The sequence below is a fragment of the Pseudomonas sp. FeN3W genome, assembly GCA_030263805.2.
GTDB lineage: Bacteria > Pseudomonadota > Gammaproteobacteria > Pseudomonadales > Pseudomonadaceae > Stutzerimonas > Stutzerimonas stutzeri_G.
Genome location: CP136010.1, coordinates 573,641 through 804,326, shown reverse-complemented (window position 1 = coordinate 804,326; position 230,686 = coordinate 573,641). Strand labels below are relative to the sequence as shown.

Here is a 230,686-nt window from a genome sequence, read left to right as displayed (position 1 = left end):
ACCATGCGTAGTGCTTTGGGCGACTGGAACAGCGGGGTGATGTCGCGGAATACCACGCCTGGGCGTGGGAAATCCTGCACCGGGCGGATCAAGGTCTTGATGCTGAATTCGTCGAAGATCATCGGACTGCTACTCCAAACGCGGCTCAGACGTCCATGGCGCCGCCAGCGAGGGCGCACAGTCCGATGGAATCCAGAATGCGTACTTCCTTACCTTCGGCCTCGAGCAAGCCATTCTGCTGAAAACGGGTGAATACGCGGGAAACGGTCTCGACTGCCAAGCCCAGGTAGTTGCCGATCTCGTTGCGCGACATGGGCAGACGGAACTGGTTGGCGGAGAAGCCGCGTGCGCTGAAGCGCGCGGAAAGGTTGATGAGGAAGGTCGCGATGCGCTCGTCGGCGGTCTTTTTCGACAGCAGCAACATCATCTGCTGATCGTCGCGAATTTCGCGACTCATGATGCGCATGAGCTGACGACGCAGCTGCGGCAGCAGGACGCTCAGCTCGTCGAGCCGTTCGAAGGGGATTTCGCAAACCGAGGTGGTTTCCAATGCCTGCGCGGTGACCGGGTAGCTTTCGGTATCCATACCGGAAAGACCGACCAGCTCGCTGGGCAGGTGGAAGCCGGTGATCTGCTCCTCGCCGCCATCGGTGACGCTGAATGTGCGCAATGCGCCGGAGCGTACGGCGAATACGGAACTGAATACGTCGCCCTGGCGGAACAGGGTTTCGCCTTTCTTCAGGGGACGGCCGCGTTTGACGATGTCGTCCAAAGCGTCCATGTCCTGCATGTTCAGCGACAGGGGCAGGCATAGCCCGGACAGGCTGCAATCCTTGCAATGAGCTTGCCGCTGCGCACGGACCTTGATCGATTCGGACATAGAGGGCTTCCTGGAAACCTGGTTATAGCGCGCAAGGTTAACTCAGGACGTCGGCGATGGCCAATCGGCTCAAGGGTCGCAGGGCAATCATTTGGACGATAGTCTGAGGCGCTCTAGGTCAGGCGCGACTGGCTTGGCTAGCCTGCTCGGGAAGATAGTGGTCGAAGAGCATGCATATCGAGCGAACCAGCAGCCGGCCAGCAGGCTGGATCAGCAGATGGCTGTCGCTAATCTCGATCATTCCATCAGCGGCCATCTGCTCGAGCATCGGCCAGGCTTCGGCGAAGTACTGCCTGAACTCGATATCGTGGTCACTCTCGATCTGCGCGAAGCTCAGCTCGAAATCGCAGATCAGCGACTGGATGACGGCGCGGCGGATATGGTCGTCCTGATTGCAGCGCAAGCCTCTGGCGGTGGCAAGCTGATGCTGATCCAGCTGATATTGATATTGCGTGATATCGCTGGTGTTCTGGCAGTAGAGATCACCGATCTGACTGATGGCCGAAACACCGAGACCGACCAGATCGCAATGTCCATGGGTGGTGTAGCCCTGGAAGTTGCGTTGCAGGCTGCCGTCCTCTTGCGCCATCGCCAGCTCATCGTCGGGTAGGGCGAAGTGGTCCACGCCGATATAGCGATAGCCCGCGTCGGTGAGCAGATGGATGCTTTGCTCCAGCATGGCCAGTTTTTCGGCGGGCGCCGGCAGGTCGTTGCTGCTGATACGCCGTTGCGGCGCGTATTGCTCGGGTAGATGGGCATAGTTGAACAGCGAGAGCCGGTCCGGCTGCAGGTCGATGATCGCCTCCACAGTCCTGCCGAAGCCTGCCGGCGTCTGCAGTGGCAGGCCGTAAATCAGGTCGATGCTCAGCGAATGGTATTGCAGCGTGCGGGCCGCCTCGATGATGGTGCGGGTTTGCTCCAGGGTCTGCATGCGATTTATGGCGCGCTGGACATCCGGGTCCAGATCCTGCACGCCGATGCTGATGCGGTTGAAGCCCAGTTCGCGGAGCAGTCCGATGGTTGGCCAATCCGCTTCCCGGGGGTCGATTTCGATGCTGAAGTCGCCGTGATCATCGTCCTGCAGGTTGAAGTGCTGGCGCAGATGACCCATCAGCCGCCGCAGTTGATCATGGCTGAGAAACGTAGGTGTGCCGCCGCCAAAGTGCAGCTGCTCGACGACTTGGTCCTTGCCCAGGTGGCAGGCGATCAGCTCGATTTCCTTCTCGAGACGTTCCAGATAGGGCTGTGCACGTGTCCGGTCGTTGGTCACCACCTTGTTGCGGCCGCAGTAGTAACAGGCGTTGGCACAGAATGGCAGGTGAACGTACAGCGACAACGGACGTGACGCCTGGCGGCTGCCGCGCAATGCGTGCAGCAGGTCGAATGAGCCGATCTTTTCATTGAACTGGGCCGCGGTCGGGTATGACGTATAGCGCGGGCCGGCCTGATCGGAACGACGGATCAGGTCGGAATCCCAGCGAATGGAATCGAGCATGTGGCGTTCCCGGTCATGACGGCGGTCGCTGGATTCTAGGGTCAGGGCATTGCGGCGGACTTGACCTGTATCAAACTTGATCCGACCCTAGCGCGTTGGGCCAGATCGGCGCCGACATCCGAAAGGATCGGGCTGATTGGCGGTCAGATGATCACGTCAGCGTCTTATGCTTCAGCAGCGCCTTCATATCGCCAGAGGAGAGATTCATGCACAGCCGCCAGCAGGAAATCGCAACCGCGCTCAACGTCTGCGCACCATTTACCGGGCCGGATTCGGTACAGGCCGAGATCGATCGTCGGGTGAGCTTCATCCAGTCCTGCTTGCGCGAGTCGGGTCTGAAGACATTGGTGCTCGGGATCAGTGGTGGCGTCGATTCGACCACGGCGGGCCTGCTGGCCCAGCGAGCGGTCACCCGCATGCGCGAGGCGGGCGAAGGCGACGACTATCGCTTCATCGCCGTGCGCCTGCCTTATCAGGTGCAGCATGACGAGCATGAAGCGCAGCTGGCGGTGGATTCGATCAAGCCCGACGAGTGCCACACCGTGAACATCGGCACCGCGGTGCTGGGCCTGGCTGCCGCCACGCAGGCGCTCGATCCTTTGAGCCCTGCGCAGCGTGATTTCGTGCTGGGCAATACCAAGGCGCGGATGCGCATGGTCGCTCAGTACACCATCGCCAATGCGCGCCAGGGCCTGGTCATCGGTACCGATCATGCGGCGGAGGCGGTGATGGGTTTCTTCACCAAGTTCGGTGATGGTGCCTGCGACCTGACGCCGCTGGCGGGTTTGGTGAAAGATCAGGTTCGGCAGATAGCTGCGGCATTGGGCGCTCCCGATCAGCTGGTGCACAAGGTTCCAACAGCGGATCTCGAAGAGCTGTCACCCGGCAAGCCTGATGAGGCCGCTCATGGTGTCAGCTACCGCAACATCGATGATTTTCTGCAGGGTAAGCCGGTGCCGGACGAGGCCGCCCGAATCATCATCGACACCTACGACAAGACGGCGCACAAGCGCCAGCTGCCCAAGGAGCCCTGAGTGCTCGCAAGCCTTCCGCTAGTGCGTGTGTGTCTCGTGGGACGGCGCTGAGCCATGCCCCATCAGCCACTGCTGATGAGGGCCTGGCAGCGTCCAGATACCGAACAGAATCACCATTATCCCGCCGGCGACACGCACGCCACGCTTGCGTAGCAACGCTGTCAATCGCTCGGCAGCAAGGCCGGTGGCAAGCAACACCGGCCAGGTGCCGATGCCGAACGCCAGCATCAGCAAGGCGCTATCCACCGCGTCGCCCTGGCTGGCCGACCACAGCAAGGTACTGTAGACCAGGCCGCACGGCAGCCAGCCCCATAGGGCACCCAGTATCAGGGCGCGTGGAAAGCTGGTGACGGGCATGAGTCTGCTGGCGATCGGCTGGATATGACGCCAGATTCCGCGCCCCAGCGCTTCGATGCGCGTCAGGCCGCTCCACCAGCCGGCGAGGTACAGGCCCATGGTGATCAGTAGAAGTGCGGCGACCACCCGTAACGCCATGGCCGCCGGGCTGTTGGCAATGGCCCAGCCCGCCAGGCCGATAAGGAATCCGGCAACGGCATAGCTCGATACGCGTCCGAGGTTGTAGGCGACCAGGAGGCGCAGGCGCCTGCCGCGCTGGTCCGGGGGGATGGCCATGGTCAGCGCACCCATCAGGCCGCCGCACATGCCCAGGCAATGGCCACCACCCAGTAGTCCCAGGACCAGTGCAGACAGCAGCAGGGGCAGCAGTTCAGTCACCTTTGCGTTGCTCCGGCTGATCTTCCGAGGACTCCGCTGCATCGGTTGCGGAAGGCTTCTGCGGCTCGTCATCGTCGAACAGGATGCTGTGGGCCGGACCGTCGAGGTCGTCGAACTGCCCGCTGTCCACTGCCCAGAAGAATACATAGATCGCAACGGCCACCAGGACCACGGCAACGGGGATGAGGATGTACAGAGCGGCCATCAGGACCTCCAGGATCCGAAGCGAAGTCTATAGCTGCGTAAAGTGCGCCGCTGCGCCAATGACGGGCGACCGTACCGCGTTGCAGCAGATTCAGCCTTGACTTGCCGGCTGACGTGTCAGTCGCAAGGCGTTCAACACCACCAGGAGCGAGCTGAGCGACATTCCCAGTGCGGCCCATAGTGGGGTGACCCAGCCAAAGGCGGCGAAGGGTAGGATCAGGCCATTGTACAGGCTGGCCCAGGCCAGGTTCTCGATGATGATGCGGCGGCTGCGGCGCGCAACGTCGAACGCCTGCGCCAAGCTGCCGAGACGGTTGGATAGCAGCACCGCATCGGCACTGGTCTTGGCCAGGTCGGTCGCCGAGCCCATGGCAACACTGATATCCGCCGCGGCCAGCACCGGGACGTCGTTGACGCCATCGCCGAGCATCAGAACCCGATGCCCAGTGGCCTGCAATTCCTGCAGCCGGGAGAGCTTGGCAGCCGGCGTCATGCCCCCTTCCGCCTGGTCGATGCCGAGTTCGCGAGCAATCTGGCCGACCATCGGTGAGCTGTCACCGGACAGCAGTAGCGTCTGCCAGCCACGGGCGCGGCAGGCCTCGAGCAATGCCGGCGCATCGTCGCGAAGCCGGTCGTCCAATACCAGCCAGGCCAGCGGACCATGCTCGTCGCCCAGCAACAGCCATTGCCCCTGATCACCGGGAATGGCGGGTGCCGGTTGGGCAAAACCTTCGGCGACGAAGCTGGGCTGGCCGATCCGCAGACTGCGGCCTTCGACGCTGCCTTGCAGGCCAAGGCCAGGTACTGTTTCGACCGATTCAGCCGCCAGCGGCGCACGACCGAAGGCGCGGGCGATCGGGTGTTCGGAACGGTTCTCGAGGGCTGCGGCCAGCGCCAGGCAGGCATCGGCATCCAATGCTCCGAGCGGGTGTACGGCGCTGAGGGTCAGGCGGCCCTCGGTCAGGGTGCCGGTCTTGTCGAACACCACGGTATCGATATGATTCAAGCCTTCGAGCACATGCCCACGGGTCAGCAGCAGGCCGAGTTTGTGCAGTGTGCCGGTGGCCGTGGTGAGCGCTGTGGGCGTTGCCAGCGACAGCGCGCAGGGGCAGGTCGCGACGAGCAATGCCAGAACGATCCAGAACGCGCGTTGCGGATCGATCTGCCACCAGGCCAGTCCGACGATGGTTGCGACCAGCAGCACCACCAGCAAAAACCACTGCGCGACGCGATCGGCCAGTTCGGCAAGCTTCGGTTTGTCCGCCTGAGCGCGCTCCAGCAGGCGGACGATGGCAGACAGGCGGGTGTCGTCACCCAGAGCCTGGACTTCCACGGTCAGCGGGCCTTCGACGTTCAGCGTACCGGCGGTCACCGCGTCGTCCACGCCGCGGGGCAGGGGCAGATACTCACCGGTCAGTACCGATTCATCGACGCTGGACTGGCCGCTGATGATGAGGCCATCTGCCGGAATCAACGCACCGGGTTGCACCAGTACGCGGTCGCCGAGCTGCAGCTCGCTGAGCAGGATGCGATTGCTGTGGCCGTCCGCGTCGAGTTTCAGGCAGGACGCAGGCAGCAGATTGACCAGTTGCGCGGTGGCGGCCGCGGTGCGCTCGCGCGCGCGCCGCTCCAGGTAGCGCCCGGCCAGCAGGAACAGGGCGAACATGCCCACCGCGTCGAAGTAGAGCTCCCCCTGGCCGGTGATCGTGGACCAGATACCGGCGACATACGCACCGCCGATCGCCAGCGACACTGACACGTCCATGGTCAGGTGGCGGGTGCGCAGATCGCGCAATGCCCCTTTGAAGAAGTCGGTGCAGCAGTAGAAGACGATCGGCGTGGTGAGCAGCAGGGCAGTCCAGCGCAGAGTGACGAAGAAGCTCTCCGACAGATCCAGATTGAATTCGGGCCAGGTGGCCATGGTGGCCATCATCACCTGCATCCACAGCAGCCCGGCAACGCCCAGCTGGCGCAGTGAGCGGCGGTTCTCACTGGCCAGGCGTTCGGCAGCCTGGTCGGCCTGGTACGGGTGTGCTGCGTAGCCGATCCGGCGCAGCTCGCCGAGTAGTTCGCTGAGCGGCAGCTGGGCATCGCTCCAGCGTACGTTCAGGCGATGATTGGACAGGTTGAGGCTGGCTTCGGCGACGCCATCCAGGTTGCGCAAGTGGCGCTCGATCAGCCAGCCGCAGGCGGCGCAGCTGATCCCTTCGATCATCAGCGAAGTGCTTGCCAGATCGCCCTGGTGTTGTACGAACGGCTGTTGGACGTCCTCGCGGTCGTACAGCGCCATCTCTTCGCTCAGTTCCTGAGGCAGGGTCTGTGGGTTGATGGCGGTGTCGCTGCGGTGCTGGTAGTAGCTCTCCAGCCCGCCTTTGACGATGGCTTCGGCAACGGCCTGGCAGCCTGGGCAGCACAAGGCCCGCGTCTCACCCAGCACGCGGGCCTGGAACGGGCTGCCGGCCGGCACCGGCAGGCCGCAGTGGTAGCAGGGGAGAGGCTTTGCCATCAGTGGCTCAAGGCTTCAGTTCGAGGGCGCGGCCGGTTTCGATGGTTTTTTCTCCGTACAGGCGCCAGTCCTGATCACCTTCGCGACCGAGCAGCTCGATGAAGCGGCGGCCACTGATCGATTCCTGCATCTGGCCCTGATAGATGCCGTCGCCCTGCGGCTGCAGGATGATGCGGCGGTCACGCTCGGGCTGGGTCGGAGAGATCAGGTTGAGCACCAGTTGCTGCGGGCGGCTCGCACCGCTCAGTTGCACTTCGGCCAGGCCGCGCTCGTCATTCAGGGCGATGCGTGCCTGCATCTCCAGGCGCTCTGCCAGTTTCTCGCGCTCCAGCGACTGGTTGATGCCCTTGCCGGCGTCGTAATAGTTGTCCGCGACCAAGGTGTCGGCATTCTTGATCGCCAACGTCAGCAGAGACACGCCCAGTATCACGGAGCTGAGCAGGATGGCGATGACAAACCAGGCCCAGAACTGGGTGTACCAACGCGTTTGTTCGTTATCAGAGCGCATGCATTACCTTACTTAGCGGATGCTCGGGCCGATGAAACGGCTGTCTGCATCGTCGGTTATCGAGTCGTCGTCTGCCGAGCGAATGTGGAAGACGATTTCATTGGTACTCGAGGGCAGTTTCTCGGCGGCGATGGACAGCTCGACCGGGATCGTCACAAGTTCGCCGCCTTCGGCGCGAATCTCGCTGCGACCTTCGTAGACGAGGCCGTCGAGGCCGGTCGCTTCGATGACGAAGGTCTGTTCGCGCTGGGCCTTGTTCATCACCTTGAGGGTGTAGACGTTTTCGATGTTGCCCTGCTCGTTCTCGCGGTAGAGCACGCGATCCTTGAGCACGTCGAGTTTTACCAGCGGGCGATCATACACGGCATAGGCGAACAGCCCCATCATGGCCACCAGCGCGATGGCATAGCCGATCAGGCGCGGGCGCAGCAGATGAGTCTTCTGCCCGGACAGGTTGTGTTCGGTGGTGTAGCTGATCAGCCCGCGCGGGTAGTTCATCTTGTCCATGATGGCGTCGCAGGCGTCGATACAGGCCGCGCAGCCGATGCATTCGATCTGCAGGCCGTCGCGGATGTCGATCCCGGTCGGGCAGACCTGTACGCACATGGTGCAGTCGATGCAGTCGCCAAGGCCCATGGCCTTGTAGTCGGCGTCTTTCTTGCGCGGTCCACGCTTCTCGCCGCGCCGCGGGTCGTAGGAAACGATAAGGGTGTCCTTGTCGAACATCACGCTCTGGAAGCGCGCGTAGGGACACATGTAGATGCACACCTGCTCACGCAGATAGCCGGCATTGCCGTAGGTGGCGAGCGTGAAGAAGGCCACCCAGAACAGGGCCCAGCCGCCAACCTGCAGGGTGAGCAGGTCAGGTACCAGTTCGCGGATGGGGGTGAAGTACCCGACGAAGGTGACTCCCGTCGCGAACGACACGGCGAGCCAGATGCCGTGCTTGCCCAGCTTGCGGATGAACTTGTTGCCGCTCATGGGCGCCTTGTCCAGCTTCATGCGCTGGTTGCGGTCACCCTCGGTGACCTTCTCGGCCCACATGAAAACCCAGGTGAACACGCTCTGCGGGCAGGTATAGCCACACCAGACGCGTCCGGCGAACACGGTGATGAAGAACAGGCCGAAGGCACAGATGATCAGCAGCCATGACAACAGCATGAAGTCCTGAGGCCAGAAGGTTGCCCCGAAGACGTGGAATTTGCGCTCCGGAAGATCCCACCAGACAGCCTGTCGGCCGTTCCAGTTGATCCACGCGGTGCCGAAATAAAGGATGAAGAGAACCGCTCCGCCGACGCGGCGGACATTGCGAAACAGGCCGGAGAAGGCTCGGGTGTAGATTTTTTCACGCGCGGCGTAGAGGTCTGCCGACGCTCCTGCCTTGGACGGGGGGGTTACATCACGAACGGGGATCTGCTCAGTCATCGAGTGCGTACCACGGCGGAAGGTGGGTGTCCTGGCCGATGCGTGCCGACCAGGATCATTTTTCTGTCCAGCTGCGAATGGTACGCCCGGAGCGTTGAGGCCAAGTGCGACAGGTCGTCGCTATTGGCCTCGAAAAATCACTGCTCCGGCTGCTGCGACAGGCTGTAAACGTAAGCCGCCAGCAAGTGCACCTTGTCGTTGCCAAGGATTGCTTCCTGGGCCGGCATGCGGCCATTGCGACCGTAGCGAAGGGTCTGCTGGATCTGAGCGAAGCTCGAACCATACAGCCAGACATTGTCGGTCAGGTTCGGCGCGCCCATGGCAGCAACGCCCTTGGCTTCCGGTCCATGGCAGACTACACAGTTGGTCGCGAAGATTTTTTGACCCTGCTCAATGTCGACGCTGATACCCTCTGGGGTATCGCGGCCGGACAGGCTGCGCACATAACCGGCCACGTTGCGGATGCCTTCTTCGCCGATCACGTCCCGCCAGGCCGGCATCGCCGCCTGACGGCCGTGCAGGATGGTGGTCTTGATGGTTTCCGGCTCACCGCCCCATAGCCAGTCGTTGTCGGTCAGGTTGGGGAAGCCGTAGGCGCCCTTGGCATCGGAGCCGTGGCAAACCGAGCAGTTGGAGGCGAACAGGCGGCCGCCCATCTTCAACGCCTGAGCGTCCTTGGCGACTTCCTCTACCGGCATGGCAGCGTATTTGGCGAACAGCGGGCCGTACTGCTCGTCCGCCTTGTCCATCTCGCGTTGCCATTCCTTGACCTGAGTCCAGCCACCTTCATAGCCCGGCAGGATGCCTTTCCAGTTACCCAGGCCGGGGTACAGCGCCAGGTAGCCGAGGGCGAAGATGACGGTGCCGACGAACAGCATGAACCACCAGCGTGGCAGCGGGTTGTCGTATTCCTCGATGCCGTCATAGGAATGGCCGACGGTTTCTTCAGTGCTGTCAGGGCGTTGGCCCTTGCGAGTTGCCAGTAGCAGCCAGACCAGCGCGGCAATGGTGCCGAGGCTCAGCAGGGTGACGTACCAACTCCAAAACGAGGTCATTTATTTCTTACTCCTGGAAGCTTCTTCATCACGCTTCTTGGCGTCGGTCTCGTCGTCCGCGAAGGGCAGGTTGGCGGCTTCGTCGAAGCTATTCTTGCGTTTGCTGCTGTAAGCCCAGAGCACCACGCCGATAAAGGCGACGAATACCAGAATTGTGCCCAGGCCGCGAAGAGTCCCGATTTCCATCATGCGTTACCGTTTGTTGGTGAGTGCAGTGCCGAGTACTTGCAGGTAGGCCACCATGGCGTCCATTTCGGTCTTGCCACGGACGGCATCCCGGGCGCCGGCGATGTCTTCTTCGCTGTACGGCACGCCGAGGGTGCGCAGTGCCGACATCTTCTTGGCGGTGTCCTTGCCGTCGAGGGTGTTCTCCACCAGCCACGGGTAGGACGGCATCTTCGATTCCGGCACTACGTTGCGCGGGTTGTACAGGTGCGCGCGGTGCCAGTCATCGGAGTAGCGGCCGCCGACACGGGCCAGGTCCGGGCCGGTACGCTTGGAGCCCCAGAGGAACGGATGGTCGTAGACGCTTTCGCCGGCGACCGAGTAGTGGCCGTAACGCTCGGTTTCGGCACGGAACGGACGCACCATCTGCGAGTGGCAGCCTACGCAGCCTTCGCGGATGTACAGGTCGCGGCCTTCCAGTTGCAGCGCGGTGTAAGGCTTCATGCCTTCGACCGGCTCGTTGACGGCGTCCTGGAAGAACAGCGGGACGATCTGGGTCAGACCGCCGATGCTCACCGCCAGGATCATGAACAGGGTCAGCAGACCAATGTTCTTTTCGAGTACTTCGTGATTCTTCATCTATCCGTTCCTCAAGCGATCTGCGCAGCAGCGTCGTACTGAGCTGCTTTGGCGGCACGCACAGTGCGCCAGGTGTTGTAGGCCATCAGCAGCATGCCGGCGAGGAAGAAGGCGCCGCCCAGTGCGCGGACGATGAAGCCGGGATGGCTGGCTTCCAGTGCCTCGACGAAGGAGTAGGTCAGCGTGCCGTCTTCGTTGATCGCGCGCCACATCAGGCCCTGGGTGATGCCGTTGACCCACATCGAGGCGATGTAGAGCACGGTGCCGATGGTGGCCAGCCAGAAGTGCGCATTGATCAGGCCGATGCTGTGCATCTGCTCGCGACCGAACACTTTCGGGATCAGGTGATACATGGAGCCGATGGTGATCATCGCCACCCAGCCGAGGGCGCCGGCGTGTACGTGGCCGATGGTCCAGTCGGTGTAGTGCGACAGCGCGTTGACTGTCTTGATCGCCATCATCGGACCTTCGAAGGTCGACATGCCGTAGAACGCCAGCGAAACCACCAGGAAACGCAGGATCGGGTCGGTGCGCAGCTTATGCCAGGCGCCCGAAAGGGTCATCATGCCGTTGATCATGCCACCCCAGCTCGGAGCCAGCAGGATGATCGACATCACCATGCCCAGGCTTTGTGCCCAGTCCGGCAGAGCGGTGTAGTGCAGGTGGTGCGGACCGGCCCAGATATAAAGGGTGATCAGCGCCCAGAAGTGGACGATCGACAGGCGATAGGAATACACCGGGCGCTCAGCCTGCTTGGGCACGAAGTAATACATCATGCCCAGGAAGCCGGTGGTCAGGAAGAAGCCCACGGCGTTGTGGCCGTACCACCATTGCACCATGGCGTCGGTCGCACCCGAGTAGATCGAGTAGGACTTGAACCAGGACACCGGGATTTCCAGGTTGTTGACGATGTGCAGCATCGCCGTAACCAGGATGAAGGCGCCGAAGAACCAGTTGCCCACATAGATGTGCTTGGCCTTGCGCTTCATGATGGTGCCGAAGAACACGCCGATGTAGGACACCCACACCAGAGTGATCAGGATATCGATCGGCCACTCCAGTTCCGCGTACTCCTTGGAGCTGGTGAAGCCCTGCGGAAGCGTGATGACCGCAAGCACGATCACAGCCTGCCAACCCCAGAAGGTGAAGGCCGCGAGGCCGTCGGAGAACAGGCGCGCCTGACAGGTGCGCTGAACCACGTAATAGGACGTGGCGAACAGTGCGCAACCACCGAAGGCGAAGATCACCGCGTTGGTGTGCAATGGTCGCAGACGGCCGAAGCTCGTCCACGGCAGGTCGAAGTTGAGCGAGGGCCACACCAACTGCGCGGCGATCAAAACACCCAGGCCCATCCCGATGATTCCCCATACCACCGTCATGATGGCGAATTGGCGAACCACCTTATAGTTATAAGCAGTCTCACTTATTGCTGTGCTCATGCAAGGCTTCCACGCTAATGGCATTTTCGAAGGCAAAAACGGCGGCAAGTATGGAGAAAGCAGGGGGGCAATGCAAACGACGCCCGGGCTCTCTTGGCTGGCCAAAACCCTGATTTAAAGCGTTTTCCATGCGCTGCGCAGGGATTTTTCGCACCAGGCCGGTGCGCGAGAAATACCGAGTTTCGCCTTATGGTTCTAGGTGGTGCGGCGAGTCGGAAGCAAAGCTTAGAAGTGCGTAAGCGGGCGGGGAAGGTCTTCGGTCGGCTGATGATGCGACAGATGGTCGCAGCGCGACAGGAGTTGCCTGAGGACAAGGCGGGAAGGGCGGTACGAGTGTACCGCCCTTTTACGACTTACTGCTTGGCGAGTTGTTCAGGTTTCTGCGACAAGCTGTAAACGTAGGCGGCGAGCAGGTGAACCTTGTCGTCGCCCAGGTACTGCTGCTGGGCAGGCATCTGGCCGTTGCGGCCGTGGCGGATGGTCTGCTGCAGCTGGCCGAGGCTCGAGCCGTAGATCCAGCCGGAAGCATGCTGAAGATTCGGCGCACCCAGTGCCGCCATACCTTCGCCGCCCTGGCCGTGGCAAACGGCGCAGGTCTGTGCGTAGACCTCCTTGCCTTTGCCCAGATCAGCATCGGTGCCTTCCGGTAGCGGCAGGCCAGCGAGTTCCTTGCGGACGAAGGCTGCAACGTTCTTCACGCCTTCTTCGCCGATGGCCTGACCCCAGGCCGGCATCGCCGCGATACGGCCGTTCAGAATGGTGGTCTTGATCGAGGCTGCATCACCACCCCAGCGCCATTCGCTGTCGGCCAGATTCGGGAAGCCCAGGGAGCCCTTGGCATCGGAACCATGGCAGATGGCGCAATAGTTGGCGAACAGGCGAGCACCCATCTTCACGGCTTGCTCATCCTGGGCGACTTCTTCCACCGACATGGCCGCATACTTGGCGAAGATCGGACCGTATTTCTCGTCAGCTTGAGCGACCTCGCGCTCCCATTGCTTCTCCTGGGTCCAGCCACCCTCGTAGCCTGGCAGAACGCCTTTCCAGTTACCCAGGCCCGGGTAGAGCACCAGGTAAAGGATGCCGAACACCAGCGTGCCGATGAACAGCAGGAACCACCAGCGCGGCAGCGGGTTGTCGTATTCCTCGATGCCGTCGAAGGCATGACCCATCGTTTGATCCGTGGTGCCGGCCGACTCGCCCTTGCGGGTGGCGAAGATCAGCCAGAACAGAGCGACGATGGTGCCCAGCGTCAGCAGGGCGATGTATCCACTCCAGAAAGTGCTCATGTGCTACTCCTGGACAGCCCGAGCAACTCTGGCTGTCCGCGATTGAAGTCCCTGACGGCTGGCGTGGCAGCCGTCATTTTTCTTGGCTGTGCGATTAGCGCTTGTTGGTCAGGGCCGTGCCGAGCACCTGCAGATAGGCCACCATTGCGTCCATCTCGGTCTTGCCCTTGACGGAGTCGCGAGCGCCAGCGATGTCTTCTTCGGTGTACGGCACACCGAGGGTGCGCAGTGCCGACATCTTCTTGGCGGTGTCCTTGCCGTCGAGGGTGTTCTCCACCAGCCACGGGTAGGACGGCATCTTCGACTCGGGCACTACGTTGCGCGGGTTGTACAGGTGCGCGCGGTGCCAGTCATCGGAGTAGCGGCCGCCGACACGGGCCAGGTCCGGACCGGTACGCTTGGAGCCCCAGAGGAACGGATGGTCGTAGACGCTTTCGCCGGCGACCGAGTAGTGGCCGTAACGCTCGGTTTCAGCGCGGAACGGACGGATCATCTGCGAATGGCAGCCGACGCAGCCTTCGCGGATGTACAGATCGCGGCCTTCCAGTTGCAGCGCGGTGTACGGCTTCATGCCTTCGACCGGCTCGTTGACGGCGTCCTGGAAGAACAGCGGGACGATCTGGGTCAGGCCGCCGATGCTCACCGCCAGGATCATGAACAGGGTCAACAGACCGACGTTCTTTTCTAGTTTCTCGTGCGATTTCATTTACCTAGGCTCCTCAGGCGATCTGCGCGGCAGCGTCGTACTCGGCGGGCTTGGCAGCCTGCACGGTGCGCCAGGTGTTGTAGGCCATCACCAGCATGCCGGCGAAGAAGATCGCACCACCGATCATCCGCACCACGAAACCGGGGTGGCTGGCTTCTAGTGCTTCGACGAAGGAGTAGGTCAGCGTGCCGTCGTCGTTGATCGCGCGCCACATCAGACCTTGGGCGATACCGTTGACCCACATCGAGGCGATGTAGAGCACGGTGCCGATGGTGGCCAGCCAGAAGTGGGTATTGATCAGCCCGATGCTGTGCATCTGAGCGCGGCCGAACACTTTCGGGATCAGGTGATACAGTGCGCCGATGGACACCATGGCAACCCAGCCGAGGGCGCCGGCGTGTACGTGGCCGATAGTCCAGTCGGTGTAGTGGGAGAGGGCGTTGACGGTCTTGATCGCCATCATCGGGCCTTCGAAGGTCGACATGCCGTAGAACGCCAGCGAAACCACCAGGAAACGCAGGATGGGGTCGCTACGCAGTTTGTGCCAGGCCCCCGAGAGAGTCATCATGCCGTTGATCATGCCGCCCCAGCTCGGAGCCAGCAGAATCAGCGACATCACCATGCCCAGGCTCTGTGCCCAATCCGGCAGGGCGGTGTAGTGCAGGTGGTGCGGGCCGGCCCAGATGTAGACGGTGATCAGCGCCCAGAAGTGGACGATCGACAGGCGATAGGAATACACCGGACGCTCGGCCTGCTTCGGCACGAAGTAGTACATGATCCCGAGGAAGCCGGCGGTCAGGAAGAAGCCCACGGCGTTGTGGCCGTACCACCACTGCACCATCGCATCGGTCGCACCGGCATACAGCGAGTAGGATTTCATCGCGCTGACCGGGATTTCCAGGTTGTTGACGATGTGCAGGATTGCCACGGTCAGGATGAAGGCGCCGAAGAACCAGTTACCGACATAGATATGCTTGACCTTGCGCGTCGCCAGCGTACCGAAGAAGACGATCGCATAGGCCACCCAGACGATGGTGATCAGGATGTCGATCGGCCACTCCAGTTCCGCGTATTCCTTGGAGCTGGTGAAGCCCAGCGGCAGGGAGATCGCGGCGAGCAGGATGACCAGCTGCCAGCCCCAGAAGGTGAACGCGGCCAGTTTCGGCGCGAACAGCGTGGTCTGACAGGTGCGCTGCACCGAGTAGTAGGATGTCGCGAACAGAGCACAGCCACCGAAGGCGAAGATCACCGCGTTGGTGTGCAATGGACGTAGACGCCCGAAACTGGTCCAGGGGAGGTCAAGGTTCAGAAATGGCCAGGCCAATTGTGCTGCGATGAAAACGCCGAGCCCCATCCCGACGATTCCCCACACCACCGTCATGATGGCGAATTGGCGGACCACCTTGTAACTGTAGGCGGTACTGGTTGCTGTGTTCATGTATGGGCTTCCATCCACGGGTAATGAGCAGTTTTTTTCTTTCTAATAGAAAGCGGGGCAAGGATGGGGAAAGGGCAATCTGCCGGTATTGACACGGATCAATACACACAATGTGACAAAGGGCATCTCGTCAGGTGGAACCCGCCGTCCGCCGGCGCCTGGGCAAGCCTGATCCTGGCGCATGGTGCAGGCGCGCCGATGGACAGCCCGTTCATGGAGCAAATGGCTGCGCGCCTTGCTGCGCGCGGGATAGCGGTTTGCCGATTCGAGTTCGCCTACATGGCGGCACGACGTGCCGGAGCGGGCAGGCGGCCGCCCAGCCCACAGGCCCAGTTACTGGCCCAATGGCGGGATATGCATGCCCTGGTGCGACAGCAGGCCACAGGACCACTGGCCATTGGCGGCAAGTCGATGGGCGGACGAATGGCAAGCCTGCTGGCCGATGAGTTGGGTGCGGAGGCGTTGGTCTGCCTGGGCTATCCGTTCCACCCCGCCGGCAAGCCGGATAAGCCGCGGGTGGCGCATCTGGCCGAGCTGTGCACGCCGACCCTGATCGTCCAAGGCGAGCGTGACGCGCTGGGTGATCGCCAGACGGTGGCCGGCTATTCGCTGTCCGCGGCGATCAGGTTGCACTGGCTCGCCGCCGCGGATCACGACCTCAAGCCGCTGAAGCGTTCCGGCCTGACCCACGAGCAGCACCTGGACCGCGCGGCCGATGCGGTCGCGGCATTTCTGCGGGACGTGGCGCAGGCCTGAGGGCGAAGTGCGAAGACGTCGTAGGTTGGCGCTGAGCGCAGCGAAGCCCAACAGGGATTGGGTTCGACGTGTTGGGCTTCGTCGCTGCGTTCCTCAACCCAACCTACACATCCCGAGCCCACCTACGCGCGAGGTCACAGGCGGCATATTCGTGAGAGACGGCTTTCGCCACGCGCAAGAGCCGCACGTTCCGTGGGGTGTTGGGCTTCGTCGCTTCGCTTCTCAGGCTGCGCGCCCCGACCCAACCTACATGGCGCCTTGGCGCGGTCAGCGGTTGAAGCGCTCGACCAGGGCGTACTGCCCTTGTGCAGTGGCGGCCAGGTCCTCGCTGAGCAAGGCGGAGCTGCGTGCATCACCGGTGGTCTGCTCGGCCAGCCGGGCGATGGTGCTGACGTTGTTGCTGATCTCGTCGGCCACCGCGCTCTGCTGCTCCGTCGCGGACGCGATCTGTGCGGTCATGTCGATGATATTGCCCATCGCCTCGTTGATGCCGCTGAGGGCCTGATCAGCCTGAACCACCTGACCGACGCCGCGCGTCGCATGCACGCGGCCAGCCTCGGTGGTCTGCACGGCGTGACGCGCCTGCGACTGAAGTTTCTCGATCAGTTGATGGATCTCACCCGTGGCACTGGCCGTACGTTGGGCAAGCTGGCGGACTTCGTCGGCGACCACCGCGAAGCCGCGGCCACTTTCACCGGCACGCGCAGCTTCGATCGCGGCGTTGAGTGCCAGCAGGTTGGTCTGGTCGGCGATGCTCTTGATCACATCGACCACTCTGCCGATTGACTCGCTGTCGTTCGCCAGTTGGTTGACCGCCTCGCCCGTCTTCGCGACGGATTCGGATAGCTGTTGAATGGCCTCGCGTGTCTCGGCTGTGACCGTACGGCCCTGATCGGTGAGACGGCTGGCCTCGCGGGTCGCGTCGGCGGCCAGCGCGACGTTGCCGGCGACTTCCTGCGTCGTCGCGGCCATTTCGCTGATCGCCGTTGCGACTTGCTCGGTTTCCTGATGTTGCTGCACGAGGCCGTTGGCGCAGTTCTGTGCCAGCGAGTCGGCCTGCTTGGCTTGGCCCTGCAACTGCACGGCCATGTCCTGCAAGCGCGTGAGGCAGGTCTTCAGATGCGCGTGCTGGCTGAGCATCGCCATTTCCAGTTGGGCTTCGACGCCGCTGCTGTCGGTATACATGCGCGCGATGAGTGGATCGCTGGTGCTCTGGCTCGCCAGCTGCAACAGGCGTTTTATGCCGCGTTGCTGCCAGTGCAGCGCGACGAGGCCGAACGGTACGACCAACAGCGCGGCGGCGATGAATCCCAGCGCATGATCGAAGTTGGCGCCGACTAGAAACCCGATCTGGCTGATGACCAGAAACGGCAGCCATTTGCTCAATACGGGCAGCCAGGTGTCGCGCCGGGGCACGCCGGCCTTGCCGGAATTGATGCGCGCATACAGCGCTTCCGCCCGCTGGACCTGCTCGCGAGTCGGTTTGGTCCGTACCGACTCATAGCCCGTCACCTGGTGCTGCTGGTCGAAAATGGGCGTGACGTAGGCGTTGACCCAGTAATGGTCGCCGGTCTTGCGCCGGTTCTTGACGATGCCCATCCACGGTTTGCCTTGCTTGAGGGTCGTCCACATGTGATCGAACACTGCCGGCGGTACGTCCGGATGGCGCACCAGGTTATGAGGCGCACGAATCAGTTCGTCACGCGCGAAGCCGCTGACCTCGGCAAAGATATCGTTGCAGTAGGTGATCTGGCCTTTGAGGTCGGTGGTGGAGATGAGGCGTTGCTGATCAGGAAACGCGTATTCACGCTTTGTCACGGGTTGGTTGTTACGCATCGACTATCACGCCTGGCAGAGGAATCGTAGGGTGGAGCACCCGACCTGTATGTTTTTTCTAATGGGGCGGGCCGGCCAGTTGGTCGGCCGGAGAGTGGTGTTCTTGAGCGAAAGCTGATTCGCGGATCAGTTTTTACTGCCCACAGGCGACCAGCGGCAGCCGAAGCTTAATGGTTCTGTAACGGGTTTTGGGCACTGTCGGTGCGTGTCCGGGTGCTTCGCGATGCGATGCGACTTGAGGGAGCCGGGCAGCGGGCAGGGACGTCAGGGCAGCTGGAAACCAATCGCCGAAGGACCGGCGGACGCCGATGCGAAAGGAATCGCATCGGCGTTTTCCGGTTTCGATCAGCTCCCGATCAGCTGGCGCAGCACGTAGTGCAGGATTCCGCCGGCCTTGAAGTACTGCACCTCGTTGAGCGTATCGATGCGGCTCAGCACCTGGAACGAGTCACGCGAGCCATCGGCGCGCTCCACGTCCACGGTCAACATCTGGCGTGGCGCGATATCCGCGCCGAGCCCGCGGATCGACAACTTCTCCGTACCGTTCAGGCCCAGCGACTGGCGCGTCTGATCATCGACGAACTGCAATGCCAGCACGCCCATGCCGATCAGGTTGGAGCGGTGGATACGCTCGAAGCTCTCGGCGATTACCGCCTTGACACCCAGCAGGTTGGTCCCCTTGGCTGCCCAGTCGCGGCTGGAGCCGGTGCCGTACTCCTTGCCGGCGATCACCACCAGCGGTACGCCTTCGGCTTGGTAACGCATGGCGGCGTCGTAGATCGAGAGCTTCTCGCCACTCGGCTGATAGAGCGTATTGCCGCCTTCTTCGCCGCCAAGCATCTCGTTCTTGATGCGGATATTGGCGAAGGTGCCGCGCATCATCACTTCATGGTTGCCGCGGCGGGAGCCATAGGAGTTGAAGTCCTCCGGCGCCACGCCCAGCGACTGCAGGTAGGTGCCGGCCGGCGAGCTGGCCTTGATATTGCCGGCCGGTGAGATGTGGTCGGTGGTGATCGAGTCGCCGAACAAGGCCAGCACGCGAGCGTTCTCGACATCTGCCGGCGGGGTCGGAGGCTGGCCGATATCCTGGAAGTAGGGCGGGTTCTGCACGTAGCTGGAATTGGCGTTCCACGCGTAGGTATCCCCGGCGCTGACCGGAATTTTCTGCCAGTGCTCGTCGCCGCTGAAGACGTCGGCGTAACGGCTGCGGAACATCTCGCCATCGATGCGCGCCACCGCTTCGGTGATTTCAGCGCTGCTCGGCCAGATGTCCTTCAGGTACACCGGTTGGTTCTGCGCGTCATAGCCCAGCGGTTCGCGGTCCATGTCGATGCGTGTGGTGCCGGCCAGTGCAAAGGCGACCACCAGCGGCGGCGAGGCCAGCCAGTTGGCCTTGACCAGCGGATGCACGCGCCCTTCGAAATTACGGTTGCCGGACAGGACCGAAGAAACGATCAGATCGTTATCGGTGATCGCCTGGCCGATGGCATCCGGCAGTGGCCCGGAGTTGCCGATGCAGGTGGTGCAGCCGTAGCCCACCAGGTTGAAGCCGAGTTCGTCGAGATAGCGGGTCAGGCCGGCGCGCTTGAGGTAGTCGGTCACCACCTTCGAGCCCGGCGCCAGAGAAGTCTTGACCCAGGGTTTACGTTGCAGGCCGCGCTCGATGGCCTTCTTCGCAACCAGGCCGGCGGCCATCAGCACGTTCGGATTCGAGGTATTGGTGCAGGAGGTGATGGCAGCGATCACCACCGCGCCGTGCTTGAGCTGGAACTGTTCATCGGTGACCGCGAATTCAGCATCGGCCTGCTGTTTGCGCCCGCTGGTCTCCAGTAGCAGGTCGAAGTTCGCGCCGATGTCGCCGAGGGTCACGCGATCCTGCGGACGTTTCGGTCCGGCCACGGAGGGGCGTACCTGGCTGAGATCGAGCTCCAGCGTGGCGGTGAACTCCGGGTCGGGCGAGTTGGCGTCGCGCCACATGCCCTGTGCCTTGCTGTAGGCCTCGACCAGCGCGATGCGTTCTTCGTTGCGGCCGGTTAGGCGCAGGTAATCGATGGTCACCTGATCGACCGGGAAGAAGCCGCACGTGGCGCCGTATTCGGGGGCCATGTTGCCGATGGTGGCGCGGTCGGCCAGCGGCAGGTGATCCAGGCCGGGGCCGAAGAACTCGACGAACTTGCCGACCACGCCGTGCTTGCGCAGCATCTGCGTCACGGTCAGCACCAGGTCGGTGGCGGTGACACCTTCATTGAGCTTGCCGGTGAGGCGGAAGCCGATCACTTCCGGGATCAGCATCGACACCGGCTGGCCGAGCATTGCCGCCTCGGCCTCGATGCCGCCGACACCCCAGCCGAGAACGCCGAGGCCGTTGATCATGGTGGTGTGCGAGTCGGTGCCGACCAGGGTATCCGGATAAGCATAGGTTTCGCCGTTCTCTTCACGGGTCCAGACCACCTGTCCGAGGTATTCCAGATTCACCTGGTGACAGATACCGGTGCCCGGCGGTACTACGGCGAAGTTGTCGAAGGCCTGCTGGCCCCAGCGCAGGAACTCGTAGCGTTCACCGTTGCGCTGCATTTCGATGGCAACGTTCTGCTCGAATGCCTGATCGTTGCCGAAACGGTCGACCATCACCGAGTGGTCGATGACCAAGTCCACCGGCGACAGCGGGTTGATCTTCTGCGGATCACCGCCGGCCTTGGCGACGGCGTCGCGCATGGCCGCCAGGTCGACGACTGCCGGTACGCCGGTGAAGTCCTGCATCAGTACGCGGGCAGGGCGGTACTGGATCTCCATCTTGGAGCTGCGCGTGTCCAGCCAGCTCACCAGGGATTTCAGGTCGTCGGCGCGGACTGTCTGGTTGTCTTCCCAGCGCAGCAGATTCTCCAGCAGTACCTTCAGTGACGTGGGTAGGCGGCTGATATCGCCCAGTTGGGCGGCTGCGTCGGGCAGGCTGTAGTAGTGGTAGGTCTTGCCGGCGACTTCGAGGCTGCGGCGGCAATTCAGGCTATCCAGGGAAGGCATTCCTCATCTCCTTGTGCCCACACGGTAAGGGCTGGCTGATGAATGAGCGGTGAAGCCCATGGGGCTTCGCTACTGCACTGGACCGGGTCATGCGGGCGAGGGTTCCCATGGTCAGCTATGATGCGCGGCTTTGGCGCTGGCCCGATCGCTGACAGGATTCGAACATGAACACATTGCTGCTGCATTGCCGCCCCGGTTTCGAGGGCGAGGTCTGCGCGGAAATCAGCGAACACGCTGCCACCCTGGAAGTGGCCGGCTACGCCAAGGCGCGACCTGAGAGCGCCTGTGCGCAATTCATTTGCAGCGAAAGCGGTGGCGCCGAGCGCCTGATGCGCAAGCTGCGTTTCGCCGAACTGATCTTTCCCCGGCAATGGGCGCGCGGTGAGTACCTGCAACTTCCTGAAACGGATCGCATCAGCGTGCTGCTGGAGTACCTGGCGGGCTACCCGGTCTGCAGTGGCCTATGGCTGGAAGTGCTGGACACCAACGACGGCAAGGAGCTTTCCGGCTTCTGCCGCAAGTTCGAGGCGCCATTGCGCAAGGCACTGATCAAGGCCGGTCGCCTCGATGAGCAGGGCAACGGGCCGCGGCTGCTGCTGACCTTCAAGAGCGGCCGTGAGGTGTTCGTCGGTATCGCCGAGGCGAACAACAGCGCCTTGTGGCCGATGGGCATCCCGCGATTGAAGTTTCCGCGCCAGGCGCCAAGCCGTTCCACGCTGAAGCTGGAGGAGGCCTGGCATCATTTCATCCCGCGTGACCAATGGGATACGCGACTGGCTGCGGGCATGACCGGCGTCGACCTCGGTGCCGCGCCGGGCGGCTGGACCTGGCAGCTGGTCAACCGGCACATCAAGGTCAGCGCCGTGGACAACGGCCCGATGAACGCCGAGCTGATGGATTCCGGGCTGGTCGAGCATTTTCGCGCCGACGGCTTCACCTTCCGCCCGCGCAAGCCGGTGAACTGGATGGTCTGCGACATCGTCGAAAAGCCGGCGCGCAATGCCGCTCTGCTGGAAACCTGGATCGGCGAAGGCCTGTGTCGCGAAGCGGTGGTCAACCTCAAACTGCCGATGAAGCAGCGCTATGCCGAGGTCAAGCGGCTGCTGGAGCGTATCGCCGATGGCCTGGCCGCGCGCGGCGTCAAGGCGAGTATCGGTTGCAAGCAGCTGTATCACGACCGCGAAGAGGTGACCTGCCACCTGCGGCGTCTCTGATCAGCCAGCGGATGACCCGCCTGCGCGCATGCGTAACAATGAACGCCAGTTTTCCGGAGCCCAAGATGACCCAATCAGCTGAAATGTCCGTCGATGCCGTGCTCGATGCCAGTGGCCTGAACTGCCCCGAGCCGGTGATGATGCTGCACAACAAGGTGCGCGATCTGGCCGGTGGTGCCCTGCTCAAGGTGATCGCTACGGACCCCTCTACCCAGCGCGATATTCCCAAGTTCTGCATCTTTCTCGGCCATGATCTGGTCGAGCAGCAGGAAGCGGCTGGCACCTACCTCTACTGGATTCGCAAGAAGAGCGAGCAGGGCTGACGCTGTCCCGCAATCGCGGGTAGGTTGGTGTTGAGCGCAGCGAAGCCCAACAGTTATGGGGCAGGCATGTTGGGCTTCGTCGCTACGCTCCTCAGCCCAACCTACGCTCTGACGTCACGCACGGACTTTTCGTAGGAGGTTTCTTCGCGCGCCGAGCGCGCCTGCTGCCGGCGCCACAGGCGGGTCAGCCAGCGCCAGGCGATCCAGCCGCCGCCGATCAGATAGATAAGCCCGCCGGGTACCCACATGATCAGGCCGGCGAGTTGCTGGTCGTCCACCGAGCGACCCTCGCCATAGAACGAGACGGTGCCGAAGGTGAGCAGGGCGCCCAGCAGGCCGGTGTGCATCAGCGTCAGCAATACAGCCATCAAAGCCTGGGGCACCTGCTTCGGATTGGCGTGCAGCACCGACCACCAGAACAGCCAGCCGGTGAACAGAAAGCAGGCATGCTCGAAGGCGTGCCACCAGAGGTTGTCCAGCGCCAGCACATAGAGCTTCGGCGTGTGCCAGATCCATATGATCGCGCCATGCAGCAGCGCGAGCAGTGTCGGGTAGCGGCCGGCGCGCAGAATGCCGGTCCATAGCGGTTGGGCAAAGCGGCCGGTGACGCCGCGCCATTGCGGCAGCGGCCGGGCCAGCGCCCACAGCGGCGCGATCACGATGATGAACAGCATGTGCTGGGTCATGTGCCAGCTGGTGCTGCTTTCCGCCCAGTCGTCGATGGGGCCGAAAACCGAGAACACCACCAGCAGCATGGCGCTGTGAAAGCAGAGAGCTTCGCTGCGCCGCGGCGGTACCTTGCGGGCGCCCAGCGCATAGAGCAGCCAGGCGGCCGCGACCAGCACCGCGGTGAGCAGCAAGGGCGCGCGGTCCAGCAGGTGGGCATCGAACAGGCCATGGGCCTGCGCCGATACCGGCAGGAAGATGGCGGTCAAGGCTACAGCGGCTGCCCAGCGCATCGGCGGTCGGATTACAGGCATGGCGGAATCTGCAGCAGCGGAATGCCGACGAACAGGGTGGCCAGTGCCGCAATGAAGTGAATTCCTGCAGCAACCTTGGTGACGAACTGCTGGCGCTCGTTCAGTTCCCGCGGCGGACGCGACAGTCGCCAGAAGTAGCGTGCCAGCCACAGCAACAGCGCCAGGGTAAGCAGGGTCAGCACACCCAGGCTGCCATTCAGCCAGTTCCACACGCCATCGGCGGGGTCCGGTGGGCTCACTTTGCAGATCACCGCCTGGCCAGCGTACATCGCGACGAACCAGAGACTCCAGATGATCAGGCCGATCGGGATCTGCACCGGATGGAAGGGGGACGTGCGTGCATAGGCCATCAGACACCTCCCCAGGTCGCCGGGAACAGCACGATCGCCGCATAGCTGACCCACAGCACACCCAGGTTGTAGTACCAGAGCTGCTCGACCACGATGGGCTCGTATGGCGCCTTGTCGCCCACATAACCAAGGGCCACCCGCCACGCCTGCAGTCCGGTCAGCACGGCTGCCAGCGTGCAGTGAATCAGGTTGTACGCCAGCATCACGAAGATCACCGCATCGTGGGCGGTTTCGGTCGGCGCCAGGCCGGCCGACAGCATCAGCCAGAGCAGCATCGCCGATTGAACGAAGGCCACGATCGCCAACCCGGCAAGTTGCCCCATCAGTCCGCGATGCGTACCGGCGCGCAGGCGCTTGATCAGCCGATGCAGCCAGAGCGTGCCGGCACTCAGCAACGCTGTGCTGGCCAGCATCAGCCAACCGTTCAGGTCGCTGTCCGGCACCTGCCATTGCGGCGACACGGTCCACAGGTAGAACCAGCCGAACAGCAGCGACAGGTACAGCGCGCCATTGGCCAGCAGCGTCACGCCCATGCCCCACAGGCCCGGGCCGTCAAACGTGCGTGAATGCAGCGGTGGTTCGCCGGGTTGGGTATGGGCGTCCGGCGCGGCAGCAGGATGGGCGCCGTTTTCCCAGGACCAGCGCAGCAGCACGATCAGCGTTGCCACAGTGGCGATGATGGCGAGGATGTAGGCCTTGTTCAGCAGGCTCAGGCAGAGCACGGCGAGGAACACCGAGGCAATGAACGGCAGCCAGCTGTTGCCGGGCAGGTGGATGATCTCGCGGACCTTTCCCGTCAGCGGGTCGCTGCCCCAGGTCTCCCGCCGACCATGATCGATCACCGTCAACGCATGCTCACCGCGGGCGATACTGTCGGGCAGGTCCGGGTCTTTCCACAACGGATGGCGCTCCGTCACGTCGGGCAGGCTGACGAAGTTGTAGGCGCTGGGTGGCAGACTGGTGGCCCACTCCAGGGTATCGGCTTTCCAGGGGTTCTTTGGCGCCGGGATGCCGAAGCGGAAGTGCAGGATGATGTCCAGCAGGATGGTGGCGACGCCTGCGGCCATGATGAAGCTGCCGATCGACGACACTAGGTTGGGCATGTCCCAGCCGAGGCCTGTGTCGTAGGTGTAGATACGCCGTGGCATGCCGATCAGGCCGGTCCAGTGCATGATCATGAAGGTCACGTTGAAGCCGATGAAGAACAGCCAGAAACCCCAGCGGCCGAGCTTTTCCGACGGCATGCGTCCGGAGAAGTGTGGCAGCCAGTAGTACAGGCCGGCCATCAGCGGGAAGAGCATGCCGCCCACCAGCACGTAGTGCATGTGCGCGACGACGAAATGGGTGTCGTGCACCTGCCAGTCGAACGGCACCAGCGCCAGCATCACCCCGGTCAGGCCGCCCGCGACGAAGACGATCAGAAAGCCCACCAGCCAGAGCATCGGCACCCTGTACACCGGCTTGCCGAGCCAGAGGGTCGCCAGCCAGGCGAAGATCTGCACCCCGGTGGGGATCGCCACCAGCATGCTCGCCGCCGAGAAAAAGGCCGTGGCCAGCTGCGGAATGCCGACCGTGAACATGTGGTGCACCCAAAGCCCGAAGCTGATGAAACCGGTGGTCAGCACGCCCAGCACGACCCAGCGATAGCCCACCAGCGGACGCTGGCAGAACACCGGAATCAGTGTCGAGACGATGCCGGCGCCAGGCAGGAAGATGATGTACACCTCCGGATGGCCGAACAGCCAGAACAGATGCTGCCAGAGCACCGGGTCGCCACCGCGGGCCACATCGAAGAACGGCATGCCTGCCGCGCGCTCCAGTTCCAGCAGGATCGAGCCGAGGATCAGCGGCGGGAAGCCGACCACGATCATCATCGCCATCACCAGGATGTACCAGGCGTACAGCGGCATCTTGTGCAGCGCCATGCCGTTGGTGCGGGTGCGCAGGATCGACACCACCAGCTCGACGCCGGCGGATACCGCGGAGATCTCGACGAAGGTGATGCCCAGCAGCCAGAAATCCGAGTTCACCCCCGGCGTGTGCGCTGAACTGGACAGCGGCGTGTACATGAACCAGCCGGCCTTGGGTGCGACGTCGAGGAAGATGCTCGACAGCAGGATCAGCCCGCCGAACAGGTAGCAGTAGTAGCCCAGGGCGGAAAGACGCGGGAAGACCAGGTCGCGGGCGCCGATCATCTTCGGGATCAGGTAGACCGCCAGGCCCTCCATCATCGGCACCGCGAAGAGGAACATCATCACCGTGCCGTGCATGGTGAAGACCTGGTTGTAGACGTCCGGCTCCATCAGCTCGTAGCCGGGCAGGGCGAGCTGGGTGCGGATCAGCATCGCCAGCAGGCCGCCGACGAGAAAGAAGAAGGCACCGGTGACCAGAAAGCGCAGGCCAATGCTGGTGTGGTTGACGATGGTCAGCGCACGCCAACCGCGGGGGTTGCCCCAGACCTCGTTGAACTGGTCCTGCAACTGGTCGAGATCGGTAGCGGGCGCGCCACTCTTCGGGGTCGGTGTCATGGAGCGAGTGTCTCCAGCCAGTCGGCAAGCTGGCCGAGGGTTTCTTCGGGAATGTCGTCGTGCCGCGGCATGGCGTTGCCGTGCTTGAGGCTCTGGTGATCGCTCAGCCAGCGGCGCAGGCCGTCCGTATCGTTGGCGATCACGCCGGCGCCGAGGGTCGGACGGGTGGCGAGATCGCTCAGGTCCGGTGCGCGATTGCCCTCGCTGACGCCCGTGACGCGGTGGCATTGCCCGCAGCGCTCAGCGAAGACGCGACCGGCATCGCCGCTGGGTGGCTGGTGCTGCAGCTCACGGCGGGCCTCGATCCAGCTGGCAAAAGCGTCAGCTTCCAGCGCCTCCACGTGCAGAATCATGTGCGCATGCTGACTGCCGCAGAACTCCGAGCATTGCCCGCGGAAAATTCCGCTCTGCGAGGCCTGCACGCGCAGGGTGTTGGTCCGGCCGGGAACCATGTCCAGCTTGCCACCCAGGCGTGGCACCCAGAACGAGTGGATCACGTCCGCGCTGGTGACCTCGACGTCCACCGGGCGATCGACCGGCAGGATGAATTGGTTGGCCGTCACCACCCCGCTTTCCGGGTAGCGCACCTCCCACCACCATTGGTGGCCGATAACCTGGATGCGCAGCGGTTGCTCGCCTTCGACCGGCAACGGCAGCATGCCGCGCCCGGTGGGAATGCCGAACGCCAGCAGGGCGATGATGGTGACGGTGGGCAGGATCAGGCCGCCGCCGATGATCCAGCGACGATTGATCCGTTTGGCTTCTTCGGCGGTGTGCGTTCGTGGGCGGCGCAGCATCGCGTAGATCCACAGCGCGCTCACTACCAGCAGCACCACCACGGAAAAGCCGAACATCGCCCACCAGACGTTCGCCACGTCGCGGGCCATCGGGCCGGCAGGTGAAAGCGCCGATTGCGGACCGTCGCAGGCCGCGAGTAAAGGAACTGCCAGCGCCAGCGTGGTCCATTTGAAAGGGTTGCCGCCTCGTCTCGACCACCGGGCGGCCCGTTTCACTTCAGTGCCTGGGAGGGCCGGATGGCCACAGAACGCGAGTCGATCAACAGCAACGCCGCCATTGCCGGCCATCCGCTGCACCCGATGATGATTCACTTCCCCGTCGCGGCGTTGATCGGCCTGGTGCCGGCGGATCTCGCCTACCTGTGGACGCTTGACGAATTCTGGTGGCGCGCTGGCCTCTGGCTTTCCGGTGTGGGTGCCATCGGCGGCTGGATCGCCAGCGTTGCCGGCGTGATTGATCTGGTCACCGTGCAGCAGATTCGCCGCAAGGTGACCGCGTGGTGCCATGCGATCCTGGCGGTGATGATGCTTTCCCTGGCCTCGCTGAACTGGCTGTTGCGCTACCAGGGCATGGATCGCGGTGACGGCGACGCCATGTGGGGTCTCTACCTGTCGCTGCTGACCGCCGTGCTGATCTCGCTGGCGGCCTTTCTCGGCGGGCGCCTGGTCTACGAGCACGCGGTTGGTGTGGACGTTGAAGGCGATGGGCCGTAAGCGCGAGTCGCAACGGATCGAGTCGTCTCCTGGCGACATGCCGGGCTGCGTCGCGCAATGGCGCTGAGGGTATACGAATCGGGCCGGAGAGTCGGTCATGCGAGGCGGTCGTTCCTTGAGGTCAGAAGGGCTTGGCCAGCACCAGCCACAGAGTCAGGGCGATCAGCACGGGCACCATCACGCCCAAGGTGATGCACTGGTATGTGACGCCACGCTCCGGCTCGCGTTCGATGCGCAGGACGAGAACGCCGCACAGCGCATGACAGAGCGCCATCGCCGTCACCACCGTGAGCTTCATGATCAGCCAGCCTGCCAGCGTGCCGTCGCGCAGGAACAGCGCCGTGCCGGAGCCGATCGCCAGCAGCGCAGCCGGGGTGCTGATGAGGGTGAAGACCATGCGGGTGAGGTGTGCATGGTCACGGTAGAAGAGCTGATCGCTACGCTTGGTGCCCGCCGCGATCAGCGCCGGGAGATAAAGCAGCGAGCCGCACCAGCAGAGCAGGGCAGCGAAGTGCAGCAGTTTGAGCAAGGGCATGCCGGTCTCCATCCTGCCTGACGCGAGTCAGAGGATGTGACAGCCCTGCTTCAGGGCAGTTCGCCATGCCGTTGGCGATGCAGCGGGTCGGCAACCCAGCCCGCGCGACGGTTGGCTCGTGTCAGTCGCGCGCCTCGCCTTCGCGTCGCTCGAACAGCTGGCTGCCGCAGCGACTGCAGAAGGCCGCATTGGGCTCATGGGTGAGCTTGTCGCAGGTTGGGCAGCTGTGGCGCAGGCTGTCCTGGCGCATGGCATTTGCCAGCTCGGCGGTGAAGATGCCGGTCGGCACGGCGATGATCGAATAACCAGTGATCATCACCATGGTCGCCAGCGCCTTGCCCAACGGCGTATGCGGAACGATATCGCCGAAGCCGACCGTGGTCAGTGTGACCACCGCCCAGTAGATGCTTATCGGAATGCTGGTGAAGCCATTGCTTGGCCCTTCGATCACATACATCAGCGTGCCGTAAACGATGATCAGGGTGGTTACGCTGACGAGGAAGACGATGATCTTTTGCCGGCTGCCCTGCAGCGCCACCAGCAGGAAATTCGCCTGGCTCAGGTAGGGCGTGAGCTTGAGTACACGGAAAATTCGCAGCATGCGGACGATGCGTACCACCAGCAGGTACTGCGCATCGGGTAGCAGCAGGGCGATGAAGGCTGGCAGCACCGAGAGCAGGTCCACCGCGCCGTAGAAGCTGAAGATGTATTTGCGTGGCTCGGGGTGGGTGTAGATGCGCACCAGGTATTCCAGGGCGAATATCGTGGTGAATCCCCATTCCAGAGTGGTCAGCAGCTCGCCGTGGCGCTCATTGAAGGAGGCGATGCTGTCGAACATCACCACGACCAGACTGGCGAGGATAATCACCAGCAGCCAGGTATCGAAGCGTTTTCCCGCTGGGGTATTGGTGAAAAAGATGATGACGTATAGCCGTTCGCGCCAGCTCATCGCTTTCAAGGAGTCGTTATCCATTCGCTGTGGTCTCTCGCATGGGTTGCAGGTCGAGCGGGTCGCCTGCCAAAGCGGCTCATTAAAGCATTGCGACTGTGATGCTGCATGCCCGGCGGTGGCGCGGACCGCTCGCCGTTGGTAACGTCACTTTGCCTGATTCGCGCTTAGCGCATAGTCTGAATACAGGCGCAGCCAGCAGTTGGAGAGTTCCATGCCCGATTCCCAGTTGGTCGACCCGTTCGGCCGGCGCATCACCTACCTGAGGTTATCGGTAACCGATCGCTGCGATTTTCGCTGCACCTACTGCATGAGCGAAGACATGGTCTTCGCTCCCCGCGCACAGATACTTACCCTCGAAGAGCTCTATGCCGTGGCCGATGCCTTCATCAGTCTCGGTGTCAAACGCATTCGCGTGACCGGCGGTGAGCCGTTGGTGCGCAAGGGTCTGACCGGCCTGCTGGCGCAACTGGGCGCGCGCAGCGAGCTCGAAGACCTGGCCATCACCACCAACGGTTCACAGCTGCCAAGTCTGGCGCCGGCGCTGCGCGATGCCGGTGTGAAGCGCCTGAACATCAGCCTCGATTCGCTCAAACGCGACCGCTTCGCCGAACTGACCCGCCGTGATCGGCTCGATCAGGTGCTCGAAGGCATCGAGGCTGCGCGTAGCGCCGGCTTCAAACGCATCAAGCTCAACAGCGTGGTGCAGAAGGGCCGCAACGACGACGAGATTCTCGACCTGGTGGAGTTCGCCATCGAGCGTGGGCTGGATATCAGTTTCATCGAAGAGATGCCGCTGGGCAGCGTGTCCAGCCATCAGCGCCAGATAACCTTCTGCTCCAGCGACGAGGTACGTGAGCGCATCGAGGCACGCCATACGCTGGTGCGCAGCAGCCATGCCACAGGTGGTCCTTCGCGCTACTGGCAGGTGGCCGGCAGCGAGACGCAGGTCGGCTTCATCTCGCCGCACAGCAACAACTTCTGCGGCAGTTGCAACCGCGTGCGCGTGACAGCCGAGGGCAAGCTCGTGCTGTGCCTTGGCCACGAGGGCGCGCTGGATCTGAAAAGCCTGATGCGGCGCTATCCGGGCGACAGCGAGCGCCTGCGCAACGCCCTGGTGGATGCGTTGCAGCTCAAGCCGGAAAAGCATCACTTCCGCACCGACGAGCAGGTTCAGGTGGTGCGTTTCATGAGCATGACCGGCGGCTGAGACCGTTTCGTCTTCCATTCACTGAATAGCGCTTCATTTTCGTGATCATCCTGTCGCCATAGAGCATGGCGTGGCCCGCGGCTGCGTTTCTGTGCACCGACGCGCTGCGAGTCAACCGGAGTGCCGTGATAAACTTCGCGGCTTCTTGCCAGCAGCCCAATCGATGCCAGGAATCCCGATGCTCATGGCGACTCCGCTTGTTCGTTCCCCCGTCGACCGCCACGGATAGGCCGCATGCGACTGAAAAGCATCAAACTCGCCGGTTTCAAATCCTTCGTCGATCCCACTACGGTCAGCTTCCCGAGCAACATGGCGGCGGTGGTCGGCCCGAACGGCTGCGGAAAATCCAACATCATCGACGCCGTGCGCTGGGTAATGGGCGAAAGCTCGGCTAAGAATCTGCGTGGCGAGTCGATGACGGACGTCATCTTCAATGGCTCGAACACGCGCAAGCCGGTAACCCAGGCGAGCATCGAGCTGATCTTCGATAACTCCGACGGCACGCTGACCGGTGAGTATGCAGCCTTCGCCGAAATTTCCATCCGCCGCCGCGTTACCCGCGACTCGCAGAACACCTACTTTCTCAACGGCGTGAAGTGCCGGCGCCGCGATATCACCGATATCTTCCTCGGCACCGGGCTCGGGCCGCGCAGTTACTCGATCATCGAGCAGGGCATGATCTCCAAACTGATCGAGGCCAAGCCCGAGGACCTGCGCAACTTCATCGAGGAAGCGGCCGGCATCTCCAAGTACAAGGAGCGCCGGCGCGAAACCGAGAACCGTATTCGTCGGACGCACGAGAACCTGGCTCGCCTGACCGACCTGCGCGAAGAGCTGGAACGCCAGCTCGAACGTCTGCACCGTCAGGCGCAGTCGGCGGAGAAGTATCAGGAGTACAAGGCCGAAGAGCGTCAGCTCAAAGCGCAGCTGTCGGCACTGCGCTGGCAGGCCTTGAACGAGCAGGTCGGCCAGCGCGAGCAGGTCATCGGCGATCAGGAAGTCGCCTTCGAAGCGCTGGTCGCCGAGCAGCGCAACGCCGATGCGAGCATCGAACGCCTGCGTGACGGCCACCACGAGCTGTCCGAGCGTTTCAACCAGGTGCAGGGCCGCTTCTATTCGGTCGGCGGCGACATCGCGCGCGTCGAGCAGAGCATCCAGCATGGCCAGCAGCGCCTGCGTCAGTTGCAGGACGATCTGCGCGAGGCGGAACAGGCGCGTCTGGAAACCGAGTCGCACCTTGGCCACGACCGCACGCTGCTGGCCACGCTCGGCGAGGAACTGGCGATGCTCGAGCCCGAGCAGGAGCTCTCCGACGCCGCTGCCGAAGAGTCCGCGGCCCAGCTGGAAGAGGCCGAAGTGGCCATGCAGGCCTGGCAGGAACAGTGGGAGCGCTTCAATCAGCACAGCGCCGAGCCGCGCCGCGCCGCGGAAGTGCAGCAATCACGCATCCAGCAGCTGGAGCAGAGCCTTGAGCGCCTGGCCGAGCGGCAGCGCCGTCTGGATGACGAGCGAGCGTTGCTGGCGGCCGACCCGGAAGATGTCGCGATCCTTGAGTTGGACGAGCAGCTTGCCGCTAGTGAGCTCGAGCTCGAAGCATTCGCCGCGGCGGGCGAAGCGCTCAATGAACGTCTTGAGCAGTTGCGTGAAGAGTTGCAGCTGGCGACCCGAACCCAGCAGCAGGCGCAAGGTGAACTGCAGCGCCTGAATGGGCGAATCGCGTCGCTGGAGGCGTTGCAGCAGGCGGCGATGGAGCCGGGCAAGGGCGTCGCCGAGTGGTTGCGCGAACAGGGGCTGGAGCAGCGCCCGCGGCTGGCCGATGGGCTGCGCGTCGAGCCAGGCTGGGAACTGGCCGTGGAAACCGTGCTGGGCGCGGATCTGCAGGCGGTGCTGCTTGATGATTTCGCCGAGGTCGAGCTTGCGGGCTTCCAGCAGGGCGAGCTAAATCTGGCCAAGGCGTCGCGTGGCGGCGTCCGCTGCCCTGGCAGTCTGCTGGAACGGGTCGAGTCGGCGCAGGATCTTTCGCCATGGTTGGGCCGCGTGCGGCCGGTCGAATCGCTGGAGCAGGCATTGGCCGCGCGCGCGTCGCTGGCCGAGGGCGAGAGTGTGGTCAGCCGCGATGGGTATTGGGTCGGCCGGCATTTTCTGCGTATGCGTCGCGCGAGCGAGGCGGAGTCCGGCGTACTGGCGCGCGGTCAGGAGCTGCAGCGCTTGTTGGCCGAGCGTGACGAGCGCGAAGCGAGCCTGGCGACGATGGAGGACCGCATCGCCGAGCTGGGCGGCGAGCAGTCCCGTCTGGAAGGCGAGCGCGAACAGCAGCGTCGTCAGCAACAGGAAGAAGCACGCAAGCATGGCGACCTCAAGGCCAAGCTGTCGGCCGGCCAGGCACGCCTGGAACAGCTGGCGCTGCGCCGTCGTCGGCTGGACGAGGAGCTGGCCGAGCAGCAGGAGCAGCGCGAGATCGAGACCGAACAGCTGGGCGAAGCGCGCCTGCAGCTGCAGGAAGCGCTGGAAGCGATGGCGCAGGATACCGAGCAGCGCGAGACGCTGCTGGCCAGCCGCGACGGCATCCGTGAGCGGCTCGATCGTATTCGCCAGGAGGCGCGGCAGCATAAGGATCATGCCCATCAGCTGGCGTTGCGGGTCGGTTCGCTCAGGGCGCAGCACGAGTCGACTCGCCAGGCTCTGGAGCGGTTGGAACAGCAGTTCGAGCGCGCCATCGAGCGCCGCGAGCAGCTGACGCTGAACCTGGAGGAGGGTGAGGCACCGCTGGAAGAGCTGCGCATGAAGCTCGAAGAGCTGCTGGAGCGGCGCATGGGCGTCGAGGACGAGCTCAAGCATGCGCGTCTGGCGCTGGAAGACGCCGATCGCGAACTGCGCGATGCGGAGAAACGCCGTACCCAGGCCGAACAACAGGCGCAGCTGCTTCGGGGGCAACTGGAGCAACAGCGCCTGGGCTGGCAAGAACTGAGCGTCCGGCGCAAGGCGCTGCAGGATCAGCTGCACGAGGACGGCTACGACCTGCATGGCGTGCTCGCCACGCTTCCCGGCGAAGCCAGCGAGCAGGCCTGGGAAGCGGAGTTGGAGCGATTGGCTCAGCGAATCCAGCGTCTGGGGCCGATCAACCTGGCGGCGATCGACGAATACCAGCAGCAGTCCGAACGCAAGCGCTATCTCGATGCGCAGAACGACGACCTCGTCGAAGCGCTGGACACGCTGGAAAACGTCATCCGCAAGATCGACCGTGAAACCCGCAACCGCTTCAAGGAAACCTTCGACCAGATCAACAGTGGCCTGCAGGCGCTCTTTCCGAAAGTGTTCGGCGGCGGCAATGCTTATCTGGAACTTACCGGAGAAGATTTACTCGATACCGGGGTGGCGATCATGGCGCGTCCGCCCGGAAAGAAGAACAGCACCATTCACCTGCTTTCCGGTGGCGAAAAGGCATTGACTGCGCTGGCGCTGGTGTTTGCGATCTTCCAGCTAAACCCGGCGCCGTTCTGCATGCTGGATGAAGTCGATGCGCCACTGGACGACGCCAACGTCGGCCGTTATGCACGACTGGTCAAGGAAATGTCTGAGAAGGTGCAGTTCATCTACATCACCCATAACAAGATCGCCATGGAAATGGCCGATCAGCTGATGGGTGTGACCATGCATGAGCCGGGTTGTTCACGGTTGGTAGCGGTCGATGTCGAACAGGCCGTTGCCCTTGCCGAAGCTTAGAATTAAGCCGCGTGTTTGAGCATTTTTGATACAAGGAACGCTATAAAAAGAGAACTACCGCACGGTGCAAAGTTACCGTTCGTCGTGCTAGCTTAGAGCACAATTTTTGCGATGCGCTTGAAGCGGTCCCACGTGACTGTTCGTTGCGTCTTTATCATCGAATTCAGAGGTTAAAGCATTAATGGATATCGGTCTGCGCGAGTGGCTGATCGTCATCGGCATCATTGTCATTGCCGGCATTCTGTTCGACGGCTGGCGTCGCATGCGCGGTGGCAAGGGCAAGCTGAAATTCAAGCTGGACCGCAGTCTCTCCAATCTTCCTGATGCCGACGATTCTGCCGAACTGCTCGGGCCGGCCCGTGTGGTGAATCGCGATCACGAGCCCTCGCTGGACGAAGCCGATATGCCGCCGATGAGTGCGCGCGAGTCGAGCAAAAAGCGCCGGCAGGACGAACCTTTTCAAGGCGATCTTGAACTCAACACTGACGAGCCCGTACCGACGCTGCTCGATCCAGTGGTCGGTGATGACGAGGACGAGAAGGATCAGCCGCAGAAGGAGCTGCCGCCGGTTGAGGAAGTGCTGGTGATCAACGTCATCTGCCGTGATCCGCACGGCTTCCGCGGTCCGGCACTGCTGCAGAATATTCTCGAAAGCGGTTTGCGTTTCGGTGAAATGGACATTTTCCATCGTCATGAAAGCATGGCTGGCAATGGTGAGGTGCTGTTCTCCATGGCCAATGCGGTCAAGCCCGGTACCTTCGACCTGGACGATATCGATCACTTCACCACACCGGCCGTGAGCTTCTTCCTAGGTCTGCCGGGGCCGCGTCATCCCAAGCAGGCCTTCGATGTCATGGTCGCCGCGGCCCGCAAGCTGTCCCAGGAGCTCAACGGTGAGCTGAAGGACGACCAGCGCAGTGTGCTGACCGCCCAGACCATCGAACACTACCGCCAGCGCATCGTCGAGTTCGAACGCCGGCAGATGACCATCAAGCAACGCTGATAACTCACCGCACCGGGCCTCGCGCCCGGTGTTGCGTTTGAAGGGGCAGACTCGCTTTCACTGGCCTGTCGCCTCGCTCTGCAGAGCATCGTAGGGTGGGCTTCAGCCCACCGGCACTTCGCTTCAGCGCATCGTCACGCAACGCTGCCTGCCCAGTTCGACCCCAGCCAACAGAACCCGCAGACCTGCCTTCGGACTCGCATTCGGCTAGAATCCGACGCCTTCCATATCAACCAAGGCGCGCTGATGCGGTCTGAATCAGCACAGCCCCAGTCACGGCTCCGTCCCTATGCCTTCCGCCCAAACCGCCGCTGAGCGCATCGCCGAACTGCGCAGCGAAATCGACGCCCACAACTACCGCTACTACGTGCTCGACGAACCCAGCGTTCCCGACGCCGAGTACGACCGTCTGTTCAATGAGCTCAAGGCGCTCGAGGCGGAGCACCCGGAGCTGGTGACACCCGAGTCGCCAACCCAGCGGGTCGGTGGCGCGGCACTGGCGGCGTTCGGTCAGGTGCGCCATGAAGTGCCGATGCTGAGCCTGGGCAACGCCTTCGAGGAGCAGGATCTGCTCGATTTCGACCGCCGCGTGCGCGAAGGGCTGGATCTGCCGGCGGGCGACCTGTTCGGCGATGGCACGGTGGTCGAGTACAGCTGCGAACCTAAACTGGATGGTCTGGCGGTCAGCCTGCTCTATGAGAACGGCCATCTGGTGCGCGGCGCCACCCGCGGTGACGGCAGCACGGGTGAGGACATCAGCGCTAACGTGCGCACCGTGCGCAACATTCCATTGAAGCTGCATGGCAGTGGCTGGCCTGCGGTGCTCGAGGTGCGCGGCGAGATCTACATGCCCAAGGCCGGCTTCGAAGCGCTGAATGCGCGGCAGCTGGAAAGCGGCGGCAAACCCTTCGCCAATCCCCGCAACGCCGCTGCTGGAAGCCTGCGTCAGCTGGATTCGAAGATCACTGCCAGCCGGCCGCTCGAACTTTGTGCCTACGGCGTCGGCCGCAGCGACGGCGAACTGCCTGACACGCACATCGGCGTTCTCCAGGCCTTGAAAGGCTGGGGTCTGCCCATCAGCCGTGAGCTGAAACTGGCCAAGGGCGTTGCCGAGTGCCGCGCCTATTACGACGCCATCGGTGAAAAGCGCGACGCGCTGCCGTATGAGATTGACGGTGTGGTGTTCAAGGTCAACGCGGTCGCGCAGCAGCGTGAGCTGGGCTTCCGGGCGCGCGAGCCGCGCTGGGCCATCGCCCACAAGTTTCCCGCGCGGGAGGAAATCACCGAACTGCTCGATGTGGAATTCCAGGTCGGCCGCACCGGTGCGATCACCCCGGTCGCACGGCTAAAGCCCGTGCAGGTGGCGGGCGTTACGGTGTCCAACGCGACGCTGCACAACATGGACGAAGTGGCGCGCCTTGGCGTGATGATCGGTGATACGGTGATCGTGCGACGTGCAGGCGACGTGATTCCCCAGATTCTCGGCGTAATCGCCGAACGCCGCCCGGCCGACGCGCGCGCCGTGCACGTGCCGGAGCAGTGCCCGGTGTGCGGTTCTGCCGTGGAGCGTACCCAGCTGATCAAGCGCAGCAAGGGCCGTGAGTCGGTCAGCGAAGGCTCGATCTACCGTTGCGTTGGCCGTCTGGCCTGCCAGGCGCAGCTGAAGCAGGCGATCATCCATTTCGTATCGCGCCGTGCGATGGATATCGACGGCCTGGGTGACAAGATCGTCGAGCAGCTGGTCGACAGGGGGTTGGTCAAATCGCCGGCGGATCTCTACTGCCTGACCCATGAGCAGGTCATCGATCTGGAAGGTTTCGCCGAAATATCCACGCGTAACCTGCTCAACGCCATCGATGCTAGTCGCAAACCGAATCTCGCAAGGTTCGTCTACGCCCTCGGCATACCCGATGTCGGTGAAGAAACCGCCAAGTTGCTTGCGCGGGCGCTAGGTTCGTTGGAGCGAATCAGCCGTGCATTGCCCGACGTGCTTGTTTACCTGCCCGATGTCGGTCTGGAAGTCGCTCATGAAATCCATAGCTTCTTCGAGGACGAACACAACCGCACGGTCATCGCGCTGCTGCGTGAGCGTGGCGTCGAGCCGCAGGAGGAGGGCGACGTGCATCCGGAGTTCGCAGCCTGCGCGACACTGCCCGATCTGCTCGACCGGCTCAACATTCCTCATATCGCCCGCACCGGTGCCCAGCGACTGGCAGAGCGTTTCGGCTCGCTCGAGGCAATCATCGCCGCCGACTGGCTCGACCTGCGTCAGGTAGAGCGCCTCACCGAAAAGGCCGCACGTTCCCTGCGCAACTACTTCGACAAACCCGAGAACGCCGAGCGCGCCCGTTTGATCGAAGCCCAGCTGCGGGAGTTCGGCATGCATTGGGAAAGCGAGCGGAAAGCCGCCGAAGGCCTGCCGCTGGCCGGCCAGACCTGGGTGCTGACCGGCACGCTGGAAACCATGAGCCGTGATGAGGGCAAGGCGCGGCTGGAGGCGTTGGGGGCAAAGGTCGCCGGCTCCGTATCTGCTAAGACCACCTGCGTGGTGGCGGGCCCCGGCGCCGGCTCGAAGCTCGCCAAAGCCAATGAACTCGGTGTGACGGTGCTCGACGAAGCGCAGTTCCTCGAGCGCCTCGCTCAGCTTGGTTCGGCAAGTACGTAGCGCGTCAGCAACGTCTCATCCCAGCGAGCTTCGCCGTCATACCCGCTCTCCAAATGTTTCACCGAATCTGTGGGGGCGGCCTTGACTGGGACGCGCCAGCAAAGCTCACCAGCAGTGAGCGAGCTCCCTTTGACTCCAGGTCAGGGAAACGGCTTCAGCCATCCCCTAAAGTTTTCCCCGCTTCACCCGAAAAGCTAGTCAAGCAAGTCCGCAGTATGGATGTGCTGGCGTAGTGTTGGAGCGGTACCGGGCTCACGAAAAAGTTCGAAGCTGCCCTAAAGCCAACCCAAACGGCGCCGATAAGCTAATCGAATGCGAACTCAATGGGTGCCTGGGCACAAGCCGGCCCGGAGTCGCAAGCTCAGGCAATCAAAGTAACTAGCGCCCTTGGAGGCTCATCATGGCTCTTACAGTTAATACCAACATTGCGTCGTTGAATACTCAGCGCAACCTGACCAAGTCTTCCAATGCGCTGGCTACTTCAATGGAGCGTCTCTCCACCGGTAGCCGTATCAACAGCGCCAAGGATGATGCGGCCGGCCTGCAAATTTCCAACCGTATGTCGAATCAGATCAGCGGCCTCAGCGTTGCGGTACGGAACGCCAACGACGGTATCTCCATGGCGCAAACCGCTGAAGGCGCCTTGCAGCAATCGACCAACATCATGCAGCGTATGCGCGACCTGGCGCTGCAGTCCGCAAACGGTTCCAACAGTGGTCAGGATCGTCAATCCTTGCAGGAAGAATTCAATACCCTGTCCGGTGAACTGACCCGTATCGCCAAAACCACGACGTTCGGTGGCAAGAACCTGCTCGACGGCAGCTTTGGTAATACCGCCTTCCAGATCGGTGCCAACTCCAACGAAACCATTTCGTTCAGCTTGAGCGACATGAGTGCTACATCTTTGAAGGGTAGCTATAGCTCGGCATCTGTCGATGGAACGGCTACAGACCTGAGCGCTAAGGTCACGGGCAACAAGTTTGATGCCTCGTCCAAAGACGTTACAGGGACTGATACAAACGTCGCATCCATCGCGGCGGCAGACATTCCTGCAGATGGCGACCTGGCAGCCAGTACGCTTAGCATCGACGGTAATGCCGTCACTCTGACGGGGGTTACTGATAAAGCAACGTTAGTCGCTGCGATTAATGACGCAACGGAAACGACTGGTGTGTCTGCAGAGCTCGACTCAGACACCGGTGATCTGATCTTCAGCTCGACTACCAGTACGCCGTTCGAAGTCAGTGGCACACTGGTTGGCGCCGATACTACTACTCCAGCGTCCAACACTGCAGTGGCTGGAAGCGCCGTCCCGATAGCCGATACGGAAACGCTGTCGATTGACGGTACGTCAATCACTATGACCGGCGTTACCGATTTGGCCTCCCTTAACGGGGCTATCGCCGCCGCTGGTTTTACCGGCTCCACTGCCGTGACAGCTACGCAAGACGGCGATGGCAATCTGGTTCTATCCTTCGAAGATACGAGCGCGGACATCGCCGTCAGCGGAACTCTGATGGGCAGCACTACTACAAGTACTGCAGTGGCAGCACAAACCACATCGGCAAGCGCGACTAGCACCTATACAGCCGGCGCGGAAACAAGCGTCACCGGATTATCTGCAGCTAGCTCGATCAGCGTGAATGGCGAGACCTTCAGCTTCGATCAGGGTGATGATCTTGCGGCAGTCATTGGCAAAATCAATGACGGCGCAGGTGGACTTAACTCTGGCGCAGGCACCTTGGCGACTGGCGTTACAGCTTCCGATGTTCAGGGGCGCCTGGTCCTCACTTCCGCCGATGGCAAGAACATCGAGCTGAAGGATGCGGCTGCGGGTGCGGGCTCGCTGGCTCGTCTTGGTCTGGGGGCTGGCAAGACCGAGGCCGGACTTGCATCCGCCACCTCGATTACGCTTAACGGTACCGAGATTAAATTCAACGAGGGTGACAATCTGGACAAGATCGTCACGACCATCAACAACGCCAGTACGGGCGTGACTGCGAGCAAGAATGCTGAAACGGGCACGCTTGAGTTGTTCTCGGAGGACACCTTCACTGTTGCGGATGGCACTGTAGGTAATGGCTTAGCAGCGTTGGGGCTGGAGGAAGGCACTAACGAGTCGATCACACAGGAAAGCAATCTGAGCAACATCAACATCTCGTCGGCAGAAAATTCGCAGATGGCCGTTCAGGTGCTGGACGAGGCGCTGCAGATGGTGGATAGCGTCCGTGCCGAGCTCGGTGCCGTTCAGAACCGCTTCGACAACACAATCTCGAACCTGCAGAACATCTCCGAAAACGTCTCGGCAGCGCGTGGCCGGATCCAGGACACCGACTTTGCCGCCGAAACCGCGAATCTGAGCAAAAACCAGATTCTGCAACAGGCCGGCACCGCGATCCTGGCCCAGGCCAAGCAGCTGCCGCAGGCTGTTCTGAGCCTGCTGCAGTAAGGCGAGCCGTAGCTGATGGGGCAGCGGCAGTATTGCTGCCCCATCGCTTTCTAAGAGGTGAATCATGGACATCACAAGAGTGGTTGCCGCACCCCTTACGTCAGCTTCCAATCCAAGCAGCGCGATACCCAGCCCCCGTATGGAGGCTGGGTTTTCGTCGTTCGGCGGAGAGGACAAGCCTGCAACGGCAGAGCGTAAGGATGATGTTGGCCAAGCGGTAGAGCAAATTCGCGCTCAAGTGCAGAGCCTGCAGCGCAATCTCAATTTCAGCGTGGATGACTCGACCGGTGAGGTGGTCGTCCAGGTTGTCGATGGTGACTCGGGCAAGGTGGTGCGGCAGATTCCGTCCGAAGATATCCTGCGGTTGGCCGAGCGGCTGGATGAAATGCGCAGTTTGTTGTTCGAGGCCAAGGCCTGACGGCACGGTTCTTGTTTGTGGTTTGGCTCGAGTGGTTTATTTGACGGGGTGTGGCTATGGCAGGCATTACAGGCATTGGTTCGGGCATCGACATTGATAGCATTGTCTCGAGCATGGTGGCTGCCGAGCGTGCGCCCAAGGAGACGCAGCTCAACAACCTCCAAAAGAAGACCACAACTCAAATCACAGCGATTGGCGCGCTGAAGAGTGCCATCAGTGACTTCCAGACGGCGCTAGGTGGGCTCAACAAGCCGGATGTTTTCCAGGCGCGCTCGGCTACATCCAGCAAATCGGACCTTGTTTCAGTCTCCGCCAACACCACGGCGGGCGCGGGGCGCTACCAGGTTGAGGTAAAGGAGCTCGCCACCAGTAGCAAGATCGCCCTGGGCGCCGTCCCCAATTCGGCAGACGAGCCCGCGCGCTTCGGCAATGGTGCCTTGGAAATCAAGCTGGGCGAGGAGTCGTTCTCCGTTACGGTTGATGCAAGTAACAACACACTTGCCGGGCTGCGTGATGCCATCAACCAGGCGGGTGCTGAAACAGGCGTGAGTGCGACCATCGTTACCGATGACAAGGGTGCGCGCCTAGTGCTCAGCAGCAATCAAACGGGCGCCGACAAAGACATCACTGTCGAGGCGACACCGGCAGGGACTGCAGGCTCAGGCCAACAAAGTCTCGATGCTATGGCGTTCAACGGCGTAGAAAACAGCGACGACCCCGCAGGGGCACGAATCCTGGCCCACGCGCAGAGTGCGGTCATTACTGTAGATGGGCTTACGGTCACCAGCGAAACCAACAAGGTGGAAGGTGCCATTGAGGGCGTCACGCTGGACCTTAAAGACAAAACGGCTGAAAACGAACCGCTTACCATCAACGTTGCCGAGGATAAGGCGGGCGTCAAGAAGAAGATCCAGTCGTTCGTGGATGCGTACAACAAGCTGATCAGTGTCATCAATACGCAAACGAAGGTCACTAGCGTAGGTGATGACAAGACTCCAGTAACTGGCGCCCTGGTGGGTGACGCCTCTGCGCGTACGTTGCTGTCAACGATCCGCAACGAGCTGGTGAGCGGGCAGGGTGATGGTGCGCTGCGAACGCTGACCGATATCGGCATCACTACTCAGAAAGACGGCACGCTTAAGATTGACGATGCGAAGCTTGAAAAAGCGATGGCCAATAATTTTGTAGAGCTGCCGGGTCTGTTTGCGGGCGAAAAAGGCATCGCCAGTCGTCTGGATGAACAGCTGAAACCCTACACACAAACCGGTGGCATCCTTGAGCAACGCAACAAGGCGATGACCGAAACCATCTCAGGCATCGACAAACAAAAAGAAGATTTGACGCGCCGGATAACATCTCTCCAAGAACGGCTATACAAGCAATTCAACGCAATGGATCTGCTGGTAGGTCAGTTGAGCAACACCTCGAACAGCTTGCTGGCTTCGCTTGAAAACCTGCCTTGGGCGGCGAGTAATTCCAAGAAGTAAAGCTGCGCTGGCCTGGGAATTTGGTGGGCTGAAGCAGAACGCCGCACGGCTCACCTTGAACGGCTAAAGGCTTCGCCCTGAGGGCTCCCACAAAAGCAGCGACGCCACCACACCGCTTTCTATAGGAGGCGCGACCCGCGGCGAATGCAGGCTAAAGGCACACTGAAATGCCAAGCCTCGCTCCGAGGTGGCGTACCGAGGACGGTCCGTTGAGCCCACCAACTTGCTGAAATTTGTTATTAGTCTGAACCCGCCGCTGAGGCGGTTTTCTTTTTTCAAATATATTTTCTCCGACTGCTCTCAAGCTTGAGCGACCCCGACCGATAAGCTGTACATGCAAATTGATGTGGCAAGGGGCTCATCCAAATGAATGCTATGGCAGCAATGAGGCAGTACCAGCAAGTCGGCGTTAAGGCTCAGGTTACCGAGGCCGATCCGCATCGTCTGATCCAAATGCTGATGCAGGGCGGGCTGGATCGTATCGCGCAGGCCAGGGGGGCTATGGAGCGCGAGGCCTATGCTGAGAAAGGCGTGCTGATTAGCAAAGCTGTCGGTATCATCGGCGGTCTGCGCGACGTGCTGGACAAGAAGGCGGGCGGTGAACTGGCGGAGAATCTGGATCGCCTGTACGAGTTCATGACGATGCGGCTGTTCGAAGCCAGCCGGCATAACGATGTGAACAAGCTCGATGAAGTGGCGAATCTTCTCGGTGAAATCAAGCAAGGTTGGGACGGCATCGCGCCCAAGGCTTGATTCTGGCTGCAGCGCTATAGACGGCTACTTGTCAACGCAACACTGACGCACTGTCTGGCAACTGAGCCAGCCAGTGCGTTTTGCTTTCAGCGGTACTCGCAAAGATAAGCGGTATCCGCTGCGACCTTCAGCTGGAACTTGCTGTTCGCTGGCACAGTGAATTGAGTGCCGGTGCCAAAGGTTTCGTAGCTGTCGCTCCCCGGCAGTTTGACGTCCAGGCTGCCGGCGACCACGTGCATTACTTCCAACTGGTTGGTGCCAAATTCGTAATCGCCTGCGGCCATGACGCCGATGGTGGCCGGGCCCGCTGCCATGTCGAAGGCGATGGATTTAACGGTGCCGTCGAAGTACTCGTTAACCTTGAACATTCGGAAACTCCAGGGTGTGGAAAAGGGCGGCCAGTATGCCGAAGCGGCTCGGTGGCGTCATCAGGTCGCTGGCATATCGAGTGAGGCTGCTAGCTCCGAGCGCTGAAGCGGCCACGCTCATGAGCGGAAGATGAAATACACCGCACCCAGCAAGCACAGCCCGGCCCACAGGTAGTCGAGTTTCAGCGGCTGCTGCATGTACAGCACGCTAAACGGCACGAAGATCATCAGCGTGATCACCTCCTGCATGATCTTTAGCTGGCCGATCGACAGCTCGGTATAGCCGATGCGGTTAGCCGGCACCATCAGCATGTATTCGAAGAAGGCGATGCCCCAGCTGATCAGTGCGGCGATCAGCCAGGGTTTGCCGTTCAGGCTCTTCAGGTGGCCGTACCAGGCGAAGGTCATGAAGAGGTTGGAGCAGCAGAGTAGGGCGGCGGTTTGCAACCAGACGGGCATGATGGTTGTGGGCTCGAAATGATGACGCGCTAGGGTATTTCCAAGCGTTTTCGCCTGCAATGATGCATCTGGTGCGTGAGCTCCAGCCGGATTATCATCGCGCCCGTTTTTTCACTGAGTGGCAGTTTTATGGATTGTCGCCCCGGTTGCGGTGCCTGCTGCATCGCGCCTTCCATCAGCTCACCTATCCCCGGTATGCCGTTCGGTAAAAGTGCTGGGGAGCGCTGTGTTCAATTAAGCGCTGACTTTCTCTGTTTGCTGTTCGGTGATCCGCGGCGGCCGGCCGTGTGCTCGGCTTTTTCGGCAGACCCTGTTTGTTGTGGGGAAAACAGGGAGGACGCGATTCGTCTGCTTGGTTGGCTGGAGCAGGCGACGGCGTAGCGATAGTCCCGGTGGTGCTGCGTAGAGGCCGCGTCCTCTAGGGGTTCCGGCTCGTACTTACGCACTACAACTATTGGTCCTGCAAAAGCAAAAAAGGCTGCCCAAAGGCTAATGCTGTTCACTTAAGTGGAGCAGCCTTACGATCCACCGGATACCGGGTTTTGGAAATCTTCACCGTCCTTGGCCTTTTTGGCCTTGGACGGTGATCCAGAAACATCCCCCCGACACCTCCTCTTAACTCAGCCAACCTTCTACCTGTTGCCGATACCGGATTGGCCGCTGCCATGACGATCAGTTGCACCGCAATGTACTGGCAGGCGGGCTTGAAGCGTATATCCGATGGTCTTCGGCCAAAGGTGACTGCGGCTTGGCTGGCCTCCCGACGGATGATGTTATAAGCGAGCAGGAGCCCCCACACCTCCTGATAAATCAGCTCGACCTTCTTGCTCCGTAGCGTCACCGCGTTTTGTTGCATTGAGCTTTTGATGTCCCTGAAGCCCAACTCAATCTCCCAACGCTCCAGATACAACTCGGCGACAGCTTTTGTGCTGTACCCCTTGGCCGGCAGAGAAGTGAGCAACGATCTGACGCGCCCTCGGCTTTCATAGCTGACCTCACGCACCTCCCAGTGTGTAGGCAGCTCGGGATTACGTTTGCGTGCCTGGGGCGAGACCTTCATCCGAACACGGCGATCATGTTCGCCATAACGCTCGACTTCCTCCATCACCAGTCCCTTGCGCGCTGGCGTCAGCCAGTGCCGATTGCTTCCTCCACCCACCACGCCCAACAGCAGATCAGCACCCCAGAAGCCCTTGTCGAACAATGTGATCGAATTGTCCGGGATCTGACTCAGGAAGGTTTCGGCCAGGCGCATTTCGCTGTCCCGGTAGGGACTAAGCTGAGCATCGAGGATCACGTGGGAGCGCACATTCATCAGGGCAACAAGCCGTAGCATTGGGAAAGGCGTCTGGCGGTCGTTGCCCGTATTGCCAGAACCGAAATGTTCTCTCAGCTCAGGTGAGTCAGGGGTTCGCAGAAATGCGCCATCTACTGCGAATACTTGCAAGCCGTGCCAAGCATCGCCTTCGTATCGCTCGCAGCCCCATTGTTTACCTGTCTGACGGAACAAGGACTCGACCGGGTCGGCACCCAGCCTTTTACGCGCTTCAGTCACACCGCTGCGCGCCAGTAATTGATCAGATGCCAGGCCTTGAGCGCAAATATTCAGGCGCCTGGCTACTTCATGTACGGGCTCATCGCGGAACAGCGCCATGCCCAGCACCAACCAAAGCACCTGGTCACTCGGTAGGCGTCGCCGTCTTATGGTGGCCTGAGCAGAGAGGTTGAGCGCACTGGCAACCCATTCGACAGGGATGTTCTGAGTGAAGGTGCTGAGGTCGGAGAAGTTGAAGAGGTCGCCAAGGTCGAGCAGTTGCTGCTGAATGGGCATAAAAAATCCGATACCAGGAGGCTGATATCGGATTTTCTGGAAAGCTCGGCTTGGACTCAAATGCTTAAGTGAACAGCATTATGCCCAAAGGCAGCCTTTTTCGTGCGCGGGGTTTGTCACTTAACGCGGCAGGTCGCGCTTGGTGTGACCGGTGTACAGCTGACGCGGACGGCCGATCTTCTGGCCGGAGGCGATCATTTCCTTCCAGTGGGAGATCCAGCCGACAGTACGCGCCAGGGCGAAGATGACGGTGAACATGCTGGTCGGAATGCCGATGGCCTTGAGGATGATACCCGAGTAGAAGTCCACGTTCGGGTACAGGTTGCGCTCGGCGAAGTACGGATCGTTGAGGGCGATCTCTTCCAGCTTCATGGCCAGATCAAGTTGCGGGTCATTGATGCCCAGCTCGCCCAGAACCTCGTCGCAGGTCTGCTTCATGACCTTGGCGCGCGGATCGAAGTTCTTGTAGACGCGATGGCCGAAGCCCATCAGCTTGAACGGATCGTTCTTGTCCTTGGCCTTGGCCAGGAACTTCTCGACGTTCGATACGTCGCCAATCTCGTCCAGCATGGTGAGTACGGCTTCGTTCGCACCGCCGTGAGCCGGTCCCCACAGGGCGGCGATACCGGCCGCGATGCAGGCAAACGGGTTGGCGCCGGTGGAGCCTGCCAGACGCACGGTGGAGGTGGAGGCGTTCTGCTCATGGTCGGCGTGCAGGATGAAGATGCGATCCATTGCCTTGGCCAACACCGGGCTGATCGGTTTGATCTCGCACGGGGTGTTGAACATCATGTGCAGGAAGTTTTCCGAGTAGCTCAGGTCGTTGCGCGGGTACATCAGCGGCTGACCGATCGAGTACTTGTAAACCATCGCGGCGATGGTTGGCATCTTGGCGACCAGGCGCACCGCGGAAATTTCGCGGTGGTGCGGGTCGTTGATGTCCAGCGAATCGTGGTAGAAGGCTGAAAGCGCGCCGACAACGCCACACATGATGGCCATGGGGTGGGCGTCACGACGAAAACCATTGAGGAAGGACTTCAGCTGCTCGTGAACCATGGTGTGGTTCTTCACGGTGCTAACGAACTGTGCCTTCTGTTCGGCGGTCGGCAGTTCCCCGTTCAGCAGGAGATAGCAGGTTTCCAGATAGTCGGATTTCTCTGCCAGCTGCTCGATCGGATAGCCGCGATGCAGCAGGATGCCCTTGTCGCCATCGATGTAGGTGATCTTGGACTCGCAAGAGGCGGTCGACATGAAGCCGGGATCGAAGGTGAAGTGACCCGTGGAGGTCAGGCTTCGTACGTCAATTACATCAGGCCCTACGGTACCGGTTAAAACGGGCAGTTCGACGGGGGCAGCGCCCTCGATGATCAACTGCGCTTTCTTGTCAGCCATGTATGGCCTCCTGTTTTGTGCTTGGAATCATCATGGCCCCCCACGCAGGGCCCGCATCACTATAGTGTGATAAACCGCAAAGTCAATTTGCGCGAACCCATGCCGTAGAGGGCTCTGCAGGGGGATGCGTACAGCTTGGGTGCACTGTTTACGGCATTTATATAGAGGTCGCTATCAGCCTTTAGTGGCACTTCACCACATTGTCATTAGTGACCTAACTGTTTATACTCGGACACCGACCGGCAGGGGCCTTACAGGCAGTATTCTGTAGGTTGTCACTCGTGGGTAGCGGGTACTGCTGCGTACTCTTCCCAACAACTTTGCCCTGCGCTCTGGGGCTCTCAAGTGTGAAAAAAAGCCGTGAAAAGCCAACGACCTGTAAACCTAGATCTTAGGACAATAAAACTCCCCATCACTGCTTACACGTCGATTCTCCACCGTGTATCCGGTGTCATCCTGTTCGTCGGTATCGCCTTGCTGCTGCTCGCGCTCGATACCTCGCTGTCTTCTCCGGAAGGCTTCGAGGAGGTCCGCGCGTACCTGGGTAGCCCTCTGGCAAAGCTGGTGAGCTGGGCGTTGCTGTCCGCACTGCTGTACCACCTTGTGGCGGGTGTTCGTCACCTGATCATGGATTCTGGCCATGGTGAGACGCTGGAAGGCGGCAAGCTGGGCTCGAAAATCGTAATCGCCGTATCGGCGGTGCTGATCGTTCTGGCGGGAGTGTGGATATGGTAACCAATGTCACCAACTTTTCGCGCTCGGGTCTGTACGACTGGATGGCGCAGCGCGTTTCTGCAGTGGTTCTTGCGGCTTATTTTCTGTTCCTGCTTGGGTACCTGATTGCGAACCCGGGGCTGGAGTACACCCAGTGGCACGCGCTGTTCTCGGCCAACTGGATGCGCATCTTCAGCCTGCTGGCTCTGGTCGCCCTGAGTGTGCACGCGTGGGTAGGCATGTGGACGATCTCCACCGACTACCTGACCAATATGGCGATCGGTAAGTGGGCTACCGGCGTTCGTTTCCTGTTCCAGGCGGTGTGTGGCATTGCCATGTTCACCTTCTTCGTCTGGGGCGTGCAGATTCTTTGGGGTATCTGATTCATGGCTAACATTCGTACGCTTTCTTTTGACGCCATCATCGTCGGTGGCGGTGGCGCCGGTATGCGCGCGGCGCTGCAGCTGTCCCAGTCCGGTCACAAGACCGCTGTGGTCACCAAAGTTTTCCCGACTCGTTCGCACACCGTTTCCGCTCAGGGTGGCATCACCTGCGCCATCGCTTCGGCCGATCCGAACGATGACTGGCGCTGGCATATGTACGATACCGTCAAGGGTTCCGACTATATCGGCGACCAAGACGCTATCGAGTACATGTGCTCCGTCGGCCCGGAGGCCGTGTTCGAGCTCGAGCACATGGGCCTGCCGTTCTCCCGCACCGAGCAGGGCCGCATCTACCAGCGTCCGTTCGGTGGTCAGTCCAAGGACTTCGGTAAGGGTGGTCAGGCTGCTCGTACCTGCGCTGCTGCCGACCGTACTGGTCATGCGCTGCTGCATACCCTCTATCAGGGCAACCTGAAGAACGACACCGTATTCCTCAATGAATGGTACGCGGTCGATCTGGTGAAGAACCAGGATGGTGCGGTCGTTGGTGTTATCGCCATCTGCATCGAGACCGGCGAAACCGTTTACATCCGTTCGAAGGCCACTGTTCTTGCAACTGGTGGTGCTGGTCGCATCTATGCATCGACCACCAACGCGCTGATCAACACCGGCGACGGCGTGGGCATGGCGCTGCGTGCAGGCGTACCGGTACAAGACATCGAGATGTGGCAGTTCCACCCGACCGGCATCGCCGGTGCCGGCGTGCTGGTAACCGAAGGTTGCCGTGGTGAAGGTGGCTACCTGATCAACAAGCACGGCGAGCGTTTCATGGAGCGTTATGCTCCTAACGCGAAGGACCTGGCTGGTCGTGACGTCGTTGCGCGCTCGATGGTCAAGGAAATCCTGGCTGGTAACGGCTGTGGTCCGGATGGCGACCACGTGATGCTGAAGCTGGATCACCTCGGTGAAGAGGTGCTGCACAGCCGTTTGCCAGGTATCTGTGAGCTGTCGAAGACCTTTGCTCACGTCGACCCGGTGACTGCTCCAGTACCGGTCGTGCCGACCTGCCACTACATGATGGGTGGTATCGCCACTAACATCCATGGTCAGGCCATTACCCAGGACGCCAACGGTAATGACACCATCATCGATGGCTTGTTCGCAGTAGGCGAAGTGGCTTGTGTATCGGTGCATGGCGCCAACCGTCTGGGCGGCAACTCGCTGCTCGACCTGGTGGTGTTCGGTCGCGCTGCGGGCCTGCACCTGGAGAAAGCGCTGAAGGAAGGTATCGAGCATCGTGGTGCCAGCGAAACCGATCTGGACATTGCTCTAAGCCGTCTTGCCGGTCTCAACGAGCGTACCACTGGTGAGGACGTCGCCCCGCTGCGCAAAGAGCTGCAGAACTGTATGCAGAACTACTTCGGTGTATTCCGCACCGGTGAATACATGCAGAAGGGTATCGCTCAGCTGGTGGATCTGCGTCAGCGTATCGCCAATGTCAAGATCTCGGACAAGAGCCAGGCGTTCAACACCGCGCGCATCGAAGCGCTCGAGCTGCAGAACCTGCTGGAAGTCGCCGAGGCTACTGCAATTGCCGCGGAGAACCGCAAGGAGTCCCGTGGCGCACATGCTCGCGAAGATTTCGAAGAGCGTGATGACGAGAATTGGCTGTGCCACACCCTCTATTTCCCAGGTGACAAGCGCGTTGCCAAGCGTGCCGTGAACTTCGCTCCGAAGACCGTTCCGGCATTCGAGCCCAAGGTTCGGACTTATTGAGGTCGACGATATGTTGCAAGTGAGTGTTTATCGCTACAACCCCGATCAGGACGAAAAGCCGTTCATGCAGGATTTTCAGGTCAATACCGATGGTAAGGATCTGATGGTTCTGGACGTCTTGGCTCTGATCAAGGAACAGGATCAAGGTTTCTCCTATCGTCGCTCCTGCCGTGAAGGCGTGTGTGGCTCCGATGGGATGAATATCAACGGTAAGAACGGTCTGGCTTGCATCACGCCGCTGTCCGCCGTGGTCAAGAACAACAAGCTGGTCGTGCGTCCTCTGCCGGGGCTGCCAGTTATTCGTGACTTGGCCGTCGATATGAGCATCTTCTACAAGCAGTACGAGAAAGTGCGTCCGTATCTGATGAACGATACGCCGCCACCGGCTATCGAACGTCTGCAAAGCCCGGAAGATCGCGAAAAGCTGGATGGTCTGTACGAGTGCATCCTGTGCGCTTGCTGTTCGACCAGCTGCCCGTCCTTCTGGTGGAACCCGGACAAGTTCCTCGGTCCGGCCGCGTCGCTGCAGGCTTATCGTTTCCTGGCCGACAGCCGCGACACCGAAACCGAGAACCGTCTGGCAGGTTTGGACGATCCGTTCAGCGTGTTCCGCTGCCGCGGTATCATGAACTGCGTCGACGTTTGTCCGAAGGGATTGAACCCTACCAAGGCAATCGGTCACATACGCAACATGCTGCTGCAGAGCGGTACCTGATGACACCCCGGTCGCGAAAGGTTATGCGCTAGCCTGGAATGGCCGGATTGCGTTACCCGTTACACCTGCGGCGCCGAAGTTGAAGCTCGGCGCCGTAGTTTTAGTAGGAATCCCAGCCCACAAAGCCGGGATTCCACTCTGAAAACTTGATGACCAGCAGGAGCACCCGGCTTGTGCCCGGGAACTATCTGCGCGGTCCGTAGTGGCTTTACCTGAGTCGCTGCTTCAGAACTTGGGAAGTCATGCTGCGGTTTCCACGCTGGTGGTGTCTCCTTATCGAAGGTGACCAGACATGCAAGAAAGCGTAATGCAGCGCATGTGGGACAGTGCCCACCTATCCGGTGGTAACGCTGCCTATGTGGAAGAGCTTTATGAGCTCTACCTGCACGATCCCAACGCTGTGCCCGAAGAGTGGCGCACTTACTTCCAGAAGTTGCCCTCCGGTGGCAGCGCTTCAGCCGATGTATCGCACTCGACGATTCGCGACCACTTCGTCCTGCTGGGCAAGAACCAGCGGCGCGCTCAGCCTGTGTCCGCGGGCAGCGTCAGCAGTGAGCATGAAAAGAAGCAGATCGAAGTCCTGCGCCTGATTCAGGCCTACCGAGTGCGCGGCCATCAGGCAGCACAGCTCGATCCGCTTGGCCTGCAACAGCGCACCGTTCCTGCCGATCTGGCGATCAACAACTACGGCCTGACCGACGCCGACCTCGACACCGTGTTCCGCACCGCTGACCTGGCCATGGTCAACGGCCAGGCCACTCTGCGCGAAATCCTGCAGGCGTTGCAAGAAACCTATTGCCGCACCATCGGCGCCGAGTACATGCACATCGTCGATTCCGAGCAGCGCAGCTGGTTCGTTCAGCGCCTGGAAAGCGTGCGTGGCCGTCCGGACTTTTCGCCGGAGATCAAGGGCCATCTGCTCGAGCGCCTGACTGCCGCCGAAGGCCTGGAAAAGTACCTGGGTACCAAGTATCCGGGCACCAAGCGCTTCGGTCTCGAAGGCGGCGAGAGCCTGATCCCACTGCTCGACGAGATCATCCAGCGCTCCGGTTCCTACGGCACCAAGGAGATCGTCATCGGCATGGCCCACCGTGGCCGTCTGAACGTGCTGGTCAACACCTTCGGCAAGAATCCGCGCGACCTTTTCGACGAGTTCGAAGGCAAGAAGGTCGAGGGCCTGAGTTCGGGTGACGTCAAGTATCACCAGGGCTTCTCCTCCAACGTGATGACTCCGGGTGGCGAAATTCACCTGGCCATGGCGTTCAACCCGTCCCACCTGGAAATCGTTTCCCCGGTGGTCGAGGGTTCGGTGCGGGCTCGTCAGGATCGTCGTTGCGATCCGATCGGCGACAAGGTACTTCCGGTAACCATCCACGGTGATGCTGCTGTCGCCGGTCAGGGCGTGGTGATGGAAACCTTCCAGATGTCGCAGACCCGTGCCTATCGTACGGGGGGCACCATCCGTATCGTGGTCAACAACCAGGTCGGCTTCACCACCAACAAGCAGGAAGATGCTCGTTCCACCGAGTACGCGACCGATGTGGCGAAGATGATCCAGGCGCCGATCTTCCATGTGAACGCAGACGATCCCGAGGCGGTGCTGTTCGTCACCCAGCTCGCTGTCGATTACCGGATGCAGTTCAAGCGCGACATCGTCATCGACCTGATCTGCTACCGCCGTCGTGGTCACAACGAAGCGGACGAGCCGAGCGGTACTCAGCCGTTGATGTATCAGAAGATCGCCAAGCAGCGCACCACTCGTGAGCTGTACGCCGATTCGCTGATCCAGTCCAAGGTGCTGGACAACGAGCGCGTTCAGGCCAAGATCGACGAGTACCGTACGGCACTCGACAATGGGCTGCACGTGGTCAAGAGCCTGGTCAAAGAGCCGAACAAGGAACTCTTCGTCGACTGGCGCCCGTATCTGGGCCATGCCTGGACTGCCCGTCATGACACCAGCTTCGATCTGAAGACCTTGCAGGACCTTTCCAACAAGCTGCTGCAGACGCCGGAAGGCTTCGTGGTGCAGCGTCAGGTCTCGAAGATTCTCGAAGATCGCCAGAAGATGGGCGCGGGCGCATTGGCCATCAATTGGGGCTACGCGGAAGTCATGGCGTACGCCACGCTGCTGTTCGAAGGCCACCCGGTACGTATCTCCGGTCAGGACGTCGGCCGCGGTACCTTCTCGCACCGCCATGCTGCGCTGCATAACCAGAAGGACGGCAGTACCTACATTCCGCTGCAGCACCTCTATGAAGGTCAGCCGCGTTTCGATCTGTACGATTCGTTCCTCTCCGAGGAAGCGGTTCTGGCCTTCGAATACGGTTACGCCACCACCATGCCCAACGCGCTTGTCGTGTGGGAAGCGCAGTTCGGCGACTTCGCCAACGGCGCCCAGGTAGTGATCGACCAGTTCATCACCAGCGGTGAGCACAAGTGGGGTCGCCTGTGCGGCCTGACCATGCTCTTGCCGCATGGCTATGAAGGGCAGGGTCCGGAACACTCGTCCGCGCGTCTGGAGCGTTACCTGCAGCTGTGCGCCGAGCACAATATTCAGGTTTGCGTGCCGACGACTCCGGCGCAGGTCTACCACATGCTGCGTCGCCAGGCGATTCGCCCGCTTCGCAAACCGCTGGTTGCGCTGACGCCCAAGTCGCTGCTGCGTCACAAGCTGGCGACCTCGACATTGGAAGAACTGACCCAGGGTTCCTTCCAGACCGTTATCCCGGAAGTCGACGCGATCGATCCGGCGAAGGTCGAGCGTGTGATCATGTGTAGCGGCAAGGTCTACTATGACCTGCTGGACAAGCGCCGTGCCGAGGGCCGTGAAGATATCGCCATCGTGCGTATCGAGCAGCTGTATCCGTTCCCGGAAGAGGACCTGGCAGAAGCGCTCGCGCCTTACCAGAACCTCAAGCACATCGTCTGGTGTCAGGAAGAGCCGATGAACCAGGGTGCCTGGTACTGCAGCCAACATCACATGCGTCGTGTGGCCACCGCACACAAGAAGGAACTGTTCCTCCAGTACGCGGGTCGTGATGCTTCAGCGGCACCGGCGGTCGGTTACGCCTCCATGCATGCCGAACAGCAGGAAAAACTGCTGCAGGACGCCTTCACCGTTTAACCATTTTGTGCAAGGGGCCGCGATATCGCGGCCTCGATGTAGAAACCGAATCAATAGGACCCCTGAATAATGGCTATCGAGATCAAAGCCCCTACATTCCCGGAATCGGTTGCCGACGGCACCGTTGCTACCTGGCACAAGCAGCCGGGCGACGCGGTCAAGCGTGATGAGCTGATCGTCGACATCGAAACCGACAAGGTGGTGATGGAAGTGCTCGCCGAAGCTGACGGCGTGCTGACCGAGATCGTCAAGAACGAAGGCGACACCGTACTGAGCGGCGAGCTGCTCGGCAAGCTGGAGGCTGGTGCTACTGCCGCCGCCGCCGCGCCTGCGCCGGCTGCTGCCCCGGCTCAAGCTGCTGCTCCGGCTGCTGCTGCAACGGCGGGTGAAGAGCCGATCCTGGCTCCTGCCGCGCGCAAGATGGCCGAAGAGAACGGCATCGACCCGAACAGCATCGCCGGTACCGGTAAAGATGGCCGTGTGACCAAGGAAGACGTGGTTGCCGCCGTCGAAGCCAAGAAATCCGCTCCGGCTGCTGCTGCCAAGCCGGCTGCTCCGGCTGCCTCCGCTCCGATCTTCGCCGAGGGCGATCGTGTCGAGAAGCGCGTTCCGATGACCCGCCTGCGTGCGAAAGTCGCCGAGCGTCTGGTCGAAGCGCAATCCTCCATGGCGATGCTGACTACGTTCAACGAAGTCAACATGAAGCCGATCATGGAACTACGTTCCAAGTACAAGGATCTGTTCGAGAAGACTCACAACGGCGTGCGTCTGGGCTTCATGTCCTTCTTCGTCAAGGCCGCGGTCGAAGCACTCAAGCGCCAGCCGGGCGTCAACGCTTCCATCGATGGCAATGACATCGTCTACCACGGTTATCAGGATATCGGGGTCGCCGTTTCCAGCGACCGAGGTCTGGTGGTTCCGGTCCTGCGCAACGCCGAGCACATGAGCCTGGCCGAGATCGAGGGCGGCATCAACAACTTCGGCAAGAAGGCCAAGGCCGGCAAGCTGACCATCGAAGAGATGACTGGCGGTACCTTTACCATCTCCAATGGCGGTGTGTTTGGTTCGCTGCTGTCGACACCGATCGTCAACCCGCCGCAGACTGCCATCCTCGGTATGCACAAGATTCAGGAACGCCCGATGGCCGTTAATGGTCAAGTGGTCATCCTGCCGATGATGTACCTGGCCCTGTCCTATGACCATCGCTTGATCGACGGCAAGGAAGCGGTGACCTTCCTGGTTACCATGAAGGACCTGCTGGAAGACCCGGCCCGTCTGCTGCTGGACATCTAATGACGCAGCCACAAGCGGCAAGCGGCAAGCTGCAGGCAAAGCAGCCCCGCTTGTGGCTTGTGGCTTGTTGCTTGCTGCTTAGAAAAGAGGATTTGTAATGAGCCAGAAATTCGACGTCGTCGTCATCGGTGCCGGCCCTGGCGGCTATGTGGCCGCCATTCGTGCAGCCCAGTTGGGTCTGAAGACCGCGTGTATCGAAAAGTATCAGGGCAAGGATGGTAAGACCGCTCTGGGCGGCACCTGCCTGAACGTGGGTTGCATTCCTTCCAAGGCGCTGCTGGACAGCTCCTACAAGTTTCATGAAGCTCATGAGAGCTTCAAGGTTCATGGCATCAGCACCGGCGAAGTGGCCATGGACGTTCCGACCATGGTCGCGCGCAAGGACCAGATCGTTAAGAACCTCACCGGTGGGGTTTCTGCTCTGCTGAAGGCCAATGGCGTGACCGTATTCGAAGGCCACGGCAAGCTGCTGGCTGGTAAGCAGGTTGAAGTGACCGGCCTGGATGGCAACGTGCAGACGCTGGCTGCCGAGAACGTGATCCTTGCTTCTGGCTCGACTCCGGTAAACATTCCGCCGGCGCCGGTCGATCAGAACGTCATCGTCGACTCCACCGGCGCGCTGGATTTCCAGAGCGTTCCGGGCAAGCTCGGCGTCATCGGTGCCGGCGTGATCGGTCTGGAGCTGGGTTCGGTCTGGGCTCGCCTCGGCGCGGAAGTGACCGTCATCGAAGCCATGGACAAGTTCCTGCCGGCTGCTGATGAGCAGATCTCCAAGGAAGCGTTCAAAGTCCTCTCCAAGCAGGGTCTGAAGATTCTGCTGGGCGCTCGTTTGACCGGTTCGGAAGTGAAGGGCGATCAAGTGACCGTCAACTTCACCAGCGCCGAAGGCGAGCAGCAGATGACCTTCGACAAGCTGATCGTCGCCGTTGGTCGCCGTCCGGTCACCTCCGAGCTGCTGGCTGCCGACACCGGTGTCGATATGGATGAACGCGGTTTCATCTTCGTCGACGACTACTGCGCCACCAGTGTCCCCGGCGTCTACGCTATCGGCGACGTGGTTCGCGGCGCCATGCTGGCCCACAAGGCCTCGGAAGAGGGCGTGATGGTTGCCGAGCGTATCGCTGGTCACAAGACCCAGATGAACTATGACCTGATTCCATCGGTCATCTACACTCACCCGGAAATTGCATGGGTCGGCAAGTCCGAGCAGGCGCTCAAGGCTGAAGGCGTTGAAGTCAATGTCGGCACCTTCCCGTTCGCGGCCAGCGGTCGTGCCATGGCGGCCAACGACACAGCCGGCCTGGTCAAGGTCATCGCCGATGCCAAGACCGACCGCGTGCTGGGCGTTCACGTCATGGGCCCAAGCGCTGCCGAGCTGGTTCAGCAAGGCGCGATCGGCATGGAGTTCGGCACCAGTGCCGAAGATCTGGGCATGATGGTGTTCTCGCACCCGACGATGTCCGAAGCGCTGCATGAAGCGGCTTTGGCAGTGAATGGCCACGCCATCCACATCGCCAATCGCAAGAAGCGCTAATCGGTTTCGTGCTGTACCCGGGCCCGACGTATCTGCGGATACGCCGGGCCTTTTGCAAACTGCAGATTCGAAAGGATTGCAGGTCGCTGAGAGGTATCGTGAATTCGCAGATAGTTTTCAGCGACTTGTGAGGGGGCACGGCGGCTCGTCGTGCCGTAAATGCGCCAATACCAAACCAGACGGTAGAAAGCATGAATCTTCACGAGTACCAAGGTAAACAACTGTTCGCTGAATACGGTCTGCCCGTGTCCAAGGGTTACGCGGTCGATAGCCCGAAGGAAGCAGCGGAGGCCTGCGACAAGATCGGCGGCACACAATGGGTGGTCAAAGCCCAAGTGCATGCCGGTGGACGTGGCAAGGCAGGTGGCGTAAAGCTGGTTCGCAGCAAGGATGAAGCCCGGGCGTTTGCCCAGCAGTGGCTAGACAAGCGTCTGGTGACCTATCAGACCGACGCCAATGGTCAGCCGGTGAGCAAGATCCTCGTCGAGGCCTGCACCGATATCGACAAGGAGCTCTATCTGGGCGCCGTGGTCGATCGCGCCAGTCGCCGGGTCGTGTTCATGGCTTCCACCGAAGGTGGCGTGGATATCGAGAAAGTCGCTCACGACACGCCCGAGAAGATCCTCAAGGCCACCATCGACCCGCTGGTCGGTGCGCAGCCGTTCCAGGCGCGCGAGCTGGCATTCCAGCTGGGGCTGAAGGGCGATCAGGTCAAGCAGTTCGTGCATATCTTCGTCGGCCTCGCCCAGCTGTTCCAGAACTACGACCTGGCGCTGCTGGAAGTGAACCCTCTGGTGATCAAGAAGGACGGCAACCTGCACTGCCTGGACGCCAAGATCAACATCGACAGTAACGCCATCTATCGTCAGCCCAAACTGCGCGACATGGCCGATCCATCTCAGGACGATCCGCGCGAGGCGCATGCCGCCAAGTGGGAACTGAACTATGTGGCCCTCGACGGCAATATCGGCTGCATGGTCAACGGTGCCGGCCTCGCCATGGGTACCATGGATATCGTCAACCTGCATGGCGGCGCGCCGGCGAACTTCCTCGACGTGGGCGGCGGTGCCACCGAGGAGCGGGTGACCGAAGCGTTCAAGATCATCCTCTCCGATAGCAATGTCGCGGCCGTTCTGGTGAACATCTTCGGCGGCATCGTACGTTGCGACATGATCGCCGAAGGCATCATCGGTGCCGTGCGCGAAGTGGGCGTAAAAGTGCCCGTGGTGGTCCGCCTGGAAGGCAACAACGCCGACCTGGGCGCCAAGATGCTGAGTGAAAGCGGTCTGAACATCATCGGTGCGAGCAGCCTGACCGATGCGGCCATTCAGGTTGTCAAAGCCGCGGAGGGCAAGTAATGAGCGTATTGATCAATAAGGACACCAAGGTCATCTGCCAGGGCTTCACCGGCTCGCAGGGCACCTTCCACTCCGAGCAGGCCATTGCCTACGGCACCAAGATGGTCGGCGGTGTCACGCCGGGCAAGGGCGGCACCATGCACCTCGGTCTGCCGGTGTTCAACACCGTTCGGGAGGCCGTCGAGACTACCGGTGCCGATGCCTCGGTGATCTACGTGCCAGCGCCGTTCTGCAAGGACTCCATCCTCGAAGCAGCTTTCGGTGGAATCAAGCTCATCGTCTGCATCACCGAAGGCATCCCGACGCTGGACATGCTGGAAGTGAAGATCAAGTGCGACGAACTGGGCGTGCGCCTGATCGGGCCAAACTGCCCGGGCGTGATCACTCCCGGCGAATGCAAGATCGGCATCCAGCCCGGGCACATCCACCAGCCGGGCAAGGTCGGTATCGTTTCGCGCTCCGGCACCCTGACCTACGAGGCCGTGAAGCAGACCACCGACGCCGGTTTCGGCCAGTCGACCTGCGTCGGCATCGGTGGTGACCCGATTCCGGGGTCGACCTTCATCGATATCCTCAAGCTGTTCCAGGACGATCCGCAGACCGAAGCGATCGTGATGATCGGCGAGATCGGCGGATCGGCTGAAGAGGAGGCTGCCGCCTTCATCAAGGCCAATGTGACCAAGCCGGTCGTTTCCTATATCGCGGGTGTCACGGCTCCGGCTGGCAAGCGAATGGGGCACGCCGGTGCGATCATTTCTGGCGGCAAGGGAACGGCGGAAGAGAAATTCGCAGCCCTGCAGGACGCCGGTGTGAAGACCGTCCGCTCGCTTGCCGATATCGGCAAGGCGCTGGCGGAAATCACTGGTTGGGAAATGAAGGCCTGATGTAACTCCCGCCCGGCTGCCGCCGGGCGTTCGAGCTGCTCAGTCTGCGCATGCCCCGAGGCAGACCAGACGGTTCTGCCTCGGGGCTTTCAGCTTTCGGTTTGGTAAACAGTGCAGCTGCTATCGCTGCTCGGCGCTACGCGCCCATCTATCATGCGATAAGCGCTCCGACCCTGCGGAGCGACACTTTTTCGCGGCCAGTACTGACGTTCGGGTCAGCATCCCTCGCCGCATCGTGGCATCATTGCCGCTCATTCATACGCTTGTTCGGTCCACAAGAGCGACAGCGTGCAACGAAGGATTCGGCCCAACCGGCTGAATGACGTTTCCCCTTATCCCTGAAGGAAACCCGTAATCCCATCATTCAGGCCGATATGAACCGCTGACCCGTCGCGCTCGTGGCATGTGCGTCGCGTTCATTTATGCCGTCATCCATTTGGTAGTTTTTTCCGCATGAATCGTTTGAAAGGTTTTGACCTGCTGGCTCTTGGCTTCATGACGTTTGCGTTGTTCCTTGGCGCCGGCAATATCATCTTCCCGCCTAGCGCCGGTATGGCGTCGGGCGAGTTTATCTGGCAGGCGGCACTGGGCTTCTTGCTGACAGGTGTCGGGTTGCCACTGCTGACCGTCGTTGCGCTGGCGCGAGTGGGCGGGGGCATGGACCGTTTGACCGCACCGCTCGGCAAGGTCGCCGGTACGGTGCTGGCGGTGGCCGTCTACCTGGCGATCGGTCCGCTGTTCGCGACTCCGCGCACGGCCGTCGTTTCGTTCGAGATGGGCATTGCGCCATTCAGCGGTAACGCCGGCATGCCGCTGTTCATCTACACGCTGATGTTCTTCGCGGCCATGCTGTTCCTGGTGCTGAACCCTGGTCAGCTGGTCAATCGTATCGGTAAGTTCATTACGCCTGTGTTGCTGACGGCGCTGCTGGTGCTCGGTGGCGCGGCGATTTTCGCCCCGGCGGGAGAGGTCGGTGCTGCGAGCGAGAGTTATCGTGCGTCACCGCTGATCAAGGGGTTTCTCGAAGGCTATCTGACCATGGATACCCTCGGCGCTCTGGTTTTCGGCATCGTTATCGCCACGGCCATCCGCGATCGTGGTGTCACCGAACCCGCATTGGTTACCCGTTACTCGATGATTGCCGGCGTGATTGCTGCGGTCGGGCTGTCGTTGGTCTATCTCGCTCTGTTCTACCTCGGTGCAACCAGCCAGGGCATCGCCGCCGGTGCGGAGAACGGCGTACAGATTCTGACGACCTACGTGCAACACACGTTCGGCACACCGGGCAGCCTGTTGCTCGCAGTAGTCATCACGCTGGCCTGTCTGACCACAGCGGTCGGCCTGACCACGGCCTGTGGCGAGTTCTTCAGCGCGCTGCTGCCGGTTTCCTATCGCACGGTGGTGGTGGTTTTCGCGCTGTTCAGCCTGCTGGTGGCCAACCAGGGCCTGACGCAGTTGATCAGTGTGTCGGTGCCGGTATTGGTGGGCCTTTACCCGTTGGCCATCGTCCTGGTTGCTCTGAGCTTGCTGGATCGCTTCTGGGTTTCGCCGTCGCGGGTGTTCGTACCGGTCATGGCGGTGACGCTGATCTTCGGCGTTGTCGATGGTCTTGCCGCCGCGGGCTTCACCGATTGGGTTCCAGCGTTGTTTACGCAATTGCCATTGGCCGATCAGAGCATGGGCTGGCTGGTTCCGGTTCTGGTGATGCTGGTGTTCGCAGTGGTCACCGATCGTCTGCTCAGCCGCGCCGAGCAGGCGCAGCATCACGCCTGACATTGTTCTCGCGCTGCGCCGCGGCTGACGATAGCTCGGTCGCGGGGTGGCGCAGACATCAGGCGCAAGCTTCGGCGGCGCGGCGCTGGCTATAATCGCGTGAGGTCTCCGAGGGCGCGCCATGACGCTATCCGATTCAATCCTGCCGCATTTGATCGCCGTGCTTTGGTTCATCGTCTGTTGGGCTGGATACACCCGCTACGCGAGCTGGCGCGGGCGGGATACGGCTTGTTTGGCGAGTGTGTTGCATCTTTACCGGCAGGACTGGATGCAGCGCCTGCTGTTGCGCGACAACCGTATCGCCGATGCCAACGTGATCGGCAATCTGGAGCGCAACGCATCGTTCTTTGCGTCCAGCACGTTGATCATCCTTGCAGGCATCCTGACCGCGCTGGGTGCATCCGATCGAGCGGTTTCGCTACTGGCCGACTTGCCATTCGCACAGCCGGTCAGCCGCGGACTTTCGGAAGTCAAGCTGCTGTGTCTGGCGGTCGTCTTCGTCTATGCCTTCTTCACCTTCAGCTGGTGCATGCGCCAGTACAACTTCGCCGCGGTATTGGTTGCTTCGGCGCCGATGGTGGGCGAGCGCAACGTCAGTGATCAGGAGCGCAGGGCTTTCGCCGAGCGTGCGGCGAGGGTCCTTTCCATGGCGGCCAACCAGTTCAACTTCGGCTTGCGCGCCTATTATTTCGGCATGGCCACCTTGGCCTGGTTCGTTCACCCATGGTTCTTCATGTTGGTCACCACCGGCGTAGTACTGATTCTCTACCGCCGCGAATTCCACTCGGACGTGCTCGGGGTGATGGTATTCACGCCAACTTCCCCGGCCGAAATGCCCAAGGAATAGGGCGCACACATGGCAAGGCGGTATCATGCGCGCCTTGAGCAATTCCCCGAGAATTCGAATGAGCGATAGCCAGATACTCGAGCGCACTCAGCGCTTTTTGTCCTTTCTGCGACATTGTCAGGTACTGGGTCTGACGGTTGAGCACGCCGACAGCCGGGGCCTTACCCTGCGCCTTCCGTACAGCGAGAAGATTATCGGGAATCCGGAAACCGGCGGAGTCCATGGCGGCGCAATCACCACGCTGATGGACACCACCTGCGGGATTTCCACGGCCTGCGCCCTGCCGGAGCTGGAAGTTTGTCCGACGCTCGATCTACGAATCGACTACATGCACCCCGCCGAGGCCGGACACGATATCTTCGGCTTCGCCGAGTGCTACCGCGTCACCCCAACGGTCATCTTTACTCGTGGCGTCGCCTATCAGCGCGACATCAACGAGCCGATCGCGCATGTGGTAGGCACCTTCATGCGCATGGGCAAGGCTGCACCGGCAACTATGGGCAAGGAGGGCGGCGTATGAGCGATCTCAACCTCAGCGAGCTGGTCCAGCATGCACATGCCAACAACGATTACGACTCGCTGATCAAACTGGTGCCGTACGCCAAGCTGATCGGCATCGAGTGCCTGCGGCTCGGTGACGAAATGGTTTTTCGTCTACCGCAGAACGAGGACAACATCGGCAACCCGCTGCCGGCCATTCACGGCGGTGTCATCGCAGGCTTCATGGAGCACGCGGCGATGTTGCATCTGCTGATGTTCATGGGCGCGCCACATTTGCCCAAAATCATCGACTTCTCGATAGATTATCTACGTGCCGGTCACTATCGTGACACCTTTGCCGCCTGCCAGGTCTGGCGCCAGGGTCGTAGGGTCGCCAATGTTGCGATCACCGCCTGGCAGACCCATCAGGCCGAGCCCATCGCCACTGCCCGCTGCCATTTCAAGATCGACGAGCCCTGACGCATTCGTCAGGGTGGCGGCGTTGCGGTGTGCGGCGTCACCTTGTGCGATTGCGTGAAGGAACTCGAATGGAAGCACTTTTGATCCTCGGCGGCTTGCTGCTGATTCTTGCCGGCGCCGTCTGGCTCATCAGCCTGGCATTCTCGACGAGCTTGCTCTGGGGCCTGGGTAGCCTGCTGCCTCCGTTGACGTTGGCGTTCGTATTCAGCCACTGGCGCGTTGCGCGCAAGGCGCTGATCCTGTCCTGTCTGGGTTTCATTCCGCTGATCGTGGGGCTGTCGCTGCTGGCCAGTCGCGATGCCGAGCGGCTGGAGGCGATTTTCGCGCTGCGTTGGCTGCCAACCCAGGTCGAGCCCGATCTTGCCATGGGGGTGCGTGGAGAGCTGAACGGACGTCGATTCGCGCCGCAACAGGGGGAACTCATCAACGGCGTACTGAGCCTGCGTGAGGGGAAGGGGTTCTTCGCTCGCCAGGAGGTGACGATTCGCTTGCGCGAACCGATCGAGGGGGCATTACGCATCGACGTACTGCCCGACGATATCGGCGCATTGCCTGAGGTCGAAATAGCCTGGCTGAACCCCGATCAGGAGCTGCCGGAGACACGACGCCTCGATCGCGGGTACACGTTGCATCTCGATCTGCAGTCGGTGGCGCCGAACAAGCTGCGTGGCGATTTCCATCTCGTACTGCCGCCACAGTTCGACACCAGTCTCACCGGCGTCATCGAGCTGTACACGAATCGCCTGCGATACCTGAACGGTCAGATCGACCGCCGCCATGATTCGCGGGCTACCCTGGCCTTCGTGATCGAGGACTACCTACAGCGTCGTCACGCGAGCCGGGAAGTAACGTTGCAGTCGGCCCCTGCCGTCACGTTGCCGGCCGAAGAGTTGGAGGTTGAGGTCCAGGCTCAGGTGAGGGGCGAGATGCAGGCGTTCACGCTGCGCCTGGCAAAGAACGAGCAGGGCTGGCACGTCAGGGGCGATGACTATCCGCCCCTGGCCGAAGCAGCGGTCGAGACACCTGTAACGACGGCCAAGGCGGCCGAGCCCGTTGCTGCGACGGTGCCGCAAAGCGGTCTGGATCGGCGACTGCGCTTCTCGATGGAGCAGGTCCTGCGCACACCTGAGCGCTATCAGCACCTGTTGATGCGCGCGCACACCGAGCGCGGTGGTGTTGCGGAAGGGCGCTTCGCCGGTCTGGATCGTGAGGGCAATCTGATCATCAGGCGGGTCATCAGCGGCCCCGGCGAAGCGACCTACAACTTGGCTCCCGGGGAGATCGTGCTACTCGAACTTGTTGATCCTTAAGTGGACTGGCCGACGTCGCGCCGCGTCGGCTGCCCTTGAAAATCATCGTCATGCCCCCATCTGCCAGACATCGCCGCAGTCGCGGTCCGTGCCATTACGCTGATGTGGAGTTTGTAGACGATGAGTGTGGAGACTCAAAAAGAAACCCTGGGCTTCCAGACCGAAGTGAAGCAACTGCTTCATCTGATGATCCATTCGCTGTATTCCAACAAGGAAATCTTCCTTCGCGAGCTGATTTCCAATGCCTCCGATGCCGCCGACAAGCTGCGTTTCGAAGCGCTGGCCAAGCCGGAGCTGCTTGAGGGCGGCGCCGACCTGAAGATCCGCCTCAGCTTCGACAAGGATGCCGGGACCGTCACCCTCGAGGATAACGGCATCGGCATGAACCGCGACGACGTGATCGCGCACCTGGGCACCATCGCCAAGTCCGGCACCGCCGACTTCCTGAAGAACCTCTCCGGCGACCAGAAGAAGGATTCGCACCTGATCGGCCAGTTCGGTGTGGGCTTCTATTCCGCCTTCATCGTCGCCGACAAGGTTGATGTCTACAGCCGCCGCGCCGGCACACCAGCCAGCGAAGGTGTGCATTGGTCGTCGCAGGGCGAAGGCGAGTTCGAAGTCGCCACCATCGACAAGCCCGAACGTGGCACCCGCATCGTCCTGCACCTGAAGAAGGGCGAAGAAGAGTTTGCCGATGGCTGGCGCCTGCGCAACATCGTCAAGAAATACTCGGATCACATCGCGCTGCCGATCGAACTGCCGAAGGAATTCCATGGTGAGGAGAAGGACGAGTCCGCCGAGCCGGAGTGGGAAACCGTCAACCGTGCCAGCGCCCTGTGGACCCGTCCGCGCAGCGAGGTGAAAGACGAGGAGTATCAGGAGTTCTACAAGCACGTCGCGCATGACTTCGACAATCCACTGTCCTGGAGTCACAACAAGGTCGAGGGCAAGCTCGAGTACACCTCGCTGCTCTATGTGCCCGGCCGCGCGCCATTCGATCTGTATCACCGCGAGGCGCCGAAGGGCCTGAAGCTCTACGTGCAGCGCGTATTCATCATGGACCAGGCCGACGAGTTCCTGCCGCTGTACCTGCGCTTCATCAAGGGTGTGGTCGATTCCAACGATCTGTCGCTCAACGTGTCCCGCGAGATCCTGCAGAAGGATCCGGTCATCGATTCGATGAAGACGGCTTTGACCAAGCGCGTGCTGGACATGCTGGAGAAGCTGGCCAAGGACAAGCCCGAGGACTACAAGAAGTTCTGGTCGCAGTTCGGTCAGGTGCTCAAGGAAGGTCCGGCGGAAGATTTCGCCAACAAGGAGAAGATCGCCAGTCTGCTGCGCTTCGCCTCCACCAGCGACGCATCGGGCGAGCAGTCGGTTTCGCTGGCCGATTACCTGTCGCGCATGAAGGACGGTCAGGACAAGGTTTACTACCTCACCGGTGAAAGCTACGCGCAGGTCAAGAACAGCCCGCACCTGGAAGTCTTCCGCAAGAAAGGTGTCGAAGTGCTCTTGCTCACCGACCGCATCGACGAATGGCTGATGAGCTACCTGACCGAATTCGACGGCAAGCAGTTCGCCGATGTCGTGCGCGGCGATCTGGATCTGGGCAAGCTGGACTCCGAAGAGGACAAGAAGGCCCAAGAGGAAATCGCCAAGACCAAGGAGGGCCTGGTCGAGCGTCTGAAGGGCGCGCTAGGTGACGAAGTCGCCGAGGTGCGTGTCTCCCATCGTCTGACCGACTCGCCGGCGATTCTCGCCATCGGCGAGCAGGACCTGGGCCTGCAGATGCGGCAGATTCTCGAGGCAAGCGGGCAGAAGGTGCCAGAGTCCAAGCCGATCTTCGAGATCAACCCGCAGCATCCGCTGATCGAAAAGCTCGATGCCGAGCCGGACGAGGATCGCTTCGCGGATCTGGCGCACATCCTGTTCGACCAGGCTGCGCTGGCGGCGGGCGATAGCCTGAAGGATCCGGCTGCTTACGTGCAGCGTCTGAACAAACTGCTGGTCGAACTATCGGCCTGATCCCCGGCAGCGGTGTACGAACGGCCCGTCAAGTGACGGGCCGTTTTTGTTTCGGAGTGCTTCAGAGCAGGACGCTGACCAGACGGGTGCCGTGGGTGAGATTATCGGCTACCGGGCAACGCTGCTCGATCTGCTCCAGCAATGCCTGCTTGCCGGCTCGATCCAGATCGGCGTCGATGTCCACCTTGACGCGCAACTCCTGAAAGCCCGGCCGTACAGCGGGGTCGCGTCCGAGCAGCCCGGCGGGATCGTAATCGGCTTCGATCTCGAAGCGCATGCCACGCAGCTCGATCTTCTGCTGGTGAGCGATGAAGCGGCCTATGGTGCCGAAACACCCGGCCACTGCCGCCAGGATGGCTTCCAGCGGCGTCGGGCCGAGATCCTGGCCTGCCGCGTTCTTCGGCTGGTCCATGATCAGACGGTGGTTGCCACATTGCACCTCGATTGCCATTCCGGCATTCAATGTTCCGTGCGCGCTGATGGTTTTCATTGCCATGCGATGGGTCCTTTACTGAAGCGGAAGGAAACGCAGCGCGCAGTCAGGCGGCAGGCTGCGCGGTGGTGGTCATGAGACTAGTGCGCAGGAGATGGCTGAGCGTTGATTTCAGTCAAATACGGTGGGGGGTATGTCTCAACTGAGTCTCTGATCGTGTCCCGCAGCATGGCAAAGCTGAACGGGTGGCCCTCCTGACGGTCTACTCGCTGGCTGTCAGGAGGACCGAGCTTTGTACATTTTCAGAATATTTTCCGTTGTAGCCCTTGTTACGCTGGCGTCCGTCGCGGCAGGGGAAGGGCGTGACTATCGCTACAGCGATGCGCATCTTCACTATGTGGATTTTTTCCAGGAAACCGACGGCATGCAGAAGCTGCTAGCGGCGATGGATGCGGGCGGCATCGATCATGTGATGCTCAGCGGCATTCCGGTGGCGAAGAAATGGCACGAGAACGAGCCCAAGCGGCCTCGCTACTATGCCGGTGACGATGCGCCGGTGTACTGGTACAGCGCGACCGACGTGCTGGTCGCTGCGGCACTGGAAGATCTGGATGAAGAGCAGCGCAAGCGCTTCCATCCGTTTCTTTCCGGGTTCAACCCAAACGACAAGAACGCCGATGCGCATATCCGCCGCATGCTGGAGCTGAACCCGGGCCTCTGGCAGGGACTGGGCGAAATATTTACCCGACACGATGACGTGACTGCGCTGACCGAGGGCGACACGCCGCGGGCCAACAACGAGGCGCTGGCCAGGGTCTATCACCTGGCGGCGGAGTTCGATCTGCCGGTGATGCTGCATTCCAACATCACTTCCAAGCGAGAGCGCAATCCGCTCTACCTGGTCGAGTTGGAGGAGCCGTTGCGCAATCATCCGCATACACGCTTTATCTGGGCTCATGCCGGAACCAGCATGGAGCTGCATCGGCATCAGGAGAAGCTTGAATTCCTGCACGATACGGTCAGTCGCCTGCTCGATGACTACCCGAATCTGTACATCGACCTTTCTTGGACCATGTTGCAACCTTATCTGCTGGACGAAGATAAGCGTCCCGACCCGAAGTGGGTCGCGCTGGTGAAGCGGCATCCCAAGCGTTTCGTTATCGGCTCGGACGTGGTCGGCCATTTCGATAATCTGGCGACCGGTATGCACGCCTTCGCTCCCTTTCTCGATGCACTTCCAGCCTCCGTAGCGCAAGGCGTGGCGCGAGATAACTTTCTCGCGCTGCTGCCTCGCAAGCGTCAGGCTGAACTTCGTTGAGCGTCATGAGGTTGTAATCGGTGCGTCATAACCTGCCTGCTTCGCAAACAGGAAGGAGCAGGTTCCATGTCGTTCACTCGTTGGGCGTTCGTCGCCATGGCACTGGGTGTGAATTCGCCCGCAGCGCTGGCGCAGGTCGAGGTCGTGGGTGCCGTGGAGTACGGCGTGTTCGAAACCGTCAAAGAGGATTTCGAGCCAGGCGAGCGGGTATTGACTCGTCGTGATCAGCCCATTCGCCAGGCGACTGAGGTGCCGGCGCGACTCGGAAGCAAATTCGGCCTGCGCTATCGCCTTGCTGGCAAGCGCGAAGCCGATACGCCGCTGACCTTGCTGTACCTGACGCCAGGCGTGGTGACGCCCGATGGCAAGCGACATGACAAGTTCGAGGTCGTGCAAGCGCTAATGCCGGGTGCTGAAACGGAGGTAATGGCATTCGAATTTACCGAACCTCATGAGGTTGTGGCTGGTCGATGGCATCTGATGGTGTTCCAGGGAGACCGCAAGTTGGCCGAACAGATGTTTGACGTGCGGTGATGGCCATCTTGTGAGGTGGTGATGGCCATTCGAACCGTTAGGGTGATGGCCATCTTGTGAGGTGGTGATGGCCATTCGAACCGTTAGTCGGTGAGGAGGGCGGAATAGGCAAAAAATTGGTTCATCGCACCTTGCCGGGAAACGCCGCTTTGATCTTGAGGAAAAAGTAGGCGTTATCCCGGTAACCGTACGCCATTCGCTTGATGACCTTGATGCGGTTGTTCATCCCCTCGAGCACGCTGGTGTTGAGTCGGAACCGCGCGCTGGACACGATGCCTTCGACGTAGGCCTTCAACCGCCTGGCAAAGGCCTGAAGAGGTTGCAGGCCACTTTCCTGAGCGAGTCTGAACCACTCGCTCCACCGGCGCCGCGCTTCATGCTCGCTCGGTGCATACCAGAGTTCCTTCAGTTGGGTCTTGAGCAGGTAAGCCGTCATCAGCGGCGTGTTGGCTGCCAGCAGCTCATCGAGTTTGAGTGTCTGGGGCTTATCGAGATTCTGCCTGTTACGCAGCAATAACCAGCGCGAGCGCTTGATCGCCCGCCGACCGGCAGGGTCAGCCTTCAGTCGATTTGCCTGATCGACTCGAACCCGATCAACGACCTCTCGGCCAAACTTGGCCACTACGTGAAACAGGTCGTAGACCACTCGAGCGTTGGGGCAGTGCGCCTGGACTTCCAGGTCCATCGCCGTGTTCATGTCCATCGCAACCGCCTCGATCCGAGCACAGGCTTGTTTACCCATCCACTCGAAGAAGGGGCGCACGGCCTCGCGGCTGCGGCCCTCACCAATCCACAGCACTTGCTGGGTATCGGCACAGATCGCCACGGTGGCATAGCGATGCCCCTTGTACAGGGCGAACTCGTCCATGATCAGGCGGCGGACTCGGCTCAGGTCCGGCGCTGCAATGTCCCGGTGGAGACGGCCAAGGTCGATGGCTTTGACCGTGTGCCAATGAAGCCCCACCAGATCGGCTACATGCTTGATCGGCAGCAGACGAACCAAGGTTTCCACCCAGCCGACCATCGCACGAGTAAGCGGCTGGCGACCGGCTAGCCAATCGATCTGTTCGCGCCGAGGACCGCATGCAGGACAACGAACCCGGCGAACAGGAACCTCCAGCCAGACGCGGTATTGCAGCAGATCGCGCTCGCGAACCCGGCGACAACTGGTGTCATGAAGGCGAAATGTGGACTGCCCGCAACCGCTGCAACAAGGCAGCCTTGAGGGATCAGGCTTGAGCCTGATCAGCAGGCTATGGGTACCGAGAAGCTCGTAGCTATCCAGCTCGAAGCCTTCCCAGAAAAGGGTGAGCAAACTAGCATCCATGGCGACGGCGGTGGTTGGGTCAGGGATGTTTTGGCGAACACCACCTTAGCCCTTCTTACCGCCGTCTCTCTTCGCTTTCACGCTTATCCGCGATGAACCAAAAAATTGGCGTCAATGTTCAAGTGGTTGTCAGGCCTTCCGATAACGAAGCAAGTCACGGTTTGTGACGCTGTTCCGTTTTTCATGGAGAAGGTAGTCCCATGTCGATTCGCTCGCTCACTATTGGTAAACGTTCAACTCTGGGTTTCGGCCTGATTGGTACGCTCGTTCTTTTCCTCGGCCTGTTCGCACTGAACCAGATGATCAACATGCGCGAGGAGAGCAGGGAAGTCGATAGAAACTGGCTACCCAGCATCATGGCGCTCAGTGAGCTGAACGTCACGGTCATGCGCATTCGGGCTAACACCCTGCGACTGGCACTGGCTGAAGAATCGCAGATGCTGCAGGAGACCGCTCAGCGCTTGACTCAGTTGCGCAGCGAAGTGGCTCAACGCGATGCCGATTATGCCAAGCTAGTAACCACGGCTGACGAACGTGTAGCGTATGAACGCTTCAAGCAGAGCTTCGACCAATATCTGCTGCTGCAGCAACGTGTCATGGAGCATATGGTCCGCGGTGAGCGCGTCCAGGCCGTGACAACAATCAACGGCGAAATCAACGAGCACGCGGATAACGTGACCGCGTCGTTGAACGATCTTTTAGCCATTAATAGCGAGGAAGCTGGGCGGGCGGCGAATCGCGCGTCCGCACAATACGACACGGCGTTCAGCTGGGTGGTTGCGACGCTGGTGTTCGCTGCCGCCATCACTGTAGCGCTGGCCTGGGTGTTCACCCGCAGCGTCGTGGGCCCGTTGGGAACTGCTGTTTTGGTCGCCGAGCGTATCGCGGGTGGTGATCTGACCGGCGAATTCGCTGTCGAGGGCAAGGACGAGCCGGCCCGTCTGTTGACATCGCTTAAAGCCATGCAAGCCAATCTGCGCGGGACCATTCACGGCATCGCCGAATCGTCCAATCAGCTTGCCTCGGCGGCCGAGGAGCTCAACGCGGTGACTGAGGACTCTACCCGCGGCCTGCACCAGCAGAACCACGAAATCGAACAAGCGGCTGCCGCTGTGAACGAGATGACCGCAGCCGTAGACGAGGTGGCGCGCAATGCGGTGGCCACCTCCGAGGCCTCCCAGGACTCCAATGACACCGCACAGCGCGGACGCAAGCAGGTGATGCAGACAGTCGAGTCCATCAACCTGCTGGCAAACGACGTGACCAATACCGCCGGCGAAGTGGAGCATCTTGCCAGTCAGGTGCGGGACATCAGCAAGGTGCTGGAAGTGATCCGCTCGATTGCCGAACAGACCAATCTGCTCGCGCTGAATGCCGCGATCGAGGCGGCTCGGGCTGGCGACGCCGGCCGCGGCTTCGCGGTTGTTGCCGATGAAGTGCGTGCCCTGGCGCATCGTACCCAGCAGTCCACTGGAGAGATCGAACAGATGATTGGCAGCGTGCATCAGGGGACTGACAAGGCCGTGCATGCGATGCAGTCGAGCAACGAGCGCGCCCGTACTACGTTGGAAATGGCCCGGGCGGCCGGTGAAGCCCTCGATGGCATCACCTCGGCGATCAGCCAGATCAGCGAGCGCAACCTGGTGATCGCCAGCGCCTCCGAAGAACAGGCTCAGGTCGCACGGGAAGTGGATCGCAATCTGGTCAACATCCGTGACCTGTCGCTGCAGTCCTCGGCAGGTGCCAATCAGACCAGCGCGGCAAGCCAGGAATTGGCGCGCTTGGCCATCGACCTGAACGGCCTGGTAGCGCGCTTTCAGGTCTGACATGCGCTAGGCGCCGCAATGGCACCTTTCGCTATTTGCGAGCATTGATCCGTCGCCTTCCGTGCCCCGTGACAGCACAACGCTGGGCATGGGTGGAAGAGCGGCGTACCATCCGGCGTTTTTCCATGGCAGGCACGGGCTGTTTCGGGGCCGTACCTGCCGAGCTGCGAGATGCGCCCATGTCCGATATGCCTCGATTCATTCGCTTCATCAGCCGTACCAGCCTCGTTGCCCAGATCGTCGTAGGTCTTGTCGCCGGCGCCTTGCTTGCGCTACTGCTGCCTGGCGCAGCCAAATCCGTAGCTCTTCTCGGTGACCTGTTCGTGCAGGCGCTCAAAGCGGTGGCACCGATTCTGGTGTTCGTGTTGGTGACCTCGTCACTGGCCAACCACAAGCGCGGCCAGCCGACGCATATCCGCCCCATCATCTTGCTGTACGCGCTCGGCACGCTAAGCGCAGCAGTCGTTGCTGTGCTGGCGAGCTTCATCTTTCCAACCACGCTCACGCTGGTCAGTGGTGCAGCGGATGTAACGCCGCCATCGGGCGTGGGTGCTGTGTTGCAGACGCTGCTGTTCAATATCACGGCTAACCCGGTGCGGGCGCTGCTCGAGGGTAACTTCATCGGCATCCTGGCCTGGGCTATCGGACTTGGCTTCGCCTTCCGTCATGCGCAGGAGAGCACCCGGCATCTGATCAGTGACCTGTCCGATGGCGTCACCTTGATCGTCAAGGTGGTCATCCGCTTCGCCCCGCTGGGGGTATTCGGCCTGGTAGCCGGTACTCTGGCCGAATCGGGCTTCGACGTGCTGCTGGGCTACATGCGGTTGTTGCTGGTGCTGGTCGGCGCGATGCTGTTCATGGCATTGGTTATGAATCCGCTGATCGTGTTCTGGCAGATTCGCCGCAACCCGTATCCGCTGGTGTTCGCCTGCCTGCGCGAAAGCGGTATCACGGCGTTCTTCACGCGTAGTTCTGCCGCGAACATCCCGGTGAACATGCAGCTCTGCCAGCGGCTCGGGCTGCACAAGGACACCTACTCGGTATCCATTCCGCTTGGGGCGACGATCAACATGGGCGGCGCAGCGATCACCATCACGGTGCTTACCCTGGCGGCGGTCAACACCCTGGGTATCGAGGTGGATATCGCCACGGCGGTGCTGCTCAGCCTTCTGGCTGCGGTATGTGCCTGCGGTGCCTCGGGGGTGGCTGGTGGTTCACTGCTGCTCATTCCGCTGGCCTGTAGCCTGTTTGGCATCTCCAATGACCTGGCGATGCAGGTGGTGGCCGTCGGCTTCATCATCGGAGTCGTTCAGGACTCGGCGGAAACCGCGCTCAACTCGTCTACCGATGTGCTGTTCACCGCTGCTTCATGTATCGCCCATGGCGATATCCCTTCGCCCGAAGACGAGGCTGTCTAGGGGCTGGTCGTCCGCTGTTGTTTGAATGCGCTGGTCGCGCGAGCGAACTCATCGCCCCGCAGGGCGGCGACCAGTGCATCGAGCTCTTCTTGCATGGCGAGCTCCGTGCCGGCGTGCCGCTCTCTGCCCAGCAAACGCTTGGTGGCTTGCAGCGCTTGCGGCGGCGCCGCGGCCAGTTTTCGTGCGGCCTGCAGGGCCCGCTCCAAGGCTTCGCCGTCGGCGACCCGTCCGTTGAGCAGGCCCAGGGACTCCGCCGTCGCAGCGTCGAAGCGCTCCCCCAGAAGCAGCAGTTCAGCGGCTCGCTGGCGTCCCAGCAGGGCCGGCAAGAGGAAGGTCGAGCCGAACTCAGGGCAGATTCCCAGCGCCACGAAGGGCAACTGGAAGAATGCGCTCTGCCCGGCATACACCAGATCGCAGTGCAGCAGCAGGGTGCAGCCGATGCCTATCGCATGCCCTTCCACCGCTGCCACCACGGGTTTGTCGTAGGTGCTCAAGCGTTGCATGAAGCGATAGGCCGGGTGCCCGGCATCGCGGATCGGGTGCTCGATGAAGTCCTCCAGGTCATTGCCGCTGCAGAACATCCGCGCGTCGCCGGTGATGACCAGTGCCCGCACGGAGTCGTCCGCTGCGGCCACGTCCAGAACCGCTGCCAGGGCGTCGTACAGCCTGCAGTTCAATGAATTCTTTCGCGCGGGATGATCCAGGCTCAGGATCCGTACCCGCCCGTCATCCTCGATGCGGATGCTGGCGTCTGGGCGCATGTTGCCTCCTTTTTTCCGTCGGCGCCGGTTACCGGCGCTCTCGAAAGCACGGTAGTCAGATGGGGTTGCCGAACTGCTGGCGCAGGGTTCGCTTGAGCAGTTTGCCCGAGGAGTTCTTCGGCAATTGCGGCACGAAGTGCACCTGTTTCGGCACCTTGAAGGGGGCCAGGCTGGCACGGGCATGGCGGAGCAGCGCCTCGGCGTCCTCGGCGGCGTTCTGTTTCAGGACCACCACCGCGACGATCGCCTCGATCCACCTCTCGTCGGGCACGCCGATCACCGCCACTTCGGCCACGTGCGGATGATTGTAGAGCGCTTCTTCCACATCACGGCTGGCGACCAGCACACCACCGGTATTCACGATGTCCTTGATGCGATCGACGATCCAGATATAGCCCTGCTCGTCGTGATAGCCCAGGTCTCCGGAGTGGAACCAGCCGCCGGCGAAGGCCTCCGCGGTCTCGTCCGGCTTGTCCCAGTAACCGGTCATCAACTGCGGCGAGCGGTGCACCAGCTCGCCCGGCACGCCTGGCGAGCAGTCTTCGCCCGTCAGCGGATCGATGATCCGCGTTTCCACGTTGATCACCGGCCGCCCGCAGGAGGCCGGGCGCTCCTTGTGTTCCTCGGGCGAGAGCACGGCCGCCAGCGGGGCGATCTCGCTCTGCCCGTAGCAGTTGTAGAGGCCCGACAGCGGCAGCCGCTCGCTCAGTTCCCGGGCGATTGGCTCGGGCATGATAGACGCACCGTAGTAGAGCTTCTGCAGATGCTGCAGCTCGGCTTCGACGAACTGTTCGTGGCGCAGTAGGGCGATCCAGACCGTGGGCGGTGCAAAGAAGCTGTTCAGTCGTTTTTCCTTCAGCAGCCGAAGAATCTCCTCGGGAGCCGGCGTATCCAGCAGGCAGCTGTAGGCACCGGCCAGCAGCGTTGGCATGCTGAACACGTGCATCTGGGCCGAATGGTAGAGGGGCAGCGCCGCCAGGCAGCGGTCGGATGCCTTGATCTCCAGGTGCAGCAGGCAGCTGAAATACTCCGCCATCAACGAGCGATGAGTATGCATCGCGCCCTTGGGGTCGGACGTGGTGCCGGAGGTATAGAGGAACTGCACGACATCGTCCTCGGACACTGCCACCTCTGGTGCCCGGGCGCAGCCGGAACCGCTGGCGATGGCGAGAATGTCGCTTCGGCTCGCAGCCGCGTCAGCGCTGTGCAGACTGCCGCGAAACGCCAACTGCTGCGGGTCGCAGACGCGGTCGACGAGGCTATTCAGACCGTCGTCGGCAAACAGCGCGCGAGCGCCCGACTGGTCGAGCACATAGGCCAGCTCGCGTTCGGTCAGCGAGAAGTTGACCGGAACATGAATCAGGCCGGCACGGGTACAGGCCAGCCAGAGGATCAGGTAGGCGTCGGAGTTCTTGCCGTAGGCCGCCACCCGGTCGCCCTTGTCCAGGCCCGCTGCCAGCAGATGATTGGCTACGCGGTTGACCGCCTGGTCCAGCGCCTGATAGCTCCAGCGGCGGTCTCTGTATTCCAGGGCGATTTGCGTCCCGCGTTGCTGGGTGGTGCGTTGCAGGGCATCGCCGATGGTGTTGCGGGTAACCCGGTCGATCGACGGTTGGGCTTCGGTGGCCGGTTTCATAACACACCTCGAATAATTGTTGTTGTCACGGATGTGGATCGATTCAGTCGCGTCAGGCTCTGGCTCGCATGCAGGCCTGATTCAGCCGGCGCGGATGGCTTGCTCCGTCGGCCGGCTGTTCATCGCTCACTGCACGAGACGTTCGATAATCAGGGCGATACCCTGGCCGCCGCCGATGCACAGGGTGATCAGCGCCCGGCGCCTGTCGAGGCGTTCCAGTTCATACAACGCCTTCAAGGTCAGGATCGACCCCGTGGCGCCCACCGGGTGCCCGTGGGCGATGGCTCCGCCGTTGACGTTCACCTTATCCGGATCGAACTCCAGGCTCTGTGCCACCGCCAGGGCCTGGGCGGCAAAGGCTTCGTTGCTCTCGATGAGGTCGATGTCGGCCAGGTCCAGGCCTGCATGCTTCAGCGCCCGTCGCACCGCCGGGATCGGCCCCAGGCCCATCAGGTGCGGTTCCACGCCGGCGAAGGCGTAGCTGACGAAGCGCGCCCTGGGCGTCAACCCGCGCGCCCGGGCTTCCTGCAGGGAGGTCAGCACCAGCGCGGCGGCGGCGTCGTTGAGGCCGGAGGCGTTGCCGGCGGTGACCAGGCCATCGGGCTTGAATGCGGCACGCAGTTTCTGCAGGCTCTCGAGCGTCGCGTCGGGGCGCACGTGCTCGTCCCTGCTGAAGGCCACGCTGTCGCGTCCCTGGCGAACCGGCACGGCGACGATCTGGCTGGCCAGGTGCCCGGCATCGATGGCGTTCGCCGCCTTGCGGTGGCTGTCGCAGGCATATCGATCCAGCTGTTCGCGGGTGAAACCGTAGCGTGCGGCGACGTTCTCGGCGGTGATCCCCATATGGCCGCTGCCGAAAGGGTCGCTGAGGATGCCGACGGTCAGGTCCTGGGCCGACGCATCGCCCAGGCGCTGGCCGAAGCGCAGTTTCGGCAGCAGGTAGGCGCCCTGGCTCATACTTTCCGCGCCGCCGGCCAGGGCGATACGGCTGGCCCCGGCCTGGATCATCTGGGCCGCCGAGATCAGCGACTGTACCGAGGAGCCGCACAGGCGGTTCACGTTCAGCGCCGCGGAACTGTCGGGCAGACCGCAGTTTCGCGCGATGTGCCGCGCCAGGTAGGCGTCTTGGGGACTGGTGGCAATGATATGGCCGAAGATGGAGTGGTCGATCTCCGCCGCCGCCAGCCCCGCGCGCTCGATGGCGGCGCGTCCGGCAAAGGTGCCCAGTTCGGCCGGGCTGTAGGCCGAGAGACTGCCACCGAAATCGCCGATGGCGGTGCGTGCTCCAGCGACGATCACCACATCCTGCAGTTCGATTGTATCGGGCATCAGGAAACTCCTCTTCTTGTTCGCTCAGGCCGCGGGGCCCAGCATGTCGCGGGCGATCAGCTCTTTCATGATTTCGGAGGTGCCGGCATAGATGGTCTGGATGCGTGCATCCGCATAGAAACGGGAAATCGGGTACTCCAGCGTGTAGCCGTAGCCGCCGAACAGCTGCAGGCAGCGGTCGATGCAGCGGCATTGCATCTCGCTCAGCAGCAGCTTGAGGGTGGCCGCATCCGCGCCGCTCATCTCTGCGCGGGCATAGCGCTGCAGGCACTGATTGAAATAGGCGCGGCCCATTTCCAGCTGCGCCCGCACGTCGGCCAGGGTGAAACGGGTGTTCTGGAAGTCGGCGATGCGTTTGCCGAAGGCGCGGCGTTCCCGCACATAGTCCAGCGTCAGCTGCAGGGCACCGTCGATGGCACCCAGGGCCTGGGCCGCGACACCCAGGCGTTCGCGGGGCAGTTCCTGCATCAGATGGATGAAGCCCTTGCCGGCTTCACCCAGCAGCGCCTCCTCAGGCACCAGCAGCTCGTCGAAGAACAGCTCGGCGGTGTCGCTGGCATGCTGGCCGATCTTGCGGATCGCCTTGCCGCGGGCGAATCCCGGCAAGGCGGTATCGACCAGGAACAGCGACACGCCGCGGGCACCGGCCTTCGGGTCGGTCTTGGCGCAGACGATCACCATGTCCGCCAGCAGGCCGTTGGTGATGAACACCTTGGCACCGTTGAGCTTCCAGCCACCGGCAACCTTCTGCGCAGTGGTGCGCATGGCGGCCAGGTCGCTGCCCGCACCGGGTTCGGTCATGGCAATGGCGCCCAGCACCTCGCCGCTGGCCATGCGCGGCAGCCAGTGCCGCTGCTGCTGCTCGCTACCCAGATGAAGGATGTAGGGCATCACGATATTGGCGTGGATGTTGTAGCCGCTGGCCAGGCCGCCGAAGCCCTGGCCGGAAATCTCTTCGCAGATCATCAGGCAGATTTCGACCCCGGCCCCGGAGCCGCCCAGGGCTTCCGGCAGATCGACGCCGAGCAGCCCGGCTTCGCCCAGGCGATGCCAGAGTTCACGTGGCACCTGGTGTGCCGCTTCCCAGCTTTCATAATCGGGCGCCACTTCCTCTTGCAGGATGCGCCGCACCATGTCCTGAAACAGTGCCAGGTCGTCGTCACCCACCGCACTGTCGGCCACAGGCTGTTGCTGTACGTTCATGCTGAGCCCTTCGGATTGTTGTTCTTGTGTTTGGGGCCACCGGCCGGTTGACCACGGGATTATTAATAGAACCTTGATCCGCCTCTTTGAATGACCTCTGCGGTCGTTTTAATTGATCAAATAGGCCATTTGGGTGCAGGCTGCTGGATGACCGGCATCGACGCAAGCACAGGAATACCGCATGACCACCAGGGAGCTGCCCGAGCCCTCGCGCAAGGCTCACATCGCCAACCACTACGTGCGCGCCTGCATCGGCGGGGCCCTGCGCCAGGGGGCGGATCCGCTGCAGCTGCTGTGCGCAGCCGGGATAGCGGCGGACTGGATCGATCGCCCCGAGCAGCTGGTCACCGAGTACCAGCTCAGCGAACTGATCAAGGCGGTCTGGCGCTTCACTCGCGACGAGTTCATGGGCCTGGCGCCCAGGGCCTGTAAGCGCGGGGTGTTTTCATTGATGGCGGAATTGGCCCAGGGGGCCAGTACCCTCGGCGATATGCTGCAGCAGAGCGCGCGCTTCTACACGGCGGTTTCGGATGATCTGGAGATCGGGCTGGAGCCGGATTCGTCGCAGCCGCCGCTGGTGTTCTACCGCCTGCATCTGCATCACCGTGGCGAGGACCCGGAGCATTTCCTGCAGGAGTTCATCCTGCTGATGTGGCAGCGCTTCGCCGGCTGGCTGGTCGGGCAGCAGATCCCGGTCGCCAGCACCTGCTTCGGCTATCCGGCCGTCGAGCATGCGCGTGAATACCGGGTGATGTTCCTCGGCGAGCTGCTCCACGACCAGCCCCGCTGCGGTTTCCATCTGCACCCGCGCTTTCTGCAACTGCCGATCATCCGCAACGCCATGGAACTGCAGGCATTCCTGCAGGGCTGCCCAGGCGTGATTCTGCATCGACCTGTACGCGACAACAGCCTGCAGACCCGGGTCAGGGTGCTGCTGCAACGCTACGATCTCGAGCAGATGCCGGATCTGGAGACGATTAGCCGGCAGTTGCCGATGGCGCCGCGAACCCTGCGCCGCTGGCTGCAGGACGAAGGCACTTCGATCCGTCAGATCAAGGAAGCCTTGCGTCGCGATTTCGCACTGAAACTGCTGAGCAGCGAACACCTGAGCGTGCAGGAGGTGGCCGAGCAGAGCGGCTTTGCCGAGGTCGCGGCGTTCTGCCGTGCCTTCAAGCGCTGGACCGGCCAGCCGCCGGCCCAGTGGCGCAAGGGCCGTCAGCGACTCTGAACGAGGGGCGGGCGATTCCGGCTTACGGTCGCTATCCGCATAAACAAAAACGCCCCGAACCAGTCGGGGCGTTTTGCTCGGAGCGAAGGACTCAGCCTTTGTAACGGCGCAGCACCAGCGTGGAGTTGGTGCCGCCGAAGCCGAAGCTGTTGCTCATCACGGTGTCGAGCTGCACGTTCTCGCGGGTTTCGCGAAGAATCGGCATGTCGGCGACTTCCGGATCCAGCTCGTCGATGTTGGCGGAGCCCGCGATGAAGTTGCCCTCCATCATCAGCATCGAGTAGATCGCTTCGTGAACGCCTGCAGCCCCCAGCGAGTGGCCGGACAGGCTCTTGGTCGAGCTGATGGTTGGGATCTTGTCGCCGAACATGTTGCGCACGGCCTTGATCTCGGCCACATCGCCGACCGGCGTGGAGGTGCCGTGGGTGTTGAGGTAGTCGATCGGGGTATCGACGGTCGACATTGCCTGCTGCATGCAGCGCAGGGCGCCTTCGCCACTCGGAGCGACCATGTCGTAGCCGTCGGAAGTGGCGCCGTAGCCGACGATTTCGGCATAGATCTTTGCGCCGCGCTTGAGTGCGTGCTCCAGCTCTTCGACCACGACCATGCCGCCGCCACCGGCGATGACGAAACCGTCACGCTTGGCGTCGTAGGCGCGGGAGGCTTTCTCCGGCGTATCGTTGTACTGGCTGGACAGTGCACCCATGGCGTCGAACAGGCAGCTCTGGCTGTAATGCTCTTCCTCGCCGCCACCGGCGAAGACCACATCCTGCTTGCCCATCTGGATTTGCTCCATGGCGTGGCCGATGCAATGCGCGCTGGTGGCGCAGGCCGAAGCGATGGAGTAGTTGATGCCCTTGATGCGGAACGGGGTGGCCAGGCAGGCAGAAACGGTACTGCTCATGGTGCGCGGCACGCGGTATGGGCCAATGCGCTTGACGCCCTTGTCGCGCAGGATGTCGATGGCTTCCATCTGGTTGATGGTCGAAGCGCCACCGGAACCGGCCACCAGGCCGATGCGCGGGTTGGAAATGTCATCGAGGCTGAAGCCGGCGTCTTTCACGGCCTGCTCCATTGCCAGATAGGCGTAGGCGGCAGCGTCACCCATGAAGCGCAGGACCTTGCGGTCGATCAGCTCTTCGAGGTTCAGGTTGACGGAGCCGGAAACCTGGCTGCGCAGCCCCATGTCCGCGTAGGACTGGTTGAAGCGAATGCCGGGGCGGCCGGCGCGCAGGTTGCCGGAGACGGTCTCTTTGTCATTGCCCAGGCAGGAAACGATACCCAGGCCAGTGATCACGACGCGACGCATGCGGATGTCCTTCAAAAGCTGTCGGTAGAGGTGAACAGGCCGACGCGCAAGCCTTCGGCACTGTAGATCTCGCGGCCATCAACACTGACGGTGCCATCGGCGATGCCGAGGATCAGCGAGCGGTTGATGGTGCGCTTGATATGAATGTTGTAGGTGACCTTCTTGGCGGTCGGCAGAACCTGACCGAAGAACTTCACTTCGCCGGAGCCGAGGGCACGGCCGCGGCCGGGGTTGCCTTGCCAGCCGAGGTAGAAACCGACCAGCTGCCACATGGCATCCAGGCCCAGGCAGCCGGGCATGACCGGATCGCCTTCGAAATGGCAAGCGAAGAACCAGAGATCAGGGTTGATATCCAGTTCGGCGACCAGTTCGCCCTTGCCATACTTGCCGCCCACTTCACTGATGTGAACGATACGATCGACCATCAGCATGTTCGGCGCGGGCAGTTGCGCATTACCGGGACCGAAGAGTTCGCCGCGGCTGCAACGAAGCAGGTCTTCCCGAGTAAAGGCGTGTTGTTTGGTCATGCGTATTCCTCAATGGGCCCCTGCGAAGGGCTTTGCTGCTTACATACCGGGCCAGAATTCGAGGCCTGATCATCAAGACTAGTCATAGACTGCCGCGTTGTGGCTAAAGTCACAGCTTGCCAACAGCGACGCCATTCAATCCGTACCTGCGGCTGAAGGGCGCAAAGACAGAATCGGGCGGCTACTTTAACACTCCTTAACGATGAACGAGGACCTTGCGACAGCGTGTCCTCTATAGACAATCGTTGCAGGGACGGTTGCATGGCGTGAACGAATACCTGCCGCCAATGCACCGGAAGGCTCTGGATCAGCGTTCGTGACGACTGTAACCAAATGATTTCATAGGGCTCGGCGGTTGCGCTGGCCGCTGCGAAGATGAAACGTATAATGCCCGGCACTGCCATTTCGGATGGCCAACAACGGATTCCACATGACACCACAGCAACCCATCGCGGTACTCGGCGGCGGCAGTTTCGGTACCGCGATCGCCAATCTGCTGGCCGAGAACGGTCACCACGTCCTGCTCTGGATGCGCGATGCGGAGCAGGCCGAAAGCATCCGGGCGCTGCGACAGAACCCGCGCTACCTGAAGGGCGTCGAGATTCTTGCGCAGGTCGAGCCGACCACCGATCTGTCATTCACTCTCGATGCCTGCGAGCTGATCTTCGTTGCGCTGCCTTCCAGCGCCCTGCGTCAGGCCCTGCAGCCGTTCGCCGCGCAGCTCGGCGGCAAGATGCTGGTCAGCACTACCAAGGGCATCGAGGCTGACAGTTTCATGCTGATGAGCCAGATCCTCGAGCAGATCGCACCCCAGGCGCGCATCGGCGTGCTGTCCGGACCGAACCTGGCGCGGGAGGTGGCCGAGCATGCGTTGACGGCGACCGTCGTGGCGAGCCATGACGAGGCACTGTGCCGAAGCGTGCAGCACTATTTGCACGGGCGTACGTTCCGCGTTTACGCCAGCTCCGATCGCTACGGCGTCGAGCTGGGTGGCGCGCTGAAAAACGTCTACGCGATCATGGCCGGCATGGCCGCTGCGCTGGGCATGGGTGAGAACACCCGCAGTATGCTGATCACCCGTGCGCTGGCGGAAATGACCCGTTTCGCGGTCAAGCTCGGCGCCAATCCCATGACCTTTCTCGGCTTGGCTGGGGTCGGCGACCTGATCGTGACCTGCACCTCACCCAAGAGCCGCAATTTCCAGGTGGGCCATGCCCTCGGTGAGGGGCTCAGCCTGGAGGAGGCGGTTTCCCGACTGGGCGAGGTGGCGGAGGGCGTCAATACCATCAAGGTGCTCAAGTGCAAGGCCGAGGAGCTGCAGGTGTACATGCCGCTGGTCGCGGGTCTGCATGCCATTCTGTTCGAGGGGCGTACGCTCGATCAGATCATCGGTGTGCTGATGCGTGGCGAGCCCAAGACCGATGTCGACTTCATTTCAACCGACGGTTTCTGAGCCGAGCGTAGGGGATATTCCATGAATCAATCGAACCAGGCAACGGACCGGGAATCGCTGATCCTGCGGGCCGTCTGGATGCTGATCTTCTTCTTCGTCTGGCAGTTGGCCGAGCTGGCCCTGCTGGTGGTCGTGGTGCTGCAGTTGGTGATGCGTCTGGTCAAGGGGTACGCGGACTCCAGCCTGCAGGGCTTTGGCGACAGCCTCAGTCAGTACATCGCGCAGATCGGCCGGTTCGCCACCTTCAATACCGAACGCAAGCCTTGGCCGCTTTCGGACTGGCCGACGCCGCGCCCGGCGGATGTCGAGCTGGCCACCCCGGTTCCGCCCGCTGCGCCGACCGAGCCGAAGGACTCTCCGCAGGGGCCGACGGCATGAAGCTGTGGCTGCTACGACATGGCGAAGCCGAGCCCCGCGCTCGCACCGATGCGGAGCGCAACCTGACCGAGGGTGGCCGCCGCGACGTGCGCCGCAGCGCCACCTTTCTTCGCGGTAAGCCGCTGCAAACGATCCTCGTCAGCCCGTTTCATCGCGCGCAGCAGACTGCGGACGAGGTGCGCAAGGCGCTCGGCTTCGAGGGTGAATGTGAAACCGTGGACTGGCTGACGCCAGAAGCCGATCTCGGCGAAGCATTGCGCCAGCTCGATCTGCGTGGCGAGCGCGATCTGTTACTGGTCACCCACCAGCCCTTCGTCGGCAATCTTGCCGGCTGGCTGGTGAACGGCAACTACGCGGAGCCTGTGCCGATGGCGACCGCATCCCTGGCGGAGCTGGAGGGTGAGGCAATGGCCGGAGGGTTGATGCGGCTGGTGTCCTTGCGTCACGTTGGTTAGGGTTGACCGGTCCGCCAGGCTGTTTTGCCCACGGCGGCACATCGATCAAGAACAACAATAGTCCTCAGGAGTATGCGCCTTGAGTATCTGGCACCGTCAGCCCAACCTGGAAGAGCTTCACAGCACCCGCAAGAACACCATCACCGAATTGCTGGACATCCGCTTCGAGACCTTCGATGACGCGTCCATTACCGCCAGCATGCCGGTCGATGCACGCACTCATCAGCCTTATGGCCTGCTACATGGCGGTGCCTCGGTGGTGCTGGCTGAAACCCTTGGTTCGATGGCCAGCTATCACTGCATCGACAGCAGCAAGTTCTATTGCGTTGGACTCGAAGTGAACGCCAACCATCTGCGCGGTTTGCGCAGCGGACGCGTGACAGGCGTATGCCGGCCGGTGCATCTGGGGCGCTCGACCCATGTCTGGGATATCCGTCTCAGCGGCGAGGACGGTAAGCCAAGTTGCATTTCACGTTTGACCGTCGCGATCGTACCGCTGGAAAAGGGGGGTCCGGTGGGCTGACAGCAAAGCCGGGGGACATTGCGGCCTGCTGATTGGCCTGAATGCCCTTCATTCGGCAGGGCTATGGCGATTGCCGCCTGCCGAGGCCTGCCAGACAATGAGGCCTCAGTCTGTCCGGCAATGTCTTCCATGTCGCAACGCATCTTTTTCGCCCACGCCAATGGCTTTCCCTCGGCCACCTATCGCAAGCTGTTCGACGCCCTGGCGCCCGAATACCGGGTTACGCACATGGACCGCCACGGGCACGATCCGCGCTTTCCAGTCGACGATAACTGGAACAATCTACTCGATGAGTTGTTCGAGCAGCTCGAGCGATTGCACGAGCCGGTGTGGGGAGTAGGGCATTCGTTCGGCGGTATGCTGCATTACCGCGCCGCGTTGTTGCGCCCGGAGCTGTACCACGGGGTCGTCATGCTGGATTCGCCGATACCGACCTGGTTCGACCAGACAGTGATCTGGGCGGCCAAGCGCCTCGGTTTCATCGACCGACTGACGCCGGCCGGCCGTACGCTGGGGCGGCGCGAACAGTTCGCCAGTGTCGAAGAGGCACGTGCGTATTTCGCCGGCAAGGCCCTGTTCAGCAGTTTTGATCCGGAATGCCTCGAAGCCTATATCGAGCATGGTCTGGAGCCTGTGGGGCAGGGGCTGCGCCTGCGTTTCGATCCGCAGACCGAAATCAGCATCTATCGCAGCGTGCCGCATCTCACTCCCGGTTGGCCGCCGGCCTTGAAGATTCCGCTGGCCATGATCCGTGGGCGCGATAGTCGTGTCGTGCTGCCGCATCATGGTTATCTGCTGCGGCTGATGTCGCGCGGGGAAGCGCACACGTTGCCCGGAGGCCACATGTTTCCATTCGAACAGCCGCAGCAGACTGCCGAAAAACTGCGTGAACTTCTCGGCCGCTGGGGCGGCTATACCGAGCTTTCCAAGGGGGCTGCATGAGCGTGCTGTTCGAAGAGGTCCGGCTGAGCCTGCCGCACCTCGAAGTGGCGGCGCATCTTTACGGGCCCGACGACGGCAAGCCGGTGATTGCGCTGCATGGCTGGCTGGATAACGCTGCGACGTTCAGTCGTCTGGCGCCGCGGCTACAAGGGCTGCGCATCGTGGCGCTGGATCTGCCCGGCCATGGCCATTCCGATCATCGCCCGATCGGGGCCGGCTACAACATCTGGGACTATGCCCATGACGTGCTGCAGGTCGCCGAGCAGTTCGGCTGGCAACACTTTTCATTGCTCGGGCACTCCATGGGCGCGATCGTTTCCGTGCTGCTCGCCGGTGCGCTACCCGAGCGCGTCGAGCGGCTGGCATTGATCGACGGCGTAATCCCCTACACCGGCGAAGCGGATAGCGCGCCGCAGAAGCTTGGGTCCGCACTTGAGGCGCTGCTCGCGGTGAACGACAAGCGCAAACCGGTCTACGCGAGTTTCGACCAGGCTGTGCAGGCGCGGATGAAAGGCGTCGGCGCGGTCAGTCGCGAGGCGGCCGAAATGCTCGCACAGCGCGGGTTGATGCCTGTCCCGGGCGGCTATACCTGGCGCACCGATCCACGCCTGATGCTGCCTTCGGCCATGCGACTGACGCGCGCCCATGCGCTGGCTTTCGTCAATCGGGTCGCTTGCCCGACCAGCCTGGTGCTGGCCGAGCAGGGGCTGATGACGCAGCCTGAGCTGCTCGAACTTGTCGAAGGGTTCCCGTTCGATATCCGCCGCTTGGCGGGTGGGCACCATCTTCATCTGGATGACGATATCGGCGCTGAGGCTGTCGCCACGGCATTCAACAGCTTCTTGCACGGCTGATGCCTCTGGCGGGCTCGCAATACTCTCTCGCAAACCCTTGCTTGACTTGCTTTTGCCAACTGGCGAGGCTGGGAAGCAATGTTCCAGCAGGGCCAGCGCAATGATCGATCGCTACAGTGCCACGTTTCCCAGCGAGCACCGGCCTGCTGGCGTTCTGCGCCTATCGGGTCCATGCGACGCGATACGCCGGTTGAGCTTCGGCAAGCAGTCGAAGGTGTCCCGTTGAGGAGAGTTATGCGAAGTGCATGGATAGCAGCGGCGGCCTTCTTTTCCGCGGCTGTGGCGGCGGCTGACGTTACCGGGAGCGCCGATCTGGAGCGCCTGCCTCGTTTCGCCCAGGCGCAGATCGTCGATTACCGGCAAACCCAGGTTCAGGAGCGGGTATATCCGCAGGACTCCGTACGCCGCATCAGCGGAAAGCTGCGAATGGCGTCCCAAGTGGTCGTTTCGGGCGAGCTGACCGCGATCACCTACCAATTGCCGGCCACTCACACGGGTATCGAAGCCTTTACCCAGGCTCGCGGCGAGCTGTTACAGCAGGGTGCCGAGTTGCTCTTCTGGTGCGAAGGGCGCGAGTGTGGTTCCAGCAGCCTGTGGGCCAATGCCATCTTCGACAAGGCCAAACTCTACGGTCCCGAAGCGCAGCAGGCCTATCTGCTGGCGCGCATGCCCGGAGGCGAGGGCGAGCTGATCGCGCTGTACGGAATTACCCGTGGCAACGGTCGTCCTTATCTGCACGTCGAGCAACTTCTCTCCGACCGGCCTTTGACGGGTGTACTGCCGACTGCGGCGACATTGCAACGACAGCTACGCAGCACCGGCGAGCTGCGTTTGCCGGGGCTGGCCGATGAGCCGACGGCCGAGTGGGGGGCGCTGCTGGCCAATGTCATGCGCCTGGACAGCACCACGCGGGTGAGCCTGGCCGGGCGCAGCGCGGCAGCCTGGCGTGAAGCGCTGATCGCCGAACGCATACGTGGTGGCCGCCTGGAAGTGGATGAGTCGGAGCAGCCCGGCCTGCTCATCAGGCTATTGCGCTGATCCCGCGTAACGGCTGCAATAGCCGACTCCGCTGGCGCGTCACGCTGACAGAACGCGCCGGCTCTTTTCAGTAGAGTAATCTCGCATGCTCAACAATGATCGCCTGCTGGTGCAGATTCTGCTCCTCGGGCTGCTGGCCGCCTGTCTCTGGGTCCTGGCGCCTTTTGCTTCCGCGTTGTTCTGGGCTGCCGTTCTGGCATTCGCCAGCTGGCCGGTGATGCGCGTGCTGACCCGCTGGCTGAAGGGTAACGCCACGCTCGCCGCCGGTCTGCTCACGTTCAGCTGGATGGTGCTGGTGGCGGTGCCGTTGGTGTGGCTGGGCTTCAACATTGCCGATCAGATTCGCGATGCCAATGCATTGCTGCACGATCTGCAGGTCGAGGGTCTGCCGCCCGCGCCGGCCTGGCTGGGAGAGGTGCCGCTGATAGGCGATGCGCTGCTGAATTTCTGGAGCACCGTGGATGAGCAAGGCACGGCCTTGATCGCCAGTATTCGGCCGTACATCGGCCAGGTCGCCAACTGGCTGCTGGTACGCAGCGCGCGTATTGGTGGCGGGATGCTCGAGCTGGCGCTGAGCCTGGTGCTGGTGTTCTTCTTCTATCGCGACGGACCACGTCTGTCGGCATTCGTCCATAGCCTGTTGCACAGGCTGATCGGTGACCGTGCGGATCATTATCTGGAGCTCGTCGCGGGGACGGTGCAGCGCGTGGTCAACGGGGTGATCGGCACTGCCGCGGCTCAGGCGATTCTGGCCTACATCGGTTTTCTCATCGCCGGGGTTCCGGGCGCGCTGGTGCTCGGGCTGCTGACCTTCGCCTGTAGCTTCATCATGGTGCCGCCGCTGATCTGGGGGCCTGCCGTTGCCTGGTTGGCCTGGCAGGGTGATTACGGCATGGCGATCTTCCTCGGCATCTGGGGGATGTTCGTCATCAGTGGCGTGGACAACGTGCTCAAGCCCTATCTGATCAGTCGAGGGGGCAATCTGCCGCTGGTGGTCGTGCTGCTCGGTGTGTTCGGCGGCATTCTCGCGTTCGGTTTCATGGGGCTGTTCCTCGGCCCGACTTTGCTGGCGGTGGCCTACAGCCTGCTGGGTGACTGGCTGATCAAGGAAGTACCGCAGATGCCTTCGCACGAGTCGACGCAGCTCGCGAACCAGCCACGGGAACCTGCCGGGCAGTGAGGCGGCGTCTGCCGCTCATTGCTCCTCTTCGTAGCGCACCAGCGCATCGTGGGCGACGATGCGGCCCAGCGCTATGAGCTCGGGCGCCTTGTAGAACTCGTAGAAGCGGCAGGCCCGCTTCGGAATATTGACCAGTACGTTCGGCGGATAGCCGGCGATCTTGTATTGCGCCAGTGATGACTGCATGACATCGAAGCTCTGGTTGATCAGCTCCAGCAGCGACGCCGGGCCGGTCACATCGATCACCGTCGAGCCTTCCGCTGATCGCGGTGCGTTGCGGCTGGTTGGCGCCGCCGGTGGCTGATCGCCTCGAGTCAGTTCGCCTGCACGGATGTCTTCGATCTGCTCGGTCAGCTCTGCTTCGTCCTTGCGCCAGAACGGAATGTGCGCGCTGATCGAGGTCATGAGCGAGTCGAAGCGCCCCGGCCGCTCGATTTCCGGCAGCGGGTATTGCTTGTGATTGTTGGCGTTGAGGTTGACCGCGATGATTATGTCGCAATGCGCCGATACCACCGGGACGATCGGTAGGGGATTGAGCAGGCCACCGTCGACCAGCATGCGATTGCCCTGCATGACCGGCGTGAACAGGCTCGGGATGGCCGCGGAGGCGCGCATCGCCAGTTCCAGGCTGCCCTCCTGAAACCAGATCTCCTGCTGATTGGTCAGGTCGGTGGCGACTGCCGTGAATGGAATCGGCAGATCCTCGATGCGGGTCTTGCCGACCATGTCGCGGATGCGGCCGAACACCTTTTCGCCGCGGATCGCGCCGAGGCTGAAGCTCGGGTCGACCAGGCGCAGCAGGTCCAGATAATCGAGGCTTTCGATCCAGCTGCGGTACTCGTCGAGCTTGCCGGCTGCATAGATGCCGCCGACGACCGCACCCATTGAGCAGCCGGCGATGCAGGCGATCTCGTAGCCTCGTGCCTCCAGTTCCTCGATCACGCCGATGTGCGCATAGCCCCGTGCGCCACCAGACCCCAATACTAGTGCAACTCTCTTACTCATGCGGTTCTCCCTGTGGCACTTGCGATAGCTTCATGCCTGGCCGGCGAGCCTGCAAGAGCCGAGAGGGAACTCGCCATGCGCGAGCCTGCCGTTGCATGCTCGAATCCGGCGGCGACCGGCGAATTCACGGTGGCCTTTGCTACAATCGCCGCCCGTTTGTGCAGGTTTCACGAGAGAGTCCGATGAGCGAACCGATCCGCCTCACCCAGTACAGTCACGGCGCCGGCTGCGGCTGCAAGATCTCGCCCAAAGTGCTGGACGTGATTCTTGCCGGCAGCGGTGCGCAGAACCTCGATCCGCGCCTGTGGGTCGGTAACGCCTCGCGTGATGATGCCGCGGTGTACGGCATCGACGAGGAGCGCGGGGTGGTGTCGACCACCGACTTCTTCATGCCTATCGTCGACGATCCGTACGATTTCGGCCGTATCGCCGCGACCAATGCAATCAGCGACATCTACGCCATGGGCGGCGATCCGCTGATGGCCATCGCGATTCTCGGCTGGCCGGTCAATGTGCTGCCCCCGGAAGTCGCCCACGAAGTGATCGCCGGTGGACGTGCCGCCTGCGATGCCGCCGGCATTCCCCTGGCCGGCGGCCATTCGATCGATGCGCCCGAGCCGATCTTCGGCCTCGCCGTCACCGGGCTGGTGAACAAGCGGCAGATGAAGCGCAACGACACCGCCACCGCCGGCTGCAAGCTGTACCTGACCAAGCCTCTGGGTATCGGCATCCTCACCACCGCCGAGAAGAAGGCCAAGCTGCGCGCCGAGGACGTCGGGCTGGCCCGCGACTGGATGTGCACCCTGAACACCGCCGGTAGCCGTTTCGGCAAACTTGAAGGCGTTCGCGCCATGACCGATGTCACCGGCTTCGGCCTGCTCGGCCATCTGGTGGAGATGGCCGATGGCAGCGGCCTGACCGCCGAGATCGAGTATGCCCGCGTGCCTCGCCTGCCGGGCATCGAGTACTACCTGGAGCAGGGCTGCGTGCCCGGCGGGACCCAGCGCAACTTCGACAGCTACGGTGAGCGCATCGCCGCGCTCGACGAGCGGCACAAGCAGCTGCTCTGCGACCCGCAGACCAGCGGCGGGCTGTTGGTCGCCGTGGCGCCGGAGGGTGAGGCGGAGTTCCTCGTGGTCTGTGCCGAACTCGGCCTTGCGCTGGAGCCGATCGGCCAGCTGGTCACCGCGCGTAGCCATGCGGTCGAGGTACGTTGATGCGCGGCGACACCGAGAATTATCGCGCGCTGTTCCTCAATGACACTCCGATGGTGGATGCCCGTGCGCCGGTAGAGTTCGGCAAGGGCGCCTTCCCCGGCGTCGTCAATCTGCCGCTGATGAATGACGTAGAACGGCAGAAGGTGGGTACCTGCTACAAGCAGCACGGCCAGAAAGCCGCCATCGAGTTGGGTCAGCAGCTGGTTTCCGGCACGACCAAGGCCGAGCGACTGCAGGCCTGGGCCGATTTCACCCGTGCCCACCCGGATGGCTACCTGTACTGCTTCCGTGGCGGCTTGCGTTCGAAGATCGTCCAGCAATGGCTGAAGGACGAGATGGGCATCGACTATCCGCGCGTGGTTGGCGGTTACAAGGCGATGCGTCACTTCCTGCTGGACACCATCGATCAGGCCGTGGAGCAGTGCGAGTTCGTTCTGGTGGGCGGCATGACCGGGACCGGCAAGACCGAGGTCCTGGCGCAGCTGGGCAACAGCCTGGACCTCGAGGGACTGGCCAATCACCGTGGCTCCAGTTTCGGCAAGCGCGCCACGCCACAGCCCTCGCAGATCGATTTCGAGAATGTCCTGGCGATTCGGCTGCTGAAGATGCGAGCGGCCGGGATCGAAAGCTTCGTGATCGAGGACGAGGCGCGTCTGGTCGGGCGTTGCTCCATCCCGCTGCCGCTGTTTCAGGGCATGCAGCAGTTTCCGCTGATCTGGCTGGAAGACAGCCCGCAAGGGCGCGTCGAGCGGATCCTCAAGGACTACGTGATCGATCTATGCGCCGAGTTCATCGCCGAACAGGGTGAGAACGGTTTCGCTGCATTCGCCGAGCGTCTTCAACAAAGTCTGGTCAATATCAACAAGCGGCTCGGCGGCGAGCGTTACCAGCGCCTGGCTCTGCTGATGGATCAAGCGTTGGCGGAGCAGGCGCGTAGTGGCTCTGTCGACCTGCATCGCGCCTGGATCGAGGCGCTGCTGGGCGAATATTACGATCCGATGTACGCCTACCAGCGCGAGAGCAAGGCCGAGCGGATCGAGTTCGCCGGCGACCAGCCGTCCGTGGTCGAGTATCTGCGTAACCGTAAGGCGCGCAACGCGCCGTAACCCTGAATGGCACATGAGGGATGATGCGATGAAAACCTGGCTGACTTTGCCTTTGCTGGTTGTGCTGCTGGCCGGTTGTGCCGGCAAGACCGCCTACCGCGACAGCTGCGCCGCGGAACTGGATGCGGCATGGAAGGAGCAGAGCCTGGCGGAAGCCGAGGGCTTTACCGGTACCGTGAGCTATTCCAAGGCCATGGCGTTGCTGACCGGCGCCAAGACCCAGCAGCAGTTCGAAGCCTTCCGTGGTTGCACGCAGAAGGCACAGAAGGCGCGTTTCTACCTTCGCGAATCTCGCGCCGGTCGCTGAGCCTGCGCCATCAATTGCCGGTCCGTTCGCTAGCGCACGGGCTGGCAATTGCCTTCGAGCCTTCCGGCTCGCTTGCCGCTTTCCCGCGGCCCGTCATCTCACAAGCAATGCCTGCAGCTGTTCTCCGTTGTCTGGAAACAGGCGCAGCGGCGTGAGCGCTGCAACGGTGCCGGCATCACAAACTCGTCACCGGGCATTTCCTTCGCTTTGCCTGGCCGCAGCCGACCAGTAGCATCAGGGCGACGAACGAAGGAGAGTCTATGCGCACCCGATTGGACGCCTGCCTGCGAGCAGTCAACGAAGTATTGCTCGGCAAGGAAGCCCAGGTCCGGCTGGCCCTTGCCTGTCTGTTGGCCCGAGGTCATCTGCTGGTCGAAGACATGCCCGGCATGGGCAAGACCACGCTGAGTCATGCCCTGGCCAAGGTACTGGGCTTGGAGTTCCAGCGTATCCAGTTCACTTCCGACCTGCTGCCTGGCGATATTCTCGGCACCTCGGTCTTCGACAAGGACAGCGGACAGTTCGTCTTCCACCCGGGGCCGATCTTCGCCGAGCTGGTACTGGCCGACGAGATCAACCGCGCCACGCCGAAGAGTCAGAGCGCGCTGCTCGAGGCCATGGAAGAAGGGCAGGTCACCATCGAGGGGGCGACGCGCCCGTTGCCTGATCCTTTCTTCGTCATCGCCACGCAGAACCCGGTCAGTTCAGGCGGCACCTTCGCGTTGCCGGAATCGCAGCTGGATCGCTTCCTCATGCGCGTTTCCCTGGGCTATCCGGCCAAGGCGGCGGAAAAGGCGCTGCTGTTGGGCGAGTCGCGACGCGATCTGCTGACCCGGCTCGAGCCGCTGCTGGAACACGACGAACTACGTGCCATTCAGGACGCCGTGGGCGACGTGCGGGTCAGCGATGCGCTGGTCGATTACGTGCTGCGACTGGTGGAGGCGACCCGCACGCAGCCGCAGTTCGCCTGGGGGCTATCGCCGCGGGGCAGCCTGGCCCTGCTTGCGGCTGCACGTGCCTGGGCATTTCTCGATGGCCGTGACTACGTGATTCCGGAAGACGTGCAGGCGGTGTTGCCGACCGTGGTCGGGCATCGCCTGCGCGAGCGCGCTGACGCCACCGGTCACGGCGGCGGCGCGCTGGTGCAATGGCTGCTGCGCGAAGTGCCTGCGCTGTGACAGCGACATCCGCGCATGACGGCGGGCAACTGTCGTGAGGCTGTTGCCGCGCTTCCGTGACCGCTGGCTGTTGCGGCGTATCCCGCCCGCGACCAGCGTGCGCCTGAATCAGCGACGCATCTTCATCATGCCCACCGCGGTCGGGCTGGCATTTCTGGTGGCACTGCTGCTGATGCTGCTGACCGCGATCAATTACCAGAACAGCCTGGCCTACGGCCTGACCTTTCTGCTCGGGTCGTTGTATCTCGTCACCATCCTGCATACCTGGCGCAATCTTGCCGGCCTGGTTTTGCAGGCGGGCGGAACCACCGCTGCGTTCGTCGGCGAGCAGGCGCTGTTGCGGGTGCGTCTGGAAAGTCCCGGCCGCGTCTATCAGGCGGTGGCGCTCGGCTGGCCGGCCAGTGGCTTGCGGCTGGTCGATGTGCCGGCCGGCGGCGCAGTCGAAGTCGAATTGAGCCTGCCGACGCAACGCCGCGGCTGGCTGCGCCCGGGACGTGTGCGGGTAGAGAGTCGCTTTCCGCTGGGGCTGCTGGTGGCGTGGAGCTGGGTCGATCTGGAACTGGCGGCGCTGGTCTATCCGCAGCCATCGACTGCCGAGCGTCCGCCCGCTGGCAGTGCGCCGGAAACCGAGGATGAGGGCACGCTGACACGCGGCGTTGGTGTCGACGACTATCAGGGGCTGCGGACCTGGCAGCCGGGCGATCCGCGCCGACGCTTGCACTGGAAAGCCTATTCCCGTGGCCAGGGCCTGCTGGTGAAGGATTTCGCCAGCCTGCTCGGCAACGATCCGCTGCTGGACTTCGATGCCCTCGACGGCGACACCGAGCAGCGCCTGTCGATGCTCTGCCACTGGGTCATCGACCTCAGCGACAAGCAGCAACCGTTCGCACTGCGCCTGCCGGGTGAGCTGGTCGGCCCCGATGGTGGCCAGGCTCATCGGGATGCCTGCCTGCGTGCATTGGCGCTGCATGGCCTGAGCGAGGAGGGCGCGAAGTGAGCGCGAAGCCGGGTATTCCGCGCAACAGCCTGATCTGGCTGCTGGTCGCGCAGGTGCTGGTGATCCTGCCGCACCTCACTCATCTGCCACTGTGGATCATTGGCCTGTGGCTGGGCTGCGCCAGCTGGCGAATTCAGATATTCCGCATGCGTGCACGTTATCCGCGCAGCTGGCTCAAGGCGCTGCTGATGATCGGCGCCGGCTTCGGCGTGTATTTCTCGCGCGGCAGCCTGGTCGGTCTGGAGGCCGGCGTGGTGCTGTTGATCGCTGCGTTCATTCTCAAGCTGGTGGAGATGAGCACTCGTCGTGATGCGCTGGTGCTGATCTTCCTCGGCTTCTTCGCGGTGGTGACCAGCTACCTGTTCCAGGACAGCCTGGTAGCCGGGCTGTATAGCCTGCTGCCCGTCACGGCATTGCTGGCCGCGATGATCGGGCTGCAGCAGAGCAGCCTGGTCACCCGACCATGGCCAACGGTGCGCCTGGCCGGTTCGCTGTTGCTGCAGGCGATTCCGCTGATGCTGGTGCTGTTCCTGTTCTTCCCCCGCCTGCCGCCGCTGTGGTCCTTGCCGCAGGCCGGCGACCGCGGCACGACTGGCTTGGCCGATCACATGGCGCCCGGTGATATCGCCCGCCTTGGCCGTTCGGCGGAGCTGGCCTTTCGCGTCACCTTCGACGGTGACATTCCGCCCCGCGACCAGCTCTACTGGCGCGCGGTGACCTTCGAACGCTTCGACGGTCGTCGCTGGTCGCAGTCCTACGCCTCGCAGCTTCCCCAGGCGCCGGAGTGGCAGGCGGCTGGTGAGCCGCTCAGCTACAGCATCGTCATGCAGCCCAGCGGTCAGCCCTGGCTGTTCGCGCTGGATGTGCCGCAGGTCGCGCCCGGCGAGGCGCAGCTGATGGCGGATTTTCATCTCCAGCGCCGCCAGCCGGTGAACAAGCCGCTGATGTATCAGGCGACCTCATGGCTGGACGCGCGTCGCGAAGCGGCCAGCGCACCGGCGAGCCTCGGGCGTGCACTGCAGCTGCCGGAGCAGGGCAATCCACGCACTCGCGCCTGGGCGACCGAGCTACGACGCTCTGCGCAGGAACCGCAGGCGATGGTGGATGCGCTGTTGAAGCACTTCAACCGCCAGCCCTATCACTACACCCTGGAGCCGCCGCCGGTGGGGAGCGATATCGTCGATGACTTCCTGTTCGAGACGCGCAGTGGTTTCTGCGCACACTACGCCGGTGCCATGACGTTCGTGCTGCGCGCAGCGGGCATTCCAGCCCGGGTGGTGGCGGGCTATCAGGGCGGTGAGGTCAACCCGGCGGGTAATTATCTTTCCGTTCGTCAGTTCGACGCCCACGCCTGGGTCGAGTACTGGATCGCCGAGCATGGTTGGGTCAGTGTCGATCCGACCTTTCAGGTCGCGCCCGAGCGGGTGGAGCAGGGTCTGGAACAGGCGCTGGCCCGCGAACAGAGCTTTCTGGCCGACGAACCGATGTCGCTGCTGCGCTACCGTGACATCGGCTGGATGAACTCGCTGCGCCTGCGCTGGGACAGCCTCAACTACGGCTGGCAGCGCTGGGTGCTCAATTATCAGGACGAGCAACAGTCGCAGATGTTGCAGCGCTGGTTCGGCAAGCTGGACGGGCAGACGCTCGGTCTTGGTCTGGTGGCGCTGCTGGGCGTGCTGACCAGCGTGCTCGCGCTGCTGTTGTTCAAGCCCTGGCGGCGCGAAACGGATGTTCAGCAACGCCTGTTCCGACGCTTCGAACGGCTTCTGGCACGTCATGGCGTGCGCCGCCACAAAGGCGAGGGCGCCCGTAGTTTCGCCCAACGCGCCGCGCTGATGCTGCCCGAACAGGCGCCGGCGATCCTCGCGTTCGTCAGTCGCTACGAGGCGCAGCGCTATGCCCAGCAAACTGATGCGACGGACGAGCTGTCACGCACCTTGAACCAGCTGCGCCGGGCGCTGCCGTGGCGTCCTGCTGCGCCGGCACGACGTGACTGACGTTCATTGCCGGCATGGATGATTCGGCATTTCATGCGGCCGCTTCTGCCAGGCAGGCTCGCACCCTGACCGGCGCACCTTTAACATCGCTCGCATAACGAACGATAACGAGGTGGATATGGAGCTTTGCGAGCTGCTGCAGGCGGTGCGTGACAACCCCGGCAGTGTGGTGGTGCCGGCCAGTTGGGGACAGGGACGTGCCGGTTTCGGCGGTCTGGTCGCCGCGCTGGTCTTCGAAAGCATGCGCGCCAAGGTGCCTGACGGCAGACCGCTGCGTTCGCTGGCGATCACCTTCGTCGGACCGCTGACGCTGGAGATGCCAGCGAGCTTCGAGGCCGAGGTGCTGCGAGAAGGCAAGGCGGTGAGCCAGATGCTCGGACGGGTGATGCAGGACGGACAGGTGGTCACCATCGTCCAGGGCAGCTTCGGCGCACCACGCAATTCCGTCGTGGATGTCGCGGCCGAGCCGGCGCCGGCCATGCCACCGGTCGAAGCCTGCCAGGAACTGCCTTACGTAGCTGGCGTGACGCCGGAATTTACCCGCTACCTGGCCATGCGCTGGGGCATCGGTGGCTTGCCGTTCACCGGCAATGAGTCCCGTGAAATGGGCGGCTGGGTGCGCCAGCGCGGTGATGTGCCTCGCGAGCCGATGACCGAAGCGCACCTGCTGGCGCTGGTCGATGCCTGGCCGCCTGCCATATTGCCGCATCTCAAGAGCTTCGCGCCCGGCAGTTCGCTGACCTGGACCATCGAGTTCATCCAGCCGCTGCCCGAACTCGACAGTCACGACTGGTGCATGTACAGCGCCGTTATCGAGCATGCGCGTGACGGCTACGGCCACTGCGCCGCGGCGTTGTGGACGCCAAGCGGGGAGCTGGTCGCACTGAGCCGGCAGACCGTCACGGTGTTCGGCTGAGCCCGGCTGCGCTTCGCAATGTTCTGTAGCAGTGTGTCCGGCCGCCACGCGGTATGGCCCGGCAGGTGAGCTAGTCTTGAAGCTGAATACCGGAAACGTACGCGGGAAATGACGGACTCGTGCGTCGGCAGGCATGTCGACGCGGTATCTATGCCTGCCACCCAGCGGAGATTTGGCGATGAAGATCGAGCGATTCGAAGACCTGGTCGACTGGACACGCGACACCCACGCCATGCTGGCGCGCTGCATGGCGCGCTGTTCCGACAAACATGACGAGACCCGCGCCAAATGGCTGCTCGTGTACATAGCCGATCACGAGCGTACACTGGCCGAGACGGTCGACAAGATCGAGAAGCATGCGGACCCGAAAGCGCTGCATACCTGGATCTACGACTACCTGACACGCAACCCGGTACTGCGCAACCAGGCCTGCAAGGCCTACGACACCATGACCGTGGAAGAGATCTCGCTGGATATCTTCACCATCCACAATCAGGTCATCGATCTGTATCGATCATTGGCACGCCGTGCCGAAATCGACGGCGCGCGCAACCTGGCTGAAGATCTGTTGCGCCTCGAGGAACACGAGACCATGCGCCTGGCGCGGCAGGTGAGCCGGATTCACGAGATGTAAGCGCAGGCGTGGGCGGGTCGTTTCGAGCATACTGCCGCACCAGTCAGGATGCTGCTGCTCACGGGACGGTGGATGTTCGAGTTTTCCGGCTATCTTGGCCTTTTTCTCGCAGCCTTCGGGGCTGCCACGCTGTTGCCCATGCAGTCCGAAGCGGTGCTTGCCGGTCTTCTGCTTTCGGAGCGTTACACGGTCTGGGCGCTGGTCGCCGTGGCCAGCCTGGGCAATGTGCTGGGCTCGCTGGTGAACTGGCTGCTCGGACGTTACGTCGAGCATTTCCGCGACAAACGCTGGTTTCCGGTCAACGAGCGGCAACTGGCCAAGGCGCAGCACAGTTATCACCGCTACGGCCGCTGGACTCTGCTGCTCAGCTGGGTGCCGATCATCGGTGATCCGCTGACCCTGGTCGCCGGCGTGATGCGTGAGCCGCTATGGAGCTTTCTGCTTATCGTCACGTTGGCGAAGACCGCGCGTTACCTGATGGTGATGGGGCTGACGCTCGGCTGGATGTGACGCAAGGGCTGACAGCGCGAGCATGCCTGGCTGATCATGGCGGCCATCGACTACCGGGCAGGAAACCAAGCCGAATGATCAGCGTGGCGCAAACGACAGCAGCCGAGGCCGCCGTCGCGGCGATAGTCCGCCGTGACAGCATCAGCGTCCACCTGGTGGCCGAGGCGCTGCTGGGTTTCGTGCAGCCCGGGCGAACCGCCGAGCAACTGCTGGATGAGATCGGCCTCGACCCCACCTGCCTGCAAGATCCCGACGGCCGCATGGACGTGCGCGACTACTCGCAACTTTGGCTGCGCCTGGCACGGCGCTTCGACGACGAATTCTTCGGCATGGACCCGCGCCGGCTGCGCTGGGGCAGCTTCGTCTTTCTCAGCCGCAGCTGCATCCAACAGCCGACACTGGAAAAGGCGCTGATTCACGCACTGAGCTTTCTTGGCCTGGGCCTGGAAAATCTGCGTGGCAAGCTGATCCGCAGCCAGAGCCTGGCCGAAGTGGTGCTGCGCGAACGCCACCCCAAGCCGGAGCGCGCCTTCTGCTACTTCACCTTCTGGATGCTCCTGCACGGCCTGGCCTGCTGGCTGGTTGGGCGGCGTATTCCGCTGCTGGCGGTCGAGCTGCGCGGTGCCGAGCCGGACTACACCGACGATTATCGCGTGATGTTCTCGGACAACCTGCGTTTCGGCCGGCCGTCGACGCGCATCATCTTCGCCGCCGAAGTGCTCGACCTGCCGATCCGTCGTAGCGAAGCGGAATTGCAGGCCTTTCTCGCCGAGGCGCCAGCCAACATCCTGGTGCGCTATCGCGACCACTCCAGCCTGGCCAGCCGCATCAAACAGCATCTGCGCAGCCTGCCCGCCGATCGCTGGCCGGACAGCGAGACGCTGGCACAGACCCTATGCATCTCGGCGTCGACCCTGCGCCGACGTCTGGCGGAAGCGGGGCAGCCCTACCAGGCGATCAAGGACGGCTTGCGACAGGAGATGGCCACCGAGTGGCTCGCCGATGCTGCCATCAGCTACGGCGAGATCGCCGAGCGACTGGGGTTTGCCGATGTCAGCTCGTTCTACAAGGCGTTCCGCAAGTGGACGGGTATCAATCCCGGGCACTACCGCAATCTGATTCTGGCGCCGGCGCGGCGCTGATTCTCAGCCTTACAGCGTCAGTCCGCTGGCAGACATCGAGGCGTTCGCGTGATCGCGTTTCGCCATTGACCAAAACGGTCAGGCAGGTTGAGAACATCGACCATTGCCGCACCCGTGTGGCTGTCCAAAGATAACCCCGGCTTCGCACCGAATAACAACAAGCACGGGAGAGAGCCATGCAGATTCGCGACAAGGTATTCCTCATTACGGGTGGCGCTTCCGGCCTCGGCGCTGCGGCGGCGCAGGCGCTGGTAGAGGCGGGCGGCAAGGTCGTACTCGCCGATCTGGATGAGGCCGCGGCCAACGACACGGCCAAGGCGTTGGGGCCCAACGCCTTGGGTGTCGTCGCTGACATTCGTGATGAACAGGCCGCGCGTCATGCCGTCGCCACCGCCCGCGAACGTTTCGGCGCCCTGCACGGGCTGGTCAACTGCGCCGGCGTCGCCGGTGGCGAAAAGGTACTGGGCCGCAACGGGCCGCATAGCCTCGACGGCTTCAGCCGTATCGTCGGCATCAATCTGATCGGCAGCTTCAACATGCTGCGCCTGGCCGCCGAGGCGATGGCCGAGAACGTGCCTGACGAAGGCGGCGAGCGCGGCGCGATCATCAATACCGCATCGATTGCCGCCTTCGACGGGCAGATCGGCCAGGCGGCCTATGCCGCCTCCAAGGGCGGGGTGGTCAGCATGACATTGCCGGTCGCGCGCGAGCTGGCGCGCTTCGGCATTCGCGTGATGACCATCGCCCCCGGCGTGTTCGAGACGCCGATGATGGCCGGCATGACCCAGGAAATCCGTGCCTCGCTGGCCGCCGGCGTGCCGTTTCCGCCACGTCTGGGCCACCCGGCCGAGTACGCCGCGCTGGTGCGGCACATCTTCGAGAACAGCATGCTCAATGGCGAGGTGATCCGTCTCGACGGTGCCTTGCGCATGGCCGCCAAATGAAGGACGCAGAGATGAAAGATGATCCGATCGTAATCGTCAGCAGCGCACGCACGCCCATGGGCGGCTTTCAGGGCGACCTGCAGGGCATGACCGCCTGGCAACTCGGCGCTGCCGCCATCCGTGCCACCGTGGAACGCAGCGGCCTGCCGGCCGAGAACGTGCAGGACGTGCTGATGGGCTGCGTGTTGCCCGCCGGCCAGGGCCAGGCACCGGCACGGCAGGCGGCTTTGAGCGCCGGGCTGACCCGCGCCACCACCTGTACCACGGTCAACAAGATGTGCGGCTCGGGTATGCAGACGGTGATCATGGCCCACGACCAGCTGCTTGCCGGCAGTGCCGACATCGTTGTCGCCGGCGGCATGGAAAGCATGTCCAACGCGCCGTACCTGCTCGACCGCGCCCGTGGTGGCTATCGCATGGGTCATGGGCGGGTGCTCGACCACATGTTCCTCGACGGTCTGGAAGACTCGTTCGACAGAGGTCGGCTGATGGGCACCTTTGCCGAAGAATGCGCCGACGCTTTCGGTTTCAGCCGCGAGGAACAGGATGGTTACGCGTTGGAATCACTGCGCCGCGCCCAGGTTGCGATCAACGAAGGGCGTTTCGCCGAGGAGATCGTCACGCTGGAAGTCACCCAGGGCAAACAGCAGCGGCAGGTCCGCAACGACGAGCAGCCACCCAAGGCGATGCCGGAAAAGATCCCCAGTCTGAAACCGGCGTTCCGCGACGGCGGCACTGTGACCGCGGCCAATTCCAGCTCGATTTCCGACGGTGCCGCCGCGCTGCTGCTGATGCGCCGCTCCGAGGCCGAGCGCTGGGGCCTGCAGCCGCAGGCGGTGATCCATGGCCACGCGGCCTACGCCGATGCGCCGAATCTGTTCACCACTGCGCCGATCGGGGCGATCCGCAAGCTGATGGAGCGCACCGGCTGGACCACCGAAGAGGTGGATCTGTTCGAGATCAACGAAGCCTTCGCGGTCGTCGCCATGGCCAGCATGCGCGAGCTGGGCCTGGACCACGCCAAGGTCAACGTCAACGGCGGCGCCTGCGCACTTGGCCACCCCATCGGTGCGTCGGGCGCACGGATTCTGGTGACGTTGCTTTCGGCCCTGCGTGCCCGCGGGCTGCGCCGTGGCGTTGCGGCGATCTGCATCGGCGGCGGCGAAGCCACGGCAATGGCCGTCGAACTGATCTGAGGAGGCATCCATGCTGCCCAATGAAGATCAAAACGCGATTGCCGAGATGGCGCGCCAGTTCGCTCAGGAACGGCTGAAGCCTTTCGCCGAACAGTGGAGTCGCGAGCATCGCTATCCCGCCGAGGCGATTGGCGAGATGGCCTCGCTCGGCTTCTTCGGCATGCTGGTGCCGGAGCAGTGGGGCGGCAGCGACACTGGCTACCTGGCCTACGCCATGGCGCTGGAGGAGATCGCCGCCGGTGACGGCGCCTGCTCGACCATCATGAGCGTGCACAACTCGGTGGGTTGCGTGCCGATCCTGCGTTTCGGCAACGACCAGCAGAAGCGCGATTTCCTCGGCCCGTTGGCACGCGGCGAGCAGATCGGCGCCTTCGCCCTCACCGAGCCGCAGGCCGGCTCCGATGCCAGCAGCCTGCGCACCCGTGCCCGACGCGACGGTGATCATTACGTGCTCAACGGTGCCAAGCAGTTCATCACGTCGGGCAAGCATGCCGGTACGGTGATCGTCTTTGCGGTGACCGACCCGGACGCCGGCAAGCGCAGCATCAGTGGCTTTATCGTGCCCACCGACAGCCCGGGCTATCAGGTGCTGCGGGTCGAGGACAAGCTCGGCCAGCATGCCTCGGATACCTGCCAGATCGCCTTCGAAGACCTGCGCGTGCCGGTGGCCAACCGGTTGGGCGAGGAGGGCGAGGGCTACCGGATCGCCCTGGCCAACCTGGAAGGCGGACGCATCGGCATCGCCGCCCAAGCGGTGGGCATGGCCCGCGCCGCCTTCGAGGCGGCGCGTGATTATGCCCGCGACCGCGAAACCTTCGGCAAGCCGATCATCGAGCACCAGGCCGTGGCCTTTCGCCTGGCCGACATGGCGACGCAGATCGCCGTGGCGCGGCAGATGGTGCATCACGCGGCCGCGCTGCGCGAAGCCGGCCGTCCGGCGCTAGTTGAAGCGTCGATGGCCAAGCTGTTCGCCTCGGAGATGGCGGAGAAGGTCTGTTCGGCAGCAATCCAGACCCTTGGCGGCTACGGTTATCTGGCCGACTTCCCGGTGGAGCGCATCTACCGCGACGTGCGGGTCTGCCAGATCTACGAAGGCACCAGCGATATCCAGCGCTTGGTCATCGCGCGCAACCTCGGAGGGCCGGACTGACCGAAAACCCGCTGCGCCTGCGTGCCTGCGGCGCATCGATACGTGATTTCAAGTGGTGCCGGTAGAACGCCGTTTCCTCGACCGGCACTTGCACAATAAAAACAAGATAGAGGTAGGAAACATGCAACCAGGATTGATGCAGAACGCCCCGCTGTTGATCAGCAGCATCGTCACCCACGCCGCGCGTGCTCATGGTGATCGCGAGATCGTCTCGCGGCTGGTCGACGAACCCCTCTGGCGTTACGACTATGCCGGTCTTGCCGCGCGCTCGGCGCAGGCCGCGACGATGCTGCGCGCGCTGGGTATCGGGCCGGGTGACTGCGTGTCATCGCTGGCCTGGAACACCCATCGTCATTACGAGCTGTTCTTCGCCGTGCCTGGCATCGGCGCCGTGTTGCACACGGCCAACCCGCGGCTGTCGGACGAACAGATCGTCTACACCATCAACCACGCCGGCAGTCAGGTGTTGCTGTTCGACAGCAGCTTTGCCGAGTGCGTCGCTCGGCTGCGGCCACGGCTGGGCAATATTCGCCATTTCATCGAACTGGCCGCGCAGCCGAAGGCGGACCTTGTCGACGTGCAAGGCTACGAAGCGCTGATCGCGGATGCGCAGCCCGTGGACTGGCCGCAATTCGACGAGAACGCCGGCGCGGTGCTTTGCTACACCTCCGGCACCACGGGCGACCCCAAGGGCGTGCTCTACAGCCATCGCTCGGTGGTGCTGCATGCGATGGCCGCCGGGCTGTCCGGCGCGTTCGGTCTGTCCGCCTTCGATTGCATCATGCCGTGCTCGTCGCTCTATCACGGCACCGCCTGGGGCATTCCGTTCGCCGCGGCGATCAATGGCTGCAAGTTCGTGCTGCCCTGCGACAAGATGGACGGCGCGAGCCTGCAGGAGCTGATCAAGACCGAGGGCGTGACCCTGTCCGGCGGCGTGCCGACCATCTGGACCATGTACCTCGCCCATCTGGAGCGTAGCGGTGAAGATTCCGGCAGCCTGGCGCGCCTGGTGATCGGCGGTTCCGCCGTGCCGCGGGCCATGGCCGAGACCTTCCAGACCAAGTACGGCGTCGCGGTCTGCCAGCTGTGGGGCATGACCGAAACCAGCCCGCTGGGTGTGGTGGCGACGCCGACGCCGAAGCTGGCCGAACGCGGCCAGCAAGCGACCAACGACACCATCTGGACCCGCCAGGGCCGCCTGCAATTCGGTATCGAACTCAAGATCGTCGACGAGGAGGGGCGTGAGTTGCCCTGCGACGGCGTCAGTTCCGGCAGCCTCAAGGTGCGCGGCCCGTGGACGGTGGAGCGCTATTACCGCAGCGACGTCAGCGCACTGGACGAAGACGGCTGGTTCGACACCGGTGACATCGCCACGTTGGATGCCGATGGCTTCATGCGCATCACCGACCGCAGCAAGGATGTGATCAAGTCCGGCGGCGAGTGGGTCAGCTCCATCGATATCGAAAACGTCGCGGCGGCCTGCCCCGGGGTGAAGGTGGCGGCGGTGGTCGGCGTGTTCCATCCCAAATGGGAGGAGCGTCCGGTACTGGTGATCGAGCCGCATGCCGATGCCGAGGTCACCGTGGAGAAAATCCTCGCCCATCTGGAGCCGAACATCGTCAAGTGGTGGATGCCGGATGCGGTGATCTTCGACGCGGTGCCGCTGACCGCCACCGGCAAGATCGACAAGAAGGTGCTGCGCGAGCGCTATCGCAGCCATCTGGTCGAGAACCAGCCCAGCGCGGTCAACCAGTAACTGTTCAGCAGGAACGTCCCGTGCCGTCGGCGCGGGGCGTGCTCGTGCGCGCGGATCAGGAGAAATACAGATGAGCGAAGGTATCGATGCTCGCCAAGGCCCGCTACAGGGCCTGCGCGTGCTGGAGTTTGCCGGGATTGGACCGGGCCCGCACTGCGCAATGTTGCTGGCGGATATGGGCGCCGAGGTGCTGCGTATCGAGCGCGAGGGCGGCAACGGCTGGCCCAACCCGGTGGTCGATCGTGGCCGCAAACTGGCTACGCTGGATATCCGCAGCGACGCCGGTCGGGAGCGCTGTCTTGAACTGGCGCAGACGGCCGACGTACTGATCGAAGGCTTTCGTCCGGGCGTCATGGAGCGGTTGGGGCTGGGCCCGGATGAACTGCTGCAGCGCAATCCCCGGCTGATCTACGGGCGCATGACCGGTTGGGGCCAGAGCGGCCCGCTGGCGAAGGCCGCCGGGCACGACATCAACTACATCGCCTTGACCGGCGCGCTGGCGGCAATCCGCGGCGAGAGCGGGACGGCGATACCGCCGTTGAACCTGGTCGGTGATTTCGGTGGCGGCTCGCTCTACCTCGCCGTCGGCATCCTCGCCGCGTTATGGGAGCGCGAACGTTCGGGGCAGGGGCAGGTGATCGATGCGGCGATCGTCGATGGCGTGTCGTCGCTGATGACCTTCTTCGCCGGCTTGCTGCCGAGCGGGCGGATCGACATGCAGCGCGAACGCAATCCGCTGGCTGGCGCTGCGCCGAATTACCGTTGCTATCGCTGCGCGGATGGACGCGAGATTGCAATCGGTCCGCTGGAGCCACAGTTCTGGCGGGAATTACTCGAGCGCATCGATGCGCCGGAAGCGCTCTGGGCAGGTTGCGCCGATCCAGCTGACTGGCCCGCACAGGCCGAGCGACTGGAGCGCCTGTTCGCCGCGCACACCCAGGTCGAGTGGTGTGCCTTGCTCGAGGGTAGCGACGCCTGCTTCGCGCCCGTGCTTGAACTGGAAGAAGCGGCGCAGCATCCGCATCTGCGCCAGCGTGGCGTTTATCAGGAAATAGAGGGTGTGGTGCAGGCAGCACCGGCTCCACGTTTTTCCCGCACGCCAGGCAAGGCGAGGCGGACGTTACGTTGCGGTGCGGAGGCGGGGTGGGACTGAGCTACGCGGCTGGACGGTAAGCACTGTGACGACGCAGGCAGGCTCGCCGCGCGAGTATTGAAGTCGACGACTTTCATGCTGCGAAAAAAGCGCGTCCATTATTGGGCAAACAGTCAGGAAATTCATTCCTGAATATATAACGCTTATATCGCAACACTGTTCAAAGTAATCATCCGGGGCTGACCAAAGTAGTGTGCAGTGCCCGTAAGGCGCGACCTAGACGTGCCGCACGTCGGTTTAGGTTTGCGAGTTTGCACCAGCTGACTACTATGAAAACGGAGGCTGCTTATTACAACAAAAAACGGGGAGTACACCGTCATGATTAATGATGCCGAACAACAAGTAGTTGCACTTGAAATGTGCCGTTTCCTGGCCCACTGCGTCGCTGCGATCGTTGTCGTGGGGATGCTATTCGTGGCCCTCGTCGGATCCTGGCACGCTGCCCTCAGTGTTGGTGTCGTCCCATTGCTCGCCATCATGGCCTGCGATTACCTAGCCAGACGCAAGGAAACTGCTGTGCAGACAGCAGACGCCTGATACGACACAGGCGCTAACCAGCCGAAGAACCTTTTATGCCCATCGAGCGATAGACACCCTGACAGTGAGCCACTGCCGGGGTGTCCTGCATTGTGCAACCGCGAATCGGCTGACACATCCCTTCACCAGGCTATCGCGCCTTACGCGTCCGCCGCGCACAGAGGCGGTTACGGTTACCCAAAGGTGTTACTCCTTTCGTACAGCGTAACGGTCGCTGAGGTGGGCGGTAACGAATCAGGCGCGGATTCTGTGCCTTCTCTGTATGCGAAAATCATAACCTATTGAAAATTAAGGATTTATCAGAGCTGGCACGACGAATGCTTTGTTATTGGCATAACAAGAACAAGAAAACACACCCAATAACAAAAACAACACGTAGCGACTCCGACACAATAAAAACAAGCAGGTGGGAGACGTAGCAAACTGATTCTTTTGGAGAGGAATTGCCCGACAGGTTTCCTGTCGACCGGACCGAGAACAATAAAACTGCCTTGAGGCAGCTCCAGAACCGGTTGAGCCCGCGAGGGTAGTGGCAACATCAGCGACCAAAATAATCCGTTTGTTCTTTATGTCCCGAATGGGACTGCTATGCGGACGATGTCCGACCGGGCTGCCAACAAAAACAACAAGCCCGTCAGCAGAAGAAGAACAAAGCAAGATCCCTTGAAGGGGGAGCCGCGAGGCTCCCCCTTTTATTTGCATTTCTGGCGGCCACCCTCCGGACGACCGGTGCGCTCGGTAGGTTGGCGTTCGGTAGGTTGGCGTTCGGTAGGTTGGCGTTGAGCGCAGCGAAGCCCAACGAGCGGAGGTCGAACCACCACGTCCGTGGAAATTGAACCACCACAAACGTGTTGGGCTTCGTCGCTGCGCTCCTCAGGCTGCGCGCCCCGCCCCAACCTACGCGCTTCGGCCCAACCACGCCCCCCAAGGCCGGTGGTACCCACGTGGCTCGCCCTATACGCGATGCACAATGGGACGCGGTAGGTTGGCGTTGAGCGCAGCGAAGCCCAACAGGGACGGGTATATGAACGTGTTGGGCTTCGTCGCTGCGCTCCTCAGGCTGCGCGCCCCGCCCCAACCTACGTGCTGCGCGCCCCGATCCAACCTACGCGCTTCGGCCCAACCACGCCCCAAGGCCGGTGGTACCCACGCGGCTCGCCCTATACGCGATGCACAATGGGGCGCCCGGTAGGTTGGTGTTGAGCGCAGCGAAGCCCAACGAGCGGAGGTCGAACCACCACGTCCGTGGAAATTGAACCACCACAAACGTGTTGGGCTTCGTCGCTGCACTCCTCGACCCAACCTACGTGCCCCGACCCAACCCACGCATCTCAACCCAACCTACGTGCCCCGACCCAATCCACGCATCTCAACCCAACCTACGCTCGCTTCTCGGCTACAGTGCGTAGTTCGCCAGCTCGCGCGCGATCAGCAGGCGCTGGATCTCGCTGGAGCCCTCGTAAATCTGCGTGATACGCGCATCGCGGTAGTAGCGCTCTACCGGATAATCCTCGAGATAGCCGTAGCCGCCGTGAATCTGCACCGCCTGCGAGCAGACTTTCTCGGCCATTTCCGAGGCGAACAGCTTGGCCTGGGAGGCTTCGGACAGGCAGGGCAGGCCGGCGCTCTTCAGCCGCGCGGCATGCAGGATCAGCAGGCGCGCGGCGTTCAGCTGGGTCTGCATGTCGGCGAGCATGTTGGCGATGCTCTGGTGCTCGGCGATCGGCTTGCCGAACTGCACCCGCTCGCGTGCATAGAGCAGGGCCGCTTCGAAGGCCGCACGGGCGATGCCCAGCGCCTGTGCGCCGATGCCGATACGGCCGCCTTCGAGATTGGACAGCGCAATCGCCAGGCCCTTGCCACGCTCGCCAAGCAGGTTCGCCTCCGGGATTCGGCAGTCGCTGAGCGAGACCGCGCAGGTGTCCGAGGCGCGGATGCCCATCTTGTGCTCGCTGCGTTCCACCGCGAACCCGGGCGTGTCGGTGGGCACCAGAAACGCGGAAAGACCCTTCTTGCCGAGGTCCGGATCGGTCACCGCGAAAACGATGGCCAGCTTCGCCCGCTTGGCATTGCTACAGAACTGCTTGCTGCCGTTGAGTACCCACTGACCGTCCACCAATTCGGCGCGTGTGCGCAGGTTGTGCGCTTCGGAGCCGGCCTGCGGTTCAGTGAGAGCGAAGCAGCCGATGGCACGACCGCTGGCCAGCTCCGCCAGCCACTCGTCCTTCTGCGCCTGCGAGCCGTAGTTCAGCACCGGGCCGCAGCCCACGGAATTGTGGATGCTCATCAGCGCACCGGTGGCGCCGTCGCCGGCGGAGATTTCCTCCACGGCCAGGGCGTAGGCGACGTAGTCGATATAGCTGCCACCCCATTCTTCCGGGACGACCATGCCGAGCAGGCCAAGCTCGCCCATCTGGGCGACCAGGGCGTCATCGATCCAACCGGCCTTTTCCCAGGCCTGTGCATGGGGGGCGATCTCGCGGCGGGCGAAGTCGCGCGCCATGTCGCGGATCATGCGTTGATCTTCGCTGAGTTCGAGGTCATGCATTGCGCGGTCTCTTCTTGTTGTTGTGCTGCAAAAGAGTTTCAGGCCGTGGCGCTGCGGCGTGTCTTGCCGGTGGTGGCCTTGAAGCCGTCGAAGAACGCCTGGACGCGCTCCGGCGTGACCTCTGCCAGCGTCGGCGGATTCCAGCGCGGTGACTTGTCCTTGTCGATGATCAACGCGCGCACGCCTTCCATGATGTCGCCCTTGGCGAACCATTGGCGGTCCAGGTGCAGTTCCAAAGCGAAGCAGTCGGCCAGCGGCAGTTCGCGGCCGCGACGCAGCATCTCCAGGGTGACGCACATGGCCAGCGGCGAGCGGCTGTCGAGCACTTTCAGCGTTTCCTCGGCCCAGTCGGCAAACTCCGGGCGCGTCTCGGCGGCCAGCGATGCGCGAATCGCCGCCACGTCGCTTTTGCCGAAATGCTCGTCGATGGCCTGATGCAACGTCTTCAGCTCGGAACCCGGCAGTTTGTTGCTGCCCAGGGTCGCCACCAGGGTGCGCAGCGCCTCCTGCGGATGGACGGACCAGCTCATGCGATCGAGGCAGCGATCCAGCTCGGCGATCTGGTCGTGGCTGACGCACCAGTCCGCCAGGCCGACATGCAGCGCATCGGCGGCGCGGATCTGCAAACCGGTGACGCCCATGTAGGTACCCAGCTCACCCGGCAGGCGCGAGAGGAAATAGCTGCCGCCGACGTCCGGGAAATAGCCTATGGCCACTTCCGGCATGCCCATGCGCACACGCTCGGTGACCACGCGCAGCGACGCGCCCTGGACCAGGCCCATGCCGCCGCCGAGGACGAAGCCATCCATCAGCGCCAGCAGCGGCTTCGGGTAGGCGTGGATGTACTGGTCGAGCGCATATTCCTCCTCGAAGAAGATTTCGTGTTCGCTGTCGCCGCGCTGGAAACTGTCGTACAGCGAACGGATATCGCCACCGGCGCAGAAGGCCTTCTCGCCATTGGCGCGCAGCACCACCGCATGAATCTGCGGATCGGCTGCCCAGGCGCTGAGCTGCTGTTGCAGCAGGCGGACCATTTCCAGGGTCACGGCGTTCAGTCCTGCCGGGCGATTGAGGGTGAGGTGGCCGACGTGGTTGCGTACGGCGGCCAGCACGGGGCGTTCGGTTGCAGTCATGGTCAGGTGTCCTTGCGGTACTGATTGATGATCGCCGAGAAGTCCAGGCCGCCATGGCCCTGGGCACTGAAACTCTGGTAGAGCTGCTGGGCGAGGGCGCCGAGGATCACCGGCTGGCGCACCTGCTTGGCGGCCTCGGTGGCCAGGCCCAGGTCCTTGAGCATCAGGTCGCTGCCGAAGCCGCCGCTGTAGCCGCGCGAGGCCGGTACGTTGTCCAGCACGCCGGGGAAGGGGTTGTAAGTGTCCGAACTCCAGCAGCGGCCGCTGGAAGTGTTGATCACGCCAGCCAGGGTCTTGGCATCCATGCCCAGCGCGACGCCCAGCGCCATCGCCTCGGCGACGCCGATCATGGAGATGCCCAAGAGCATATTGTTGGCGACCTTGGCCACCTGGCCGTTGCCGGCCGCACCGCAGTGCACGATGTTCTTGCCCATCGCCGCGAGGATCGGTTGTGCACGGTCGAAGTCCGAGTCGCTGCCACCGACCATGAAGGTCAGGGTGCCGGCCGCGGCGCCGCCGGTGCCGCCGGATACCGGTGCATCGAGCATCGGGTTGCCATGCTCGGCGGCGGCCTTGGCCACTTCGCGGGCGCTGTGCGGGTCGATGGTCGAACAGTCGATCAGCATCACGCCGGCGCGGCTAGTGGCGATCAGGCCGTTCTCGCCCAGGTACACGCTCTTCACATGGGCGGCGGCCGGAAGCATGGTGATGATCAGCTCGGCATTGCCCTGGGCGATAGCGGTCGGGGAGTCGACCGGCAGCGCGCCGGCGCCGACCAGGTTTTCCACGGCCGCGGCGTTGAGGTCGAAGACACTGAGCTGATGGCCTGCCTTGAGCAGGTTGTGGGCCATGGGTGCGCCCATGTTGCCCAGGCCGATGAATCCGATATGCATGGCGTGTTTCCTCTTGTTGTTATGGCCAGACGCGGCTCAGCGATTGGTGAACTCAGGCTTGCGCTTCTCGCTGAACGCGGCCATGCCTTCCTTCTGGTCGGCGGTCGCGAACACCGCATGGAACACGCGGCGCTCGAAGCGGATGCCTTCTGCCAGCGTGGTCTCGAAGGCGCGGTTGACGCTTTCCTTGATCATCATGGTGGCCGGCAGGGATTTCTCGGCGATCACCCGGGCGGCTGTGAGGGTTTCCTCCAGCAGGCTTTCGGCCGGGAATACGCGCGCGACGAGGCCGGCGCGCTCGGCTTCGGCGGCGTCCATCTGGCGACCGGTCAGGCACATGTCCATCGCCTTGGCCTTGCCCACTGCGCGGGTCAGGCGTTGGGTGCCGCCAATGCCCGGCAGCACGCCAAGGTTGACTTCCGGCTGGCCGAAACGCGCGTTGTCGGCGGCGAAGATCATGTCGCACAGCAGTGCCAGCTCGCAGCCGCCGCCCAGGGCGTAGCCGGCTACCGCGGCGATCAGCGGTTTGCGGCGCGTGGCGATGCGGTCGGCTTCGGCAAAGAGGTCATCGAGATAGACCTGCGGGTAGGAGAGCTCGGCCATTTCCTTGATGTCGGCGCCGGCGGCGAAGGCCTTGGCCGAGCCGGTGAGCACGATGCAGCCGATCTGCGGATCGGCCTCGAGCTGGCCCAGGGCCTGGTTCAGTTCGCTGATCAGCTGGGCGTTGAGCGCATTGAGCGCCTGCGGTCGGTTGAGGGTGATCAGCGCAACGCGTTCTTTGATTTCTACGAGCAGGGTTTCGAATGTCATTTCAGCATCCTGTAGGGCCGGCGCGTCCGCCGGCCCGGTGGGTGATGTCACTTCAGATTGATGGTGGTGTTGACCGGGCCGCCGACCTCGTTTTCATCGAACCAGCGCTCGGTGATGGTCTTGGTCTGGGTGTAGAACTGCACCACCTGCTTGCCGTACGGGCCGAGGTCGCCGAGCTTGGAAGCGCGTGAGCCGGTGAATGAGAACATCGGTACCGGCACCGGGATCGGTACGTTGATGCCGACCTGACCCACGTCGATCTCTTCCTGGAAGTGCCGTGCCGCGGCGCCGGAGCGGGTGAAGATGGCGGTGCCGTTGCCGTTCGGGTTGGCGTTGATCAGCGCGATGGCTTCGTCCATGGTCGCCGCCGTCATGACACAGAGGACCGGGCCGAAGATTTCTTCCTGATAGATGCTCATCTCGCGGGTAACGCCGGAGAAGATCGTCGGGCCGACGAAGTTGCCCTTTTCGTAGCCGTTGACGCTCGGGTTGCGGCCGTCCAGCTCCAGCTTGGCGCCTTCGCGCACGCCGCGTTCGATCAGGCCGCTGACGCGATCCAGCGCCGCGCAGGAAACCAGTGGACCGACATCGGTGCCGGCCTCGACGCCGGCGTTGACCTTGAGCGTCTGCGCCTTGGCGACCAGATCGGGAATCCAGGCCTGCGCTTCGCCCACCAGTACCACCACCGACAGCGCCATGCAGCGCTGGCCGGCCGCACCGAAGGCGGCACCGGCGAGGTTGTTGAGGGTCTGCTCCTTGTGCGCATCGGGCAGCACGATGGCGTGGTTCTTCGCACCCATCATGCACTGCACGCGCTTGCCGGCCTGGCTGGCGCGGTTGTAGACGTGGGTACCGACCCTGGTCGAGCCAACGAAGGACACCGCCTTGATATCCGGGTGGTCGCAGATCGCGTTCACCACGTCCGGCCCGCCGTGCACCACGTTGAGCACACCCGGCGGCACGCCGGCTTCCAGCGCCAGTTCGCACAGGCGCATGGTGACCATCGGGTCCTGCTCGGATGGCTTGAGGACGAAGGTATTGCCGGTGGCGATGGCCATGGGGAACATCCACAGCGGGATCATCGCCGGGAAGTTGAACGGGGTGATGCCGGCGCAGACGCCCAGCGGCTGCAGCAGGGTATAGGTATCGACGCCGGCGGCGACGTTGTTGGCCAGCTCGCCGAGCTGCAGGTTGCCGATGCCAGCGGCGTGCTCGACCACTTCCAGGCCGCGGAACACGTCGCCCTCGGCATCGGCCAGGGTCTTGCCCTGTTCGGCGGTGAGGATCGCCGCCAGCTCCTTCATGTTTTCGCGAATCAGCTGCTGGTACTTGAGGAAGATGCGCGCCCGCGCGCCGATTGGCGTCTTGCGCCAGGTCTTGAAGGCTTTCTGGCCGCTGGCGACGGCGCGGTCGATTTCCTCGGCGGTCGCAAACGGCACGCGCGCCAGGACTTCCTGGGTCGCCGGGTTGACGACATCGCGCCAGTCCTGGGTGGTCGATTCGATAAATTCACCGTCGATCAGCAATTTGACGGTAGGAATGGAGCTGGACGTTGTCATAAGGCTCTCCGCCTGAGAAGGCACTGTTGTTGTTATGGCTCGCGGACGGCTGCGACCAGTTGCACTGAATGTAGCAATGCAAAAAACCACATTACAATGCGATCGACTGCAGAGTCGTTCTGCATAAATGCACAGGGGCTGATGGAGGCTTCAACCATGGACTGGGACAATCTGCGCTATTTCCTCGAGGTCGCCCGAGCGGGGCGGCTGACGACCGCGGCGCGCCGGCTCGCGGTCGACCACACAACTGTGTCCCGTCGTTTGCAGGCGCTGGAAAAAAGCATGGGCCTGCAGCTTTTCCTGCGCGAGCCGGGTGGCTACAAGCTCACCGAAGCCGGGCGCAATCTGCTACCGCGAGTGGAAGCGATGGAAAGCGCCAGCGCAGCCATCGAACACTCGTTACCGAGCATGGGCGACGGCCTTTCCGGGCAGGTGCGCATCGGCGCCACCGAGGGCTACGGCACGGTGATGCTGGCCGGTCAGCTAGCCGGCCTGAGCCGGCGCTACCCGCACCTGAACATCGACCTGCTGGCCCTGCCGCGCGCGGTGCGCCTGTCGCGCCACGAGGCGGATATCGTCATCACCCTGGAGCGCCCGGAACGCGGGCCGTTCATCATCACCCGGCTCACCGACTACGTGCTGCGGTTGTATGCGTCGCCGGCGTATCTGGACGAACACTCACCGATCCGCAGCCGCGAGGATCTGGCTGCGCATCGCTTCGTCAGCTATGTCGACGATCTGCTGTTCAGCAAGGAGTTGCTGTTTCTCGACGGTATCGCCGATGTCCGCTCGGTCGGCCTGCGCAGCACCAGTCTGTTGGCGCAGCAGGAGGCGGTGGCGATGGGCGCGGGGATCGCGATCCTGCCGGCGTTTTCCGCCGATGCCGACCCACGGCTGCGCTTGCTGCTGCCCGACGAGATCAGCTTCACCCGTACCTTCTGGATGCTGATGCCGATCGAATTCAAGGATCTGGCGCGCATGCGCACGACCTGGGATTACCTGAAGGAAATGGCGCAGCAGAATCAGGACCGTTTGCTGGGTCAGTAGTCGCTTGTTGAGCTGTTCAGAGGATCAAAACGGCGCCGCAAGAGCGCCGAGAGTTTTATGCTTCAACTGTTTTTGGCGACTGTGCGCAGGCGGCACATCATCGAAGCGCCGCCCGGTCGATCAGACGCGCGGCGTGGTGCGGCTTTCGTTGCCCATGGGGGTGGAGTCCGGCATCTGTACGCTGGTATCGGTGAAGTCCGAACTGTGCACTTCGGAATCCATCGGCATGTGGCTGTAGCGCTGGCTCGGCAACGCTGGCTTGCTTTCCATCTCGGCGAGCATGCGCTTGGCCTCGCAACGACCGCTGATACCACGGGCCAGCGCCATGCCGCCCATGGCCAGCTCGGCGATCCCGATCAACCCGCCACGGCGCAGACCCTTGCCCATCATCACCAGGCCGCCGGCCAGCGACGCGGCGCGCTCCCAGCCGTGGACGTTCTGTGGGGCGGTTTTGTCGAACATTTGCTTGATCATGTCGCGGATCCTCTATGAACGGGTGGTTTATAGATGACTGCGGGGTGCGGGTAGCGTTCCGGCTGTTCATCGCTGCCAGAGGATGAGCGGCAGCTCCAGCGGCACGGCCAGCCCCAGCTCGGGGCTGGGGACGACGCGTGCGGTGTAGTCGGCTGCAGCGCGTTGGGTGCTCAGCTCGATTCGGAAGGTGGCGTAGGCGCCATCGTGGTGCTGGAGTTTCAATGTGTGGATGGATGCCGGTTCGTCCCCCTGCGATTCGGCGAACAGCTGCACGGCTATCTGATCCGGTTCGATTCGGCCGAGGTGCAGGCGAGCCTCGATGTGCTGCGCATCGCCCTCGCGCCGCCACTCAAGCTGTTCGAAGGCCAGTTCGTGCCAGTAACTGCGCAGGCTGGTGATTCGGCGCGACATCTCGCTGGCCAGCGCAGAACCATCCGCACAGCGCTGCCGGTAGCGGCCGGACAGCGGCAGGTAATAGCGCTCGGTGTATTCACGCACCGTCCGGTCGGCGGAAAAGCGTTCCACCAGAGCACTCATGCTGCGGCGCATGCGTTTCACCCAGGCGGTGGGGATGTCCTGCTGGTCGCGCTGGTAGAAGCAGGGCACGACTTGCTCTTCGAGTAGCCGATACAGCTGTTCGGCGTCCGCGGCATCGTGTTCGGGTTCGTGCTCCAGGCCGTCGCCGACCGCCCAGCCGAGGTCGGCGGCATAGGCTTCGGCCCACCAGCCGTCGAGCTGTGAAAGATTCAGCCCGCCGTTCGCCAGGACCTTCATGCCGCTGGTGCCACTGGCTTCCCACGGGCGGCGGGGAGTATTCAGCCAGACATCCACGCCCTGCACCATGTGCCGGGCAATACGCATGTCGTAGTCCTCGAGAAATACCACGTGGCCGGCAATATCGGGGCGCGCGGCGAACTGCTGCCATTCGCTGAGCAGCGCCTGGCCGGCGCGATCGGCGGGGTGCGCCTTGCCGGCAACCAGCAGCTGCACCGGGTAATCGCGATGGGTGAGGAGGCGCGCCAGCCGCTCCGGGTCCTGCAGCAGCAGGTTGGGGCGCTTGTAGGCGGCGAAGCGCCGGGCAAAACCCAGCGTCAGCCGTTGCGGATGCAGGCGCGAGCCGGCGAACTCGATCTCCGCAGGCGAGGCGCCGTGCACCGCGAGGCTGCGGGCCAGGTGGCTGCGTACAAAGCTGAGCAGTTCGCCACGGGCATGCTGGCGGATCTGCCACAGCCAGCGGTCATCGACCTGGGCCAGCAGGTCGTCCACGGAAGCCTGGTCGGTGCCGCGCCAGGGGATCTCATCGCCATGCAGCTCATACCAGTGCGCTTCGGCGTCCGGCGATACCCAGGTCGGCTGGTGGATGCCATTGGTGACATGACCGACCGGCACCGACTCGAGCGGCCATCGCGGATAAAGCTCGCGGAAGATGTAGCGGCTGGTGCGGCCATGCAGCTGGCTGACGGCGTTGACCGCCCCGGCCCCGCGCGTTGCCAGGTAGGCCATGTTGAATGGCTCGTGTGGGTCGTGCACATGCTTGCGTCCCATGGCCAGCAGCGCCTGCAGCGGGATGCCCAGTTCGTACTCGGCATAGCGCTCCAGGTATTTGCTCAGCAGCTCCGGCGGAAAGCGGTCGAAGCCGGCTTCGACGGGCGTATGGGTCGTGAACAGATTGCCCGCGCGGGTTGCGTGGAGCGCCACTTCGAAGGACACGCGCTCCCTGGCCATGTAACTGCGGGCGCGTTCCAGGACGGCGAAGGCGGCGTGGCCGTCGTTCAGGTGAAGCACATCGGCCTGCAGCCCGGCGGCTTCGAGCAGCCGCCAGCCGCCGATGCCCAGCACGAGCTCTTGGCGCAGACGCATTTCGTTGTCTCCGCCGTAGAGTTCGCTGGTGATCAGTCGCGCGATGGGCGGGTTGGCAGGGTCGTTGGTGTCCAGCAGTAGCAGGCGGTGGCGGCCGACCCTGGCCTGCCAGCCGCGCAGCCAGATCTGCACGCCGGGCAGCTGGATCGCGAAACGCAATGTTGTTCCGCTGGCGTCGAGCAGCGGCTCGATGGGCATCTGCCGGGTGTCATTGACCGGGTAGAGCGCCTGCTGGCGACCATCCGGGCCGATGCTCTGGCGAAAATAGCCGTGCTGCCAGAGCATGCCTACTGCGGTTATCGGCACGCCGAGGTCGTTGGCGGCCTTGAGCTGGTCGCCGGCGACATTGCCGAGCCCGCCGGAGTAGATCGGCAGCGCCTCGCTGAGCATGTACTCCATGGAGAAATAGGCGACTCGCGCGAGTTGTTCGCTGTAACTCTGGTCACCGTGACTTTGACTGGCGAACCAGGTCGCCCGCTCCAGGCGTGCCTGCTGAGCTTGGACGATGCCCTCCACCAGACGATGGCATTCAGCGCGCTGCAGCAGTGCTTCCAACTTCTGCAGCGGCACCGTGCTGAGCACCAGGCTGGGATTGCGCGTGAGCTGCCACAGGTCGTTATCGATCAGCTGCCACAGGTCATCGTTCTGGCTGGTCCAGCGGATGGACTGGTCAAAGGCGAGCTGGCGCAGGGTTTCCGGGGTGATGGCGGGGCGTTCGGATGCAGGCGTCATGCAGGCTCTCTCGTCTGAACTGGGCGCGCGGTATTTTCCAGCATAGGCCTATCGCCGCGGCTGATGGCCAGCGGCTCAGCGTCGCGGGCCGGCCGCAGGTTGCGGTACCTCGCCCGGGGTGACGGGCTCCTTGTCGATGGTTTCCTCGACCTGCTGCTCGTCGTCGCGATCGGCTTCAAGGCCATGCTGCTCTTCAGTGTGCTTGGGGTCGTACTGCAACTCGATGAACACCGGGAAATGGTCGGAGCCAATATCAGGCAGCCGCAGCAGGCGGATGAAGCGGAAATGCGCGCTGTGGAAGAAGTGATCAAGCGGCCAGCGCAGAAACCAGTGATGGGCATGGAAGGTGTTGTACATGCCGCGGCCGACCCGTGAATCGAGCAGTCCGCTGATCTTGCGGAACAGGCGCGTGGTGGGCGACCAGGCGACATCGTTGAGGTCGCCGCTGACGATGATCGGGTCATCGCTGTCCTGGATGCTCCTGGCGACCACCAGCAGCTCCGCGTCGCGCTCGGTGGATTCCTCGTTCTCGGTCGGGCTGGGCGGTGCCGGATGCAGAAAGTGCATGCGCACCGCGAGCTCGTCGCTGACACGCACCCGGGCATGCATGGAGGGCACGTCGTCCTCCACCAGAAAGCACAGCTCCGGCTCTTCCAGCGGCAGACGTGAAAACACATGCATGCCGTAGAGGTTGTCCAGTGGGCAGCGGATGCTGTGCGGGTATTGCTCGGCGAGTTGCTCGAGCTGCGTTTCCCACCATTGGTCCGATTCGAGGGTCACCAGCACGTCGGGGCTGTACTCGCGAACCAGCGCCAGCAGCCGATCGGACTGCCGATTCGGCCCCAGCACATTGGATGACATCACCCGGATGCGCGGCCCTGCAGCATCTGTCTCCGCCCTGCGCACCTCGTTGCGCCAGGGGCGTGTGTAGGGCACGACCCATGCGAGCTGGTAGATCAGACACGCGCCGGCCAGGGCGGAGATCAGGTAATGCCAGGGCTGGCTGTAGTCGAGCAGCATGCCTTGAGCGACGAGCAGGGCGACCAGCAGCGCGCCGAGCTGCAGGCGCGGAAACTCCCATACGCGCACCCACCAGGCGCGATGCCTCCACAGCGGCAGGAGTGTGACGAGCACAAAGAGTCCCGTAGTGAGCAGCAGTATCCCTTCGATCATGACGTTTCCCGTTATGGCCGATCAGTTCGGCAATCAGGTGTGCACTCCAGATTGGTTCCAGGACCGGGGTATTCGACAGGCAATCAGGCGAAGCGTCGCAAACGAATTTGGATTACGTCCAGTTTTTGCCGGTGCGTGCGCCGAAATCGGCGCCGGGAAGGGCACCGATGCGGGCGTTTGGGGATCACTTTTCGGCCGAAAGCATGCCGCTGGTCAGTGCCGGCAGGTTTTCCGGTCGGCACAGCGTGTTCTGGCCTTGCAGGTAGGGTTGCAGGAGGGGCGCCATGCCCTTGAGTGTCTGCACGGGCAGCGCCGAGGTAAAACGGAAGCTGTCGGCGGCGCGCCCAGGCACATAGGCTGTCAGCGTGCCGAAGTGGTTGGGCCCGAGATAGAAGACGAAGGTGGCTGTGCGGTTCAGCGCCAGCGAGCTGATCAGCCGGCCGCCAGCGCCGACGCTCTGGATGCGGTTGTCACCGGTGCCGGTCTTGCCGCCCATTCGCAAAGCGCTGCCGTCCTGCTGCACGAAACTGCCTTGCAAACGCCGCGCAGTACCGCCTTCGACCACATTGGCTAGCGCATCCTGCAGCGCCCTGGAGACCTCGACCGGCATCACCCGCTTGCCGGTCCCGGCGACCAGGTCCATGCGGGTTTCATAGGGCGTGCCCTGGGCGAAGTGCAGGTTGTCGATGCGCACGCTGGGCAGGCGGACACCATCGTTGAGGATGATGCCCATCAGATCGGCCAGCGCAGCCGGCCGATCACCCGAGCTGCCCAGCGCGGTCGCCAGTGACGGCACAAGGTTGTCGAACGGATAGCCCAGCCGCTGCCAGCGGCGATGAATGTCGGTGAAGGCCTCGACCTCCAGCATGATGCGAATCCGGCTGTCGCGCGCGCTCTTGTGCCGGCTGCGAAACAGCCAGCCGTAGACTTCCTGGCGCTGCGCGCGGCTGTCGGCAACCACTTCGGAGAGCGTCGCCTGCGGGTGGGCGATCAGGTAGCCCAGCAGCCAGAGGTCCAGCGGGTGCGTGCGGGCGATGTAGGCCTGATCGGGCAGGCTGTAGGCGCCCGGGCCATAGCGGGTGTAGAGCGCATCCAGCTTCTTGTCGTTGAGATCGGAGTCCGGCAGATGCTGCTTGAGAAAACTGTCGAACATTGGCCGCTCGGCATCCGGCATCAGGTAGCGGTGCACGGCCGCCAGGCGCACGGGTGTCGGCCGCATGCCCTGCAGGAAGGTCTCGATGCGCTGCTCGGCGCTCTTGTTGCGGTACTTCTTCCAGAAACGTTGCAGGAACACCGAGCCCTCGCGATCGGCGAAGCGGGTCAGGTATTCCTGGCGGCGCGGGTCCTTGTCGTCACCCAGCAGTTTGGCACTGTTGATGGTTTCGTAGGTGCTGTAACTCACCAGATCACGCATCAGCCGTACGAAGGGCAGATTGATCGATTCGCGCAGCGATTCGCGTACGGTGGGGATGCGCCCGTCGTCTTCACGGCGGAAGTTGCCGAAGCGGTGCATGCCGGCGCCAGTGAAGAAGCGTTCGGCGGGGCTGGCCGAGTAGCGCCGATCCAGCGCGGCGTCGAGCATGCGCTCCAGGCTGCGGTCGCTGTGTGTGGCCAGGTAATCGATGGCCCAGCGGCTTAGATTGGCCTTGGTGTCGATCTTGCGTAGCTCGCTTGGGGTGAGATCCGAGTAGCGCTGGTGCAGCTCGGCGATAACCTCAAGATAGGTGGTCAGCACGCGCAGCTTGGCGGTTGAACCCAGCTCCAGCTTGCTGCCCTCGTTGATGTCGAACGGCTGGTTGGTGTTGTCGGTCTGCACCCGCACCTGGAAGCCTTCCTCGCCGCGCTCGAACAGCGTGAAGCTGTAACGCACGGCGGCGGTCTTCTCCGGGGACAGCATGCGATCACCAAACAGCCCGACCGATTCGGCGAAAGCGGGATCGGCCAGGCGCACCAGGTACTCGCTGATCTGTGCCTGCAGATCACCCTGCAGCGGCGTGCTGGCGGTGAGGTCCAGGCGATCCAGGTCATACAGGGGCAAGCCGAGCAGTCCTGCCAGGCGCATGCGCGCGACGGTGATGCCCTTGGTGGCGTCCACCTGCCGGATCGCCGAATCGCGACTCGGGCTTTGCCCGAGGACGCGCTGGCCCAGCGCTGCGTCGCGCAGGCCGGCATTGATGATGCCGCCGTTGGCCAGCAGGCGGATGTGACTGTCGGTCAGCGTTGCCATTTCCTCGCGCCCGGCACCCAGGTAGTACGACGGACGCCGCTGTGCGATCAGCAGCGACAGCACCTGACGCAGCGCCAGACCGCGCGCCTGCGCATCGACTTCGTCGGCGCTGCGTGGGTCGAGCAGGCGATTGACCTCACGGAAGTCGGCGCCGAACCACAGTCGCAAGCCATCGGCGATGCCATGCACTTCACCGTGTCCGGGCGCCGCCGAGAGCGGCACGCTGTTGAGGTAGTCGCGCACGATGCGCTGACGGGTGGCCAGGGTTTGCGGGCCCTCGCGATAGGTACGCACGCTGGCGGAGATCATCTGCCGGATCTTTTCCTGCGGATCGCCGGTGCGGCCTTCGGGCGAATGCCGGTACTTCTCGACCTGGGTGGCCAGGGTGCTGCCGCCGGCGGCCTGGCCGCCGAGACCCAGGCGCTTCTCCAGTTGACTGATCGCCGCCTTGGTGAAGCGCGGCCAGTCCACCGCCGGGTTGGCGTGGGGACGGCTGGTGTCCAGCAGGCCGCGGTCCTCGATGAACAGCAGGCTCATGACCACCAGCGGCGGGATGTCCTCGAAGCGCTCGTAATACTGGCGTGGATAGCTGTTGGTGTAGAGCGGCACGCCGCGGCAGTCGTTGATGGTCAGCCCGGCCTGGGAATCCTCGGGGTAGGGCGGAAAGAAGCCGCGGTTGGTGTAATCCAGCAATGCCCGCGAGAAGCGCGCCTGCTCTTCGATCCTGAAGTTGCGCTGCGACAGTTGCTCGATGAAGCGCGGTAGATCGACGTAGCCCAGGCGGCGATCGAACGGACCGTTCTCGGGGAACTGAATGCGCGGGCTCGGCCCGGGTTTGACCACGTAATCCAGATCGGCCGCATAGCGGCTTAACCAGTGCGATTGCCAACGGGCGCTGTCCAGCTCCTGCCAGCCGAGATAGCCGCCGCCAGCCAGCAGCGAAACGCCGACGAGCAGCGCCAGTCGGCGTGCCGCCTTGCGGCGGCCTTTGCCTGATGTGCGGGATGATTTGGGGGAAGGGGCGCGCTTGTTACGCCCATCCTGGGATGACTTGTCGGACCGCCATACTGCGCCCATGTGTGCCTGGCTTCCTAGCAGTGCTCTTCGGCAAGCATAGTTCGCCCGATCGGCTTAAGCGATGGCGGTTTGACGAACGGAGCGGCTCAAGCGCGAGCCTTGAAGCCAGGGTATCGGGTGCCTGGAGAACTTGCCCGCCGTAGCTGTGGATCGCTACTGTGGGTACGACGGCGTTTGGGGCTTGGGAATAGCAATGAAGGGCAATAAGGACTGGATACGGCGCCCTGATGAACCAGGTCCCCTTGAACGGCTTGAGGCCTACTTCAGTGGCTACGGTTTCGCGCCCCATAGGCATGACACTTATGCGATTGGTTGTACGCTCGCCGGCGTGCACCGTTTCAACTACCGTAAGAGCGCCCGCTACAGTCTGCCCGGGAATACCTTCGTGGTGCATCCCGACGAGTTGCACGACGGTGAGGCGGGGAGCGAGGTGGGCTTCCGGTACCGGATAATCTATGTCCAGCCAGCGATGCTGCAGGGGCCGCTCGGTGGGCAGCCACTGCCTTTCATCAGTGACGGGATATCCCGTGATCCCCGCTTACGGCGTGTCGTCTGGGCGCTATTGTCTTGCCTGGACAACCCGATAGAAGAATTGGAGCAGCAGGATGCGCTGTTTGACCTGGCTCAGGTCATGTCCGTCGTAGCCGGGGTAAGAGTCAGTCGCCGACGAGCCGACTTTCGTGCCGCCGAACTGGCTCGGGAATATATGCACCATCATCTGGATCAAGCTCTCGGCCTTGACGAACTCGAGCGAGTTTCCGGCCGGGATCGCTGGAACCTGTCGCGGGATTTTCGTGCCCTGTATGGCACCAGCCCGTACCGCTACCTGACGTTACGTCGGCTCGATCATGTTCGGCGGCTGCTTGCGAACGGGATCTCAGTGGCTGACGCCGCACTCGTTTCGGGATTTAGCGACCAGAGCCACATGAGTCGCCACTTCAAACAAGCCTATGGCCTTACCCCAGCGCACTGGGCGCGGCTGATGCGGCTGAGCTGAAGTCAGCGCGCAGTTGCACGATCGTACAAGAATCCTTTGGCGGCATTCTTCACTCTTCGCCTGGTATCTCATCGCGCAGCTCGGAGTGAAGAAAGTGCCAGAAACAGTAGAGAGCGCGGACCGGACGGCGTCCCCGCTGGTAACCAGCAGCGCTTTGCAGCAGGCCCTCCCGGCAGCATTGTCGGTCATGCCGGTTGCCCTGCTGTTCGGCGTGCTGGCCGCTAGGTCGGGCTGGTCGGTACTGGATGTTCTGCTGATCGGCTTGCTAGGTTTCACGGGCAGCGGGCAGTTCGCAGCATTGCCGCTTTCCGAGAGTGGCACGGGGTTCTTCACGCTGCTGCTTGTAACTGCATCGATCAATTGTCGTTACCTGCCGATGGCGATCTCGACTATAGGACGGATGCCTCGATCTGCATTCGCGCGAGCCTGCAGCGCACACATGCTCGGCGACGAAGCCTATGCCTGTGAACGGGAAGACGAGTCGATCAACCGGATGCTGCAGATACGCAGCGCAATATTTCTTACCTGGGTAGTGGCAGGAGCCTTTGGCGCGGTGATCGGTGATGCCCTGCCTGAAAATTGGCTCAGCGACGATCTCAACCTCGGCTTTCCGGCGAGCGCCGTTTTGTTCTATCTCGCGTTGTCGCAGCTGAAGGCACGGCGAGCGCACTTCCGGGGCGGCCAGCTTGCCGGGACAGCTTTGATCGTGCTTTGCACCGCAGCGTCGCTCGCACTGATCCTGTTGTTTGGCCCTGTGTACTTCTGGATCCCCGGCGTATTGCTCGTAGCCTTGCTATTGAACGGAGTCCGAGCATGAACGAGCCGGCCCTGATTGCCACCGCCGCGCTACTGATCGCCAGCGTACTGGTCAGGGTCGTGCCAGTATTCGTCAGCATGCCGCTCGGTGCGGGCGGTATACGCGTCGTCGGGCAGATTCTGCCAACCGCGGTGTTCATCAATCTCGCAGTCTACGTCGCATACACTGAAATCAGTGCTGCACCGGCGGCGGCTGCGACGTCACTGTTGGCCGTCGCGCTGCTCGCCATCAACGGCCGAGTCGGGCTCGTCGGCAGCATGCTGTTCGGTACAGCGCTCTACTTCACAGCGGCAGGCTTGATCGGCTGATTGCCTCAGAACCAGCGATCGTTACGCTTACGGCCGCGGGTCAGCATTGGCAGGATCAGCCCTACCAGCAGGCCGGCACCGGCGATGCTGCCGCCATAGACCATGTATTGCATGAGTACCTGTTTGTTCTCGTCGCCCAGCCGCGCCTGGGTGGTGCGCAGTTCCGACTGTGCTTCGGTCAGCTCGGCTTCGAGGGCGATGCGGCGGGCGTCCAGTTCGTCGATCAGGGCTTTGCGCGAGTCCAGGGTTTCCTGCATGCCTTGCACACGCAGCTGCCAGCTTTCGTCGATGGTCTTGAGTTCCTCGCTCAATTCGGCGACTTGCTGTTCAAGCTGCGGCAGACGCTCGGCCTGGCCGGGAACGTCCTGCAGCTCCTTACTGGGTATCCAGACGTTGCTGCCGGATTCCGAGCGAACCTGGCTGTAATCGCCCTGGGTGCTGATCAGCTCGACCTTTTGCCCCGAAGTCAGCGTGCCGACGATGCGATAGCCATCGGTTGGGCCGCTGCGCACATAGGTGTTCAGGCTGTCGCTGACCCAGCGCGTGCTATCGGAAGATTCCTGGGCGTTCACGGGGCCGGCGATGAGCAGGGCGCCGAACAGGCTGGCGCCGATGACTTGGCGCGGCTGGGTAAAACTGAACCGGGAGAGCAGGGCGGAAAGATGAAGAGATATGGACATGAAAAGTTCGCGTTATTGGAAGAGTAGGACCCAAGCATGAGGGCGGTGAGGTCGGCTTGTCTGGCGCGCGAGACGCAGGCTCGGGCGCAGCGAGAAGCACGCTGAACGTGGCTGGAATCGGTGGCAGCCACAGGCCGGAGCCCGACGTGCAAACGGCACGAAAACGCAGGCGCTCCGTAGGGCGCATCAGCTGAGTGACAGTCCCTTCTGGCAAAAGTTCAGGCGGTTTTTTCAGGTTGATGACTGTGTGATGAAGGGGAGGGCTTTGTGACCGAAGTCGTTGCCTGCCGCAGGTCGTCCAAAACGGAAGGACCGCTTGTATCAAGTCGATTCAATGCCAAGTGGCGTTTGCCCCGCGTAGAATGGCCGTCCAGGCAGTGCAGGGTGCAGGCGGAATCGATGCGTCTGGGGTGCCACAATCACTCATGCCACGCCCCTTGATTTCGTGCAACCGCCTGGACACCTGCGGATGCAAAGCCCGGTGGTTTCTGCTTTTATGAGGTACAGCTCGCCGCGGGATGACCGCCCGCCCATTCATTACGATGCAAAATGGAAATAGCTCTGGAAAATCTGACCCGAGAGGAGCTGGTGGCTGAGGTGGCACGCCTGCGCACGGTTCTGGATCTGGCCGAAATCGATCCAGATACGGCCATATCTCAAATTCAACCCGCCCGCGAACAGCATCGTCAGCGTCCGACACCTGCACAGTCGGGCGCCTCCAAAGAACTCCCTGAGACGCTGCAGGCCAGCCTTCTGGCATTGGCTGGCAGCGAGGCACGTCAGCGCGCGATATTCGAGAGCGTGGTCGATTTCGCCATCATCCTGACCGATACCGCAGGCATCATCACCGACTGGAATGCCGGCGCCGAGAAGGTGATGGGCTGGACCGCAGAGGAAATGCGCGGGCAGAGCGCGGAGCGCTTCTTCACGCCCGCCGATCGGGCCTGTGACTGGTTCAGCGAAGAAATGCAGACTGCGCTGCGCGAGGGTCGCGCCCTGGACGAGCGCTGGCACCTACGCAAGGACGGCCAGCAGTTCTGGGCAGCGGGCGAACTCTCGCCGATCCATGACGAAGAAGGCACGCACCTTGGCTTCATGAAGATCCTGCGTGACCGCACCAGCGAGCACCTTGCGGGCCTAGCCATGGAAGACACCCAGGTGCGTTATCGGCTGGCTGCGAAGGCGACCAACGATGCCGTATGGGACTGGGATCTGCTTAATAATCACGTGCTGTGGAACGATGCGCTGGAACAGGCATACGGCCATCCGCTGGCCACCGTAGAAAGCACTGGTGAATGGTGGCTGGCGCATATCCATCCGGATGATCGCGCACGTATTCACCGGTCTATCCATGCGGTCATCGATGGCAGCGAAGTGACCTGGACCGACGAGTACCGCTTTCGCCGTCTGGATGGCTCCTATGCGGATATCCTCGACCGTGGCCATGTGATTCGTAACGTCCAAGGCCAGGCCGTGCGGATGATCGGCGCGATGCTCGACCTCACCCGCATTCGCGCTGCCGAGGCGGCATTGCGCCAGAGCGAGGAGCGCTTCAGCACCATCCTGGAGACCATCGAGGCGGCCTTCGCGATCGTTCAGGTCAAATTCGATGCCGACGACAATCCCGTGGACTACTGCTTCCTCGAGGCCAACCCGGCATTCGAGCGTCAGGCCGGGGTGGACCTGCGCGGCAAATGGGTCACCGAGTTCGCGCCGGACCTGGAGCAGTTCTGGTTCGAGGCCTATGGTCACGTCGCCAAGACCGGCGAACCTGCCAGCTTCGAGAACTACGCCGAGGCGTTCGAGCGTTGGTTCGAAGTTCGCGCCGTCCGCGTCGGCGATCCGTCTGAGCGGCGAATTGCCATTCTCTTCAACGACGTCACCGAGCGCAGAAATGCCGAAGAACGCCTGCGCGTCAGCGAAGCCCTCGCACGGGAGAGTGTGCAGCGCGTCCAGCTGGCCCTCGAGGCAGGCGCGATCATCGGTACCTGGAACTGGCATCTGCCGGCCGACCGTTTCACAGTGGATGAAGGCTTCGCGAACGCCTTCGGCCTCGACCCCACTCTCGATCGTGATGGGCTCAGCCTCGAGCAGATCATCGCAACCGTGCATCCCGAGGACAGGGACGGGCTGACCGCCGCAATCGAAGAAGTCATTGCTCGCGGCGGTGCCTATGCGCACCAATACCGCGTGCGAAGGACCGATGGCAGGTTCTACTGGATAGAGGCCAACGGGCGCGTCGATCATGCGGAGGACGGCACGCCCTTGAGCTTTCCCGGCGTGCTGATCGACGTCGAAGATCGACGCTCCATCGAGGCGGAGCGGGATCGCGCCACCGCTGCACTGCGCGCACTCAACGACACGCTGGAGCAGCGTGTGGCCGAGCGGACGGCGGAGCTGATCCAGGCCGAGGAGAAATTGCGTCAGTCGCAGAAGATGGAAGCGGTCGGCCAGCTGACCGGCGGCCTCGCTCATGACTTCAACAACCTGCTGGCCGGCATCAGTGGCGCGCTGGAATTGATGAACTTGAGGGTTTCTCAGCGACGGCTGGACGATATCGACAAGTACATGTCGGCCGCGCAGGGCGCCGCCAGGCGTGCCGCGGCGCTGACCCATCGGCTGCTCGCCTTCTCCCGTCGTCAAACCCTCGACCCACGGCCGGTCGACGTCAACATGCTGATGGAGGGTATGACCGAGCTGATCCAGCGTACGGTGGGGCCGAGCATCCTGCTCGAAACCATCAGCGCACCCGACCTCTGGCCGGCGTCGGTGGATGCCAGCCAGCTGGAAAACGCGATTCTCAATCTCTGCATCAACTCGCGCGATGCGATGCCCGACGGCGGGCGGATCACCATCGAGACAGCCAACCGCAGGCTTGGCCCGGAGATGGCCCAGGCCTACGACCTGCCCGTCGGCGAGTATCTGTCGCTGTCGGTGACCGACACCGGGACCGGCATGACACCCAGCGTGATCGCCAAGGCGTTCGATCCGTTCTTCACCACCAAACCGATCGGCGAGGGCACCGGGCTGGGGCTTTCGATGATCTACGGATTCGCCAAGCAATCCGGCGGACAGGTGCGCATCGATTCCGAGGTCGGTCGCGGAACCTCGATGTGCATCTATCTTCCGCGTTACCACGGCAATGCAAGGATCAGCAGCAGTGGGCGAACCAGCCCGGCGACTACACTCGCGGGCGTCTGCGGCACCATTCTGATCGTCGACGACGAGCCGACCGTACGCCTGCTGCTGATGGATGTGCTGGGCGATCTCGGCTACACGCTGATCGAAGCGTCGGACAGCGTGGCGGGGTTGAAACTGCTGCAGTCGGACGTGAGCATCGACCTGCTGATCACCGATGTCGGGTTGCCCGGTGGAATGAACGGCCGGCAGATGGCCGATGCCGGCCGCCAGGTGCGCCCTGGTCTGAAAACGCTGTTCATCACCGGTTATGCCGAGAGCGCCGCCCTGGGCAACAGTTCGCTTGGGCCTGGTATGCAGGTGCTGACCAAGCCATTCGCGATAGACGTGCTCGCTGCCCGGGTGCTCGAGATGATGAAAGGCTAGGTCAGGCTTTCAAGTTCTACAGCGCATCGGTGGCAAACTGGCTGACGGCGAGTCTACGCGGACGGCTGGTCGAGGCTTGGGTCTACGTGCTTCGTTAGTACGGCACTCTAGAGGCGACTACGCTTCACGGGCGGTCGAGCCGCGGCCCAAGTCCGGTGGCCTGGGCGTGGCGCTTTCACTGACGGAGGAGACGCAAGGTGAATTCATTAACCGGTGGCTGCCTGTGCGGCAACGTGCGCATCGTGACGGCGGGGCAGCCCTATCGGGTCGGGGTCTGCCATTGCCTGGACTGTCGCAAACATCATGGTGCGCTGTTCTACGCGGCTGCGGTGTTCCCGCAAGATGCGGTGACCGTCGAGGGCGAGACGGCCGAATATGCCGGACGGTACTTCTGCCCGCGCTGTGGCTCGTCGGTTTTTTCTCGCTTCGCCGATGAAATCGAGGTGCACCTCGGCGCGCTGGATGCGCCCGACCAGCTGACGCCGACCTACGAATGCTGGACCGTGCGCCGCGAAGGCTGGCTGCCGCCGTTTCCCCTCAGTCGGCGCTACCAGCACGATCGCGACGACGCCAGCCGCTTCGAATGAGCGTCATTGCCCGCTGGCGATCAACTGCTGCTCTGTCTGCACGAGTCTTCCACGGTGACCGCCTGCCGGCCTGGCGGTCGATGTCGGGGCGGCCGAGGCAGGGCAGGATCAGCGCGTCGCCGCCGACGGTCAGGTGGCTGCGGTTGGGCTTGGTGCTGATCTGCACGGTCAGTGGACGTGCCCCTATCAAACCGGGCACCGCGGCCCCGTTAAATTGATGTTGTGCTCAGTCGCCTGAACTCCCGAGGCGAGCGGCAGTGCCTGTCTGAAGCGTTTCTCGACGGCTTCGAGCATGACGTCACGGACATCATTGCCGCTGTAACCAGCGAACCCGGCCGCAGCTTCCGCCTGGTGGCCTCCTGGCAGTACTGAGCGCATCGATAGCGAACCTTTGCTGGCAGGCTACCTGAATGAGCCTTCGCATCAAGGCTCATTCAGGGTGGCGCTCGTTAGATGCATGTTTCCCCTGTTATTGTCGCCGCTCGTTGCCGAGCGGCTTTTTGCTCTCCTAGGGCGTGACGATGTTGAACCAGAAGTCGAACGTGTCGAGCAGGCCCATGAACTCGGCGAAGGCCTGCGGACGTCCGTCGAACTTCAGCTCGCCGGAAGCGACCTTCTGCTCCAGAGTGGCCTTGCCCAGCTGGATGTCTTCAAGGGTGGTCTTGTTCATCGTCAGGCCGACATCGGCGTCGTTGGCCAGCTTCGGCTCGTAGGTCAGCACTCCGTTCTCAACGGTCAGCGCATAGTCCTTGCCAAGATCGGTGAAACGGTAATTGAGCACCAGTTTCTTGCCCGCTGCGCGCTCGCCGTTGAGGCGAACGGCCAGATAGTCGAAGAGCATTTCGGGAGTCATGGCGCGAATGACGTCCGGACTGGCGCTGATAATGCCGCCGCCGGTAGGTAAGCCGTTGCGTAGCTCGTATGCGCCTTGCAGATATACGGAGCGCCACGGGCCGGATTCGGCCTGATAGCCCAACTGCTCGAGCGAGTCGGCCAGCAGGTTCTTGGCTGCTGTGTTGTCCGGATCGGCAAACACCACCTGCTTGGCGGCCTCGGCCACCCAGCGATACTCACCTTTGGCAAAATCGGCGCGGGCCCTCTCCAGCACGGACGCGGCACCGCCCATGTACTCGACATACTTCTTCGCCGCCGGCTGCGGCGGCAGCTTATCCAGGTTGACCGGGTTGCCGTCGTACCAGCCCATGTAACGCTGATAGACCGCCTTGGCATTGTGCTTCAGGGTGCCGTAGTAACCGCGGGTCGGCCAGAAAGACTCCAGCTCCGGCGGCAGCGTCATGGCTTCGGCGATCTCCTCACCATTCATACCCAGGTTCATCATGCGCACCGTCTGGTCATGGATGTACTTATAGATAGCCTGCTGCTTCTTCAAATAGTCGGTGATCTGCGCCTGGCCCCACAGCGGCCAGTGGTGGCTCTGGAACTTGACTTCGGTCTGGTCGCCGTACAGGGCCTGGGCCTCGCCGATGTACTTGGCCCACTGCAACGCGTCGCGTACCGGTGCGCCACGCAGCGTGATGATGTTGTGCATCGTGTTGGTGGTGTTTTCTGCCATCCACAGCGCCTTGAACTGCGGGAAGTAAGTGTTCATCTCCACCGGCGCCTCGGCTCCCGGCGTCACCTGGAACACCATTTTCACACCGTCGATGTCGAGCTCCTCGCCGGTCTCGTGAATGAACTCGGTGGGCATGATCAGGGTGGTGGTGCCCGAGGACACGGTCGGGGCCAGGCCGGCGTTCACGCCACCCTGAGCATTACGCGGCAGCAGGGCGCCAAACATGTAGACCGAGCGGCGGGCCATGGCATTGCCGGCGATCACGTTCTCGCTGATCGCATGCTCGGAAAAATCCTCGGGGGCAATGATGCGCACCTTGCCGGACTTGACGTCGGCCTCGTCGATTACGCCGCGCACGCCGCCGAAATGGTCGATGTGCGAGTGGCTGTAAACCACCGCGACCACGGGCTTGTGTCCCAGATGTTGATTGACCAGCTCGTAGGCGGCCTTGGCGGTCTCCTGGCTGAGCAGCGGGTCGAACACGATCCAGCCGGTCTTGCCTTCTACGAAGGTGATGTTGGAAAGGTCGTAACCGCGTACCTGATAGATGCCATCGGTCACTTTGAACAGGCCGTATTCAAGCGTGAGCTGAGCATGTCGCCACAGGCTGGGGTTGATGCTGTCGGGTGCCGGCATGTCTTCGGCGATGAATCGCTTGTAGCTCTCCAGATCCCACACCACCTTGCCGCTGGCATCCTTGATGGTCAGGGTCTCAGGTTTGGCAATGAGGCCACGCTGGGCATTTTTGAAATCTTCGCGATCGGCGAACGGCAGGCGTTCCAGCACGGCCTGGTTGGCCGCCCTGGTCGCATCGGTGGCCGGCTTGGTGGGCGCTGTGGAGGCCTGGGCGAGAGGGCTGACGAGCAGGGCGATGCTCAGGCCCGCCGAGCAGAGTCGCAGCATGGAATGATGCATTGAGAGTTCCTCTTGTTGTTGTAGTGAGTCGGATCAGTCCTGGGCGATCCATTCGGCCGCGCGCTCGGCAACCATGATCGACGGGGCGTTAGTGTTGCCGCCGACCAGCGTCGGCATGACGGAAGCATCCACCACTCGCAGGCCTTGGATACCATGCACTCGCAGTTGGCCATCCACCACAGCCCATTCGTCTCGGCCCATCTTGCAGGTGCCGACCGGGTGATAGATCGAGTCGGTGCGCCGTCGCAGCAGCTCGATCAGCTGCTCGTCGCTGTGCAGGCCGTCACTGAATACGTCCTTCAGGCCGAAGCGGGCCATGGGCGACTGGGCCAAAATTTCGCGGGTCATGCGATAACCTTTGAGCAGAGTCTGCACATCGTCTTCATGGCCGAGGAAGTTGGGATCGATGCGCGGCGGCGCGGCTGGGTCGGGCGATTGCAGGCCGACGCTACCGATGCTCTTCGGGCGCAGCACGCAGACGTGGCAGCTGAAGCCATGGCCCCAGTGAAGCTTGCGGTTGTGGTCGTCGAGAAGGCTGACCACCGAGTGCAGTTGGATATCCGGTCGCGTCAGGGTGGCGTCGGTCTTCAGGAAGCCACCGCCCTCGGCGAAGTTGCTGGCCAGCGGACCGCGCTTGCGCGCCAGGTAGTGTCCGAGCGCGGCGCTTATTTTCAAGCTGCCGCCGACCGAGTAGCCGAGCAGCGAATTGTCGGTGCTCTTGTAGCCGAGCACGACGTCGGGATGGTCCTGCAGATTCCGGCCGACGCCCGGTAGCTCGTGCCGGATGGCGATGCCCTGCGGTTTGAGTTCGGCTGCCGGGCCGATGCCGGAGAGCATCAGAAGCTGCGGGCTGCCGAAGGCGCCTGCACTGAGCAGCACTTCCTTGCGTGCCTTCAGCTCGGTGGAGCGGCCCTTGTGATTCACCTGCACGCCAATGGCCTGCTTGCCTTGCAGCAGGACGCGCTCGGCATGGGCGCCGGTCAGCACGGTGAGATTGGTGCGTTCGCGGACCGGTTTGAGGAAGGCCGTCGCGGTGCTCCAGCGGCGCCCCTCGCGAATCGTTACGTCATATTGGCCCACGCCCTCCTGCTCGACACCATTGAAATCGGCGTTGTAGCGGTGGCCAGCCTGCTGCGCGGCCTCGATGAAAGCGTGGGTGGCCGCATGGGCCTCGATCTGACCGACGTACAATTCGCCCTCTCCACCGTGGAATTCGCTGGCGCCTTTGTGATGTTTCTGGCTCTTGCGAAAGTAGGGCAGCACATCGCGAAAGCCCCAGCCCTCGCAGCCGAGATTGGCCCAGTCGTCGTAGTCGCTCTGGTGACCACGGATATAGATCATGCCGTTGATCGAGCTGCTGCCACCGAGCACTTTGCCACGTGGCTGGTAGCCAAGGCGGCCGCCCAGGCCGGGCTGTGGCACGGTGTGGAAGGCCCAGTTGACATGGCGGGTCGGCAGTATGGCCGCCACCCCCGCCGGCGCATGGATCAGCGGCGACCAGTCGCGCGGGCCGGCTTCGAGCAGGCAGACGGACACCGCCGGATCGGCGCTCAGCCGGTTGGCCAATACGCAACCGGCGGAGCCGGCACCGACAATGATGTAATCGAATTGCATGGGAATCTCCGGGAAGGGGAGCGACCCTGGGATTCTTCGTCGGCGCGATCGGCAAAGATTGATCTTTGACGACAGATATTTGATTCTCCACGACATGAATCCACTCATCCGCACAACCTCCTTCGGCGGCTTTCGCGAGCTGGTCACCTTGCTGGGGCATGATCCCCAGCCATTTCTGGCGCGCTTTCGTATTCGCCCGGAGCTGCTCGACGACGAGGATGCGCGGGTGCCCTTCCAATCACTGGTGACGCTCCTGGAGAGTGTGGCCGAGGAGCTGGCCTGTGCCGATTTCGGTCTGCGCATGGCCGAATATCAGAACCTCGCGGTACTCGGCCCCATTGCCCTGATCGCGCGCAACGCCACCAGCGTCGGTCTCGCACTGACGGAAATCGTGCGTTTCATCGGTTATCACAGTGACGGCATCCGCCTCGACCTCGACCATAGCGAGCCGGAGGCGCCGCGCCTGATCATCGAGCTGCGTCTGCCAGGACCGCAGCGGCAGATGGCCGAGCTGGCCCTGGGCGTGGCGCACAACACCATGAAGCTGCTCTGTGGCCCGCATTTCAGTGCCCAGGCGGTGTTGCTGGCCGGCAACAGTCCGCTGACGGCTGCACGCTATCGGCGCTATTTCGGCTGCGAGGTTTACACCGGCCAGGCCTGTAACGCACTGATGCTCAGCCCGCAGCATCTCAGGCAACGTATCGAACGCCAGGACGCTGCCCTGCATCGCACCCTGGTGCAGTATCTCAGCCAAGTGCATCTGCAGGGCTCGTCCGATCTGCTGGAGCAGGTTCGCCGTCTGGTGCTGCGCCTGCTGCCGACCCAGCAGTGCCGTCTGGTGCTCATCGCCGAACAGCTCGGGCTGCATGAGCGCACGCTGCAACGGCAGCTGGCCGAAAGAGGGCGTGGTTTCGAGGAAATGCTCGAAGCCATCCGCCGCGAGCGCGCGGACTTCTACCTGGCGGAGCGCGACATTCCCATGTCGCATATCTCGGGCATGCTCGGCTACAGCGAACAGAGCGTATTCAATCGCGCATGCCGACGCTGGTTCAGCGTGACACCGGGCGAGCGCAGGCGCCAATTGATGGACGCGCAACGCTCGAGCGGCTAGTACGTACGGGCCGGCAGGCAACTGACTCAGGCGGTACGCGGAAGCGGTAAATAGTGCGCATCCCTCATCAGCACCGCGTTCCAACCGGTGGCGAGCGATGACGGCATGCTGAGGGCGCTGGCAGCGAACATGGCTTCGCCATGGGTATCCACATTTAAGGTGAACGGCCAGCGTCCCTCGATCAGCTATCGACGGCGAGCAGCCTTTCTGCCTCCTCCAACGTGCTCGGTAACACGCGAATGGCAACGAATTTCGAGGTCGGCGTATAGCTGCGTTCGCCGAAGCTTTCCAGCGGCACCAGCGGGTTGGTTTCCGGATAGTAGGCGGCGGCCTGGCCGGGCGGGGTGTCGTAGGCGAGCACGGTGAAGCCGCGCACGCGGCGCTCGATGCCGTCGTCCCAGAGCGAAACCAGGTCGACCCGCTGGCCGGCCTCGAGGCCCAGGCGGCGGATGTCGTCGGGGTTGACGAACACCACCTCGCGCATGCCCTTCACGCCACGATAGCGATCGTCCAGGCCATACAGCGTGGTGTTGTACTGGTCGTGGGAGCGCAGCGTCTGCAGGACCAGGTCGGCGTCCGCGCCGGACTGGCGCGCCTGTTCCGGCAGCAGCTCGGCCGGCAGCGGATGGACCTTGAATTCGGCGCGGCCGCTGGGCGTGTTCCATTGGCGCCGTGCGGCGGCGTTGCCCAGGTAGAAGCCACCGGGGCGGTGCAGCCTGCGGTCGAAGCCGGCGAAGCCGGGGATGGTCGCCTCGATCAGTTCGCGGATGCGCGCGTAGTCTTCCACCAGCCAGAGCCAGTCCAGCGGGCGCTTGCCGAGGGTGGCGGCGGCGATGCCGGCGATGATCGCCGGTTCCGAGCGCATCTGCGCGGACAGCGGTTCGAGCTGGCCGTGGGAGGCGTGGATCATGCTGAACGAGTCTTCCACGGTGACCGCCTGCGGGCCGCCGGCCTGGCGGTCGATGTCGGTGCGGCCGAGGCAGGGCAGGATCAGCGCGTCGCCGCCGACGGTCAGGTGGCTGCGGTTGAGCTTGGTGCTGATCTGCACGGTCAGTGCGCAGCTGTGCAGCGCCTGCCGGGTGCGCGGGCTGTCCGGCGTGGCCTGGGCGAAGTTGCCGCCCAGGCCGATGAATACCTTCACCTCGCCGGCGAGCATGGCCTGGATGCACTCCACGGCGTTGTGCCCGGGCTGGCGCGGCATCGGCAGGTCGAAGTGGCGCTCCAGCGCATCGAGCAGCGCGGCCGGCGGCCGTTCGTTGATGCCCATGGTGCGGTCGCCCTGCACGTTGCTGTGGCCGCGCACCGGGCAGGCGCCGGCGCCGGGCTTGCCGAGGTTGCCGCGCAGCAGCAGCAGGTTGGTGATCTCCTGGATGGTGGCCACCGAATGGCGGTGCTGGGTGATGCCCATGGCCCAGCAGACGATGGTCCGCCCGGCGTCGCGGTAGATCTGCGCGGCATGGCGGATCGCCTCGCGATCGAGGCCCGACTGCCGTTCGATCTGCGTCCAGGGCGTGGCATCCACCGCCGCCAGGTAGGCGTCGATGCCCTGGGTGTGCTCGGCGAGGAAGGCGTGGTCGAACACCGCCGGCGCGCCGTTGGCCTGGGCTTCGCGTTCCCATTGCAGCAGGTATTTGGCGATGCCGCGCAGCACCGCCAGGTCGCCGCCGAGGTTGGGTCGCAGGTAGGCGCTGTGGGTCGGCGCGTCCTGGTTGGCGAGCATCTCGATGGGTTTCTGCGGGTGCTGGAAGCGCTCCAGCCCGCGTTCGCGCAGCGGGTTGAAGCAGACCACCTGGGCGCCGCGCTCCACCGCCTCGCGCAGCGGCTCGAGCATGCGCGGGTGGTTGGTGCCGGGGTTCTGGCCGAGCACGAAGATCGCATCGGCCTGGGCGAAGTCCTCCAGCGTCACCGTGCCCTTGCCGACCCCGATGGCTTCGCCCAGCGCCACGCCGCTGGCCTCGTGGCACATGTTCGAGCAGTCGGGGAAGTTGTTGGTGCCGAAGGCGCGGCCGAACAGCTGGTAGAGGTAGGCGGCCTCGTTGCTGGCCCGTCCCGAGGTGTAGAAGGCGGCCTGGTGCGGGCTGTCCAGCCGGTTCAGGTGTTCGGCGATGAGGGCGAAGGCGTCGTCCCAGGCGATCGGCCGGTAGCGGTCGCTGGCGCTGTCGTAGCGCAGCGGTTCGCTCAGGCGGCCCTGGTATTCGAGCCAGTAGTCGCTCTGCTCGCGCAGCTGGCTGACGCTGTGGCGGGCGAAGAAGGCGGCGTCCGCGCGGCGCCGGGTCGCTTCCCAGTTCACCGCCTTGGCGCCGTTCTCGCAGAACTTCACCGCGCCGGCTTCGGGCGAATCGCCCCAGGCGCAGCCGGGGCAGTCGAAGCCGCCGTTCTGGTTGGTCCTGAGCATGGCGCGGATGTTCTTCAGCGCGTTGCCGCTGCCGAGCCAGGCGCTGGCCACGCTGCGCAGCGCGCCCCAGCCGCCGGCGGGGCCGGCGTAGGGTTGGAAACGGGTCGCGGGATGGAAGCGGGACGTGCGGCTCATGGGAATCATCCGTCGTGGTTGGGCAGGGCCGGCGCCGGGCTGTAGACCCGGGGCGCGCTGCGATGGGGCAGGTGAATGAGGTTGAGGTTGTGCCGGCGCGCCCATTCGACGGTCAGGCTGGTCGGCGCGGACAGGCTGACCAGCGTGCCGATGCCGGCGCGCACGGCCTTGTGGATCAGTTCCAGGCTGCAGCGGCTGGTGACCACCGCGAAGCCATCGCGCGCCGGCCGGCGTTGCAGCGCCAGCGCGCCGATCAGCTTGTCCAGGGCGTTGTGCCGGCCGATGTCCTCGCGGCAGAGGACGATGGCGCCGCCGGCGTCGACGAACAGTGCGGCGTGCAGCGCGCCGCTGTCGCGGGCGAGCATCTGGGCCTCGGCGATGCGTTCGCGCAGGCGATGGAAGTGGTCGTCGGGCGGCAGGGCGACCGGGCTCAGCGGCGCCAGTCGCGGCAATGCCTGCTGCAGCGCCTCGACGCCGCACAGGCCGCAACCGCTGTGGCCGGCCAACTGGCGGCGCTGCTGCTTGAGCGCCCAGAAGGCGCGCGGGCTGACCTGCACCTCGGCATGGCGGGCATTGCCGTCGCCATGCAGGCGCAGGTCGCGCAGGTCATCGATGCGCTCGATCAGCCCGCTGCTCAGGCTGAAGCCGACGACGAATTCTTCCAGATCCTGCGGCGTCACCATCATCACCGCCTGGTTGAGGCCGTTGTAGGCGATGGCCAGCGCGCATTCCTCGGCCAGCACGGCGGCGCCCGGATTGCCGGGGGTGGAGGTCTGTGCGGAGTGAAGCGTGGCGTAATGCATGGCGGCGGGCCTGCGACAGGTCGACGCAGGCAAGCCTAGGATTGGCGGACGCGACCGTCCAATCGTTATGTTCGATGGGGTGATCGAGCCTGTCGATCAGGGCTCAGTCGGCGGGTGCTTCCAGCCGTTGCAGCAGCTCGCGCGCCTCGTCGAAACAGGCCTCGCCCAGGGCCGAACGGGGCGAGCCGCGCCGCAGGATCAGCCCCAGCGGGGCGAGGGTAGTGGCGCCCTCGATGGGGGTGAGCGTCAGGCGTTCGTCCAGCGCGTCGAGGCCGCTGTCCAGCGGCATGATCGCGCAGCACAGGCCGGCCTCGACTGCCTGCAGCAGGTGGTGCACCGCGTCGGTCTGCAGCCGCGGCGCGAGGGCGAGGCCGCGGCTGCGCAGGGCGTGGTCGATGGACTGGCGGAAATGCATGCCGCCGGTCAGCAGGCCGAGCGGCAGGTCGGCCAGGGCTTCCCAGCCCAGCGATGGCGTGGCGAAGCGGAAATGGCGCGCGTCGTGGAGCAGGCCCATGCGCGTTTCGCCCAGCGTCAGGCTGGCGAAATGCGCGTCGTCCAGGCGCTCCAGGTAGGACAGCCCCAGGTCCAGCAGATTGCGGTTGAGGCCTTCGAGGATCTGCTCGCTGCTCAGCGCGAACAGTTCGAAGCGCAGGTTGGGATGGCGTTCGGCGAATGCCCGCACCAGTTGCATGGGATCGAAGCCGGCCAGCGGCACCACGCCCAGGCGCAGCGTGCCCACCAGTTGCCCGCGGCAGGACGCTGCCTCGGCGTACAGCCCGTCCTGCGCCGCCAGCAGGCTGCGCGCCCAGGCGAGGATGCGCTCGCCCTCGGCGGTGAAGCCTTCGAAGCGCTGGCTGCGGATCACCAGTTGCAGCCCGAGTTCGTCCTCGAGGCTGCGCAGGCGCATCGACAGCGTCGGCTGGGTGACATGGCAGCGCGCGGCCGCCTGGCCGAAATGGCGCGTTTCGTCGAGCGCCACGAGAAACTTCAGTTGCTTGATATCCATGCCCGCTCGCCTCGAAGGTAGTGCGGGCGGCACCTTAGCACGCTGTCAGGGGGCGTCGAACAGCGGCTGCATCCCGCTGGGCACCACGCCGGTCCAGCGCTTGAAGGCGCGGCGGAAGTTGGTGGTGTCGTTGAAGCCCAGGTGCCGCGCCACGGCCTCGTTGCCGAGGCCGCGTGCCTGATAGAGGTAGAGCGCGACGTGCGTGCGCACCAGGTCGAGCTGTTCCTGGAAGTGCGTGCCGTGCTTGGCCAGCTTGCGCTTGAGCGTCGCCGGACTCATGGCGAACGCCAGCGCGACGCGCTCCAGGTTCAGCGGCTCGCGGATGTTGTCATGCAGATATTGGTAGAACGCATCGAGAAGCGCGCAGGGGCCTTCCAGCGCATCGATCTGCTGCTGGCTGGCCTGTTGCGCGACCTGGCCTACCGTGGCCGAAGCATCCGGCCAGGGCTGATGCAGGTACTCGCGCGGCAGGCTGAGCAGGGTCAGCTGGCGGTCGAACTGCAGCGCGTCGCCCAGGTGCACCCAGTACTGCTCGATGTGCCGCGGCTGCGCATAGGCGAACTGGAAGCGCCAGGGCAGGCGCAGGCCCGAGCCGCGTTTGCACAGCGCGACGATGGCGGTCAGGTGGGCCTCGATGAGAAACCGTTGGTGGCGGCCGGCGCTGCCGTTGTCCAGCCAATAGATGTGCAGCTGCTGCTCGTCCAGCAGCAGCCTTGGCGCCAGTAGCGGGCAGAGCAGCGCGCGGAACTGGCAAAGCCGCTCCAGCGCCTGTTCGAGGTTGCCGGCGTTGGCCAGCGCCAGGCTGACATCACCGTAGTGGCCGGGCAGCAAGCGCTGGCCGAACAGAAAGCTGCTGTCCGCAGCGCCCAACAAGCGTTCGGTGTTGCCGATGAGCGTCAGCAGCTGCTGCGGGCTGACGCGGGCGCGGCCGCTGGCGACGTCCTCGTAGAACAGTCCGCTGCCGCGCAGCAGTGCATGACTGTCGATGCCACGTGAAAGCGCCAGGTCGAGCAACACGGCGGGCTGGTGGTGCGCGGCGATGAAGCGGGTGTCCCATTCGTACCAGCGTAACGGGCTTTCCATGATCGCCTCAGGCGCAGCGTGGCAGTGACTGCTTGGCCTTGGCCAAACCGAGGTTGAGGCGTTTGAGCAACTGCTCGGCGTCGTCATCGAAGGCCATCACCACCGCGGTGCTGGCGCGCAGATGCAGGCGCTCGCCATGCTGGCGTGTCTTGTGCGCGAGGCTGGCGACGGCGGTCTGCAGCTCCTCGGCGAGTTGTCGCGCCTGTTGTTCGGCAGTATCGGGCAGCAGCACGACGAAGCGATCGCCAGCCAGACGGCAGAGCAGGTCCTGATGGCGCAGGTTGAGCACCAGCAACTGCGCCGCGGCCTGCAACACGAGGTCGCCTTCCTCCTGGCCGTAGCGCTGGTTGACCCGGCTGAACTCGTCGAGGTCCACCGCCAGCAGCGACAGCGGCCTTTGCTCGTCGGCGGCCTGGCGCAGGGCCTGATCGAGCTGCCGCCGCAGGTACTCGGCGGTGCCAAGCGGGGTCAGGTTGTCGAACAGACGATGCTCGCGGAAGAGCCTTTCGCGCTTGTGCATCTGCGCGTTGATGGCGCGCTGTTCCTGGTTCAGGTGGTAGATACCGAAGGTCAGCAGCAACAGACCCACCGGCATGGGCGCGGTTTCCAGCCAGTTGTCCCAGGCGATGTTGGCGGGGATCTGGATGAACTCATCGAGCAGGTCCATCCACCAGGAAAAACAGATACAGGCCAGACCCAGCGCCAGCAACCGCGTCACCCGGCCGGCCGGGCGGCTGTGTAGCAGCATGATCAGCCAGGCGAGGGCGAGGGCGGCGCAACCGCCTTCGCCGACCACGTCCATCCAGTCGATCTCGCCCCAGGATTTGACTGTGCCGACGGCGAGCAGCAGCTGCAGGCCGACGTTGGCGGCCAGGGCGAGGCCGAGGAGGGTGAGGGTGTGGAGTTTGAGGAGGGATTTCATCGGGTCTCCGTGGCGAGGGATCGCGCCAATGCGTGAGGGCACGGAAACAGATGGATGTGACGGTTGGATGAATGGGGTGGGGGTTGAATTGGCTCAGGTTTTAATTGGTTGATTGGACAGTTTGGTGGGGGGCTTGGGAATGTGATTTGTCCTGATGGATCGGATTAGTTCTGGACGAGGGGCTTGCTGCATCGAGTAGACGCCGATTGCCGAGTCGCCTGACGATTCAGGTTTCGCCCTGCTGGGCGAGTCACTTTCTCTTGCCTGGCCAAGAGAAAGTAACCAAAGAGAAGGCCACCCCGACATCCGGGTTTTGCTTCGCAAAACTCCCCTCCCTCCGGCGCTGCTCCGGGGGCCGTCGCGAAGGGACGTCCCTGTCCCTTCACTCCTCGCTCGGCGTCCTGCCTCGCGTCCCCCTGCGCAACGCCTACGCTCGGCCTCCTGACGGGGGAGTTAGTCCGAGATGCCTGACAGATAGAGAGGCTTGGTTTGTAGTTTTTGATCGATTGAAAACTATCAGGCGACTCCAATCGCCCCTTCAGGAGGGTGAACGGAGTCGTCGCGGAGAGGGGCGAGCGGCATGGATGCCGCGAGAGCCGTAAAGGGCCATGGATGGCCCTTGTACGGCGACCCTCGGAGCGACGGCGGAGAGAACGGACCCCGGCGAAGCCGGGGCCGGATGCAGGGGCAAGACTTTTTGGTTCCTTTTGGGGCGATTGCCAAAAGGAACTCGCGCAGCAGCGCGAAACAAAAGTATCGGAACACTCGGAAAAAGGACTGGCGCTCTTCCGTCATCTTGATGGTCGTGCGTCTGGAACAGGCAGCAGCCGAGGCGTGGCAGAACCGATGATTGATTTTTCCAGAGGAGGTGAGAGCCATCAGTAGATGCTTGGGGTAGGCAGAAAATGAAGTGCTCTATCTAGCCGTCTGATTAGCCTATGCACCCCCTGACAACAGGTCATATCAGCTCAATCCCGCTCGCAAAATCCCCGAAAACCCCCTGTTCCAAGCCCTCCCCGAACCTCCTGTCACAGAACCGCCATATCCCCCACCTACCGTCCGCTGCAGTTCCGGGATGCACCCGGCAAACACCGTTCGGGGGAATCGTTCATGAACACATACCGCAGCGGCATTCGCCATGCAGGATTCCGCATCAGCCTGCTGGCCCTGGCTGTCAGCGTCGGTTCGGCCTGGGCCGAGGAGCCGCTGGTCATGGAGCACGTCGAAGTCATCGGCCAGGCGGTCAGCATCGACGAAGCACTGAAGGACCAGCGCAATTCCGACAGCGTGAAGAGCGTGGTGCACGCCGATGGCATCGGCCAGCTGCCGGACGACAACGCCGCCGAGGCGCTGCAGCGCATTCCGGGCATCTCGGTCGAGCGCGACCAGGGCGAGGGGCGCTTCGTCAGCGTGCGCGGCATCGCGCCGGACCTGAACAGCGTCACCATCAACGGCACCCTGGTGCCCTCGCCGGAAAGCGACCGCCGCGCGGTGGCGCTCGACGTGCTGCCCTCGGAGCTGGTGCAGTCGCTGTCGGTGGTCAAGACGCTGACGCCGGACATGGATGCCAACTCCCTGGGCGGCACCATCGAAGTGGAAAGCCTCTCGGCCTTCGACCACGACGGGCTGTTCTACAGCCTCAGCGGCGAAGGCAGCTATGACGACAACGTCGACAGGACCAGCCCGAAATTCTCCGGCGCCATCAGCGACCGCTTCAGCCTGGGCGACGGTGTCGACAACTTCGGCGTCGCCGCGGCCATCAGCTGGCAGGAGCGCGACTTCGGCTCGGACAACGTCGAGACCGGCGGCAAGTGGGATTTCGCCGACGACGGTGCGCGGCTGGAGGAATTCGAGCAGCGCGACTACGAGATCACCCGCGAGCGCACCGGTTTCGGCCTGAACTTCGACTACAAGCCGGACGATGTCAGCAGCTACTACCTGCGCACCCTGTACAGCCGCTTCAAGGACACCGAGACGCGTAACGCCGCCGGTGTCGCCTTCGAGGATTCGCAGCTGCCGGGCGAGACCGGTGACGCCGAGGGCTGGCGCGAGCTGAAGTCCCGCGAGGACACCCAGACCGTGCAGTCCTACGTGTTCGGCGGTGAACGCATGATGGGCCTGTGGACCCTGAGCGGGCAGGCCGGTTACAGCCAGTCGCGCGAGCGCAATCCGGGCGGCATCGCCAGCGCGACCTTCGAGGGCGATTTCGCCGATGCCGGTTTCTCCAGCAGCCGCAAGCCGCGTCTGACGGTCGATTCGTCCTTCTACGACCCGGCATCCTTCGCGTTGGATGAAGTGGAATGGGAGAAAAGCGACACCCGCGACCGCGAGAAGAACATCCGCCTGGACCTGGCGCGCGAGTACGACATCCAGGGTTATGCCGCGCAGGCCAAGTTCGGCGGCAAGCTCAGCCGCCGGCACAAGGACAACGATAACGAGGTCTGGAAATACGACGATTTCGACGATCTGACCCTGGCCGATTTCCGGGGCGGCAACGTCGACTACGCGCTCGGCCGCTTCGGCCCAGGCATCAGCGCCTCGGCCATCGAGGGCGCGATTGGCGGTCTGGATGCCAGCGAGTTCTACGACGAGGAGGAGTCGCGCATCAATGACTTCGACATGCACGAGGACATCAACGCCGCATACCTGATGAACACGCTGGATATCGACCGCTGGCGCGTCATCGCCGGCCTGCGCTACGAAGGCACGCGCTTTCGCGCCAAGGGCACCGGCCTGCGCGACGGTCAGTTCGAGTCCATCTCCAGCAGCAACGACTACCACCATTGGCTGCCCGGCCTGCACCTGCGCTACCAGCTGACCGACGACACCATGATCCGTGCCGCCTGGACCAACAGCGTGGTGCGCCCGACCTTCGGCCAGCTGGCACCCGGTTTCGTCATCGACGGTGACGACGCCGAGTTCGGCAATCCCGATCTCAAGGCGCTGGAATCGATCAACTACGACCTCGGCATCGAGCACTACATGGGCCGCGCCGGCGTGGTGTCTGCCTATCTGTTCTACAAGGACATCGACAACTTCATCTACAACACCGATCTGGCCGGCACCGGCCAGTGGGCTGGGTTCGACGAAGCGCTGAGCTTCCAGAACGGCAGCAGTGCCAAACTCTATGGCCTGGAACTGGCCTACTCGCAGAAGCTCGACTGGCTGCCGGCCCCGTGGAATGGCCTGCTGCTGGGCGCCAACGCCACCTTCAGCCAGTCCGACGCGGACATCGAGGGGCAGGGCATGCAGCGCAGCGTCGACCTGCCGAACCACTCCGATACGGTCGGCAACCTGATGCTCGGCTGGGAGAACGACCGGCTCAACCTGCGCCTGGCTGCCAACTACAAGTCCGACTACCTGTACGAGGTAGCCGGTATCGACGACGAGGCGCACGACCTCTACGTCGACGACCAGCTGTTCGTTGACTTCAAGGCCGGCTACTTCATCACGCCGAGCCTGCAGCTGACCTTCGAGGCGCTGAACCTGACGGACGAGACCTACTACGTCTACAGCGGCCGCCACGCCTACAACGCCCAGTACGAAGAGTACGGCCCGACCTACAAGCTCGGCCTGACCCTGACCCACTTCTGACCCCTATGCCGCTCCGGTGCCCGCCGTTCCCCTTTACGGCCGGGCGCCGGCCCGCGGCAGCCTGAATGGATACACCATGAACGCATTACCCAAAACCCTGTTGCTCGGCCTGTGCATCGCATTGGCGGCCTGCCAGTCCACGCAACCAGATACCCCGGCGAAGTCGGCCCAGCTGAACATCAGCCAACCGCTGCTGGCCAGCCTCGAGTACGCCCAGCTGGTAAACGGCGACGCCCCCTGGGCCGGCGCCGACCGTGTGCAGGTCGATGACCAGGGCCTGCGCCTGCTGGACAAGACCGGCAATACGCTGGCCCAGCACGCCGGGCGCTTCGAAGGGCTGGACCATCGCGTCGACCGCCAGGGCCTGCTGCTGGCCACGGTCGAGCGCAAGCGCCAGCAGGCGATGCTGATCGGCCTGAATGCCGCGCGTGCCTGGAGCCAGCCGCTGTATCTGCCGCGCACCGCGTTCGCCATCGAGGGGCTGTGCCTGTACCGCGACAGCGCGCGCAACGACTTCCTGTTCCTGCTCGGCGAGGAGGGTGTCGGCGAGCAGTGGCTGGTCGGCAGCCAGGGCCGCCTGCTCGGTGAAGCACGGCGCGTGCGCGGGCTCAGCCTGCCGCCGCAGAGCGCCTTCTGCCAGACCGATGACAGGGCCGGGCAGCTCTATGTCAACGAGGAGAACGTCGGCTTCTGGCGCTACCCCGCCGACGCCGAGGCGCCGTTGCAGCGCGAGCCGGTCGATCTGCGCCAGCCATTCGGCAGCCTGGCCCATGCCGCAGCGGGCATGACCCTGGTACCGGGCGGACTGCTGGCGCTCGATTCCGAAGCCTCGGTGCTGCATCTGTACCGGCAGAACGAAGCCGGCTGGCAAGCCGATGAGGTCATCGCACTGGACGGTTTCGACGAACCGGAGCGCATCAGCGCCCGCCGCAGTGCCGAGGGCGTCGAGCTGCTGCTGGCGGACGAACGTGGCCTGCAGTCGGCCCGTCTGGACTGGCAGCCGACCGCGGTGTCGCAACCCGAGCCGATCGTCAGCCTGCCGGCCGCGGTGGAAACCGGCCCGGTGCCGAGCCTGGGTGATGCCGCCGATGATCCGGCGATCTGGGTCCATCCGCGCGATCCGGCGCAGAGCCGCGTGCTCGGCACCGACAAGAAGGGCGGCCTGGTGGTGTACGACCTCGACGGCCGTCAGGTGCAGGACCTGCGCGTCGGCCGGCTGAACAACGTCGATGTGCGCAACGGCTTCCGCCTCGGCAGCAAGCGCGTGGACCTGGCCGTGGCAAGCAATCGCGATCACAACAGCCTGCACCTGTTCGCCATCGACCGGGCGAGCGGCGTGCTCAGCGATGTCGGCGAGGTCGCCACGCCGTTGAGCGAAATCTATGGCCTGTGCATGTTCCAGGATCGCCAGGGCACTACCTACGCCATCGCCAACGACAAGGACGGCACCTTCCTGCAGTACCGCCTCGATGGCCGCTCCGGCCAGCCGCGTGGCGAGCTGGTGCGGCGCTTCAAGCTGGGCAGCCAGCCCGAGGGCTGCGTGGCCGACGACCGCAGCGAGCGGCTGTTCGTCGGTGAAGAGGACGTCGCGGTCTGGGTGGTCGATGCCCGCGCCGATGTGCCAGCGGTGCCGGAGCAGGTCATCGGCGTCGGCGGGCCGGTCTACGACGATATCGAAGGGCTGGCCATCTACCACAGCGAGCATGGCGATTACCTGGTGATTTCCAGCCAGGGCAACGACAGCTATGTGGTGCTCGATGCCCAGGCGCCCTACGCCGTGCGCGGCGCCTTCCGCATCGGCCTGAACGCCGAACGTGGCATCGACGGCGCGTCCGAGACCGATGGGCTGGAAGTCACCTCGGCCAACCTCGGCGGCATCTGGAACCGCGGAATGCTGGTGGTGCAGGACGGCCGCAAGCGCATGCCCGAGGGCACGCAGAACTACAAGTACCTGCCCTGGTCGGCGATCGCCGATGCGCTGGGGCTGGACTGACGTCATCGCCCGCTAACCGACCCGCCATCCAATAGCAGCTGCCCCAGTCGGGGCAGGAGGAAACGATTCATGCAAACGACTCTCGAGCACATGTCCATCTGGGGTTTGATCAGCGAAGCCAGCCTCGTGGTCCAGGCGGTGATGATGATTCTGGTCCTGGCCTCGGTTTCGAGCTGGTACCTGATCATCCGTCGCAGTGTGGCGTTGCGCAGCGCCGAACGGCTGCAGCGCGGCTTCCTGCAGCGCTTCCGACAGGGCGGCGATCTCGCCCAGCTCTATCGCGAAGGCCAGGCGCAGCCGTTGCCGGACGAGGCCGCGCTGCAGCGCATCTTTCTCGCCGGTTACGGCGAATTCGCCCAGCTGCAACGCCAGCCGGGGATCGCGCCGGATGTGGTGGCGCAGGGTGTCGAGCGCAGCCTCTACGTGGCCGTCGCCGAGCAGGAGGAGCGTCTGGAAAAGGGCCTGCAGTTTCTCGCGACCGTGGGTTCGGTGAGCCCCTATATCGGCCTGTTCGGCACCGTGTGGGGAATCATGAACTCCTTCCTCGGCCTGTCGCAGGTGCAGCAGGCGACGCTCTCGACCGTCGCACCGGGCATCGCCGAAGCGCTGATCGCAACGGCCATCGGCCTGTTCGCGGCGATTCCCGCGGTGATGGCCTACAACCGCTTCGCTGCCCGTGGGCAGACGCTGGTCGGCCGTTACTACGCCTTCGGCAACGAGCTACAGGCGCGCCTGCATCGGCGCCTGCATGCGGCTTCGCCTAACGTCGCCGCAGCCGCCTGAGGAGGACGCCTTCATGCTGGTCAAACCACAGCACAAACACGGGCCCAAGGCGGAAATGAACGTGGTGCCCTACATCGACGTGATGCTGGTGCTGCTGGTGATCTTCATGGTCACCGCGCCGATGCTGGTGCAGGGCGTCAAGATCGAGCTGCCCAAGGTCGCAGCCGAAGCGCTGCCGGTGGAGAACGAGCGGCAGATCCTCACGCTCTCGGTAAAGGCCGATGGCGGCTTCTACTGGAACCTGGGCAGCGAGCTGGACATCGACAACCAGACCGACAGCGCCGTCGACCTTGCTGAGCTGCAGGCCAAGGTCGGCGCGATCATCGCCGAGCGCGGCGACACCCAGGTTTATGTCCGTGCCGACGAGGCGGCGGACTACGGTCGCGTGGTTGCCGGTATCGCCGAGCTGCAGCGCGGCGGGGTGGTCAACCTGGGGCTGATCACCGAGGCGCCGGCCGGAGCCGGGCAGCCGTGATGATGACCTTCAGCACGCCCGCCGCGCATGGCAGCGAAGTTGTCCCGCGACAGTGGATCGGTCCGGCCGGGGCTGCATTGCTGACCCTCGGGATGCACGCTGGACTGTTCGCGCTGTTGCTCGACAGCTGGTCGCCAGCGCTGGAAATGCCGGTCGCCACCCAGGTGATGCAGACCCAGTTGGTCAGCCTGCCGCCGCCGGCGCCAACCGAGAGCGCAGTGCCGGTCGAACCGCCCGTCGAGCCCGCGGTCGAACCGCCGCCGCGTGAGCCACAGGTCGATACCCACGCCCAGCAGCAGCGACTCGAGCAGGCCGAGCTGGCCTTCAAGCGCGCCGAAGAGGAGCGCAAGGCCGAGCAGCTGAAGCAGCAGCGCGAGCAGTTGGAACGCCAGCGCGAACAGCAGCGTCAGCGCGACGAGCAACGCCGCCAGGAACAGGCACAGGAGCGGGAACGGATGGCTCAGGAAGAGGCACGGTTGCAGGCGGCGCGCGAAGCCGAGGCAACGGCACGCGCCGAAGCGGCTGAGCGCGCACGACAGGCTGCTGCGGCCGAAGCGGCCAGCCGGCAATACCTGCCGATTGCCAAGAAGCCGCCGGTCTATCCGCAACGGGCGCTGGACGCCGGGCTTCAGGGTTCCTGCACGGTCAGCTACACGGTCGATGTGCAGGGTCACGTGCGCTCGCCCGAAGTGGTCGGCGACTGCCATCCGCTGTTCATCCGCCCATCACTCACCGCCGCCAAGAGCTTTCGCTACCAGCCGCGCATCGTCGATGGCCGTGCGGTTGCCGTGCCCGACGTAAAGAACACCTTCCATTACCGCATCGAATGATGCCGTTACGACTCAGGAACCGTTTTCGATGAAACAGGATTTCACCGATTTTCACGCGAGCGTGGGCGCTCATGACGACCAACCGGTCAATCCGAGCGGCAACGTGCCGCTGCAGCAGGCGATCGATCACCGCCGGCGCGGGCTGCTCAAGGGTGGGCTCGGCCTGGCCGGCATCGCCTTTCTCGGCGGCGGGATGGCCGGCGCGCGAGCCGCGACCCGGGGCGATTCGCTGCTCGGCTTCGAAGGTATCCCGACCCAGCTCGACCCGCATTTCGACCGTGTCGAGGTGGCGCCGGGCTACAGCGCCCGGGTGTTCTTCTCCTGGGGCGATCGGGTGCATGCCGACGCACCCGAGTGGCAGCCGAATGCCAGCGACGATTGGCAAGCCCAGCTCAAACAGGCCGGCGACAACCACGACGGCATGCATTTCTTCCCGTTCCCCGACGCGCCCGACAGCCGTGGTCTCTTGGCCATCAACCACGAATACGTCAACCCGACGCTGCATCCCGACGGCATTACCGTGGTCGACGGCCGGCGCCCGCTGGAGCAGGTGCGCAAGGAGCAGGCGGCCCACGGGTTGAGCGTCATCGAGGTGCGCAAGGATGCGCAGGGCGAATGGCAGCGGGTGATGGATTCACCCTACAACCGCCGCATTTCCGGCATGACGCCGATGGCCATATCCGGGCCGCTGGCTGGCCATGCAGCGATGCAGACCATGGACGACCCGGAAGGAAGAACGGTGCTCGGCACGCTGAACAACTGCTCCAGCGGCTTTACGCCCTGGGGCACCTATCTGGTCTGCGAGGAGAACTGGCACAACTACTTCGTCAACCACGACGCCGACGACCTTGCCGCGCGCATCTCGCACAACCGCTACGGCATCGCCGGCAGCGGCATGAGCAAGCTCTACGGCTGGGGTACGGTCGATCCGCGTTTCGATGCCACGCCGCAGGCAGGCCAACCCCATGGCGGCTTCGTCAACGAGCCGCACCGGTTCGGCTGGGTGGTGGAGGTCGATCCGTTCGATCCGCAGAGCACGCCGGTCAAGCGCACCGCCTTCGGCCGCTACTGCCGCGAGTGTTCGGTGCTGTCGCTGGGCGAGGACGGGCGCATGGCGTTCTACTCGGGCGACGACACCAAGGGCGAGTACGTCTACAAGTTCGTTCCCAGCGGCCGCTACGTGCCCGGTGCGGACGCGGCCAACCGCCGCTTGCTGGATGAGGGCACCTTGTATGTCGCGCGTTTCGATGCCGACGGCAGTGGCCAGTGGCTGGCGCTGGTGCACGGCGAGCATGGCCTGACCGCGGAAAACGGCTTCCCCAGCCAGGCCGAGGTGCTGCTCAACGCCCGCGCCGCCGCCGACCGTGCTGGCGCGACGCCGATGGACCGGCCGGAGTGGGTCGCAGTGCATCCCGATAGCCGCGAGGTCTACGTCACCCTGACCAACAATGACGGGCGCGGCAGCAAGCAGCCGCTGGACAAGGCCAACCCGCGACCGAACAACCTGCACGGACAGATCCTGCGCTGGCAGGAGGAGGGCGGCGACCCCGCGGCGACGCGTTTCCAGTGGGAAGTCTTCCTGCTCGCCGGCGAACGCCGTGGTGCGCGAGATGCCCAGAGCCGGCCGGTTGCCGCCAACCTGATCGGCACCATCGACGGCGACTGTTTTTCCTCGCCGGACGGGCTGGCCTTCGATCGTGACGGGCGCTTGTGGATCGAAACCGATTTCGACGATGACGAATCGGTGATGCAGGCCATGGGCACAAATCAGCTGCTTTGCGCCGATCCGAGAACGCGCGAGGTGCGGCGCTTCCTGGTCGGGCCGCGGGGTTGCGAGATCACCGGTATCACCTGGAGCCCGGACTACCGCGCCATGTGGATCAACGTGCAGCACCCGGGGCTGAGCTTTCCGGCCAGCGACGGCCAGTCACGCCCGCGCTCATCCACCGTGCTGATCACCAAGAACGACGGCGGCGTGATCGGCAGCTGACGATCGTGCCGGCGCCGCCCGTTCAGGAACCGCCACGCAGTTGCTCGATGGCGTCGAGCAGCTGGTCCTCGGTGAAGGGCTTGGCCAGCCGGCGCAACGCTAGCGCCGGTGTGGTGGAGGGCAGTTCGGCGTAGCCGGACACCAGCAGAACCGGCAGCTGCGGGCGCGTTTCCCGCACCACGGCCGCCAGCTGCGCGCCGCTCATCAGCGGCATGGCGTGGTCGGTGATCAGGATGTCGACCTGGTTGACCCGCAGCAGGTCCAGCGCTTCGCCGGCCGAACGTGCGCTGAGCACTCGATGCCCGGCTGCTTCCAGGATGCCGACGGTGCTGAACAGCACCAGCTCATCATCGTCCACCGCCAGCAGTGTCAGCGGCTTCGTCGTGCGCCGGGGGCTTTCATCGGGTGCTGGCGTGGAGACAGGCGCCGATGCAGGCGCGTTATCCGCCGCCAGGGCCGGTAGCCAGATATCGGCGATGGTGCCCGCGCCGGGCGAACTGCGTAGCACCAGACGGCCGCCGGATTGCTCGGCCAGCCCATGGACCATGGACAGTCCGAGCCCGGTGCCCTTGCCGACACCCTTGGTGGTGAAGAAGGGCTCGACCGCACGCTTGAGGGTCGCTTCATCCATGCCAGTGCCGCTGTCGCTGAGCTCCAGGCGCACGTAGCGTGCGGCGGGCAAGCCGTTCTGCTCCTCGGCCAGGCTCAGTTCTTCGGCGGTGATGCGGATATGGCCGACGCCGGCCATGGCGTCGCGCGCATTGGCGGCGAGGTTGAGCAGGGCGGTTTCCAGCTGGTTGGGATCGGTCTTCACCCGCGCCAGTCGGGTCGGCAGTTCGACCTGCAACTGGATGGTCGGGCCGAGTGAGCTGAGCAGCAGTTCCTTTATGCCTGCGATCAGTTGCGCCAGGTCGATCGGCGTCTTGTGCAGTTCCTGCTTGCGGGCAAAGGTGAGCATGCGCGCGGTGAGCGAAGCGCCGCGCTCGGCACCGGCCCTGGCATTGTCCACCAGGCGCAGCAGCGCGGGGTCGGCGGGCATGCGCCGACGCAGCAGGTCGAGGCTGCCGAGCACGGCCATCAGCAGGTTGTTGAAGTCGTGGGCGATACCGCCGGTGAGGTTGCCCAGCGCCTCCATCTTGTGCAGCTGCTGCAGCGCCTGTTCGGCGTTCACCCGTTCGCTGATGTCCAGCGCCTCGGGTACCAGGGCGAAGATACTGCCGTCCTCGCCCGTGACCGGGCGTACGGAGAAATCGAAGACGCGCACGCCCTGCGGCATGTTCAGGGTCATGGTCACGCGCTCGGTGGCACCGGCCGCCACCCGCCGCGTCATCTCGCGGACCCTCTCTGGCATGCTGGGTGTCGCGGCGAACCAGGGCGATTCCCAGAATGGCAGGTAGGCCAGTTCGTTGAAGCGGGCGCCTATGCCCGCCAGCGCCGTGGCGTTCACGTAGAGAATCGCGCCGTCCGGCGCGAGCATCGCCATGTACAGGTGCGAGGTTTCCAGCACCGCACGAATGTTCGCCTCGCTGCGGGCCAACGCCGCGGTGCGCTCGGCGACCTTGGCTTCCAGCTGTTCCAGAAAGCACTGCTCGCGTTGCCTGACTGCCGCAGCAGAGCGCACACGCTCGATGTGCGCCCAGGAGCGATCGGTGACTTCTCTGAGCAGGGCGAGCTCGCAGGCGCTCCATACGCGAGGCACGCGGTCATGAATGGCCATCAGCGCGGTCAGCCGGCCCTCCTTGACCAGCGGCAGGCAGATGGTGGCGGCGATATCCAGTTGCTTGAAGGTCGCCGCGTCGGCGGCGGGCAGGCGGGCAAGGTGATCGTCGACGATGAAGGCTTCGCCGGCGCGCAGCTTCTGTACCGCCAGACTGCCGAACGCGGCGAGCTGGTAATGGCCGACGATGCTCATGCAGCCCGGCGCCGACCAGTCGCCACGGATGGTGAAGCTGTCCTGGTCGGGCTCCATGTCGGCGTAGGCGCAGCTGGACAGCCCCAGATGCTCGCCGAGCATGCGTGTGGTGGTGGCCAGGATGGCGTCGGCATCGACGCTGCGGGCGGTTTCCTTGGCCAGTGCGTCGAGGAAACGCAGGCGTTGTTCGTTTTCGCGCAGGGCCTGTTCGGCGTCGGTGCGCTCGGTGACGTCATGACCTTCGACGAAAATGCCGCAGACATCGCCATTCGCATCGGCCACCGGCTGGAAGACGAAATCCAGCAGGCGCTCTTCCTCGGCCTCTCCCTGGATGCGCTGCAGCCCGACGCGAATACCGGTGCCGACAAAGGCCATGCCGCTGCGATAGACCCGGTCGAGAATATCGATGAAGCCCTGACGCTCGACCTCCGGCAGCGCCTCGCGCACCGGCTTGCCGATGACGTCGCGCTCGCCCACCACCCGCAGATAGGCCGGGTTGACCATTTCGAAGACGTGTTCGGGGCCGCGCAGCATCGCCATCAGTCCGGGTGCCTGTTCAAACATCTGTTGCAGGCGTACCTGCTGGCCTTGCAGTTCGCGTTCGGCCATTACCCGCTCGGTGGTTTCCACCACCAGGGCAATCACGCCGGCCGGCTGCGCCTGATCGTCGAACACCGGCGAATAGTCCAGATTCATCCACGCGTGCTCGGGGCGGCCGTTGCGGTACAGCACCAGTTCCTGATCCTTGTACGACAGCGTGCCGCCAGCCAGGACGACCTTCATCACGTTGTCGTTGAACTCGGCGACTTCCGGCCAGCCCTCGCGTACTTCAGAACCGAGCAACTGCGGATGTCGGCTGCCGGCGAGCTCTGAATAGGCGTCGTTGTAGATCATGGCGCCGCGCTCGCCCCAGAGCAGCGCGATGGGCGTCGGCGAAAGCAGCAGCATGGCCGTGACGGTCTTCAGGCTCGACGGCCATTCCGCCAGCGGTCCCAGCGCCGTCTGCGACCAGTCGAAGCGGCGAATCAGTGCGCCGAGCGCGCCGCCGGCGGGGAGGAATGCGTGGTTCGAGTCGTCAGGCGAGAGGTGTGCTGCTGGGTCCATCAGTAGCGATCCGTATCCGGTGTGAAGACAGGGCAGGGCTGTACAGGCGAGAGCTGGTTCAGCTCGGACAACCGATTGCCCGGGAAGTCGTGCCGGCGAGGCAGGAGGTTGATGGTGCCATTCGCTGCAGTTCGTCCTTGCAGCGGCCAGGGTACAGGGGAAAACCCGTACCATATCAACGATATGCAATGCTCACGGTGATTTCCGATGCTTTCTGCCGTCAAGCGCTACAGGGCCCTGGTCGCCGGGGTGCTGCAGCGCTGTTTTCCACGTACCTCGGCCCATCTGCGCGAAGAGGACGAGCTGTTGTTTCGTCGCTGGGGCAGTGCGCCCGGCAAGACGAACAAGGCTGCGGCCGCCAAGCGCAAGGGCAAACCTGCAGCCAAGGCCAAGCCGAAGAGCAAGTCGGAGGGGCCGGCTCGCGCTGCCGGCAAGCCGCGGGGGACGGCAGCGCAGGGGATCTACGCAGCGGCACAACTGAAGGTGGATGACGCCAAGGTTCAGGCGATGCGAGACCGCGTCGAGCAGGCGGTGGTCGCGGGTATCATCAGCGCGCCGTCGGACGAGCAATGGGCGATGATCCTCAGCCGCAGCCCGGTGACGCGGATCTTCGCCGGTGCCGGCTCCGGCAAATCCACCACCTTGTTGCTGCGCGTGGTGTTCATGCTCTGCCACATGGGCGTCGAGCCTGGGCGGCTGACAGTCATTTCCTTTACCAATGCCTCCTGCGCGCAGCTGCGCGAACAGCTGGTGCGGGTGCTTGGCTTCTGGCAGGTGCCGTTCGATGCGCAGCAGGCGCGCCAGTGCGTGCGCACCTTCCATTCGGCCATGGCGCAGCTGGCGCGTGAGGTGCTGGCCCGGCCGGTGTGGTTCGAGCAGTTGGACGACAAGGCCGCCGCGGCCGACGAACCCGATAATCCGCTGGCTTCCGCGCGCCTGCGACCGGCGCAAACGCGTTTGCTCAAACAGGCCTATCAGCAGTGTTACGCCGAGCAGGCGACATTCCGTGAACGGGTGCACCGCCTGCTCGATCTGCCTGAGCCTGCGACCGAAGCCGAGCAGGGCAAGCGCGCTGCACCGAAAGCGCCGGGCGCCACCTTCACCCTGGCCGGCGAGTTCACGCCACTGCCGCTGTACGAGGCCTTCTACGCCCAGGCTGGGTTTATCGAGAGCATCGGCATTCGCATCGACCAGCTGCAAGCGACCAGATTGCAGTGCGCGGCGCGCGAGCGGGATTTCGTCGAAGCGCTGGTGAGCTTTCATGGCTACTTCAGAGCGGCGTTGCGAGAGCAGGGGCTGATGACCTTCAATGAGGCCTTTCAACAACTCACCGAGCGCTTGAGCTCTGGCAAGGATGTGCCGCAGGCCAGTCTTGCGCCGTTCGAGCATCTGCTGATCGATGAATTCCAGGACATCTCCCCGCAGATCGTCCAATGGCTGCAGGCGCTGCATCGCCAGCTGGCGCGACAGAAGGCCAGCCCGAGCCTGATGGCCATCGGTGACGACTGGCAGTCGATCTATGGCTGGCGCGGCAGTTCGCCGGAGTTGTTCATGGACTTCGACAAGTACTTCCCGCGGCGTGGCGCCAAGGGCAGCGAGACGCTGCTGCTGGAAACCAACTACCGCTCCATCGAACCGGTGATTCGCGATGGCGAGGCGGTGCTGGCCGGCGTGCAGTTCAAGCAGGCCAAGACCAGCCGGCCATGCAAGCCGACGCAGCCGGGTGACCACGGGGTAAGGCTGGTCACCGGTTTCGACCTGAACAACGGCCTGCCGAAGCTGATCGAGGCGATCACCGCGCAATGTGCCCATGTGGCCGAACGGCAAAGCCGCGAACGCACCGCGGTGCTGCTGCTCAGCCGGCGCAACGAGCCGCTGCGCACTATTCAGACGCAGCTGGACCGCAAGCTGCCGGTCAAGGCCTACACCATCCACCGTGCCAAGGGATTGCAGGCCGAGGTGGCGATCATCATCGACGACTGCGCCCCGGTGCAGCCGCATCCGCTGCGCAATGCGCTGTATGCCTACTCCGGTTTCTTCCGCAACAGTTATGACCAGGCCATGGCCGATGAAAGCCTGCGCCTGGGCTATGTGGCGATCACCCGCGGCGTCAGCCGGGTGTTCTGGTACACGCGCAAGCCTCAGGGTGCCACGGCACTGTTGCGCCAGCGCGGCTAGCGCAACAGCAGCGCAACGACTGTACCGGCCAGCAGCAGTGACAGGCCTTTCCAGAACAGCAGCGGATTGCGCTCGAGCAGCGGCGGGCGGGCGCGGTTGAGAAACGCCGGGTTGGGCTGGCGCAGCTCGAAGACGAACTCCGACAGCTCGGCATAGCGCCGCGCCGGATCGGGATGCAGCGCCTTGCCCAGCACTTCGTCGATCCACGCCGGGATATCGCGCTGCGCATGGCGCAGCGACTGATAGCACAGGCGTTTCTGCGCTGCGGTGGTGCGTGCCCTGGCGACGTCGGCGCCGTAGGGCAAGCGACCGCTGAGCAGCTGATAGGCGATCACCGCCAGCGAATACTGATCCGAACGCGGCGTGCCGGCCTCGCCGAGGAAGTATTCCGGCGCGGTATAGGCGGCGGTGCCGAGCAGGTTGTCCTGCGTACCCGGCGCATTGCGCTCGGCCAGCCCGGCGACGCGGGTCGAGCCGAAATCGATGATCTTGAGGGTGCCGGTGGCGTCGATCATCAGGTTCTGCGGGCGCAGGTCCTGGTGCAGCATTTCCAGGCGATGGAAGGCGCGCAGGCCGCGGGCGATCTGCTCGACGATGCCGCGCACGGTTTCCAGGTCCGGCTGTGGATGGTCGAGCATCCACTGCGCCAGCGTCTGGCCATCGATGAATTCGCTCACCGTGTACAGGTAGCGGCGCTGCCGTGGCGGCGGGCAGGCCTTGACCACGTGGGGGTTGTCCAGCCGGCGGGCGATCCACTCCTCCAGCAGGAAGCGCTCCAGATAGGCGGGGTCGCCTCGCAGATCCATCGACGGCGTCTTCAGCACCACTTTGGCGCCGCTGGCTTCGTCGACAGCCAGGTGTACGTGGCTGCGGCTGCTGATGTGCAGATCCCGGACGATGCGGTAGCCGTCGAACTGCATGCGCGGTTCCAGCAGCGGCGGCAGCGCCAGTTCGCCGAGTTGTCGCTGTACGTCGTCGACGGCCTGCTCCGGCAGGCTGTCGATGCGTACCAGCTGTGCGGTGAGGTTGTCGTCGCTGCCGTTGGCCAATGCCCGCTCGACGATCCGGCGCGCCACCAGGTCGAGCTCGTCCCCATGCTCGGCAACGAGCTGCGCCACCTCCCGTGCGCCGATGTGCTCGTAGACGCCATCGGTGGCGAGCAGGAACAGATCGCCGACCGCCAGCGGTAGGGTGCGGTAGTCGATCTCCAGGTGCCGGTCGATGCCCAGCGCGCGGCCGAGGTAGCTGGTATCCGCCGACACGCGCACGCGGTGATCTTCGGTCAGCTGTTCCAGGCCGCCGTCGCGCAGTCGATAGATGCGCGCATCGCCGACGTGGAACAGGTGCGCGCTGGCCGACTTGAGCACCAGCGCGCTGAAGGTGCAGACATAGCCGCGGTCGCGGTCATAGCGGTGCGGACTGTGGCGGGTCTGCGCATGCAGCCAAGAGTTGATCGCCACCAGTACCCGTTGCGCCGACTGCTTCACCGACCAGGCGTCGGAGGTGCAGAAGTAGTCGGAAAGAAAGCTCGCCACCGCGGTTTCGCTGGCGACATGGCTGACCTCGCTGCTGCTGATGCCGTCGGCCAGCGCGATGGCGATGCCCTTGCTGACGAGCTGGGCATCGCTGGGCACGCAGGCGCCGTGAAAGTCCTGGTTGGCCGGTTTGCGTCCGCGGTCCGAATGCTGGCCGAGGGAAATGGCGAGTTGGCTGGGCATCTTCATCTGCGCAAAAGCCCCGGCGCGCATGCGAGCCGGGGCCTTCGTTCACTCCAAAGTCAGTAGACGGTGCGCTTGGGGGCGGTGCGCACGTGGGTGGTGTAAAGCGTCAGGCCGGTGAAGGCCAGGCCGCCGACCAGGTTGCCCAGTGCGGTGGGGATCTCGTTCCAGAGCATGTAGTCCATCACCGAGAAGTCGCCGCCCATGATCATCGCCGAGGGGAACAGAAACATGTTCACCACCGAATGCTCGAAGCCCATGAAGAAGAACAGCATGATCGGCATCCACATGGCGATGACCTTGCCGCTGACCGAGGTGGAGATCATCGCGCCGACGACACCCATCGAGACCATCCAGTTGCACAGCATGCCGCGCAGGAAGATGGTCGCCCAGCCGGCTGCGCCGAACTCGGCATAGCCCAGGGTGCGGTCCTCGCCGATGTGCGAAATCTTCTAGCCGATCGGCCCCGGCTCGGTGGAAAAGCCCATGGTGAAGACGAAGGCCATCATGAAGGCCACGGTCAGCGCACCGCCGAAGTTGCCGAGGAAAACCCAGCCCCAGTTGCGCAGCACACCGCCGACGGTTACCCCGGGGCGACGGTCGAGCAGTGCCAGCGGGGTGAGCATGAACACCCCGGTCAGCAGGTCGAACCCCATCAGGTAAAGCATGACGAAGCCCACGGGAAAGAGCATGGCGCCGATCAGCGGTGAACCGGTCTGCACGGTGATGGTCACCGCGAACACCGCGGCGAGGGCGAGGATCGCCCCGGCCATGAAGGCGCGGATCAGGGTGTCGCGAGTGGACATGAATATCTTCGATTCACCGGCGTCCACCATCTTGGTGGCGAACTCCGAAGGGATTATGTAGGACATTGCGTGATGCTCTTGAGTAGTTGGCAGAAGGCTGTTGAGCGAAGGTCTTTAGGGACAGCGCTGAATTCACACGAGGCCGATTTCCACGGCATCGCCATTGAGGCGCACCGGCCATACCCGCAGGCTTTGTTCGGGGTATTCCAGGCAGCTGCCATCGGCCAGGCGGAAGTGCTGCTTGTACAGCGGCGAGGCGATCACCAGCTCGCCCTTGAGGCTGCCGACGATGCCGCGACCGATGACGTTGGCGCCAGACTTGGGGTCGCGGTTGTCGATGGCGAACAGCTGCTCGCCTTCGGCGTTGTCGGGCAGGTGGAACAGCGCCACCTGGGCGCCTTCGTGCCAGGCCACCACACCGGAATTGGCGACCAGATCGGCGCGGCTGCACAGTGCCTGCCAGGCCGCCGGGGCTGCGGAACGGGAGTCGAGACGAACGACGTTGGACTGGCTCATCAGAGCACCTCCTGGGTAAGTGGGATCAGGTGAAGTTCGCTGGCGCGTACCGGCCGACGCTGGCCGCGCTCCTTGACGAAGTGGATGTCCGGGTCGGCGCGCCCGTCGTTGACGAAGGTGCGGAAGCGCTTGAGCTTTTCCGGATCGCTGATGGCGTTGGCCCATTCGCACTGGTAGCTGTCGACCACGTGCTGCATCTGGCTTTCCAGCTCGGCGGCGAGATTCAGGCTGTCGTCGAGGATGACGTCCTTCAGATAGTCCAAGCCGCCTTCCAGGCTCTCGCGCCAGACTGAGGTGCGCTGCAGCTTGTCGGCGGTGCGCACGTAGAACATCAAGACGCGGTCGATGATGCGGATCAGCGTTTCGTCATCGAGATCGGTGGCGAACAGCTCGGCATGTCGCGGGCGCATGCCGCCGTTGCCGCAGATGTAGAGGTTCCAGCCCTTGTCGGTGGCGATCACGCCGATGTCCTTGCTCTGCGCCTCGGCGCATTCGCGGGTACAACCGGATACGGCGAACTTGATCTTGTGCGGCGCACGCAGGCCTTTGTAGCGGTCCTCCAGGCGCAGCGCCATGCCGACGCTGTCCTGCACGCCGTAGCGGCACCAGGTGCTGCCGACGCAGGATTTCACTGTGCGCAGGCTCTTGCCGTAGGCGTGGCCGGTTTCGAAGCCGGCGGCGATCAGCTCGCCCCAGATGTCCGGCAGCTCGTGCAGCTGGGCGCCGAACAGGTCGATGCGCTGGCCGCCGGTGATCTTGGTGTAGAGGTCGTATTTCTTCGCCACCTCGCCGATGGCGATCAGCCCCTCGGGGGTGATCTCACCACCCGGGATGCGCGGTACCACCGAGTAGGTGCCGTTCTTCTGCATGTTGGCCATGAAGGTGTCGTTGGTGTCCTGCAGCGGAATCAGCGCCGGATCGGTGATCGGCTGGTTCCAGCACGAGGCCAGGATCGAACCCACCGTCGGCTTGCAGATGTCGCAGCCGACATGGCCGCGGCCGTGTTTGGCCAGCAGTTCGGCGAAGCTCTGGATGCCCTCGACGCGGACGATGCCGTAAAGCTCCTGACGGGTGTAGGCGAAGTGCTCGCAGAGGCTCTTGTCCACCGCCACGCCGCGCGCCGACAGTTCGGCATCGAACACCAGCTTGAGCAGGGCGTTGCAGCCGCCGCAGCCGGTGGCCGCCTTGGTTGCCGCTTTGAGCTCGCCGAGGTCGGTGACGCCGGCGTCGACCTGGCAGCACACCGCGCCCTTGCTGACGTTGTGGCAGGAGCAAATGGTCGCGCTGGCCGGCAGTGCGTCCGGGCCAAGGGTCGGAGCGCCTTCGGTCTGCGGCAGGATCAGCGCGGACGGATCGGCCGGCAGCTTGATGCCGTTCTGCGCGTACTGCAGCAGGGTGTCGTAGTAGCTGTTGTCACCGACCAGCACTGCGCCGAGCACGCGCTTGCCATCGGCGGACACTACCAGGCGGCGGTAGCTGGCAGTCGCCTCGTCGATGAAGCGGTAGCTGCGCGAGCCCGGCGTGGCGCCGTGGGCATCGCCGATGGAGCCTACATCGACGCCGAGCAGCTTGAGCTTGGTCGACATGTCGGCGCCGTAGAAGGGCTCGTGCGGTTCGCCGGCCAGTTGCGCAGCGACACCGCGTGCCATGCTGTAGCCCGGGGCGACCAGGCCGAACACGCTGCCGTTCCAGCTGGCGCACTCGCCGATGGCGAAGATCGCCGGGTCCGAGGTGCGGCATTCGCTGTCGATAACGATGCCGCCGCGCGGGGCGATCTCCAGCTCCGCGACACGGCCGAGGGCATCTTGCGGGCGGATGCCGGCGGAGAACACGATCAGGTCAGTTTCGAGGAATTCGCCGTCGGTGAAGTTCATCCGCCAGGCGTAGTCTTCGCCGGTAACGATCTCCTGGGTGGCGCGCGACAGGTGCACGCCGACGCCCAGCGCCTCGATGCGAGCCTTCAATGCTGCGCCGCCTTCGGCGTCCAGCTGCACCGGCATCAGGCGCGGGGCGAATTCGACGACATGCGCTTCCAGGCCGAGCGACTTCAGCGCGTTGGCCGCTTCCAGACCGAGCAGACCGCCACCGACCACCACACCGCGCTTGGCGCCGCTGGCGGCCGCACGAATCGCATCAAGGTCGTCGAGGGTGCGGTAGACCAGTCGCGCGCTGCCTTCGGCGCCGGTGATTGGCGGCACGAAGGGGTAGGAGCCGGTGGCCAGGATCAGCTGGTCGTAGGGCTGGCGGCCGGCACTGGTGACGACCTCCTTGCGCTCGCGGTCGATGCCCAGCACCTGAATGCCCAGATGGGTGTAGACGCCGTGGCTGGCGTAGTAGTCGGCCTCGCACATGGCCAGCGACTCGGCATCGCGACCGCCGAAGTATTCGGACAGGTGCACGCGATCGTAGGCACGCTGGCGCTCCTCGCCGAACACATGCAACTCGTAGCGGGTGAGGGCGCCGCGCTCGATCAGCTGTTCGATGCAGTGGTGACCGACCATGCCGTTGCCGACGATGACCAGTTTTTCTTGCGTGAGCGGAGTGACGGTAGAACTCATGGCCTTTCCTCAGTCGAGCTGCTGCGGCACTGGGCCGGCAAAATGCAAAAAGGCGCCTGGAGCTGGTATCAGCTCCAGGCGCCTTTGCCTGGTAATTAGTGGTGTGTGGGGTGGTCGGTCAGGCCCCGTTGCCTGCTACACCCGGTCCCGCGCCTTTTGGCTTGACGGTCGCCGCTGACCGTGTGGGACGTCCTGCCGCGAGTCGGGCAGGTTTGCCAGGGTGATTGCAGGTTGTATGCCAGCTTGTCCGGCAGCGTGCATGTGCGGCTGCCAAGCGCGCGACTGCGCGGTATTGCGGGGTGTTGGTCGCACAGGCGCTGAGCGAATCGGCGTTCGTCGCTGTGGCCGGAACGAGGCAGGCTTGAACCAGAACAGTGCGGCGGTGCGGGCGTGCTCCCTGCTTTGGGGCGACCACGTCTGCGTGGCAAGGAGCAGATTTATCTCTGTCAGCCGCCAAACGCCTCGCGGAGCAATTCCGGCAGTGCCTTGCCGGCGGGCAGCGCAAGCAGGTGTTCGCGGTTGCCGGCAGTCGCCTCGCCTTGCGGGTTGACGTGCACCACGGTGGCTCCGGCGTCGTGCGCCCGGTGTGGCACTTCGGCAGCGGGATAGACCACCCCGGAGGTGCCTACCGACAGTAGCAGATCGCATTCGCCAGCGGCCTGGAACGCGGCATTGAGTGCAGCGACGGGCAGACTCTCGCCGAACCAGACGACGCCGGGGCGCAGCCGTCCGCCGCAATGACTGCAGCGGGGCGGTTCGAGGCGACGGCCGCCTTCGGGCTCGTCGGCGTCAGGCAGCGGCTCGGCAGGCTCGCGTGCGCAGGCGAAGCAGCGCGGTCGGTGCAGGCTGCCGTGCAGGTGGATGACGTCCTGGCTGCCGGCGCGCTCGTGCAGGTCGTCGACGTTCTGCGTGATCAGCGTCAGACGTGGTACTTGGCGCGCCAGTTCGGCGATCGCCAGGTGAGCAGGGTTCGGCTGCGCCTGGAACACGCGCATGCGCCGCCATTCATACCAGCCCCAGACCAGCGCCGGGTCGCGGCGAAACGCTTCGGCTGTGGCCAGCTCGCCCGGATCGAAACGCTCCCATAAACCGGTCAGCGCGTCGCGAAAGGTCGGGATGCCGCTCTCGGCGGAAACGCCGGCACCGGTGAACACGACGACATGGCGGGCCGAGCGCAGGGCGGAAATCAGCGAAGCTGGAATCACGATCGGGCTCCGGGGTATGGAAGAAGGACTATCAATAGCATCGTGTTGCGGGCTTTTCCAAAGCGTCGGCTGGTCGAACGGCGCTTGCGAGTGTCTGTCCCTCAGGCAGTGCATTGTGTTTCGCGTCGGAGTTCTGACCGTCCGGCTGCTCACCGGGGCCATCTGTCACCTACTTGACGGACGTCAACGTCGCCCGCACTGGCTCGCGGATGATGCCGCTTAAAGCAATAAACACGATATTCGCAGCCGGGAGGCTCTCATGCTTGGCTCAGTGACCTGGGACGACGCGCTGGTACAACGCTACGGACAGATCGGGCAGGGGCACTGCACCTATCCGGCTGCGGCCGATTTCAGCGACCGGATCGCCCCGCTGGATCTGCTGCGTGCATTGCGCGAGGGGCGTCGCGCCGGCCGCCCGCTGTCGCTATCCATTCACCAGCCCGGTGGCGTCGAGCTGCAGCCTGGCGAGGCCGCCGCCTATCAGCTGCGCCTGCGTCGCGAGATCGAACAGCTCGGTTGCCATGTCGGGCCGCTGCAGCAGGTCGAGCAGTTGCGGCTGAGCACCGGCACACTGGGCATCGCCGCGTTGCGAGAACTGATGACTCTGCTCAGGAGCCGCTTCAGTTTCGTCGATTCCCGTGCCGGCAGCTTTCTCGCCGAAGTCGAGCTGGCCCATGCCGACTGGCCGCTGATTGGCGCGCTGCATGAGCTCGGCTTCAACCAGCTCAGCGTCGCGGTGCCCGATCTGCGCGCGGACGACGGCGGCACGGTCGAGTACTTCCGCAGTTCGGCGCGCATCCGCGCGGTGATCGAGGCTGCCCATGCGTTGCACTACCGCTCGGTGAATCTGGACCTCGGCTACGGCAGGTCCTGGCAGACGCCGGCCAGCTTCGCACGCAAGCTGGCGTCGATCATCGAGCTGGCGCCGGATCAGGTGACGATGTTCGATTACCGCGACGCGCCGCTGGTCGCTGCCAATCCCGCGCGGCTCGGCCTGGCTTCGCTGGCCGACACGCTGGCGATGTACCGCCACGGTGTCGAGCAGCTCAGCGCCGCCGGCTACCGCTACATCGGGCTGGGCAAGTTCGTCCTGCCTCACGACGACCTGGCGATGGCTCAGGAGATCGGCGCGCTGTACCACGATATCCATGGCTACACCCTGTACGGCGCATGCGATCACCTGGGCTTCGGGGTGGGCGCGATCAGCCGGGTCGATGGCCTTTATTGCCAGAACGCCAGCACCGCGCAGGCCTACCAGCAGGCACTGGACCAGGACCAGCTACCGAGCATCTGCGGTCTGCATGCCAGCCATGTCGATCCGCTGCATCAGACGTTGCTCGAACGTCTGCGCTGCACCTTCACGCTGGATTTCGACGCGCTCACGCTGCACAGCGGCGTGGATGTGCGGCAGCGTTATGCGCGGCACTGGCCCGCGCTGCAGCAACTGCATGCCGACGGGGTGATCGTGCTGGACGCTGACGGGCTGGATATCCCGCCCCACGCCCGGCTGCTGGTGCCGGCAGTGTGCGCGGCCTTCGAGCAACCCAATGCAATGGTGGTCGGTCACTCCGCCGGGCGCCGGCGGCGCTGACCCGAACCGTCGAGCCACTGTACGGTGAGGCGGCCGCTCAGGCTGCCGAGGCGACCGGCCAGCTTGCGCAGCTGACGCTCCTCGTCGGCGACCACGGCTAACCCGCGACCCTGTTCCCCGGCCCGTGGAGCCTCGATGGCGACATCGAGGGCGAGCAGGAGGGCCTGCTCGGTGATGTTGCAGATCTCCTCCGGCACGCGGTCGATCCGTTCCGATTGCCATGCCTCCATGTGCACACCGATGCGCCGTCCCGGCGGGTTGAAGCGCATGCGGTGTTCCAGTTCGCCGGGCAGGCGAGATGGGGCTAACTCGCCGGTGAAACGCTGCAGGAAGCCGCTCATGCATGCGCATCCGGCAGGTTGCGGAAGGCATCCAGCGCCCGCGCCCGGCTGGCGCCGAGGTCGACGATGGGGCTGGGATACTCGGTAACGTCGAACAGGCTGCGGTGCGCCGACGGGTTATGCACGTCGCGCTTGCTCAGGTGCTGCAGCTCGGGCAGCCAGCGGCGCAGGAACTGCCCGTCCGGGTCGAAGCGCTGCGACTGGCTGATCGGGTTGAACAGGCGGAAGTAGGGCACCGAATCCGTGCCGGTGGACGCGCTCCATTGCCAGCCGCCGTTGTTGGCGGCCAGGTCGCCGTCGATCAGGTTACGCATGAACCAGCGCTCGCCCTCACGCCAGTCGATCAGCAGGTTCTTGCTGAGGAACATGGCGACGACCATGCGCAGGCGGTTGTGCATCCAGCCGGTTTCCTGCATCTGACGCATGGCCGCATCGATGATCGGGAACCCGGTACGGCCTTGCTGCCATGCTTCCAGCTCGTCCGGCGCGCGCCGCCATGGCAGCGCCTCGGTTTCCGGGCGGAAGGCGCGATGCATCGACACCCGCGGATAACCGACCAGGATGTGCTTGTAGAACTCGCGCCAGAGCAGTTCGTTGACCCAGGTGGTGGCGCCGGTGCTGCCGCTGTCCAGCTCGCCCTGGTTGTAGCCAAGCGCCGCGTGCAGGCACTGGCGGATGGAAATGACGCCGGTGGCGAGGTAGGCCGACAGCTGACTGGTGCCGGGCTCGGCGGGCAGGTCGCGGCGCTGGTGGTATTCGTTCAGGTCATCCTCGACGAACGCCGCCAGACGGCGCTGGGCGAAGGCTTCGCCGGCCGGCCAGAGCGCGCGCAGATAGTCCGTGGGCCGGGGAAAGCCGGTTACCGCAGCGGGCACCGGATCACTGGCGATACCCAGCGGCGCCTGGGCCGCAGGCACCGGCTCACAGGCTGGCAGCGATACGCTCAGGCGTGCAAGGCAGGCCTTGCGAAACTGGCTGAACACCTTGAAATAGCTGCCCGACTGCGTCTGTACGCTGCCCGGGGTGAACAGCAGCTGGTCGAGATAGCCGCGCACGCGGATGTCGGCCGCTTCCAGGCGAGCCGCCACTGCCTGATCGCGGCGCTGCTCGTTAACGCCGTACTCCTCGTTGTAATGCAGCCGCTGCATGCCGTGCTCGCGGCAGACGTTCAGCAGCGCGTCGGGCACCGCCTGCCAATCATCGACCTCGCGAATCAGCAGCGGGACGTTGAGCGCACCCAGCCGGGTCGACAGCTCGGCGAGGTTGCGCAGCCAGAAATCGACCTTGCATGGGGCATCGTCGTGAGCAAGCCATTGCCTGGGGGTGACCAGATACAGTGCCACCGTTGGGCCGGCAGCCATGGCAGCGGCCAGGGCGGTGTTGTCGCTTGTGCGCAGATCGCTGCGCAACCAGAACAGTTGGGTCATGACGCGCTCCCTTCGCTACCCGGCAGCAGGCCGGCGCCGTGCAGTTGTTGCAGGGCGCCGAGTGGGTCCTCGGCGAGCATCAGCCCGCGATGTCGGTGCAGCTCGGGTGCATGGATATGAACGGCCGGACCGGCCACACAGAGTGGCGCGACGCTTTGCTCGATCAGGCGTGGCAGATCGCGTTGCAGGCAGTTGCCCGGCAGGCTGTTGCTCGCGTAAAGCAACAGGGCGCGGGGCAGGATGCGTTCCATCGCCAGGTTCAGCTCGTTCAGCGGAACCGGCCACTCGATGATCTCGACCGGGCAGTCGGTGCTGGAGACGAGCCAGGCGGTCAGCCACAGGCCCGGCGTGAAGGACTCGTCATCCAGATTGGCGAGTAGCAACGGGCGTCCGGCCTGCTGGCGGTTGTTGAAATAGATGCGGGTTGCCAGCTTGCTGCGCAGCCAGGAATGAACCAGCACCCGCTCCACTGCCGCGCCGTACTGGCCCTGCCAGCGCTGGTCGAGTGCATCGAGCAGCGGATGCAGCAGATGCTGGCAGAGCGTGCGCGGTGGGTACAACGCCATGGCCCGGTTGAAGGCATCGTCCAGGCGGCGTTCGCTGAGACGGTCGATGGCCTGCAGCAACTCTGCGAGCAGCTCGGACCACTGGTTCTGCCTGGGCAGTTCCGGTGGCGTGGTGGTGTCCAGCAGCGGCTTGATCTGGCTGACGGAAACGCCGCGGTTGAGCCAGATGAGGATTTTGCGGATGCGCTGGATGTGCGCGTCTTCGTAGAGTCGATGCCCTTTGGGCGTGCGCAGCGGGACGATCAGCCCGTATCGACGCTCCCAGGCACGCAGGGTCACGGCGTTGACGCCGGTGATGCGTGCTACCTCGCGGATCGGCAGCAGGCCTTCGGCGATCAGCTGCGTCAGCTCCGTTGGTTCATTCATGTTCAGATTCCGTTGCGCAGGCTGAGGGTTTCGGGGTGCGGCTGCATGTACGCCTGGCGAGCGACGTAGTGATCGGGATGACGGCGGAAGTGGTGCTTGAGCAGGGTCAGCGGCACCACCAGCGGAATGACGCCAGCGCGGTACTGATCGATGAGGTGACGCATCTCGCGGCGATCGTCCGCGCCCAGCGCGTCCTTGAGATAGCCGCTCAGATGCAGCAGCACGTTGCAGTGCGTACCGCGGGTGGCGGGCTTTTTCAGGGCCTGCATCAGTTGGCTGAAGTACTGCGGTGCGAACGCCTCCAGCGAGTGTTCGGCAAGTTGCGCCACCAGCCGACCGAGCACCTTGTATTGCAGCGGGTTGCTCGCCATCAGCTGGTATTTGTAGCGCGAGTGGAAATCGACGATGGCCCGGCGGCTGAGACCGGCCTGGCACAGGCGCTGCCAGTCGGCATGGGCATAGACGCGGGTGAGGAAGTTTTCGCGCAGTACGGCATCGTTCAGGCGGCCGTCCTCTTCGACTGGCAAATCCGGGCAGGCCTGCATCAGTGCCTGGGCGAACACGCCGCTACCACCGCCGGGTTGGGTGTGGCCGTTGGCGGCATAGACCTTGACCCGCTCCATACCGCAGGACGGCGACTTCTGCATAAGGATGTAGCCGTTGATGTCGTGCAGCTGTTCGGCGATCTGCCGGCCGTAGGCGGCGAGCGCTTCGGTGACGTCCAGCTCGGGACGCACGGTGCCGACCGCCCTCGGCGCGTCGGTGTCGCCGACCAGGCGAATCGGCTCGCGAGGCGTGCCCAGACCTATCGCGACCTCCGGACACACCGGCACGAATTCGAAGTGTTGTGCCAGGGTTTCGCTGCACAGGCGTGATTCCTTGTGGCCACCGTTGAAACGCACCGGATTGCCGAGCAGGCAGGCGCTGATTCCGATCTTGGGCGTGGGAAGCGTGGTGTGCATTGTGGCGACCTCGTCTTGTACAATTTTGGTTTCTGTACAACTTGAGGTCATCATAGTTACGGTGTTGTACAAGTCAATACTGGATGTACAACTAATGGCGTAATGCTGTACAAATGTCGTCAGTGGATGGCTTTGGATAGTTGTCGACGTGTTCGAAGAGGGTTATTAGCCGGCTTGTCGATCCACAGCTTTTTCCGGCCGGGCTGATGCGTGCCAGTGAGACAGCCGAAGCGGTAGCTTTAAAATGCTGTACGGTTCGTGTGAACGTGTATAGGTGTATGCTTTCAAGCAGGTCGTCAAACCCGCGCAATGGCTGCGCGCCAGGAGCTCACCATGAACATCTTGTTGACGGGCGGTACCGGGCTGATAGGACGCGCGCTGTGCCGGCGCTGGTTGGCGGACGGGCATCGGCTGTGGGTGTGGAGCCGCACGCCGCAACGCGTTGCCATGCTGTGTGGTGCCGAGGTGCAGGGCGTGGGCAGTTTGCAGCAACTGGATGCCGTGGAGCTGGACGCGGTGGTCAATCTGGCCGGCGCCCCGATCGCCGATCGGCCATGGACCAAGTCGCGCAAGGCGCTGCTGTGGGACAGCCGAATCAAGCTCACCGAACAGCTGGTCGAATGGTTGGGCCGGCGCGAGCAGAGACCGGCGCTGCTGATCTCCGGTTCCGCCGTGGGGTGGTACGGCGATGGTGGGGAGCACCGCCTGACCGAAGCCGATCAGCCGGTCTCCTCCGATTTCGCCAGCCAGCTGTGCAATGCCTGGGAAGAGCGCGCGATGGAGGCGACGGTGCTGGGCATGCGCGTGGTGCTGGTGCGTACCGGGCTGGTGCTGGCGCGTGACGGCGGCTTTCTCCAGCGCTTGCTGCCGCCATTCAGGCTAGGCCTGGGTGGGCGCATCGGCGATGGTCGGCAATGGATGCCGTGGATTCATATCGAAGACCAAATCGCCCTGATTGATTTTCTTCTGCACCAGCCGGCAGCCAGCGGACCCTACAATGCCTGCGCGCCGACCCCGGTGCGCAACGTCGAGTTCACCCGCAGTCTCGGCCGCTGCCTGCATCGCCCGACGCTGCTGCCAGTGCCGGCGGCAGTGCTCAAACCCCTGCTCGGCGAGCTGGCCGGGCTGCTGCTCGGTGGCCAGCACGCGTCGCCGCAGCGGGCCGAGGCGGAAGGTTTCCGCTTTCGTTTCAGTGATCTGGATACGGCCCTGGCCGACCTATTGACGCACCCCTGAAGGGTGCACCCTGTGTGAAAATAGCGCGCCCCCCGCTTGGGGTACGGCGCAACTTACAAACAGTAGTCAGGAATGTTGCATGACAGAGCAGGCGTTGTTGTTGGTCAATCTGGGTTCGCCAGCCTCCACGGAAGTCGCTGATGTACGCCACTACCTCAATCAGTTTCTGATGGATCCGTATGTGATCGATCTGCCGTGGCCGTTGCGTCGCCTGTTGGTCTCGCTGATTCTGATCAAGCGCCCCGAACAATCTGCGCATGCCTACGCCTCGATCTGGTGGCCGGAAGGCTCGCCGCTGGTGGTGCTGAGCCGTCGCCTGCAGGAAGCGGTACGCCCGCACTGGACGCAGGGCCCCGTGGAGCTGGCGATGCGCTATGGCGAGCCGTCCATCGAGACCACGCTGACGCGTCTGGCCGGGCAGGGCATCGCCCAGGTCACCCTGGCGCCGCTTTATCCGCAGTTCGCCGACAGCACGACGACGACGGTCATTCAGGAAGCGCGCCGGGTCATCCGCGAGCGTGGACTGGGCTTGCAATTGTCGATTCTGCAGCCGTTCTACGACCAGCCGGAGTACCTCGATGCGCTGGCTGCCAGTGCCAGGCCGCATCTGCAACAGGATTTCGATCATCTGCTGCTGAGTTTCCACGGACTGCCCGAGTGCCATCTGCACAAGACCGATCCAACCGGCTCGCACTGCCTGAAGGGCGATGATTGCTGTCAGCGTGCCGAGGGTGCGGTACTCGCCAGCTGCTACCGCGCGCAATGCATGCGCACCGCCGCCGGCTTCGCGGCGCAAGCGGGGTTGCGTGACGATCAGTGGTCGGTGTCTTTCCAGTCGCGCCTCGGCCGCGCCAAGTGGATCGAGCCCTATACCGAGACACGTCTCGACGAGCTGGCGCAGCAGGGCGTGAAAAAGCTGCTGGTGATGTGCCCGGCCTTCGTCTCCGACTGCATCGAAACCCTCGAGGAGATCGGCGATCGTGGGCGTGAGCAGTTCATCGGGGCGGGTGGCGAGGAGCTGGTGCTGGTGCCCTGTCTGAACACCCACGAGGATTGGGTAAAGGCGCTGGTGACGCTCTGCGGTCGCGCGCCTCTGGCGCTCTGAGTGCAGGTTCGGGGACGCAGGGCGATGCGTCCCTCGTCAGGCTGATACGCCGTCGTCCGCGGCGGCGCTGCGAACCAGCTCTTCGAACGCATCCGCCGACAGCGGTCTGCCGAACAGATAGCCCTGGTAGTGGTGGCAGCCATTGGCGAACAGCATCGCCCGTTGTGGCTCACTTTCGACACCTTCGGCGATGACCTCCAGGTTCAGACCGGTAGCCAGTGCGCAGATGGCCCGGACGATGGTCAGGCTGCTGCTGTCCTCCGGCAGGCGACGGATGAAGGTCTGATCGATCTTCAGTTGATCCAGCGGCAGCTGCTGGAGATAACTCATCGAGGAATAGCCGGTACCGAAGTCGTCGATGGCGAAACGGATGCCGTGCTTCTTGAGCCGCGTCATGCGGGCGATGGCTTCGGGCATGTTGTCCAGCAGCAGCGTTTCGGTCAGCTCCAGCTTGAGCCGGGCCGGATCGGCACCGCTCCGTTCCAGCAGTTCGAGTGCCTTCTCGACGAAATTGTCCTGGTACAGCAAGTGTGCGCTGAGGTTGACCGAAAGGCTGAGGTGGGCGAATTCCGGCGTTTCGGCCCAGCGCGCCAGTTGGGCACAGGCCTGGGCCAGCACCTGTTGATCGAGGGTGTGGATCAGGCCAGCGTGCTCGGCCTGGGCGATGAACGCCGCCGGCGTCAGCAGGCCGCGCAGCGGATGCTGCCAGCGCACCAGCGCCTCGGCGCCAACGATGCCCTCGGTCTGCTCCAGCTGCGGCTGGAAATTGAGTATGAAGTCGCCGTTCTTCAACCCCAGTCGAATCTCTTCCTCGAGACGCAACCGGTCCTGCACGGCCAGCTGCATGCGTGGGTCGAAGAAGCGTAGGGTGTTCTTGCCGGAGATCTTTGCCTCGTACATCGACATGTCGGCCCGCTTCATCAGCTCGTCGCTGCTGCTGGCTTCGGCACCGAACAGCACCACACCGATACTGGCGCTGCTGTACAACGCAAGGTCGGCCAGACGATACGGCCGGTCCAGCGAGTCCAGCAGCTTCATGCCGATGTGCTCGGCCTGGCCCGCGGCGCGTAGCGGGTCATCGCCGAGGTTCTCCAGCATCACCACGAACTCGTCGCCACCCAGGCGCGCCACCGTGTCGCTGGCACGCACCTCGGCGTGCAGACGCTCAGCGGCGATGCGCAGCACCTGGTCGCCGGTCTGGTGCCCGTGCAGATCGTTGATGTTCTTGAAGTTGTCCAGATCGATGAACATCAACGCGCCGAGCTGATTGCCCCGGCGGCTGGCCGCCATGGCCTGGTGCAGGCGGTCGAGCAGCAGTCGGCGGTTGGGCAGATTGGTCAGAGGATCGTAGAACGCCAGGTTATGGATCCGCTCTTCGGCTGCCTTGCGATCGGTGATATCGGTAAAGGCGGCGACATAGTGAGTCACCTTTCCGAGCGCGTTGTGCACCGCGCTGATGGTCAGCCATTCGGGAAAAATCTCGCCACTCTTGCGCCGGTTCCAGATTTCGCCTTCCCACACGCCGGTGGTTTCGATGCTCGACCACATGGTGCGATAGAACTCCGGCCCATGCTTGCCGGACGCGAGCAAAGCAGTAGTCTGGCCGATGGCTTCGGCGGGGTTGTAGCCGCTGATGCGGGTGAAGGCTCGGTTGACCCGCAGGATGCGATTCTGTGCGTCGGTAATCAGCATGCCTTGCTGCGATTCGAAGGCGATGGCGGCGATCCTGCGCTCCAGTTCGGTGTTCACTCGTTCGGTGATATCGCGGCTCAGCCAGACCACCGCTCGCTTCTGCCCTGGCGGTTGTTCCAATGGCAAAGCGCGGCCTTCAAACATCCTTACACCGATACGTGTCGGTAGGCTGTATTCGATTAGCTGCGGCGTATCGCTGTTGAGTGTCTGTCGAATGTAGTCGAGGTAGCGTTGCTGGTCTTCTTCCGGCATAGCTTCCTTCACGGTTTTTCCGCGCAACCTGGTGGCCTCGCTATACAACAGGTTGCGCTCGGAGCAGATTACGTCCAGGCAGTGACCGTCTTCGTCGACAACCAGCAGCGGGTCGGGGATAGCCTGGCCTATGGCGCGCAGCCGGGCTTCGCTGGAGCGCAGCGCCTGCTCGATCTTGTCGCGTTCGAGCAGATCCTTGAGCAGGACACCAAGAACGGCGGTGGCCAGTGGAAGCGCCAACAGCATCGGCAAGGCGATTTCCTTCACCGCGGCGGCGCCCAGTGGGTTGGGCAGTAGCATCGCGATGAGGCCCAGCACGACCAGGTGCGTTGCCAGTCCGAACCCCAGCAATTGCCAGAAACCGATGCCGAGCAAACGCTTGCGATATGCGCAGCCGTAAGTCAGTCCGAATGCGATCGGTAGCAAAATGTTGGCGATTCCGGGAACTACGCCGGGCCCACCCAGCCACAGACGGTAGGCGCCGGCCAGCGTGCCGGCGATGGCTGCTACTAGCGGTCCGCCGAACAGGCCGGCCATGCTCAGCACCACAGTGCGGGCATCGAGGATGATTCCCGTCTGGCCTGTGCTGGTCATTAGCATGCCAATGATGCAGGCGCTGCCGAACCAGAGGCCGGCGAGCAATTGTGCAGAGCGTTGGCCGCTCCGGTTCCAGCTGCGTGTAGTGAAGGCCAGCAGCCAGCACAACGCGAGCAGCATGACCGCGTTCTGTACAACGGCATTGATGGTCAAGACAGAATCCTAGGCGCAACCGCCCACTGCAGGATGGTGAAATGGCTATTCGCCAGTATCCCATAACCACCGTTACGGGGTAACGACACTTAGGTAGGGTTGTCCGCTACTTGAGCACGCAGCGCTGCTGCCCCGGTGGGTCAACGGCCCGCCGGATGCGGGCCGGGCGGCGTGCTCAGTTCTGCGCGTGCTGCGCCTTCAGTTCGCGAATCTCGGCTTCCAGCGCTTCGACGCGCTGCAGGGCTTCGACCTCGGCGGTGACGTTCTTCTGGATACCGATGAAATAGGTCAGCTGATCGGCCTCGTTGAATACCGGCGTGATGGAAAGCTCGTTCCAGAACGGCGTGCCGTCCTTGCGGTAGTTGCGGATGATCTGACGGCACGGCTGGTTGTTCTTGATTGCATCGCGGATGGCCTGCAGGGCCGGCTGGTCACGGTCCTCGCCCTGCAGAAAGCGGCAGTCGCGGTAGAGGATGTCGTCCACCGCGTAGCCGGTCAGGCGCTCGAACGCCGGATTGGCGTAGATCAGGATGTTGTCATCCCCTTCCTGTTCGGCGACCACGATCCCATCGTTGGAGGCTTCGATAACCAGTTGCAACAGCTTGGCATTGATCATGTCACGACATCCTGAAGGGGCATGCGGCACATTCTAGGCCAACTTGGCCACTCGGTGCCCTGCAAGTGCCACCAGCTCATTCGTTGCGTTTGCGGAAGAACAAGGTGAGCCGTCCCGCCTCGACGCCGAACTTGCTCATGAACGGGCGGTTGGCCAGAGTGCCCTCATCGATCAGGTACCTTTTTGGGCGTCGGGCGCTGTTACGTGGAGGGGAGTGCTGCTGCATCGATGGCGGAATGCGGCAGCCCGTCGAACAGCTGGTAACCGAGCGACAGCGGCGGTCGCAACGGACGCCAGCCGAGTGGTGCGCCCAGCGACCGTGGTCCGCCAGACGCCGGTTCCAGTAGGTGGCGTTTACACCGGTCAACCAGGAGCTGCGTTAGATTCGGCCGAGCCCAGCGGGATCGAAGTCGTCAGCGCTGATATCCACCAGGCGCAGCCGTGTCGGATCGGCGCTGCGCTCCAGCCAGCGAGCCGCTCGGGCACGCAGTGGGCAGGCACGATCGACGTCAGCGGCAATCAGGCGCCATTCCATCGTGCCTTGTGTTTGTACAACGTTTGTAGAGGGTATGCTGCGAAACGCTGGGTTACAATCTCGGCATTCTTATCCAGCGAGCCGCCCCATGAACGATTCTTCCGGCGCTTCGAACCTGGCCTCGAGCGCCTTCGAGCAGCAGGATCTATTCCCTATCCGTGAAGTTTCCCGCCTGACCGGGGTCAACCCGGTGACCCTGCGGGCATGGGAGCGCCGCTATGGTCTGATCCGGCCGACGCGGACCGAGAGCGGTCATCGCCTGTACTCGATGGCCGACGTGGAGGCGGTTCGCAGCATTCTTTCCTGGACCGAGCGCGGCGTGGCGGTAAGCAAGGTAGGCAGCATCCTGGCGCGCAGCGCAGCGACCCGCGAGGCAGAGGAACCGATCGCAACGCCAAGTGGCGAGTGGAACGAGTGGCAGGGGCAACTGCGTGATGCGGTCAACGGCTTCGACGAAGTGCGCCTGGAGCAACTCTACGGCCAGATCTTCTCCACCTATCCGCTGGCGGTGGTTTTTCAGGATGTCCTGCTGCCGGTGTGGCAGGAACTGCTGCTGCGCCAGGATGAATTCGGCGGCACCAGCGAGTGGCTGTTTCTCGATGCCTTTATCCGCGCCCGGGTGCTCCAGCGATTGCAGCTAGCCCGGATGCCGGCTGGTGAGCGCATACTGCTCGCCGCGATGCCGGGGCAGTGCCGCGAACTTGAATTGCTCGTGGCAGGCCTGATGCTCAGTGGCGACAGCCTGGCCGTCAGTGTGTTGCCGATCGGGCAGCCGCTGGAAGAACTCGCGCTGGTCTGCGACAAGATGAAGCCGCAGGGGCTGGTGCTGTATTCCAATGTTCCGCATGGCGAGACGCAGTTGCGTCAGCTCAACAAGCTGTCCCTCGCGCTCGATTGCCCCCTGGCCCTGGCCGGCGAGGCGGCGGAGCTGGGCCGTGAAGCGCTGGCGGGTACCCCGATCGCCTGCCTCGGCAGTTCCGGCAAGCTGATGCAGCGCCGTCTGCGCCAGTTCCTGGCTGGTCAGCTGGATACCTGAACCATGCGCACAGCTGTCCGGCAAGGGGAAATCAATCCATGACGCCAGACAGCGTTCCGCCTGCCGTGTTGCCGCAGTGGCACGTCCTGCCCAATGGCCTGCGGCTGGGCTTTATCCAGCTGCCAGCGGGCAACCAGGCAGCAGCCCTCGTTCGCGTGAACGCCGGCGCACACGATGCGCCGGGCGAATACCCAGGGCTCGCGCATTTTCTCGAACACCTGCTGTTCCTGGGTAGCCTGGCCTATGCGCCGACCCAGAGCCTGATGCCGTTCGTGCAGGGTTGTGCCGGGCAATTGAACGCTTCGACCCGTGAGCGTCATACCGATTTCTTCTTCCAGGTGCCTGGCGCTGCCTTCGGCGAGGCGCTCAAGCGCCTGCTCGACATGCTCGCTCGGCCTCTGCTCGACCCGGCGGCGCAGTTGCGCGAGCGCGAGGTGTTGCAGGCTGAATTCCTGGCCCGCGGGCGGGACCGGGAGACCCTGTGCGACGCCGCGATCGGTACGGCGCTGAGCTGTGCGCATCCATTTTCAGCGTTTCACGCGGGCAATCGCGAAACGCTGCCGGTAGAGGCGCCAGAGTTCCAGAAAGCGCTGACCGGCTATCACCAGCGCTTCTATCGAACCGGGCAGATGGAGCTGCTGGTCGCCGCGTCCGGCAGCCTTGAGCAGGTGCTGGAATTGCTGCAAAGCGACGAATGCCAGCTATCGGTCGCACCGAACGTCGCAAGACCGATACAGCCACTGCACGCCGACGATGGCGCCACCTTGCGTCTGAGCGTCGATGGCGCGCGGCCGTATCTGGATATCGCCTTCGCCCTCGATGGGTTGCCGAATGAAGCCTGTGTGGCGCTGGATGTGCTCGGCTCATGCTTGAGTTCGCAAGCCGACGGGAGTCTTTTCCAAGCCCTCAGCGACGCCCACTGGTGTGATGCCGTCTCGTTGCGCGTGCCGTACTGGCATGACGGGCAGGGTGTGGCCGTCTTCGAGGTGCAGTTGACCGAGCGCGGCATGGCGGAGCGCGCGCAGATCGTTGCGGCGCTGCGCGACTGGCTGCATTTCATGTGCACGCAGGCAGCCTGGTCCGAGCTATGGGACGAATATGTGCAGATCCGGCGGCGTGGGCGGATGGGCAAGGAGCCACTAGCCCTGCTGCGCTACTGGATTGACCCGGCTGCCTGGACGCCATCGATCGATGCGAATCGTGTGCAGCAGGCGCTCGAGATGCTGGGTGCGCAGCTTCACGCGAGCAAGCCGATCGTACTGACGGTGGACGCCGTAAGTGCCGTTCGGTCCAAGCGCATCGAGCCGGTAAAGGCTGGGTTCACGCTGGACCTGGTCGCCGAGCAGTTGCCGCCGTCAGCCAGGACTGGATGGCAATGGCGCCTGCCCGAACGCAATCGTTGGCTCAGTGAGCGCATGCAGCCGGGTGTGGCGCCGTTACAGATGCCAACTCTGCGCTGGCTCGAACAGGCCGATGCTGCAGGGCAGGGCGCGCTCTACCTGCGCTGGCGGTTTGCCGCGGGGCAACCACCGACAGGGCTCTGGCACACGCTGCACGCCGCGCTGCGCAGGCATACCCTCGCTGCGGCGCAAGCCGGCGTCGAGCTGCGCTTCGATGACCATGGGCGCAACTGGTGCCTGACGCTGTTCGGTTATGCCGAAGCGCTGCCGCTGATTCTTCGTGACCTTGTCGACCTCATCAAAGCGCCGCCGCCGGCAGCTTGCGAAGAAGGACGGCGCCTGTGCAACGAGGCCGCGACGTCCAGCGCCGACGAGATGCTGATTCGGCAGATGTTGCGCCGTCTGCCGCTGGTGCTCGCAGGAGCTGCACGAGACGGTGATGCGTCGCTGGAGCAATGCGCGCTCGATCAAGCCTGGCAACAGTCCCATTGGGATGCATTGGCGGTGGGGCTACCTCGGCATCTGAGTGGCCCGCTGCAGACGGTACTGGCTAGGTTGCCGGGGCTTGCCGTGCCCGGTGCCGAGCCTCACCACGAAAGCAAGCCGCGTTATTGCTGGTCGCGCTTTGGTGAGTCTGGCGTGGAAACCGCGTTGGTGCTGTTCTGTCCGCTACCGGTCCGGACAGCCATCATCGAGGCGAGCTGGCGGCGCCTGGCGCGATTGATGGAAGGCGCGTTCTTCCGTCGACTGCGCAGCGAACTGCAGCTCGGCTATGCGGTGTTCTGTGGCTATCGTCAGTTCGGCGAGTGTCCGGGCATCGTTTTCGCGGTGCAGTCTCCCAGCGCATCGGCCGGCGAGATTCTTGACCATATCGAAACCTTCCTCGACGGCTTTGCCGGTACGCTGGTTGAAGTCGCTGCGGCGGACACCGAGATCGGCAACCACGACGGCGACCTGCGCCGCCGCGGCGAGTCGCTATGGCAGGCGCACCTGGCCGGCTTCGATGGCGACCACCCCGAGGCGGTGGCTGCCGCGTCGGCCAACCTCGATGCCCGGGCCATCCGTACTCAGCTACAGGCGCTGCGCGATGCCGAAGGCGGCTGGCATGTGGTCGCCAATGCCGAAGCGCCCGACTCGCGTTGGCATTCTTGCTGACTGGCGCTTCCGCGTCCCACATCACGCTCATTCAACCCCCTACAACGCTGCTCGGCGGCCAGCCGTTACGGCGGATTGTCGACGCCTGTGCCGGGAGTATGGTGGCGCACTGCTTTGGGTGTACGACCTAAGCCTCGGGCATCTTGCGCTCGGATGAGATGCTTTGCGTGCAAGACGGCACCCCGGGCGAAAGTACTAGCCTTTCGCCGCCATCGCAGCGTATGTGCTCTTGGATGGCCTTTCGATAATCGCTCCCGTCACGACTGCTTGTCGTCAAAACCGCGGAGAGCGCCATGCACAACAACAAGAAAGCCGTATCAACCCTGTTGCCACTGGTTCTGGCCAGTGCCGTCGCCATGACCGTAAGCCAGTCGGCCGTCGCCGAAATCGTGCTTTACGATCAGGACGACACCACCTTTTCCACCGATGGTTACTTCAACACCTTCTACGTCCACAGCGACGTCGAGCGTGCCGGCGAGCAATTCGATCGCAAGCAGTCGCGGGTGAAGATGGGCTTCCTGCCCAACTGGATCGGTTTTAACTTCGGCAAGCAGGTCGGCGATCTCAAGCTGGGCGGCCGCTCCTCGTTCTGGGTGACCATCAACGACAGCGATACCAACGGCACCGAGACCGGTATCGACGTGCGTCAGTTCTATGCCACCGCGGCGAATGAGCAGTGGGGCGAAGTGCTGTTCGGTAAGGATTTCGGCCTGTTCGGCCGCTCCAACATCCTGCTCGACGAGATGCTCAGCGGTTACGGTCAGGTCAGCGACACCCTGGGGCTGGTCGATGGCGGCGGCGTCTCCTTCGGCAACATCGGTACCGGCTACCCGTATCCGTTCCCGACCTCGCAGATCACCTACCGTTCGCCGAAGATGAGCGGCCTGCGCATCGCTGCCGGCATCATGGATCCGGTGGATACCACCGAGGATACCTCGTCCACTCTGGACAAGGCCTACCAGGAAGCGCCGCGCTTCGAAACCGAGATCACCTACGAGTTCGAGATGGGCGGCACCCAGTTCTACACCTGGATCAACGGCATGCAGCAGAGCTCGGACAATACCGACAGCAGCATCGACAAGGTCGATTCCAAGGGCTTGGGTTACGGTGTGCAGGCCAAGATGGGCAACCTGTCGCTGACCGCCTCGGGCTTCCAGGCCGAAGGCATCAACCCCTTCTTCACCAACAACGCTGGCGAAGCGCTGCTGCGTGAAGTGGACAGCGACGGCTACCTGCTGCAGGGCTCCTACCGCTTCGGCAAGAACCGTGTCGCGCTGTCCTATGGCCAGACCAAGGATGACGGCAACGGTCTGGGTGGTGAGGCTGATTACGAGACCCGCGGTATCGCCCTATTCCACAGCATCAACGACAACCTGACCCTGGTCGCCGAGCTGAACCAGTTCGAGATCGAAGGCAAGGACAGCCCGGCGCTGGACGAAGAAACCCGCACCTTCGCAGTGGGTGCGGCGCTGAGTTTCTAAGCGACACGATCAGCAGGGCGCGGATGGACGTCGAACCGTAGGTCGCTCCATCCGCTGCACTGGCAGTGGGCTGTACGTCGAGCGTAACCCACGCCCTGTACGCAGTGACGATTCGCTACGCTGCCAAGAGCAAGGCCGGCACCCGTGAGGGGCCGGCCTTTCTGCATCTGCGCATCACTGAACCGGACGTCCAGCGTGCGTCGAGGCCAGGCCTGGTCGGGACGAAGGCGCTTTGCTTCGCAGTGCAGCGGGTGGGAGTCGACGTTGCGGACACTTCAGCTGCATTGGCATCGCAGCAATGCGTTGTTTCGTCGCGATGCTACCTAGGCAGGCCTTTACCGGTACTCAAGTAGCATTTTCGTCCCATATGCCCTGCCCAAGAATGGGGTCATCCGATTCGAGTGGTGCGGGGTGCCGTGCGTGACTGATGAACAAGGCGAGGTAATACGCACGGCGATGTCCGACGCCCGGCTACCCGAAACGGTGGCACAGGACCTGGCACGCCAACTGATGCACCCGCATCTGGGCTTCGTGCTGTTCTTCTGTTCGGCTGAATATGACCTGCCGGCGCTGGGCGATGCGTTGCGCCAATACTTCGGTGGCGTGCGTCTGGTCGGTTGCACCTCGGCGGGCGAGATCACCTCCCAGGGCTATGGGCGTAGCTGCGTGACGGCGGTCGGCTTCGACCATCGCAGCTTTTCCATCGCCTGCGAGCTGATCGACGAGATGGACCGCTTCAGCCTGATCGAGGCGCAGCAACTGGTCGAGCGCCTGGGCAGCGACTGCCGCAGCAACTCGCTGGCGCCGATCAAGGACCACAGCTTTGCGCTGACGCTGCTCGACGGGCTGTCCAGTCGTGAGGAGATCGTGTTGTCCGCGCTCAGCGCCGCGTTCGGCAGTATTCCGCACTTCGGTGGTTCGGCCGGCGACGACAATCATCTCAGCGATACCTACGTCTATTACGACGGTCGTTTCTACAGCGGCGCGGCGATCGTGGTGCTGATCAACACCTGGCTGGATTTCGAAGTCTTTACCACCCATCACATCCTGCCGCTCGAAGACAAACTGGTGGTGACCCGCGCCGACAGCAACAGCCGGCGGGTCTACGAACTGAATGCCGAGCCGGCCGCGGAGGAATACGCACGGCTGATCGGCGTGCCGGTCAGCGATCTCGATCACCGCCTGTTCGCGGCCCACCCGCTGGCGGTGCGTATCAACGAGCATTACTACGTGCGCTCGATCCAGAAGGTCAACGAGGACCTGAGCCTGACCTTCTATTGCGCGGTGGAGAACGGCATCGTGCTCACCGCCATGGAACCCGGTCCGCTGATGCCGAATCTCGAAGCCCTGTTCGAGCGACTGAAACAGCGCCTCGGGCCGCCGCTGTTGACCATTGGTTGCGACTGCTTTCTGCGACGGCTGGAAATCGAAGGCAACGACACCAGCGAACAGACCTCGGCTTTTCTCCGACGCCAGCAGGTGATCGGCTTCAACACCTACGGAGAGCAGTTCAATGGCATGCACATCAACCAGACCTTCACCGGTGTCGCCATTGGCCGACCCGGAGGCCGGGCAGGTCGCTGAGCTGCTGGCGCGCCAGGCCGAACTCGAGCGCGAAAACCTCAAGCTCAAGCGCATCAACGCCGCGCTGATCGAACGCGTGGAATCCAGCGGTGCCGGCCGCGACGCCTCCTACGCCGCTTTCCAGCACTCGGTGGAACTGGCCGAGCAGGTTCGCGAACGCACTGATGCCTTGAATCAGGCGATGGCCGAACTCAAAGGTAGCAACCAGCTGCTCAGCGATGCGCGGTTGCGCGCGGAAACGGCGCATCAGCACTTGGTCGACGCCATCGAAAGCATCTCCGACGCCTTCGTGCTGTTCGACCGCGACCAGCGCATCGTCCTGTTCAACCGCCGCTTCAAGTCGCTATGGACGCGCACGCGCGCACGCATCAACGCCGGCACGCGGCTGGCAGAAGTGCGGCGGCTGGCGGAAAGCACCGGGCTGATCGTCGAGGAACACCGCGGCAAGGGCGATGAGCCCACGGTGTATCGACTGAACAACGGCCGTTGGGTGCAGGTCAGCGAGCGACCGACCCGTGAAGGCGGGCTGGTGATTCTCTACACCGACATCACCGAGGTGAAAGTCAGCGAAACCATGCGCCGCGAACAGGCATTGGCGCAAAAGTCCCGACTGCTGCAGCGTGCGGTGGACAACCTGTCCCAGGGCGTGGCGATGGTCAGCGCCGAGGGTGCGCTGGAGTTGTGGAACCGGCGTTTTCTCGAACTCTGCGGACTGGCGCCGATCGAGGCGCATCGACCGTTCGAGGAGGTCATGGCCGACAGCGAGCTGACCCTGCTCACGCCCAACAGCCGCGATGCCCGCGGCCGGCCGATTCGTGAGTTGGAGCAGCGCCTGTTCGACGGCCGCGTGCTGGAAATTCGCACCCATGCGCTGCCTACTGGCGGCTTCGTCAATACGTTCACCGATATCACCGAGCGCTACCGCCATGCCGAGGCGCTGCGCGAGAGCGAGCGCTGGATTCGCCTGATCACCGACCACGTGCCGGCGCTGATCGCCTATGTCTCGGCCGATCTCACCTACGAGTTCACCAACAAGGTCTACGAGGAATGGTATCGCTGGCCCAGCGACGGCATGCTTGGCCAGTCGTTGCGCGAAGTGCACAGCGGCGAGCATTGGCGGCAACTGGAGACCTACATCGATCGTGCACTGTCGGGCGAGAGCGTCAGCTTCGAGATGGCCGAGCGCAACCATGCCGGCCAACAGCGCTACATGCTGCGCTCCTATGTGCCGAACCGACAGGCCAATGGCGAAGTGGCCGGCATTTTCGTGCTGATCCAGGACATCACCGATCGCCGCCGTACCGCCGAGGCGCTGCACCAGGCCTATCAGAATCTCGAACAGCGCGTGCGTGAGCGCACCGCCGAGCTGACCAGCCTCAACGATCAGCTGCTGCGTGAGATCGACGAGCGCAGCCATGTCGAGGCGCGTTTGCGTGAAGCCAAACGCGAGGCGGAAGTGGCCAACCTGTCCAAGACCAAATTTCTCGCTGCGGTCAGTCATGACCTGCTGCAGCCGCTCAACGCCGCGCGGCTGTTCACCAGTGCCTTGCTCGAACAACCGGGTACGCCCAACGGTGGGCTGATCCGCAACATCAGCAATTCGCTGGAAGATGTGGAAAACCTGCTCGGCACCTTGGTCGATATTTCCAAGCTGGATGCCGGCGTGATCAAGCCGGATATTGCCCCGTTCGCCGTCAGTGAGCTGCTGGAAAACCTGGCCATGGAGTTCCGCCAGATCGCCGGGGCCGAACAGTTGCAGCTGGACTTCATTTCTTGTTCGGCACTGGTACGCAGCGATATCCAGCTGCTGGCACGCATCCTGCGCAATCTGCTGACCAACGCGATTCGCTACACACCCAAAGGACGCGTACTGCTGGGCTGTCGCCGCCATCGACAGAGCCTGTCCATCGAAGTCTGGGATACCGGCGTCGGCATCGCCTCGGACAAGCTCGAGGAAATCTTTCAGGAGTTCAAGCGCGGCGAGGGCGTGCGTCCCAACCAGGATCGCGGCCTCGGTCTGGGTTTGGCCATCGTCGAGAAGATCGCGCGCATGCTGGGCCATCGCATCCGGGTCAGCTCACAGCCGGGGCGCGGCTCGTGTTTCGCCATCGACGTGCCGCTGGCCAAGCGCGCACCCAAGGCGCGGCCTGAGCCAAGCACAACGGAGCTGGTGCTGCAGCGGTTGCAGGGTGCGCGGGTCTGGGTGCTGGATAACGACACGGCGATCTGTGCCGGCATGCGCACGCTGCTGGAAGGTTGGGGCTGCAAGGTGATCACGGCGCTGTCCGAGGAGGACCTGGCGCGGCAGGTAGACAACTTCCATGCCGAGGCCGACCTGATGATCGCCGACTACCACCTGGACAATGGCCACACCGGCATCGATGTCGTCGCCACCGTCAACGCACGCCGCGCCAGCCCACTACCGGCGCTGATGATCACGGCCAACTACAGCAACGAACTCAAGCAGCAGGTGCGCGAACTGGGCCATATGCTGATGCACAAGCCAGTGCGACCGATGAAGCTGAAGACCGCCATGTGCCATATGCTCGAGCATGGTACGGCTGGATAACTGAGCCACCGGGTCAGGCAGCCATTGGATATGGCTGCATCGCCGCGGGCGCCTACCTTCCCAGAGGCCCCGGTGTTTTGTAAGAGCATGGCCCCTGGGGGCGATCGTGTGAGTTTCAGGCTAGCTGTGCTCCGATCTCACCCAGATGCCGTTTCCTCGCAGACGCTCGCGATCATGTGGTCGATCCAGTCCAAGAAGCGGGCCTTTCGGCACGATGCCATTCGCGTTGATCTGCCGATGGCTGGTGTAGTAGTGATTCTTGATGTGGGTGAAATCCACCGTCTCGGCAATTCCCGGCCACTGGTACAGCTCGCGCAGCCAGTTCGACAGGTTCGGATAGTCCTCTATACAGCGCAGGTTGCACTTGAAGTGGCCGTGGTACACCGCATCGAAGCGGATGACGGTGGTGAACAGGCGCCAGTCGGCTTCCGTCAGATATTCCCCGGTCAGGTAGCGCTGCTTGCCCAGGCGTCGCTCCAGCCAGTCGAGCTCACGGAACAACTCGTCGAATGCCTCTTCGTAGGCCTCCTGCGTGGTGGCGAAACCTGCGCGATAGACCCCGTTGTTGATCGCCGGGTAAATCCGCGCGTTTAGCGCATCGATTTCACCATGCAGCGCCTCCGGGTAGAAATCCAGCGTAGAGCCGGTCAGCTCGTCGAAAGCGTCATTGAAAATGCGGATGATCTCGGCCGACTCGTTGTTGACGATGCACTGGCGCTCGCGATCCCACAGAACGGGAACGGTGACCCGGCCCGAGTACTTGGGGTCGTCACGGGTGTAGCGCTGATGGAGGTAGTCGAAGTCGTCCAGCGCGTCGCCGCTGGAGCCGGTGGGCTTGTCGAAGGTCCAGCCGTGCTCGGCCATCAGCCAGCTGACCACCGAGACGTCGATCAGCGGCTCGAGCCCCTTGAGCTTGCGGTAAATCAGTGTGCGGTGCGCCCACGGACAGGCGAGTGAAACATAGAGATGGTAGCGACCGGCCTCGGCCTTGGAACCACTCTGGCCGTCAGGCCCAGGCGCGCCGTCGGGCGTGACCCAGTGCCGGCGCTTGGCCTGTTCGCGTTCGAATTTGCCGTCGCGGCTTGCATACCAGCGGTCGTGCCACTGGCCATCGATCAGTAATCCCATGGTGCCCTCCTGTTACGGCATAGGAGGCAGTCTAGGAAGTATCGTTCGATCGATGTGACCGAATGGCGGGTTAATCCTATCGTCTAAATCGATGAATGACGGGCCTGCCAGTAGCTTCGCGCTTGCTCGAAAGCCGCGTCCCGGGTCGCGCCAAGCCCTCGCAGGGCAAGGGCCATGGTGGCGATCACGGCGAGTTCACCGTAGGCATCCTCCTGCTCGCCAGCCCAGACGGCAAGCAGCTGCTGCGGGTCGAGCTGTGCGGGCTTCACGTGGCGCCGCTCGGACAGCGCCGGCCATTCCTCATCCCACGGCGTGCCGCCAGTGGTGCCGTAGAGGTGGGAGATGTTGTCCGGGTTCATCTCGATCTCGCCGCCTTCGCCCTTGATGACGATGGCGTGGTCGCCGAGCAGGGTGCTGGCCTGGCGATGGGCATCCTGATAGCCGGGGTGGAAGATGCTCTGCAGGCCGCAGCGTGCGCCCAACGGGTTGAGCAGGCGTGCCAGCGAGTGAACCGGTGAACGCAGGCCGAGCAGGTTGCGCATGTCGATCATGCGCTGCAGCACCGGCATCCAGGCTCCCAGGGGAATGAACGCGAGATTGCTCTGGTCCAGTGCAGCGCCGACCTGTTGCCAGTTCTCGCAGCGACGAATGCCCAGCAGCTCAAGCTGCTGTTCGGTATAGGTGCGCCCAGCGGTGTGGGTGCCGCCACCATGCATGAGGATGCGCACGCCATTCGCCGCCAGGCATTTGGCTGCCAAGAGATACCAGGGCAGGTGACGCTTCTTGCCGGCATAGCTGGGCCAGTCAATGTCTACGCTGATCTCCGGCGCCTTCACGCGCTCGCGTACGGCCTCGGTGAATCCCGCCAGCTCTTCGGCACTTTCTTCCTTGTGCCGCAGCAACATGAGGAAGGCGCCCAGCTGAGCGTCCTCGACCTTGCCGTCGAGCAGCATGCCCATGGCTTCGCGGGCTTCTTCGCGTGTCAGATCGCGGGCGCCACGCTTGCCTTTGCCGAGAATGCGCACGAAGGCGGCGAAAGGATGTTCTGCAGGCGTTACGAGGCTCATAGGCAGTTGCTCGGTTTTGGCAGCCCGGCCAGCTTGGCGGCTAGTTTGGCGGGGGTGCCCTTGAACAGGCGGTTGAGGTGCATGCTGTTGCCCTTTTCAGGCCCCAGCTTGAGCGTGGTGTACTTGATCAATGGGCGCGTAGCCGGCGACAGCTGGAATTCGGCGTAGAACTCGCGCAGCAGCCGAAGCACTTCGCGGTGTTCGTCTTCCAGTTCCAGCTCTTCCCGTGCCGCCAGGGCCTCGGCAACGGCTTCGTTCCAATCAGCCAGATCGACCAGAAAGCCGTCCTTGTCCAGCGCGATCTCACGCCCATCTACGACCAGACTGCTCATAACCAGCTGTTGACCCGTTCGTAACGGCAGGTCAGCTCGACGAAACCGGCGTAGTCCAGCAACTGGACTCGGGGCGGCAGGGCGGTGATCGCGCGGGCCTGCACGTCTTCCGCCAGAGCGAACACGGCGACCTGCTCGGATAGCCGCTCCAGCGCGGTCGCGGGCTTGCTTCCGGCCGTCAGGGCGTAGGTTGCGTCACCGCTCAGCAGCAGGGCGTCGGTGTCGCCTAGCAGCGGCAGACAGCTGCTGAAGCGGCTGTCGCTGAAGGGCGAATGGGAAAGCATATGCAGAGTCGCCATCAGATCGTGATCACATGGTCGTAGCGGTTGATCAGGTTGCTCAGGCCGCTGTCGTCGAGGATTTCGACCGGTAGCGCCAGAGCGGCTTCATCCAGGTTGCGCTCGGCCAAACTGCGGCGTGCGGCAAACAGGTTGTCGATGCCGAACAATGGCAGCGCCTGCAGATTCGCGGTCAGGTCTTTCTGCTCGAGCGATGCGGCCTGCTGTGAGGCGGCGAGCTGAAACACGCCGTCATCGAGAAACAGCAGCCCTAGCGGCAGTTCGAAGGCGCCGCCGGCCAACACGATGTCCAGTGCCTCACGGGCAGAGGGGCCGGCCCAAGGCGCCTGACGACTGATGATAAGCATGGAACGCGCCATCATTGGCCTCCAAAGCAGACGAGACGATCAGCCTGTTGCGCCGCTTCATGCAGCTGGCCCAGCCCGGATAGCTCCCAACCCGCGGCAAGGTTTGCCGCGGGTCGCTGGTAGCGCTGCGCCTCGCCGGCATCCAGTACGCCGCGACGCAGGCCGGCGGCAATGCAGACCACGCCGTCCAGCTGATTGGCGGTGACGAAGCGGTTCCATTGCGCGGCGACGTCCAGTTCATCCTGTGCGGCTACGACATTTGCAGAGGCGCTGTGCACGCCGTCCTGGTAGAAGAACAGGCGGCTGATCTCGTGGCCGCCCGCCAGCGCGGCTTCGGCGAAGCGCAGCGCGCGACGCGCGGCCGGTGAATGGGGCGGGGCGAACAGGGCGATTACGAATTTCATCGGGGCACCATTGCGAAACAGCCGACATGATACGCCAGCCACGCGGATGAAGAATCCGTCGGCGCCCATTCCGGCGCTCGTCGGGGGGAAAAGGCACGCCAGATTGCCGAGCAACGGTGCTGGTCCGGGAGCGGCCGGCCGGGCCAGCATTGCCGGTGCCTTTGCCGCTCCGGTAAATTGGTCGGCTTTCTGCCCACTACCGGGCTAGCCGTCTGGATATCCCATGTCTGTTGCCGACGCTTGCGCTTTGCCTGATTCCGTCTACCGCCAGCCTGGCTTCCTGCCATTCCTGATCAGTCGCGTACTGGCCATGTTCGCTGTGCAGATCCTCGCCGTCGTGGTGGCCTGGCAGGTGTACGACATGACCCGCGATCCGCTGTCGCTGGCCTATGTCGGACTGGCCCAGTTCATTCCGATGTTCCTGCTGCTGATGCCTGCCGGCGATCTGATCGACCGCTACGATCGCAAGCGCATCCTCGCCCTGAGCTGGGCGCTCGAGGCGATCTGCGCGGCGGCTCTATTGTGGCTCTCGCTCAGCGGTGGGGCGGTGCTCAGCTTCTATATCGTGCTGGTGTTCTACGGCTGCGCCCGCGCCTTCACCGGGCCGGCGTTGTCCAGCCTGCTGCCGCAGATCGTGCCGCGCGAGCGTCTGGCCGCGGCGATCGCCGCCAACAGCATGATCGTGCGCGGCTCCACCATCGCCGGGCCGGTGTTCGGCGGTGGCCTTTACGCACTGGGCGGTGGCGGGCTGACCTATGCGGCCTGCCTGCTGTTCTTCCTCGCGGCGATCGTGCTGTTGCAGCGGGTGCCGGTGCGCTATGGCGAGGCAATGCGCGCGCTGGAGGCCACGGCATGGCAGCGCTTCACCGCGGGTATCCGTTTCATCCGCTCGCGACCGATCATCCTCGGCACCATTTCGCTGGACCTGTTCGCCGTGCTGCTCGGTGGTGTGGTCGCGCTGTTGCCGATCTACGCCCAGGAGGTGCTGGAAGTCGGCCCGACCGGCCTTGGTGCACTGCGCAGCGCCATGGCGCTGGGTGAGGTGATAGTGGGTTTCTACCTGAGCACCCGACCGTTCGATCGCCATGTCGGCATGACCATGTTCATCGCCGTGGCGGTGTTCGGTCTCGCCAACATGGTCTTCGCGCTGTCCAGCCTGTTCTGGCTGTCGTTCGCCGCGCTGTTCGTCGCCGGCGGCGCGGACATGGTGAGCATGTACATCCGTTCGTCGCTGATCCAGTTCTCCACGCCGGACGCCATGCGTGGACGCGTCAATGCCGTGAACATGCTGTTCATCGGCTCGTCCAACGAGCTGGGCGAGTTCCGCGCCGGTACCAGCGCCGCCTGGTTCGGCGCGGTACCGGCGGCACTGCTGGGCTGTTTCTGCACGCTCGTGGTGACCGGCGGCTGGATGCTCGGCTTCAGGAGTCTGCGACAGGTGAATCGCTTCGAGGATGCCGCGCCCGAGGCCCAGACCGTGCGCACCGGCTGAGGCGTTTCCACAACGCGGCATATCGGCGCCCAAACGAAAACACCCTGCGAAAGCGTGGCCTTCGCAGGGTGTCGGAGTGCCCGCGGCAGCGGGCGGGTTCAGACCTGAATCAGTCGTCGCCGCCGAAGATACCCAGCAGCTGCAGCAGGCTGATGAACAGGTTGTACAGCGAGACGAACAGGCCGATGGTGGCCATGATGTAGTTGCGCTCGCCGCCGTGGATGATGGCGCTGGTCTGGAACAGGATGCAGGCCGAGGAGAACAGCACGAAACCTGCGCTGATCGCCAGTTGCAGTCCGGTGATCTGGAAGAAGAAGCCGGCCAGCATGGCGCCGATCAGCACGAAGAAACCGGCGGTGATGAAGCCGCTGAGGAAGCTCATGTCCTTGCGGGTGATCAGCACGTAGGCCGACAGTCCGAAGAACACCAGGGCGGTCATCGACAGCGCGGAGCTGATCAGCTCACCGCCGTTCGCCAGGCCCAGGTACATGTTGAGGATCGGGCCGAGCGTATAGCCCATGAAGCCGGTCAGGGCGAAGGTGGAAACCAGGCCCCATGCCGAGTTGCGCAGCTTGGCGGTGAGGAAGAACAGGCCGTAGAAGCCGATCAGCACCACGAAGATGTTCGGGTAGGCGGCATTGGCCTGCATGGCCATGTAGGCAACCAGGCCGCTGAACGCGAGGGTCATGGCCAGTAGCCCGTAGGTGTTGCGCAGGACCTTGCTAACCTCGCGCTGTTCGACCTGCGTGTGGCTAAGCGCGTAATCGTGTTCGTGCATGGCGACACTCCTTGGATGAATTCAAGCCTGAGACGATTTGTCCCGGATCATAGCAGAGGCAAGTTAGATGCCTAGCATCAGTGTTTGACAGTGTATTTCTATCCGGTACTATTGCGCCCGCTTTATCCGGAAGTGTGGCCGAGTGGTTGAAGGCAGCGGTCTTGAAAACCGCCGAAGGGGAGACCCTTCCCAGAGTTCGAATCTCTGCGCTTCCGCCATCTGCAATCCTGAAGGCCCCGTATTCCGGGGCCTTCAGCGTTTCTGCGGTACGGAAAACGAGCGCGGATGTTGCCAGGGACTGGCGAATGTCAAGGTGCAGTTCGTTGCGTAGGCTGCCCGCGCGACTTCCTGCAACATCCGTAGGGCAGGTTTTGCTCGGACAGTGCTGGTGCACGTTGTGCTGCAATTGGCACTTGCCAGCCAGAGTGATGTGAAAGCCGCTGATAGAATCCGCCGCCTGACAAATGGAGTTGTCATCATGAAACGATTCAGGCAACCGGAGGCATTTGCTCTGGTTCAACAGTATTTCGAACCGCTGCTGTTCAGCGCACGGATGGATTCGCCCTCGACCATCCGCGTGCTGCTCATCGATGAAGCGGCAGGCGAGTCGCTGTTGCTTACCGGCGTGCCGTGCCGGCTATCGCTCTCGCGCGCCGAGATCACCGGGCTGATCAATACCATCGATCTGGACGCCGCCGCGCTAAGGCCGGCATTGCTGAGCAAGCTCAAACGCCGTCGTATGCTTGGCTAGTCACTGAGGGCTGGAGTGCGCGACGTCACCAGCGCCAACAGAGTGCTCGCCATGAAGGGCGTCTGCTCCCTGAGCGAAAACAGCTTGGGTGACAGCAACCAGGTGTGGGTGATGCCCATCAGGCTCGAATAGAGCAGCAGCGCCAGCGCCCGCGGGGATTGGCAGTCGTCGGTGCCTGGCGCCTGCTGACTTCGCTCGATCAGCGCCTCCAGCAGCTGAACCATGTCGCGGGTCAGCTTGCGCTCACGCTTCAAGGTGCTGGCCATCTGTGCCGTGAGTTCGGTCTTGTTCAGCAGGATCTCGAAAGACTGGCGATACCAGCGGTCCTCGAGCAACAGCCGAAACCAGTCGTCGATGAAGTGCTCGAGCGCGGCAAGCGGCTCGTCGGCCAGTTTCCGGCTGCGGGCGATGAGCTGCTCCAGCGGTGCCTGGGAGTAGGCCAGGACCGCTTCGTACAGCTCGTCCTTGCTTTTGAAATGCCAGTAGATCGGGCCGCGGCTGAAGCCGGCGCTGTCGGCGATCATCGCCAGCGTGGTGTTCGAGTAACCGTTGCGGCTGAACAGTTCCAGCGCTGCGGCAATGATCTTCAGGCGGGTCTGTTCGGCGTCTTCTTTGGTCCGGCGCATGTGGGGCCTCAGATGATGCGCGGTGGCTCAGCCAGAACGCACTGTGCGACAGCGCGCCGTGGCTGATGAAACGGGCGCCTGGCGCCCGTCACGGGCTGAGGATTCAGAGTTTTCCGTCCGCGGCCATTTGCATGTAGGTGGTATCGATGCGCAGTTTGACGTTGGCGTCCGAGCCCATCAACTTGCCGCCAGGCATGGCGATGCCGATGAAGTCTACCGAGTCCGCACCGTCGCCCAGCAGGCCGTGATCGAAGGAGAATCTGCGCACGCTGTCCATGGCCTGATACGCCTCGTCGCTGTTGATGAACGCCAGCGAGTCGGCCGGCTTCCAGAACATCTTCATGCCCTTGAGCTGGCTTTCGTAACCGGCCTGATCGGTTCCGGACGCCTGGCCCAGCGAGGCACGCGCCTTGGCGCCTTCCTCGGTGTCGCTTTCCAGGATCGCCATCACCTCATACCAGGCGCCAACCACGGCTTTGCCGAAATCAGGGTTGTCGGCCAGGGTTTCGCTGTTGACGATGGTCAGGTCCTTGATGTGGCCGGGGATCTGGCTGGAGTCGAAGGTCCTGTGCGCACCGGGCGTGGCGGCGACTTCGTCGAGCAGCGGGTTCCATGTCACGACATTGCGCACCTCGTCGGTACTGAAGGCGGCGACCAGGTCGGCGTCCGAGGTGTTGACTACCTGCACGTCGCGCTCGCTCATGCCGACGCTATCGAGTGCCTGGGCCAGCAGGTAATGCGAAACCGACAGCTCGACCAGATGAATCTGCTGACCCGCGAGGCTCCTCAGGTCGGCGCTGTCCTTCATCACCATCCCGTCGTTGCCGTTGGAATAGTCACCGACGATCAGTGCGGTGGTATCGATGCCGCCGGCCGCCGGAATCGACAGCGCATCCATGCTGGTGGCGACCACGCCGTCGAACTGGCCGGCGCTGTACTGATTGATCGACTCGACGTAGTCGTTGACCTGGGTGATGTTCACTTCGATCCCGTACTTGTCGGCCCACTTCTTCATGATTCCCGACTCATCCGCATACTTCCATGGCATCCAGCCGGCGTAGATGGTCCAGGCGATATCGAAGCTTTTCTTTTCCTCGGCCTGAGCGACGAAGGGCGAAAGACTGGCGAATACCACTGCGCCGGCACACAGCAGACGCTTGAAGGTGTTGGCTTGCATGGCGAATCTCCTCGATCAAAAGAACTTCAGATAGCGCTGGATTTCCCAGTCGGAAACGTGGGTGTGGTAGGCATTCCATTCGTCGCGCTTGTAGTCGACGAAGGCTTCATACATCGCATCGCCGAACACCTGGCGCGACAGCGGATCGGCCTCGAACGCGTCGATGGCTTCGCTGAGGGTGCGCGGCAGGGTTTCGATACCCATGGCGGCGACATCCTTTTCGCTGTAGTCGTACATGTTTTCGCGATGCGGCTGACCGGGCTCCAGCTTGTCGCGGATGCCTTCCAGGCCGGCGGCGAGAATCATTGCGGCGCCGAGGTAGGGGTTGCAGCCGATGTCGGCGGCGCGGCATTCGACCCGCGCGCCCTGGGACGGGATGCGCAGCATGTTGGTGCGGTTGTTGTTGCCGTAGCAGCAGAACACCGGCGCCCAGGTCGAGCCGGACATGGCGCCCTTGCGGATCAGCCGCTTGTAGCTGTTGACCGTAGGCGCGATGACCGCGCAGATGGCCTTGGCGTGTTTCAGTACCCCGGCGATGAAGTGGTAGGCCAACGGGGTCACGCCGCAGCCGTAGGGGTCTTCGCCATCGACTTCGAACAGGTTCTTGCCGGTCTCGATGTCGGCGAGCGACATGTTGTAGTGCGCGCCGCTGCCGGTGCGGTCGGCCGAAGGCTTGGGCATGAAGGTGGCAAAGGCGCCGTGCTTGCGGGCGATCTCGCCCGCCATCATGCGGAAGAACACGAAGCGGTCGGCCATGCCGAGGGCGTCGGTGTACTTGAAATCGGTTTCGAACTGGCCGTTGGCGTCCTCGTGGTCGAAGGAGTAGACGCCCCAGCCCATCTCGTTCATCGCCTGCACCAGTTCGTCGACGATGGGCAGGTTGTCCATCAGCAGGCGCGGGTCGTAGCAGGGCTTGGCCATGTCGTCGCGCTCGGAAATGGGCGCGAAGCCGCCATCCGGGGTGTCCTTGAACAGGAAGAACTCGGTCTCGATGCCGAGGTTGAAGGTGTAGCCCAGCGCTGCAGCGGCTTCGGTCTGGCGCTTGAGGATGCCGCGCGAGCAGGCGTCGAAGGGCTTGCCGTCCAGGTAGAGGTCGCTGGCGAACCAGGCGAGATCGCGGTTCCAGCTGCACCGGGTGGCGGTCGCCGGGTCTGGCATCGCGGCCACCTCGTTGTCGCTGATCTGTTGCGGGACGCCGTCCAGCGCCGCACCGGTGTAGAGCTCGGAGCCGCGGAGCATCTGGCCGAGATGGGCGATGGGGACGAACTTGCCCTTGATCACGCCGTGGATGTCGACGTAGCTGGCCATCGCGTACTTCACGCCCTTGTCCTGCAACTGCTGTTTAAGCTCCTCGACGGAGGAGAGGGGAAAGCTGGTCATGGGCTTGCGCTCCTTGGCGTCATGAATGGCGGCCGGGGCCACTGGCACGATTCCTTCATCCAATATACATGCCAGCGTGTATAGAAACGGCCCGCCGCTGGTGCCTTCCGGTCCCCGTTTCGCCGATGCAGGAGTCACGCAGATGATTGAAATGAAAAGGGAAAAGAAATTTCTCGCGCTGGGCGACATGCACCTGGAAAGCGGCCAGCGTCTGCGCAACGCGCGGCTCTGCTATCAGCTGGCGGGTACGCCGAACCGGGCGCGGGACAACCTGGTGCTGGTTCCGAGCTACTACGGTGGTACACATTGGGGCAGCCTGCCCCTGCTTGGTGCGGATGGCCCGCTCGGAACCGGCGACTATTGCGTGGTGCTGACCGATCTGCTGGGCGCCGGCTGGTCGACGTCGCCGAGCAACGCCGCGCCCGGCCAGGAGGCGGCGGGCTTTCCGCAGGTCAGCCTGCTGGACAACGTGCGAGCGCAGAAGGCACTGCTCGACCGGCTGTACGGTGACGACTGGCAGCTCGCGCTGGTGACCGGCTGGTCCATGGGCGGCATGCAGGCGCTGTTCTGGGCGATGGCCTATCCCGAGCGGATGCGCGCCATCCTGCCGTTCTGCTGCACGGCGCGCTGCTGGCCACACAACCGGGTATTCCTGGACGGGCTGAAGGCGGCGCTCTGCGCCGATGCCGCCTGGCAGGGCGGCCGCTACGCCACGCCGCCCGAGCGCGGCCTGCGCGCGTTCGGCCGAGTCTATGCCGGCTGGGCCTATTCCCAGGCGTTCTTCCGCCGCGAGCTGTGGCGCGGGCTGGGCTTCCAGAGCCTCGATGGACTGCTCGACTATTGGGAACGCGACCATCTGGAGCAGGACGCCAACGACCTGCTCTGCGTGCTGCACAGCTGGCAGTCGGCCGATCCGGCGCGCAGCTTCGGCGTCGCTTCGCTGGCCGAGGCGCTGGGGCGTATCCAGGCGCGCGCGATTCTCATGCCCGGCAGCAGCGACCTGTATTTCACCGTCGCGGACGCCGGCCACGAGGCCTCGCTGATTCCAGGTGCCGAGCTGCGGGTGCTCGAATCGGACTGGGGCCATTGCGCCGGCGGGCCAGGGCGCGAGCCGCGGGCGATGGCGCAGGTTTTCGCGGCGATGCGGGCGCTTCTTGGCCGGCAGTGAGAGGAATCGGGCCTCGATGGGATGGGTGCCGGGTGTTGGGCTTCGCTGTGCTCAGCGCCAACCTACGGCTGATCGGGCTTCTGCCATGGCATGAATCTGGCTAGTGGCTCAGTGCCATCTCCGTCTTCGGGCGGATGCGCAGCCTGGTGATCCCTCCTTTGATGCGGACACATGATGCCAACAGCCTCGATCGATACCCTCTGGGTAGTGCTATGCGCCGGCCTGGTGTTCAACATGCAGATCGGCTTCCTCTGCCTCGAAGCGGGCCTGACCCGCAGCAAGAACGCCATCAACGTCGCGACCAAGAACATGGTCGATCTGTGCATCGCGCTGATGGCCTACTGGCTGTTCGGTTTCGCGCTGATGTTCGGCGCCAGCCACTACGGCCTGGCCGGGAGCGGGCTGTTCTTCACCTCCTTCGCCATCGACGAGAGCTGGTCGCTGGCGTTCTTCCTGTTCCAGGCGATGTTCTGCACCACGGCGGCGACCATCGTCTCCGGCGCCGCGGCGGAACGGATGCGCTTCAACGCCTACCTGATCGTCGCCGCGTTGTCGGCCGGGCTGATCTATCCGCTGTTCGGTCACTGGGCCTGGGGCGGCGCCCTGCGCGAAGGGGAGGGCTGGCTGGCCGAGCGCGGATTCGTCGATTTTGCCGGTTCCACCGTGGTGCACGGTGTCGGCGGCTGGATCGCGCTGGCGACGGTGATGGTCATCGGGCCGCGTTCGGGGCGCTTCGACCCGGCCTGGCGGCGGCGCGGCATGCCGGGTTCGAACCTGCCGTTGGCGATGCTCGGCGGCCTGCTGCTGCTGTTCGGCTGGTTCGGTTTCAATGGCGGCAGCACGCTGGCATTCGACCTGCGCGTACCCGGCATCATCGTCAATACGGTGCTGGCCGCCATGGCGGGTATCGCGACGGCAATGGCGGTGTCCTGGTGGCGCCATGGCTACGTCGAACCGGTGCTGCCGCTCAACGGCATGCTGGCCGGCCTGGTGGCGATCACCGCCGGCGCGCATGCCGTCAGCGTGCCGGCCGCGATCCTGATCGGCCTGGGCGGGAGCCTGTCCATGTGCCTCGCCGAGCGGTTGCTGCTGCACTGGCGCATCGACGATGTGGTGGGGGCGGTGCCGGTGCATCTGGCCGCCGGTGTCTGGGGCACCCTGGCCGTGGCGCTGCTCGGCGACCCGCTGTTGCTGGGCACCGGCCTCGGCCGCGGCGAACAGTTGCTGGTGCAGGTCGAAGGGGTGCTGGCCTGCGCCCTCTGGGCCTTCGGGCTGACCTACCTGTTGTTGCGGCTGATCGATCGCCACTACCCGCTGCGGGTCGATCCGGACGACGAGCGCATCGGCCTGAACGTCAGCGAGCACGGCGCGCGCACCGAGCTGATCGAACTGCTCGACGCCATGGACGAACACCAGCGCCAGGGCCAGTTCCACCGCGAGGTGGAGGTCGAGCCGTTCACCGAGGTCGGGCAGATCGCCGCGCAGTACAACAAGGTCATCCGCGCACTGCAGAGCGCCGTGGCGAAGACCCAGAGCATCGTTCGCGACATCCGCGACGGCATCGTCACCTATACCGGCGACGGCGTGCTGACCAGTTGCAACCCCGGCGCCGAGCGCCTGCTGGGCCTGCCCGCCGAGCATATCGTCGGCCAGCCGCTGCAGCGCTTCATCGCCTGCGGCTCGTCCTGGTCCGGCGCGCTGCTGCCACCGACAGGGGGCGAGGTCACCTGCGAGCTGCTGCTGCACGGCCGCGACGGCCAGCCGTTCGCCGCCGAGCTGACCGCCAGCCAGGGCGATGCCCAGGAAGCCTACGTGTGTACCGTGCGCGACATCACCGAGCGGCGACGCATCGAGGAGCAGCTGTTCGCCGAAAAGCGCCTGGCCCAGGTGACGCTGGCGTCCATTGGCGACGGGGTGATCACCACCGACCGCGAGGGGCGTGTGCGCTATCTCAACCCCAGCGCGGAACAGCTGACCGGCTGGCAGCAGACGCAGGCGCAAGGCTTGCCCCTGGCGGAGGTCTACCGGGTATTCGACGAGACCTCCGGCGCACGCCTGCCCACGGCCGCCGGCGAGGCGCTGCGCCGGCGCAGCGATGCCAGCGGCCACGCCGAACGACCGCCGGGCATTCTCGAACGGCGCGACAACAGCCGCATCGCGATCCAGGACGCGCTGGCGCCGATCCGCGATTCGGACGGCACGGTCATCGGCCTGGTGCTGACCTTTCGCGACGTCACCGTCACCCGCCAACTGGCGCGCAAGCTGACCTTCCAGGCCAACCACGACAACCTCACCGGCCTGGTCAACCGTTCGGCGTTCGAGCGCCAGCTCGAACGGCTGTTGCGCGAACAGCCGGAGGATGGCCGCGAGCACGTGCTCTGCTACATGGACCTCGACCAGTTCAAGGTGGTCAACGACACCTGCGGGCACGCCGCCGGCGACGAGCTGCTGCGCCAGCTGGGGCGTCTGCTGAAGACGCGCATGCGCAGCACCGACGTGCTCGCGCGCCTGGGTGGCGATGAATTCGGCATCCTCTTTCTCGACTGCCCATTGCAGCAGGCGGTGCTGATCGCCGAGAGCATTCGCCGCGCCGTGGACGAATTCCGCTTCAACTGGGAAGGCAAGAGCTTCGCCATTGGCGCCAGCATCGGCCTGGTCGGCATCGACGCCAACGCGCGCAGCCTCGGCCCGCTGCTCGGCGCGGCGGACAGCGCCTGCTACGCGGCGAAGGAGGGCGGGCGCAACCGGGTGCACGTCTACCAGGCCGACGACCAGCAACTGCTGGAGCGCCGCGGCGAGATGCAGTGGACCCATCGCCTGCGCCAGGCGCTGGACGGCGACCGCCTGCGGCTGTACGTGCAGCCGATCGTTTCCTCGTGCCGGCCGGATGACGTGCCGCGCTACGAAGTGCTGGTGCGCATGCTCGGCGAGGACGGCAGCATCATTCCGCCCGGGGCCTTCATGCCGGCAGCCGAACGCTACGACCTGGCGCCGGCGGTGGACCGCTGGGTGGTGGGCAACTTCCTCGCCTGGGTCGGCGACCTGTGCCGGCACCAGAAGGAAACGATCGGGCATTATTCGATCAACCTCTCGGCGATGTCGCTGGGCGAGGAGAGCTTTCTCGAATTCATCCTGGCAGCCATCGAGCGCCACCGGATACCCAGCGAGTGCCTGTGCTTCGAGGTCACCGAGACGGCGGCCATCGCCAATCTCAGTCGCGCGATGAAGTTCATCGAGCAGCTCAAGGCGGCCGGCTGCAGCTTCGCCCTCGACGACTTCGGCTCCGGGCTGTCGTCCTTCGGCTACCTGAAGACGCTGCCGGTGGACTACCTGAAGATCGACGGCGTGTTCGTCCGCGACATCGAGCACGACTCCATCGCCCGGGCCATGGTGGTCTCGATCAACGCCATCGGCCACGAGATGGGACTGCAGACGGTGGCCGAGTTCGTCGAATCGCAGGCCATCCTCGACCGTCTGCGGGAGATCGGCGTGGACTTCGTGCAGGGGTATCACCTGGGACGGCCGCGGCCGCTGTCCGAGCTGTCCGGGGTGCGGATGATGCCGCGCTGAGGCCGGCTTCAGCCGGCCTCGGCGCTGAGCCTGGCCAGCTGTTGCAGATCGGTCTGCATGCCCGACGTCTCGCGGATGCGGGCGAGAATCTCACGCTTGAGCTCGGTGAATTCCGGCGCGAGCTTCATGTCCTGGTTGCGCCGGGCCGGCAGCGGCACTTCGTGGATCGAATCGATGCGGCCGGGGCGCGGCGCCATCAGCACGATGCGGCTGCCGAGGTAGATGGCTTCCTCGACGTCGTGGGTGACGAACAGGATGGTGCTCTTCTCCAGCGCGTGCACATGGCGGATCAGGTCGTGCATGACTTCGCGGGTCTGTGCGTCCAGCGCGCCGAACGGCTCGTCCATCAGCAGCGTCGCCGGCTTGGGCAGCAGCGCGCGGGCGATGGCGACGCGCTGCTGCATGCCGCCGGAGAGCTGGCTGGGGTAGGCGTCTGCGAAACGCGTCAGGCCCATCAGGTTGAGCAGCGCGTCGGCGCGGCCGGCGGCGGACTCCACGTCTCCATCGTGGCGCACGGTGTCGCCGATCACCTTGAGCTGGCGGCAGAACTTGATGTTCTGCATCACCGTCAGCCAGGGGTAGAGGCTGTAGTGCTGGAAGACCATGGCGCGGTCGACGCCGGGGCCTTCGATGGGCCTGCCGTCGAGCAGGATCTCGCCGCGGCTCAGCGTTTCCAGCCCGGCGATGATGCGCAGCAGGGTGGACTTGCCGCAACCCGAGGCGCCGACGAAGGTGACGAACTCGTTGGGCTGGATATCCAGGTCGATCGACTGCAGCGCCTGCACCTCGCGGCGCTCGCTGACGAAGGTCTTGCCGACCTGGCGGACACGAATCTTGGCATCGGACATGGTCATTTCCTCATCCAGGGGAAGGCGCGGCGGTGCAACCAGCGGAAGGCCTGGTCGGTGAGCAGGCCGATCAGACCGATCAGCAGGATGCCGGCGAAGATCTTGTCGGTATGCATGTAGCGCTGCGCCTTGAGGATGGCGTAGCCGAGGCCGGAATTGGCGGCGACCAGCTCGGCCACCACCAGGTAGGTCCAGGCCCAGCCACAGGTGATGCGCAGGGTGTCGAGCAGCGCCGGCCTGGCCGAGGGCAGGATCACCAGCTTGACGATCTCGCTGCGGTTGGCGCCCATGGTCTGCGCCGCCTCGATCTGTGCCATGGGCACGCGGCGCACGTCCTCGGCGACCATCAGCACCATCTGGAAGAAGGTGCCGATGAAGATGATCAGTACCTTGGAGCCCTCGTCGATGCCGACCCAGAGCATCACCAGCGGAATGAAGGCAACGGCGGGCATGTAGCGGATGAAGTCGGTGAGCGGCTCGAGAAAGGCCTGCACCGGCCGGTAGGTGCCGATGTACAGCCCCAGTGGCAGGGCGATCAGCGCCGAGGCGCCGAAGCCTGCCATGACCCGCCAGACGCTGATGCCGATGTCCCCCAGCAGCCCCTCGCTGGTCCACCAGCGGCCGATACGCTCGAGCACTGCGCCGGGGCTCGGCATGAACATCGGGTCGGCGAGGCCGAGGGCGGTCCACAGCCACCAGACGACGAAGGGCAGGCTCAGCCCGGCGCCGGTCAGCAGCCAGGCACTGCGCCGTGAGAGTTCGCCGCGAATGCGCCAGAAACTGCCTTTGCTCATCACCGGTTCGGCCCGCGCGACGGGTGCTGTGGTGTGTCGTTGTTGAGCGGCGGGGGCAGTGGAGGGAATGCTGATCTGTGCAGTCATGCGGGGACCTCCTGTGTAGCGGTGGGCACATCCAGTTCGACGCGTTGCCAGCCGCCGGCCGCCGGATAACGGCCGAGCGCGGCGAGGTCCGCGGCGGGCAGACTGGCGGGGTCGGCGAAGTTCCAGTAGCTCGACAGCAGCGCGTCGCCGACGCGGCCGGGCAGCGTCGAATGGGTGATCTGCCAGGGTGTGGCGCCGTTGCGGTGGCGGCCGAAGGACAGCTCGCAGGCCAGCAGCTGCGGCCGCAACGCGGGCCCGACGGCGGCCAGCTGTTCACGCAGATGCCCCGAGCTGGCCGGCAGCAGAATCGGCCGCTCGGCGGCGAACAGGAAGTAGTCGCCCGCTACCAGCAGGCAGGCCTGGCGGGCTGGCTGCTCCGCCGCGCGCAGCCAGATCCCCCAGTTGCGCCCCTGCGATTCCGGCAGGCGCTGCCAGATTTCGTGATAGCTGCCGTCCAGCCCGTCTTCCAGCAGCCGCTGCGGGGTCTCGAAGCGCATCAGGCCGATATCCGCAGGCCCGCCCGGCGGCTGGAAGTCGATCAGCCGATGCCACTGGCAGATATCGCCGTTGACCTCGGTGATGCCGGCAAAGCCGGCCTGTTCACTCAGCGCCAACTGCTGGGCATGGCTGCAGGTTTCAAGCGAAGCTGCCGGTGCCACGGGTTGCCCCCCCGGCAGACGCAGGTCGGCGTGCAGGCTGGCGGTCTGCAGCCAGTAGACTTCGCTGGTTTCGTCGCGCAGGCCGGCCGTGGTGGTCAGCAGGCGACGGCGCCAGACGCCGAGATAGGCATCGGGAACGGTTTTCATGGGTAATGCTCCGCAAATGACGTGCTTCGGACGCGATCAGGCCGGGGGGTCATGGCGATCCCTCCAGCTGGCTCAGCAGCCGATGGCTGTCGATCACGCTGCCGAACAGGCCGCCTTCCACCCCGATCATCGCCAGCGCAGCCGCATGCAGTTGCGGGTCGGCCGAGGCGCAGGCGTCACGGACGGTCAGGCAGTCGAAGCCAAGGTCGATGGCCTGGCGCAGCGTCGAGGCCACGCAGACCTCGGTGGTCACGCCGGTCAGGATCAGCCGCTCGATACCGCGGCGGCGCAGGATCAGTTCCAGATCGGTATGGGCGAAGGCGCTGTAGCCCGGCTTGTCGATCACCGGCTCGCCGGCGCGCGGTTGCAGCTCGTCGATCAGGTCATGACCGAATTCGCCGCGCACCAGCAGACGGCCGAGGGGGCCGGGGCTGCCGATGGGAGCGCCGGTGGCCTGGGCGCGGCGGCGTTTGGGCTCGGGCAGGTCGGAAAGATCCGGTCGATGGCCTTCACGGGTGTGCACCACCAGCATGCCCACGCCGCGCGCGCGATCCAGCAGCGCCTGGATCGCCGGGATCGGCGCGCGCAGGCGGCTGACGTCCATGCCGGCCTGGTCGGCGTATCCGCCCAGCGCGCAGAAGTCGCGCTGCATGTCGATCACCAGCAACGCCGTATGCTCGAGGAACAGCGGGTTCGTCGTCAGGCTCACAGGGCAAACTCCTTGCACACCGCGGCGGCGATGCCTTCGACGATGTCGTGGGCCAGCCGCTGGCCTTTCGCCGCGCTGGAGCCTCTGGCCGAGGACAGCACCCCGGAGGGCGGCACCCATTCGGTACGGGTGGGGTACATGTCGTAGGGTGGAAAGTCGGCCGGGGCGTCGTCGGGGATCTTTTCCAGCGCGACCAGTTGCGGATGGAAATGCAGCATCAGCGAGGTCTCGATCACCGCGGCATGCTCCAGCGCGAAACCGGGGAAGCCTTCCGGGAAGATGTCGGTCAGGGTCTGCTCGTGGCAGAAATCCCAGTGCTCCAGTCGCATCACCTCCAGCCCGGCGTTCGGCCCGAGGTCGCGCAGCGCCAGCTGGATGCCCTCGGCGACGAACCACTGGTTCTCGTAATGGCCGAGCACCAGAACCAGGCGGCGCACACCGTGGCGATGGAACTCACGCACGGCGTCGCGCACCAGGGCGCTCAAGGTCGCACCATCCAGACTGGTGGTGCCGCAGAAGTGCTGGCCGCCGCCGCATTTGGGTTGCGACTTATAGCCGTATGACAGCGCAGGGGCGACCAGCCCGCCGACCTGCGCCGCCACCTCGGCGCTGATGGCGCTGGCCAGCAGCGCGTCGGTGCCCAGCGGCAGGTGCGGGCCATGCTGCTCGGTGGCGCCGCAGGGCAGGAAGACCACGGTGCCCTCGCGCACGCGGCGTTCGTAATCGACCCAGCTCAGTTGATCCATGTGCACGGTCATGCGCAGGTGCTCCTTGTCGCGATTGAAAGGGGACGTTCCGGCCAGCCGGCGATCAGCGTGGCGGTGGTGATCAGGGCGGCGCCGAGCCATTCGTTCGGGCCGATGGCGTGGCTGCCGAACCAGGCCGAGGACAGCACTGCGGCGATCAGCTCGAACACCACCAGCACCGCGGCGCGGCCGGCTTCCAGATGAGTCAGGCCGTACTGCACGGCGGCCATGCTGACCAGCCAGCCGAGGGCGAGCAGGGCGATCTGCCAGCTCAGGGTCAGATCCAGGGGCGGAAGTGGCTGGCGCAGCAGCAGGCAGAACAGCCCACCGAGCAGCGCGCTGCCGACGAAGCTGACCAGCGCCTTGCTCGCCAGCGGCACCCGGTCGGCGGCACGAGTGGCGAGGTTGTTGAGGCTGAAGGCGAGGCCGGCGGAAAGCGCCAGCCAGTCGTTCGCGCCCGGCGCGTCCAGGGCTTCGCCCGTGACGCCGAGGGTCAGGCCGATGCCCAGCATCGCCAGCCCCAGGGCGAACAGCCGTGTGCCGCTGAGGCGTTCGCCCAGCAGCAGCCAGCCGCCGACCATCGCCCACACCGGCGCCAGGTAGAACAGCAGCATGACCCGCACCACGTTGCCGTCAGCCAGGGCGGTGACCAGTGCCGCGGTGGCCCAGCCGCCGCACAGGCCCATGGTGAGTACCTGGCGATACTGGCTCGCCCACTCCCGGCGCTGCTGCCAGAGCACCGGCAGCGCCAGCAGGCTGAGCAGCGAATAGGTCAGCAGCACCAGCGGCATGCCGGCCAGGCCGCGCGCGGCGAAGAACTGCAGCGGCAGCCAGCCCAGGCCCCACATGATGGCGCCGCCGATCAGCATGCCCTGTGGCATCAGGCTGTTCATGCGCCCATCCAGGAGCCGCCGTTGGGCCCGAGCAGTTGTCCGGTGAAGTAGCTCGCCTGCGGCGAAAGCAGAAAGACGATGGCCGCCGCGACTTCCTCCGGCGTGCCCAGGCGCGCCATGGGGATCGCCAGCTCCTTGGCCATCCACTCATCGCTCATGTGCTCCGGGCTGACCATCGCCGTGGCGATGGGGCCTGGTGCGACGCCATTGATGCGGATGCCGTCGGCAGCGAATTCGCGCGCGAGCGAACGGGTGAGGCCGATCACCCCGGCCTTGGCCGTGCAGTAGACGACGTACTGTTCGCGGCCGAGAAACCCGAGGTCCGAGGCGACATTGACGATGGCGCCGCTGCGCCGTGGCTGCATCCGCGCCAGTGCATGACGGCAGCAGCGGTAGACGCCGCCGAGGTCGACGCCCAGCACCCTTGCCCAGTCCGCCTCGCTGGTCTCGAGAAAGGGCTTTTCCAGGATCACCCCGGCGTTGTTGACCAGCAGATCCAGCGGCCCTTGCGCCTCGATGGTCTCGAACATTGCCGCGACCGCGGCCGGATCGCTGACATCGGCCTCGATGGCCCAGGCGGCGCCGCCGTTGGCGATGATCTGCTCGAGCAATTGTTCCGCCAGGTTGTGTTGGTCGCGATGGTTGATCCAGACCCGCGCGCCTTCGGCGGCCAGCGCGAGCGCGGTGGCGCGGCCGATACCGGTTGCCGCGCCGGTGACCAGGGCGGTCTGGCCGGTGAAGATGGCAGCCATCAGTGCATCACCTCGCCATGGCTGACCGACAGCGCCTGGCCGGTCAGGGCGGCGGCCAGTGGCGAGCCGAGAAACAGGAAGGTGCCGCCCAGGTCGGCCGGTGTCAGCAACTCCGGGATGGCCTGGTTGGCGAGGATCGCCGCCAGCTCGGCGCTGTCGCTGCGGCCGTTGGCGTCGGCCATCACCTGCAGCGAGCGCATGGCCGCATCGGTGCCGATCCAGCCGGGGCACACCGCGTTCACCCGGATGCGCCGCGGGCCCAGTTCCCAGGCCAGCGAGCGGGTCAGGCCGACCACCGCGTGCTTGCTGGCGACATAGGCGGAAAAGCCCGGCACGCCTTTCAGCCCCCAGATCGAGGCCTGGTTGATCACGCTGGCGCCGGCGCGCAGGCGTGGCAGCAGCGCGCGGGTCAGGCGCTGCATGGAGCCGACGTTGTTCTCCAGCAGGGCCGACCAGCGCTGATCGGCCTCGAAGCTGCACTCGCCCAGCGGCGTGGCGTACTCGACGCCGGCGTTGTTGATCAGTACATCGGCATTGAGCCCACGGCAGGCGAGGTCATCGGCGTACTGCTGCACCGCCTGCCGATCGCCCAGGTCCAGCGCGGTGCAGTGCAGCGACGTCTCGCCAGCGAGTTCGTCGGCAAGCCGGGCGAGGGCGTCGGCGTCGCGGTCGAGCAGTTCCAGGGTGGCGCCGGCCGCGGCGAAACTCTGCGCCAGGCCGCGACCGATGCCGCCGGCGGCGCCGGTGATGACCACGCAGCGGCCGCGGTAATCCAGTGCCTTGTGCATGTCACACCGCCGTCAGGAAGGAGACGCCCACGGCGCCGTAGAAGTGGTCGGCCTTGTTCGGCCCTTCGCTGACTACGCCGTAGTCATCGTCCAGCACGCGGCGTACGCGGTAGCGGTGGAAACTGCCGAGCAGCTTGCGCATCGGGATGACCTGGTTGTAGGTACTGCCGTACAGCTCGGCATGCAGCCTGGGCAGGCGGTACCAGGGCGCCACGGGCTTCTCGTGGTGGGCGTTGTGGAAGGAAAAGTTGAGCAGCAGCAGGTTCAGCGCCGGCCAGCGTTCGGAAACCACGTTGCTGTAGGTGTTCTGCTGCTCGTAGCTGCGGTCGCGGCGCTTGTCCTCCGGCAGCTTGCCGCCATCTTCCAGCACGGCGAAGGCCTCGTAGGTGTGCTGATAGGCATCGGCGAAGCGCAGCACGCTGAGCATGATCATCCAGGCCACGGCGTAGAGCAGCACGGCCTTGAGCGAGAGCGCGGCGAGCCCGGCGAAGAGCAGCGTGCGAATGGCCAGCACCGCGGCGACCTTGCCGCGGCGGGCGCGGTGCTTGTCGTTGTCGGTGATGAAGGGCAGGGCGATCACGTAGAAGTGCATGATCAGTTCCACCGCCGGCACATAGGCCCATTCCAGCGTCAGCACCAGCTTCTGCAACCACAGCGGGCGCGCCCTGAGGAAGGCCTTGCTGTCGAAGGTGATCACGTCGGCGCGGTCGACGTGGTGGCGCATGTGCTTCTTGCGCAGGTCCTGGAACTCGGCGTAGCAACTGCCGCACAGCCAGCTGCAGACATTGCCGGCCCATTCGTTGTGCCTGGGCACGCTGAAAATGGCGCCATGGGCGAATTCGTGGATCAGGTAGGCGGCGATGATCATGCCGTGGGCCAGCAACAACGTGCCCAGCGCGTTCAGCCAGCCGTTACCGGCGAACAGCAGGGCCAGACCGCCGCCGTAGGCGAGCGCGGTGTAGAGGATCGCCAGGGTATTGGGCAGGCGTCCATCGGCGTAGCGGTACAGGGGTTTGGCAGTCATGGTCTTCTCCAGCACAGGCGGGCGATGGCCCGCCCGGCGTCGGCTTGCTGGGCGAGCGCTTCGGTGAACTGGGCGTCGTAGGTCTGGCTGAAATCGGGGATGGTCGGGATCTGCCCGTTGTCCTTGAGCAGCTTGGCGATGATCGCGCCGCTGCCATGGAAGGAATGGGTGTCTTCACCGGGCGCGAAGCTCTTGCCCATCTCGGCGAGCGGGATGTTGTAGGCGCCGGCCATCTGCTCCACCGCCTCCTCGGCGCTGACGCCGAGCACCTCGCCGATGATCTCAGCCGACTCCTCGGGGTGCGCCTGCATGTAGGCCAGGCCGTCCATGTAGCCCTGGATCATCGCCTTGATGGCGGCGGGCTTCCTGGCGATCACCGCCTCGTCGAAGACCAGCACGTCGGTGATCAGCCCCGGTGCGTCCTTGGACGAATAGACCACCTTGAACTTGTCGCCGCCGCCCATGGAGAGGATTTGCGAGACGTTGGGCTCGTAGGTCACGCCGACCGGCAGGTTGCCCGAGGCCATGGCGCCGGGGATGCCTTCCGGGGTCATGTTGACGGCGTCGATGTCCTGGTCGCTCATGCCGTTCTGCTGCAGCGCGTAGGCGAGCAGGAAGTCCGAGGGTGACAGCGGATTGAAGCCGACCTTCTTGCCCTTGAAGTCGGCGACCGACTGGATCGAGGCGTCGGCGACGATGGCGTCACCGCCGTTGGAGAAGTCGATGGGCATCACCACCCGGTGCTTGAGGCCCTTGGCGACCGAGGCCACCACCTGATCGTAGGTGAGCATGCCGCCGTCCAGTGCGCGGCTGACCATGGCGGTGGGAATCAGCGCCGGATCGTTGAAGAACTGCAGCTCCACGTCCAGGTCGTGGGGCTTGAACAGGTCGAGCTTGTCGGCGACGTAGAAGGGGCCATAGCCGGCCCAGACCACGGTGCCGATCTTCAGCTTATCGGCAGCCTGGCTGGCCAGCGGTGAAAACAATGTCGCGACGGCCAGGCCGGCAGCGAGGAGGGTCTTGTTCAGCGAGCGCAGTGTGGACATGGCGTGATTTCCCTACACATTGGAATGACAGGCACGGGATGACATCGCGTCTCCCGGGCTTTTATCCCTCCGTGTAGTCCCGTCCCTGGGACCGGAGAACTCTCGGACCAGCGCCCACTCCCTGTGAGCCGGAACCCTAGTTCTCCTTGAAATTGCTCCTGATTGTGCCCAGTGGCCTGTTTGGTAAGTTCAGCTGGTCAATTTCGGCGCCCATGACCCCGCGACTGTGTTGCTGCTTCTCGCCATAGCCCGCTATGACTCGTCGCAGCGCCTTGTCTCGGAACCATGGTCATCCGAACTTGCCTCAACCAACTCACCGCACAGGCCACTAGCGTCATGAGTGCCGGAGGCGACTCATCCCGTTCACCTGCAGCAGAGCAGGTTGCGTGCCATTTTTGCCTTTTCGGAATTTGTCGTTGGGATTCAGGCGGTTGGATACCGCGTGGCAGTTTGGCGGTGCGCCCGGAGAACGCCTCGCGTGCGCACAAATGGGGTGGGATGCGCCGCGATGGTGCCGGTTCTGCCGGTCGGGTCGCGTCGCAGGGCGCCGCGGCCCGGTCGTGGTTTCAGGCGGGTAGTGGCACGTCCGCGCGCAACAGGCCTTCGTCGACCAGGGTACGCCAGAACTCGGCGGGCACCTGGGCATTGAAGTAATCCATGTATTGCTGCGGCCGTTCGGGGTTCGCCGTACCGGGGATGACCGAAGCCACCACCGGGTTGGCCAGGCAGAAGTGCAGGGCGGCGACACGCAGGTCGACCCCGCAGCGCTCGGCGATGGCTTCCAGCCGCCGCTTGCGTTCGCTGACGTCAGGCGGAATGCGGTCGTATTCATAGTGATCGCCGCCAGCCAGCACGCCCGAATTGAACGGCCCGCCGACGACGATGCCGACGCCGCGCTCGCGGCAGGTCGGGAAGAGCGTATCCAGCGCTTCGTCGTGCTCCAGCAGCGAATAGCGTCCCGCCAGCAGGAACAGGTCCGGATCGCTCTGCTCCAGAGCCATGCGGCACGGTTCGACCAAATTGACGCCCAGGCCCCAGCCGCGGATCGTGCCTTCGTCGCGCAATTGCGTGAGGGCTTTGGCCGCGCCGTCCATGGCCTGCTGGAAGTAATCGCGCCACTGCGGGCCCCACTGGTCTTCGGAGACGTCGTGGATGAACACCACGTCGAGGCGCTCGACGCCCATGCGCTTGAGGCTGTCTTCGATGGAGCGGCGCGCACCGTCGGCGGAATAGTCCGGCACGCGCTGGTTGGGCAGTTCGTCGACGAAAGGCTTGGCGTTTTCCGGCTGCTCGGCCGGGCGCAGCAGGCGGCCGACCTTGCTGCTCAGCACGAATTCGTCGCGCGGCTTGTGGCTGAGCAGGCGGCCGAAGCGCGCCTCGGCGAGGCCGGCGCCGTAATGCGGGGATACGTCGTAGTAGCGGAAACCGGCGTCCCACGCGGCATTGAGCGTGGCGTCGGCGGTTTCTTCGCTGATCGGGTGGAACATGTTGCCCAGCGGCGCGCCGCCGAGGCCGATGCGTGGCAGGGTGATACGCATGGCGGTCCTCCTTCTATGCAGCCGAGGCCGAAATTGGCCGGGTATTGCATGGGAGGACAGCGCCGAACGGATGTTCCGGATCGTGAAGAGCTGTTGTACGAACGCTCGACCCCGCGGTAGGTCGGCGCTGAGCGCAGCGAAGCCCAACGGGGGCGGTTATATGAACGTGTTGGGCTTCGTCGTTGCACTCCTCAGGCTGCGCGCCCCGACCCAACCTACGCCTACATGCCTCGGCCGTGCCCATGCGGTTCCGATGCACCAAGGGCGCCCGGTAGGTTGGCGCTGAGCGCAGCGAAGCCCAACTGGGTTGGGTATATGACCATGTTGGGCTTCGTCGCTGCGCTCCTCAACCCAACCTACACTCCTCGACCAACCTACGGTGTCGGCTATTGGCTCTGCAGGTAGGCGCGCCAGCCGCCGAAGCCGGTGATGTCCTGCGCGCCTTCCAGGCCGCAGGGTTCGCAAATGAAGCCGGTTTCCCAGCGGCCATCTTCGAGCTGCACCTTGCCCAGGCCGAGCGGTGCGGGGATGCCGGTGAGAAAGGAGCCCAACTCGCTGCTGGGGATGTCCCAGACCTCAACGGCGATCGCCGAGCCACCTTCGGCGACGCGCACCATCCCTGGGCGCAACACCGGGCCGCCGGCCAGGGCGTAGAGCTGGTAGTCCGGCGCGCTGCGGGTGGCTTCGAGTAGGCGTGCGCCGCGCTGCCTTAGCTGCCAGTTCAGCGGCAGGCCGTCCAGGTGCGCTCCGCAGACGACGATACGGGCGCGGTCGTTGCGCGCCGGGTTCTGTGGGGCCGGCGTGTCGAGGGCGTTGCCGCCGATCAGCTTCAGCGCGGTCTGGCGCTGTAGGGCGTCGGCCAGGCTCAGCAGGTACTGATCGGTGAACACCCGGCCGAACAGCGTCACGCCCCAGGGCAGCTTGTTCCCCATCACGCCAGCGGGTATGGCCACGGCGGCGTAGTCCAGCATGTTCATGAAGTTGGTGTAGTAGCCCAGATCCGAGTTGCGCTTGACCGGCTCGGCATGCAGCTCGGCGAGGGTGACCGGGCGTGGGTAGGCTGGTGTGAGTACGCAATCGACCTCGGCCATGATCCGGTCGCAGGTGGCCTTGAGTTGCTGCAGGCGGTATTGCGCCTGGAACAGCTGTACGGCGGTGGTGCCGGGGGCTTTCTCCAGAACGGCCTTTATTACCGGCAGCACGGCGTCGGGTTGCTGTTCGATCAGCGCGCCGGCCACGCTGTAGCGTTCGGCGACCCAGGGGCCTTCATAGAGCAGGCGCGCGGCTTCGAGGAACGGCGAAAAGTCCACTTCCACCGGCTCGCCACCTATTGCCTTGAGCTGGTCGACGGTGGCGGCGAACAGCGCCGGACTTTCCGGGCAGCCGAGGAATTCGAGCTGCTTCGGCACACCGAAGCGAAAGGATTTCACCTGGCCGAAGGCTGAGCCGTCGTTCCACAGTGGGTTGGCGCGGCTGTATTCGTCACGCGGATCGAGCTTGGCCGTGAGCGCGAGCAGCTGACTGGCTTCGGCGGCGCTGGCAGTGAAGAAGGTCACGCAATCCAGCGTGCGACAGGCCGGCACCACGCCGGCGGTGGAGATCAGGCCCTTGCTGGCTTTAAGGCCCACCAGATTGTTCAGTGCCGCCGGCACGCGGCCGGAGCCGGCGGTGTCGGTGCCCAGCGCAAAGGTGCACAGGCCCAGCGCCACGGCTAGGGATGAGCCGGCGCTGGAGCCACCGGAAGGGTAGTCGGGATGCAGGCTGTTGCGGCACTCGCCATAGGGCGAACGGGTGCCGTTGAGCCCGGTGGCGAACTGATCGAGGTTGGTCTTGCCGAGTGGTATTGCACCCAGCGCAATCAGTTGCTCGACGATGGTGGCGCTGGTTTCAGGTGTGTAGGCGAAGGCCGGGCAGGCGGCGGTGGTAGGAATGCCGGCCAGGTCGATGTTGTCCTTGATCGCAAAAGGGATGCCGTAAAGCGGGAGTTCGGCGGAGGTTTTGTTATCCAGGGCTGCGAGGAAAGGTTCGAGTTCCTCGATGCTCAGCAGGTGGATAAAGGCGTTGAACTCGCCGTTCAATTCGTCGGCCTTGGCGCGCAGGTCGTGGATCAGCTGACGCGGGGCAGCGATGCCGGCTTCATAGGCAGTGCGCAGCGTGTCGAGGCGCAGATCGAAATGGGTCGTCATGGTTGGCTTCCTCTGTAGCGGGCCTGGTCTGTTCGAGCAGTCGGGATTCGGGGCTGGCTAGCGGCCCTTTCCCCTCACCCCAGCCCTCTCCCCAAAGGGGCGAGGGGGTGGTTCGGTGTTGCTGGTAGTCTTGTGGTCCGGCGTTGCTTTCGTATCGCAGGCGCTGGGAGCTCGGCGCGTGGTTGATGCCAATGCAAGAGCTGCGTCGACGTCCGGACCCCGTACCCGCGTCGAACCGGCCCCCTCTCCCTGAGGGAGAGGGCTGGGGTGAGGGGGAATGGCGGTCAAAGACCACGGCTCTCAAACCTCCTCGATCACCACGACCCGCTGGCCGGCACGTACCGGCGAACCGGGCTGGACGCGGACCTCCCTCACCAACCCGGCGACCGGTGCGGTGAGGGGGATCTCCATCTTCATGCTCTCGAGAATCACCAGCACGTCACCGGGCTCGACTCGGTCGCCCTCGGCCACCGAGACCTGCCAGAGGTTGCCGGCGATATGGCTTTCGATGCCATGCTCACCGGCGCCAAGCGGCGTGTCTTCACCGAGATCGGCCGCCACTTCCTCGCTCTCGAAATGCGCCTGGCCGGATTCGATCCAGCGCTGGCGTTCGGCGTCGAAGGCGGCGCGCTGCTGGCTGCGGAAAGCCTCGATGCTGTCGGCTTCCCTGGCGAGAAATTGCTGGTAGTCCGAGAGGCACAGCTCGGTATCCTCGATCCTCAGCGGGTAGCGTCCCAGGGGAAAATCGCGACGAATCTCCAAGAGTTCTTCGGCGCTTACCGGGAAGAAGCGGATCTGGTCGAAGAAGCGCAGCAGCCAGGGCTGGCCGCCGAACGCCTCGACCGCGCGGTAGCGGTTCCACATCTGCAGCGTGCGGCCGACGAACTGATAGCCGCCCGGGCCTTCCATGCCGTAGACGCACATGTAGGCGCCACCGATGCCCACCGAGTTTTCCGCGGTCCAGGTGCGGGCCGGGTTGTACTTGGTGGTGACCAGCCGGTGGCGCGGGTCCAGCGGGGTGGCCACTGGTGCGCCGAGGTAGACGTCGCCCAGGCCCATCACCAGATAGCTGGCCTCGAACACCGTGCGGTACACCTCGTCGAGGTTGGGCAGATCGTTGATCCGGCGGATGAACTCCAGGTTGCTCGGGCACCAGGGCGCGTCCTTGCGCACCGTGGTCATGTACTTCTCGATGGCAAGCGTGCAGGCCGGATCGTCCCAGGACAGCGGCAGGTGGACGATGCGCGACGGCACCTTCAGGTCCTGCGCGGCGCACACCGCGCCCCACAGCCCGGTGACGGTCTCAAGCAGGTCGTCGAGTGGCAGGGTTTCCGGCTGGTAGTGGACTTGCAGCGAACGGATGCCGGGTGTGAGGTCGATGACGCCGTCCAGTTGCTTGGCTTCGAGGGCTTGCATCAGCGCATGACCGCGGAAGCGCAGCACCAGGTCCAGTTCCGGCTGGCCGATCTCCAGCAGCAGATGGGTATCGCCAGCGAGGCGGGCGACCAGACGGGTATCGTCCTGGCCAAGGTCGAGGACGATGGGGGAGGTGAGCGCATATTCCGCAGACTGCGTGTAAATGCCCCCTCTCCCCCCAGGAGAGGGCTGGGGTGAGGGGTTTTTGCTGTCGGTTGAAACAGCCCTCACCCCGATCGCGGGCCGCCCCGGCCCCTCTCCCGGAGGGAGAGGGGAGACAAGCGCGCACTCTTCGCACCGGGCTCTTGCCAGCTCCCGCGCTGTGGCGATATCCACCGGGACAAAGCGCACCTTATCCCCTGCCTTAAGCTGCCCGAGCTGCCACAGGTCGGCCTCGATGATGGTCACCGGGCAGACGAAGCCGCCCAGGCTCGGGCCGTCCGGCCCCAGGATCACCGGCATGTCGCCAGTGAAGTCCACCGCGCCGATGGCGTAAGGATTGTCGTGGATATTGGATGGATGCAGACCAGCCTCGCCGCCGCTTTCGCGCACCCATTCGGGCTTCGGACCTATGAGACGCACGCCGGTGCGGCTGGAGTTGAAGTGCACTTCCCAGTCGGTGGCGAAGAAGCGCTCGATATAGCCTTCGGTGAAATACTCCGGCGCGCCGTGCGGACCGTAGATCACCCGCAGCTCGCGCACCGCCGGCAGGGCGCTGCACAGCTCGGCGGCGAGCCTGGCGCCGGCCGACGAGTCGCTCAGCGGTGCCAGGCGCAGCACGTCGCCGGCACGCAGGGCGCGGCCGCCGTGACCGCCGAACTGGCCGAGGGTAAAGGTGCTCTTACTGCCCAGATACTCCGGCACCTGCACGCCGCCGCGCACGGCCAGATACGCGCGGGCACCGGCGCCGGCGATGGTCCCGATGGTCAGGGTGCTGCCGGCCTTGACCAGAATGGCGGTGTTCATCGGCTGCGCGACGTCATCGAGCTTCACGGGGATCGCGGCGCCGGTCACCGCCACCACCGCGTCGGTGTTGAAGCGCAGGATCGGTCCGCTCATGGTGATTTCCAGCCCGGCGGCGTCCTCGGGGTTGCCCAAAAGGGCGTTGCCCAGGCGCAGCGCGCGGCTGTCCATCGGGCCGGACGGCGGCACGCCCACCGCCCAGTAGCCGAGGCGACCGGGGAAGTCCTGCACGGTGGTCTGGGTGCCGGCGCTGATGACCTCGAAGGTGTTGGCCGAATAGCGCAGACCTTCCAGGCAGCGGGTCCAGGGCGTGCCGAGGGCGAAGGGCGCAAAGCCGAGGATCTGGCGCAGGTAGTCGCGGTTGGTCTCCACGCCGTAGAGCAGGGTGTCGCCGAGGGCGGCGTCCAGCGCGACGCGGGCCTGTTCACGGCTCGGCGCCCAGCTGATGACCTTGGCGATCATCGGGTCGAAATACGGCGGGATCTCGCAGCCGGCCTCGACCCAGGTGTCGATGCGCAGGCTCTTGCCGTCGGCGGCCGGGAAGGCCACGGCGGTCAACAGGCCCGGGCTCGGCTGGAAGTCACGGCCCGGGTCCTCGGCGTAGACGCGCGCCTGGATCGCGTGGCCGCTCGGCTTCAGCGTCTCGCTCAGCTCCGTCAGCGGCGACAGGTCGCCGGCGGCCAGCTCGATCATCCAGCGCACCAGATCGACGCCCCAGACCTGCTCGGTGACGCCGTGCTCGACCTGCAGGCGGGTGTTCACCTCGAGGAAGTAGAAACGCTGGGCTTCGGCGTCGTAGACGAACTCCACGGTGCCGGCGCTGCGGTAGTTGACCGCCTTGGCCAGCTTGATCGCCGCTTCGCACAGCGCCTCGGCCATGCCGGTCGGCAGGTTTGGCGCGGGGGTTTCCTCCAGTACCTTCTGGTTGCGCCGCTGCACCGAGCAGTCGCGCACGCCGAGGGCTAGCACTTCGCCGGCACCGTCGCCAAACACCTGCACTTCCAGATGGCGGGCGCGTTCGATGTATTTCTCGATGAACACGCCCGAGTCGCTGAAATTGTTCTGTCCGAGGCGCTTGACCGCTTCGAAGGCTTCGCTCAGCTCTTCGGGCGAGCGGCACACGCGCATGCCGATGCCGCCGCCGCCGGCGGTGCTTTTCAGCATCACCGGGTAGCCGACCTGATCGGCCGCGCCGAGAGCATCGGCGAGGCTGTCGAGCAGCTCGGTGCCTTCCAGCATCGGCACGCCGTGCTGCTTGGCCAGGGCGCGGGCGGTGTGCTTGAGGCCAAACACCCGCAGCTGTTCCGGCGTCGGGCCGACGAAGGCGATGCCGGCGGCTTCACAGGCTTCGGCAAAGGCGGCGTTCTCGGAGAGAAAGCCGTAGCCGGGGTGAATGGCTTTCGCGCCGGTTTCCCGGGCGATGCGGAGAATCTTCTCCACCACCAGATAGGTCTGCGCTGCCGGGCCTTCGCCCAGGCTGTGGGCCTCGTCGGCCTGCTGGATATGCAGGCTGGCGGCGTCGGCCTCGGAATACACCGCCACGCCTTTCACATCCAGGGCGCGCAGCGTACGCAGGATGCGGCAGGCAATGGCGCCGCGGTTGGCGATCAGAAGTTTGTCGAACATGTTCAGTAACCCTCGAAGGGCTGGCGGGCCGTCCCGCCTTTATTCATCTGCGCCACGGCCGTCCGTGGTTGGGGAGGGTTGCTTCGCTGTCGGCAGCTCGGGCCGCTGCCCGGCGCGCGCCTGCAGCAGCGGCAGCAGGTGGCGTCGTAACAGCGCCATCAGTCCCACACCAGCACCTCGGCGGGCGTCGGGTTCCAGCCGTTGCAGGGGTTGTTCAGTTGCGGGCAGTTGGAGATCAGCACGATCACGTCTGTCTCCGCGCGCAGCTCCACGTACTTGCCCGGTGCGGAAAGGCCGTCTTCGAAGGTCAGCCCGCCCTCGGGCGTCACCGGCACGTTCATGAAAAAGTTGATGTTGGCGCCGATGTCACGCTTCTCCAGCCGGCCGTCGTGCAGGCTGGCGCGCAGGAAGTTGTCGCGACAGCTATGCATGTAGCGTTTGTCCAGGGCATAGCGCACCACGTTGCTCTCCTGGGCGCAGGCGCCGCCGAGGGTGTCGTGGCGGCCGCAGGTGTCGGCGACGATGGTCAGCAACGGGTTGCCGAGGTTGGAATAGAGCACCGTGCCGGCGGTGAGGTAGACCTTGTTCTGCCGGCGCAGGGTGCGCTGTGGGTCGAAGCGTTCGCGCGGGTTCTTCGCGCTGAAGAACAGCGTGTCGATGGCCTGATTGCCCTCGACATCCAGCAGGCGCAGGGTCTGCCCGGCCTTCACTTCGAGCAGGTACGGCTCGCCGGCCGGAATCAGGTGGCGGAAGCTGGCGGTTTCCGGATGCAGGCTGCTTTCTACGAGGGTCATGTCGGCAACCTCCTCAGATGTAGAGTCGTTCGGTGTTGTGGAAGCCGCGTCCGTTCTCCGGGCGCGAAGTGCGGCAGAGCACGCTGATGCCGTCGCTCTCGACCTTGTGCCAGCTGAGTTGCACGGGCTTGGGTGCGTATACGGGGTTGGGGTCCAGCGGGTGTTGCAAGGCGGTGAGGATCACCAGGGTGTCCATCGGCGCGTACAGCTCGATGTAGTCGCCAGGTTCGCTATTGCCGCTGTGAAAGGCAAAGGTGCCGTCGGCGGTGACGTCCACCCGGCTGAACAGATTGAGCACCATGAGCAGGTCCTGCAGGTTCAGGTTCCACTTGCCCATTTCCACCAAGAGGTTGTCGGTGCCGTTGCGGAAGAAGCCGTTGCGCAGTTCCTGATAGCGGCCGATGCCGTACTTCTCGGCGACTTCATTGGCGTTGAGCACGCCGCCGAAGCTGTCGTGCCAGCCGCAGGTGTCGGCGGTGATGGCGGCAAGCACGCGGCCCATGTCCGAGTACAAACAATGCCCGGCGGTGAGCTTGGCGGTGTGCTGGCACTTGAGGGTGTCCGGCAGGTTCAGCCGTTCGCTCTTCTCCTGGGCATTGAGCAGCATCAGGCTGACGTTGGCACCGCCTTCCAGGTCGGTCAGGCGCAGCAGTTGGCCGCGCTTGAGGACGAAGGAGGTGTGGCCGCCGCCGGGAACGGTTTCCTCGTACAGCGTGGGGCGGATCGCGAGTGAAGCGCTCATGTCAGGCTCCTTGGTAGGCAGTTCGGAATTTCTCGCTGAGGGTGGCCGGCAGGGGAGCGGCCGCACCGGCCGCGTGGCGGCCCTCATGCAGCGGAATGTCGTAGGTCACCCGTGCGCCATAGGCACCCGGGGCGTGGGGATCGATGCGCGGCTTGTCGAAGACCAGGATGCGGCTGCCGAGGGTGAAGCCTTCCGACAGGTCATGGGTGACCATGAACACCGTCAGCCGGGTTTCCCGCCACAGCTCCAGCAGCAGGGCATGCATGTCCTTGCGGATGCCCGGGTCGAGCGCACCGAAGGGCTCGTCGAGCAACAGCACGCGGGGCTTCATGATCAGCGCCTGGGCGATGGCCAGGCGCTGTTGCATGCCGCCGGACAGCTGCGCCGGGTACTTGCCCAGCGCATGGCCGAGGCCGACCTTGTGCAGCATCTGCGCGGCCTGCTCGCGGGCATCGCGCTTGCGGCGTCCGAGCAGACGGCCGAACAGCGGCGCGCGCGGCAGTTCCAGGCCGAGGGCGACGTTGTCCAGCACCGTCAGGTGCGGAAATACCGAGTAGCGCTGAAAGACCACACCGCGGCTGGCATCCGGTTCGTTGGCCAGCGGCTGCCCATCGAGCAGGATCTCGCCACGGCTGGGCGCCTCCTGGCCGAGCAGCAGCCGCAGGAAGGTGGATTTGCCGCAACCGGAGGCACCGACCAGGGTGCAGAACTCGCCCTCGGCGATGTTCAGGTTAAGCCGCTCCAGCACGACCTGATCGCCATACTGCCGCCAGACGTTGTTCACCTGAATGAAGGAGCTGGGGTCGCCGCCCATGCGAGTCCCTGGTTGCGTTGTGCATTGGTTCGGCTGTGCGGCCACGGGCACCTTCGCGTTGTTCTCGTTCATGCCTTGGCTCCTTCGTACCAGGGAAACAGCAGCTGGGTCAGGCGCCGCAGCAGGTAGTCCATGAGCCAGGCCAGCAGGGTGATCCAGGCGACATAAGGCAGGATCACGTCCATCGCCATGTAGCGGCGCACGAGAAAGATGCGGTAGCCCAGGCCATCGGTGGAGGCGATGGCTTCGGCGGCGATGAGGAACAGCCAGGCCGAACCGAGCACCAGGCGCAGGCTGATCAGCAGGCGCGGCATCAGCTGCGGCAAGACCAGGCGCAGGATCAGCGTCCAGGTGTTGGCACCGAGGGTCTGCGCCTTGATCAGCAGCTCGCGGGGAATCTCGCGAGCACGCTGCTCCAGGTCGCGGGCCAGGATTGGTGTTATGCCGATGACGATCAGCATCACCTTGGACAGCTCGCCCAGGCCGAAGACGATGAAGAGGATCGGCAGGATCGCCAGCGGTGGCACCATCGACAGCACGGTCAGCAGCGGCGAAAGCGGCGCGCTGAACAGCGGCAGGGTGCCGGCAACGATACCGAGGCACAGGCCGGCCACTGCTGCGATGGCAAGTCCGGTGCCGAGGCGCTTGAGGCTGGAGGCGGTGTCCTGCCAGAAGAGGAAGTCGCCGGAGCGTTTGTCCGGGGTGAAGGCGAGGCGTTCGATGGCCGCGCCCATCTGGGCGAAGCTGGGCAGCAGCTTGTCGTTGGGGTTGAGTTCCAGGCGCTGGGCCGAGTGGGTCAGGTACAGCGCCAGCAACAGGGCGAAGGGCAGAATCGCCAGTGCCCACCAGCCGCTGCGTCCGGGGGTGCGGTTGATCAGACGCATGGGCAGATACCCCGAGCGAAGGTCGCGGCAACAGGCGCAGTACTGTGAGGATCGGGTGCAGCAGAGACCCTGGCGCAAGGCGGGGCGGAGAACGGCGAAGCCGTTTCGAGCGGGCACATGACAAACCCTCCAGTGTTGGGAATAGCGCAGGAGCTGCGTGCAATCACGCTGTCTCCCGGGCTTTTATCCCGCCGTGTAACCTCGCTGGAGGTCGCCAACTCTCGGACCAGCCACTCGCGTTGGCGAGTCGGAACCCTAGTCGGCTATTTCAAATTGTCTTGCAGGTGCAGCAGCTTTCTTCGCTATGCAAAGCAAGAGCGGTGCCAATGCACGGAAATCGCGCGCTGCAGGCCTTGTGGGGAAGGGTGGTGACTGGAATTTGCCCCGTTTTGGGGCTGCGCTCGAGGCCGTGCGTGCTTTTCGAGCGCGGGAGGACGTTGCACGAGTGCAACGCCGCATTGACAGGAACCTAGAGCTTGAGCTGGCCGATGGCTCGGCTCAGATCGGTGGACAGCGCTGCCAGTTCGGTACTGGTGCTGGCCGAGTATACGGTCTGCTCCACGGTGCGTTCCGTGACGTCGCGGATGCCGGTAACCGAGCGATTGAGCTCTTCGGCAACCTGGCTCTGCTGCTCGGCGGCAACGGCGATCTGGGTATTGCTTTCGCGCATCTGCGCCACCGCATCGGCGATGGCTTCGAGTGCCTGCGCCGCTTCATGCGCCTCGCGCACGCAGTCATCGGCCTTGAGCGAGCTCTCCTGCATGAACTCCACGGCATCGCGAGTCATCGCCTGCAGACCGGAGATCATCTGGGTGATCTCGTCGGTGGAGCTCTGCACACGCTTGGCGAGGTTGCGCACCTCATCGGCGACGACGGCGAATCCACGGCCCTGCTCACCGGCGCGAGCTGCTTCGATGGCGGCGTTGAGCGCCAGCAGGTTGGTCTGTTCGGCGATGCTGTGGATGACGTTGACGACGCCATTGATCTTCTGACTGTCTGCGGCAAGCTGCTCGATCATCTCGCCGGTCTGCTGCACGCCCTGGGAAAGGCTGGAGATGGACTTTTCCACCCGGCCGACGACCCGGTGGCCGTCGCCAGCGAGGCGGTCGGCGTTCTGCGATTGATCGCGGGTTTCGCGCGCATGCTCGGCAATCTGATGCACCGTGGCGCTCATCTCGTTGATCGCCGTGGCTGCCTGGTCGGTTTCACCCTGTTGACCACGCATGCCCTTGTGCACGTCGTTCATGCTCGTGGCGAGGCGGCTGGCGCCCTCGTCGAGGCGCGCGGCCGCCTGGGCGACGGTGCTGACCACGCGTTGATAGCCGCCCTGCATGGCGTTGAACGCGTTGGCCATCTGCCCGACCTCGTCACGGCTGTCCAACGGTACCCGTGCCTGCAGGTCGCCGCTGCGCTCGACGTGCAGCATCACGTCCTTGAGCGTATTGAGGTGGCTGAGCAGGAAACGGATAAGCAGCTGCGATGCGCCGAGAACTCCGAGCATCAGCACGGCAACCGCAACGGCATAGCTGAAAAAGTGCTGGCTCAGTACCTGAACGGCGCTGGGCGCGCGGGCCAGCACAGCCAGCTTCTGGCCATTCGGCGCGGAGACCAGTTGCGCGCCGACCACGGGATTGCTGGCGAACAGGCGGTCGTGGGCGAGGGCGGTCCAGCCGCTTTCGGCGACGGCCTGACCCTCGACAGCGGCGCGCTGACCTGCCGGAAACACGACCAGGTCCGTAGCCTGCGGCAACCCAGCGGCGGCCGGCCAACTCGCCAGCAGCGACGCACGCGCCTGCGCTGCTGCGACGGCGTCGGCGCTACGGGCGCTTTGCTCCAGCTGCACGGCGTAAAGCACCAGCAGCAGCGCGATGACGAACGTCACCATGTTCAGCGCCCAGAACTTGTACTTGAGCGACAGATCGCGAATCCAAATGGCCATGACTGCTCTTCTTCTATAGGAGGTTGCCCGCACGTGGTGGAACGCTTGCTTGCACCGCGGCTGAACTCTTAACGGCCGCGTAAAGCAGAGCTTGAGAAATTTCTGTGACTCAGTCGAGGTCCGGCAGGCCGAAGAACGCGCGCGCACAGCGCGTGGTGTGAGCCGCCAGCGAGGTTTCACTCTCGCCGCGATGAAGCGCGACTTCGCGCAGTACTTCTACCAGGTAAGCCGGTTCGTTCTGGCCGCTCTTCGGTTTCGGCCGCAGGGTGCGCGGCAGCAGGTACGGCGCGTCGCTTTCGAGCATCAGGCGACCCGCGCGGATGTCCTTGACCAGCGGATGCAGATGGGAGCCGCGGCGCTCGTCGCATATCCAACCGGTGATGCCGATATGCAGGTCCAGGTCGAGATAGCCGTACAGCGCCTGTTTCTCACCGGTGAAACAGTGCACCACCGCTGCAGGGAGGTGGTCTCGGAACGGTCGCAGAATCGCTAGCAGCCGGTCGCTGGCGTCGCGTTCGTGCAGAAAGACCGGCAACTGCAGTTCGACGGCGAGTTGCAACTGCTCCTCCAGCGCGCGTTCCTGTAGCGGTCGTGGTGAAAAGTCGCGGTTGAAGTCCAGGCCGCATTCGCCGACCGCACGTACCTCGGGCTCCGCAAGCAGGCCGCGTAACTGGCTGGCGCTGTCAGTCGTCCACTGGCTCGCATCATGCGGATGCACACCCGCGGTGCTGAACAGATGCCGGTGGGCGTCGTCCAGTTGGCGGCAGAGCTTGAGAGCAGCTTCGCTTTCTTCGAGGCTGGTGCCGGTAAGCACCATCTGCACGACGCCGGCCGCTCTGGCGCGCTCGACGACCGCAGAGGCGCTGGAGGCGAATGTCGGATGGCTCAGATTGACCCCGATGTCGATAAGCTGCATGGCTACCTCTAAATTAAAAACTATATAAATCAATAATATAAACGTTATAGCTAAACCGGTTTGGAGGGTAAACTGGCGGAATTAATCAACCTGTGAGAACCTTTGCCACCTTTTGCGGGCAGGGAGCACCGCGCCAGCGTTCTCTGCGTCCACAGACCGGTGCATCCCGATGCCACGATTGCTGCCACTCATGTTCTGCCTGCTGCTGGCTCTGGTGCCAACGGTGGCGACTGCGCGTGTGGCGGGCCCGGAAGCCTGGCAAGCGAACGACAAGGTACGTGATCTGGCCGAAATTCGCCGTAGTGGCGTACTGCGCGTGCTGGTCAATCAGAGCCGGAACAGCTCCGGTGAGGTGAAAGGCGAAGCGATTGGCGTCGAGTACGCGCGGCTGCGGGCCTTCACGCAGTACCTGAATCGCAATGCTGCATCCGCCCGGCCGATTACCCTGAAAATCATTCCCAAGGCCAAGGATCAGTTGCTTGGCGCGCTGCAGCGCGGCGAGGGCGATCTGGTGGCGCCCGGCGAATTGCTGCCGCTGACGGGCATGAAAGGCGTCAGCCGTAGCCGGCCGGTAGTCAGCGACGTGTCATTGGTGCTGGTCGGCCGCCAGGGCGGTCCGCGCTATCAGCGACTGGACCAGCTGTCCGGGCGCAGTCTTGCCTTGCCGCCGGGCAGCGCCGCAGGGCCGGCACTGGCGCGGCTGAACAAGCAACTCATGGAGCGTAAGCTGGCACCCATTGTCGCCGAGTGGGTCGACCCCACGCTGGCTGTCGAAGATGTGCTGGAGATGGTGCAGGCCGGCGTCTATCCGGCGACCGTCGTCGAGCAGACCATCGCCGAGCGTTGGGCCAAGGTCATGCCGAAGCTGCGCATCGAGCAGCACCTGAGTCTGGGCGACAAGGCCAGCATGCACTGGTTCGTGCGTAACGACGCCAGCATGCTGCGCGCCAGCGCCGATCGCTTTCTCAAGGATTACGACCTGCCAGACAACCAGGATGCCGCCTTCGAGCGCGTCTACCGGCGTCTGTACAAGGTCCAGTACCCACTCGACCGAGTGGGCCGCCAGCGTCTGGAGAAGGTTCGTCCGACCCTGCAGCGCTATGCCGAGCAGATCGAGCTGGACTGGCTGAACCTCGCTGCGCTGGCGTTCAAGGAGTCCACCTTGAATCCGGCAGCGCGGGGTGCCGGCGGTGCCACCGGGCTGATGCAGGTGACCCCGGCCACGGCGCGTGCGATGGGTGTCAGCAACATCCAGCAGCTGGACAACAATGTGCAGGCCAGTGCGAAGTATCTGGCGAACATCCGTCGCAACTTTTTTGCCAGTCCGCGTCTGAACGAGCGTGAGCGCATGGCGTTCATTCTCGCCGCCTACAACCTCGGTCCGCAGCGGGTGCAGAGCATGCGCGCCGAAGCCCGTCGGCGCGGCCTGAACCCAGATCAGTGGTTCTTTCAGGTCGAGCGTATCGCCATGGAAACCGTTGGCATGGGCGTGGTGGCGTACGTCAACAGCGTCAACAAGTACTACCTGGCTTATCAGCGCGAGCGCTATCTGCTCGAGGCTGACCGCAAGACCGCGGCCAACTGATCGCTTTCAGCGCTCCTCCACTTCCTGCTGCTGAAAGGCAGCGACAAGCCGCAAGCGTTCGCCCTCGTCGAACTGCTCGGCTTCCAGTCGCTCGATAGCGCTGCGGCGCTCGACAGCGTCCAGGCCGCGAGTGGTTTCGATACGCTGACGTTCCCTCCGATAGGCAGAGACTCGCTGCTGCCACTGCTCGCGCTGTCTATCCAGTGCTTCGAGTCGGTTGGCTGCCTCGCTGCCCACCAACTGCTGGCGTAGCTGGCGGAGCTGCTGCGCATCGGCGCCCTGAGCCTGCAGTACGGCACTTTGCTCTCGTAGCTCGCTTTGCAGCTGCGGTACGAGCAGCTCTTGCAGGTCGCCGGGCAACCCGGCACGCAACCGGTCGATGGCTCGGCCCTTGGCGTCGCTGTCCAGCGCGGAGTCGGCTTGAATGGCCAGGCGCTCCAGGCTGAAGCGATCATAGGCCTCGCCCAGGGCGAAGAACGCCTGGTGGACAGCCGGCTCCAGCACGCGTGCGCGCAAAGCTTGCACGGCACTCAAGCGCTGACGCAGCGCTGATAGATCCGTGCTTCGCGCATAAGTTTCTTCAAAATCAAGTAGTTGTCGCTTGTAGTTGAGATATTGGTTGAGTACTGCTGATGCTTGACTCCGGGCCGGCTCCGGCAGCTCGGTGGCGATGTATCGGCGCAAACGCTCGATACTGTTTTTCAGCGGCTCCTCTCCAGCTGCAGCGAGAAAGTAATCGAACAGATGCCGAAGCTCGGCGCCGATGATCAGATTGCCGCCTTGATCCAGGCGGAACTGGCCATCGACCTGGGTGCCCTTGAACGAAGTCGGCAACTGCGGCGTACCTTGCGGTGCCGGTTGGAGCTTCTGCGGCTTACGGGGCTGTGCGGGGACAGCGGTAGCGGGCGGTGCGAGCGACGGCAGTTCGGCTACCGCAGCCGGGCTGGGGGTCGATCGGCTTTGCATGATGGTCAGGCTTAGCGCCACGGCCAGCACCAGAAGGATTATGTATTTGCTCATGGGGTGCTCGGTGATAGCGGCCGGGATCGACGATCCCGGCCTGGTTCACGATGTGTCGCGCCTCAAAGGCCTGCGTTCTTCAGGCGGTTCGCATGTTGGCGATAGACGCTGACCGGATCGGTTTCGAACAGGCTGGTCAGCCCCATGAACTGATTGACCTCGTCCAGGTGATTCATCCGGTAGTTATCGCGGATCACCATGCCCAGGTGCGAGCTGCAGCGCCCGACCAGTCCATCGTTGGGCCCGCTGAATGCCAGGGCTCCGGCGCCCATCATGGCGTCGCTGATATCCAGTGGGTTGGTCAGCGGACTGGTGCCGCTCCAGGAGTAGTAGCGCACGCCATTGACCTTGTAGGCGCCTTCGCCGCAAGCGGTGGTGGGGATACCTTGTGGGAACTTGGCGTTGAAGCGCGCTGCGCCTTCGCTGTTGAGCGATTCCAGCGAGCCGAGGGAGTTCTGTGGGGCCGTGCTGGAGCTGCCGGAGACGAAATTGATGAAGCTGCCCATGGCGTTCACCAGCCCGGCAATGATCGCCTCGCCGGAGGAGCCTTCGGGAATCTTGCGGATCAGATCGGCCACGTCCGAACCCTTGTGGGGCGCGCCCACGCTGGTTACCGAGGCGATCAGATCCGGCCTGACACCGGCTACATAACGCACGGTCGGGCCACCGTGGCTGTGGCCGACCAGGTTGACCTTGGGCTTGCCGCTGATGGCGACGATTTCCTCGACCTGCGCAAGCAGTTCCTCGCCGCGTAATTCAGAGGTATTGAGCTGGCTGACTTCGGTGACATAGACCTGGGCACCGTCGCGGCGCAGCGCGCTGGGAATGCCGTACCAGTAATCGATGCCCAGCAAGCTGTCGAAGCCGAGCATGCCGTGGGCGAGCACGATCGGGTACTTCGTAGCGGTGTAGCCGCTGCCAGTAGCAGCATGAGCCTGACCGGCAAGCGCCACGGCGCTACCGAGACAGAGAGCGAGCAAGGTTTTGTTGTTGTTCATGGACGCACTCTTCGAATGTGAATCGGGCTGTGGACAATCCCTTGCCGTTCACCGCGCATGGCGCGTACTGCGCGCTGACGAGCGCAGCATTCGTGCCATAAGTACCGAGCCGGGGCGCGCCCGCTCTAGTCGGGTAATTACGGGAGGAGGTGATATCGCGGTGATATCTGTGCGGCGTACAAGCATTGTTACCGAGCGAAACGGCGCCTGGGTAGGAAAGTGATGGTTGCTGTTTTTTAGCCGACGTTTAACTTCAGAACTCAGCGTTATCGGCGAAAATTGTGACTTGTTCGTCTGTTGTTGACCCGGTGGTCACTTATATTCGATAGCGACCACGTACCAGAGCTTCATCCCGGTCGGGGTTTGCACCTGGACTTCGGCATCCAGGCTTTTGCCCACCAGCGCCCGCGCCAGGGGGGAGTCGATGCTGATCAGGCCTTGGCGCAGGTCCAGTTCGTCCGGGCCGACGATCCGGTAACGCGCTTCCTCACCCTCCTCATCCTCCAGGGTCACCCAGGCGCCGAAATACACCTTGTTCGGATCGCTGGGCCGGTCGCCGACGACCTTGAGCTTCTCCAGCCGCTTGGTCAGGAACCGCACGCGACTGTCGATTTCTCGCAGCATCTTCTTGCCGTAGGTGTATTCCGCGTTCTCCGAACGATCACCTTGCGCCGCCGCTTCGCTCACCGATTGGGTCACCTGCGGGCGCTTGACGTGCCACAGCTCGTGCAGCTCGGCACGCAGCCGAGCCTCGCCTTCGGGCGTGATCAGAGGCGTGCCGGCCGGGCGGGGTGGGCGATAGCGACTCATGGAGTTCCGTCCTCGCTGAAAAGTCGGCGATTGTAGCGCTTCAACTCTCGCGCAGTACGGCCAGCGGGCTCGCATTCAGCGCACGGCGAGTGCCGATCAGCCCGGCGCCACCGACCAGCAACGCGCCGATCAACGGAAGTACCAGCAGCCACGGGTGCGGCTGCCAGCGCAGATCGAATGCGTAGTGGTAGAGCAGGGCACTGACCAGCTCGCAGCCGAGCGCGGCGAGCAGGCCGCTGGCCGCGCCCAGCAGGCCGAACTCGGCCCGGCGCGCACGAAGCAGCAATCTGCGCTCCGCACCGAGCGCCCTGAGCAAGGCGCCCTGTCGGATGCGCTCGTCGAGTGTCGCTTGCAGCCCGGCGAACAGAACCGCCAGCCCGGCCGCCAGCACGAACAACAGTACGTATTCCACCGCCAGCGACACCTGCGCAAGGATGCTGCGCAACTGAGCCAGCAGCGCCTCGACCTGCAGCAGCGTGACCGAAGGAAACGCGCGGGCCAGCTCCACCAGTTCGCGTTCCTTGCCGGGCGGCAGGTGGAAGCTGGTCATATAGGTGGCCGGCATGCCCTGGAGAGTGTCCGGTTCGAAGATCATGTAGAAGTTGGGTTGGAAGCTGTCCCAGTTGACCTCGCGCAGGCTGGTGACGCTGGCGTCGCGGGTCAGCCCGCCGATGGTGAAGGACAGCCGATCACCCAGCTGCAATTGCAGACTTTCCGCAAGTTCCGCCTCGACGGATACCCCGGGAATGTCCGCGTCGCCCTGATCGCCCCACCAGTTGCCCGCGACGAGGTGATTGTCCTTCGGTAGTTCGGCGGCCCAGGTCAGGCTCAGGTCGCGGCGGATGGCGCGCTCACCCTGGGATTCCTTGCTGACCAGCTGGCGCACCGGCTCGCCGTTGATCGCGATCAGGCGTCCTGGCACGACCGGATACAGCGGCGCGGCATGCTCCGAGAGGGTCGCGATGCGCTCGGCAAAGGCATCCTTTTCCGCCGGCAGGACGTTGAGCACGAAATGATTCGGTGCGTTGTCCGGCAGCTGGTCCTGCCAGGTATCGAGCAGCTCGCCACGCAGCAGCGCGATAAGCGCCATGGCCAGCAGGATCAGGCCGAAGGCAAGGGCCTGCCCGGCCGCAGCCAGTGGATGGCGCAGCAACTGGCCGAGGCCCAGGCGCCAGCTCAGCGACGCACCTGCGAGCAGGCGGCGCATGGCTGTGAGCCCAAGCAGAAGCAGACCGCCGAGCAGCAGCGTGGCGAGCAGGCCGCCGCCGAGCAATGCCAGTGTGATCTTCAGATCCAGGCTCAACCGCCACATGATCAGGCCGAGGGCGAAAATCGCGGTGCCATAGACCAGCCAGGCGCTTGGCGGTACCGGCAGCATGTCGCGGCGCAGCACACGCAGCGGGGGCACGCGGCCCAGTCCCGCCAGCGGCGGCAGGGCAAAGCCCGCCAGGGCCACCAGCCCGGTAGCGATGCCTGCTGATGCCGGCCAGATGCCGCCAGGGGGTATTTCCTGGGCGAGCAGATCGCGCAGCAGGAAGAACAATCCGTGCTGCGCGCCCCAGCCGAGCAACGCACCGGCGATGCTCGCCAGCAGGCCGAGCATGCCCAGTTGCAGGGTGTAGAGCAGCAGGGCGTCGTGACGCGACAGGCCGAGGCAGCGCAACAGTGCGCTGGCGTCGAAGCGGCGCGTAGCGAAGCGTGCGGCGGAGAGCGCGACCGCCACCCCGGCCAGCAGGATGGCGGCAAGACTCGCCAGGTTCAGATAGCGTTCGGCGCGGCCAAGGGCACCGCCGATCTGTCGATTGCTGTCGTTGGCCGTTTCGATGCGCTGGTGCGCTTGCAGGTCGCCTTGCAGTGACTGCTGGTAGGCAGCTAGTGCAGCGCTTTCACCTCGCCACAGTTCGCCGTAACGGACGCGGCTGCCGGGTTGCACGACACCGGTCGCGGCCAGGTCGTCCAGGTGCATCAACACCCGAGGCGTCAGGCTGTAGAAGTCGCCAACCCGGTCCGGCTCATAGGTCAGTACACGGGTCAGGCGCAGCGACTTGCTGCCGACCTCGATGCTGTCGCCTATTTCCAGATCGAGGGCCGCAAACAGGCGCGCCTCGGCCCAGGCTTCGCCAGGTGCGGGAGCGCCGCCGGGCTGCTCGGTTTCATAGGGCTGCGCAGCGCTGCGCAGGGTACCCCGCAACGGATAACCATTGCCGGCGGCCTTGACGCTGGCAAGCTGCAAATCCTCATCGGTCGCGATGACGCTGGAGAACTCGACGACCTGTGCATGCGCGAGGCCTTGCGCCGTGCCCGCTTCGATCTGCGCTGGCGCCGCCGGCGCGCTGCCGCTCAACACCAGGTCGGCGCCCAGGAATTCGCTGGCGCGCAGCAGCATGGCGCCGTTCAGGCGTGCGCCGAAATAGCCGATCGCGGTACTGGCGGCCACGGCGATGACCAGCGCGAAGAACAGCACGCGCAGCTCACCGGCGCGAGCGTCGCGCAACAATTGACGGTAGGCCAGGGCGAACAGGCGGGCCTTGGGCATGCGCATCATTCGGCCGCCTCGGCAGCGATCTGCCGACCGCCCTCGAGGCGAATCATGCGGTGGCAACGTTTGGCCAGGCGCTCGTCGTGGGTCACCAGCACGAGCGTGGTGCCGCGCTCGCGATTGAGTTCGAAAAGCAGCTCGGTGATGTGCGCACCGGTATGGGTGTCGAGGTTGCCGGTGGGCTCATCGGCAAACAGTACGTCCGGCTCGGCAGCGAAGGCACGGGCCAACGCAACTCGCTGTTGCTCGCCACCCGAAAGCTGGCGTGGGTAGTGGTGCAGGCGCTCGCCAAGACCGACGCGGCCGAGCAGTTCGGTGGCGCGCTCGCGGGCATCGCGGCGACCATCCAGCTCTAGGGGCAGCATGACGTTCTCCAGTGCGTTCAGGCTGTCCAGCAACTGGAACGACTGGAAGACGAAACCGACGTGTTCGGCGCGTACGCGCGCGCGCTGATCCTCATCGAGTGCGGCCAGTGCGTGGCCCGCCAGGTGCACCTCTCCGGAACTCGGCAGATCCAGTCCGGCGAGCAGGCCAAGCAGGGTGGACTTTCCGGAGCCGGAGGTGCCGACGATGGCGAGGCTGTCGCCCTTGGCCAGCTGCAGTGAAAGGTCGGCCAGGATGCTCAGCTCGCCTTCCGCGCTGGGTACCACTTTGTTAAGGTTCCGGGCGTCGAGAATGTTGCCGCTCATGAGGGGATCCGATGCGAAAGTGGCTGAAATGCGGGGCTCTGGCGCTGCTGTGCTGGACTCAGGGAGCCCTGGCCGGAACCGTACTGGTGGTCGGCGATAGTATCAGCGCGGCTTTCGGGCTGGAAACCAGCCAGGGCTGGGTGCATCTGCTGCAGGAACGCCTGGTCGAGGCGGATGATTCGTGGCGCGTAGTGAACGCCTCGATCAGTGGCGACACCACGGCTGGCGGGCTCGCGCGGCTTGATCCGCTACTCGAGGAGCATGCGCCCGAAGTGGTGATTCTCGAGTTGGGAGGCAACGATGGCCTGCGTGGGCAGTCGCCGGCGCAATTGAAACAGAATCTTGCCGAGATGATCGATCGTAGCCGAAAAGCCGGTGCTGAAGTCCTGCTGCTTGGAATGCGCATGCCGCCCAATCTCGGGCAGCGTTATACCCGTGCGTTTGCCGAGGCGTTCGACTCGCTGGCAGCGGAGAAACCGGTGTCTTATGTGCCTTTTCTGTTGGAGGGGGTTGGAGGTGTCGCGGGGATGATGCAGGCCGATGGCATTCATCCGACCGCTGAAGCGCAGACCCAGCTGCTGGATACCGTCTGGCCGGTGCTCGAACCCTTGCTTTGAGGCGTGCGCGCAGCTACTGTCGCGCCCTCGATTGGAGCCTCAGATGTCGCGCTCAGCCAGGACCCTTTACGCTTATCGGATCATCGTGCCGGACGAACAGTACGATATGTTCGCCTGCCGCGAAAATCGACTGCACCTGGCGTTGCGTCAGCTTGAGCTGAGCGGCAATGCGGACCGTACCCTCTGTGGCGGTCTGCTGCCTGCGCAGCCTCGCTGGAGGGAACTCGAGCGAGCCACGCTGAAGGACCGACAGCTGTGTCCGAGCTGCAGGCAATTGCTGGAGGCCCGACGCAAGGGCCTTCCGTCTGCCACCGCTGCCTGGTAGCTCACGTTTCGCCCGGTTCACGTACAATCGCACCATTCCATCAGCCAAGTTCTCAAGGATTCTCTGAATGCTCTCGCGCGCGTTTGCAGTCGCCTCCTGTTTGTCACTCGCTGCTTTGCTTTCAGCAGGTACCAGCGCGGCGCTCGAGCTGCCGTTACCGCCCGAGGGCGACGACATCGTCGGTCAGATCCAGGTCATCAAGGCCAAGTACGAAGACACCTTCGCGGCCATCGGTGAATCCCATGACCTCGGCTATCTGGAGCTGGTAGCGGCCAACCCGGGTGTCGATCCCTGGCTGCCAGGCGAGGGCACGGACATCATTCTGCCGACCCGTTTCATTCTGCCACCAGGCCCGCGCGAAGGCGTGGTGATCAACATTGCCGAATACCGCCTTTACTACTATCCGGAAGGGCAGAACGTCGTGCACACCTTCCCCCTCGGTATCGGCCGCGAGGGCTGGGGCTCGCCGGTCGGCAATGCGCGTATTTCCGCGATGACCAGCAACCCCGCCTGGTATCCGCCGCAGTCGATTCGCGATGAGCACGCCGCCGATGGCGATCCGCTGCCGAGAGTGGTGCCGCCGGGGCCGGATAACCCGCTGGGGCCGTTCAAGATGACGCTGTCGCTGCCCGGCTACCTGATTCACGGCTCGAACAAGAAGTTCGGTATCGGCATGCGCGTCAGTCATGGCTGCTTCCGCATGCTCAACCACAATGTGCTGGAGCTGGCGAAGATGGTGAAGGTGGGTACGCCGGTACGCATCATCGATGAGCCCTACAAATTCGGCGTGAGCGAAGGCAAGGTTTATCTCGAAGCCCACGCGCCGCTGGAGGAGGGCGATCAGCAAACGCTCACCTTGATGGACAAGCATGCGGTTGTGATCAATACGTTACTCAAACGTGACGATGCTGCAGGCAAGCTGCATCTTGACTGGGAAATGGTGCGCGAGATCATCGCTGGCGAGGACGGCCTGCCGATCCAGATTGCCGAACAACGTACGGAAGTGGCCGTTCAGGAAGACCAGTTGTTTTGACTACTGATCTCAATGCATAAAAAAAGCCGACCTCGAAGGTCGGCTTTTTTATTTCTACAAGTCTTACTTGCGGCTGGCGCGTTCCAGCATACGCAGAGCACGCTCGTTGGCTTCGTCAGCGGTCTGCTGAGCCTTCTGAGCGGCGGCCAGAGCTTCGTCGGCCTTGCTGTACGCTTCGTCAGCGCGAGCCTGGGCGCGGGCAGCGGCGTCCTCGGTCGCGGTCAGGCGAGCTTCGCTTTCTTTGGTCATGCTGTTGCTGCAACCGGTAGCCAGAACTGCGGCCAGAGCCAGAGCAGAGAATTTCAGAACGTTGTTCATCTTGTTCCCCTTAAGGTGGAAATCCATAAGCAACTTCCGTTATGGAAAGTTTGCGCGCACATACTACCTAGAACTTAGCTTAAGTAAACGGAGCGGGCCTCGGAGCCACAGGTTTTTTTTCAAATGGCCTTTGCTTTACCGCCCCTTTGCGCAAGTTGGATAAAAAACATCCAGTGTCCGCTGGGAATACATGCACTCATAGTTGCCTGATCTTCTGTCTGGTCGAAAGTTCCTTCTCTGTCGCGCACAAATATTGATCAACTGAGGCTGTTCGAACGGATGCGAAACAGGTAGAAAAGACACCTGTGTATGTTTCGGCTGCCAGTTCCTCGTCATGAACCGCAGCCTGATCGAGAACAAGAAGACAGGGCAATCCTGCTGAGGAGTCAAAATGAGCGATACGGTGCGTGTTCACCATGACCTGGCTGGTCATCGCTTCGAGGCCGTGATCGACGGTCATTGTGCCTATCTGGCCTATATGGATCTGGGCAAGAAGACTCTGGACATGTACCGGACCTTCGTGCCGGATGCGCTGCGTGGGCGAGGCATCGCCGCTGTGCTGACGCAGCACGCGCTCGAATATGCCGAGCGCGAGGGGTATCAGGTGATTCCGTCTTGTTCCTATGTCGAACGCTACATCGAGCGTAATCGACCGACCTCGGACAGGGTGGAACCGAACCCATAAAAAAACGCCGGGAGACCGGCGTTTTTCATTTCAGTCGCGCTGCCGTCTTGGCAGTACATCCTTGAGCTTGTCGTGCATGCTCATCACCGCTTTCTCGGTGGTTTCCCAGTCGATACAGGCATCGGTGATCGATACGCCGTACTTGAGATCACTCAGATCCTTCGGAATGGACTGGTTACCCCAGCCAAGGTGACTTTCCACCATCAGGCCGACGATGGAGTTGTTGCCTTCCAGAATCTGGTTGGCGACGTTGTCCATCACCAGCGGCTGCAGGGCCGGATCCTTGTTGGAGTTCGCGTGGCTGCAGTCGATCATCACATTGGGGCGGATGCCCGCTTTGTTCAGCTCCTGCTCGCACAGCGCGACGCTGACCGAGTCGTAGTTGGGCTTGCCGTTGCCACCGCGCAGGACCACATGGCCGTAGTTGTTGCCCTTGGTGGTGACGATGGAGACGCCGCCGGACTGGTTGATACCGAGGAAGCGGTGTGGACTGGAAACCGATTGCAGGGCGTTGATGGCCACGGTCAGGCTGCCGTCGGTGCCGTTCTTGAAGCCGACTGCGGAGGACAGGCCCGAGGCCATCTCGCGGTGCGTCTGGGATTCGGTGGTGCGTGCGCCAATCGCCGACCAGCTGATCAGGTCCTGCAGGTATTGCGGCGAAATCGGATCGAGCGCTTCGGTCGCGGTGGGCAGGCCCATCTCGGCAAGGTCGAGCAGCAGCTTGCGGCCGATGTGCAGGCCATCCTGGATCTTGAACGAGTCGTCCATGTACGGATCGTTGATCAGGCCTTTCCAGCCGACGGTGGTGCGTGGTTTCTCGAAATACACCCGCATGACGAGGAAGAGGCTGTCGGACACCTTTTCTGCCAGCACCTTGAGACGCTCGGCGTATTCATGGGCGGCCTTCAGGTCGTGAATGGAGCAAGGGCCGATCACTATGAACAGGCGGTGATCCTTGCCGTCGAGAATGTCGCGTACCACCTGGCGCCCGTGGGAGACGGTCTGCAGTGCCGAGGCGGTCAGCGGAATTTCACGCTTCAGTTGCTCCGGCGTGATGAGGGTCACGTTGGAGGCAACGTTAAGGTCGTCGATTGGTAAATCAGCCATTTGTTACTCGTCAGGAATCACGGGAGCCGTCCGCCAGCGATCCCGGTGCGGCGGAACACAGCCTGAGGGCGCAGCGGGGAAACGGAACCTTAGCGCTAAAGGCCGGACTCGACAACGAGATTGATGGCGTATTGAAGCGATCCGTCTGTCGTTCTTCGCAATGCCGAGCGAGGCGCTGTGATGCGCGCCGTCGGGCTGCTATCGTTCGATCTTTTACCGGTTGGCGTGGCGAGCGCAGCCGGTTCCTTGATCTGGAGTGCTTATGTCTGCAGCGAATCCACGTATCGGCATCATCGGCACCGGTGCCATCGGAGGTTTTTACGGGCTGATGCTGGCGCGTGCCGGCTACGATGTGCACTTTCTGTTGCG

At 63.7% G+C, this 230,686-nt stretch carries 191 protein-coding genes, 1 tRNA gene, 3 pseudogenes and 2 riboswitches (2 of these 197 cut by a window edge); of the genes and pseudogenes, 92 read left to right on the top strand and 103 right to left on the bottom strand.

Annotated elements, in window-relative coordinates:
• The 3 genes from P5704_003565 to hemN all read right to left on the bottom strand — a co-directional run.
• Window positions 1–122: the start of an adenine phosphoribosyltransferase gene (locus P5704_003565; protein WOF79591.1), read on the bottom strand. The gene continues 427 nt to the left of window position 1, outside the view; the window shows 122 of its 549 coding nt (coding positions 1–122); its start codon is at window positions 120–122; the stop codon falls past the left edge of the window.
• Between the two features lie 23 nt (window positions 123–145).
• Window positions 146–880: a fumarate/nitrate reduction transcriptional regulator Fnr gene (gene fnr / locus P5704_003560; protein WOF79590.1), complete on the bottom strand. Its 735-nt coding sequence runs from the start codon at window positions 878–880 to the stop codon at window positions 146–148.
• Between the two features lie 118 nt (window positions 881–998).
• The gene (gene hemN, locus P5704_003555) at window positions 999–2,375 is read right to left on the bottom strand and encodes an oxygen-independent coproporphyrinogen III oxidase (GenBank protein WOF79589.1); all 1,377 of its coding nucleotides are present in this window, start codon (window positions 2,373–2,375) and stop codon (window positions 999–1,001) included.
• A gap of 206 nt (window positions 2,376–2,581) precedes the next feature.
• Here hemN and nadE point away from each other — a divergent pair, with 206 nt between their 5' ends.
• Window positions 2,582–3,409 carry an ammonia-dependent NAD(+) synthetase gene (nadE, locus tag P5704_003550; GenBank protein ID WOF79588.1) on the top strand — a complete coding sequence of 276 codons (828 nt, stop codon included), beginning with the start codon at window positions 2,582–2,584 and terminating at the stop codon, window positions 3,407–3,409.
• A gap of 18 nt (window positions 3,410–3,427) precedes the next feature.
• On the opposite strand, the gene P5704_003545 is transcribed toward nadE, so the two are convergent.
• From P5704_003545 to ccoN (P5704_003490), 12 genes are all read right to left on the bottom strand, one after another.
• Complete coding sequence (locus P5704_003545) at window positions 3,428–4,144, bottom strand: sulfite exporter TauE/SafE family protein (protein WOF79587.1); 717 nt, start codon at window positions 4,142–4,144, stop codon at window positions 3,428–3,430.
• A complete protein-coding gene (gene ccoS, locus P5704_003540) occupies window positions 4,137–4,349 on the bottom strand; it encodes a cbb3-type cytochrome oxidase assembly protein CcoS (GenBank protein WOF79586.1) in 213 nt (70 codons plus the stop codon). Before ccoS ends, P5704_003545 begins: the two co-directional genes overlap by 8 nt.
• A 90-nt stretch (window positions 4,350–4,439) precedes the next feature.
• A complete protein-coding gene (locus P5704_003535) occupies window positions 4,440–6,854 on the bottom strand; it encodes a heavy metal translocating P-type ATPase (protein WOF79585.1) in 2,415 nt (804 codons plus the stop codon).
• Window positions 6,855–6,861: 7 nt separating this feature from the next.
• On the bottom strand, window positions 6,862–7,362 hold the full coding sequence (locus tag P5704_003530) for a FixH family protein (protein ID WOF79584.1): 501 nt from the start codon (window positions 7,360–7,362) through the stop codon (window positions 6,862–6,864).
• Between the two features lie 12 nt (window positions 7,363–7,374).
• A complete protein-coding gene (gene ccoG, locus P5704_003525; protein ID WOF79583.1) occupies window positions 7,375–8,787 on the bottom strand; it encodes a cytochrome c oxidase accessory protein CcoG in 1,413 nt (470 codons plus the stop codon).
• Between the two features lie 137 nt (window positions 8,788–8,924).
• Window positions 8,925–9,842, bottom strand: a complete 918-nt coding sequence (ccoP, locus tag P5704_003520) for a cytochrome-c oxidase, cbb3-type subunit III (GenBank protein WOF79582.1) — start codon at window positions 9,840–9,842, stop codon at window positions 8,925–8,927.
• Window positions 9,843–10,028, bottom strand: a complete 186-nt coding sequence (locus tag P5704_003515; GenBank protein ID WOF81162.1) for a CcoQ/FixQ family Cbb3-type cytochrome c oxidase assembly chaperone — start codon at window positions 10,026–10,028, stop codon at window positions 9,843–9,845.
• A 6-nt stretch (window positions 10,029–10,034) separates the two neighbouring features.
• Window positions 10,035–10,646, bottom strand: coding sequence for a cytochrome-c oxidase, cbb3-type subunit II (gene ccoO, locus P5704_003510; GenBank protein ID WOF79581.1), 612 nt, complete (start codon window positions 10,644–10,646; stop codon window positions 10,035–10,037).
• 11 nt (window positions 10,647–10,657) lie between these two features.
• On the bottom strand, window positions 10,658–12,085 hold the full coding sequence (gene ccoN, locus P5704_003505) for a cytochrome-c oxidase, cbb3-type subunit I (GenBank protein WOF79580.1): 1,428 nt from the start codon (window positions 12,083–12,085) through the stop codon (window positions 10,658–10,660).
• 353 nt (window positions 12,086–12,438) lie between these two features.
• On the bottom strand, window positions 12,439–13,374 hold the full coding sequence (gene ccoP / locus P5704_003500; protein WOF79579.1) for a cytochrome-c oxidase, cbb3-type subunit III: 936 nt from the start codon (window positions 13,372–13,374) through the stop codon (window positions 12,439–12,441).
• A gap of 94 nt (window positions 13,375–13,468) precedes the next feature.
• Window positions 13,469–14,080, bottom strand: a complete 612-nt coding sequence (gene ccoO, locus P5704_003495; protein WOF79578.1) for a cytochrome-c oxidase, cbb3-type subunit II — start codon at window positions 14,078–14,080, stop codon at window positions 13,469–13,471.
• Between the two features lie 13 nt (window positions 14,081–14,093).
• Window positions 14,094–15,518, bottom strand: coding sequence for a cytochrome-c oxidase, cbb3-type subunit I (ccoN, locus tag P5704_003490; protein ID WOF79577.1), 1,425 nt, complete (start codon window positions 15,516–15,518; stop codon window positions 14,094–14,096).
• Between the two features lie 63 nt (window positions 15,519–15,581).
• Here ccoN (P5704_003490) and P5704_003485 point away from each other — a divergent pair, with 63 nt between their 5' ends.
• The gene (locus P5704_003485) at window positions 15,582–16,274 is read left to right on the top strand and encodes an alpha/beta family hydrolase (protein WOF79576.1); all 693 of its coding nucleotides are present in this window, start codon (window positions 15,582–15,584) and stop codon (window positions 16,272–16,274) included.
• Window positions 16,275–16,541: 267 nt separating this feature from the next.
• On the opposite strand, the gene P5704_003480 is transcribed toward P5704_003485, so the two are convergent.
• Together P5704_003480 and acnA are read right to left on the bottom strand one after the other, a co-directional pair.
• A complete protein-coding gene (locus P5704_003480; GenBank protein ID WOF79575.1) occupies window positions 16,542–18,110 on the bottom strand; it encodes a PAS domain-containing methyl-accepting chemotaxis protein in 1,569 nt (522 codons plus the stop codon).
• Between the two features lie 345 nt (window positions 18,111–18,455).
• Entirely contained in the window at window positions 18,456–21,131 is a 2,676-nt protein-coding gene (gene acnA / locus P5704_003475; protein WOF79574.1) for an aconitate hydratase AcnA, read from the bottom strand.
• 164 nt (window positions 21,132–21,295) lie between these two features.
• On the opposite strand from acnA, the gene rlmM reads away from it, so the two are divergent.
• Window positions 21,296–22,345 (top strand): 23S rRNA (cytidine(2498)-2'-O)-methyltransferase RlmM, encoded by a 1,050-nt coding sequence (gene rlmM / locus P5704_003470; protein ID WOF79573.1) that lies wholly within the window; start codon window positions 21,296–21,298, stop codon window positions 22,343–22,345.
• A gap of 65 nt (window positions 22,346–22,410) precedes the next feature.
• Window positions 22,411–22,668: a sulfurtransferase TusA gene (tusA, locus tag P5704_003465; GenBank protein ID WOF79572.1), complete on the top strand. Its 258-nt coding sequence runs from the start codon at window positions 22,411–22,413 to the stop codon at window positions 22,666–22,668.
• Between the two features lie 101 nt (window positions 22,669–22,769).
• On the opposite strand, the gene P5704_003460 is transcribed toward tusA, so the two are convergent.
• From P5704_003460 to coxB, 4 genes are read right to left on the bottom strand one after another with little or no spacing between them, the layout of a single operon-like run.
• A complete protein-coding gene (locus tag P5704_003460; protein ID WOF81161.1) occupies window positions 22,770–23,627 on the bottom strand; it encodes a cytochrome c oxidase assembly protein in 858 nt (285 codons plus the stop codon).
• 11 nt (window positions 23,628–23,638) lie between these two features.
• Window positions 23,639–23,998, bottom strand: coding sequence for a hypothetical protein (locus P5704_003455; GenBank protein WOF79571.1), 360 nt, complete (start codon window positions 23,996–23,998; stop codon window positions 23,639–23,641).
• Complete coding sequence (ctaD, locus tag P5704_003450; GenBank protein WOF79570.1) at window positions 23,998–26,526, bottom strand: cytochrome c oxidase subunit I; 2,529 nt, start codon at window positions 26,524–26,526, stop codon at window positions 23,998–24,000. The genes P5704_003455 and ctaD overlap by 1 nt, the downstream gene beginning before the upstream one ends.
• Entirely contained in the window at window positions 26,523–27,413 is an 891-nt protein-coding gene (gene coxB, locus P5704_003445; GenBank protein WOF81160.1) for a cytochrome c oxidase subunit II, read from the bottom strand. Before coxB ends, ctaD begins: the two co-directional genes overlap by 4 nt.
• 147 nt (window positions 27,414–27,560) lie before the next feature.
• Here coxB and P5704_003440 point away from each other — a divergent pair, with 147 nt between their 5' ends.
• Window positions 27,561–28,037, top strand: a complete 477-nt coding sequence (locus P5704_003440) for a DUF2231 domain-containing protein (GenBank protein ID WOF79569.1) — start codon at window positions 27,561–27,563, stop codon at window positions 28,035–28,037.
• Between the two features lie 121 nt (window positions 28,038–28,158).
• Here P5704_003440 and P5704_003435 read toward each other — a convergent pair whose 3' ends face one another.
• On the bottom strand, window positions 28,159–28,572 hold the full coding sequence (locus P5704_003435) for a CopD family protein (protein ID WOF79568.1): 414 nt from the start codon (window positions 28,570–28,572) through the stop codon (window positions 28,159–28,161).
• Window positions 28,573–28,693: 121 nt separating this feature from the next.
• A complete protein-coding gene (locus P5704_003430) occupies window positions 28,694–29,545 on the bottom strand; it encodes an ion transporter (protein ID WOF79567.1) in 852 nt (283 codons plus the stop codon).
• 190 nt (window positions 29,546–29,735) lie between these two features.
• Between P5704_003430 and moaA the strand changes: the two genes are divergently transcribed.
• The 8 genes from moaA to fliS all read left to right on the top strand — a co-directional run bounded on the left by moaA (window position 29,736) and on the right by fliS (window position 43,229).
• On the top strand, window positions 29,736–30,731 hold the full coding sequence (gene moaA, locus P5704_003425) for a GTP 3',8-cyclase MoaA (protein ID WOF79566.1): 996 nt from the start codon (window positions 29,736–29,738) through the stop codon (window positions 30,729–30,731).
• 234 nt (window positions 30,732–30,965) lie between these two features.
• Window positions 30,966–34,454 carry a chromosome segregation protein SMC gene (gene smc, locus P5704_003420; GenBank protein WOF79565.1) on the top strand — a complete coding sequence of 1,163 codons (3,489 nt, stop codon included), beginning with the start codon at window positions 30,966–30,968 and terminating at the stop codon, window positions 34,452–34,454.
• 181 nt (window positions 34,455–34,635) lie between these two features.
• Window positions 34,636–35,457: a cell division protein ZipA gene (gene zipA / locus P5704_003415; GenBank protein ID WOF79564.1), complete on the top strand. Its 822-nt coding sequence runs from the start codon at window positions 34,636–34,638 to the stop codon at window positions 35,455–35,457.
• 289 nt (window positions 35,458–35,746) lie between these two features.
• A complete protein-coding gene (gene ligA, locus P5704_003410) occupies window positions 35,747–38,122 on the top strand; it encodes an NAD-dependent DNA ligase LigA (protein ID WOF79563.1) in 2,376 nt (791 codons plus the stop codon).
• Between the two features lie 400 nt (window positions 38,123–38,522).
• On the top strand, window positions 38,523–40,571 hold the full coding sequence (locus P5704_003405) for a flagellin (protein ID WOF79562.1): 2,049 nt from the start codon (window positions 38,523–38,525) through the stop codon (window positions 40,569–40,571).
• Between the two features lie 64 nt (window positions 40,572–40,635).
• Complete coding sequence (locus P5704_003400) at window positions 40,636–40,989, top strand: flagellar protein FlaG (protein ID WOF79561.1); 354 nt, start codon at window positions 40,636–40,638, stop codon at window positions 40,987–40,989.
• Window positions 40,990–41,045: 56 nt separating this feature from the next.
• Window positions 41,046–42,476 (top strand): flagellar filament capping protein FliD, encoded by a 1,431-nt coding sequence (fliD, locus tag P5704_003395; GenBank protein WOF79560.1) that lies wholly within the window; start codon window positions 41,046–41,048, stop codon window positions 42,474–42,476.
• Between the two features lie 366 nt (window positions 42,477–42,842).
• The gene (gene fliS / locus P5704_003390) at window positions 42,843–43,229 is read left to right on the top strand and encodes a flagellar export chaperone FliS (protein WOF79559.1); all 387 of its coding nucleotides are present in this window, start codon (window positions 42,843–42,845) and stop codon (window positions 43,227–43,229) included.
• 86 nt (window positions 43,230–43,315) lie between these two features.
• Here fliS and P5704_003385 read toward each other — a convergent pair whose 3' ends face one another.
• Together P5704_003385 and P5704_003380 are read right to left on the bottom strand one after the other, a co-directional pair.
• Entirely contained in the window at window positions 43,316–43,597 is a 282-nt protein-coding gene (locus P5704_003385) for a pyrimidine/purine nucleoside phosphorylase (GenBank protein ID WOF79558.1), read from the bottom strand.
• 117 nt (window positions 43,598–43,714) lie between these two features.
• Window positions 43,715–44,056 (bottom strand): DMT family protein, encoded by a 342-nt coding sequence (locus P5704_003380; GenBank protein WOF79557.1) that lies wholly within the window; start codon window positions 44,054–44,056, stop codon window positions 43,715–43,717.
• A 129-nt stretch (window positions 44,057–44,185) separates the two neighbouring features.
• On the opposite strand from P5704_003380, the gene P5704_003375 reads away from it, so the two are divergent.
• On the top strand, window positions 44,186–44,437 hold the full coding sequence (locus tag P5704_003375) for a YkgJ family cysteine cluster protein (protein ID WOF81159.1): 252 nt from the start codon (window positions 44,186–44,188) through the stop codon (window positions 44,435–44,437).
• Between the two features lie 118 nt (window positions 44,438–44,555).
• Here P5704_003375 and P5704_003370 read toward each other — a convergent pair whose 3' ends face one another.
• Both P5704_003370 and gltA read right to left on the bottom strand, forming a co-directional pair.
• On the bottom strand, window positions 44,556–45,881 hold the full coding sequence (locus P5704_003370) for an IS4 family transposase (protein WOF81158.1): 1,326 nt from the start codon (window positions 45,879–45,881) through the stop codon (window positions 44,556–44,558).
• 126 nt (window positions 45,882–46,007) lie between these two features.
• Entirely contained in the window at window positions 46,008–47,279 is a 1,272-nt protein-coding gene (gltA, locus tag P5704_003365) for a citrate synthase (GenBank protein ID WOF79556.1), read from the bottom strand.
• Window positions 47,280–47,639: 360 nt separating this feature from the next.
• Between gltA and sdhC the strand changes: the two genes are divergently transcribed.
• The 15 genes from sdhC (at window position 47,640) to htpG (ending at window position 65,975) form a co-directional block, all read left to right on the top strand.
• Window positions 47,640–48,014 (top strand): succinate dehydrogenase, cytochrome b556 subunit, encoded by a 375-nt coding sequence (gene sdhC, locus P5704_003360; GenBank protein WOF79555.1) that lies wholly within the window; start codon window positions 47,640–47,642, stop codon window positions 48,012–48,014.
• Window positions 48,008–48,376 (top strand): succinate dehydrogenase, hydrophobic membrane anchor protein, encoded by a 369-nt coding sequence (sdhD, locus tag P5704_003355; protein WOF79554.1) that lies wholly within the window; start codon window positions 48,008–48,010, stop codon window positions 48,374–48,376. Before sdhC ends, sdhD begins: the two co-directional genes overlap by 7 nt.
• 3 nt (window positions 48,377–48,379) lie before the next feature.
• Window positions 48,380–50,152 carry a succinate dehydrogenase flavoprotein subunit gene (gene sdhA / locus P5704_003350; GenBank protein WOF79553.1) on the top strand — a complete coding sequence of 591 codons (1,773 nt, stop codon included), beginning with the start codon at window positions 48,380–48,382 and terminating at the stop codon, window positions 50,150–50,152.
• Between the two features lie 10 nt (window positions 50,153–50,162).
• Window positions 50,163–50,867: a succinate dehydrogenase iron-sulfur subunit gene (locus tag P5704_003345; GenBank protein ID WOF79552.1), complete on the top strand. Its 705-nt coding sequence runs from the start codon at window positions 50,163–50,165 to the stop codon at window positions 50,865–50,867.
• Between the two features lie 292 nt (window positions 50,868–51,159).
• Entirely contained in the window at window positions 51,160–53,991 is a 2,832-nt protein-coding gene (locus P5704_003340) for a 2-oxoglutarate dehydrogenase E1 component (protein WOF79551.1), read from the top strand.
• 69 nt (window positions 53,992–54,060) lie between these two features.
• Window positions 54,061–55,284, top strand: a complete 1,224-nt coding sequence (gene odhB / locus P5704_003335) for a 2-oxoglutarate dehydrogenase complex dihydrolipoyllysine-residue succinyltransferase (GenBank protein WOF79550.1) — start codon at window positions 54,061–54,063, stop codon at window positions 55,282–55,284.
• A gap of 97 nt (window positions 55,285–55,381) precedes the next feature.
• Complete coding sequence (gene lpdA / locus P5704_003330) at window positions 55,382–56,818, top strand: dihydrolipoyl dehydrogenase (protein ID WOF79549.1); 1,437 nt, start codon at window positions 55,382–55,384, stop codon at window positions 56,816–56,818.
• A 191-nt stretch (window positions 56,819–57,009) separates the two neighbouring features.
• Window positions 57,010–58,176 (top strand): ADP-forming succinate--CoA ligase subunit beta, encoded by a 1,167-nt coding sequence (gene sucC / locus P5704_003325; GenBank protein ID WOF79548.1) that lies wholly within the window; start codon window positions 57,010–57,012, stop codon window positions 58,174–58,176.
• Window positions 58,176–59,060, top strand: a complete 885-nt coding sequence (gene sucD, locus P5704_003320; GenBank protein ID WOF79547.1) for a succinate--CoA ligase subunit alpha — start codon at window positions 58,176–58,178, stop codon at window positions 59,058–59,060. Before sucC ends, sucD begins: the two co-directional genes overlap by 1 nt.
• 453 nt (window positions 59,061–59,513) lie before the next feature.
• The gene (gene brnQ, locus P5704_003315; protein WOF79546.1) at window positions 59,514–60,833 is read left to right on the top strand and encodes a branched-chain amino acid transport system II carrier protein; all 1,320 of its coding nucleotides are present in this window, start codon (window positions 59,514–59,516) and stop codon (window positions 60,831–60,833) included.
• A 121-nt stretch (window positions 60,834–60,954) separates the two neighbouring features.
• Complete coding sequence (locus tag P5704_003310; GenBank protein WOF79545.1) at window positions 60,955–61,680, top strand: DUF599 family protein; 726 nt, start codon at window positions 60,955–60,957, stop codon at window positions 61,678–61,680.
• Window positions 61,681–61,738: 58 nt separating this feature from the next.
• A complete protein-coding gene (locus P5704_003305) occupies window positions 61,739–62,200 on the top strand; it encodes a PaaI family thioesterase (GenBank protein ID WOF79544.1) in 462 nt (153 codons plus the stop codon).
• A complete protein-coding gene (locus tag P5704_003300; GenBank protein WOF79543.1) occupies window positions 62,197–62,640 on the top strand; it encodes a PaaI family thioesterase in 444 nt (147 codons plus the stop codon). The genes P5704_003305 and P5704_003300 overlap by 4 nt, the downstream gene beginning before the upstream one ends.
• Before the next feature lie 68 nt (window positions 62,641–62,708).
• On the top strand, window positions 62,709–63,950 hold the full coding sequence (locus P5704_003295; protein WOF79542.1) for an MFS transporter: 1,242 nt from the start codon (window positions 62,709–62,711) through the stop codon (window positions 63,948–63,950).
• 120 nt (window positions 63,951–64,070) lie between these two features.
• Window positions 64,071–65,975 carry a molecular chaperone HtpG gene (htpG, locus tag P5704_003290; GenBank protein ID WOF79541.1) on the top strand — a complete coding sequence of 635 codons (1,905 nt, stop codon included), beginning with the start codon at window positions 64,071–64,073 and terminating at the stop codon, window positions 65,973–65,975.
• A gap of 61 nt (window positions 65,976–66,036) precedes the next feature.
• Here htpG and P5704_003285 read toward each other — a convergent pair whose 3' ends face one another.
• Window positions 66,037–66,471, bottom strand: coding sequence for an OsmC family protein (locus tag P5704_003285; GenBank protein WOF79540.1), 435 nt, complete (start codon window positions 66,469–66,471; stop codon window positions 66,037–66,039).
• A gap of 229 nt (window positions 66,472–66,700) precedes the next feature.
• Here P5704_003285 and P5704_003280 point away from each other — a divergent pair, with 229 nt between their 5' ends.
• Window positions 66,701–67,726 (top strand): amidohydrolase family protein, encoded by a 1,026-nt coding sequence (locus P5704_003280; protein WOF79539.1) that lies wholly within the window; start codon window positions 66,701–66,703, stop codon window positions 67,724–67,726.
• A 66-nt stretch (window positions 67,727–67,792) separates the two neighbouring features.
• The gene (locus tag P5704_003275; protein WOF79538.1) at window positions 67,793–68,260 is read left to right on the top strand and encodes a DUF3859 domain-containing protein; all 468 of its coding nucleotides are present in this window, start codon (window positions 67,793–67,795) and stop codon (window positions 68,258–68,260) included.
• A 121-nt stretch (window positions 68,261–68,381) separates the two neighbouring features.
• Here P5704_003275 and P5704_003270 read toward each other — a convergent pair whose 3' ends face one another.
• Window positions 68,382–69,587, bottom strand: a complete 1,206-nt coding sequence (locus P5704_003270; GenBank protein WOF79537.1) for an ISL3 family transposase — start codon at window positions 69,585–69,587, stop codon at window positions 68,382–68,384.
• A 200-nt stretch (window positions 69,588–69,787) separates the two neighbouring features.
• Here P5704_003270 and P5704_003265 point away from each other — a divergent pair, with 200 nt between their 5' ends.
• Window positions 69,788–71,413 (top strand): methyl-accepting chemotaxis protein, encoded by a 1,626-nt coding sequence (locus P5704_003265; GenBank protein WOF79536.1) that lies wholly within the window; start codon window positions 69,788–69,790, stop codon window positions 71,411–71,413.
• A 179-nt stretch (window positions 71,414–71,592) separates the two neighbouring features.
• Window positions 71,593–72,831: a serine/threonine transporter SstT gene (sstT, locus tag P5704_003260; protein WOF79535.1), complete on the top strand. Its 1,239-nt coding sequence runs from the start codon at window positions 71,593–71,595 to the stop codon at window positions 72,829–72,831.
• Here the strand turns inward: sstT and P5704_003255 are convergent.
• From P5704_003255 to P5704_003240, 4 genes are all read right to left on the bottom strand, one after another.
• Complete coding sequence (locus P5704_003255) at window positions 72,828–73,592, bottom strand: enoyl-CoA hydratase-related protein (protein ID WOF79534.1); 765 nt, start codon at window positions 73,590–73,592, stop codon at window positions 72,828–72,830. The two genes, sstT and P5704_003255, sit on opposite strands and share 4 nt — an antisense overlap.
• Before the next feature lie 55 nt (window positions 73,593–73,647).
• On the bottom strand, window positions 73,648–75,228 hold the full coding sequence (locus P5704_003250; GenBank protein WOF79533.1) for a fatty acyl-CoA synthetase: 1,581 nt from the start codon (window positions 75,226–75,228) through the stop codon (window positions 73,648–73,650).
• A 126-nt stretch (window positions 75,229–75,354) separates the two neighbouring features.
• On the bottom strand, window positions 75,355–76,545 hold the full coding sequence (gene bktB / locus P5704_003245; protein ID WOF81157.1) for a beta-ketothiolase BktB: 1,191 nt from the start codon (window positions 76,543–76,545) through the stop codon (window positions 75,355–75,357).
• Window positions 76,546–76,581: 36 nt separating this feature from the next.
• A complete protein-coding gene (locus tag P5704_003240) occupies window positions 76,582–77,760 on the bottom strand; it encodes an acyl-CoA dehydrogenase family protein (GenBank protein ID WOF79532.1) in 1,179 nt (392 codons plus the stop codon).
• A gap of 181 nt (window positions 77,761–77,941) precedes the next feature.
• Here P5704_003240 and P5704_003235 point away from each other — a divergent pair, with 181 nt between their 5' ends.
• Window positions 77,942–78,988 carry an AraC family transcriptional regulator gene (locus tag P5704_003235; protein WOF79531.1) on the top strand — a complete coding sequence of 349 codons (1,047 nt, stop codon included), beginning with the start codon at window positions 77,942–77,944 and terminating at the stop codon, window positions 78,986–78,988.
• Between the two features lie 91 nt (window positions 78,989–79,079).
• Here P5704_003235 and fabB read toward each other — a convergent pair whose 3' ends face one another.
• Complete coding sequence (gene fabB, locus P5704_003230; protein ID WOF79530.1) at window positions 79,080–80,297, bottom strand: beta-ketoacyl-ACP synthase I; 1,218 nt, start codon at window positions 80,295–80,297, stop codon at window positions 79,080–79,082.
• A gap of 11 nt (window positions 80,298–80,308) precedes the next feature.
• Entirely contained in the window at window positions 80,309–80,824 is a 516-nt protein-coding gene (gene fabA, locus P5704_003225) for a 3-hydroxyacyl-[acyl-carrier-protein] dehydratase FabA (GenBank protein WOF79529.1), read from the bottom strand.
• A 430-nt stretch (window positions 80,825–81,254) separates the two neighbouring features.
• Here fabA and P5704_003220 point away from each other — a divergent pair, with 430 nt between their 5' ends.
• The 8 genes from P5704_003220 (at window position 81,255) to P5704_003185 (ending at window position 87,647) form a co-directional block, all read left to right on the top strand.
• Window positions 81,255–82,277, top strand: a complete 1,023-nt coding sequence (locus P5704_003220) for an NAD(P)H-dependent glycerol-3-phosphate dehydrogenase (protein ID WOF79528.1) — start codon at window positions 81,255–81,257, stop codon at window positions 82,275–82,277.
• Between the two features lie 21 nt (window positions 82,278–82,298).
• Window positions 82,299–82,655, top strand: a complete 357-nt coding sequence (locus P5704_003215) for a DUF4389 domain-containing protein (protein ID WOF79527.1) — start codon at window positions 82,299–82,301, stop codon at window positions 82,653–82,655.
• On the top strand, window positions 82,652–83,110 hold the full coding sequence (gene sixA / locus P5704_003210; GenBank protein WOF79526.1) for a phosphohistidine phosphatase SixA: 459 nt from the start codon (window positions 82,652–82,654) through the stop codon (window positions 83,108–83,110). The genes P5704_003215 and sixA overlap by 4 nt, the downstream gene beginning before the upstream one ends.
• 79 nt (window positions 83,111–83,189) lie before the next feature.
• The gene (locus P5704_003205; protein WOF79525.1) at window positions 83,190–83,633 is read left to right on the top strand and encodes a hotdog fold thioesterase; all 444 of its coding nucleotides are present in this window, start codon (window positions 83,190–83,192) and stop codon (window positions 83,631–83,633) included.
• A gap of 129 nt (window positions 83,634–83,762) precedes the next feature.
• Window positions 83,763–84,575 (top strand): alpha/beta hydrolase, encoded by an 813-nt coding sequence (locus tag P5704_003200; protein ID WOF79524.1) that lies wholly within the window; start codon window positions 83,763–83,765, stop codon window positions 84,573–84,575.
• On the top strand, window positions 84,572–85,429 hold the full coding sequence (locus P5704_003195; GenBank protein ID WOF79523.1) for an alpha/beta hydrolase: 858 nt from the start codon (window positions 84,572–84,574) through the stop codon (window positions 85,427–85,429). The genes P5704_003200 and P5704_003195 overlap by 4 nt, the downstream gene beginning before the upstream one ends.
• A 234-nt stretch (window positions 85,430–85,663) precedes the next feature.
• Window positions 85,664–86,467, top strand: coding sequence for a DUF4892 domain-containing protein (locus P5704_003190; GenBank protein WOF79522.1), 804 nt, complete (start codon window positions 85,664–85,666; stop codon window positions 86,465–86,467).
• An 85-nt stretch (window positions 86,468–86,552) separates the two neighbouring features.
• The gene (locus P5704_003185) at window positions 86,553–87,647 is read left to right on the top strand and encodes an AI-2E family transporter (protein WOF79521.1); all 1,095 of its coding nucleotides are present in this window, start codon (window positions 86,553–86,555) and stop codon (window positions 87,645–87,647) included.
• 15 nt (window positions 87,648–87,662) lie between these two features.
• On the opposite strand, the gene P5704_003180 is transcribed toward P5704_003185, so the two are convergent.
• A complete protein-coding gene (locus P5704_003180; GenBank protein ID WOF79520.1) occupies window positions 87,663–88,652 on the bottom strand; it encodes a patatin-like phospholipase family protein in 990 nt (329 codons plus the stop codon).
• A 182-nt stretch (window positions 88,653–88,834) separates the two neighbouring features.
• Here P5704_003180 and selD point away from each other — a divergent pair, with 182 nt between their 5' ends.
• From selD to P5704_003100, 16 genes are all read left to right on the top strand, one after another.
• Entirely contained in the window at window positions 88,835–89,869 is a 1,035-nt protein-coding gene (gene selD / locus P5704_003175; protein ID WOF79519.1) for a selenide, water dikinase SelD, read from the top strand.
• Window positions 89,869–90,975, top strand: coding sequence for a tRNA 2-selenouridine(34) synthase MnmH (gene mnmH / locus P5704_003170; GenBank protein ID WOF79518.1), 1,107 nt, complete (start codon window positions 89,869–89,871; stop codon window positions 90,973–90,975). The genes selD and mnmH overlap by 1 nt, the downstream gene beginning before the upstream one ends.
• A 28-nt stretch (window positions 90,976–91,003) precedes the next feature.
• Window positions 91,004–91,282, top strand: coding sequence for a hypothetical protein (locus P5704_003165; protein ID WOF79517.1), 279 nt, complete (start codon window positions 91,004–91,006; stop codon window positions 91,280–91,282).
• Window positions 91,283–91,542: 260 nt separating this feature from the next.
• Window positions 91,543–92,460 (top strand): AAA family ATPase, encoded by a 918-nt coding sequence (locus P5704_003160; GenBank protein WOF79516.1) that lies wholly within the window; start codon window positions 91,543–91,545, stop codon window positions 92,458–92,460.
• A 34-nt stretch (window positions 92,461–92,494) separates the two neighbouring features.
• Entirely contained in the window at window positions 92,495–93,457 is a 963-nt protein-coding gene (locus tag P5704_003155) for a DUF58 domain-containing protein (protein ID WOF79515.1), read from the top strand.
• The gene (locus P5704_003150; GenBank protein WOF79514.1) at window positions 93,454–95,454 is read left to right on the top strand and encodes a DUF3488 and transglutaminase-like domain-containing protein; all 2,001 of its coding nucleotides are present in this window, start codon (window positions 93,454–93,456) and stop codon (window positions 95,452–95,454) included. Before P5704_003155 ends, P5704_003150 begins: the two co-directional genes overlap by 4 nt.
• A 118-nt stretch (window positions 95,455–95,572) precedes the next feature.
• A complete protein-coding gene (locus tag P5704_003145; protein ID WOF79513.1) occupies window positions 95,573–96,370 on the top strand; it encodes a thioesterase family protein in 798 nt (265 codons plus the stop codon).
• Window positions 96,371–96,548: 178 nt separating this feature from the next.
• On the top strand, window positions 96,549–97,004 hold the full coding sequence (locus P5704_003140; GenBank protein WOF79512.1) for an ATPase: 456 nt from the start codon (window positions 96,549–96,551) through the stop codon (window positions 97,002–97,004).
• 72 nt (window positions 97,005–97,076) lie between these two features.
• Complete coding sequence (locus tag P5704_003135) at window positions 97,077–97,514, top strand: YqaA family protein (GenBank protein ID WOF79511.1); 438 nt, start codon at window positions 97,077–97,079, stop codon at window positions 97,512–97,514.
• A 74-nt stretch (window positions 97,515–97,588) separates the two neighbouring features.
• Window positions 97,589–98,656, top strand: coding sequence for an AraC family transcriptional regulator (locus tag P5704_003130; GenBank protein ID WOF79510.1), 1,068 nt, complete (start codon window positions 97,589–97,591; stop codon window positions 98,654–98,656).
• A gap of 176 nt (window positions 98,657–98,832) precedes the next feature.
• A complete protein-coding gene (locus tag P5704_003125) occupies window positions 98,833–99,600 on the top strand; it encodes an SDR family NAD(P)-dependent oxidoreductase (protein WOF79509.1) in 768 nt (255 codons plus the stop codon).
• A gap of 11 nt (window positions 99,601–99,611) precedes the next feature.
• Window positions 99,612–100,796: an acetyl-CoA C-acyltransferase gene (locus P5704_003120; protein WOF79508.1), complete on the top strand. Its 1,185-nt coding sequence runs from the start codon at window positions 99,612–99,614 to the stop codon at window positions 100,794–100,796.
• Window positions 100,797–100,806: 10 nt separating this feature from the next.
• Complete coding sequence (locus P5704_003115) at window positions 100,807–101,946, top strand: acyl-CoA dehydrogenase (GenBank protein ID WOF79507.1); 1,140 nt, start codon at window positions 100,807–100,809, stop codon at window positions 101,944–101,946.
• A gap of 136 nt (window positions 101,947–102,082) precedes the next feature.
• Window positions 102,083–103,702 carry a long-chain fatty acid--CoA ligase gene (locus tag P5704_003110; GenBank protein WOF81156.1) on the top strand — a complete coding sequence of 540 codons (1,620 nt, stop codon included), beginning with the start codon at window positions 102,083–102,085 and terminating at the stop codon, window positions 103,700–103,702.
• 70 nt (window positions 103,703–103,772) lie between these two features.
• The gene (locus P5704_003105) at window positions 103,773–104,855 is read left to right on the top strand and encodes a CaiB/BaiF CoA-transferase family protein (GenBank protein ID WOF79506.1); all 1,083 of its coding nucleotides are present in this window, start codon (window positions 103,773–103,775) and stop codon (window positions 104,853–104,855) included.
• Window positions 104,856–105,173: 318 nt separating this feature from the next.
• A complete protein-coding gene (locus P5704_003100; GenBank protein ID WOF79505.1) occupies window positions 105,174–105,392 on the top strand; it encodes a hypothetical protein in 219 nt (72 codons plus the stop codon).
• A 1,396-nt stretch (window positions 105,393–106,788) separates the two neighbouring features.
• On the opposite strand, the gene P5704_003095 is transcribed toward P5704_003100, so the two are convergent.
• The 5 genes from P5704_003095 to P5704_003075 are packed head-to-tail and all read right to left on the bottom strand — an operon-like array spanning window position 106,789 to window position 112,335.
• Window positions 106,789–107,940 (bottom strand): acyl-CoA dehydrogenase family protein, encoded by a 1,152-nt coding sequence (locus tag P5704_003095; GenBank protein ID WOF79504.1) that lies wholly within the window; start codon window positions 107,938–107,940, stop codon window positions 106,789–106,791.
• 38 nt (window positions 107,941–107,978) lie between these two features.
• Window positions 107,979–109,073 carry an enoyl-CoA hydratase/isomerase family protein gene (locus P5704_003090; protein ID WOF79503.1) on the bottom strand — a complete coding sequence of 365 codons (1,095 nt, stop codon included), beginning with the start codon at window positions 109,071–109,073 and terminating at the stop codon, window positions 107,979–107,981.
• A gap of 2 nt (window positions 109,074–109,075) precedes the next feature.
• Entirely contained in the window at window positions 109,076–109,966 is an 891-nt protein-coding gene (gene mmsB / locus P5704_003085) for a 3-hydroxyisobutyrate dehydrogenase (GenBank protein ID WOF79502.1), read from the bottom strand.
• 36 nt (window positions 109,967–110,002) lie between these two features.
• A complete protein-coding gene (locus P5704_003080) occupies window positions 110,003–110,776 on the bottom strand; it encodes an enoyl-CoA hydratase (GenBank protein WOF79501.1) in 774 nt (257 codons plus the stop codon).
• 47 nt (window positions 110,777–110,823) lie between these two features.
• On the bottom strand, window positions 110,824–112,335 hold the full coding sequence (locus P5704_003075) for a CoA-acylating methylmalonate-semialdehyde dehydrogenase (protein WOF79500.1): 1,512 nt from the start codon (window positions 112,333–112,335) through the stop codon (window positions 110,824–110,826).
• Window positions 112,336–112,491: 156 nt separating this feature from the next.
• Here P5704_003075 and P5704_003070 point away from each other — a divergent pair, with 156 nt between their 5' ends.
• Complete coding sequence (locus P5704_003070) at window positions 112,492–113,382, top strand: LysR family transcriptional regulator (protein ID WOF79499.1); 891 nt, start codon at window positions 112,492–112,494, stop codon at window positions 113,380–113,382.
• A gap of 120 nt (window positions 113,383–113,502) precedes the next feature.
• Here the strand turns inward: P5704_003070 and P5704_003065 are convergent, their stop codons facing one another.
• The 4 genes from P5704_003065 to P5704_003050 form a co-directional block, all read right to left on the bottom strand.
• Entirely contained in the window at window positions 113,503–113,856 is a 354-nt protein-coding gene (locus tag P5704_003065) for a DUF2892 domain-containing protein (GenBank protein ID WOF79498.1), read from the bottom strand.
• Window positions 113,857–113,922: 66 nt separating this feature from the next.
• Entirely contained in the window at window positions 113,923–116,448 is a 2,526-nt protein-coding gene (gene glgP, locus P5704_003060) for an alpha-glucan family phosphorylase (GenBank protein WOF79497.1), read from the bottom strand.
• Between the two features lie 75 nt (window positions 116,449–116,523).
• Window positions 116,524–117,621, bottom strand: coding sequence for an endonuclease/exonuclease/phosphatase family protein (locus tag P5704_003055; protein ID WOF79496.1), 1,098 nt, complete (start codon window positions 117,619–117,621; stop codon window positions 116,524–116,526).
• Window positions 117,622–117,805: 184 nt separating this feature from the next.
• On the bottom strand, window positions 117,806–120,925 hold the full coding sequence (locus P5704_003050) for a transglycosylase domain-containing protein (GenBank protein ID WOF79495.1): 3,120 nt from the start codon (window positions 120,923–120,925) through the stop codon (window positions 117,806–117,808).
• A 193-nt stretch (window positions 120,926–121,118) separates the two neighbouring features.
• Between P5704_003050 and P5704_003045 the strand changes: the two genes are divergently transcribed.
• From P5704_003045 to P5704_003035, 3 genes are all read left to right on the top strand, one after another.
• Entirely contained in the window at window positions 121,119–121,922 is an 804-nt protein-coding gene (locus tag P5704_003045) for an AraC family transcriptional regulator (GenBank protein WOF79494.1), read from the top strand.
• A gap of 85 nt (window positions 121,923–122,007) precedes the next feature.
• The gene (locus P5704_003040) at window positions 122,008–122,739 is read left to right on the top strand and encodes an AzlC family ABC transporter permease (GenBank protein WOF79493.1); all 732 of its coding nucleotides are present in this window, start codon (window positions 122,008–122,010) and stop codon (window positions 122,737–122,739) included.
• On the top strand, window positions 122,736–123,047 hold the full coding sequence (locus P5704_003035; GenBank protein ID WOF79492.1) for a hypothetical protein: 312 nt from the start codon (window positions 122,736–122,738) through the stop codon (window positions 123,045–123,047). The genes P5704_003040 and P5704_003035 overlap by 4 nt, the downstream gene beginning before the upstream one ends.
• Window positions 123,048–123,052: 5 nt before the next feature.
• Here P5704_003035 and P5704_003030 read toward each other — a convergent pair whose 3' ends face one another.
• Window positions 123,053–123,727: a TIGR04211 family SH3 domain-containing protein gene (locus P5704_003030; GenBank protein WOF79491.1), complete on the bottom strand. Its 675-nt coding sequence runs from the start codon at window positions 123,725–123,727 to the stop codon at window positions 123,053–123,055.
• A 549-nt stretch (window positions 123,728–124,276) separates the two neighbouring features.
• Here P5704_003030 and P5704_003025 point away from each other — a divergent pair.
• The 3 genes from P5704_003025 (at window position 124,277) to P5704_003015 (ending at window position 128,250) form a co-directional block, all read left to right on the top strand.
• Entirely contained in the window at window positions 124,277–127,291 is a 3,015-nt protein-coding gene (locus tag P5704_003025) for a PAS domain S-box protein (protein WOF79490.1), read from the top strand.
• A 197-nt stretch (window positions 127,292–127,488) separates the two neighbouring features.
• Window positions 127,489–127,878 (top strand): GFA family protein, encoded by a 390-nt coding sequence (locus P5704_003020; protein WOF79489.1) that lies wholly within the window; start codon window positions 127,489–127,491, stop codon window positions 127,876–127,878.
• 222 nt (window positions 127,879–128,100) lie between these two features.
• Window positions 128,101–128,250: a hypothetical protein gene (locus tag P5704_003015; protein ID WOF79488.1), complete on the top strand. Its 150-nt coding sequence runs from the start codon at window positions 128,101–128,103 to the stop codon at window positions 128,248–128,250.
• A 136-nt stretch (window positions 128,251–128,386) separates the two neighbouring features.
• Here P5704_003015 and P5704_003010 read toward each other — a convergent pair whose 3' ends face one another.
• Together P5704_003010 and P5704_003005 are read right to left on the bottom strand one after the other, a co-directional pair.
• The gene (locus P5704_003010) at window positions 128,387–130,366 is read right to left on the bottom strand and encodes an alkyl sulfatase dimerization domain-containing protein (protein ID WOF79487.1); all 1,980 of its coding nucleotides are present in this window, start codon (window positions 130,364–130,366) and stop codon (window positions 128,387–128,389) included.
• Between the two features lie 33 nt (window positions 130,367–130,399).
• Window positions 130,400–131,980 (bottom strand): choline dehydrogenase, encoded by a 1,581-nt coding sequence (locus tag P5704_003005; GenBank protein ID WOF79486.1) that lies wholly within the window; start codon window positions 131,978–131,980, stop codon window positions 130,400–130,402.
• A gap of 94 nt (window positions 131,981–132,074) precedes the next feature.
• On the opposite strand from P5704_003005, the gene P5704_003000 reads away from it, so the two are divergent.
• Window positions 132,075–133,091, top strand: coding sequence for an AraC family transcriptional regulator (locus tag P5704_003000; GenBank protein ID WOF79485.1), 1,017 nt, complete (start codon window positions 132,075–132,077; stop codon window positions 133,089–133,091).
• Window positions 133,092–133,272: 181 nt separating this feature from the next.
• On the opposite strand, the gene P5704_002995 is transcribed toward P5704_003000, so the two are convergent.
• From P5704_002995 to P5704_002975, 5 genes are all read right to left on the bottom strand, one after another.
• Entirely contained in the window at window positions 133,273–135,621 is a 2,349-nt protein-coding gene (locus P5704_002995) for an FdhF/YdeP family oxidoreductase (protein WOF79484.1), read from the bottom strand.
• Window positions 135,622–135,626: 5 nt separating this feature from the next.
• Entirely contained in the window at window positions 135,627–136,424 is a 798-nt protein-coding gene (gene fdhD / locus P5704_002990; protein ID WOF79483.1) for a formate dehydrogenase accessory sulfurtransferase FdhD, read from the bottom strand.
• A gap of 103 nt (window positions 136,425–136,527) precedes the next feature.
• Window positions 136,528–137,430 (bottom strand): LysR family transcriptional regulator, encoded by a 903-nt coding sequence (locus tag P5704_002985; protein WOF79482.1) that lies wholly within the window; start codon window positions 137,428–137,430, stop codon window positions 136,528–136,530.
• 45 nt (window positions 137,431–137,475) lie between these two features.
• Window positions 137,476–138,513, bottom strand: a complete 1,038-nt coding sequence (locus P5704_002980) for an AraC family transcriptional regulator ligand-binding domain-containing protein (protein ID WOF79481.1) — start codon at window positions 138,511–138,513, stop codon at window positions 137,476–137,478.
• A 7-nt stretch (window positions 138,514–138,520) separates the two neighbouring features.
• Entirely contained in the window at window positions 138,521–139,435 is a 915-nt protein-coding gene (locus P5704_002975; GenBank protein ID WOF79480.1) for a GGDEF domain-containing protein, read from the bottom strand.
• Between the two features lie 1,110 nt (window positions 139,436–140,545).
• Between P5704_002975 and P5704_002970 the strand changes: the two genes are divergently transcribed.
• The 6 genes from P5704_002970 to P5704_002945 all read left to right on the top strand — a co-directional run bounded on the left by P5704_002970 (window position 140,546) and on the right by P5704_002945 (window position 149,100).
• On the top strand, window positions 140,546–143,029 hold the full coding sequence (locus tag P5704_002970; GenBank protein ID WOF79479.1) for a TonB-dependent receptor: 2,484 nt from the start codon (window positions 140,546–140,548) through the stop codon (window positions 143,027–143,029).
• 76 nt (window positions 143,030–143,105) lie between these two features.
• Window positions 143,106–145,022 carry a phytase gene (locus tag P5704_002965; GenBank protein ID WOF79478.1) on the top strand — a complete coding sequence of 639 codons (1,917 nt, stop codon included), beginning with the start codon at window positions 143,106–143,108 and terminating at the stop codon, window positions 145,020–145,022.
• A gap of 69 nt (window positions 145,023–145,091) precedes the next feature.
• The gene (gene tolQ, locus P5704_002960) at window positions 145,092–145,805 is read left to right on the top strand and encodes a protein TolQ (protein WOF79477.1); all 714 of its coding nucleotides are present in this window, start codon (window positions 145,092–145,094) and stop codon (window positions 145,803–145,805) included.
• A 13-nt stretch (window positions 145,806–145,818) separates the two neighbouring features.
• Complete coding sequence (gene tolR, locus P5704_002955) at window positions 145,819–146,280, top strand: protein TolR (GenBank protein WOF79476.1); 462 nt, start codon at window positions 145,819–145,821, stop codon at window positions 146,278–146,280.
• The gene (locus P5704_002950) at window positions 146,280–147,110 is read left to right on the top strand and encodes an energy transducer TonB (protein WOF81155.1); all 831 of its coding nucleotides are present in this window, start codon (window positions 146,280–146,282) and stop codon (window positions 147,108–147,110) included. The genes tolR and P5704_002950 overlap by 1 nt, the downstream gene beginning before the upstream one ends.
• A 28-nt stretch (window positions 147,111–147,138) precedes the next feature.
• A complete protein-coding gene (locus P5704_002945; protein WOF79475.1) occupies window positions 147,139–149,100 on the top strand; it encodes a PhoX family phosphatase in 1,962 nt (653 codons plus the stop codon).
• 22 nt (window positions 149,101–149,122) lie between these two features.
• Here P5704_002945 and P5704_002940 read toward each other — a convergent pair whose 3' ends face one another.
• Complete coding sequence (locus P5704_002940) at window positions 149,123–152,116, bottom strand: PAS domain-containing protein (protein ID WOF79474.1); 2,994 nt, start codon at window positions 152,114–152,116, stop codon at window positions 149,123–149,125.
• Window positions 152,117–152,323: 207 nt separating this feature from the next.
• Between P5704_002940 and P5704_002935 the strand changes: the two genes are divergently transcribed.
• Window positions 152,324–154,294: a DEAD/DEAH box helicase gene (locus tag P5704_002935; protein ID WOF79473.1), complete on the top strand. Its 1,971-nt coding sequence runs from the start codon at window positions 152,324–152,326 to the stop codon at window positions 154,292–154,294.
• On the opposite strand, the gene P5704_002930 is transcribed toward P5704_002935, so the two are convergent.
• The 5 genes and pseudogenes from P5704_002930 to P5704_002910 all read right to left on the bottom strand — a co-directional run bounded on the left by P5704_002930 (window position 154,291) and on the right by P5704_002910 (window position 161,097).
• Window positions 154,291–156,012: a bifunctional protein-serine/threonine kinase/phosphatase gene (locus P5704_002930; GenBank protein ID WOF79472.1), complete on the bottom strand. Its 1,722-nt coding sequence runs from the start codon at window positions 156,010–156,012 to the stop codon at window positions 154,291–154,293. The two genes, P5704_002935 and P5704_002930, sit on opposite strands and share 4 nt — an antisense overlap.
• Window positions 156,013–156,071: 59 nt before the next feature.
• Window positions 156,072–156,884 (bottom strand): annotated as a pseudogene (locus tag P5704_002925) (formate/nitrite transporter family protein).
• A 66-nt stretch (window positions 156,885–156,950) separates the two neighbouring features.
• Entirely contained in the window at window positions 156,951–157,334 is a 384-nt protein-coding gene (gene nirD / locus P5704_002920; protein ID WOF79471.1) for a nitrite reductase small subunit NirD, read from the bottom strand.
• Window positions 157,334–159,892, bottom strand: a complete 2,559-nt coding sequence (nirB, locus tag P5704_002915; GenBank protein ID WOF79470.1) for a nitrite reductase large subunit NirB — start codon at window positions 159,890–159,892, stop codon at window positions 157,334–157,336. Before nirB ends, nirD begins: the two co-directional genes overlap by 1 nt.
• Before the next feature lie 446 nt (window positions 159,893–160,338).
• Window positions 160,339–161,097, bottom strand: a complete 759-nt coding sequence (locus P5704_002910; protein WOF79469.1) for an NAD-dependent deacylase — start codon at window positions 161,095–161,097, stop codon at window positions 160,339–160,341.
• Between the two features lie 259 nt (window positions 161,098–161,356).
• On the opposite strand from P5704_002910, the gene P5704_002905 reads away from it, so the two are divergent.
• Window positions 161,357–162,688 (top strand): coproporphyrinogen III oxidase, encoded by a 1,332-nt coding sequence (locus P5704_002905; GenBank protein ID WOF79468.1) that lies wholly within the window; start codon window positions 161,357–161,359, stop codon window positions 162,686–162,688.
• Window positions 162,689–162,744: 56 nt separating this feature from the next.
• Here P5704_002905 and P5704_002900 read toward each other — a convergent pair.
• From P5704_002900 to P5704_002885, 4 genes and pseudogenes are all read right to left on the bottom strand, one after another.
• Window positions 162,745–162,912 (bottom strand): annotated as a pseudogene (locus P5704_002900) (methyl-accepting chemotaxis protein).
• Between the two features lie 113 nt (window positions 162,913–163,025).
• Entirely contained in the window at window positions 163,026–164,456 is a 1,431-nt protein-coding gene (gene phrB / locus P5704_002895) for a deoxyribodipyrimidine photo-lyase (protein WOF79467.1), read from the bottom strand.
• Entirely contained in the window at window positions 164,453–165,388 is a 936-nt protein-coding gene (locus P5704_002890) for a MerR family transcriptional regulator (protein WOF79466.1), read from the bottom strand. Before P5704_002890 ends, phrB begins: the two co-directional genes overlap by 4 nt.
• Window positions 165,389–165,390: 2 nt before the next feature.
• On the bottom strand, window positions 165,391–166,350 hold the full coding sequence (locus P5704_002885; protein WOF79465.1) for a 2-thiouracil desulfurase family protein: 960 nt from the start codon (window positions 166,348–166,350) through the stop codon (window positions 165,391–165,393).
• A 333-nt stretch (window positions 166,351–166,683) separates the two neighbouring features.
• Here P5704_002885 and P5704_002880 point away from each other — a divergent pair, with 333 nt between their 5' ends.
• Window positions 166,684–167,586, top strand: coding sequence for a TIGR01777 family oxidoreductase (locus P5704_002880; protein ID WOF79464.1), 903 nt, complete (start codon window positions 166,684–166,686; stop codon window positions 167,584–167,586).
• Window positions 167,587–167,665: 79 nt separating this feature from the next.
• Window positions 167,666–168,691 (top strand): ferrochelatase, encoded by a 1,026-nt coding sequence (hemH, locus tag P5704_002875; protein WOF79463.1) that lies wholly within the window; start codon window positions 167,666–167,668, stop codon window positions 168,689–168,691.
• Window positions 168,692–168,727: 36 nt separating this feature from the next.
• Here hemH and P5704_002870 read toward each other — a convergent pair whose 3' ends face one another.
• The 4 genes and pseudogenes from P5704_002870 to P5704_002855 form a co-directional block, all read right to left on the bottom strand.
• Window positions 168,728–171,385, bottom strand: coding sequence for an EAL domain-containing protein (locus tag P5704_002870; GenBank protein WOF79462.1), 2,658 nt, complete (start codon window positions 171,383–171,385; stop codon window positions 168,728–168,730).
• Window positions 171,386–171,560: 175 nt separating this feature from the next.
• The gene (locus tag P5704_002865) at window positions 171,561–172,001 is read right to left on the bottom strand and encodes a PAS sensor domain-containing protein (GenBank protein WOF79461.1); all 441 of its coding nucleotides are present in this window, start codon (window positions 171,999–172,001) and stop codon (window positions 171,561–171,563) included.
• Window positions 172,002–172,077: 76 nt separating this feature from the next.
• A pseudogene (locus tag P5704_002860) lies at window positions 172,078–172,179 on the bottom strand (DUF3833 family protein).
• 201 nt (window positions 172,180–172,380) lie between these two features.
• Window positions 172,381–172,536, bottom strand: a complete 156-nt coding sequence (locus P5704_002855; GenBank protein WOF79460.1) for a hypothetical protein — start codon at window positions 172,534–172,536, stop codon at window positions 172,381–172,383.
• An 88-nt stretch (window positions 172,537–172,624) separates the two neighbouring features.
• On the opposite strand from P5704_002855, the gene P5704_002850 reads away from it, so the two are divergent.
• The 5 genes from P5704_002850 (at window position 172,625) to nahK (ending at window position 181,761) form a co-directional block, all read left to right on the top strand.
• Window positions 172,625–173,572: a MerR family transcriptional regulator gene (locus tag P5704_002850; protein ID WOF79459.1), complete on the top strand. Its 948-nt coding sequence runs from the start codon at window positions 172,625–172,627 to the stop codon at window positions 173,570–173,572.
• A gap of 38 nt (window positions 173,573–173,610) precedes the next feature.
• Window positions 173,611–176,127: a pyrroloquinoline quinone biosynthesis protein PqqF gene (gene pqqF / locus P5704_002845; GenBank protein WOF79458.1), complete on the top strand. Its 2,517-nt coding sequence runs from the start codon at window positions 173,611–173,613 to the stop codon at window positions 176,125–176,127.
• Between the two features lie 293 nt (window positions 176,128–176,420).
• Window positions 176,421–177,608 carry a porin gene (locus P5704_002840; GenBank protein WOF79457.1) on the top strand — a complete coding sequence of 396 codons (1,188 nt, stop codon included), beginning with the start codon at window positions 176,421–176,423 and terminating at the stop codon, window positions 177,606–177,608.
• A gap of 420 nt (window positions 177,609–178,028) precedes the next feature.
• Window positions 178,029–179,192 carry a nitric oxide-sensing protein NosP gene (gene nosP / locus P5704_002835; GenBank protein WOF79456.1) on the top strand — a complete coding sequence of 388 codons (1,164 nt, stop codon included), beginning with the start codon at window positions 178,029–178,031 and terminating at the stop codon, window positions 179,190–179,192.
• Complete coding sequence (gene nahK / locus P5704_002830; protein WOF79455.1) at window positions 179,122–181,761, top strand: hybrid sensor histidine kinase/response regulator NahK/ErcS'; 2,640 nt, start codon at window positions 179,122–179,124, stop codon at window positions 181,759–181,761. The genes nosP and nahK overlap by 71 nt, the downstream gene beginning before the upstream one ends.
• Window positions 181,762–181,881: 120 nt before the next feature.
• Here nahK and P5704_002825 read toward each other — a convergent pair whose 3' ends face one another.
• From P5704_002825 to tusD, 6 genes are all read right to left on the bottom strand, one after another.
• Window positions 181,882–182,889 carry a glutathione S-transferase family protein gene (locus P5704_002825; GenBank protein WOF79454.1) on the bottom strand — a complete coding sequence of 336 codons (1,008 nt, stop codon included), beginning with the start codon at window positions 182,887–182,889 and terminating at the stop codon, window positions 181,882–181,884.
• An 83-nt stretch (window positions 182,890–182,972) separates the two neighbouring features.
• Complete coding sequence (locus tag P5704_002820; protein WOF79453.1) at window positions 182,973–183,956, bottom strand: glycosyl transferase family protein; 984 nt, start codon at window positions 183,954–183,956, stop codon at window positions 182,973–182,975.
• Window positions 183,953–184,288, bottom strand: coding sequence for a TusE/DsrC/DsvC family sulfur relay protein (locus tag P5704_002815; GenBank protein WOF79452.1), 336 nt, complete (start codon window positions 184,286–184,288; stop codon window positions 183,953–183,955). The genes P5704_002820 and P5704_002815 overlap by 4 nt, the downstream gene beginning before the upstream one ends.
• Window positions 184,285–184,587, bottom strand: coding sequence for a sulfurtransferase complex subunit TusB (tusB, locus tag P5704_002810; GenBank protein ID WOF79451.1), 303 nt, complete (start codon window positions 184,585–184,587; stop codon window positions 184,285–184,287). The genes P5704_002815 and tusB overlap by 4 nt, the downstream gene beginning before the upstream one ends.
• Window positions 184,587–184,946, bottom strand: coding sequence for a sulfurtransferase complex subunit TusC (gene tusC / locus P5704_002805; GenBank protein WOF81154.1), 360 nt, complete (start codon window positions 184,944–184,946; stop codon window positions 184,587–184,589). The genes tusB and tusC overlap by 1 nt, the downstream gene beginning before the upstream one ends.
• Entirely contained in the window at window positions 184,946–185,338 is a 393-nt protein-coding gene (tusD, locus tag P5704_002800; GenBank protein WOF79450.1) for a sulfurtransferase complex subunit TusD, read from the bottom strand. The genes tusC and tusD overlap by 1 nt, the downstream gene beginning before the upstream one ends.
• 223 nt (window positions 185,339–185,561) lie before the next feature.
• On the opposite strand from tusD, the gene P5704_002795 reads away from it, so the two are divergent.
• Window positions 185,562–186,830, top strand: a complete 1,269-nt coding sequence (locus tag P5704_002795) for an MFS transporter (protein WOF79449.1) — start codon at window positions 185,562–185,564, stop codon at window positions 186,828–186,830.
• Window positions 186,831–186,939: 109 nt separating this feature from the next.
• On the opposite strand, the gene P5704_002790 is transcribed toward P5704_002795, so the two are convergent.
• A complete protein-coding gene (locus P5704_002790; protein ID WOF79448.1) occupies window positions 186,940–187,608 on the bottom strand; it encodes a Bax inhibitor-1/YccA family protein in 669 nt (222 codons plus the stop codon).
• A 128-nt stretch (window positions 187,609–187,736) separates the two neighbouring features.
• Here P5704_002790 and P5704_002785 point away from each other — a divergent pair.
• Window positions 187,737–187,826, top strand: a tRNA-Ser gene (locus tag P5704_002785).
• Between the two features lie 260 nt (window positions 187,827–188,086).
• Complete coding sequence (locus P5704_002780) at window positions 188,087–188,359, top strand: DUF1652 domain-containing protein (protein ID WOF79447.1); 273 nt, start codon at window positions 188,087–188,089, stop codon at window positions 188,357–188,359.
• Here the strand turns inward: P5704_002780 and P5704_002775 are convergent.
• The 3 genes from P5704_002775 to glnT form a co-directional block, all read right to left on the bottom strand.
• The gene (locus P5704_002775; GenBank protein ID WOF79446.1) at window positions 188,356–188,985 is read right to left on the bottom strand and encodes a TetR family transcriptional regulator; all 630 of its coding nucleotides are present in this window, start codon (window positions 188,983–188,985) and stop codon (window positions 188,356–188,358) included. The genes P5704_002780 and P5704_002775 overlap by 4 nt on opposite strands.
• A gap of 103 nt (window positions 188,986–189,088) precedes the next feature.
• Entirely contained in the window at window positions 189,089–190,162 is a 1,074-nt protein-coding gene (locus tag P5704_002770; GenBank protein ID WOF79445.1) for a putative urea ABC transporter substrate-binding protein, read from the bottom strand.
• A 15-nt stretch (window positions 190,163–190,177) separates the two neighbouring features.
• Entirely contained in the window at window positions 190,178–191,542 is a 1,365-nt protein-coding gene (glnT, locus tag P5704_002765) for a type III glutamate--ammonia ligase (protein WOF79444.1), read from the bottom strand.
• A 142-nt stretch (window positions 191,543–191,684) separates the two neighbouring features.
• On the opposite strand from glnT, the gene P5704_002760 reads away from it, so the two are divergent.
• Window positions 191,685–192,710 (top strand): alpha/beta fold hydrolase, encoded by a 1,026-nt coding sequence (locus P5704_002760; protein WOF79443.1) that lies wholly within the window; start codon window positions 191,685–191,687, stop codon window positions 192,708–192,710.
• Between the two features lie 171 nt (window positions 192,711–192,881).
• Window positions 192,882–196,280, top strand: coding sequence for an ammonium transporter (gene amt, locus P5704_002755; GenBank protein WOF79442.1), 3,399 nt, complete (start codon window positions 192,882–192,884; stop codon window positions 196,278–196,280).
• A gap of 8 nt (window positions 196,281–196,288) precedes the next feature.
• Here the strand turns inward: amt and P5704_002750 are convergent, their stop codons facing one another.
• The 19 genes from P5704_002750 to P5704_002660 form a co-directional block, all read right to left on the bottom strand.
• Window positions 196,289–197,128 carry an ABC transporter ATP-binding protein gene (locus P5704_002750; protein WOF79441.1) on the bottom strand — a complete coding sequence of 280 codons (840 nt, stop codon included), beginning with the start codon at window positions 197,126–197,128 and terminating at the stop codon, window positions 196,289–196,291.
• A 2-nt stretch (window positions 197,129–197,130) separates the two neighbouring features.
• Entirely contained in the window at window positions 197,131–198,009 is an 879-nt protein-coding gene (locus tag P5704_002745; GenBank protein ID WOF79440.1) for an ABC transporter permease, read from the bottom strand.
• A complete protein-coding gene (locus P5704_002740) occupies window positions 198,006–198,815 on the bottom strand; it encodes a hypothetical protein (protein WOF79439.1) in 810 nt (269 codons plus the stop codon). The genes P5704_002745 and P5704_002740 overlap by 4 nt, the downstream gene beginning before the upstream one ends.
• Before the next feature lie 49 nt (window positions 198,816–198,864).
• A complete protein-coding gene (locus P5704_002735; GenBank protein WOF79438.1) occupies window positions 198,865–199,524 on the bottom strand; it encodes an isochorismatase family cysteine hydrolase in 660 nt (219 codons plus the stop codon).
• Entirely contained in the window at window positions 199,521–200,282 is a 762-nt protein-coding gene (locus tag P5704_002730; GenBank protein WOF79437.1) for a creatininase, read from the bottom strand. Before P5704_002730 ends, P5704_002735 begins: the two co-directional genes overlap by 4 nt.
• A complete protein-coding gene (locus P5704_002725) occupies window positions 200,279–201,163 on the bottom strand; it encodes a DMT family transporter (GenBank protein ID WOF79436.1) in 885 nt (294 codons plus the stop codon). The genes P5704_002730 and P5704_002725 overlap by 4 nt, the downstream gene beginning before the upstream one ends.
• The gene (locus tag P5704_002720) at window positions 201,160–201,915 is read right to left on the bottom strand and encodes a 3-oxoacyl-ACP reductase family protein (GenBank protein ID WOF79435.1); all 756 of its coding nucleotides are present in this window, start codon (window positions 201,913–201,915) and stop codon (window positions 201,160–201,162) included. The genes P5704_002725 and P5704_002720 overlap by 4 nt, the downstream gene beginning before the upstream one ends.
• Window positions 201,915–202,703, bottom strand: a complete 789-nt coding sequence (locus tag P5704_002715; protein ID WOF79434.1) for an SDR family oxidoreductase — start codon at window positions 202,701–202,703, stop codon at window positions 201,915–201,917. The genes P5704_002720 and P5704_002715 overlap by 1 nt, the downstream gene beginning before the upstream one ends.
• Before the next feature lies 1 nt (window position 202,704).
• Window positions 202,705–203,727 carry a fatty acid desaturase gene (locus P5704_002710; GenBank protein WOF79433.1) on the bottom strand — a complete coding sequence of 341 codons (1,023 nt, stop codon included), beginning with the start codon at window positions 203,725–203,727 and terminating at the stop codon, window positions 202,705–202,707.
• The gene (locus tag P5704_002705; GenBank protein WOF79432.1) at window positions 203,724–204,773 is read right to left on the bottom strand and encodes an ABC transporter substrate-binding protein; all 1,050 of its coding nucleotides are present in this window, start codon (window positions 204,771–204,773) and stop codon (window positions 203,724–203,726) included. Before P5704_002705 ends, P5704_002710 begins: the two co-directional genes overlap by 4 nt.
• Window positions 204,774–204,821: 48 nt before the next feature.
• Window positions 204,822–204,924: riboswitch (guanidine-I (ykkC/yxkD leader) on the bottom strand.
• A gap of 415 nt (window positions 204,925–205,339) precedes the next feature.
• Complete coding sequence (locus P5704_002700) at window positions 205,340–206,311, bottom strand: aldo/keto reductase (GenBank protein WOF79431.1); 972 nt, start codon at window positions 206,309–206,311, stop codon at window positions 205,340–205,342.
• A 386-nt stretch (window positions 206,312–206,697) separates the two neighbouring features.
• Window positions 206,698–208,497, bottom strand: coding sequence for an allophanate hydrolase (atzF, locus tag P5704_002695; GenBank protein ID WOF79430.1), 1,800 nt, complete (start codon window positions 208,495–208,497; stop codon window positions 206,698–206,700).
• Between the two features lie 300 nt (window positions 208,498–208,797).
• A complete protein-coding gene (gene uca / locus P5704_002690; protein WOF79429.1) occupies window positions 208,798–212,502 on the bottom strand; it encodes an urea carboxylase in 3,705 nt (1,234 codons plus the stop codon).
• Between the two features lie 158 nt (window positions 212,503–212,660).
• The gene (locus P5704_002685) at window positions 212,661–213,296 is read right to left on the bottom strand and encodes an urea carboxylase-associated family protein (GenBank protein WOF79428.1); all 636 of its coding nucleotides are present in this window, start codon (window positions 213,294–213,296) and stop codon (window positions 212,661–212,663) included.
• A 13-nt stretch (window positions 213,297–213,309) separates the two neighbouring features.
• Window positions 213,310–214,038, bottom strand: coding sequence for an urea carboxylase-associated family protein (locus P5704_002680; GenBank protein ID WOF79427.1), 729 nt, complete (start codon window positions 214,036–214,038; stop codon window positions 213,310–213,312).
• A 1-nt stretch (window position 214,039) separates the two neighbouring features.
• The gene (locus P5704_002675; protein ID WOF81153.1) at window positions 214,040–214,852 is read right to left on the bottom strand and encodes an ABC transporter ATP-binding protein; all 813 of its coding nucleotides are present in this window, start codon (window positions 214,850–214,852) and stop codon (window positions 214,040–214,042) included.
• 68 nt (window positions 214,853–214,920) lie between these two features.
• Window positions 214,921–215,736 (bottom strand): ABC transporter permease, encoded by an 816-nt coding sequence (locus P5704_002670; protein WOF79426.1) that lies wholly within the window; start codon window positions 215,734–215,736, stop codon window positions 214,921–214,923.
• A 170-nt stretch (window positions 215,737–215,906) separates the two neighbouring features.
• A riboswitch (guanidine-I (ykkC/yxkD leader) is annotated at window positions 215,907–216,006 on the bottom strand.
• Window positions 216,007–216,205: 199 nt separating this feature from the next.
• Window positions 216,206–217,675 carry a methyl-accepting chemotaxis protein gene (locus tag P5704_002665; GenBank protein ID WOF79425.1) on the bottom strand — a complete coding sequence of 490 codons (1,470 nt, stop codon included), beginning with the start codon at window positions 217,673–217,675 and terminating at the stop codon, window positions 216,206–216,208.
• A 109-nt stretch (window positions 217,676–217,784) separates the two neighbouring features.
• Window positions 217,785–218,591, bottom strand: a complete 807-nt coding sequence (locus tag P5704_002660) for a TatD family hydrolase (GenBank protein WOF79424.1) — start codon at window positions 218,589–218,591, stop codon at window positions 217,785–217,787.
• 169 nt (window positions 218,592–218,760) lie between these two features.
• Here P5704_002660 and P5704_002655 point away from each other — a divergent pair, with 169 nt between their 5' ends.
• The gene (locus tag P5704_002655; protein ID WOF79423.1) at window positions 218,761–220,176 is read left to right on the top strand and encodes a transglycosylase SLT domain-containing protein; all 1,416 of its coding nucleotides are present in this window, start codon (window positions 218,761–218,763) and stop codon (window positions 220,174–220,176) included.
• 6 nt (window positions 220,177–220,182) lie between these two features.
• Here the strand turns inward: P5704_002655 and P5704_002650 are convergent, their stop codons facing one another.
• From P5704_002650 to P5704_002630, 5 genes are all read right to left on the bottom strand, one after another.
• Window positions 220,183–221,196 carry a lipase secretion chaperone gene (locus tag P5704_002650; protein ID WOF79422.1) on the bottom strand — a complete coding sequence of 338 codons (1,014 nt, stop codon included), beginning with the start codon at window positions 221,194–221,196 and terminating at the stop codon, window positions 220,183–220,185.
• 62 nt (window positions 221,197–221,258) lie between these two features.
• Entirely contained in the window at window positions 221,259–222,194 is a 936-nt protein-coding gene (locus P5704_002645; protein WOF79421.1) for a triacylglycerol lipase, read from the bottom strand.
• 312 nt (window positions 222,195–222,506) lie between these two features.
• A complete protein-coding gene (gene greB / locus P5704_002640) occupies window positions 222,507–223,004 on the bottom strand; it encodes a transcription elongation factor GreB (protein ID WOF79420.1) in 498 nt (165 codons plus the stop codon).
• Window positions 223,005–223,044: 40 nt separating this feature from the next.
• Window positions 223,045–225,549, bottom strand: coding sequence for an FtsX-like permease family protein (locus P5704_002635; GenBank protein ID WOF79419.1), 2,505 nt, complete (start codon window positions 225,547–225,549; stop codon window positions 223,045–223,047).
• Window positions 225,546–226,232 (bottom strand): ABC transporter ATP-binding protein, encoded by a 687-nt coding sequence (locus tag P5704_002630; protein ID WOF79418.1) that lies wholly within the window; start codon window positions 226,230–226,232, stop codon window positions 225,546–225,548. Before P5704_002630 ends, P5704_002635 begins: the two co-directional genes overlap by 4 nt.
• 11 nt (window positions 226,233–226,243) lie before the next feature.
• Between P5704_002630 and P5704_002625 the strand changes: the two genes are divergently transcribed.
• The 3 genes from P5704_002625 (at window position 226,244) to P5704_002615 (ending at window position 228,207) form a co-directional block, all read left to right on the top strand.
• A complete protein-coding gene (locus tag P5704_002625; protein WOF79417.1) occupies window positions 226,244–226,849 on the top strand; it encodes an arylesterase in 606 nt (201 codons plus the stop codon).
• A gap of 43 nt (window positions 226,850–226,892) precedes the next feature.
• Entirely contained in the window at window positions 226,893–227,174 is a 282-nt protein-coding gene (locus P5704_002620; protein ID WOF79416.1) for a hypothetical protein, read from the top strand.
• A 67-nt stretch (window positions 227,175–227,241) separates the two neighbouring features.
• Complete coding sequence (locus tag P5704_002615; GenBank protein ID WOF79415.1) at window positions 227,242–228,207, top strand: L,D-transpeptidase family protein; 966 nt, start codon at window positions 227,242–227,244, stop codon at window positions 228,205–228,207.
• A 63-nt stretch (window positions 228,208–228,270) separates the two neighbouring features.
• Here P5704_002615 and P5704_002610 read toward each other — a convergent pair whose 3' ends face one another.
• A complete protein-coding gene (locus tag P5704_002610) occupies window positions 228,271–228,525 on the bottom strand; it encodes an Lpp/OprI family alanine-zipper lipoprotein (GenBank protein ID WOF79414.1) in 255 nt (84 codons plus the stop codon).
• Window positions 228,526–228,916: 391 nt separating this feature from the next.
• Here P5704_002610 and P5704_002605 point away from each other — a divergent pair, with 391 nt between their 5' ends.
• Entirely contained in the window at window positions 228,917–229,210 is a 294-nt protein-coding gene (locus P5704_002605; protein WOF79413.1) for a GNAT family N-acetyltransferase, read from the top strand.
• Between the two features lie 30 nt (window positions 229,211–229,240).
• On the opposite strand, the gene P5704_002600 is transcribed toward P5704_002605, so the two are convergent.
• A complete protein-coding gene (locus tag P5704_002600) occupies window positions 229,241–230,317 on the bottom strand; it encodes a 3-deoxy-7-phosphoheptulonate synthase (protein WOF79412.1) in 1,077 nt (358 codons plus the stop codon).
• 262 nt (window positions 230,318–230,579) lie between these two features.
• Between P5704_002600 and P5704_002595 the strand changes: the two genes are divergently transcribed.
• Window positions 230,580–230,686, top strand: partial view of a putative 2-dehydropantoate 2-reductase gene (locus tag P5704_002595; protein ID WOF79411.1) — the 5' end (the start) only. Its footprint extends 850 nt past the window's final position; the window shows 107 of its 957 coding nt (coding positions 1–107); it begins with the start codon at window positions 230,580–230,582; the stop codon falls past the right edge of the window.

Bases quoted from the DNA above. Each gene is read 5' to 3' on its own strand.
- lpdA (WOF79549.1), top strand. From the start codon at position 55,382: ATGAGCCAGAAATTCGACGTCGTCGTCATCGGTGCCGGCCCTGGCGGC.
- P5704_002890 (WOF79466.1), bottom strand. From the start codon at position 165,388: ATGAATGAACCAACGGAGCTGACGCAGCTGATCGCCGAAGGCCTGCTG.
- P5704_003090 (WOF79503.1), bottom strand. From the start codon at position 109,073: ATGACTGCAACCGAACGCCCCGTGCTGGCCGCCGTACGCAACCACGTC.
- P5704_002745 (WOF79440.1), bottom strand. From the start codon at position 198,009: ATGACTGCACAGATCAGCATTCCCTCCACTGCCCCCGCCGCTCAACAA.
- tusD (WOF79450.1), bottom strand. From the start codon at position 185,338: ATGAAATTCGTAATCGCCCTGTTCGCCCCGCCCCATTCACCGGCCGCG.
- P5704_002965 (WOF79478.1), top strand. From the start codon at position 143,106: ATGAACGCATTACCCAAAACCCTGTTGCTCGGCCTGTGCATCGCATTG.
- P5704_003165 (WOF79517.1), top strand. From the start codon at position 91,004: ATGAAAACCTGGCTGACTTTGCCTTTGCTGGTTGTGCTGCTGGCCGGT.
- nadE (WOF79588.1), top strand. From the start codon at position 2,582: ATGCACAGCCGCCAGCAGGAAATCGCAACCGCGCTCAACGTCTGCGCA.
- ctaD (WOF79570.1), bottom strand. From the start codon at position 26,526: ATGACACCGACCCCGAAGAGTGGCGCGCCCGCTACCGATCTCGACCAG.
- P5704_002720 (WOF79435.1), bottom strand. From the start codon at position 201,915: ATGGCTGCCATCTTCACCGGCCAGACCGCCCTGGTCACCGGCGCGGCA.
- P5704_003200 (WOF79524.1), top strand. From the start codon at position 83,763: ATGTCGCAACGCATCTTTTTCGCCCACGCCAATGGCTTTCCCTCGGCC.
- P5704_003105 (WOF79506.1), top strand. From the start codon at position 103,773: ATGAGCGAAGGTATCGATGCTCGCCAAGGCCCGCTACAGGGCCTGCGC.
- P5704_003075 (WOF79500.1), bottom strand. From the start codon at position 112,335: ATGACAACGTCCAGCTCCATTCCTACCGTCAAATTGCTGATCGACGGT.
- P5704_003110 (WOF81156.1), top strand. From the start codon at position 102,083: ATGCAGAACGCCCCGCTGTTGATCAGCAGCATCGTCACCCACGCCGCG.
- P5704_003120 (WOF79508.1), top strand. From the start codon at position 99,612: ATGAAAGATGATCCGATCGTAATCGTCAGCAGCGCACGCACGCCCATG.
- nirB (WOF79470.1), bottom strand. From the start codon at position 159,892: ATGAGTTCTACCGTCACTCCGCTCACGCAAGAAAAACTGGTCATCGTC.
- sstT (WOF79535.1), top strand. From the start codon at position 71,593: ATGTCCGATATGCCTCGATTCATTCGCTTCATCAGCCGTACCAGCCTC.
- P5704_003405 (WOF79562.1), top strand. From the start codon at position 38,523: ATGGCTCTTACAGTTAATACCAACATTGCGTCGTTGAATACTCAGCGC.
- P5704_002885 (WOF79465.1), bottom strand. From the start codon at position 166,350: ATGCACACCACGCTTCCCACGCCCAAGATCGGAATCAGCGCCTGCCTG.
- P5704_003215 (WOF79527.1), top strand. From the start codon at position 82,299: ATGAATCAATCGAACCAGGCAACGGACCGGGAATCGCTGATCCTGCGG.
- ccoP (WOF79579.1), bottom strand. From the start codon at position 13,374: ATGAGCACTTTCTGGAGTGGATACATCGCCCTGCTGACGCTGGGCACC.
- P5704_003400 (WOF79561.1), top strand. From the start codon at position 40,636: ATGGACATCACAAGAGTGGTTGCCGCACCCCTTACGTCAGCTTCCAAT.
- P5704_003285 (WOF79540.1), bottom strand. From the start codon at position 66,471: ATGGCAATGAAAACCATCAGCGCGCACGGAACATTGAATGCCGGAATG.
- P5704_002940 (WOF79474.1), bottom strand. From the start codon at position 152,116: ATGGACCCAGCAGCACACCTCTCGCCTGACGACTCGAACCACGCATTC.
- P5704_002660 (WOF79424.1), bottom strand. From the start codon at position 218,591: ATGCAGCTTATCGACATCGGGGTCAATCTGAGCCATCCGACATTCGCC.
- gltA (WOF79556.1), bottom strand. From the start codon at position 47,279: ATGGCTGACAAGAAAGCGCAGTTGATCATCGAGGGCGCTGCCCCCGTC.
- P5704_003385 (WOF79558.1), bottom strand. From the start codon at position 43,597: ATGTTCAAGGTTAACGAGTACTTCGACGGCACCGTTAAATCCATCGCC.
- htpG (WOF79541.1), top strand. From the start codon at position 64,071: ATGAGTGTGGAGACTCAAAAAGAAACCCTGGGCTTCCAGACCGAAGTG.
- zipA (WOF79564.1), top strand. From the start codon at position 34,636: ATGGATATCGGTCTGCGCGAGTGGCTGATCGTCATCGGCATCATTGTC.
- P5704_003535 (WOF79585.1), bottom strand. From the start codon at position 6,854: ATGGCAAAGCCTCTCCCCTGCTACCACTGCGGCCTGCCGGTGCCGGCC.
- sdhA (WOF79553.1), top strand. From the start codon at position 48,380: ATGGCTAACATTCGTACGCTTTCTTTTGACGCCATCATCGTCGGTGGC.
- hemH (WOF79463.1), top strand. From the start codon at position 167,666: ATGACAGAGCAGGCGTTGTTGTTGGTCAATCTGGGTTCGCCAGCCTCC.
- fnr (WOF79590.1), bottom strand. From the start codon at position 880: ATGTCCGAATCGATCAAGGTCCGTGCGCAGCGGCAAGCTCATTGCAAG.
- P5704_003380 (WOF79557.1), bottom strand. From the start codon at position 44,056: ATGCCCGTCTGGTTGCAAACCGCCGCCCTACTCTGCTGCTCCAACCTC.
- odhB (WOF79550.1), top strand. From the start codon at position 54,061: ATGGCTATCGAGATCAAAGCCCCTACATTCCCGGAATCGGTTGCCGAC.
- sucD (WOF79547.1), top strand. From the start codon at position 58,176: ATGAGCGTATTGATCAATAAGGACACCAAGGTCATCTGCCAGGGCTTC.
- sdhD (WOF79554.1), top strand. From the start codon at position 48,008: ATGGTAACCAATGTCACCAACTTTTCGCGCTCGGGTCTGTACGACTGG.
- P5704_002605 (WOF79413.1), top strand. From the start codon at position 228,917: ATGAGCGATACGGTGCGTGTTCACCATGACCTGGCTGGTCATCGCTTC.
- rlmM (WOF79573.1), top strand. From the start codon at position 21,296: ATGAACACATTGCTGCTGCATTGCCGCCCCGGTTTCGAGGGCGAGGTC.
- P5704_002945 (WOF79475.1), top strand. From the start codon at position 147,139: ATGAAACAGGATTTCACCGATTTTCACGCGAGCGTGGGCGCTCATGAC.
- ccoP (WOF79582.1), bottom strand. From the start codon at position 9,842: ATGACCTCGTTTTGGAGTTGGTACGTCACCCTGCTGAGCCTCGGCACC.
- sixA (WOF79526.1), top strand. From the start codon at position 82,652: ATGAAGCTGTGGCTGCTACGACATGGCGAAGCCGAGCCCCGCGCTCGC.
- P5704_002655 (WOF79423.1), top strand. From the start codon at position 218,761: ATGCCACGATTGCTGCCACTCATGTTCTGCCTGCTGCTGGCTCTGGTG.
- P5704_003305 (WOF79544.1), top strand. From the start codon at position 61,739: ATGAGCGATAGCCAGATACTCGAGCGCACTCAGCGCTTTTTGTCCTTT.
- atzF (WOF79430.1), bottom strand. From the start codon at position 208,497: ATGACGACCCATTTCGATCTGCGCCTCGACACGCTGCGCACTGCCTAT.
- P5704_003440 (WOF79569.1), top strand. From the start codon at position 27,561: ATGGCCACAGAACGCGAGTCGATCAACAGCAACGCCGCCATTGCCGGC.
- smc (WOF79565.1), top strand. From the start codon at position 30,966: ATGCGACTGAAAAGCATCAAACTCGCCGGTTTCAAATCCTTCGTCGAT.
- P5704_002665 (WOF79425.1), bottom strand. From the start codon at position 217,675: ATGGCCATTTGGATTCGCGATCTGTCGCTCAAGTACAAGTTCTGGGCG.
- P5704_002730 (WOF79437.1), bottom strand. From the start codon at position 200,282: ATGACCGTGCACATGGATCAACTGAGCTGGGTCGATTACGAACGCCGC.
- P5704_002680 (WOF79427.1), bottom strand. From the start codon at position 214,038: ATGAGCGCTTCACTCGCGATCCGCCCCACGCTGTACGAGGAAACCGTT.
- fdhD (WOF79483.1), bottom strand. From the start codon at position 136,424: ATGCATTACGCCACGCTTCACTCCGCACAGACCTCCACCCCCGGCAAT.
- P5704_002780 (WOF79447.1), top strand. From the start codon at position 188,087: ATGAAACGATTCAGGCAACCGGAGGCATTTGCTCTGGTTCAACAGTAT.
- fabA (WOF79529.1), bottom strand. From the start codon at position 80,824: ATGACCAAACAACACGCCTTTACTCGGGAAGACCTGCTTCGTTGCAGC.
- P5704_002880 (WOF79464.1), top strand. From the start codon at position 166,684: ATGAACATCTTGTTGACGGGCGGTACCGGGCTGATAGGACGCGCGCTG.
- tusA (WOF79572.1), top strand. From the start codon at position 22,411: ATGACCCAATCAGCTGAAATGTCCGTCGATGCCGTGCTCGATGCCAGT.
- selD (WOF79519.1), top strand. From the start codon at position 88,835: ATGAGCGAACCGATCCGCCTCACCCAGTACAGTCACGGCGCCGGCTGC.
- P5704_003000 (WOF79485.1), top strand. From the start codon at position 132,075: ATGAATCCACTCATCCGCACAACCTCCTTCGGCGGCTTTCGCGAGCTG.
- P5704_002815 (WOF79452.1), bottom strand. From the start codon at position 184,288: ATGAGCAGTCTGGTCGTAGATGGGCGTGAGATCGCGCTGGACAAGGAC.
- P5704_003130 (WOF79510.1), top strand. From the start codon at position 97,589: ATGATCAGCGTGGCGCAAACGACAGCAGCCGAGGCCGCCGTCGCGGCG.
- P5704_002650 (WOF79422.1), bottom strand. From the start codon at position 221,196: ATGAGCAAATACATAATCCTTCTGGTGCTGGCCGTGGCGCTAAGCCTG.
- fliD (WOF79560.1), top strand. From the start codon at position 41,046: ATGGCAGGCATTACAGGCATTGGTTCGGGCATCGACATTGATAGCATT.
- fliS (WOF79559.1), top strand. From the start codon at position 42,843: ATGAATGCTATGGCAGCAATGAGGCAGTACCAGCAAGTCGGCGTTAAG.
- uca (WOF79429.1), bottom strand. From the start codon at position 212,502: ATGTTCGACAAACTTCTGATCGCCAACCGCGGCGCCATTGCCTGCCGC.
- P5704_003485 (WOF79576.1), top strand. From the start codon at position 15,582: ATGGGGAAAGGGCAATCTGCCGGTATTGACACGGATCAATACACACAA.
- mnmH (WOF79518.1), top strand. From the start codon at position 89,869: ATGCGCGGCGACACCGAGAATTATCGCGCGCTGTTCCTCAATGACACT.
- hemN (WOF79589.1), bottom strand. From the start codon at position 2,375: ATGCTCGATTCCATTCGCTGGGATTCCGACCTGATCCGTCGTTCCGAT.
- P5704_002750 (WOF79441.1), bottom strand. From the start codon at position 197,128: ATGTCCGATGCCAAGATTCGTGTCCGCCAGGTCGGCAAGACCTTCGTC.
- ccoO (WOF79578.1), bottom strand. From the start codon at position 14,080: ATGAAATCGCACGAGAAACTAGAAAAGAACGTCGGTCTGTTGACCCTG.
- P5704_003160 (WOF79516.1), top strand. From the start codon at position 91,543: ATGCGCACCCGATTGGACGCCTGCCTGCGAGCAGTCAACGAAGTATTG.
- ccoS (WOF79586.1), bottom strand. From the start codon at position 4,349: ATGGCCGCTCTGTACATCCTCATCCCCGTTGCCGTGGTCCTGGTGGCC.
- P5704_003125 (WOF79509.1), top strand. From the start codon at position 98,833: ATGCAGATTCGCGACAAGGTATTCCTCATTACGGGTGGCGCTTCCGGC.
- P5704_002790 (WOF79448.1), bottom strand. From the start codon at position 187,608: ATGCACGAACACGATTACGCGCTTAGCCACACGCAGGTCGAACAGCGC.
- P5704_003515 (WOF81162.1), bottom strand. From the start codon at position 10,028: ATGGAAATCGGGACTCTTCGCGGCCTGGGCACAATTCTGGTATTCGTC.
- P5704_003300 (WOF79543.1), top strand. From the start codon at position 62,197: ATGAGCGATCTCAACCTCAGCGAGCTGGTCCAGCATGCACATGCCAAC.
- P5704_002795 (WOF79449.1), top strand. From the start codon at position 185,562: ATGTCTGTTGCCGACGCTTGCGCTTTGCCTGATTCCGTCTACCGCCAG.
- P5704_002705 (WOF79432.1), bottom strand. From the start codon at position 204,773: ATGTCCACACTGCGCTCGCTGAACAAGACCCTCCTCGCTGCCGGCCTG.
- P5704_002905 (WOF79468.1), top strand. From the start codon at position 161,357: ATGCTTGGCTCAGTGACCTGGGACGACGCGCTGGTACAACGCTACGGA.
- P5704_002685 (WOF79428.1), bottom strand. From the start codon at position 213,296: ATGACCCTCGTAGAAAGCAGCCTGCATCCGGAAACCGCCAGCTTCCGC.
- P5704_002645 (WOF79421.1), bottom strand. From the start codon at position 222,194: ATGAACAACAACAAAACCTTGCTCGCTCTCTGTCTCGGTAGCGCCGTG.
- P5704_003480 (WOF79575.1), bottom strand. From the start codon at position 18,110: ATGCGTAACAACCAACCCGTGACAAAGCGTGAATACGCGTTTCCTGAT.
- P5704_002980 (WOF79481.1), bottom strand. From the start codon at position 138,513: ATGGAAAGCCCGTTACGCTGGTACGAATGGGACACCCGCTTCATCGCC.
- fabB (WOF79530.1), bottom strand. From the start codon at position 80,297: ATGCGTCGCGTCGTGATCACTGGCCTGGGTATCGTTTCCTGCCTGGGC.
- P5704_003145 (WOF79513.1), top strand. From the start codon at position 95,573: ATGGAGCTTTGCGAGCTGCTGCAGGCGGTGCGTGACAACCCCGGCAGT.
- greB (WOF79420.1), bottom strand. From the start codon at position 223,004: ATGAGTCGCTATCGCCCACCCCGCCCGGCCGGCACGCCTCTGATCACG.
- P5704_003435 (WOF79568.1), bottom strand. From the start codon at position 28,572: ATGCCCTTGCTCAAACTGCTGCACTTCGCTGCCCTGCTCTGCTGGTGC.
- ccoN (WOF79580.1), bottom strand. From the start codon at position 12,085: ATGAGCACAGCAATAAGTGAGACTGCTTATAACTATAAGGTGGTTCGC.
- P5704_002670 (WOF79426.1), bottom strand. From the start codon at position 215,736: ATGCGTCTGATCAACCGCACCCCCGGACGCAGCGGCTGGTGGGCACTG.
- P5704_003050 (WOF79495.1), bottom strand. From the start codon at position 120,925: ATGGGCGCAGTATGGCGGTCCGACAAGTCATCCCAGGATGGGCGTAAC.
- ccoO (WOF79581.1), bottom strand. From the start codon at position 10,646: ATGAAGAATCACGAAGTACTCGAAAAGAACATTGGTCTGCTGACCCTG.
- P5704_002970 (WOF79479.1), top strand. From the start codon at position 140,546: ATGAACACATACCGCAGCGGCATTCGCCATGCAGGATTCCGCATCAGC.
- P5704_003345 (WOF79552.1), top strand. From the start codon at position 50,163: ATGTTGCAAGTGAGTGTTTATCGCTACAACCCCGATCAGGACGAAAAG.
- P5704_003005 (WOF79486.1), bottom strand. From the start codon at position 131,980: ATGCAATTCGATTACATCATTGTCGGTGCCGGCTCCGCCGGTTGCGTA.
- P5704_003295 (WOF79542.1), top strand. From the start codon at position 62,709: ATGGAAGCACTTTTGATCCTCGGCGGCTTGCTGCTGATTCTTGCCGGC.
- P5704_003235 (WOF79531.1), top strand. From the start codon at position 77,942: ATGACCACCAGGGAGCTGCCCGAGCCCTCGCGCAAGGCTCACATCGCC.
- ccoN (WOF79577.1), bottom strand. From the start codon at position 15,518: ATGAACACAGCAACCAGTACCGCCTACAGTTACAAGGTGGTCCGCCAA.
- brnQ (WOF79546.1), top strand. From the start codon at position 59,514: ATGAATCGTTTGAAAGGTTTTGACCTGCTGGCTCTTGGCTTCATGACG.
- P5704_002675 (WOF81153.1), bottom strand. From the start codon at position 214,852: ATGGGCGGCGACCCCAGCTCCTTCATTCAGGTGAACAACGTCTGGCGG.
- P5704_002770 (WOF79445.1), bottom strand. From the start codon at position 190,162: ATGCAAGCCAACACCTTCAAGCGTCTGCTGTGTGCCGGCGCAGTGGTA.
- P5704_002985 (WOF79482.1), bottom strand. From the start codon at position 137,430: ATGGATATCAAGCAACTGAAGTTTCTCGTGGCGCTCGACGAAACGCGC.
- P5704_003255 (WOF79534.1), bottom strand. From the start codon at position 73,592: ATGCGCCCAGACGCCAGCATCCGCATCGAGGATGACGGGCGGGTACGG.
- phrB (WOF79467.1), bottom strand. From the start codon at position 164,456: ATGACCCAACTGTTCTGGTTGCGCAGCGATCTGCGCACAAGCGACAAC.
- P5704_003270 (WOF79537.1), bottom strand. From the start codon at position 69,587: ATGGATGCTAGTTTGCTCACCCTTTTCTGGGAAGGCTTCGAGCTGGAT.
- tolR (WOF79476.1), top strand. From the start codon at position 145,819: ATGCTGGTCAAACCACAGCACAAACACGGGCCCAAGGCGGAAATGAAC.
- P5704_003265 (WOF79536.1), top strand. From the start codon at position 69,788: ATGTCGATTCGCTCGCTCACTATTGGTAAACGTTCAACTCTGGGTTTC.
- P5704_002600 (WOF79412.1), bottom strand. From the start codon at position 230,317: ATGGCTGATTTACCAATCGACGACCTTAACGTTGCCTCCAACGTGACC.
- acnA (WOF79574.1), bottom strand. From the start codon at position 21,131: ATGCCTTCCCTGGATAGCCTGAATTGCCGCCGCAGCCTCGAAGTCGCC.
- P5704_003045 (WOF79494.1), top strand. From the start codon at position 121,119: ATGAAGGGCAATAAGGACTGGATACGGCGCCCTGATGAACCAGGTCCC.
- P5704_003275 (WOF79538.1), top strand. From the start codon at position 67,793: ATGTCGTTCACTCGTTGGGCGTTCGTCGCCATGGCACTGGGTGTGAAT.
- P5704_003195 (WOF79523.1), top strand. From the start codon at position 84,572: ATGAGCGTGCTGTTCGAAGAGGTCCGGCTGAGCCTGCCGCACCTCGAA.
- P5704_003530 (WOF79584.1), bottom strand. From the start codon at position 7,362: ATGCGCTCTGATAACGAACAAACGCGTTGGTACACCCAGTTCTGGGCC.
- P5704_002865 (WOF79461.1), bottom strand. From the start codon at position 172,001: ATGATCAATGCCAAGCTGTTGCAACTGGTTATCGAAGCCTCCAACGAT.
- tusC (WOF81154.1), bottom strand. From the start codon at position 184,946: ATGGCGCGTTCCATGCTTATCATCAGTCGTCAGGCGCCTTGGGCCGGC.
- P5704_003340 (WOF79551.1), top strand. From the start codon at position 51,160: ATGCAAGAAAGCGTAATGCAGCGCATGTGGGACAGTGCCCACCTATCC.
- P5704_002995 (WOF79484.1), bottom strand. From the start codon at position 135,621: ATGAGCCGCACGTCCCGCTTCCATCCCGCGACCCGTTTCCAACCCTAC.
- P5704_003140 (WOF79512.1), top strand. From the start codon at position 96,549: ATGAAGATCGAGCGATTCGAAGACCTGGTCGACTGGACACGCGACACC.
- P5704_003135 (WOF79511.1), top strand. From the start codon at position 97,077: ATGTTCGAGTTTTCCGGCTATCTTGGCCTTTTTCTCGCAGCCTTCGGG.
- P5704_002740 (WOF79439.1), bottom strand. From the start codon at position 198,815: ATGAAAACCGTTCCCGATGCCTATCTCGGCGTCTGGCGCCGTCGCCTG.
- P5704_002615 (WOF79415.1), top strand. From the start codon at position 227,242: ATGCTCTCGCGCGCGTTTGCAGTCGCCTCCTGTTTGTCACTCGCTGCT.
- P5704_002975 (WOF79480.1), bottom strand. From the start codon at position 139,435: ATGAAATCCCTCCTCAAACTCCACACCCTCACCCTCCTCGGCCTCGCC.
- P5704_003095 (WOF79504.1), bottom strand. From the start codon at position 107,940: ATGCATGACCTCGAACTCAGCGAAGATCAACGCATGATCCGCGACATG.
- coxB (WOF81160.1), bottom strand. From the start codon at position 27,413: ATGGCCCGCGACGTGGCGAACGTCTGGTGGGCGATGTTCGGCTTTTCC.
- amt (WOF79442.1), top strand. From the start codon at position 192,882: ATGATGCCAACAGCCTCGATCGATACCCTCTGGGTAGTGCTATGCGCC.
- P5704_002700 (WOF79431.1), bottom strand. From the start codon at position 206,311: ATGCGTATCACCCTGCCACGCATCGGCCTCGGCGGCGCGCCGCTGGGC.
- P5704_002625 (WOF79417.1), top strand. From the start codon at position 226,244: ATGCGAAAGTGGCTGAAATGCGGGGCTCTGGCGCTGCTGTGCTGGACT.
- P5704_002630 (WOF79418.1), bottom strand. From the start codon at position 226,232: ATGAGCGGCAACATTCTCGACGCCCGGAACCTTAACAAAGTGGTACCC.
- mmsB (WOF79502.1), bottom strand. From the start codon at position 109,966: ATGCATATCGGATTCATCGGCCTGGGCAACATGGGCGCACCCATGGCC.
- P5704_003430 (WOF79567.1), bottom strand. From the start codon at position 29,545: ATGGATAACGACTCCTTGAAAGCGATGAGCTGGCGCGAACGGCTATAC.
- P5704_003010 (WOF79487.1), bottom strand. From the start codon at position 130,366: ATGCATCATTCCATGCTGCGACTCTGCTCGGCGGGCCTGAGCATCGCC.
- P5704_003250 (WOF79533.1), bottom strand. From the start codon at position 75,228: ATGAAACCGGCCACCGAAGCCCAACCGTCGATCGACCGGGTTACCCGC.
- P5704_003185 (WOF79521.1), top strand. From the start codon at position 86,553: ATGCTCAACAATGATCGCCTGCTGGTGCAGATTCTGCTCCTCGGGCTG.
- P5704_003310 (WOF79545.1), top strand. From the start codon at position 60,955: ATGACGCTATCCGATTCAATCCTGCCGCATTTGATCGCCGTGCTTTGG.
- P5704_002725 (WOF79436.1), bottom strand. From the start codon at position 201,163: ATGAACAGCCTGATGCCACAGGGCATGCTGATCGGCGGCGCCATCATG.
- P5704_003180 (WOF79520.1), bottom strand. From the start codon at position 88,652: ATGAGTAAGAGAGTTGCACTAGTATTGGGGTCTGGTGGCGCACGGGGC.
- P5704_002825 (WOF79454.1), bottom strand. From the start codon at position 182,889: ATGGGATTACTGATCGATGGCCAGTGGCACGACCGCTGGTATGCAAGC.
- P5704_002775 (WOF79446.1), bottom strand. From the start codon at position 188,985: ATGCGCCGGACCAAAGAAGACGCCGAACAGACCCGCCTGAAGATCATT.
- P5704_003025 (WOF79490.1), top strand. From the start codon at position 124,277: ATGGAAATAGCTCTGGAAAATCTGACCCGAGAGGAGCTGGTGGCTGAG.
- P5704_003460 (WOF81161.1), bottom strand. From the start codon at position 23,627: ATGCGCTGGGCAGCCGCTGTAGCCTTGACCGCCATCTTCCTGCCGGTA.
- tusB (WOF79451.1), bottom strand. From the start codon at position 184,587: ATGGCGACTCTGCATATGCTTTCCCATTCGCCCTTCAGCGACAGCCGC.
- glgP (WOF79497.1), bottom strand. From the start codon at position 116,448: ATGACGCCTGCATCCGAACGCCCCGCCATCACCCCGGAAACCCTGCGC.
- P5704_002935 (WOF79473.1), top strand. From the start codon at position 152,324: ATGCTTTCTGCCGTCAAGCGCTACAGGGCCCTGGTCGCCGGGGTGCTG.
- P5704_002715 (WOF79434.1), bottom strand. From the start codon at position 202,703: ATGCACAAGGCACTGGATTACCGCGGCCGCTGCGTGGTCATCACCGGC.
- nirD (WOF79471.1), bottom strand. From the start codon at position 157,334: ATGAGCCAGTCCAACGTCGTTCGTCTCGACTCCCGTTCCGCAGCCCCG.
- nahK (WOF79455.1), top strand. From the start codon at position 179,122: ATGGCATGCACATCAACCAGACCTTCACCGGTGTCGCCATTGGCCGAC.
- P5704_002610 (WOF79414.1), bottom strand. From the start codon at position 228,525: ATGAACAACGTTCTGAAATTCTCTGCTCTGGCTCTGGCCGCAGTTCTG.
- P5704_002850 (WOF79459.1), top strand. From the start codon at position 172,625: ATGAACGATTCTTCCGGCGCTTCGAACCTGGCCTCGAGCGCCTTCGAG.
- ccoG (WOF79583.1), bottom strand. From the start codon at position 8,787: ATGACTGAGCAGATCCCCGTTCGTGATGTAACCCCCCCGTCCAAGGCA.
- glnT (WOF79444.1), bottom strand. From the start codon at position 191,542: ATGACCAGCTTTCCCCTCTCCTCCGTCGAGGAGCTTAAACAGCAGTTG.
- P5704_003240 (WOF79532.1), bottom strand. From the start codon at position 77,760: ATGAACGTACAGCAACAGCCTGTGGCCGACAGTGCGGTGGGTGACGAC.
- P5704_003030 (WOF79491.1), bottom strand. From the start codon at position 123,727: ATGTCCATATCTCTTCATCTTTCCGCCCTGCTCTCCCGGTTCAGTTTT.
- P5704_003065 (WOF79498.1), bottom strand. From the start codon at position 113,856: ATGATCAAGCAAATGTTCGACAAAACCGCCCCACAGAACGTCCACGGC.
- P5704_003055 (WOF79496.1), bottom strand. From the start codon at position 117,621: ATGATCGAAGGGATACTGCTGCTCACTACGGGACTCTTTGTGCTCGTC.
- P5704_003455 (WOF79571.1), bottom strand. From the start codon at position 23,998: ATGGCCTATGCACGCACGTCCCCCTTCCATCCGGTGCAGATCCCGATC.
- sucC (WOF79548.1), top strand. From the start codon at position 57,010: ATGAATCTTCACGAGTACCAAGGTAAACAACTGTTCGCTGAATACGGT.
- P5704_003080 (WOF79501.1), bottom strand. From the start codon at position 110,776: ATGACATTCGAAACCCTGCTCGTAGAAATCAAAGAACGCGTTGCGCTG.
- P5704_003070 (WOF79499.1), top strand. From the start codon at position 112,492: ATGGACTGGGACAATCTGCGCTATTTCCTCGAGGTCGCCCGAGCGGGG.
- P5704_002710 (WOF79433.1), bottom strand. From the start codon at position 203,727: ATGACTGCCAAACCCCTGTACCGCTACGCCGATGGACGCCTGCCCAAT.
- P5704_003035 (WOF79492.1), top strand. From the start codon at position 122,736: ATGAACGAGCCGGCCCTGATTGCCACCGCCGCGCTACTGATCGCCAGC.
- P5704_002855 (WOF79460.1), bottom strand. From the start codon at position 172,536: ATGGAATGGCGCCTGATTGCCGCTGACGTCGATCGTGCCTGCCCACTG.
- P5704_002840 (WOF79457.1), top strand. From the start codon at position 176,421: ATGCACAACAACAAGAAAGCCGTATCAACCCTGTTGCCACTGGTTCTG.
- P5704_002950 (WOF81155.1), top strand. From the start codon at position 146,280: ATGATGACCTTCAGCACGCCCGCCGCGCATGGCAGCGAAGTTGTCCCG.
- P5704_003190 (WOF79522.1), top strand. From the start codon at position 85,664: ATGCGAAGTGCATGGATAGCAGCGGCGGCCTTCTTTTCCGCGGCTGTG.
- P5704_003220 (WOF79528.1), top strand. From the start codon at position 81,255: ATGACACCACAGCAACCCATCGCGGTACTCGGCGGCGGCAGTTTCGGT.
- P5704_003115 (WOF79507.1), top strand. From the start codon at position 100,807: ATGCTGCCCAATGAAGATCAAAACGCGATTGCCGAGATGGCGCGCCAG.
- P5704_002620 (WOF79416.1), top strand. From the start codon at position 226,893: ATGTCGCGCTCAGCCAGGACCCTTTACGCTTATCGGATCATCGTGCCG.
- P5704_002635 (WOF79419.1), bottom strand. From the start codon at position 225,549: ATGATGCGCATGCCCAAGGCCCGCCTGTTCGCCCTGGCCTACCGTCAA.
- tolQ (WOF79477.1), top strand. From the start codon at position 145,092: ATGCAAACGACTCTCGAGCACATGTCCATCTGGGGTTTGATCAGCGAA.
- P5704_002760 (WOF79443.1), top strand. From the start codon at position 191,685: ATGATTGAAATGAAAAGGGAAAAGAAATTTCTCGCGCTGGGCGACATG.
- P5704_002930 (WOF79472.1), bottom strand. From the start codon at position 156,012: ATGCCCAGCCAACTCGCCATTTCCCTCGGCCAGCATTCGGACCGCGGA.
- P5704_002820 (WOF79453.1), bottom strand. From the start codon at position 183,956: ATGAGCCTCGTAACGCCTGCAGAACATCCTTTCGCCGCCTTCGTGCGC.
- ligA (WOF79563.1), top strand. From the start codon at position 35,747: ATGCCTTCCGCCCAAACCGCCGCTGAGCGCATCGCCGAACTGCGCAGC.
- moaA (WOF79566.1), top strand. From the start codon at position 29,736: ATGCCCGATTCCCAGTTGGTCGACCCGTTCGGCCGGCGCATCACCTAC.
- P5704_003100 (WOF79505.1), top strand. From the start codon at position 105,174: ATGATTAATGATGCCGAACAACAAGTAGTTGCACTTGAAATGTGCCGT.
- pqqF (WOF79458.1), top strand. From the start codon at position 173,611: ATGACGCCAGACAGCGTTCCGCCTGCCGTGTTGCCGCAGTGGCACGTC.
- P5704_003375 (WOF81159.1), top strand. From the start codon at position 44,186: ATGGATTGTCGCCCCGGTTGCGGTGCCTGCTGCATCGCGCCTTCCATC.